Source organism: Pseudoalteromonas mucoides, assembly GCF_049257175.1.
In the GTDB taxonomy this organism is placed as follows: Bacteria; Pseudomonadota; Gammaproteobacteria; order Enterobacterales; family Alteromonadaceae; genus Pseudoalteromonas.
The window spans coordinates 115,343-346,028 of the sequence record NZ_JBMMUC010000002.1 but is presented as its reverse complement, the minus strand read 5'-3'; the positions used below and the strand labels follow the sequence as shown (position 1 = coordinate 346,028).

Here is a 230,686-nt window from a genome sequence, read left to right as displayed (position 1 = left end):
TATTTATTCCAATGGCATTAAGTATGATCACAACCTATGACATTGCGACGGATGTGGTGCAATGGCTGCCTATAGCCGCGCAGCAGTTTGCTCTGATGGAATTTATCAAAGGTAACCCTATTCCTGTTCCGCAGTTACTGCTATCAACACTAATTACACTGATATTATGTGCCGTATTTAGCTTTTTAAGTGCACGCATGTTGAAAAGTGAAAAGGTGGTATTTGGTTTATAAAAAGTAGTGATTAAAAAAGCGGCTAGTTGGCCGCTTTTTAGTATGTCGTTTTTTAATCGCTTTGCTTAGAAGTAAGCAGTTACGCCAATCCAGAAGTTACGACCTTTGTCTTTAACGTTATAGTCGTCAGTAAAGCTCACTTCATCACTGCCGGAAGCATACTCATATTGCCCGTCGCCATTTAAGTCGGTGTAGCTTGTGCTATACGAGGTAAAGTCTTCGTCTAACAAATTATTGATACGGGCATTAATTTGCACGTATTCATTAACGTAGAACTGTGCACCTAGGTTAAATAGGTTGTAGTTCTTATAGTAAAGCGCTTGGTCGTGCACGTTATCCCAACCACGATAGCGATCTGAGCGGTATACACCTTGCAAGTATACTTCCATAAAGTCGGTGGCTTCCCAGTTCAGGGTTATGTTAGCCATGTGCTCAGCGCTGTTTGTTAATGGCTGACCTTCTTCTGAGCCACTTTGTTGCTCGCTATCTGTCCAGGTGTAGTTACCACTTACTGAAACAGTCTCAGTAATTGTATATTGCCCAGCAATTTCAATACCTTGTAAATCAACTTCATCGATATTGATTTTTTGACTGTAGCTTTGGTATCCAAGTTGATCATATTGGCCTAAATTAACACAAGGGCGAACATCGTTGGTTTGCTCACAGCTAAAAATCGTATCACCACGGGCGATTTTGTCTTCAAACTTGGTGTTGTAATAGGTGATGTTAAAGTTATGCGCACCTTCTAATGAATTCCAATATAAAGCAATTTCAGAGTTCACACTGGTTTCAGGCTCAAGCTCTGGGTTACCTGCAAAAGGGCTAGTGCCTTGACCGCCGAAGCCTGTGATCCCATCGTATAAATCAGTTGTTTGTGGCGTTTTGTAACCCGTGCTGATACCACCTTTAACAGTCCACGTATTATTAACGTTATACACACCGTATAAACGAGGTGACACTTGGCTACCAAACACGTCATGATCATCAAAACGAGCACCCGCAGTTAGCGTGAAGTTATCGGTCATCATCCAGTTATCTTCAGCAAAAATAGAGTACATGTTTTGTTCTTGTACTTTACCTGCTTCATTACTTTCTAAACCAAACACGCCGTCTTTTAGTTCGCCATCTATTAATTGGCCACCAACCACAAAGTTGTGATCGCCTAATGCGCCGCTGTATGGGATATCAAAGCGAAGATCGTATGTATATTGGCTACTTTCTAGTGGGCGTACAGGGCGTGGCAAGAACGTTTCTTCAGCAAGGTCTTTGCGTGCTTGCTCATCCATATTGGCATATTCGCCTGTACCATCATACATTTCTTGTAACTGCAGGCGCTCAGCCACACTTAATGGTAACGTTCGGCCATTATTTTGTGTATCCACATAAGACACGGACGCTTTCATTGTTGCCCAACTAAGCTCGCCATCGTAGCTAAGTGACCACCATTGACGGTCAAATTTTTGGTCGGCTGCATAACCAGCACGTGGGTTTACTTGGCCGCCACGGCTTGCCCAGATAGATTCAATATTATCCTTTGTGCCGAGTGGGTATGTGATAGTTCCAGATTCAATATTGTAGCTGGGTGTATTGTCATACACTTGGCTTGAGTTATCATAATCAAAGCTTAAATGATGGTTTTCAAAAGGGGAGTAATTGATAGTAAAACCAAATTGCTCATTGGTGTTATCAACAGTACGACCACCACTACCAAAACCTAGAGAACGTATATGTACTCGGCCATTAGGATCTGTTGCAGGTTCAAAGGTTGGCGACGAAGCTTGTTGCTCATAAATACTGCCACGTACACCTAGACTTAATACATTTTCAATTAGTGGGCCTGATACATTGAAATCGGTTGTAATATCGTCACCGAAGCTATCATCTTGCTGTAATGAACGGCTAAATGAAACAGCACCACCCCAGCTAGCCATGTGCTTTTTAGTGATGATATTTATAACGCCACCTAGTGCATCTGCGCCATACAGGGTCGATGCAGGGCCACGAATAACTTCTACACGTTCAATTGCATCAACAGGGGGGACGTGATTAAAGGCGTTGCCGCCAAAGTTATTAGGGTAAATATCACCATGGTTATTTTGACGTTTGCCATCAATGAGCAATAAAGTGTATTCGCCTGTTAGGCCTCGCATGCTGACACTGCCTTGACCGGTTTTATCGCGAGTTGTACCTACATCAATACCTTCTAGGTATTGCACAGCATCTAATACAGATGTGAAAGCATGAGACTTAATGTCTTCATTAGTAATGATTGAAATACTTGCTGGTGCCTCAGTGACTTTTTGTTCAAAGCCGGTTGCTGTAACAACCATACGTTCCATGTTTTTTTCGGGGATTTTTTCATCAGCTACAGCAGAAAAGTTAGCAGCCACAGCAACAGCGATTATGCTTGGCTTTAATAGGTTTGACATTGATTTCATTCCTTTATTAATTGCAATAATTAGGTACAGCGGCGCACATAATACACGAAAAAGGAACGTAATCAATAATTGTTTTCATTTGTGTTGTTTCTGATGCTGATTTATAAACGTATTATAAAATACAAAAGTCAGGGAATGAGGTAGACAAGGAAAGTGTTAAAGCGGCCATAGTAGCCGCTCTAAAGGTTTACAGTGATGATATTACTTGATCGCCATCAAATAGCTCGAAAATAGCTTTCTCCCCAGGTGGCTTAGAGGCAATATGTGCAAGTGAGTTTGCAACATTTTCTCGACTAATTTTTGCATCCTCTTTGCTATTTGGACGTTGCGTGGTTACTTGCATTGATGCACTTTCATCAGTCAGTGTGCCAGGTCTGACGATAGTGTAATTCAAACCGCTTTGTTTTAAGTGTTCGTCAGCCATGTGCTTGGCTACCAAATAAGGTTTTAGTTCACTTTCAATAGCATCTGGATCATCTGCTCCAATCGAACTAACCATAAGAAAGTTTTTTATATCATGGTCTTTTGCATAGTTTGCCGCTTTAGTAGCGGCCCATAAATCGATTAAAATCGTTTTATCAGCACCGGTGCTCCCACCTGAACCAGCTGCAAAAATCACTTGGTCGCAGCCTGTAAAGGCTTGACTAAAATCGCCTTCAAGGTCTTGTTCAACGACACTAAGGTTAGAGTTCTCTATGTCGTTTAACTTACTTTTATCTCGAACAAGAGCAACTACATGCTGTTGTTGAGATAGTAATAATTTGGTGGTCATTTTACCTATTTGACCGCTTGCTCCAATTACCAAAGTTTTGCTCATAATTAACTCCTTCTGATTAAAATTTCTCTCTTATAGTAGACCTTGGGGAGAAAAATTCTTTTTAAAGCCTATTACATAAATTAATTTAGTTTTCTTGAAGTTTAGGATATTAGTAATCGCCAGCTTTTCAAGCTGGTGATTACTAGCAACATAAAACACAGAATGATTAGCTATTACTTCTATGTGGTGCAAGTTTGTTAAACAGTAAGGCTATTAGAATGAAAACAATGCTCAGCCCAGCAACACCTGGCCATGCATAATATTGATAAGCTTTTACACCAGCAATAGACCCCAAAGCACCGCCTAAATAATACCCTAGCATGTAAACACCATTTATTCGGCTTTGCGCTTGTGGGTCAATCGAAAATACCCTCACTTGGTTGGCTACTTGAGCACTAAATACCCCAAAGTCGATAAGGATTATTCCAATGACTAGCGCGATTAAACTCTTTGCATACACTCCAGTGATTATAAAACCAACTGCAATAATAAATAATGCAAATTTTATCAATGATTTAGAGCCTAACTTGTTCACCCATTTACCGGATGATTTTGCGCCTATGACGCCAGCTAAAGCAATAACACCGAAAAACCCAGCTTGTTGCGCATTATAATTAAATGGCGCATGACTAACATGAATTGCAAGCGTTGCCCAAAGTGCGTTAAAAGCAGCAAACCAACTGGCGCCTGCAAAGGTAAGTATTTGTAATGACTTGTGTTTTTTAAAAAGGACGAATGTGCTTTTAAGCAGCTGGGTATATTTTAAATTTGTATGGACTGTATTGTGAGGCAGTGCTTTATAAAGCAGTAAGCCAAATATAGTAGCTAATAAGGCAGACATCACAAATACAGCGCGCCAGCCGAAGTATTCAGCAATTGAGCCGCTAAGGGTTCTTGATAATAAAATACCTAAAGTAAGACCCATCATTAGGGTGCCTAGCGTTGCCCCTTTTTCTTTTGGTGTAACTAAAGATGCTGCAAATGGGATAAGCTGCTGGGTAATATTAGCGCTTAAACCTATAAAGAACACGCCTATGAGTAAGACTGTTAAGTTTGGTGCTGTCACGGCGAGTAGAGAAGATAAAACAAGTAAAATAGAGAGTATAGCAATAAGGCGTTTTCTTGGGACTGAGTCACCTAATGGCGATATAAATAATAACGCCGCGGCATAGCCAAATTGAGTTAATGCGATAACACTGCCGGTCTTTGTATTTGTTAAACCAAACTCTTGCGCTATTAATGGCAATATGGGTTGGCTGTAATATAAGTTAGCTGCTGTAGCCGCAATAGCGGCGGTCATCAAAAATAACAATAGTTTGCTGATAGTGGGCGTCGTAGTCATCTTGATCTTATCTTTAGTAAGTGTAGTACTAGGATAAAATGTATTCGATTATAATAAAAATGATGTTATTTTATAGAATCTATAACAAATTCGTATGGGTGATGTGTGGACCTAAAAATACTAAGAAGTTTTGTCAGTGTGGCAACTCATAAGAGCTTCTCTGCTGCTGCGCGTGAACTACATACAGTTCAGCCTGCAATTAGTCGCCATATCGGAATGCTTGAGGCTGATTTACACGTTACATTGTTTGTTCGAAACTCTCGGGAAGTAAATATAACAAGTGCTGGGGAACAGTTATTAAAAGATGCAAAACATATTTTGGCATTAACTGAGCGAGCTAAAAGCCAAGTAAAACAAGCACAAAATGGACAAGTTGGCACGTTAAGAATCGGCTATTTAAGCTCGGCATGCTTAAGTTTTATGGCAAGTTTAGTTAGAGAATACAAGCATCAATACCCAAATGTGCACGTGAGTTTATTTGAGATGACCGCTTCAGATCAAGTTTCAGCATTTAAGGATGATTTAATTGATATTGGGTTTTCTAGGCCGTTACCTCAAGAAGTCGTTGAGGGGTTTACAAGTCATGAAATTTATACAGATCGGCTGGTGGCTGTGGTGCCTAAGTATCATCCTCTTTGGCAAAATGAAGAAGCTCAGCTACAGCAATTAAGTAATGATAAATTCATTTTATTTAATAGAGAAGAAGCGGTTGGCTTATTCGATGATGTAATTAGTTTGTGTAAAAGCGCAGAGTTTTCGCCAAACATTGTCAGTCAACCATGGCACATGCAAACCTTATTAACAGAAGTTTCAGCAGGGCTTGGTATCGCAATAGCCCCATATTGTATTCGCAAGTTATTCCATGAAGGGTGTTACTTTTTACAGTTATCAGATATAGAAAAAGCCATTCCAACTCAGTTACAGTTTAAAAATACACAGCTAAGTGCAACGGTTGCTGAATTTGTAAGTATCACCTTAAAGAACAAGGCCGTGATCCAAAAGAACATGGAATAAAAGTGAAGATGCCTTTAGCCAAGAGGAAACCATCCAATTATTTTTTGCTGCGAGTTTATTTGGCTTTTGTTTTAGTTTATCTAAAGAGCTATTCATACAATTGAATAGCTGACTTTATTGTTTTTTTGACTATGCTAATAGAAAGTATTAATTCATGGAGACAATGATGGCCGTTTCAGCGATACCAAAAGGTTACCATGCCGTGACCCCTTATTTAATTATTGATGGGGCGGCAAAAGCAATTGATTTTTATTGTAAAGCGTTGGGGGCACAGTTGATTATGCAAATGCCTTTGCCTGATGGCGGTATTGCTCACGCGGAAATTAAAATTGGCGACTCTCACATTATGCTGTCAGATACGTGCCCAGAAGCACACTTTAAAAGCCCCCATGAATTAGGTGGCACACCGGTCAGTTTAATGTTGTATGTTGAAGATGTTGATACCGTTTTTAAACTCGCTATTAGTTTTGGTGCGACAGAAGTACGCCCGCTACATGATCAGTTTTACGGTGATAGAGCGGGCACTTTACAAGATCCATTCGGCCATGTTTGGACTATAGGCACCCATAAAGAAGATTTGACCGATGAGGAGGTAAACCAGCGGATGGTTGACCTTATGAGTAAAGAGCAAGATGCATAGCAACAATGTCCTATAAAAATTAGCAGTGCGGCTATAGTTTATCTTAAGTTTAAATTATTCTAGGTGTTTCTTGCTTCTCGGTGCACCGAATAAAATTGCCAAATGACAAATACAAACAGAGATAAAAGCGCTGAGTCCCAACGCTCCGCCATAGCTTTTAATTAATGGTACAAAGTAATAAAATAATAAAGAGAACATGATACTGGCTGAGCATAGTGTATAAATGCCAAAGCGCTTGGGAGCGCTCATTCCGATGAATGTACCACCAAAAAAGAGCGTACCATAGAGCTCAGAATTTAGTTCTGCGACAGAAAAAGCGAGGTAAGCAATAATTGATAAAATAGCAGATGCTCTGATAGCGCCAATTTTATCGTGCTTAGCCAAAAGAAAAGTTAAAAACGCGCCGAGTAGTGAAATTAATACCGTGATTAAGCTCATACAATGATGCCTTTTGCGAGAATAAAAAGCGCTACACTTACAAATGCAATACTGCCTAGTTTTCCGCCAAAACCAGTGAATAACTTAGTTGTCACGGCATATAAAATTGCGCCAATTAGTGATATTCCTGCTAATTCCCAATAGCTATTAATTAACCCTTCTGAGCACATACCTGCAAAACTGCCTGCATAGATTGCAGCGTAAGGGTGTTGCCCATAACTTTTAGGCATAGGAATAAAACTACCAATCAAGCCGACTAAACAAGAGGCAACCACTGCAGGGGTTTGAAATTGTGTATGTAATATAAAACATGCAGCACACCCACTAAAAAAGGCGATATATTTTAGAATAAAAAATTTCGTCATGCTGGGTAGAGTAAATGACCGTGAAAAAATTATCTATAGTGAATTAATTGGCAGGTGCCATTTTTCTAATATAGCTTGATGCTGCCCGTTTTGTTTAATAGCCAATAGGGCATGTTCAAGCTTTTTACGGGTCTGCTTATTAAGCTTTTTATTCGCTGCTAAATACAATGTAGAAGGATAGTCAGTTAAATGTAGGTGCTTTTTGATGTCTTTTAAATCGAATCCTGCATGGTTTAGCTCATTTTTTAAAGTGAGTGTGTTTGTTAGTACAAAATCTAAACGTTTTTTAAACAGCATCTGCCACAATTGGATGTAATGGCTAACGAGTACTAAATTATCATTATCTGAAAAGCCTGCATCTCGAAGGTACTGTTCACTGGAGTAACCATTGATAGTACCAACTCGATAGTCTTTAGCTTGTTCTAAATTTTCGATGCTCGGTGTAAAACTATTTAAGCTGATCAAGTAAGCATCGGCAAAGTAAATCGAACCTAACCAGTGAAATAAATCAATACGTTGGTGGTTCTTTAATAACGACATCATTATTATATCAGAATTAACTTCAAGTTCGTGATATGCCCGAGCCATCGGCATAATCTCAAACGTTCCAGCTAACTCAGCTTGTTTTAACACTGCTTTTGATACATCCACTAATGCCCCAACAACCTCACCATTGTCATCAGTGTAATGATAAGGAGGGAGGTCTTCAGCGACAAATGTTAGTGCATGTGCAGTGTTTGTTAAACAACAAAGTAATATAACAGTCGTGACAAGACACTTCCTAAATAGGCTAATCATAGAGCCGTATAAACCTAAACAAGTTTCTGCGTGAAAAACGTTAATGTGCGTTGCCAAGCAAGCTCTGCGTTCTTTTCATCATACCGGCCTGTAGAGTCATTATGAAAACCATGATGTGCACCTGGGTACATATGCATTTGATACGGGACATTATTGGCTTTTAAATCGGTTTCATATTCTGGCCAAGTGGCATTTACACGTTCATCTAACTGGCCAAGTTGGATCATTAGTGGCGCTTTAATATTTTTTCGTAGCTCTTTACTGGCTGGAGTGCCATAGAATGGAACGCCTGCACTTAATAAAGTCGAGTCAACGGCGGCTAAGTAATTGACAATATAACCACCAAAGCAAAAGCCAACCGCCCCGAGTTTGCCATTACTACGAGGGTGTGATTTTAAAAACTGCGCGGCGGCGACAAAATCATTTTGAATTTTTTCTCTGTCCATAGTGCGTTGCATCGCTCTACCTTCATCATCATTACCAGGGTAACCACCTAGCGGATGCAAGGCATCCGGTGCAAAAGCGATAAAGCCAGCTTTCGCTAAACGACGAGCAACGTCTTTAACATAAGGGTTTAATCCGCGGTTTTCATGAATCACTAATACAACAGGAAGTTCACTACTTTGATTCGTTGGTACGACTAAATAACCTTGTCCTTTACTATGGCCTTTTGGTGAGTCAAAGGTTTGATACGTTGCTTTGATATCATCATCATTAAAAGAGACTTGTTCTGCGAGAGCGTAATTTGGAAGCAAAGCTGAAGTTAGCATAGCCATTGAATACCCTAGAGCGGCTAAGCCACCGAGTTTTTTCATAAACGTTCGCCTATCCATCATGCCGTGGGCGTATTCATCATACCAATCAAAGGCTTCTTGAGGGATATGACTCGTTTTTGGCTTATTCATGTTCACTCCTTAAAGTTATGTAGCGCAGTCTATAACAAAATTATTTAGTACAGCACTAACATAGCTGAGCTAATACAAAAAGTATATTAATCTATTGCAAGCATAGAAATAATTGCCGCCAATATTAATGAGTCATATACTTTTAGTTAACTTCTTCTCCTAGGTGCTTAGCAGCTAAGTCATCTAGCTCGGAACATGTATAATCAAATCCAGTGCCATCAAATTGGTAACTTACTTTTACATCTAATCCGCCATTGAGTAGGGTTGTTTTTACTTTCGCAACATGCCAGTCTTTAAGCTCATTTAAAAAGCGATTGGCGATTTGTCCTGACTGAAAACGATAACGTATCTCTGAGTTCATAATTACTCTCGCAGTTGGAAATTTTTACCACGCAGTTTGTGCATTTAGCTTAATTAGTCAAGTTTTTTATAATATTATCAATAGAGCATTTCATCTATAAGCTAAGTACGGTATAAGGGCGGTATGAAAACACCTAAACAAATTTTACCGTTAATCGAAGACGGTATAGTTGATGAAGTCATCAGCCAATTAATGAGTGGTAAAGAAGCCTCAGTCTACGTTGTACGTTGTGGGGAAGCTATCCGCTGTGCAAAGGTATATAAAGATGTTCAGCATCGAAGCTTTAAGCAAGCGGCTAAATACCAAGAAGGCCGAAAAGTTCGCAATAGCCGCCGTGGCCGAGCGATGGAAAAAGGCTCTAAATTTGGTCGTAAAGAGCAAGAAAACGTGTGGCAGAATGCCGAAGTAGATGCGTTATTTACTTTATCAAAAGCGGGCGTAAAAGTGCCGCAACCTTATGGCTGTTATGATGGAGTCCTAATCATGGATCTGGTAACAGACGATGAGGGTGATATTGCTCCACGTTTAAACGATGTCAGCATGACCGAAGAGCAAGCGATTGAAGATCATGCCACTATGGTGCACTACATTCGACTGATGCTATGTGCAGGCATTGTTCATGGTGACTTATCAGAGTTTAATGTGCTGGTGGATAGTTATGGTCCTGTGATTATTGATTTACCTCAGGCGGTTAATGCCGCTGCTAATAATAATGCGCAAGCTATGTTTTTACGAGATGTACGTAACATGCGCCAATACTATGGTCAGTTTGCCCCCGATATTTTAGCTACCCGTTTTGGTGAAGAAATGTGGGCGTTATACCAAGCGGGTGAATTAACACCACAAGTAACTTTGTATGGTGATCCTGAAGAAGATAACACCACCGCAAATGTTGACTCTGTGCTTGATGAAATAAAAGCTGCTTTTGAGCAGATGCAAGAAAATCAAGAGCGAATAAAGGCAGCGCAAGCACCTGATGAGTAAATTAGCTAAACTTAAATAGGTCGTCCCATTGTTTATCAAGGCTCGCTTTAGCTTGATGCAAAGGGATGGCAGTAAAAATCTCATTTTGTTTGTTAACTAACTGCATTTTAGTTAGTTTTTGCAGCGCATCGTTTATTTCAAAATCGAGCAAACAGTTATGTTGTTGCGCAAACCAAGTCTCAATTTTTTCATCTAATTGTGTTGGACTCAGACCCTTCGGTGAGTTGAGTAAAAAGGTATATGCAAGTAGAGCTTCTTTAACGTCTTCTTCTTGTGCAGAGTCAACTAATGTATGAAAGACGCCGGCGTTATTATCTAAATTTTTAAAATATAAGTTATCGGAAAGTGCTTTCATAAAGCGAATTTTCCGATTTTTAAATTTACTCCATTCTTTAAATATAAAGCCACCAAAAACCCCCATGCCAATTGCAAAAGTAATAAAATGTTGTTGGCCCATATGAACTTCTTCGCTGCGCCAACCAAGCCAAAAAGAGAATAGTGCAGCTAGTAATACAATTGAAGCCCCTAATTTAGTTACCAGTACCACAGCACCACCAACCAATGCTGAAGAGGCGATAACAGCCTTGTCGATGGGGCGCATTTTTACTTCACTGTTTGGAAAGAGCATTTCTAAATCAGCTTTTGGTACATTCTGGAATAACTTTACAATGGTAGAATTTGGCTCATATCCTAGTGGTTGTTTGTTTTTAGCGGCAAAGTAATCAGCATCTTTAAAGCGAATAAATACGGCTACTCGGTCGTAATTAGTAAACTGCAGAGGTTTTTTTCTCATTCCCCACCACGATGTTAAAACTTCGGTTTTTTGTGATTCACCCCGTCGATAGAAAACGACTTCTGCAAAATCATCGAACTCGACAGCCAAGCGTACTTTAAATAATGACTCTTCATTGAGAGCATCTTGTAAATCATCTTGTGTGATTTTTTCGTAATTAGCCGCATTGAGTATTTGCGCAAACCCTTTGGCAAACTCGCTTTGATGTGCTGCTTTTTGTTCTGTTGTTAGCTGTTTAATTTTTCGAGTGTCGCTGTTTGGATCAAAAGGCGCATAGTGATACTTAAGAGATTCAAGGTGAGTATAATATTGATGATGAATTAAACTCGATAATAGGTGACTAAATTGCTTAAACGACTCAGGCTCAGGGAGTAATTGAGCACATAAATTAATAACATCGTATTTTGTAAAAGGGATAAATCTATCGTAAGGCATATTATTTTTTTTCACCTATTTATCTATCTTGCGATAGTAAGAAATTCTGCAATAGAATGCGACCTAAATTTAGGGTGAACACCTTGGCATATTTACACATAAGAGTATCGACTTTACATTTTATATTAAACATACAATCCAGAGTTAGCTGTTACTTTTTAATGTAAGTTTATGATATTAAATATTTTAAATTCTATTCTTGTTACTGGCACCTGTATTGCAACTTGTTGTGTACGTAATAGCTCTTAAAGGATTTATTTTGAGCTTGGCATATCAATTAATGTGATAGGTGAATGTAATGAGGTTAATCAGGCAAGATAAAAGTAGTCGCTCCACTTTATTAACAGCAAAGAAAGCACTTGTTCAAGGCGCTGTATTTGCAAGTTGCATTGTTGGCTTTAATGCATCTTTGTTATCTGCTAAAACATCGGCGGGTATAACACAAGAGCACAGTGCACAGCATGCGACTAGTTTATCTGAACCTGTCTATTTAGATCCTAATTCCACACAGCTTATTGAGAAAATGAAGAATGTGATTAGCTGGCATCGTGAGCTGGTTAATCAAGGGGGCTGGCAAAATTTAAGTCTTGATGAAGTTCTTGAGTTTGGTAGTAAAGGACCCGCGGTTGCAGCGTTAGCAAATAGATTAATTCAAGGCGGAGATCTGACTCACACTAGCTGTATTAGCTATTCAACACTTAGTCAGGCTAAAGCGATAGAGCCCTGTATTTTTGATTTAAATATTGAACAAGCCGTGAAAAGTTTTCAGCAACGTCATGGATTATCAGTCGATGGGGTTGTAGGAAAAAAGACCCTGCGCGAATTAAACATACCAGCGAAAAAACGTTACGCGCAACTATTACTTAACTTTCAACGCATGACTCAGTTTTCGGGGTTAACTAACGAAGAATATGTATTGGTGAATATTCCCGAGTTTAAACTGCGTTACATAAACAAAGGTAACGTCATTTTAAAAAACCGTGTCGTTGTAGGTAAACCAAGTTGGAAAACTCCCGCATTTAGTGACCAAATAGAAAAGTTTGTTGTTAATCCAACTTGGCGCATACCGCTTTCAATTGCAACAAGGGAAATCGCACCTAAAGTTGCTGATGATCCTGATTATTTAGCGAAGAAAAATATTGAAATCAGAGAGAGCAGTTATATTGATAAAAATATAATTCCCGCTGATGAAATCAATTGGGATGAGATCGCGCCATACCAGTTTAAGCACTTTTTAGTAAAACGTGCAGGCAAAGATAATCCTCTAGGGGAAATAAAATACTTATTTCCTAATGTGAACGCCATCTATATTCACGACACGCCGGCCAAAAATTGGTTCAAACAAACTAAGCGTGCGGCTTCACATGGGTGTATTCGTATGGAGCAACCCTTTTCCTTAGCTAAGGCGATTATTGAAAAGCAAGGATTAGATGTTTTTAATGATGTAAATCAGGCGAGAGATGCAGATCAAACACGTACATTTCATTTGAAAAAGCCTGTGCCAATCCACTTAGTTTATTGGACTGCGTGGGTTGATGAAACCGATACTGTCAATTTTAGAACTGATGTTTATAACAGAGATAAGAACTTACACTTGCTTGAGTCGCAAGAAGCAATGATTGCGGCTAATTACTCGGTGGATAAACGTGCAGTCACGCCTTAGTATAGTTGGAGGAGTTATGAAGTATTTTTATGTATTCACCTGGCTGTGTTTCGGGTTTTTACTGCCGAATTATGTGATTGCGCAAGCTAAAAGTAATCATGAGGCGGTTGTTATTAAAAATACAGATGCCTTACCTGATGCAGAATTTAGCCTAAAAATAAACGACATTGTTGTGCCTTATAGTGTGTTTTCAGTATTTGTATTACCAAGCGAAAATGTAGAATTTGAAGTGCTTTATTCTCAATCACAAAAGGGCTATGTGTTAAGGCAAGTAGACAAACAACTCAAGGCGACATCAACGAATCGTTGGGTATGGCAAGCCCCTAAAAAGCCAGGCTATTATAAGTTGGTCATAGAATCGAGAGACGGCCAGCAGCAGATGCAAATTAATGCGTTTGTTAAAGTACCATCAGAGCAAGTGGAAGGCGGGAAACTAAAATATTTTCATATTGGTCACTACCCCAATGAGACTGAGCTTGAAGGTAAAGATCACTACATTGTACCTGATGGCTACATAGAGGTAACACAACAAAATCAGAATGTTCTTGTGTCACCACATTTCAGGTTAAAAGAGTTTATAAGTAAACAGCGAAGCAAGTTTCCTAAGTATGTGTATTTGCAAGGAGCATTGTTACTCAAATTAGAAAAGATAAGGAAAGAACTGGAACTTGAAGGGCATCCTGTGTCAAATATGGTTGTCATGAGCGGATACCGTACGCCTTATTACAATAAAGCAATTGGAAACGTAAAATTCAGCCGACACGTATTTGGTGATGCCGCAGACATATTTGTTGATAATGATGGTAATTACCGAATGGACGATCTTAATCGTGATGGTAAATTAACCATAGCGGACGCTGATGTGATGGCGAGCATCGTAGAGTCTTTAAACAAACGGGATTCTTTTAAAGGCTTAATAGGCGGGCTCGGTGTATACGGACCAAAGTCGCACCGCGGTGCATTTATACACATAGATACGCGTGGATTTAAGGCGCGTTGGCGCAACCCTTGATCACCGATAAGGATGGACATGTCGTTAACAAAAAATGTGAAACAAAAAACACGCAATTTCATAGACTCCAAGCATATGCTAAGCGGTATTACGGTGGCTTCTTTTTTAGAGTCAACCATAGTGCCTATTCCACTTGAAGCGGTAATGGTGCCACTTATGCAGGCCCGAAGAGAAAAGTTATGGCTTATTGCGTTAATGGCCACGATTGGGTGTATTGTTGGGGCGATTTTTGGCTATGCTATGGGCTATTACCTATTTGATTTGATAGGTGACTGGGTGATTAATTCTTTTTCATCTGCTGAGCAGTTTGAAACGGTCAAGCAAAAAATGCAGGAGCAAGGGTTTTGGTTTGTTATGACCTTAGGCATAGTGCCTATTCCCTTTCAAATTGCCATGCTTGCTGCGGGAGCGACAAAGTACTCGCTAGCTTTGTTTCTTTTAGCGACAACCATTGCACGCTCGATACGCTATTTTGGTTTGGCTTTAGTGGTTTATTATGCGGGTGATAAAGCTGAAAAAGTAATTAAAAAGCACAAAACTAAAGCGTTAATTGGTCTAACCGTAGTGGTGTTAATTGCATGGTGGTTAAGTACTTTGTAAGGCTATTGTTTATTTGGTAGTTGCTCGTTCATATAGCTAGGTACTATTGAGCGCTGCCAAATAGCTTTAAATGCTTTGTTAAATATATATAAAAATAGTAGTGGCATTAAAATGAGTTTCACAACTAACAGAGATAAAAGATTAATAAAATCGATAAATAGCGCCTCTAGTGATGTAACCATCTCAGTAATACCCGATGTTACTGCATCAGCTACTTTACTCACCATATTTCCCGTATTGCCTGCTAATTGATCATTATATAGCTGCACCTGTTGTTGTAATTGCTCTGTTTTAGCATGTAATGCCGCAAGCTGATTATTCAGTTTGGCTTGCTGTTGTTTTAAATCTTGTTGTTGCTTAATAAGTGGCCTAGCTTGTTCAAGCTCTATCATTGTCAGCTTTTGTGTCAGGCTTCGATTAGCTTGAATTGCATCGATACGAGTCCTAAGCTGTTTTAATTGCTCTTGGTTATCTTTAACAATTTTGTTTAATTGGTGCTGCTCAGTGCTGAGCATTGTTAGCTCATCTAATGTTGTTTGTTTTTGGCTTGTAATTTGCGAGCGCATATTTGCGGATAATGCTGAGGTGGCATGTGCTTGATCTGATAGATTGTTGACGGTTTGGCTTACTGCTTTAGTTTGCGTATCAATTTCGTCATCTAAAAACACTTGGCTTGCAAGCCCTGTGGTAATTACCACAAGCGGTATTAAAAAGCGGATCAATACTAAGCTTGCTAACACGTTCGTGCTTAGCTTTTTTAAGTAACCAAAGTAATCACACACAACATAGCATGCAACACTTAAGGTAAATAGGGCACTAAAAAGTACTCCCGAGGCAATGCTAAATAAAATCCGCTGTATAAATAAAGAGCCTAAAGCCAGACGCATCGCATCTGACATATATTCAGCTAAATCATTCACAGGGTCGAGCAATTGCGCAGGTTGAATACTGGCTATACCTATACCTACTTCAGCGGATTGTAATAGCGATATAATGGCATTTACAGAGCGAGATGAGGCATACAGAATACCTGACTGTAATAGAGCTTGATCAATGAAGTCGAGAATAAAGTTCTGAAAATGAGGTAACCAAGCTAGCAAAACTAGGCTACTTAGCAATATATACTTAATGACTTGGTGCGAAGTAAAAGGCAAGCTAACCTCAAATAAATAGCTAGGTGTTATTCACTATAAAGCGAACAACACCTATTGCCAATTATTTATCACCAATGAGCTGTTTTGGGATGTCCCAACTGTGTTGGAGTAATTCATTCTGCCAAGTTTGAATGGTTACCCAAAGTTTATCATTTTGGCCAATAGTGGCGGGAGCAATCGCATGAGCATGCTGACCATGGTCTGTACCATGCATTATGCCTTCATCACTTTTAGCAAATTTACTTAATGGGAGTGGAGCAGGGCCAATATTTAAGTACGCTTGGCGGATATTGCTAATGTCACCTTGGTTAAACGCTAGATAGAAGTCTTTCACATACTCGTTGTGATGAGAGTATGGCTGTTCCATATTCAATGGCATTGGAGCTATTTTATACTCACCTACGGTGTGCTCTTGCCATAAATCAGGGAAGGTTGGGTTTAAAGCTTGATAAATAAACACACAAGGTAGTATTAAAACCAGGGCATTGAGTAAGTATTTTTTTTGTTGCCACCAAGTGCTTTGTAAACGCGCCATTAGTTTGCCTCCGCGGTATTGCTGATGGTTGCTGAACTAGGCTTTTTAGCTTTAACTAGTTTTTTTGAGTACATCATAAAACCTGTAATTGACATGCCACTTAAAATAACACCAAAAATAAACCAAATTATTTTCGTCCAAATACCGCCAATCGTGCCGTAATGTAGAGGATCTGCAATGTGAGATAATGTTTGTAAAGTGGTCATTGTTTCAGGGCTCTTGCTTGTGGCTATCTCACCTGACCATGGATTTACTGAGGTAGAATATGAGTAACCATCGTAAAAAATCGTATTACCCGCACCCATGATGTTGTACATACCGCGATTGTGTTCAGGCAGCATGATATAAGTAGGAGTAAAATCGCCAAATTTATTTTTAGTCAAGGTAACAGCACTATCTAAACTAATAGGTTGAGTGTTTTTAGAGCTGGGTAATTGAGCTTCGCTTACTAAAGGCGCATGCTCTTCAATATCAATTTCGTTATGCCACATAATTGATTGAGCCAAGTACCAAAGCCCAGTTAAACTCATGATTGCCATAAACCAAATGGACCATACGCCACTGACAGTGTGCAAATCTTTTAATAAAGTTTTACGACCTTGATTGAAGCGAATTTTAGGTTGGACAAAGGCGCGCCAGAAGCTTTTATAAATAATTAAGCCAGTGATTAACGCCCCTAGAATAACGATTGCCATAGCACTAACAAGGTAATAGCCAACGCTGTAACCTTCTTGCCAAGGGAAATATAGCCACCCATGCAACGTGCGCATAAACTCAATAAAAGAAGTGGTTTGGTTTATTGCTTGTACTTCGCCTGTGTATTGGTTTACATAAGCTGTAGCGTAGGGTTTATCTGTATCAGTAAAAATAAGTGCGTTTACTAAATAAGGTTCATAGCTAACAACACTCATTACATCAGCTGTGGGGTGCTGAGCTTTTAAGTTGTCGATAAGTGTTTGTTTAGACTTCTCTGGCAAGTTGTTAGGGTTGCTAGCGCGTGCCTCAGAGTTTGTAAGCCAGGTTAACTCATGACTGATCACCGAAATTGTGCCAGTTATACAAATAAAACAAAATAAAACCCAAATAGGCAGTGAAAACCAGCCATGTAACTGAAACCAAAATCGCTGGCTTATTTTTGCCATGTTAACCTCTGATGTTAATAGTAAGAATTCTCAATGTATTTTACGATTGTACTATTAAAGACATAAGGAACTCAATTAGCTTAGCCACATGTTCCTTATACAGGGGGAGATTTGTTTTAAATACCTATTCTTTATTAAAAGTAACCACTCGCTGAGGAAATGGGATTTCAATATCTGCGCCTTGGATTGCGTTATAAACACCACCGTTAACAGCGAGCTTAGTTTCAATAATTTTAGTTGTCGGTACCCAATAGCGATAACTAATCGTCACGCCACTATCTGCGAATCGCTCTATACCGACTTGTGAGTGGGGATCATCGGCGACGAGTTCATGCTCTTTTAACACGTCTTCAATCAAGTCTATTGCTTGCTCTGCACTGGCGTTATACGCAATGTCTATTTCACCTTTTACCAGTGAATAGTTAAATGAGTTATGTAAAATTTCACCAACGATATGCTTGTTTGGAATAGTAATTTCAACTTTTTCTTCGTTGATAAGTACCGTATGACCAAGCTCTATGGTTTTTACTTGGCCACTGACATTTTTAACTTCGATAGTGTCGCCAACAATAAAAGGTCGCGTAGCTATAATAGCAAGGCCAGCGCCATAATTTGACAGCATGCCTTGCAATGCTAAACCAGCACCGAGCGAAGCGGCACCAATAGCTGCAACAAACGGGGTAACACTGATGCCTATTTTACCCAGTGCGATAATTATAAACATGATGATTAATAGAACTTTGACAACGTTACTGACAAAGTTAGTGAGTGTGACATCGATGTTATTGCGGGACATGATCCCCGCAACCACCTTTGACAGCTTTTGCGCTATCCACAGCCCAAATATTAATATCAGTAGTGCACCAACAAGCTGCATACTGTACTTAACTAAATACTCACTAATCATTGTGTAATATTTTTCGACTTGTTCTATTTCTGTGCTGATCATCTAAAGTCCATGAAGTGATAATTAAAAAACGCTGTAACCAAATGGATGTGTATCATAGCAGAGCTTGATACAAAAATGGATAAAGCCAAGGCACTATAAGTGCAGTTAAGAGGGCGCTTAATGCCATTGCTACAGATGCATAGGCACCAGCTGTAACATTTTCGTTTAACACAGCGGCTGTGCCAATTGCATGGCAGGCTGTGCCAATTGCGACACCTTGCGCTTGGTGATTAGATATACCAATAAAGCGCAAAAATAACACGCCAAATAAAGCACCTAATACACCAATAAAAATTACCATTGCTGCAGCTAAAGAGGGCACGCCACCGAGCGAATCAGTCACCAATAAGGTGATAGGTGTTGTTACTGACAGAGCAGCCACTGAAGCAGCCAGTTCTTTTGGGGCTGCAAAGAAGGCACCTAGAAGAGTGCCCACCAAGGTTGCATTTATAATCCCAACAGTACAACTTAGTAAGATTAAGATCGCATTTTTACGAATATGTACAAACTGTTGATATAAAGGAACGGCAAGCGCAACAATTGCAGGCTCTAACAACCAGCTTAGTATTTGTGTATGCTGATAAAGTTGTCTATAAGGTAATTTAAAAAGTACTAATAGGGCGGCTATAATTGTAATTGCGAGGAAAACAGGGTTGGTTAGTGATTTTATAATTGAGTTATGACTTAAGCTATTTAACCGCTTAAGTATAATGAATAAGCCAACCACCACAAAAGAGCTTAACCACCAATAATTAATCATGCTGCGCACGACCTTTGTAATAACCAATTATGTGGCTTATCAATAATAGGCTTGTTAACGGGATGAGAATTAAAGTTGCTGTAATAAATTGCCAGTATTGCTGTATTAACCCTAAGTGTTCAATAAATCCAACCCCAGCGGGGATGAAGAACAATGGCATAAAATTTAATAGAGGTGATGCAAAGGGGGTAACTTGGGCCTCTTTTATTATGCCTGACAAGAGCAAAGTAACTAAAAGTAGCATACCTAGTATGGGAGCTGGAAAGCTGCCGCCAATAAAGTGCATAGCCAACTTAGCTATTAGCAAGCAGCCCAAAATAATGCCACAACTGACTACAAGCTGGGAGCTTGTTTGCAAGAATAACTTTAACTTTGTCATAGTAGGCTCTGTAATAATTTAAGATTTTATAACACTATAATTAATCATATTCGGTGACTTTTTACTATGCGACATATTTACCAGCGTTTTGAGTCTGAGTATTCAATGCTCTCGTCACCTTTTGCTTTAGCAATTGCTTTTTTTGTATTTTTATTGAGTAATAGTCGAATTTGGCTAAACGTTTCTTTCGCCAGAATTTTTCGTCTAGGAGTTGCGTAACTTTGCTGAGTAACCCGTTTAATTGCTGCTAATGTGTCAGGTGAACGAGTCATTAAGGTATCAATCATAGCTAAACAAGCCTTTAGCGGCTCATTGCTAACCTCTGTTATTAACCCTAGTTGCTGGGCAGTCTTTGCATCAATTGCGGATGCGTGACTGGCAAGCCATTGCGCTTTATCTTTTTGCATTAAACTAGGCAGCACAACATTCGCTCCCATGTCTGGGCATAAGCCCCAGCGCGCTTCCATAATCGCTAACTTAGCACCTTCATGTGCAATTCTATAATCTGCACCTAAAGCTATTTGTAGACCACCACCAAAACAGTTACCTTGAATTACAGCAAATACAGGGATACTTAAAGACTGCCAACCTAACACAACTTGCTGAGCTAAATTACAGTTGCCTGGCAACCACTTGAATAACAAGCTAATAATATTCATTGGGTTTTTCATCACCGCGGCAACATCAAGGCCAGCACAAAAATGAGCACCTTCACCCTGAATAATTACTGCACGAATTGAGCTATCTTTTTTAATTTGTTTAATCACTGAAGCCAGTTGTTTAAACATAATAAAATTGAGTGCGTTTTGTTTTTCTTCGCGGGTAAAAGTTACGAAAGCGATGTGTTGTTGTTTTTCAAGCTTTACCATGTTAACTGCTCTGACCTGTTTTAACTTAGCTTACGAATTAAAAAGTATGATGTAAAGCGATGCTTTTTAATTTAAAAAATATACACCTATTTGTAAACCTGACCTACAAAAGGTTACAAAGTGGTGTATATTTTTATCTGAACTAATCGCTATCTCAGAGCTCAATACTAGCCGGAAAAACAAGTTATGCGTTTTGATGTAACTAACAATAATCATAAAAGGTAGTTTTTAAAAAGCTATCAAGGAGAAAAACCATGCTTAAACGGTTTACGCCAAGCATTTTAGCAAGTTATATGTCGTTAGCTGTCAAAGGTGCCTTAGGCAGTGCTTTTATTGTGTCTATAACTGGTTGCTCTGATGAAAATGCAGCAAAACAGGTAGCTCCCGCACCAGCCGTATCTATTTTTAACGTAGTTTCGCAAGAAGTTGGCGACTACCGAGAGTTTGTAGCACGCACAGAGGCACACCAAGAAGTTAAGATTAAGGCGCGAGTTGAAGGTGAACTGATAGAACGTCATTTTAATGAAGGCTCTTATGTTGAAAAAGGACAGTTACTGCTTCGTATTGACCCGTCTGAATACAAATCTTCAGTGGCTGAAATTGAAGCTGATATTAAAAGTAAAATAGCCGGTGAAAATGGAGCTCAGCGTGATTTAAAACGAGGTAAAGAAGTCGCTGAGCAAGGATTCATTTCGCAATCTGATCTCGATAAATTAACAACTAATTATGAACAAGCAGCAGCAGCGGTTAAGTCTGCACAAGCGAGTTTGGAAAAGGCTAAATTAAACTTAAGTTACACCGAAATACGCGCGCCATTTGCCGGACGTATTGGTAAAGTAAATTATGATGTTGGCAATATCGTTGGACCAAGCTCAAACGAATTAGCTGAATTAACAGACGTTGATCCCATTTATGTCAATTTTCAGGTAGAAGAAGCTGATTATATAAGTTATCGCCAGAAGCACCAAGATAGTGTGAATAATCCGCAAAATGTGCCGATAGATTTATCACTGCGGTTACCAAATAATACTAATTTTGCCGCAAAAGGGCAGCTTGATTTTGCCGATACGAAAATAGATAGAAGTACGGGTACGGTAGAGTTACGTGCAACTTTCGCAAATGAGAAAAGTATTGTTATGCCAGGATTGTTTGTAACTTTAATCGTTGAGAGCAAAGACAAGCAAGAGCATGCATTGATCCCACAAGCCGCGGTACAAGAAAACCAACAAGGTAAATTCGTATTGGTGGTTGGAGACGATAATAAAGTTGCTACACGTATTGTAACTTTAGGTCGACGTATTAACGCCATGTGGGTTGTTGAATCTGGCTTACAAGAAGGTGAAAAGGTCATCGTTGAAGGGCTACAGAAAGTACGACAAGGAGTTGAAGTAAAGCCAGTTGAGAAAATGGTTGATCACGTCACCGGTACTATCTCAAGTAAAACAGACTCAGCGAGTTAATAGGAGCGTATATGATAAGTAAAACGTTTATCGCGCGACCTAAATTTGCTTTAGTGATCTCTATAGTCATTACCTTAGCTGGTTTGATTTCAATGGGCTTACTTCCAGTAAATATGTATCCAGAAATAACCCCGCCGCAAGTACAAATAACGGCTGTTTACCCTGGAGCGAGTGCGCAAATAGTTGAAGAGTCGGTGATTCGGCCCATTGAAGAGCAAGTCAATGGGGTTGAAGACATGATGTATATAGAATCGAGTTCCACTAATAATGGTACAGCCAACATTACGGTGTACTTTAAAGTCGGGACTGATACAGATATTGCACAAGTTAATGTGCAAAATCGGGTTGCGCTTGCTGAGCCTGGGTTGCCCTCAGAAGTTACGCGGCAAGGGGTCTCGGTTAAGAAAAAGTCTAGCTCAATGTTATTGGGTATAAACCTTTACTCTAATCAAGAAAATATTGATGCGATTTTTTTAAGTAACTACGCTACAAACTATATAACAGAGCCACTTGGGCGTATTGAAGGTGTCGCCTCTGCAGAAGTGATGGGTGAACAAACTTATTCAATGAGGTTGTGGCTTCGTCCAGATAAAATGGCGTCACTGGGCCTTACCGTTACTGAAGTGCAAGCTGCGTTGCAAGAACAAAACACGATTGTCGCGGCTGGTAAACTAGGTGCCGCACCTTCGTTACCTAGTCAACAATTCGAATATTCAATACAAGCTAAAGGGCGTTTAAAAACCCCCGCAGAATTTGGTCAAACAATTATTCGTGCTAACCAAGACGGTAATTTTGTGCGTTTGAATGATATTGCGCGAATAGAGCTAGGTTCGGCCGATTACAGTACAACAGCTAAGTTGAATCAGCAAGATACTGCTTTTGTGGTTATTTATCAGCTAACTGATGCTAATGCCACGCAAGTTGCTAAAGATGTTAAAGCCACGATGGCTGAGCTTGCGAAACAATTACCAGACGGTGTTGAGTATTCTATACCTTATGATACCACTGAGTTCATTAACCGCTCGATTGAAGAGGTGGTGGTTACCTTATTTCAAGCCGTAGGCTTGGTGGTGTTAGTTGTGTTTTTATTTTTACAAAACTGGCGAGCCACGCTTATTCCTACCATTGCAATTCCAGTTTCTTTAGTTGGTACTTTTGCTTTTATGATGGCAATGGACTACTCAATAAACCTAATAACCTTGTTTGGTTTAGTACTGGCAATAGGTATTGTGGTAGATGACGCTATCATTGTTATCGAAAACGTTGAGAGGATTTTAAAAGAAGATAAGCTACCGATCAAAGAAGCTGTAACCAAAGCGATGGAGCAAGTAACTGGGCCAATTATTGCTACAACACTAGTGTTGTTAGCTGTATTTGTTCCTGTTGGCTTTATGCCTGGTATTACTGGGGAGTTATATAAGCAATTCTCGGTGACAATTTCATTTGCAGTGCTTATTTCATCAGTAAATGCGTTAACACTCAGCCCCGCATTGTGTGCTTTGTTATTAAATGAAAAAGCCATGAAACCGATAAAGTGGCTTGCTCCAATTGAACGAGGCATTACTCAATCTACCTCAGTTTATAGCAAAATAATTCATTTTATTCTTAAACGTGCAGGTCGAATGAGTTTATTTGCGATCATTATTTTTGTGGCTGCTGCATGGCTTGCTAAAAGCGTTCCGACAGGATTTGTACCTGCTGAAGATCAGGGGTTTGTATTCGTTGATGTTCAATTACCTGATGCTGCAGCGTCAGGGCGAACTCAAGGTGTGATGAAAAAAATTGGTGATATAGTTAAAAATGACCCCTCTGCGACTGACTTCATTGCTGTATCTGGGTTTTCGTTGATTGGCGGGGCAGGGTCCAATAATGCTCTAGGTATTGTTATTTTAAAGGACTGGGAAGAGCGTACTGCTGCTGAGCTAGGTTTAAAAGCGACGATAGGTCGCCTTATGGGGCAAATGTGGGCAATGCCAGATGCACAAATTATGGTATTTAACCCGCCGCCAATTCCAGGGCTAGGAACTAGCTCAGGTTTTGAGTTTAGATTACAAGACAGTGAAGGGCGCGATCCGACAGAACTTGCACAGGTGCTCAACGGTTTGGTGTATGAAGCAAATCAACATCCGAAATTAAGTAATGTATACAGTACATTTCGGGCTAACGTTCCACAGTACTTCTTAGAAATTGATCGTAATAAAGCCAAAGCTCAAGGTGTTGCCCTAAGTGATATATTTATTACCTTGCAAGCTCAATTGGGGTCTTTATATATTAATGACTTTAATCAGTATAGCCGTACATATAAAGTTATAATGCAGGCTGAAAGTGAATTTCGTAAAGACCCCGCTGATTTGCAGCACTATTTTGTGCGTAATGATCAGGGTGACATGGTGCCGTTAACGACCCTTGCTAAACTTGAGCCGATCCTTGGGCCTACCACATTAAACCACTTTAACTTATACCGTAGTGCTAGTATTAGTGGTCAGGCTGCAACAGGGTTTTCAAGTGGTGATGCTATTGTCGCTATGCAAGAGCTTGCAGGACAGCTACCTAGCGGTTATACATTTGAGTGGGCAGGCCAATCTAAGCAAGAAATTGAAGCAGGCAATATGGCGCCATTACTATTTGGCTTAGCGGTTTTATTTGTCTATTTATTTTTAGTTGCTCAATATGAAAGTTGGACCATTCCATTCTCTGTTATTGCGGCAATACCGCTTGCGATGTTTGGCGCAATGCTTGCTTTATATGTGATTGGTATTGAAAACAATATTTATGCTCAAGTCGGCTTAGTGTTGCTGATAGGTATGTCTACTAAAACGGCGATTCTAATCGTTGAATTTGCGATGGAAGAACGTGTTGCAGGGAAAAGTATTTTTGAGGCAGCATTAAGCGCAGCTAAAATGCGATTTCGTGCAGTACTAATGACTGCATTCTCTTTCGTCTTAGGTGTGCTGCCGTTAGTGTTTGCAACAGGCGCGGGGGCTGGCAGTAGGGTGTCATTAGGTGTCACAGTGCTAGCAGGTATGCTTGCAGCTACTATTTTTGGTACTTTGCTGGTGCCATTATTTTATAGCTTAGTGCAGACTATGCGTGAAAAAATGAAAGGGACAACCAGCTCTGAATCGTAAAAATGAGTTTTGCTAAAAAAAGTCAGGGAAACCTGACTTTTTTTTGGCATAATTTTGCTGAGATTTGATACTATAGCAACCATAAGTCGATAAAGAGCAATGGCAATGACAGGACCACGGTTATACAGCGAAGAAGAAGTAACGCATCAAGCGTACGATATTTTTTTAGAGTTAGCGCCAGATAACTTAACCGAGCAAGATATTGAAGATTTTAATATGCATCGTGAAAACCTCGGCTTTATCGAAGAAGGTGAGCCGGATGAACAATGGCAAGACTTCGTTGCATTAGAAATAGAACCCGAACATTTTTTACAGGTTTTAGTTGGTCTTGAGTTTGAGAATCAAGATATTTTATTTGCTAAAATTCTAATTAGTCGCGATAAAGACGCGCCGTTTTGTCATATTTTATGGAAAGATAGCGAATAAGAAAATGAATCGTTTTGGTGATTTAGCTAGCAATAGCGTTTATGTATTAGCGAGTAAACAGTGAATCGTTTTTTACTGTTTTTTTGTGTATTTGTGAGCTTTAAAATTTGGGCGGTTGATCCGTTTGAAGATTTTCATGAATATGGCCAACTCTCTGATGAAGAAATACATAAAATACATCAAGGTGAAATGCTATATGGTGATACCGAATTTGGTTTTATTGTTAGCCGCGGAAATACCAACTCTACCAGCTTTAAGCTCAGAGGTAATTTGTATCAAGACTTAGAAAGCTGGCGAAATCAATTTAAAATCGATACGCTCTACAAGCGCGATCGTAATGAAATCACCGGCGATGATGAAGTTTCTGCTAATCGTATCTTTATATCAGCGCAAGGAAACTATAAGGTGGGTGTTAAAAATGCCTCTTTCTTTGTCTATGGTGACTATGAAGATGATGAGTTTAGCGGTTTAGCATTTAAAAGTACCATAGCCACAGGGTACGGTAATCGTTTGTACCAAGGCGTAAAAAACCAAGTGGATTTTGATATTGGACCTGGTTTATATCGTTCTGTTGCTGATAATGAGACTGAGTTGGAAGTCGGTGAAGACGCTACCAAAACGGGTTATTTGCTTCGGGTTGCGTTACAGTGGGAACGCACAGTATCAAAACGTACCCGATTCAATCAAGATGTGAGTATTGAGCAGTCATTGTCTGGATTGAATTCGCGACTTAAATCTGAGACATCGTTGATCAGCCAAGTTATGGGGGCTGTATCATTAAAATTTGCTTACCTATATCGATATAATTCAAAACCTGAAGATGACAATCTGAAGAATGACTCCGAGCTTAGTGCGACTTTTGTATATAGCTTTTAACTCCTATAGAGATTTTTATGTATCAACATAAGCAGTATGCTTTATTTATTTTTGTGATCTTAGCGTGGATTGGTAGCTTCGTAGGCCTTGCGTGGTATTTAATTGGTGCGGATATGCCGTTAATGGTTTTTGCAGGGATACTGGTTTTCGTCGGGTTTATTTTTCATGGCCTAACTATCAAAGTAGATAGTGAGACTATTCGCTGGGGTTTTGGTCCTGGTTTATTTGGTCAAACACTACAGTTAGCAGATATTATAGAAGCAAAGCCAGTAGAGAACTCATTTCGCCATGGTATTGGCTTACGTATTACACATGACGGTTGGGTTTATACTGTGTCTGGGTTTAGTGCGGTGCAGTTAACGATGAAAGATGGCAGTCAGTACCGGCTAGGTACTAATGATCAAGAAGGGCTGCTTAGCGCATTGGATGGTAAAATTTGTCCGTTAGAAACCGCCGAAACAGCCTAGAGTTACTCATAAAAAAAGCGCCGAGGCGCTTTTTTTATGTAACTAACCTGAACTCTGGTTAAGAGATGTACTAAAGTATTGATACTAAATCACAAATATATTTATTAGTCTCCAGCCGTAGGCTTTTAGCGATAACAAGGCGAATTTACGCGTCAATAGCTAGCCTATTGCAAGTAAATTCAACGCAGTTAGCGTTGAAAGTAGCCGCTGGAGATAGATTTATTATCCTGAGTTCAGGTTAACTAACTAGTGCTCGTGACCACAGCCACCTTCACCATGTATATGGCCATGAGCAAGCTCATCAGCAGTTGCGTCACGCACTTCAAGGATTTCTACATCAAACTTTAGCGTAATACCTGCAAGTGGGTTATTACCGTCTACGATGACTTCTTCATCTTGAATATCGATGATCATAACTGATTGGTCGCCATCATCAGTTGTGGCACGAAATTGCATTCCTACTTCAATTTCCATGCCTTCAAACATAGATTTAGGCACAGCCTGCATTAATTCATCGTGGCGTTCGCCGTAGCCATTTTCAGGTTCAACAGTAACACTTAAAGTATCACCGGCTTGTTTGCCCTGTAGTGCATCTTCTAGGCCTTGGATTAAATATCCAGTACCAACGATAAAAATTAGTGGCTCGCCATCAAATGAATTATCGATAGAGTTATTGTCATTATCCGTTACAGAATAATGCATTTTTACCACTTTGTTTGTTGCAATGAGCATAGTCATTCCTATTTATTCGTCTTCTAGAGAGTAGGGTAGAGGCTGAATTGTGAGTTCTACCTGCGGTTCATGTTTTACACGCAGTGATTGACTAGGTTCACTGTCGTTTGGCAACACAACAAGGCCATAAAAAGTTTTCGTTTGTTTATTGTAGGCTTGGCTAATTAATTTTCCAGCACGACGCCAGTTTTCACCCACTTGAGTTTCTAAATCTAACTCACTAAACGCACCTTCGCTTGGGCCTGATACAATAAACATGGCGCGTTTATTCTTACCAAGGTATTTCATACGGGCTACAGTTTCTTGCCCTGTGTAACAGCCTTTACGAAAGCTTATGCCACCAATTGCCTGTAGGTTAACCATTTGCGGTACGTATTCACCAATTGCTGCTTGGTTAAGCTCTGGCTCACCTGCTAAAATTGCCTGTTGTTGCCATAATGCATCATCGTCTAGACAGGTAATGTCTTGCGATAGAGAAAAGTCACTGTCTACCATTAATAAAATACGATTGTCTGCTAATTTAAGTGCTTTACCAGCGCTGAAGTCACATGCTGTTGCGTCTGGTGCAAACTCTATTGCTAATTCATTTTGCACTTGCGTTAAGTCATCGCCAAGTAAGCCTATGAGCTGCAAAGATGATTGCTGGATTTCAACGTTTGAAAAAACGGCATATTTTTTCAATTCGCTTAAAGACTGCTCTACTTCGTGTGCTGTGGCTGCAAGATAGTAATTATCTTGATGAGAAAATAACTTAGCAACACTCCAAAGCTTGCCTTTGGCATTACAATGACCTGCCCACAAAAAGTTATCTTGCTTGAGCAGGTTTAAATCCTGTGTAATTTGGCCATGAAGGTAGGCGAGTTTATCAACACCACTTATACTGATCAGCTTATGTGATAAAGGACATGCATATACAGTTGACATAAAAACCTTCTTTGCGAGAAATTGAGGTGCTTATAATAACGTAGATGGCGCTATGGGTATAGATGCAAGAAAATGATAAGTCAGTACATTGGAAATATTTAGTTAGTGTTATTTAAAGCTGTTTATTCAGGGGCAATTTGGTAAACTTAAGCGTAACTAAGTACGAGGTAAAAAATGACTGAAATTCATAGTAAAGCACGTATTCGCTGGGCATGTCGCCGTGGTATGTTAGAACTTGATGTATTATTTATGCCATTTGTTGAAGAAGCATTTGATTCATTATCAGCACAACAACAAGCAGTATTTCAGCGTTTATTAGAAGCAGATGACCCTGATTTGTTTGCTTGGTTTATGGGTCATCAAGAATGCAAAGATCCAGAGCTAAAGCAAATGGTGAACCTTATTTTAGACCGAGTTCGTGTATAGATTTACATTGACGAATAATAAAGCAGATCACACCCCTTTAGTGGTCTGTTTTAGCTTGTTTGCGGTTTGTTTTGCCGCCTTCCTTACAACACTCTTTGCGCAAATTTTTTGTGTTATTGTCACTGGTATTATCGGCTACATAACTTGGCTTTGGTTTAAGCGTTTACACCCTCTGCATGGCACGATAATTTTAAATTCGCCGCATTGTCACTTTATAAATTCAGAGCAAGAATTAAACGGTAAAATAAGTGCGAAAAGCCGCGCTTATCAACACTGTGTTTGGCTCTATATTGAAGGGTTTACAACTGCCCACTGGCTGGTGATTAACGCCAGTGGGGTTGATGAGCAAAGCTTTATCAGACTAAAACGTGCAATTCTTGCTAATGCTAAGCTTTAGCTGGGATTAAAATTGTTGGCTTCTGGTTGTCGTTTTGTTCAGGGTAATCAATAGTATAGTGTAGGCCGCGGCTTTCTTTTCGCTCCATTGCACTGCGTATGATTAACTCAGCTACTTGCACTAAATTTCTTAGTTCAAGCAAGTTATTAGTAACCCTAAAGTTTGCATAATAATCATGAATTTCCTGTTGTAGTAATTCAACCCGATGCAGTGCTCGCTCTAAGCGTTTAGTTGATCTAACAATGCCTACGTAATCCCACATAAATAGGCGCAACTCATGCCAGTTATGCGTTATCACAACTTCTTCGTCAGAATTTGTGACTCGGCTTTCATCCCATTGCGGTAAAGCTTGCTGAGGCGGGCTGCTAGCAAGTTTTGCAAGAATATCTTTTGCTGCGGCATGAGCAAATACAATACACTCTAGCAGTGAGTTACTTGCCATTCGGTTTGCACCATGTAAGCCAGTGTACGCCACTTCGCCAACGGCATATAAATTGGCTAAGTCGGTTTTACCATTAAAGTCGGTCATCACACCGCCACAGGTATAGTGCGCTGCGGGAACCACAGGGATTGGTTCTTTGGTGATATCTAAACCCACACTTAAACACTTTGCGTAAATGGTAGGGAAGTGTTCAATTATAAAGTCTTTATCTTTATGGCTGATATCTAAATAAACACAATTTGCCCCGAGGCGTTTCATTTCAAAATCGATTGCACGGGCTACGATATCGCGTGGGGCAAGTTCTTCACGTTCATCAAAATCTTTCATAAAGCGAGTACCATCAGGGCGCTTTAAATAAGCGCCTTCGCCTCGCATCGCTTCGGTGATTAAGAAATTTTGTAACTCTGGGTGATATAAGCTAGTTGGATGAAATTGATTAAATTCCATATTGGCAACTCTACAACCGGCGCGCCACGCCATGGCGATACCATCGCCACTCGATACATCAGGGTTTGACGTATATAAATACACCTTGCTGGCACCACCTGTGGCTAAAGCAACAAATTTAGCTGCAATAGTTTCAACACGTTTAGCGCGTCGATTCCACATGTAAACGCCGTGGATATGATCGCCCTTGTTACCTAATTTTTTATCTCCAATTAGGTCAATTGCATTATATTGCTCGAGCAAAGTGATCTCAGGGTGAGCTTGTACTTGACTAATTAATGTCGTTTGCACGGCGCGACCAGTGGCATCTGCGGCATGTAAAATGCGACGGTGGCTATGTCCACCTTCACGAGTTAAGTGAAAGCGTTCTTTACCCTTGCTGTCAAACTCCATATCGAATGGCACGCCTTGCTCTATTAACCATTTTAAGCAATCTGGAGCGCTACTTGCGGTGTAATGTACAACTTCTCGATCACATAAACCACCACCGGCATCAAGAGTATCTTGTACATGCGATTCAATACTGTCATTCTTTTTATCAAAGACAGCAGCAATACCACCTTGCGCGTAAAGTGTGGAGCCTTCTTTTAACTCACCTTTACTAATTACAGTAACTTTACAATGATTAGCTAAGGAAAGTGCGAGAGAAAGTCCGGCAGCGCCGCTACCAATTATGGCAACATCTGTGGCGTGGTGTTTATTTTGGTTCATGTCCGTGGTCTTTGCGGTTACAATGCTCTAGGATACTAATTTAAGTAATTGGTACGAGCAATCAATATTATTGTGATAAGCGTATATGTATCATATTTTGGCATAACACTATTAGTGATTTTCAACTTTTACGTATTTATTTATGCGCTATTTTATAAAAAAATAATATTAAATGAACTTTTCATTCATGCCTCAGTCAGAGTATTTGTAAACAATGGCTAAGATATGAATAACAAGTAATAACTAGATATAGGAGTACCGGCTCGAATGAGCGAGCAGGATTTAGATTTAGCGCTAGTAAAAAGGGTTCAGCAGGGTGATAAAAACGCCTTCAACCTATTAGTAAAGAAGTATCAGAATAAAATAGCCGGTTTGATTTCTCGTTATGTTTCAAATCAGGGCGATATTGCTGATGTGGCACAAGAAGCTTTTATTAAAGCATACCGTGCACTTCCAAACTTTCGTGGAGATAGCGCCTTTTATACTTGGTTATACCGTATCGCTGTTAATTGTGCTAAAAATTACTTAGTGGCTCAGGGCCGCAAACCGCCAGCAAATGACGTCGACGCTGATGAAGCCGAGTTTTATGACGGCGCGGATGCAATGCGTTCTAACGCATCACCTGAGAATTTATTATTAAGCGACGAAGTTCGCGCTGTAATTTTTAACACGATTGATAGTTTGCCTGAAGATCTTAAAACCGCGATCACCTTACGAGAAATTGAGGGGATGAGCTATGAAGAAATAGCCGTGGTAATGGATTGCCCAGTCGGGACGGTGCGTTCGCGTATATTCCGTGCCCGTGAAGCAATTGATAACAAATTAAACCCATTAATAGGCGAGTCTTAATATGACAAAAGCACACGTTAACAAGTTGGATAATCAAGATTTATCCGCATTACTTGACGGCGAGCAACTCTTAACAAATGAAGAAATTGCTGCGCAAGATACTACAACCTTAGGGCGCTATGCGTTAATAGGTGATGTAATGCGTGCTGAATCAGAAGATGCTTTTGTGCTCGATATTAGCGACAGTGTTGCTAAAGCATTAGAAAGTGAACCTGTTTATGCTGATTTTAGTCAAAAACAAACTACATCTATTGCTGCGACGGGCACTGACAATGTTGTTGCCTTTAACTGGCGCAAACCGGTTGCACAGCTTGCTATTGCTGCAAGTGTTGCTATGTTTGCAATTGTTGGGGTGCAAACACTACCTCAAGGTGAAGACTCACCCGCTAACGAAATTCCAATACTGCAAAGCACGCCGTTAACCGGGGTTGCTTCTCCAGTGAGCTATTCGTCAGAGCCTGCCCTTGAAAATGCAGAGCAGGGCTTACGTGAATTACAGCAGCAACGTATAGGTGCACTTGTTTTAGAGCATCAACGTCAAGCACGCGTTGCATATTCTCTTGAAAAGGCTCACACTAAGGCGCAAGCCGAAGAGGAAAAAAACTAATTAAATGAAAGTTATTACTTTTATCTTGTCATTGGTAATACTGGCTCCAGCCTATGCCAGCGATGAAACCCCTGCAAAAGAGCTTTTGCTTAACATGGCCGAAGCCGTCCACAACCGTAACTTTGATGCGTCTTTTGTTGTTGTAAAAGGCAAGTCAATGGAACCGTATCGTTGGTTACATGCTAAGCAAAATGAGACTGAACTTGAGCATTTAAGTTTACTTAATGGTGCAGGGCTTGAAATGGTCCGAATCGATGATCAAGTAACATACTTTGAACCGCAGTCAGCGCCTTATTCAATCGCGACAGATTCAATTGCTGGGCCAATTCCTGAAGTGCTTTTTAAAGATATTGAACGCTTGAGTAAAGAATATGACTTTGTACTGGGTGGTAAAGGGCGCATAGCAGGACGAGCTGCACAATTAGTGCGCATCGAGTCAAAAGATGAATTTAAGTTTAATTATTGGCTCTGGATTGACGCTGAATCGTCATTACTTTTAAAGTCGGCCTATGTAAATCAAGACGGTGAAATGCTAGAGCAGCTACAGCTAACGCATATAAGCGTTACAGAAGAACCCGCGCCATTATTGCTCGAAATGCTTAATCGTGACTTTCCGACTCCTTTACCGAGTGATGCCGTTACGCAAGAGCAATCCAATGTTGCAAGTAACAATTGGCAAATAGGTTGGCTACCTGATGGCTTTAGCTTATTAAAGTCTGATAGACATAAGCTTGATCTAAATAACGAATTAACCGACTACTATTTATATTCAGATGGCTTTGTTGAAGTATCTGTCTTTGTACAGCGCCCTTTACCAGGACGCAGACCTAGCGGCTCCTTATCATCTGGGGCGACTACAATTTATGTACATAATGCAGGTAGTTTTGATGTGTCAGTGGTGGGGAATATCCCCGCAATGACAGCAAAAGCTATTGCAGAATCTGTTGCGCGGCCACTTTAAAATCTCATGATTGAACAAACCTTAACCGTGGTGTCTATTACAGGCACCACTGCTTATTTAGAAGCCCAGCAAAAAAAGGCCTGCGAAGGCTGTAATGGACGTTGCGGTTCACAAGTTTTTGGTAAATTATTCGGCACAGCTAAAAGAACCTTCCCATATCAATTTGACACCCCAGTGCAGGTTGGGCAAAAAATAACCTTGGCTTTAGACGATAGCCACATGGTTAAACACGCTTTTGCTGTGTATATGTTACCTTTATTATTAAGTATGCTATTTGCTTTGCTTGCTAGCGAATTATTTAAAGCCGCAGAGTGGATACAAATAATTTCCGCTGTAGGCGGTGGTATTACAGGCTTTGGGATTGCTAAAAGTAGGGTCAAAAGTCTAAAGCACGATATAAAAGTAATAAAAATTCACCCAATTAGCCTCCCTTTAACTCAAATAGATGGTGATTGAAGCCAATTAAATGTAAAATTGCGGCTTTATACACTTAGTCCATTAAAATAGAAGTTTAGAATCCAGTTTATGAAGCATATCCGTAATTTTTCGATCATCGCCCATATTGACCACGGTAAATCGACCCTTTCTGATCGTTTGATCCAAGTTTGTGGTGGCCTAACCGACCGTGAAATGCAAAAGCAAGTATTGGATTCAATGGACATTGAGCGTGAACGTGGTATTACCATTAAAGCGCAAAGTGTTACCCTAAATTATAAAGCCAATGATGGCGAGACCTACCAGTTAAACTTCATCGATACACCAGGACACGTTGACTTCACTTATGAAGTATCACGTTCACTTGCAGCTTGCGAAGGTGCATTATTGGTTGTTGATGCAGGCCAAGGCGTAGAAGCGCAAACATTAGCAAATTGCTACACTGCGATAGAGATGGACTTAGAAGTTATTCCTGTTCTCAATAAAATTGATTTACCGCAAGCTGACCCACTACGTGTAGCTGAAGAAATTGAAGATATTATTGGTATTGATGCTTTAGACGCAGTGCAATGTAGTGCTAAAACAGGTGTTGGTATTGCCGAAGTATTGGAAATGATTGTAAAAGATGTACCATCGCCAGAAGGCGACAAAGATGCACCTTTACAAGCATTGATCATCGATTCATGGTTTGACCCATACCAAGGTGTTGTATCACTTGTTCGTATTAAGCACGGCGAGTTACGTGCTGGCGATAAAATAAAGATTATGTCGAATGAGCAAGTACATATTGCCGATCACGTGGGTATATTTACACCAAAACAAACAAATACAGGTGTACTTAAAACCGGTGAAGTTGGCTTTGTAATTGCCGGTATCAAAGAGATTCATGGTGCACCAGTAGGTGACACAATTACGCATCAGAAAAATGCTGCACCTGCGCGTTTACCAGGTTTCCAGAAAATTAAACCACAAGTTTATGCGGGCATGTTCCCAATTGCATCTGATGAGTATGAATCGTTCCGTGATGCGCTTAATAAATTAAGCCTAAACGATGCGTCACTGTTCTTTGAACCAGAAAATTCAACAGCACTAGGCTTTGGTTTCCGTTGTGGTTTCTTAGGCATGTTGCATATGGAAATTATTCAAGAGCGTCTAGAGCGCGAATACGATATTGATTTGATCACCACTGCACCAACGGTAATCTATGAAGTAGTGACTAAAGATGGCACAACGCAAATAGATAACCCGTCTGACTTACCGCCAGTAAATGATATTTTAGAAATTCGCGAGCCCGTTGTTGAAGCAAATATTCTTGTGCCGCAAGAGTATTTAGGTAGTGTGATCACGTTATGTGTCGAAAAACGCGGCATGCAAACAAAAATGAGTTATCACGGTAAGCAAGTTGCAGTGACATACGAACTACCTATGGCTGAAGTGGTCATGGACTTTTTTGATAAATTAAAATCAACTAGTCGTGGTTTTGCCTCGCTTGATTATAATTTTAAACACTTCCAAGTATCTGACATGGTACGTGTAGATATCTTAATAAATGGTGACAGAGTTGATGCACTTGCTATTATTGTACACAGAGAAAGTGCACAATCACGCGGACGTCAATTAGCCGATGCGCTTAAAGAGCTTATACCTCGTCAGATGTTTGATATTGCAATTCAGGCAGCGATTGGTCAGCATGTTATTGCCCGTACGACTGTTAAGCAATTACGTAAAAATGTAATCGCTAAATGTTATGGTGGTGATGTGAGCCGTAAGAAGAAACTTCTTCAGAAACAAAAAGACGGTAAAAAGCGAATGAAGCAACTAGGTAATGTTGAAGTACCACAAGATGCGTTCTTAGCTATTCTTAAAGTTGGTAAATAAGTTTCAAACCCAAGTTAGTAAGATAAAGGAATGAATGAATGGCAGGTTATTTTTCAATATTTTTAGTGCTATTAACTTTAGGCTCGGGCTTGATCTGGTTGATTGACCATTTTATGTTTGCACCTAAAAGACAAGAGCGCTTAGCCTTGGCTACGAGTTCTGCCGGTGGCGAATTAGATGAAGAAACTGCATCGTTGATTGCACCTGAGCCTACAATTACTGAAACGGCAAAGTCTATTTTTCCGATGATTGCAGCGATTACGATCTTTCGCTCGTTCTTGTTTGAACCGTTTCAAATCCCGTCAGGCTCTATGATGCCAACCTTATTAGTTGGCGACTTTATCCTAGTACAAAAATACTCATACGGGGTAAAAGACCCTGTATGGCGTACACAACTGATGGATGTTGCTGAACCTGAACGTGGTGATATTGTCGTGTTTAAATACCCGCTTGATGAGCGTGTGGATTACATTAAACGTGCTATTGGTCTACCAGGTGATAAAATAGTATATCGTAATAAACGCTTATACATTCAGCCTAACTGTGAGCAAGAACAAACTCAGCAAGGTGATTTATTGTGTAATGAGTTTAATAAGATTGATATGGAAATCATCAATCGTGACGAATTTAAGCAAGGCTCTATGGATCTAGTACGTTTAAATGAAAATTTAACAACACTAAACCATGATATTTTAATCAACCCAGAAGCGCTTGAAATGAAAGGGCGCTACTATCAACAACCGGGTACACGTTCTGATGAATGGGTAGTACCGGCTGATCATTATTTTATGATGGGTGATAACCGCGATAATAGCCAAGATAGTCGTGTGTGGGGCTTTGTACCAAAAGAAAACTTGGTGGGTAAAGCCGTCTTTATATGGATGAGTTTTGAATTTGATAATGGCCCAGATGACATTTTACCAGGCTGGGTTCCAACTGGAGTTCGTTTTGAACGCCTAGGTAATATTCAGTAACAATGAAAAAAAATGTAACAGAGTTATATAAAAAAATAGGGTATACATTTACTGATCAAGGTTTACTTGAGCAGGCAATGACCCACCGCAGCCATAAAGGCCAGCATAATGAACGTTTAGAGTTTTTAGGTGACTCGATTCTAAGCTTCGTCATTGCCAATGCACTTTATAGCAAATTTCCAAAAGCCCGTGAAGGTGATTTAAGCCGTATGCGCTCTACTTTAGTGCGTGGGCAAACTCTGGCTGAGTTTGGCCTTGAATTTGGTTTAGGTGACTATTTACGTTTAGGTCCAGGTGAGCTTAAAAGTGGCGGTTTTAGGCGCGAGTCTACACTGGCCGATGCCGTAGAAGCAATTATTGGTGCTGTATTCTTAGACTCCGGTATCGATGTATGTGGTGAGCTAATTTTACAATGGTATGAAGCGCGTCTTGATGCGATTTCTCCTGGTTTAAATCAAAAAGATCCTAAGACTCTACTACAAGAGTACCTACAAGCCCGTAAACTATCACTGCCAGGCTATACTGTAGTGGATACTAAAGGCCAAGCACATAATCAAACATTCACGGTTGAATGTATTGTTGAAGGTATGGATAGCATTATCTCAGTAGGTAGCTCACGTCGTAAAGCCGAGCAAAAAGCCGCTGAAAAAGCATTGAAGATACTCAAAAATGAATCTTGATACATTGATCCAACCACATGAAGGTGAGCTTGATACTTTTTGTGGCATGATAGCCATTGTTGGTCGTCCTAATGTCGGTAAATCAACCTTACTTAATGAGATCATTGAGCAAAAGGTAAGTATTACTTCGCGTAAGCCGCAAACAACACGTCACCGTATTATGGGTATTCATACAGAAGGTCAGCATCAAGCTGTTTATGTAGATACACCTGGATTGCACGTTGAGGAAAAGCGCGCCATTAACCGTTTAATGAACCGTGCAGCTTCAAGTTCGATTGGCGATGTTGAGCTAATTATTTTTGTGGTTGAAGGCACTCATTGGAATGCTGATGATGAGATGGTTCTTAATAAAGTGAGCCAAAGTGGCAAACCAGTATTATTAGTCATAAATAAAATTGACCAGGTTAAAGATCGTGACTTAGTACTTCCACATATGAAGTGGTTGGGCGATAAGTTTGATTTTGTAGGTATTATGCCAGTGTCAGCGACACAGGGTAAAAATATTAACTTGATCAAAGATGAAGTAACGAAACGCCTTCCACCGTGTGAATTTTACTTTCCTGAAGACTATGTTACAGACCGTTCTATGCGCTTTATGGCAGCTGAAGTTATTCGTGAAAAGCTGATGCGCTTTATGGGTGAGGAGCTACCTTACTCAGTGACTGTTGAAATAGAGCAGTTTAAGTGGCAAGACAATGGTGTTTGGCATATCAATGGCTTGATTTTGGTTGAGCGTGAAACACAAAAACGGATGGTTATAGGTAACAAAGGCGAAAAGCTAAAAGTTATTGGCCGTGAAGCACGCAAAGATCTTGAAGAAATGCTTGATAACAAAGTATTTTTAGAGCTTTGGGTAAAAGTTAAATCGGGTTGGGCTGATGATGAACGAGCCCTGCGCAGTTTAGGCTATGGTGAAGATTAACTTCTGCCTAAATTAACCTATGGATAGCGACTTCTACACAGCATATTTATTACACCGACGTCCTTATAGCGACTCACAAGTAATGCTTGATATGCTAGTAGAAGGCGTTGGCCAATTGCGAATGTTAGCCCGCATCAATGGCCGACAAGCAACAAAGCATAAAGCACAGTTACAACCCTTCCAAACCTTACTAGTAAACTACACTGGTAGGCATGATTTAAAATACATCCAACGCTTTGAATTACATGGTACGCAATCACCACTTGTAGGTGATCAGCTTTACTGTGGCTTTTATTTAAATGAACTCACTAACCGCATTGTGCCAATTAATGAGCCAATTGATCATGCTTATCAGTTATATAAAACTCACCTTAGGCAACTAAACCAGCATCCAAACTTACAAGCCGTGTTACGCTCTTATGAGTTTCAGTTACTAGAATTGCTGGGCTATGGTGTTGATTTTACTTTCGATGCGGCGGGCGATCCAATTGATGCGTCGCACACGTATAGTTACTTTGCCGAATACGGTTTTGTAGTTCAGGATTTAAAAGGGGATGGGTTTACGGGAGCTCAGTTAAATGCAATTGCAGATCATGACTTTAGTGCACCTGATGTGCTATATATGGCGAAACAATTAAGCCGTCATCTAATGAAGCCATTGCTTGGTAAAAAACCATTAAAAAGCCGCGAGCTTTTTATTAAATAATTTATATAGGTAAAAAATGAAAGACATTCTGTTAGGTATCAACGTTGATCATATTGCAACTTTACGCCAAGCACGCGGCACAAACTACCCGGATCCCGCTCATGCAGCAAGTGTAGCTGAACATGCTGGCGCTGATGGCATTACAATTCACTTGCGTGAAGATCGTCGTCATATTCAAGACCGCGACGTTTATGTTATGGCAAAGACAATTCAAACCCGTATGAACTTAGAAATTGCAGTGACCGATGAAATGCTGGATATCGCGTTAGATGTTAAGCCTGAGTATGTATGCCTAGTACCAGAAAAACGTGAAGAGCTCACTACTGAAGGTGGTTTAGATGTTGTTGGTAATCTAGACAAAATTAAAGCTGCCACTGCTAAGCTAACTGACGCGGGCATCAAAGTATCATTATTCATTGATGCAGATAAAGCGCAGCTAGATGCAGCTAAAGCATGTAATGCCCCTTATGTAGAAATACACACAGGTGCTTACGCAGATGCAGAAAATGACAGCGATATGCAAAAAGAACTTGAACATATTCGCCAAGGTGTAGAGTATGCTGCGGGCTTAGGGTTAACGGTTAATGCAGGGCATGGCCTGCATTATCATAACGTCAAACCAATCGCTGCGATGAAGGACATTTACGAGCTTAATATTGGTCATGCTATAATCGCTCGTGCTGCTATTGATGGTCTTGATAAAGCCGTACGTGATATGAAACGTTTAATGCTTGAAGCAAGAGCTTAAAGCAGCTAATTATTAAAAACAAACCACGACTCAGGTGAGTCGTTTTTGTTAACTATTAATTATGGATTAACAGTTAGTTTCTTCAGCATTTACGCCTTCTTTAACTTCTTCACAGGCGTCTTCAACACCATTTTGTACGTCTGTTACTGCTTCATCAATGCGCTCACCAGCTTCTTCTGCATGATTGTCTTCACAACCCATGATAAAAAAACTTGCGAAAAGTGCGATAACGGCTGTTTTAACTGTTGTTGATTTCATAATGTAATTCCTTGTAAGTAATGTATGTATTAGTGTTTAAATTAATTTCCTGTTAAGGGGTTTTGCCTCGAAGCGCACCTGAAACGAGTGAAATAACTAATAATACTAAAAAGATAAAAAATATAATTTTGGCAATTCCTGCTGCGGCACCTGCGATACCACCAAAACCTAACACTGCAGCAATAAGTGCAATAACTAAAAATGTAATTGTCCAGCGTAACATTGTTGTCTCCTTGGTTTGTAAATTTGTTCGATATGGTTAATGCCAGTTATGTGCCATAACGAAAAGTACTTTAAAATCAATGTCTAATATGTTTATTACAAAGAAAGACAAGCGCACTGTAAGTAATATTTACTTTATTACGTGTAACTTATTCTTAAAATAAAAAATAACGTGTTATTAAATGCCTTTCTTGGTAAGACCAATTTAACATGGTGAGGCATTTCCTCTTAAATTTAGTGCAGATTCAAACTGCTATCATGATTTTTTAATCAACAGTATGCAGGATAGTTATAACTTTTAACTATATTCATTATTTATATTGTCTATATCTCAGAAAATAATAGCAAAATGTATGGTGTTAACTTTAATGTGGATATGTTAGCTTAATATTAATTGGTTTTACCAATTTACAAAGTATTGGACTTGGTCTGTTTCTTTGTTATGATTGGTGCATAATTATTTATATAAAGTGATTTTTTACCTATTTTGGGTTGGTAAATTAAAACGATAAGTTTAGTAATCAAGGGGGAGCAGCATGGACATAGGACAACTACTTGCTACAGCAGCAAATTTAATGGTCACTGGAATGGTGGGCGTGTTCGTATTCTTATCGCTGTTAATTTCAGCAATTATCTTTATGTCTAAAATAATGAGCCGCTTTGAAGAACCTGTGGTTGAGGCTGCTCGTACACCATCTATTAAAGCCCAAGGTGTGCCAAGTGCACATGTTGCTGCTATCAGTGCTGCAATCGCTCAGTACAAAAATAAACAAAAATCATAAGGGGTGACTCATGGCTAAATTAAAATTAACTGAGCTAGTACTCAGAGACGCGCATCAATCTTTATTAGCAACACGTATGCGTTTAGACGATATGCTACCAATTGCTGAAAAACTCGATAATGCGGGTTATTGGTCTATTGAATCTTGGGGTGGGGCAACGTTTGATTCATGTATTCGTTACTTAGGTGAAGATCCGTGGGAACGCATCCGTGCGCTTAAAAAAGCAATGCCAAACACGAAGCAACAAATGCTACTTCGTGGGCAAAACCTTTTAGGTTACCGTCATTATGCTGATGATGTCGTAGAAAAATTTGTTGAACGTGCCCACAAAAATGGTGTTGATGTATTTCGTATTTTTGATGCGATGAATGATGTGCGAAACCTTGAAACTGCAATTAAAGCCGCTGTGAAAGTGGGAGCTCATGCACAAGGCACGATTTCATATACTGTCAGCCCAGTGCACACACTTGATATGTGGCTTACTTTAGCCAAGCAGTTAGAAGATTTAGGCTGTCACTCAATTTGTATTAAGGATATGGCAGGTTTGCTTAAACCTTATGATTGTGAGCAATTGATCAAAGGGCTAAAAGAAACCGTTTCTATTCCTATCGCTATGCAATGCCATGCAACAACAGGTTTGAGTACAGCAACTTATCAAAAAGCCATAGATGCTGGTATTGATATGCTTGATACCGCTATTTCATCAATGAGTATGACCTACGGTCACAGCGCGACGGAAACAATAGTATCAATTGTCGAAGGTACTGAGCGAGATACCGAGCTTGATTTAAATCAGTTAGAAGAAATCGCGGCTTACTTCCGTGATGTGCGCAAAAAGTATGCGGCATTTGAGGGTAGCTTAAAAGGTGTAGATGGCCGTATCTTGTTAGCTCAAGTGCCAGGTGGCATGTTAACTAATATGGAAAACCAACTAAAAGAGCAAGGCGCAGCAGATAAACTGGATCAGGTGCTACTTGAGATCCCTCGTGTACGTGAAGATTTAGGTTTCTTACCATTAGTTACACCAACTTCACAAATTGTTGGTACTCAAGCAGTATTGAATGTATTGACCGGTGAACGTTATAAAACCATCACAAAAGAGACTGCAGGTGTACTTAAAGGCGAATATGGTTCAACACCAGCGCCAATGAATAAAGAATTACAGGAACGTGTACTTGATGGTAGTGAGGCAATTACTTGTCGCCCTGCTGATGTACTGCAACCAGAACTTGAAACATTGCAAGCTGAACTATTAAAAGAAGCACAAGAACAAGGTTTAGACCTTGCTGATGAGCAAATTGATGATGTATTAACGTATGCATTATTCCCACAAATTGGTTTGAAATTCCTGAAAAACCGCAACAACCCAGATGCGTTTGAAGCGGTGCCAAGTGCTGAGTCAGCTAAGCAAGACAAACCTTCTTCAAGCAATAAATCTAATAACAACACGGTTAAAGCTGAGCAGTACAGCGTAAAAGTTGATGGTAAAGTATATGACGTTGTCGTTGCACAAGGCGGTGAACTAAAAGAGGTAACACTCAAAGACAGTGAGTTAATTCCGCAGTCTGCGTCGGTAGCATCGGGCGAAACTTTGAATGCTCCGCTTGCAGGTAACATATTCAAGATTAAAGTGAAAGCGGGTCAAACAGTTAACGCAGGTGATGTTGTGATGATTATGGAAGCGATGAAGATGGAAACAGAAATTCGCGCTACTCACAGTGGAACTATAGCTGAACTGTTAGTTGCTGAAGGTGACTCTGTTGCCACAGGCGAAGCAATGATTGCAATGGCTTAGGAGTATAGAGGATGGAAGCGTTATTAAACCTCTGGCAAGCAACGGGTATAGCAAATTTCACTTTTCCTGCGTTAATCATGATTGCAGTAGGGTGCCTATTGTTGTACCTCGCAATTGCACGAAACTTTGAGCCACTATTACTATTACCAATAGGCTTTGGCGCTATATTAACAAATATCCCCGTGGCGGGCTTATCAGACCCCGGTGGTTTGCTCTACTACGTTTATCATATTGGTATTGATACTGGTGTATTTCCGTTATTGATCTTTATGGGGGTTGGGGCGCTGACAGACTTTAGTGCTTTAATTGCAAACCCGAGAATGATGTTACTTGGTGCGGCTGCTCAATTTGGTATTTTTGCTACCTTATTTGGGGCGATTTTACTTAACTATGTACCAGGCTTTGAGTTTTCGCTGCAGGATGCATCAGCTATCGCTATTATTGGTGGTGCTGATGGCCCAACAGCTATCTTCTTAGCATCAAAATTAGCGCCAGATTTATTAGGTGCAATTGCAGTTGCTGCTTATTCGTATATGGCCTTAGTGCCAATTATTCAGCCACCAATTATGCGTGCCTTAACAACACCTGAAGAACGTAAAATTCAAATGCCACAGTTACGTACTGTATCGAAAAAGGAAAAGATTATTTTCCCTCTCATGGTATTGGGTTTAACTATGTTGTTTTTACCTGCGGCTACACCGCTAGTAGGTATGTTTTGTTTAGGTAACTTAATGCGAGAATCAGGTGTAGTTGATCGCTTAAGTAACAGTGCACAAAATGAGATTATCAATATCACCACGATTTTCTTAGGTTTAGCAGTAGGGTCAAAATTAGCCGCGGATAAGTTTTTAACTGTCGAAACACTGGGTATTTTAGCACTAGGAGCACTAGCGTTCTCTATTGGTACAGCATCAGGTGTGTTTATGGCTAAAGGTTTGAATAAGTTCTCCAAGTCACCGATTAACCCTTTAGTTGGTGCGGCAGGTGTTTCTGCAGTACCAATGGCTGCTCGAGTCGTTAATAAAGTTGGCCTTGAGAATAACCCGCATAACTTCTTGTTGATGCATGCAATGGGGCCAAACGTAGCAGGTGTACTAGGGAGTGCCGTTGCTGCGGGGATTTTGTTAGCACTTGTAGGTTAAAATACAACAACACCAGTGCTCTTAATTTTGAGCACTGTTGAAGTAAACTTTTACTTCCAACCGACTGGCGCAGTTTGTACTGCGCTTTTTTTTGCCTGTTTTTTAGGTATACTCAAATTTCGTTTTATTAATTACCTAAACTTAGAACCGGAACTTTGAAGGAGTGGTATGAATATCTTTGTGATTTTAATCTCTTTGTTTGTCGCACTTGTCATTCTTGTACCACTACTTGAAAAGTATCAATCAAAGATGGGCTTAGAGGGCGCAACTAAATACGCGAAATATATTTGGCCATTAGTCATGATTTCATTGGTTGTGCAGTTGATTTATATGTTGGTGAGGTAGGGCGTAGCCGTCAGCCGTCAGGGAGCACTAAGCTGCTTGGCGTTAAAATGGGCTACGTAGGTTGCGGTTGAGTACAGCGAAACCCAACGAAAAAATACCCCCTCATAACAAAAAACCGTTGCTACTTACGTAACAACGGTTTTTATAATTTCTTACAGCTTACAGCTTACAGCTTACAGCTTACAGCTTTACTTAAGCGCTAACTGTAGTTCTCTGTTGCGCTCTAACTGTGCTAAGAATGTGTCTGCAATTGGCTTAAACTTCGCAAGCTCTGCGCGTGGTAATGGCTCAGACTTAGGTAGTTTGACTGTTTTAGGGTTACGGTGAACGCCGTTAACTAAGAACTCATAGTGTAAGTGTGCGCCGGTTACACGGCCTGTTGCACCCACAGTACCAATTTTTTGGCCTTGCTTAACTTTTTGACCCGTTTTTACTGCGCGTTTGTTTAAGTGTAAGTATTTAGTAACGTATTGTGTGCCATGACTAATAAATACATAATTACCATTGTATTTGCTGTAGCCTGATTTAATTACTTTACCGTTACCTGATGCCACAACTGGTGTACCAGTACGTGCTGCGTAATCAATACCTCGGTGCGCTTTTACTTGCCCTGTAACTGGGTGTAAGCGGCGAGGGTTAAAGCTTGAACTAATATACTTAAAGTTTACTGGCGCACGTAAAAATGCTTTTTTCATGCTACGGCCTTCAGGGGTATAAAAGTTATCATCGCTGTGGCGAATAGCTGCGTAACGTTCGCCTTGATTGATAAACTCAGCGGCAATAATTTTACCTGTGCCAATAAATTCACCATCTACATAGTGTGACTCGTAAATTAGACCAAATTGATCGCCTTTACGAATGTCATTAGCAAAATCCACGTCCCAACCAAAGATATCAGCAAAGTTCATAATTTGGCGTTCGCTTAAGCCTGCCGCAATGCCAGAGGTCCAAAAGCTATTGCTGATTTCACCGCCAGTAGATTTAGTTAGGGTTTCGATTTCTTTACTGTCGATTGAAGTATCGTAGTTACCTTCTTCGTTCAAAGTAACAAATAAAGTGTCTGTTTTTGAGATAACGTAGCGTAACTGCGCTAAAGAACCATCTTCAGCTGTGGCAAAACTAAGAATTTCACCAGGGTGAATTTTAGTAAGTTTGCGAGTTTCTGCGTTGGTGTTAAGTAATTTGTGAACGGTTTGCGCGTTAAAACCTGCACGCTTAAAGATAAGTGCTAAATTGTCACCGTTCTTTACTTCAAAGTCGACTAGGTCATATTCTGGTAATTTTGCTGCGTCTTCTTGCGAATTTAATTCAGTTAATTGCTCAGCATCATCAACTTTAATTTGTAATTCGTAGCGCTTGCCAATTTCTAGTGCGTCTGCACTGTTATCTTTAGAGGCGGTTGCTTTTTCAGAAGGAATAAGAGTCAGGGCAGCAATAGCAGAAACCAAACCTAGAATAAGCAATTTGTGTTTTTTTGGGAGTTTGTGCACAACGTGAACCATAACGTGCCTTTTTCTGCTGTCAAGATAATTAATCACTAATATTGCAGGATATACCTAATAAAGCGTTAATACCAGTGTTTTGTGGATTTAAACTATGGCTAATTTACGCTAGAATCCCTAGGTTGACTGAATTTTTTGGAGTAATACACAGTGGATTTACAAACCGCTCTAGCAGAGATTAAACGCGGTGCAGAAGAAATATTAATTGAAGACGAATTAGTTGAGAAACTAAAGTCTGGTAAAAAGCTTAAGATCAAGGCGGGTTTTGATCCAACCGCACCTGACTTACACTTAGGGCACACAGTGCTAATTAATAAAATGAAAACCTTCCAAGACTTAGGTCACGAAGTGATTTTCTTAATTGGTGATTTCACCGGTATGATTGGTGATCCAACTGGCAAAAATGTAACGCGTAAGCCACTGACTCGTGATGATGTGTTGGCAAATGCTGAAACGTATAAAGAACAAGTGTTTAAAATTTTAGATCCTGCGAAAACCACGGTTGCATTTAACTCCTCTTGGATGGAAAACCTAGGTGCTGCAGGTATGATCAAACTAGCTGCGCGCCAAACTGTTGCACGCATGCTTGAGCGTGATGACTTTAAAAAGCGTTATGCAAGTGGCCAATCGATTGCAATTCACGAATTTTTATACCCATTAGTACAAGGCTGGGATTCAGTTGCACTAGAAGCAGATGTTGAATTAGGTGGGACTGATCAACGTTTTAATTTGCTTATGGGCCGAGAGCTGCAAAAAGATGAAGGCCAAAAGCCGCAAACGGTACTGATGATGCCTTTATTGGAAGGTACCGATGGCGTACAAAAAATGTCTAAATCGTTAGGCAATTATATTGGTATTACAGATGCACCGAATGACATGTTTGGTAAAGTGATGTCAATCAGTGATGAACTCATGTGGCGCTATTATGATTTGCTAAGTAGCTTATCAATTGAAGAAATTACTGCGCTAAAAGAAAAAGTAGCACAGGGTACTAACCCACGTGATATCAAAATTGATTTAGCAAAAGAGATGATCGCTCGTTTTCATAGTGACGAAGCTGCACAAGGTGCACATGAAGATTTCATCAAGCGTTTCCAAAAGAACGCATTACCAGATGATATCCCTGATGTCACTGTGACCATTGATGAAGACACTGTATATGTAACTAACATGCTTAAAGAAGCAGGACTCGTTGCCAGTACTTCAGAAGCTATGCGTATGATCAAACAAGGTGCTGTGAAAATTAACGGTGAAGAGAAAGTAACAGACTCTAAGCTAGAAATAGCAAAAGGCAGTACGGCTATTTACCAAGTAGGTAAACGTAAATTCGCCAACATTACCGTTGCTTAATTAGCTAAGAATGAAAATTCAGTAATAGTACAAAACCAGCTTCGGCTGGTTTTTTTATATCGTTTTTATAATCTCAATACCAAGGATCACTAATAACCAAAATCCGCGAGCCTGATTAAACCGGTTTACCAGCACCGCAATATCTTCAGCCTTTGGTAGCCTGTCAGTACCTATACGCATTTTGTTAAAGCGCTGGGCTTGATACATTGCAGGTCCGCCAAGTTGCACGCCAACTGAGGCTGAGCAGGCACTGAGTAACCAACCAGAATTGCTTTGATAAAAGTGTCGGCCATAATGCTTTATATAATGAATACTTTGCTTTGTTGCTTTGCTCATAGCAATTGTAAGCGTAAGCATGCGTATTGGCAGCCATTCGATAATAAATAAAAGTCCTGCAATAGGTTTTAAAAAAGCGTTGTTAGGGGGAAGGTCGTTGCGCCAGGCTTGATGCATTAAACTTAATAAGTGATAACTTAAGGTCGCCATGGCACCAAATACTAAATATATAAAAATAACGGTAAAATAGTGACGGGCAACCCTCAGCGCGAAAGTTTCCATGGTCGCTTTACAAATCCCTGTACTTGAAAGCTTGCTCACGTCACGTGCTACTAGCGGGTTAAGTAAATCGCGCGCGGTGGCTTTTTGATTTTGTTTAACTAGTCGAGCAATGCGGAGTGCTTTTTTTTGTACGCTTTGCCATTGCAAACACATATATAAAATTAAGCCTGCGAGTAACTCAGGGTAGTAAGCAAATTCTAACAGTAAGACAGTAATAGTCATTATTACAAGAATCACTAAGCTAAAGCATAAAGTTGATGATAAATAGTGGTAGCTTTTTGGTTCTTTTTCGCGGTATATCCGTTTACCTAACGGGCGAAAAACCGCTGTGAGAAAGGTATTTGGGTGATACCAGCTACTTAAAGGCAAAAAGCGCTCTACGAGGAGCGCTAACAAAAACACAATAAAGTCCAAATGTTGTTGAACTAGATTGAGTAACACCTTATAAACTAACCGCTGTTAGTTTTTCAAGCAAAGCCACAACCATTTTAGATGAGTTGACTGATGCAGTTTCTAAGTATTCTTCAAACGATTGCGGCGATTCTTTACCGGCTATGTCAGACATAGAACGAATAACCACAAATGGGGTTTCTAAGCTATGACATACTTGAGCAATCGCAGCACCTTCCATTTCTACTGCAAGCATTGTTGGGAAATCAGCACGCGCTTTATCGATACGTACAGGGTCACACATAAATGAATCACCAGTACAAATTAAACCAACTAAGGTCTTAACGTCACTGATTTGAGCAATACTTTGCTCAGCCGCTTCAACCAGTTTAGGGTGTGCTGAAAAACCAGCAGGCATTTGTGGAACTTGACCAATTTCATAACCAAATGCAGTCACATCAACATCATGGTGGCGTACTTGTGATGAAATAACCACATCGCCCACACTTAATGAAGGATCAAAACCACCGGCAGAGCCTGTATTGATCACGCAATCGGGGTTAAAGTTATCAATCAATAATGTTGTTGCTATGGCTGATGCTACTTTACCAATACCGGATTGAACCAAAGTAACAGTGTTGCCAGCTAATTCACCCGTATAAAAAGTAAAACCTGCTTTTGTTAAAATTTGTGGATTTTGCATTGCTTCACGCAAAATTTTAACTTCTGGCTCCATCGCGCCAATAATACCAACATTCATAATTTTTGATTCCTCGAATTAGATGACTAGATTATACGTGAAGTTAGTACTAAAAAACAAAAATGCGAGCCTAAACTCGCATTTTAAAATATGATTTATTACTGCTGTTATATTTCTGCTAAAGCTGTTGAATGTGCTTTTGCTTGTGAAGGTGATAGTACAGCAGGTTTGGTTGCTCTGTTGCGGGTAGGTCGAGGAGCTTGAGCACCAGGTTTACCAAGTTTAAACATAATTGCATCACGAACTTCGCTAGGGCGGTAGCCTGATTTTACTTTCATTCGAATATGAGGAATGCCTGCGGCTTCTAATGCACCGTTTACGAACCAGTCTCGTTGTGCTTTGTGACCATCTTTATTTGCGTTGTTGACTAAATCTACAGCGGCCACAATCGTCAGCTTCTCTTTATCAATCAGTACAAAATCAAGTTGCTTATTTTTTGCTTTGGCTATAGCAGCACGTTTAGCTTTAACCGATAGGCCTTTCTTACAATCAATAATGTCGATTAGTTTCACACGACTAACGATTTTATATTGATCGCCTACAGCGCGCTCGAGCAAATTTAAAAAAGCACTTTCTACTTGAGTAAATACACTCTGCTTACGGGTGAAGGGATAAGGATTGCCGCCATCATCGGTAAATTTCGATGCAACAACAGAGGCCCCTACAACTAGCACTAAAATTGATAATAAAGCGAATTCCATACGGTAACTCCACAACAACAAATTGACACTTTGCTAGTAATTAGCAATTTATGTGCCTAGTTGATGTGAAGTTGTATATTAATTTAAGGTTGGTAACCGCCTTCAATACCTTTAACCGCAATTGCCACAGCATCGTGTGCGTGCAAAGATTCATAATGGTTTATCTGTAGCCAGTAATCGGCGTACTGGGCATGCTCTAGTACTGCTTTTATTTTACGCGCAGCATCTTCGCAAAACATTAAATTTTGGCCATTTAAACGAGCAAACTCTTGTTCATCTTCACGCTTAACGGCCGCTTGTACTGGGGTTTTTAGCTCAGCTTCAAGAGTATCAATCAAACTTAAAATATCAAACTCAGTAATCGTATTATCAAGTTTGATTTTCACGTTTGCGATTGAACGCTGTGAGTGCGGAGTTGCAACAATACCGTCAGTACTGCCTAACCAAGCGACTACTTCTTCTTGGTTTAATGTTTGTTGGTCAAACTTCTCTACAAACGCGTTTTGTATTAGTTGACGTGCTAAAGCGGCAGAGCAAGGGCAAGTTGAAGAGTAGGTTACATCTAAACTAAGCTCAAAACTAAGTTGCCCGCGGTCAATTTTTGCCTCTAGTAGAATAGGGTAGCTTTTCCAGCCAACTTTACCACTAAGCAATGACTTTCTGCGTAGTGGTAGTTCAAATTTGAATTCTATTTTAGCTTGATCACTTAAACCTTCGTGACTAGATATAAATGTATCTAGGGCTTGAGCAATTGTTTGCGGGTTAACTTGCTGCTCAGTAGAAAGTGTATCGAGTGCCAAAAACAAGCGCGACATATGAATGCCTTTTGCATCTTCTTTATGTAGATTAACAAAAGCGCGCGCTTTGGCATTTACATTTACAGGTGCAAGGCCACGAGATTCAAAAATAAATGGCAGCTCAATATCGGCCATACCAACCCAGTCTAATTTACCAGTTTGTAAGGCGGGAGCCGTATCTGCTATATCGGGCATATTGCTTTGCATGAAAAATCTCGTTATTGGCAATTGTAAAGCGCGGTATTTTACACGAAATAATTGAAAAATACGTAGTAGATGAAAATTTTATGTTTTCGTCGCGGAACATGAAAATTGCTAATGTAAAAATGCTAAAATAGCCGTGCAAGAAAATGGGCCTAGCCATTTTTTTAACATGCTGAAAATCTTAATGATTAAAATAGCGAATGGATTTACAATTTTATACGTATTAGAGCAGTGTTATTTAGTTTATTTAATACCAAAATTGGGTTAGGCATTTTCATTTGAAGCTGTGGCGCTAGCTTTTTTATATACTTATAACACTAGATTGAAGCATTGCTTAGTCTATTGATGTTAAAACCCATAGTCATGAGACAAGTTTATATATGATCGATTCTTCTTTGAGCCCTTGGGCTCGAATGCTTTCAAGTTTAATCACACGATTTGGTGAGTTCAAAACGGCAGCGATTTGCTATGTGTTGCTGTTAGTTGTGTCATTGATATTAGCATGCATGTTTTATTATGTTGCAGTTGGCCATGTAGTGATTGTAGATGTACTTGCAATGTTGTTTTTCACTGCTGTCGTATCACCTATTATGATAGGCGTGATTATAAACTCGATTCGTCAACTTGATGCCTCATACGCATACCTTGATAGCGCAACTAAACAAGAGAAGCTATTAAACCAAACGTTAAAAGATAATATCACTCGGCTAAACGTTGAGATAGACGAACGTAAAATGGCTTTTCATGCCAAGCACCGCGCAATTGAAGAGCTTAGACGCGAAATAGCTGAGCGTAAGAAAACCCAGCAAGAGCTTGCCCAACAAGGAATGTTATTACGTTCTATTGTCGATTCATCTCCTGATTTATTTTATTACCGTGACAACAATGGGGTTTTCGCCGGATGTAATAAAATGTTTGAAAAAGTTATTGGCAAGCCGGCAACTGAGCTGATAGGCAAAACCGCTGAGCAAATATACCCGCAACCTTATTTACCTGAGGTTCTTAGAACAGACAATAAAGTGGAAGAGACGCATCAAGCGCTCACCCTTGATGTAGAGTACCCGGTTGATAATGAAAATCGCTGGTTTGAAATGCGTAAATTACCTTTTATTAACGATGAAGGAGAGTATATCGGTTTGCTCGCGTTCGGCCGTGATATAACGAGCCGAAAAGAAGCAGCTCAAGCCCTTGAAACCGCTTATAAAGACAAGGGGAAATTTATTGCCACTTTAAGCCATGAGCTAAGAACGCCACTTAACGGTATTGTTGGTTTAACACGCATGTTACTCGATACCGAACTTGATAAACAGCAACGTAGCTGGTGTAGTACGGTTTTTTCAAGCGCCGAAACCTTGGGTAATATTTTCAACGATATTATTGATTTAGATAAGATTGACCGTGAGCAGCTGGATATTGTCGCTACACCAATAAATGTCTCTGATTTTATAAATGATGTGGTAAATTTTGCGGGCTTGATCGCAGAAGAGAAAGGACTTGAATTTGAAATTGAGCGTAAAGGTATCTTAGATATTTATGCTTCGCTAGATCCTACTCGTTTACGCCAAGTTGTTTGGAATTTAATCAATAATGCCGTTAAGTTTACTCAGCAAGGGAGAGTAGAATTATCTTGTATTAGAGAAAATCGTGCTGACGGTACGTGGTTAGTGATGAAGGTTACCGATACTGGCCAAGGAATACCGCAAGAGCAATTACAGCGTATCTTTGATATGTACTATAAAGCGCCTGACTTAAATGGCACAAATGCTATTGGTTCAGGAATTGGCCTGGCAGTAACCAAAGCACTCGTAACGGCAATGAGTGGGAAAATTCGAGTAAGTAGTACTGAAGGTGAGGGCAGTAGTTTTGTCGTCGAGATACCATTGGCTTTATGTGTTGCGCCAACAGAACAAAGTTATGCAGGGCGCAGTTTAAATATTTTGTTAGTTGAAGATGTTCCGTTAAATGCTGAAATTGCCACTAATTTACTTGAGCAGCGTGGCCACGAAGTTATTTGGGCTGAAACAGGTGAAGATGCTTTATCGTTTGTTGAAACTGAGGATGATCTTGATTTAGTGTTATTAGATATGCAATTGCCGGATATTAATGGTGATGAGGTTGCAAGACAAATTCGTGCAGATAGCTATTTTGATAAATTACCTATAGTAGCGTTAACGGCAAATGTACGTAGCGCCGAAGAGGAGTTAGAGGGTATCTCCATCCAAGGAGCACTCGCCAAACCAATCAATACCACTAAACTTGATAAAATACTTGCCGAACTATTTGATATAAAACAGGCGCAACAATGTGATGAAACACGCTTAACGGTATCTGCGCAGGATTGTTTAAATATAAATGTAGAACTACTCGATGTTGAAACTATTGAAGACTTTGTCAATTCAATGGGGATAGAAGTGTTTAAACGTAGCAGTAATTTATTTGCCAAAGTAAACCCACAGTACCAACAAGAATTAGCAAGCTCATTAGCGCAAGGTGATAGAGAAGAGTATAAATCGGTCGCACATAAGCTTAAAGGGGCAGCAGGTTCAGTAGGTCTTGACGATGTGCAATTGCATGCGAAAAAGATGGAGCATGGAGCGCTGGAGCAAAGCGATGGGGAGTTACAACAGTGGCTGGTAGAACTTGCAGATAAAATAAATGAAGGACAACAAGCCCTTCATTTATTCTTACAGCAGTTAGAGAAGTAACTGCTGTAGGGTAATCAACAGTATTATTAGCTGTCGATTTTACCTATGAATCGATAACCTTCACCGTGAATGGTGCTGATCAACTCAGAGGTGCTATTGTCGCTTTCAAAGTGTTTACGAATACGACGAATAGTTACATCCACCGTACGGTCATTAGCACGTAGTTCACGACCAGTCATATGTTTAATTAACTGTTCACGGCTAAAAATACGACCCGGAGAATCAAGCATTAGACGTAGTGCTCTGTATTCACCCTTAGGAAGACGCTTAGCATCACCATTAGGAGATGTTAAACAACGGCTATTTTCGTCAAGCTCCCAGCCATTGAACGTAATAACACCATTTGTTTCGATATTAGCTTCTTCGCCACCAAGAGCAGTACGAGAAATTAAGTTACGAGCACGAATGGTTAGTTCACGTGGATTAAACGGCTTAGTGATATAGTCGTCCGCACCAATTTCTAGGCCTAATATACGGTCAACATCATTATCACGACCAGTTAGGAAGATAAGCCCAACGTTACGCTTTTGACGCAACTCACGTGCTAAAATAAGCCCGTTTTTGCCTGGTAGGTTGATATCCATAACTACAAGATTCACATCATCATTATTTGTAAGCTTGTCATGCATGTCATCGCCATCTATGGCTTCAATAACTTTATAACCTTCAGCTTCAAACAAACTAACGAGGTTTAGTCGAGTTACATCTTCATCCTCTACAATCAGAATGACTGGCGTTTGCATTATTAATTAACCTTTTCGGAATATTTTATTTACAATTAATTCGGTATTGTATTATAAAACCGAATACAGAGATTATAGGAGTATATCCATTTGTTAACAAGTAAAATCAATTTGGATAAAACTTCGAAACAGCTAATAACCGAGATTGCACTTTAAAACTACTACGCAATAACTGCTGTTTATTGATATACAGTCGGATTTTATTCCCTTCTTGGATCAAAGCGGCAATCCCGCCTTTTTCTAAAAAACTGATACTCTCACCAACTGTTAAGGTGTCTGACGAAATGGTATCGATCCAAAGTGGAATTATATCATCTTCTTCTGTTTCATCAATGTATGTGATATCACAAAAGCGAGAAAGTTCAGAAATTTGCTGTTTTTTATCTATTAAAATTATTTTGATGGCTTTATCGTTAACACTTAATGATGGAGTGCTGTTTAAAACCGTTCCTACCCCTTGGTGTAAGTCATAAAAGCAAAAGGTCATCGTTTGGCTTTCGTCTGCTTTTGCAAACTCAACAAACTTACTAATTTGATATAAAAATGCAGATTTAACCTGTTCAGGAGACTTTGCTAAAATGCTAAATGGAGCAAAAAATATAAAGCTCAGTAATATCAGCTTTAAGTTCATTTTATATTGGCCTGCTCATTAGGCAGGGTGATAATAAAGCGGGTGCCGGTTACTTCCTGTTCATCATAGTGTACATTGCCTCCTAGCGCTTGTGTAACTAAGTTGTAAACCAAATGCATACCGAGGCCACTGCCACCTTCACCACGTTTAGTGGTTACAAATGGGTCAAAAATACGCTTTTTAATTGTTTTATCTACGCCAATACCATTATCAAGATAATTAATAATTAAACTGCTTTCATTACGCTCTATAGTGAATTCAATTTCATTGCCTATATCGTCTTTAAAGCCATGGATGACAGAATTGCTAAGCAGTTGCTGTAACACTTGTTGAAGCGGGCCTACTTTAGTTTCAAACATTAACTCGGAAGGGCAATGAATAATTACCTCAGGGGCTTTTTCTTGCATTTCAGTACGCATGGATAGCAGTACATCAGAGAGCAAATCTTTTACGTTGACTAACGAGTTCAGCTCACCATCTTGGTTTACTGCTACCTTTTTAAAGCTAGAAACAAGCTCTGCAGCTCTGTTTAAATTGCGATAAATTAAATCAAGGTTTTCTATACCATCATCAATAAAACGTTTTAACTGGCTAGAGGTTAGCGTTTTGTTTTCAAACCCTGAATTAATTTCAGCAAGTTTATCTCGCAGCAATGTGGAGCCTGTGATACCTAAGCCGATAGGAGTGTTAACTTCATGGGCTACACCGGCAACCATTTGTCCAAGTGAAGCCATTTTTTCACTCTCAACGATTTGATTTTGGTATTGGTGCATGCGCTCAAGTGTATTTAAAAGCTCTTGATTCGCTTCTCGTAGTGCTATCGTTCGCTGGTTTACTTTTTCTTCTAGACTTTGGTTTAACTGTTTTATTTCGAGCTTATCGTTTTTATGTCGCTCGATTTGGTTTTGCGCTCGCGTGAGCATAATATTTAAGCTACTAGCAAGAGTGTTTATTTCAGTAATGTTTGTTTTTGGTGCGCGAGCATCGTAATTGTGGTTTTTAGAAACATCTTGCAGCAATACGCTTAATTCATCAATTGGATTAGCAATACGTTTTTGGATACGTTTAGCTACGAAGTACACTAGCACTAAAACAAATAGGGTTAATAATATGTCGATGAGGATTTTTCTATTTATATAGTCATTAAGGCGTTCTAACCCACCACGTATATAGACATAACCTTTAATTTCACCTTCATAGAGTATTGGCTTTATCAGCTCTACTTGATTCTCAGTAATTTTAGCTTTTTTTAACTGTTCAATACTATCTACACGAAGGGGGACCGGTGGCGTTTTTTTTGCGTTAAAGCTGGTAAAAAATACAGCTTTATTCGTAATTTCATCAATTGAGTAGATATGTATATTCTTAACCAGAGGAATGGTTTCAAAGGACTTAAGCCGTTGCTCTTCTGTTTTTCTGTCATCAAATAAAACGGTAATTTGGGCATTAAATGCAACAATTTCAGCAAGGATAGTGAGTTTATTTATGATTAACTGTTTTTGTTCTTTAACATCAAGATAAGTTGAAATCGAAATAGACAAAGACAAACAAAGAGCAGTAACAAACATCACTGCACTAACCAAAGTTTTTCGTATACTCGTTTGCTGCAAAGATTTAGGCATTTTTTTGTTGTAGCCTGATATTTATCATGGTGACTTCGTTTTCTAAGTCTAGCAAACACAACGAAAAGTGACGAAGAAATATCAAATAATTGTCACTTTTTGTGTGTTTACTTTAAAAACTGAGTTTATAGCAGCTTAAATACGTATTTATTAGCTACTATAAACTGCAAATTTGTTGTTTTTATGTATAGTTTGGTATTCACCAAATTGCGTTTCTAAAATTGGAGGATATTTTAAAAAGCAATTCGCAACAATTGTCAGTTTGCCCGATTTAGTTAAGTGTTGTTTTGCATTACTTAAAAACTGCTCTGCAATTGTGTAATCGGTTGCTATACCCGTATGAAATGGTGGGTTAGAAATGATTAGATCAAATTTGCCATTAATACTAGTTAGGCCGTCACTAAGCACAGCTTTACCATTTATATTATTAAGCGCTAAAGTTTGCGATGTAGCATAAGCGGCAAGTGCACTTACATCTGAGCACACAAACGATAAAGATGAGTTGTTCAACCCTAAAAATGTTGCAATCAAACCTGCACCACAGCCAAAGTCGAGTACTTGCCCGTTTTTAATTTTTGGTGCGTTTTCTAATAACATTTTTGTGCCGGCATCAAGTTCACCGTGATTAAATACCCCAGGGATACTAATAGCGTTAAACTGTTTACCCGCTACATCAACAGCGAATTGCTTGTGGTAGCGGCTAATAGAAAACTCAGCCAGAGGCTCAATACCTGAAAATAAGTACAGTGCGCAGTGGCGTGCACTATCAATTTTACGACCAAACTCACAATGACTCGTGAATTGTTTTTCTATCGACTTAACACCACTTTTATTCTCACCAACGACCAGTAAATCAGCATCATGATTAAGTACTGCACGAATATTATCCAGCGTCATTAATGCTTCTGGTTTTGATTTTGGATAATAGTAAATCACCAAATCAAACTGTTGCTCTGTTATTTCATGGCTTATACAAACATCGATACCGTTAAGGTTGTTAGCAAATTGACCATTGGCATGGTTGTAGCTAAAAGCGGTTATTTTACTGTTAGGGTTTAAACTTTTAAGTTGAGATAAAAAGCCATCTTGCACAAAATTGACCACCAAAATAGATTCAGCATTGAGTGATTCACTATTTCGCAGTAGTAATGAACTTGGGTTAGTTAATGCGCTCATAAATGGCTTTACCTTAAGTGTTGTTTAATAAGTTACTGGTTTAGCTAATGCGTTCAAACATTAAGTCCCAAACACCATGGCCTAAACGGTGGCCGCGTTGCTCAAATTTAGTCAGCGGACGTAAATCAGGACGAGGCACATAATCATTGCTTTGCGATTGGTTTTTATAGTGCTCAGCAGCTTGCATTACTTCAAGCATGTGCTCTGCATAGTTTTCCCAATCAGTTGCCATGTGAAAAACACCACCAATTTTTAATTTACTGCGTAAGCTTTCAACAAATGCAGGTTGCACAATACGACGCTTATGGTGACGCTTTTTATGCCATGGATCAGGAAAAAACAACTGCAACTTACTAAGGCTGCCATCAGCTATGCAGTCTTTGAGTACCTCAACCGCATCATGTTCAAAAACACGTAAGTTGGTTACACCAGCTTCATCTGCGTCCATTAAACATGCACCAACACCTGGACGGTGTACTTCGATACCAATAAAGTTTAAGTGCGGTGCGTTTTTAGCCATTTCAACTAATGACTTACCCATACCAAAGCCGATTTCTAAAACAACATCATTGTCATTACCAAATACTTGAGCTAAATCAAGCATGCCGTTTTGGTGCTCAAGGCCCATTGTTGACCAGCACTTTTCAATTGCTGCTGCTTGTCCTTTGGTTAAACGACCTTCACGTTTAACAAAGCTACGAATTGTACGAATATATTTACCTTCTTGCTTTGCTTGCTCAAGGTTATCGTTACTTGAATCACTCATATATTTTGGCCTGATGAAAACAACATGTTTAAAATGGTGGCGTATTATCCCTGACCGTGGGCTTGATCACAAGGCTTTATCCTTTGTGTATGTTTAGAACTTGATATTTTAACTCACTGCAATAGACTGCCCGCTATCAAGGGTCGAGTTATAAAGTAGTTATTTTGAAGTTAAACAACACTGATGCAAGTTGGTTTTCAGGGCAGGTAGTTGATTGGTATCAATTACATGGGCGTAAAACCTTACCATGGCAATTGAATAAAACACCTTATAAAGTCTGGGTTTCTGAGGTAATGCTACAACAAACTCAAGTTGTGACCGTTATTCCTTATTTTGAAAAATTTATGGCAAGTTTCCCTGATATTATCGCTTTAGCGAATGCAGATGAAGATATTGTACTGCATCATTGGACTGGGCTGGGTTATTACGCAAGAGCGCGTAATTTACATAAAACAGCCAAGATAGTGCGCGACCAATACGATGGTGAGTTTCCAACAAATATTGAACAAGTAATCGCATTACCAGGAATAGGGCGCTCTACAGCTGGCGCCGTTTTGTCTTTATCCCTTGGCCAGCATCACCCAATTTTAGATGGTAATGTAAAGCGTGTCTTGGCTCGCTATTTTATGGTTGAAGGTTGGTACGGAGTTAAAAAAGTAGAGAATCAACTATGGCAATTAACAGAGCAGTTGACTCCTGTAGATAATGTCACTGAGTTTAATCAGGCAATGATGGATTTAGGTGCAAGCTTATGCTCCCGTAGCAAGTTTGAATGTGAACCTTGCCCACTGAACAGTCGTTGTAAGGCATTTAATAATTCAGTCGTTAAGCAGTTCCCTCATTCAAAACCTAAAAAAGCCGTTCCTAAAAAAAGCTGTCATCAGTTGATCATTCAATGTGATGACCAAGTATTAATGGAAAAAAGGCCCAACTCTGGTATTTGGGGTGGTTTGTTTAGCTTTTTTGAATTTGAACAAAAGGAACAACTTGATGTTTTTATTGCACAGCAAGGGCTTGAGCTGACTACCACAAAAGTGGAACCGTTTACTCATGTGTTTTCGCATTTTGAATTAACTATTAATCCTCATGTGCTTAAGGTTAGTAAAATGCCCGACGTAGTTAATGAACGTCAGCTTGTTTGGTATCCGTTAGATCAGTCGATTGAGGTCGGTTTAGCAGCACCAACTAAAAAGCTGGTTAAACAAATCAGCGCAATGGTTTACACTAGTGTTAAGTCTTAAACGCATATTAAGAAGAGAGCAATTATGGCACGTACAGTATTTTGTCAAAAGTTACAAAAAGAAGCCGAAGGCCTTGGCTTTCAATTATACCCAGGTGAAATTGGTGAAAAGATTTTCAATAATATTTCAAAAGAAGCATGGGGCCAGTGGCAACATAAGCAAACTATGCTAATTAATGAAAAGCATTTAAATATGATGGATCCAGAGCATCGTACATTTTTAGAAGAGCAAATGGTTGGTTTTTTGTTTGAAGATAAAGATGTTGAAATTGAAGGTTACCGTCCGCCGGAAAAATAAGTTCAGAATAAATAAAAGGGCGATGCCGCCCTTTTATGTGTATTAGCAGGAGTAAAAAAACTAAAAGCTACTTTCCTCTTGTTCATCTGCTTTTTCTATTTGCTCTTTGAGAAATTGCGCTACTCTTGAATATTCGATTTCTAAAATATCTCTTTGCTCTATTAGCTCATCACTCGATAAGCCTTCTAAATTACAGTGCTCTTCAAAATCCGCAGCTAATTTACTAATCTGTTCAGCTCCAATCGTTTTAGAAATTGATTTTAACTGGTGGCAGGCTTGTGCAATACCTTGATAGTCTGTAACCATAACAGCACTGTTTATTTCTTTAGTTAAGTTATTACTTTGTTCTAAGTACATTTTAAAAAAGCGTATTTGTTTAGCTTTATCGTTGTTTACGTATTTAGCTAGCATTTCTAAATTAACTGGCGCTGCAGGCCTTTCGCCGAGCTCGCTCACAGACACAGTACCTTGCTGACTTTTTTGAGCCCACTTCTCTAAAATAGCTTCTAAAGTATTTAATTCCACAGGCTTAGTAATAAAATCATTAATACCCGCATTTAAACAGCGTTCTTTTTCGCCTTTAAGTGCATTCGCTGTGATTGCTATTATATATGGCTGTGCATTTATATCATCAAGCAATGAAGCTTCTTCTCTGATTGTTTCGACCATATCGTAGCCTGACATTTTAGGCATATGTAAATCAGTAAGAATGAGTGAGTAGCGTTCTTCTCGCCATTTTTGCAAGCCTTGTTCACCGTTTTCAGCGACTTCAACACCAAAGCCTAGCAAATGCAATTGATCGGTCAGTACTTGTTGGTTTAAGAGGTTATCTTCAACAAGTAAAATGAGTCTATTTTCCTCTCTAGCCTGTTCCACGTTTAGGTAGTTATTTAGAGTTTTAACGGGTTTAACTTGTTTAGGTTTATGAAGTCCAGCAGCTACAAGTAATGACATCATAAAGTTAGATTTACACAATGGCGTAGCATTCAGGTAAAAAATATTTTTATGGTTAATAGCTGCTTCATCTAGTTTACTTAGTACAACAACCTGTTGGTTATGATCTTCTAGAGAGTATATTAGGCGGCGTAGTAATGAGTTAGTTTTTTCTATCGAATCAACACCATCAAGAACCCAAACAATACCAAAACTCTCTTGGTGCTGCTCTATTTCATCAAGAGTATCCGCTTGAAATGTTTTAGCTCCCATAAACGATAGGTAACGTGATAATGTTTGCTTTCTCGCGCTATTTTCGCTTATCAAAACTACAAGTTGATCTTTTAATGTATTTTTATGTGCGTACTTAATTGTTCCTTCGGTGCTAAAAGGTAATTCAACAACAAATTCACTGCCAATGCCTAAATCGCTTGTAACATTAATTGTACCAAGCATGAGCTCGGTTAAACTTTTACAAATTGAAAGGCCAAGCCCTGTGCCACCATATTCTCGAGTGATAGAATTTTCAGCTTGAATAAAGGGGTTAAAAATCTCACGTAATTGTGCATGGCTCATACCTTTCCCATTGTCACTGACAATAAAGCGTAGGGTGAAATGATCGGTCGTGTTTTGAGCTACTTCAACTGCTATACGAACATGGCCACGTCGGTTTTCATCGGTGCTAGTGAATTTAATAGCATTACTACATAAATTGTACAGCACTTGGCGCACTCTCATGGTGTCGCCAATTAAATTTGTTGGAATATCAGGGGCTATTGCTAGTTCTAAATCGAGCTGACGTTTTTTGGCAACAGATGATAAAACTCTGGCTACTTCTTCAATAGTGTCAGCAACTGAAAATGGAGTTGGATCTATATTAAGCCTACCAGCTTCAATTTTAGAAAAATCTAATATGTCATCTAAAATACCTAATAATGAAAAAGCAGATTCACGAATAATGGTGCTTAGTCGATGTTGAGCACCATCAAGCTCTGTTTGTCTTAATAGATCTATTGTGCCAATTACACCATTCATTGGGGTGCGTATCTCATGGCTCATTGTTGCTAAAAAAGTAGTTTTTGAATCACTTGCTTGTTCAGCTCTTAAAGTTGCTTTCTCAAGTTGCATAGTTCGTTTTTGAACTTCTATCTCTAAGCCATTTTGCAGGCTTTGCAATTTGGATTGTGTTGCTTGATTACTAACAATAGCGTTTTGTACTTGCTTGAGAAGTTTATTTATATTTATTGCAACTGTTTTCATTCCTAAATCTAGCTGCTCTTTTACTTGTGATTCATAGTTAGATGATTGACAAATTGTATCGATTTCTAAAGCGAGATAGTCGCTACTTCTTTTTATTCGTTTGTTTAGAAAAGCATTAATATAGAAAGCAAATATAAATAAGGTAAAAAATGTCAACCCTGCCAATACGTAAGTAAGTAGCATTGAATCTGCTATAGCTGAAACTGAGCTATTTCTATCTTTAATTATTAGCTCTCCAACAGGCTGATCATTCAAAATTAATTGTTTATGGATAATTGTTTTATTTTGAGTAAGGGTGTCTAGCTTTAAAGGCTCTATAGCGGGCTTATGACTTGAATAAATGAGTTGGGGTGCACTTAATGATGTATACCTATATAAGTAATATTCAAATCGGTTATTTAGCTTTGAGCTTAAAACTAATAGTTGCTCTGCTTTGTTCTGCCCAGGTTCACTTAGAGCGATGACTAACTGTTTTTCTAAATTATCAGCTAGCTCGCTTAAGTCAGTAGTGCTCTTGACTTGAAAGTTATTAATTTGTTTATTCGGGTAGAAGTAGTAGGCAGCTAAAGCTAATGTTATTGCCACAAAATTTGTAAATATAATAAGTGGTAACAAGCCCTTAACCGGCGAAGAAAATTTACTGTGCATTTATTTTCCAATTTTAATGTAGTAGCTACAAACCAATCAGCAGCTTATTTACTTGCAATCAATCCTAACATTTACTGAAATAATTCACTACGTTATGTACATAATATTGCAATATTTACTGTTTTAGATAATAAAGGGCCGTAATTACCTATTAGCAATTATAAGGACTTAATCTTAATCACTTATATTTGATGTAAAAAGCAGCGTTTAATATGTTTATCACCCATATTGCTGTAAAACTGTGCAAACAGTGGGGCGGGATAAAAAAAAAGTTGACTTGCAGGGGCAAAACCAGTTTAATACGCCGCACGCCCAGATAGCTAAGTCAGCAGAGCATCTAGGGAAGAGTATTGAAAATCCTTTAAGATTTTTAATTAGAGCTGAAGTTTCCTTGGTAGCTCAGTCAGTAGAGTGGTAGGAAATGTACTGAAAACCCTATATGATTTATAGGTAAACTGAATTTGCCTCGATAGCTCAGTCGGTAGAGCAGAGGATTGAAAATCCTCGTGTCCGTGGTTCGATTCCGCGTCGAGGCACCATTATTATTGTAATAATGTTTAAATATATTTAAATGTTGTTACGCGTGCCAAAGCACACGATTTAGTGTGCCGACTTAGCTCAGCTGGTAGAGCAACTGACTTGTAATCAGTAGGTCAACCGTTCGACTCGGTTAGTCGGCACCATTTATTTAGTTAATAGTATCTACTGTTAACAAGCACTGTTTAAGTGCCTCGATAGCTCAGTCGGTAGAGCAGAGGATTGAAAATCCTCGTGTCCGTGGTTCGATTCCGCGTCGAGGCACCATTTATTTGAAAAGGCTTCGCAATAGCGAGGCTTTTTTAATTAAAAAATTTAAGTTAATCAATCTTTAAAATTGATATGTGCCATAGCACACAGTTTAGTGTGCCGACTTAGCTCAGCTGGTAGAGCAACTGACTTGTAATCAGTAGGTCAACCGTTCGACTCGGTTAGTCGGCACCATTTATTTTAGATTTATTGTTAAGTTAACAGTGAATCAGCACAGTTGTTGTGCCTCGATAGCTCAGTCGGTAGAGCAGAGGATTGAAAATCCTCGTGTCCGTGGTTCGATTCCGCGTCGAGGCACCATTTATTAAAGTTAATCAATCTTTAAAATTGATACGTGCCTAGCACACAGTTTAGTGTGCCGACTTAGCTCAGCTGGTAGAGCAACTGACTTGTAATCAGTAGGTCAACCGTTCGACTCGGTTAGTCGGCACCATTTATTTTAGATAATTTGAACAGAGCAACTGACTTGTAATCAGTAATTCATTCAGGTTATCCGTTCGACTCGGTTAGTCGGCACCATTTATTTTAGATAATTTGAACAGAGCAACTGACTTGTAATCAGTAATTCATTCAGGTTATCCGTTCGACTCGGTTAGTCGGCACCATTTATTATTAGATAATTTGAACAGAGCAACTGACTTGTAATCAGTAATTCATTTAAGTTATCCGTTCGACTCGATTAGTCGGCACCATTTATTTAGTTAATAGTATCTACTGTTAACAAGCACTGTTTAAGTGCCTCGATAGCTCAGTCGGTAGAGCAGAGGATTGAAAATCCTCGTGTCCGTGGTTCGATTCCGCGTCGAGGCACCATTTATAATAAAGCCCTGCACTCGCAGGGCTTTTTTGTTTTTGAAATAAGTTGTTATTTAGATAATAAAGTTTGCCTTCTACTTGGCAGTGATTCTTAATTCTAGCACCTAGCACTTTTAACCTTTCATCTTATTAATCCTGCACTTTAACGTACTGTATGCTAAGAATTTGTAATGTTATGTAAAGTCAGTTGAGCAAATAGGAATTGAATGCTTGAATTACACTTAGTAATCGATGTATTCAGGGTTAAACATGAACTGGCAATTAAAGCCGAGTATTGTTGCATTATCTGTGCTGTTCATTGGAGCATGCACCACACAGCTTACTCAGCAAGAGCGTGTGCAACAGCTCGAAACGCTGCCAAATAATTGGCAGCAAAAACTAGAACAACAAACGGCTGGGACAGTCGCAAATGATTGGTTGCAGCAGCTTGAAAATCCACAAGTTTATGCACTTGTCGATCAAGCTCTGAAGCATAACCAGTCAATTTTACAAGCTAGCTATGATGTTGCTATAAAAGAGCAGCAACTGGTTGCCACAGGGGCTGCTCTTTGGCCAAGCTTAGACCTATCTACACGTACAAGTAGAAGTAAAGATAATCGTCCCGTTAGCTACAATAATGCCAGCTCTGCCGATTTGGCATTGAGCTATGAGGTTGATTTATGGGGTAAACTATCAGCAGCAGAGCGCCAAGCAAACTTAGAGTATTTAGCTGAAAAAGCAAATTTTGAGCAGTCTCGTCAGCAATTGGTCGCTGATGTCGTCAGTGGTTGGTTTAATGTAATAACTGCCCAGCAGTTATTAGAGCTATATAAACAAAGAGAAAAAATAGCTGAACAGAACCTCTCAATTATTGAATCTGGCTATCGCCAAGGCTTAAATGAGGCGCTTGATGTGTACTTGACTCGTAACGAGCTAAATACTGAGCGCTCTAATATTGCTGAGCAACAAGCTACATTAACAGAGTCTATACGGACACTTGAGCGTTTAACTGGCGAGTATCCAAAGGGTGCATTGAGTATAGATGCAGACTTACCGTTGCTTGATAAACCAATCCCTAAAGGGCTACCTTCAGAGCTTATTACCCGTAAACCAGATTTGATGGCAAGTTGGTATCAGTTATTGAGTACTGATGCTGGTTTAGCATACGCTCATAAACAGCGCTTCCCTAGCTTAAATCTAACAGCTTCACTAGGTGACAGTACTGATAAAATGAGTGATTTATTTTCGCCATCCAGCTTAGCTTGGTCATTGGTTGGCAGCATCGCGATGCCGATTTTTGATGGTGGAAGACTAGCTGCAAATGAAGAACAAGCACGCCTTACAGTAAAACGCCAAGAACAAATATATCTTGAAACTTTATATGATGCGTTTGGTGATGTTGAAAATGCAATTACACAAGAGGTGTCGCTACAACAGCGCTATGAAAAAACACTTGAAGCACAAACTAATGCGATAGCTGCTGAGCAATTATCGTTTGAGCAATATCAAAGTGGTTTAGTAGATTACACGACTGTGCTTGATGCACAGGATCGCTCTTTCACAGCGCAAAACTCAGTTATCAATATTAAAAATCAATTAATCCTTAATAGAATCAAGTTACATATTGCCCTTGGTGGCGATTTCTCAGAGCCTAACCAAGAGTCAGAAGAGCAATAACTATGAATAATAAACTTCGTAAATTTCTAATTCCAACCATTATTATCGCCGTGACAGCGACAGTTATTGTCGTTATCAAAGGAAATCCTCCGCAGAGTAAGCGATTTGGTTCTGCTCCTAAAGCAAATGTTACAGTGGCAGTTTCTCGCTTGGAGGCTAAGCCTTATCAAATAATGGTCAACAGCTTTGGTACCGTAAAACCAAAAACACAAAGTATACTTGTTTCTCAGGCTTCAGGTCAGATCATGAAAATAAGTGACCAGTTTCGTGAAGGGGGCTTTTTTGATAAAGGTGAAGTGTTGCTTGAATTAGATGATAGAGATCATCGCGCAGAGGTTAAATCTGCTCAAGCTAACCTTCTCACTGCCCAGCAAGCCTTACTGGAAGAGGAGGCGCGTGGTAATCAAGCACAAACAGATTGGCAGCGTTTAGGAAATGGTGAACAAGCAAGCTCTTTAGTGCTGCGTAAACCGCAACTTGCTGCTGCACAGGCAGAAGTTCTTTCAGCTCAAGCGCAACTAGAAAAAGCAGAACTGAATCTAGAGCGTACTAAAATTACAGCTCCTTATGCAGGCAGAGTATTAAGCCGCAGCGTCGATTTAGGTCAAGTTGTTAGTAATAATACTGAGCTTGCATCAATATATGCTATTGATAGTGTTGAAGTTCGCCTACCAATAAAAAACAAAGATTTGCCTTTCATAAAGTTACCTGAACAGTACCGTGACGGTGTCAGTAACGAACAAGGTTCTCCTGTTATTTTCCGTTCAGATCTGGTTGGTTCCCAACAGTGGAATGGCCAAATAGTTCGCACAGAAGGTGCAATAGATTCAACAGCACAACAGCTCTATATCGTTGGTCAAATTAATGACCCTTACAAGGCAACCTCAAACAACCAATACCCAATCAAAATAGGTCAATATGTAACTGCACAAGTAAAAGGTGTTGAGGTTCAAGATGCTATTGTTATTCCTAATAGTGCTATTTACCAAGGCAGTTATGTTTATATTGAAGAGCAGGGTATTTTAAAACGCAAAGACATTAGTTTGAGATGGCAAAATGCGAATGATGCAATTATTGCTTCAGGTGTTAGTGCGGGTGACAACTTAGTTATAACTCCGCTTGGTCAAGTGAGCTCAGGTACGCAAGTAAATATTATGGGTGAACAAGCTTATAAAAGTACCCGTGGTCAAAAGCAAGGCCGAGGTGAACGACCAAGTAAAGAAAAGTTAGAAGCAATGGCTAAAGAGCAAGGTATCTCAGTTCAAGAGCTAATGAAACAGCGTCGCCAAGCTCGCGACCAAGGAGCTGGGCAATGATCGCTTGGTTTACTAAAAACCATGTAGCCGCCAATTTATTACTTATTAGTATTGTATTGTCGGGGCTATTCAGTTTATCGACCCAAATCCCTTTAGAGGTTTTTCCTTCGTTTGAAACGGATCGTATCAGCGTCAAAGTCACGTTGCGTGGTTCAACCCCTGCAGATGTTGAAAAGGGCGTAACGATCCGCATCGAAGAGGCAGTGCAAGATCTTGAGGGTATAGAACAAATCACAAGTAGTTCTTCTGAGGGGTCATCGTCAGTCAGTATTGAAGTTGAAACTGGCTACGATGCGCGTGACTTATTGGCTGATATAAAAAGCCGTGTCGATGCTATAAATACCTTTCCAGCTGATGCAGAGAAGCCTGTTGTCGCTCTTGATCAACGTGTTAGAGAAGTAATAGCGGTAACTGTTTCGAGTGAGTATGGTGAAAAAGAAACCCTAGAATATGCAGAAAAGGTACGCGATGATTTATTACGTTTACCACAAATTACACAAGTAGAGCTAAGTGGTGTTCGTGATTATGAAATAGCCGTCGAAGTGAGCCAAGACATCCTACGCCAGTATGATTTAAGTTTAGCGCAAATATCATCAGCTATCTCTCGCTCAAGTACAGACGTGTCTGCTGGTAATTTGAAAACTGAAGGTGGAGAAGTATTAATAAGCTCAAAAGGTCAGGCCTATCGCAAAGATGAATTTGCTCAAATCGTAGTTAAACAACAAGCTGATGGTACAATTATACGTTTAGGTGATATTGCCAGCATTACAGATGATTTTGAAGAAACGCCAGTACGCACCCGATTTAACGGTAAACAAGCTGCATTTATAGATGTTTATCGAATTGGTCCACAAAGTGCAATTGGTGTGGCCGATGCAGTAAAAGGCTATATTAATGAACAGCAAGAGAGCTTACCACAGGGGTTTGAACTAAGTTATTGGGATGATGATTCGCAAATTGTTAAAGGGCGTATTGCCACACTGACGACGAACGCCATTCAAGGTGGTATTTTAGTACTAGCGTTACTTACCTTATTTTTACGCCCAGCTATTGCAATATGGGTATTTGTTGGCATTCCAGTGTCTTTCATGGGCGCATTTTTAGCAATGCCGTTATTTGGTGTCACGCTGAATATAATGAGCTTGTTTGGCTTTATTTTAGTGTTAGGTATTGTTGTTGATGATGCGATTGTCACCGGCGAAAATGTCTACACCCATTTAAAAACCGCCGAATCTGGCGAGCAAGCGGCTATTCGGGGTACGCAAGAAGTAGCCACACCTGTAACCTTTGGTGTTTTGACAACCGTTGCAGCTTTTTTACCGCTGGCGTTTATCGAAGGTGGACGAGGTGCTTTATTTGCACAAATTCCAGTTGTGGTAATTCCGGTTTTACTATTTTCATTAATTGAATCTAAATTTGTATTACCTGCCCATTTAAAGTACATCAAACTACGTAATCAAAAATCTGAGCCTTCAAAGTTAGAGCGTTTACAGCAGCGCTTTGCTGATGGTTTTGAAATGGCAATCATGAAATACTACAAACCTGTACTTAACGTAGCGCTTAAAAATAAGCTAGCTACAGTAAGCTCGTTTGTAGGCATATTCTTAATTATTGTGACGCTTATCTCGAGTGGTTGGACAAAGTTCGTGTTTTTCCCCCGTATTCCAAGTGAAACGGTACGTGCCAGCCTTACATTTCCTGCGGGTACGCCATTTGAAGTGACAAATAAGTACATTGTACGTATGTCAGACAAAGCAAAAGAGCTTGAAGATAAATACCGTGATGACGATGGCGAAAGTGTCATTCTTAATATTTTAGCAAGTACAGGTGGACGCGGTGGTGCTTCAAACACCGGTTCAGTTCGTTTTGAAATTACACCCGCTGAGGAGCGAGATTCGACTATTGGCTCACAACAATTAGCGAGTGAATGGCGTGACTTAATAGGTGTTATACCTGGCGCCGAAAGTATTACTTTTAGAGCTGAAATAGGTCGTAGCTCAGACCCTATTGATGTGCAATTAACAGGGAGTACCATTGAAACTTTAGAAGTAGTGGCTGAAAAAATTAAACAACGTTTAGCAACATACCCTACGGTATTTGAAATTGCAGATAGTTTGTCAGACGGTAAAGAAGAGCTGCAAATAGAGTTAACTGATCAAGGCTTAGCACTTGGTTTAAACCGTACAGATGTTTTAAAGCAAATAAGTAATTCGTTTTTTGGCTCACAAGCACAGCGTATACAGCGTGGTCGTGATGATGTTCGAGTTATGGTTAGGTTACCACTAGAGGAACGTCGTTCAGTGGCGGACTTAACTGATATTTTGATTGATTTACCAGATGGAGGAACTGTACCGCTTTCCCATATAGCTAAGTTAAATACAGGTAAAAGCCCATCTAGTATTCGCCGTGTCGATCGTTATCGAACACTTAGCGTGACTGCGGATGTAGAGAAAGGCAATACCAATATGACAGTACTTCAAGCTGACCTTACTAGTTATTTAGACGAGCTTGTACAACAATACCCTGGTGTTGATTACACTCTAGAAGGTGAAGCAAAAGAACAGCGCGAGTCATTTGGTTCGCTTGCATGGGGTTTACTATTTGTATTCTTTATAATTTACGCTTTATTAGCGATTCCATTTAAGTCTTATTTGCAACCGTTGATTGTAATGAGTGTGATCCCATTTGGTATGATTGGGGCTGTAATGGGCCATTGGATCATGGGCATGGATTTAACTATCATGAGCCTACTTGGTATGTTAGCCCTTGTTGGTGTGGTCGTGAATGACTCTCTCGTGCTGGTTGATTACATTAATAAAAAACGTAGCGAAGGTGGTGATTTACTTGAAGCGGTTAAACGAGCCGGTGCAGCACGTTTTCGTCCTGTAATGCTAACGAGCTTAACGACCTTTATCGGTCTAATGCCATTATTATTTGAAAAAGCCACGCAAGCGCAGTTTTTAATACCGATGGCAGTTAGCCTTGGCTTTGGTATTATCTTTGCGACTTTCATAACTTTGTTACTGGTGCCTGTAAACTATATGTTGATGGAGCGCTTTCAAGGTTGGTTTAAATAGCTTTAAAACTTTGGAATAATTCCAACAAAGCTTAGATATAAAAATGCCGCAATTAAGCGGCATTTTTTGTATTTATATTTTAATAAACAGATTTATTTCTTATATCGTTCAAACCAAGCTAACGTGTGCTCTACTTTAGAGATCATACGAGATGGGCGCCCTGCAATACCATGGGGTGAGCCAGGCACACGAATAAGAACCGTGTCTACTTTTTGTAACTTGAGAGCTTGATAGAATTGCTCAGACTCTGAAATAGGCGTTCGGCGGTCTTCTTCTCCTGTCATAAGTAAAGCAGGTGTTGTAACGTTTCCTACTAATGACAAAGGAGAACGTTGCCAATAATGATCAACATGATCCCAAGGCATACCAGGGAATTGATTGCGAATTTGGCCGATATAACTGTCAGCTGTTAACGTTTTACTCAGCCAATTAATGACCGGTTTGGTGATTGCAGCGGCGTTAAAGCGATCGGTTAAGCCAATTGCGTAAGCAGCAGCGATACCGCCTGCAGAGCCACCAGCTATAAATAAGTTTTCTTCATCTATAAACCCTTTGGCTATCATGGCATCAACCGCTGAATCATGATCGGCAAAGTCTTCTTTGGAGCTATACTTTCCATCGAGTAATAAAGCAAAATCTTTACCGTAACTAGTAGAACCACGGTAATTTACATACACCACAACATAACCTTCACTGGCGTATCGTTGTAGTTCAGCTGTGAAACTAGGTCCATAAGCGAGGTGCGGGCCACCGTGGATTTCAAGTAATAATGGGTACTTTTTGGTTTTATCGAAATTAGGCGGGGTAATATACCAACCTTGAATATTTTCGTTATCAAATGAAGACTTAACATTTAACTCATGAACTTCACCCAATTGCTTATGGCCGAGTAAGTCTTCATTTAAAGCGGTTAAAGTTTTACTTTTTCCTTTATATAAGTACGCTAAATCAGCCGGACGCTGACTACTGCCTTTGGTATATGCAACTGCGCCATTTTTTGCGAGGCTAAAGCTACCACTAATATACGGGCGACCGATAGAAGTTCCCGATAGCGAATCCACAAGATCGGTTACTTTACCTTTGGATGATAATTTTGCCAGCTTGCGCTTACCAAAATCGTCATATTGAATAACAAAGTCACCTTTGCCTGACCATTTATAATCAGCAACGGAACGGTCAAAATCATTACTTATATTGGCAATTTTTTTATTACTTTTAGTGATGACATTGAGTTGGTAATTTACGTAGGGAACAGGGGCGTTATCACGAGCAAGAAACGCAATTTTTTTACCATTAGCCGAATACGTAGGGCGAAACTCTCGGCCAGGCAATTGAGTTAACTGGGTATAAGTACCTTGATTAATATCAACTTCATATAAATCAGATTCAGTGGTGCGATATTCCCAATCCACATGTTGATCGGATGAAAAAGCGAGTTTGCTATCATTAGGAGACCATGCAAGTGGCCCATAATGCTGGTAATTCCCCGTTGTTAATTGCCTCGCTGTGCCGCCATTTGCGGGCACCACAAATACATGACGATAGGCTGGTTCTAAATAACCAGAGCCGTCTGCTTGATAGCGGGCTTTTTCATAAACTTTTACGGGTTTTGACCACGTGGCCCCTTTAGGCTTTTTAGGTAATTTAACTGACTTCACAAAGTCTGTTTTACCAGCAGGTACATTCATCGTAAATGCGATGTTATTGCCATTATTAGACCAGCTTAAACTGCGTATTGATTTAGGAAGCTGTGTTAATAACGCTAATTTGTCTTGTTCTAACCAATAAACGTACAGTTGATTACTCCCGCTCCTGTTGGAAGTAAATGCGATTTTTTTAGAGTCAGGAGACCATGTAGGTTGCCCGTAACTATGCTCATCAGCGAGCAATGGGTAATGTTGATTTAGCTTTACATCGTACATCCAAATACTGCGTTTTGCAGTATCATGCATGATGTCATAACCACTTCTTAGGTAGATAATTTTCTTACCGTCAGGGCTTATTTGTGGGCTGTTAACATACTCTAGCTGGAAAATGTCTTCGGCAGTAAAAGTGTCACTTGCATAAAGTTGTACGGAGTAAGATGCACAGAGTAGCGCCGAGCTTAAGGTTAGTAATGCATTTAATTTCATAGTTTTTCATTTTTTGTATAATAAAACATCATCCTAAGATGCAAAAATTTCTTGAGCAAGAGAATTGAGATTAATAAGCTCATCATTAAGTTAAATTGCAATACATACAAAACAGTTAATGACGATATTTAGGGGTATATATAGAAAGGCTCTTTTAGCGTTTAGTTAAAGATAGGCACTACTACTGTTTAAAACAAAAATGCCGCAATTAAGCGGCATTTTTCTATTTAAATTATTTTATGGCTTTTTTCACTTCACGCCAGTCAATAATTTTAAAGTTTTGTGGTTGTAGCGGCATACGATTATAACCATCTTGTACTACAAGCATGCCTTCAGGGTAACCAGGTAAAGCAGCGGATGTTACGGTTAAACCGTCCGTTTCACCTGCGCCATCAATCCCTTTATCTAGATTAGCAGTTACATTAAACTTACCTGCAAAGCTTAGGTTAGGCTGTGTATCATCGGAGATTTTATAAAGCACATAGCTATTATCGCCTTGGCTTGATACGACTAAATAGCGGGTATCACCAGCATGATAAATTTCCATGCCTTCAACATCAGCAACAAGTTGCTCATTTACACCTTGTAGCATGAGCGCTTTGTTACCAGCACTAGGCTCAGCACCGATATACCAAATACCTTGATCTTCTTCGCCGGCAAATAACTGGCCGCGCTTATCATCAGCACTACAGCCTTCAGGTTGGCTTGGCAGGGTAAACTCTCTGACTAACTCGCCGCTTAAGTTCGCTTTATTACCTGTTAGTTTATATTGTTGAAATAAACCAGACTTATCATTCACGAACACATAATTACCAGAATCAGATGAATACATACACATACCGTAAATTTCGGCTAGGTTTGTGGCTACTTCTGTTACATGGTTTACTTTGTTTTCGCTATCGACAGTAAATACGCTAATACTGTTAAGTGTCCGGTTACTGGCCGTGATCCAAGTATGGGTTTGGTTGTTTATACTTTGATGTTGACGTACATCAACATTATTTAAGCGGCCAATATCTAGCGACTGTACTTTGTTACCCTCAAGGTCATAGACCATTAACCCACGGCGTTTATCTGTGCCCAATATTAAGCTGTTTTTAGCGTCTTGCTGGTTGACCCAAATAGCCGGATCATCAGCTGCATCACCAAATGCTGCAACGGGTGTTGTTTGTGCATTGGCATGAATATGAGTCATGGCAACTTTATTTTTTGAAGGCGCAGACTGTGCACTGTAGTTAACGTTTGCTTCGATATATGCGCCCGTTTCATCATCTATTAAAACAAGCTGTGCTTGATTATCATTAATCAAATTCGCTGCAACTGATTCAATTGCTAATTCGCCACTTAGTGACCATTTGCTTAGTTTTTCTGTTTGGGCATTATAGGCATAAACCATATTGCCATCAGTGGCACTGAGCCATAAAGTACCGTCTTGTGATACTGATAAAGCCCCGATTTCACTGTTTAATTCACCGTACGGCTCAACTAAAGCAACAGGCTGTTTATTGGCATCTGATTCTGCATCAGCATTAATTGCCCACACGCCGAGCTCTGCTTCACCAACATATAGAGTTTTAGTTTCATCATTTACGGCGCAGCCTGAAGCTTCCGTTACTGCAGAAAATTCACGTACTGCGATATTTTTAGTTTGGTTAGTGGCTAAATCATAAATAACAGTTTCGTTGATCAGGCCTCGAACATCCGGCACAAACGCTGATACAGTCTCGGTATTACTGTTTTTAAATAAACACACAGCATCAGGCTGAGCTTGAGGTGGGCTAATGCGAGTGAGCTCTTCTAGCTGCCAAGATGATGCATTGTTGACTAGATTAAAAATAACGACATTGTCTTGATTGTTATCAAGACTTGCGAGTATGAAATGCTGTGCCGATATTTTTTTCAGTGAAATTGACTCGAAGTTACCAGCCAACAACACACTGCTTTGTTTTCTATCGCTAAGTAATAAACCTTGGCTTTCACTTGCTACTACCCATTGATTATTACCAAGAGCAGCCGCTTGTGACCCTTGCATATTTTGTTGTGGGCCAAACGGCGTTACCTTGATAGAGCTTGTTGCTAATAGCGCTTCGTTTTGAACGGCTTCTTTATGGTTACTACACCCGTTGAGTATAGTTAAAAGAAGTGCGCTTGATAGCACTGTTGAGATTGTATTTAGTTTAAATTTCATTTTTTATCCTTTACTTTCCAATATGCTTTTCAGTGCTAAAACGTACTTCACCCAAATGGTTGATAGCGCTAACTTTGAGTGCTTCACCATTGATTGATACACTTAAAAAGCCTGGGGTTGCTTCTGCATAGCGGGTAAACTCACGCTGTTTCACAAAGCGTGCTTCACTGCCTCCACCAGAGACAAAGTGAGCAATATTGCTATTTTCAGGTTGGTTGTATTGCAAGTCGTGCTCGTGCCCAGCGATATAAGCTTGCACGTTATGACGCTCCATTATGGGTTCTAAAATATCGCGAAGACCTTGGTTGCGACCAAAGCGTTTACCACTTGAATAAAGCGGGTGATGGCCCACCACAATCTTCCATTTTGCGTCACTACCCGCAAGTTGGGTTTCAAGCCAGTTAAGCTGGGTTTTATAACCTTGCCCTTGAGTTGAACGGTATTTGTCGCGGGTTTTATATTCAGGTTGAATTGGGTTGGTATCTAAAAATACCATCAATACCTGCTCGTTATTCTCAAGCTCAAACGTTTTGCTGTAGTACCTTGCTGGTAATTGCCAGCGCTGACTTTTATTTGTGTAGTCAATTTGGGCTTGAGCATTACCTAGGTAATCGTGATTACCCAAAACAACGTACCAATCTTCAAAAGTGTGCGGGCCGTGGTAAATATCTTCATAGGCTGATTGCCATAGCGGATCGTTTACACTTGCCACTCCGTTTGGGTAAAAGTTATCACCCGTTGAGATAATAAAATCTGCATCGGTTTGATACATGGCGATTTCTAGCTGATGGGCCACTTCTTTTTGATAAAAATGGCCGTTGTGTCCCCAGTCACCAATGACCATAAAGTTAAGGCTATCGGGTAGTGTATCTAGCTTGGCAATTTTTTGCTTTTGATAAAGCGCATCTTTATATATAACCGGCTCAGCTGCGAACGAGCTAGATGTGACTAGCAAGGCGGCTGTAATTAAAGATAACTTAAACATGGTGTGCTCCAAAATAAGCACGTAATGCATACCACTACGTGCTCAACTGATTTTAGAATGCGTAACGCAACATGACTTGAATAACAGGACCTGCTTCTTCAGATTCCAGTTCGTACTCATCAAAGTCACGATTGTTTTGGTCATCAAGTGAGTCAAACTTGTTAAATACCTCATCTTTACTGGCATCAAGTAAGTTTGAACCAACTAGGCGAAGGGTTACGTCATCCCAGCGCTTTTCAACGAATAGCTCTAAGTCAGCGCCATAAGAAGTCGTCACTTCTTCACCCACAAAACGTCCGTATGCATCGCCTTGGTTACGGTATGTTGCACCAAATGACGCACGAAGTTCTGGTAAATCTTGAATGAAACCTACGTTGTAAACATAATCTGATTGGTCGTTAAATTTACGTTTGCCAAAGCTGTCTTCAACTTCACTATCGAGCCATGAGTAGTTTAAAAATATACCGGTGTTAGGCATGTTCAATGCGTTAAGCGGCGTTGATAAATCAAATTCAATACCTTGAACTGTGCCATCGCCGGTATTTTGAGGTTGCAGGACAAATGTGCCTTCACCTTCTGAGCCTTCAACGCCTGTGCTGGCAATTTCAATTAGGTCGCTAACATCACGATAAAATACGTTTACCCCGACAACGCCACTTTTCCCTAAACGGTATTCGTAGCCTAAATCGATACCCCAAGATGATTCTGGTTTAAGGTTTGGGTTACCTAAAAAGTCATTATCGGCAAGCTCTTCTTCAAGCAGGGCAGGTGTCATGTAATCAAAGTCAGGGCGACGTAAGCTACGTGCAACAGAGGCACTCACCCGACCATTATCACTTACACTGTAACGAAAGTGAGCTGATGGTAAGAAAAAGTCATAGTCGTTCTGTGCCGTTACGCTTTCATTGGTATCGGTAATACTAGAATCTGTTGACTCCCAACGTACGCCCATCTCCCATGAAAACACATCAGCTTCATGTTTAATGAGTGCAAACAAATCAAGGCGGTCTTCTTCGAGGGTATTTACGCCACCGTCAACAGCTTCAAATTCGTTATTGAATACAGCGAGTGACATAGGTGTCTGGTTAAATTGATCCCAGCTAGTAAGTGTTTGCTCACTCTCATCTTCAGCTTCAAAAATTGCGGTGTCACGTTCTTTACCTTGTACAAAAGCACCAAACTGAATTTCTTTTGAATCACCGACTAGTAAACTGTGCTGCCATTGTAATGACCACTCTTTATCATCGATATCAACGGTTTCTTCTGCTTCTTCAAAAACCATGGGTAGTTCGGATGTATCAAGTTCAACTTCTTGCTCGTAAACGGACTCTTCAAAACTTGCATAGCCTACTTTGAACTTGCTGGTGCCGCCCAATAACGGTAATTCATAACCTGAGTTAATGTTGTAGTTAGTTTGATCAATAAACGAAACGTTCGCGTTATCTGAAAGTAAATTACCGCCTTCTACAACCGATCCTGACGTGGCCGTTGCGTCGTCATACTCAAAAGAGCGTTCGTCTTCGGTACGGTCGGTATCAACCCACATGGCGCTAATATCAAATTTGCCGCCATTATCAAATACTTTTTCAAAGCTGGCATTTAGTGATGTGTCATCACCATCTCGGGTATCAGATTGATCCTCACGGTTGTCGAAATCATCTGTAGCGTAATTAGGGTTATTTTCAGGGCTATCGCCATAACGGATGCTTGATTTTTGTTTTGGGTTATAACGACCTTGTAAATTCGCACCTAATAGTAAACGGCCACCGGCAAACTCAGTACCGTAAACGCCCGCAAAGCTTTCTTTAATTTCACCGTCATCATAACGCAGACCACCGGCACGAATGTAACCGCCATCTAGGCTATAGCCATCGCGAAGTACAATGTTAAGTGTACCGGCTATTGCATCGGCAGAGCGGTTGGCACTTGATGAACGAATAATTTCTACACGCTCAATTAATTCCGCTGGAATACGGTCAACAAAGAATGAGCGGTCAGCGCCAGCACCTGGCACTTCTTCGCCATTGATAAGTACTTTTGTGTAAGCAGGGCTTAGGCCACGCATGCGTGCCCCGTCAGACTCAAGTACGTCTGATAAAAAAGTAACACTAGGAACACGTTTTAATGCATCGCCCGCTGTGAGAGGTTCAAAACGTTGAAAGTATTCTTGTGAATACTCAAGTGTTGGGGCTAATTCTTGCGAGCGGTTGCGATAACCAATCTCACCATATACAACAAGCTCTTCAGAGACTTTTACTTCAGGCTCTCTTGGCGATGTTTGCTCTTGTGCATTCACGCTGACACTAAACTGGCTCAGTGCTAATGCCGCTACAACAGCATTTAGTTTAAATTTTTTCATTGATTTGCTCCGGTTGTCCTTGGTTTGGTGAGCAAACTAAAAAAAGTTAATGACGCTAATGTGACAGTTTTAAAGTTAATCTACGATAAATCCTTAATTTATCGGCTTTAGACTCTTCGTTTGAGCTTTTAAAACAGCGCTACAAGTCACTAATAATGGCAGTTGCGAGATAATTTATAGATAAACTTTAATCTGAATGTCATATCAATGAGCCAAAATGACCCTGACGTATAAAATGATCCCGCGCTAGCATATGGATCAAACCAAGCTTAAGAAGATTCAATATCATGCGATATAACCCATTTACCAGTCATGTAAAATTAACCAATACGATTATTTTGTTCTTGGTCATTGCCGTTGCAATATGTGCATACTTTGGTGAACTCAAACAGTGGCAAGAAATTGCGTGGCTCGATATTGTCGGTGAAGGTGGAATTGTACTGATGACCCTTAGCTGGATTATCGCATTATTAATTTCCCGCCCACCAGGCAAAGTAACGACCCTGTTGGTACTTGGCTTAGGTTTGTTTATGTTTTCAGCCACGCTTGATTTACTTGATGAGTGGTTAAAACAACCTTCGCAATTATGGCTCACTTGGTTTGAATCATTACCAGCACCGTTTGGTATGTTGCTAACTAGTGTTGGGCTTTATTATTGGCATCAAGAGCAGTTTGTTTTAAACCGTCAATTACGCCGGCGTGAAGCGCATTTAAGAGAGCATGAAAAAGTCTGTCCTGTAACAGGGTTATACCGAGTTAACTATTTACATTCGTTAATACAGCAACGCCAAAGTGAGCAACAAGTCGCCACTTTGGGGGTTATTGATATTCGAGATTTTGCAAAGTTTAATGCTCAGTTTGGTTTTAGTGAAGGCGATAGGTTACTGCGAGAGATCAGCGATTTATTAGTAATGAACTGCCGTTTAAATGATGTGTTATGCCGCTATGCAGGTGACTGCTTTATTGTGCTTATGCCGGGTACCAGTCAAAGCCAAGCAAAAGAGTTGTTAGCGCAAATGAAAGCAGCCCTTAATCATTGTGCGTTTAAAGTCGCAAAAAGCAAAGGCGCGCAGTTTCAGCATATTTTAACCGCCACAATGGCAATGGATTTAGCGCAGGACCCTGTACAACAAACCAGCGAGTTACATCAACAATTACAACAACAAAAGGCGCTCGTAGGTGCAGCAGTATATTAGTCTAGAGGATAAATACATCAGCGCTGAAGGTATTATCACTGCGCTGGTGGAGCTTGCACAAGGGCGTGAAATCTCGTTGCATAAGTTGCTGCGTGGTACGGGTATTTTTGAGCAAGATTTGTATAATTTATCACAGCGTTTTAGTGTATCGCAGCTACTGGCATTAATTAGCCAATTTAAAACCTTAATGAAAAGTAACGATAGTGGTTTTTTACTTGGTCATCAATTAGTTAATGACTTTAGCCCAGCAATGCAAAGTGTTCAGCTAAGCCCTACGCTAGGTGAGTCTTTAAAACAGTTGCACCTAATTCGTGCCACGCTTGCGCCTTTATTTTTTACTCGCCAGCATACTTTTCACGATGATTTTTATCTGTACTTACAACCAAGCGTTGGTATGGACGATTCATTAAAAAATTATTGCTTTGAAATTTACAGCGCTGCGTTTATTAGTTTACTCAAAAGAGTTAGCAATCACTATCCGCACTGTTATTTTGACTTTACCTGCAAACGACCAAGGCATATTCAAGAATATGAGCAACATTTAGGTTTACGGGTACGGTTTGAGCAACCGTTTACTCGCTGGCACTTTGACAAGCAGCTCCTCAAATACGCTAACCCTCAAGCCAGTAAATTACGTTGGCAACAATGTTTGGCACAAAGCCAGCAGTACCTAAAGTCTCCGGTTTCTTTTGTTGAAGCGGTTTGTAAGCGTATTTATTACGATAAAAACAACAGCCTTGCCAATAGTGCTCAATATTTTGCAATGAGCCCAGCTACGTTCAAACGTAAGTTAAAACAACACGGTGTGAGTTATTCGCAATTACAAGATGAGCAAAATAAACTCAAAGCTCTGCATTTACTGGGGGTTTGCCAGCAAGGTAATGAGCAAGTCGCAGAGCGCTTAGCATTTTATGATATTCCCAATTTTCGCCGTGCTTTTAAGCGTTGGACCGGCATTACACCGAGTCAGTTAAAAATATAATAGCTAATTTTAGTCACCCTAAGTTAGACTCATGTTATTACAATCTTTTATCGAGTTTTAATATGATTGAGTATCCAGTTGATCAACTCCCTCAGCTTATTGATGAGTTATTACAGTGCGACACCACAGCACGAAAAAACAAATTATTAGCTGATGCTAAAGAAAAACTCTCCACTGAGCATTTGTCGCTATTATTCGAAGCCTTGCCAAAAGAGCAGCGTCTGGAAGTGTGGGAATTACTTGATGAAGACACCCAGCATGAAATATTTATAAATCTAGGCGGTGATAGTTGTCGGTGGCTCTTACAAACCTTAGATGAAACACAAGGCTTTAAGTTATTAGACGAAGTAAGCGTTGCTGAGTTACTTGAGTTGGAAGAGTTTATTCCTGAGCGTTTTATAGCATACGCTCGTCAGCAACTTGATGAAGTACAAACTAAACAATATGAGTTAGCGCAGCAGTTTGATCCAGAACAGCTGGGCCACTGGCTTGATTTTGACGCTTTAAAAGTGTCAGAAAAGTTGACCGTTGGTGGCGCACAAAAAATCTTACACAAAGGGCTGCCACAGTTTACCGAAGTGATTTATTTAGTTAGTCGAAAAGGCACGCTTATTGGAGAGGTCAGTGTAAATAACTTATTAAAAGCCGCAGAATCAGCTTCATTGTTAGAGTATGCCAATTTAGATGTAGCTTCACTGCATGCTGATGATGACTTATATGAAGCGGCTGAAGTGGTGATCCACAGTGAAGCTATGGCAATGCCGGTGGTAGATGCTGAAAACAAATTACTTGGCCGTTTAAAAATATCCTCTGCTTACGAATTACGCCAAGAAGTGACCGATGAAGCGGCTGCTAAAGCGGGTGGTTTACGTGAGGATGAGGACTTGTTCTCAAGCGTTGCAAAATCAGCGAAAAACCGTGGTATTTGGTTAGGTATTAATCTAGGAACCGCCTTTTTGGCTTCGTGGTTTATCGGCTTGTTTGGCGCCACTATTGAGCAAGTTGTTGCTCTAGCTGTGTTAATGCCTGTGGTAGCGTCAATGGGCGGTATTGCAGGTAGCCAAACGCTTACCGTGATAGTACGAGGCTTAGCGCTGGGACAAGTAACCGACTCGAATCGTAAAGCATTGCTGAAAAAAGAATTACGGGTAGGGGCCGTCAATGGTTGTGTATGGGCTATTGTTATAGGTGTACTCACTAACCTTTGGTTTAATGATGTTATGCTCAGTATTACTATTACGGTCGCAATACTGTTGAATTTAGTGGCCGCGTCGCTTTCGGGGGTTATTATTCCGTCAATTTTAGACAAAATGAAAATAGATCCTGCTTTGTCTGGATCTGTTATTCTAACCACTGTCACTGATATTGTTGGCTTTGTGACCTTTTTAGGGTTAGGCAGTCTGTTGTTGCTCGGCTAATGATTGAAGTATAAAAGCTAGTTCAAATGAAAGTAATTGAGCGGTTTTGTATATCTGATGTAGCTTTAGTGACAATGAGCAAAAAACTCATAAAGGGCTAGGGATGCAGTAGTTAAAATTGGTGTGACTTAATATAAAACTAAAATAGATTCATTGAGCTAAGTCGTATATAAAATCATGACGAAGTTGTCAGTTACCAAAATAGCGTTAGGTTAATTCTGGAGTAAATGTCATTATTTAGGGTTCGGTTTTTATGAGGCGGGGCTTTTAAAAAGCCGCTAAACGTTTGCTAGCGGCTTTAGGGTGAGACTAACTATCACCACGTAATGAATGAATAACGCGATTTTTAATCAAAGGGTTACTCGCATATATTGCCGAAAAGATTGAAATGGCAATAATAATTAACAGTGATAATAAGATGCTGGCAATATCCAGTTCAATCACAAAAATATTACTCGCATCGAAGTAATAGTAAATTCCAATTAAGCTGATTAGTGCTATTGTAATTCCAGATAGTAGTGAAACTAAGGCATCTTTTAGCAATAGAGTTATAATGTGATTTGGTGCGGCTCCTATTGCCATACGAACCCCTAACTCAAATTTACGTAATGTGACGCTGTAACTAAACATACCATAGAGCCCAATAGCAGCGAGTGAAATCGAAAGTATGCCTAATGAAGCTGATATCCACGCAAAAATCTTATCTAACGAAATCTTCTGTCCATGGATCTCATCCATGCTATAAGTGTCATATAAATAGATTTGTGAATGTACTTTTTCAGCTAGTTGGTTAAACTCAACCGCAGTTATGGTCATATTAGGCTTATATTTCACCATAAAACTTGCAGCTGAAATACTAGGGATGTAAAACCTTGGGCTATTTTCTTGGGCAGGAATTTGGATGTCTTCTACAATTCCAACAATAATATAGGGGTCTTTTTGGCGTGGAAGGTATACAGGCCTGTCAAGCACATCCCCATTAGGGTTAATTTGTTTAGCCATAGTTCGGTTGATTATAGCTACCCTATTTCGATTTGCCACGTCTTCAGCTGTGAAGTTTCTACCTTGATGAATCGGTAAGCCTATTAGTGGCACATACTGTTCATCAATTAGTGCTACTCCAGGACTAATTTTATCCCCACCACCTTGCTCGGTAGTAACTGCAATAGTCCATTCCATATTTTTAGTGCGCGCCATGGGAGCATTTGAACCGATACTAACACTCTCAACAGATGGATGATTAGCTATATTATTTTTTAGATCTTGGACTAAGCTCATCCATTGTTCTCTTGTTTCTAAGTTCACACCACCTAACTCTAACGAAACATAAGCCGCTTTTTCTGAATCAAAGCCAAGTGGCCTTTGGATATTATCTAACGCCTTAATTAATATATAAGCATTACAAGTAAGCAGTAGTGCACTGAGTGCTACTTGACTTGCCATTAATGTAGTTCGTAAACGCTTAGAAACTTGAAGACCACTGCCTTTACCACTACTTTGTATTGTACTTGCTAAAGCTTTATATTTAATTTGTTGAGTTGTAATTGCAGCGAATGCTAATGCAAGCAACCAAGCTACAATAAAAGAAAAGGCAACAGTAACTAAATTAAGCTGGAGCTCTGCTACTCGAGGAATATACCCTTGTGCATAAGTGGCAAGTAAACTATTGGCAATAACGGCTACAACTATTGAGAAAATTGCAGCTGCCGTCATGACAATGCCAATTTCAGCAAGGATAGCTGAGAATATATGTCCTTTATTGGCGCCAAGTGCTGCCTTTATAGTGAATTTTCGGTGGTTGTTAGCAGCTCTGGCTAGCACTAAGTTGGTAATATTTACAGCTGCGATTAATAACAAGACAACCATGCCCGTTAGCATCAATAAAGTCTGAGATCGAGTATCTCCAAGTATAACGGTCTCAAATTTTTTCAAACTAACTTCAATTTTGCGTGATTCAAAGTAGGCAACGCCAGTATTTTCGGCACGAAATTTTTCATTTATGGCATTAGTAAGCAACATGTTGGCTTGTTGTGTTGATTGGTCTGTTTTTAGTTTCGCGACCATAAATATGTCAATAAAAAAAAGCCCCCAGTCTTGAAAGTCTTTTTCTGTTTCAGGAACAAAGTCCCAAGGTATCCAAACTTGAGTTTTGTTATCGATAGACATTAATTGTGGCTCAATAAAACGATCATTGGTTACACCGATGATCGAAAATTTAGTGTCTTGGATTTCCAATGACTTACCGATAACATCGCGGTTACCTGCATAATGACTTTGCCAAAAGTCATAACTAATAACCGCCACGGGGTTGTTCATATTTTTATTTTCAGTATCTTGAAAACCTCTTCCTAGTATATATTCAGCTGCTAATAGTTGCATAAATACAGGGCCTGTATAGGCGGCTTTTAACTTACTTTTACTAGGGTCGTTTTGTAATATTTCCTCTCCATATTTGATGAAGGTATATTGCTCGAATAAATCAGTCGATTTTGCCATTTCAGTCAGGCCAGGGTAATTCTGTGCATTAGCAAATTTTAGTTTACCATCATCCGTGTGGCGCCAGTTACTGATTACTAAACGAGATTGATCCGGATATGGGAGTGGTTCAAAACTAAGTAAATAGTTTAAGTTAAAGATTGAAGAGAGTGCGCCAAGCGTTAACCCCAAAGTGAGTACTATGGTTACTAAATAGCTAGGCGCAAGCATTAAGTTCTTAGCAGCGTTGCGCAAATTCTTATTGAATAACATTTTACACTGCCTCCGCAATGGGCTTGGGGTGTATTTCAATTAAGCCTTCATTGAGCCTGTATTGCTTGTCTGCATGGTCTGCATAACGAGGATCATGGGTAACTAGACATATAGTGGTTCCATTGTCGTTCAAGCTTCTAAGCATACTCATTACCGCATCACCATTTTTTGAGTCTAAGTTACCAGTGGCTTCATCTACTAGTAGTAATGCGGGCTCACAAACAAGAGCTCGTGCAATAGCGACTCGCTGTTGTTGCCCACCGGACAATTGGTTTGGTCTATGACTAGAACGGTTAAGCATATCGACAGTTTCTAAGCATTTCTCTACTCGTTGGCGTACTTCTTCATCGCTGAATTGTTTATTAGAGTAATCAAGCGGCAATGCTACATTTTCATAAACGCTTAGTTCATCTATTAGATTAAAAGCCTGAAATATAAAACCTATTTTTTGATTACGAACAGATGCTGCTTGCTTTATTGATAAACGACTAACATCCATACCGTCAAGTATGTAAGTCCCTTTCGAAGGCGTATCTAAAAGGCCTAGAATAGAGAGTAAAGTCGACTTGCCACACCCTGATGGACCACAAATAGAGACGAATTCACCTTGTTTTATTTCTAAATTTACACTTTGTAACGCATGAGTTTCCATTTCTTCCGTCGCGTATATTTTTTTTATTTTTTCTAATTTTATAATTGATTTCGACATAACTCTTCTCCTAAGCTCTAGTTAATTATACTTATTGTGTTTGATTCTTTGAAACTGGTCATATCTGACAAAATGAAAGCATCTCCAATTTGGGCACCTGAAATTATTTGTAGGTAGCGGCCAGCATCTTCACCAAAAGTTACATTGGTTTGAATTGCAATTTCGCCATCAGTGTTTAATTTAAATAGTGTTTGTCTTGACTGGTTCCTGACATTTACAGGGCGCTCAATATACAATGCATCTTCCAATGTATTTGTGAATATCTTGGCATCAACACTAAGTTCAGGGCGAGCTGATCTAGATAATGGCTCAACAAAACTAACCTCAACTTCAACCATCCCGTCTTGTACTTCTGGGGTGATACGTTGTATTTTTGCTGCAATACTATCGTTGCGAATTCTAACCTCAGCAGCTTGCCCAATTTGCACACGCTCAGCTTGTGACTGTGAGACTTTAATGAGTCCAACTAAATCATCTTCACTGCCGACTAGAGCTAGCTCTTGGCCTGCAATAACGCTTTGGCCTAATTCAACCGGGGAACGTTGTAAAATACCTTCCATACCTGCACGCACCGTTAAACCTTCAACACGTCTTTTAACAGCTTCATGCATAGCTTTTTGTTGCTCTAATTGTCCTTGTTGGATAGCGTAAGCTTGCTCATGGACGAGCTTTAGTTGTGACATTCGATTCTCTTGAATATCAATCGACTCTTGTAATTGTTCGTACTCCAATACTGTAGTGTTATAGGTGAGACGTGATACGATCCCTTTTTCTACCAGCTCACTTTCAGCTATCTTTCTGAGAGCTTGTTTTTTATAGGCCGAACGTAATTCACTGTGTTTTGAGGATTCGGTAAGTAACTCACGCTTGTTGTCTAAAACGAGTCTCTTCAAATTAGCTTCTTCATTGAATAGTGCCATTAAAGAGCGTTCTAGTTCTTGTTCCATTTCAGGATTACTCATACGTAGAATGACAGAGTCAGGTTTTACTCTTGCTCCAGGCTTGAGTACTACATCATCGACTGTAGCGGGGTAGCGTGCAGTGATAAGTTTTTGGCTATTAGAGCGTAATACGCCATATCCAGTTATTTCAGCTTGTAAAGTACCGCGTTGGACTTTTGTTATAACAATTTCATTGCGTGCAATTTTACGCTCACTTTCGGGCTTTAATGAAATCCAACTGAGGATCGAAACACAAATTAGGGCGGTGCCTATCATCAAGTATGTATTTTTCGATTTTTTCTTACTTTTGTGTTTAACTACATCCATTTTCTATCCTTAATGAATCGTCAGGCTCATAGATAGAGCCTGATAAATTGTTAAGCCGTTTGCTGTTCTGACTCTTTGGTAGTGCTTTCTTCAGAAATATCAGCTTCATCAATACTACGAATGTGTTTATTCATAAACCCAAGCACAGCAAATAAGACGGGGAGTATCGCCAGAAGAATTAACATTAAACCTATCCCCCTGCCAGGACCAACACCAATAAGAGGTCCAAAAAAGTTTGATACGGCATTTTCACTACGCATGACAGGCTCAAAAACGTAGTCGGCTAATGGACCCGCCAAAAAGTCACCTAATGGGATAGTAAATTGGGCGAACATTCTTCGTAATGCAAAAACACGTCCTTGCATTTTTGGTGGGATGCGAGTTTGCCAAATAACTTGGCTGCTGCCATTTATAGTTGGTACGCAGAATTGGAATAAAAATAATCCTATCATCACGACCCAGATTATATTGCTAAGACCCATGATAAATAGACATAAGCCCATGGCTAGTCCACCAAATAAGATGCCATTAATTTTACGGGTAGGGCCACCACTCCAAGCTAAGTAGATTGCACCCGCTAAAGAACCAACCCCGCCAACGGATAGCACTAAACCGGTTTCCCAATTTTCAGCAGTAAAGTTAACCATAGGAACAATAGAAATAGTACCTATACTTACAACGAAATTGACTAGACAGAAAAACAGTAAGAGATAGACTAGATCTTTTTGTTTGAATAAGTAATCCCATGCATATTTTATCTCTTGCCACATGTTCGAGTCTTCTTCTTCGCCTTCATGGGGTTCAGGTTTTGGTATTTTGACTAAAATAAGGGTGCAAAAGGCAAACCCGTAAGTCACTAAATCAATTATGAAAATTGTAGTCAAATCAACAAAACTAAGTAATGCACCGGCGATTAATGGGCCCGCGATCAATGAGATTGAACCGATCATTTGCATCAGACCAGAGACCCGACCATAATCTTTACGTTCAATCAAAGTAGTAATGGCTGCTATATTTGCAGGTCCTTGGAAAGCCGTTGCAATGGCTGAAATTGCAACACCACCAAAAATTATCCAAATATTTAGCATGTCAAAATAAAAACACGTTGCTAATCCTAAAGTGACTAGCGCACTTAACGTGTCAGCTAATATAAGAATTAATTTCCGGTCGTAGCGATCAACTAACACTCCGATGATGGGAGAAAATATAATGGCTGGTAAGCCGGTAATGACAGCTACCATTGTAAAGCTGGTAACAGAGTCAGTTTCGCTTAATAGCCAAATGCCGATGGCAAAACTGGTAACCCCTGAGCCTAGTACAGAAACCATCTGTCCAAGCCACATTAGATAGTAGGTTTTCATCCCACTACTTGAATTTCTTATTGTTTCAAACATGAAAAAAATCTCTTAATTAAAGTAGGTTATAAGTTGCAAGTATTTCGTTTAAACAGGTTTTACAGTGTTCTGCGAGATGTGTTATCCGTTCTTCTTTAAACTGATTACGGCTAAACTCCCAACGTACACTGAGTTTATTATTTTTTATGTAAACGCCTACGGCTAGCGATCTTAGCCGCTTGGTTGCTTTATCTAAGCCGTAGCCACCAAAGCCGTCTTCACGATGTAATACTCTCAGGTCAGCCGTGTTATCATGGCCAAAATAGTTGAAGAACACTTGGGGTTCTGGAATATTATTAAAATGCTCAATCAAAGCTTTATCTTCAGCTAAGTAACGCAGCACTCCATAGCCAATACCACCATTTGGAATGGCACGTAGTTGCTCGTTGATGTACTTCATTGCTGCTACAGGGGTTTGGTTTTCACCATAACTGAGAAAAGCAGGGTATATAGTATTAAACCAGCCAACAGTTCTAGATAAGTCTACGTCATCAAATAATGCCTCACGGCCATGGCCCAGTAGGTCAATCATCAAACAATTCGAATTACATTCGTGCATAAATGCATATACGATACTAGTGAGTAATACGCTATCTATCTGGGCTCCAGTGACACGGGGCACTTGGGTTGTTAAGCATTCTGTTTGTTCTTCATCAAAGTTGATATACACACTTTGTGAAGAATCCATACTATTTATACCCTCAGGAAAGTCCTTTGTGAGGTCAGCGGCGTGCTTTCGATCTTCTAATAGCCAATAACTTCGCTCTTTTTGTGCAGCTTGTGATTGACTCCACTGAGTTAACTTTTCAACCCATTGAGAAAATGAAGTTCCTTTATCTGGTAGCTGTAGCTTTTCATCACGGCTGATTTGACGATAGCATGTTTCAAAGTCATCTATGATGGTGTGCCAGCTACCAATATCAGCTAACATGAAATGTGCGATAAGAAATAACATTGGTTTTTCTTGATCATATCCAGGATACAAGATAGCTCGAAATAGAGGTCCTTCAGATAAGTTTAATGTCGTGGCAGTATCGAAAATATGGTAATTAACTTGTTGAGCTATATTACGGGTATTTGTAGGTTTTAGTCTTGCTATTGTCAGTGGTGCTTTTGTCGGTAGTTCATCACCAATGAGTTGGTAGTGATTTTTACTATCTTGAGTCAGGCGCATCCTTAACGTGTCATGATGGTTCATAATATGTAGCAATGATTGTTCAATTGCCGAAATATCAAAATCATTATCTCTTGGGAGTAAAAATACCCCCAAAGTGTGATATTGCGGGTTGTTGTGTGCTAATTCTAAAAAGTGCTTTTGAGCTGGTGTCATTGCTACTTGGCCTACAACAGGCTCGGTTTGACGTAAAACCTGCGTTGTGAGTGAAGCTTCAGCTAATGCTCTGACTGTTTTACTCTGGAAGACTTGCTTTGGTGTAATATCAATATTTACTTTCTTGGCTTTAGCCACTAAACGGATAACCAGCAGGGAATCACCACCTAAATTGAAAAAGTCATCATCAATACCAACCTTTTGTACTTTTAGAACCTCTGCAAATAATCGACATAAAGTAGTCTGAGTTAGGCCTATTGGGGGACAATAGGGTATGTTACTTGTAATTGTTTCCATTTCTGGAATGGGTAATGAGCGACGGTTAATTTTACCGTTAGGCGTCAGTGGGATTTTCTTGAGATACACAAATAAGCTGGGTATCATGTATTCAGGCAATTTCTTTTTCAAATGTCGGACTAACAGTTCTTGTTCTGTTTCACTACTACCACTGTAATAAGCCACTATTTTTTTATCATTTCCAAAGGTGTGCACTTGACAGACTGTTTGTTCAAGCTGTGGTAGCGTATTGAGTGTGCTCTCTATTTCACCAAGTTCAATACGGTATCCGCGAACTTTAACCTGATCATCGGCACGACCTAAAAAAATGATTTTTCCAAATTGGTCATATTTAGCAAGATCTTTGGTACGATAAAGTCGTTGTTCTTCATCGTTTATTTGGCACTTAATAAATGCTTCTTGTGTAAGTTCAGGGCTATTAAGATAGCCTGTGGCTAAACAATCACCTGTGACGTATAGCTCACCCGGTACACCAGCTGGCACCGGTTGCATTTGGCTGTCTAAAATAAGAATGGAAGTATTATCAATAGGATTACCAATAGTTACAGCACCTGTTTTGCCATCACCACTTTCAATTCGATGACTAGAACACCAAACAGTTGCCTCAGTTGGTCCATATAGATTCCAAAAAGAAGATGACTTTAATAGTAGTTCTTCAGATAACTCTGGAGGCAGAGCTTCACCACCGCAGAGTATTCGCATATCTCTTTTACCTTTCCATTCGAGCTCTAGCATCATTCGCCAAGTGGAAGGAGTGGCCTGCATTACATCAATATCATGGTGGTTGATAAGGTCTATGAGTTGGGCTGGATCTAATACCTGTTCGCGTTGTGCTAACACGACTGTAGCGCCGCTGATTAGGGGTAAGAAGATTTCAAGTACAGCAATATCGAAGCAGATCGTTGTGCAAGCTAGTAGCTTTTCACCAACACGCATTCCTGGTGCGCGTTGCATTGCATGCAAAAAATTACTAATGCTACGGTGAGGAACCATAACACCTTTAGGATTACCAGTTGAGCCAGATGTAAATATTACGTACGCTAAAGAGTCCAAGTCGTTTATTGGTGAGAATGTTAATTCAACTCTATTTTGGTGGGGCTGACTAAAGGCTAACTTACCATCGGTGCCAATTAATATAAGTTTTGAATAATGTGCAAACTTAGTTTCTAAACTTGTATTAGTAATTATCAAATTGGTTTGAGAATTATCTAGCATGTAACGTATCCGCTCTTCAGGATAGTCAGTATCGAGTGGAATATATGCCGCTCCAACTTTCAAAATAGCGAGCATAGCTACTATCATCGAAGCGTTTCGTTGGCTAGCCATTGCTACGAAATCACCAGATTGTACACCTTGATGGTATAGCTCATTTGCTAATTCATTAGCACGATTTTCAAGCTCATTGTAGGTAATCGTTAATTCACCATCAATTAGAGCGCATTGATTACCGTGAATAGCTACTTGAGAACTGACTAGTTGATGCAATGGCTTGTGGTCAAAAAGGTGCTGTGCTCCACTTTGCCAAGACTGTGTTATTTGTTGACGTTGTTTCTCACAAAGTAAAGAATAGGAATCAATACGTTTATCAGGAGTGCTAATTAATTGTTCTAATAAAAAGGTAAAATGCTTAGCAAGACCTTCAATACTGGCGGTATCAAATAAGTCAGTATTAAACTCAATGAATCCACTGAGGTGATTAGATTGACTGAAATAAAACGTGAGATCTAATTTTGAGGTTTTATTGTCAGAACGTATAGCACTAAATAGGGGGATACTCTTTTCTGCTTTAGTGGACTCCATTGACGATGAAGTATTGTCTAGAATCAACATTACCTGAAAAATAGCAGCACGGCTAAGATCTCGGGTCGGATTGAGTTCATCTACTAATTTCTCAAATGATACATCCTGATTACTATAGGCATCAAATAGCGTTTTCTTTTCTAGTTCCAACATCTGGTTGAAGTCTAAACTCGGCTCTATCAGAGTTCGAAATGCCAGGGTATTAGTAAAGAAACCGAAAGTTTCTGCCAGAGCTGATTTTTCACGGTTTGCAATTAAAGTTCCAATAGCAAAATCGGGTTGCCTAGTGTATTTGTGTAATAAAATACGCAATGCGCTCAACAAAAGGTTATATGTGGTGATCCCTTTTTGTTCACAAAAGGCACGTGCTTTAGTTGCGAGGTATTCCGGTAAATGAAGAGCAGATGTGTCACCATTAAACGTTCGCTCGGCAGGGCGCGGACGATCACAATAAAGTTCTAGAGGTGGAACGCCGTCAAGTTGATTTAACCAATACTTTAGTTTATGTTTTAATGCTTCTTCTTGTTGAGGCATACGCTGCCAGCATGCATAGTCAATGTAGCTCGTTTGTGGTTTGGTAATAGGACTCTCTTGACCTTTCAATTTGTTATAGTGTTCGTTGATGTAACGTATAAATAAATTATGGGACCAAGCATCAAAACCAATGTGATGAACATTGACGTACCAAATGTATTGATCTTCTGCAAGCTTAAACAAGCGGGTGCGGAATATTCCTTCTTTGGTTAAATCGAAGGCATGTTCACAGTCATCATCAATTTCTCTTAAAGCGTCTTTCTTTCCTTGTTCTAGACTACGTTCTGAAAAATCAACGATAGGTAAAACACGGTATTTTTCTTGCGCTTTAAGTTCATCTAAACTGAGAATCGTTTGATAGGCTTCTCCTTGTTCTTCATCAAAGCGACAACGTAAAATATCGTGATCAGCTAATGTATGTTCTAAAGCTTGAGTTAGGTGATCACAATCAATAGCCCCATTGCTTTGATACAGCTGTGGGATACTATACTCAGGACTTTCAGGCTCATAACGTGATAAAAACCAAATTCGTTGTTGCTCATGAGAAAGAGGAAAACGCTGATGCGGTTTTTTATCCACAATTGGAAAGCTATTATTAGCGTCTTTCGTCACTTTACTTTTTGTAGCTAATTGTTGTAATAACTTAGCTCTTTTTTCAGGACTAAGCTTTTTGAGTTTTTCTTGAATATCCATAGTGCCTCTAATTATTCTTGTTCTAGTTCCATTAATAGTTGCGCTAAATCTGCATCATCGACTTCGTTTAATTGAACTTGCTCGATATGCTCGCTTAGTAAAGCTATTGATTGGTGGGCAAGTACATCTGCAATCGTTAAACAGCTCAAGCCAAACTCCTCATTGAGTTTTGATACCATTCGCATCGCCAAAATGGAGTTACCGCCTAATTTAAAGAAATTGTCTGCAATGCCAATTTTGTTGTGTTCGAGAATTTGTTGCCATAAATGACACAGTGTTTTTTCAGTTTCGCTTTGAGGGGCTAGATAACACGTTTTTTGGGTTAGCTGAAATTGGCTAAGAGCCTTTTTGTTGACTTTGCCGCTCGGAGAAAGCGGAAGGGTTTGTAGCTTAATGAACCTTGTTGGCAACATGTATTGCGGTAGTTTTTTTGTAAGTACATTAAGCAATTCGTTTTCATTATATATGTTGCAGCTGTCAACATAGAAAGCGACCAGTAAAGGCTCTACTTGACTGTGGTTTATCACAACGGCTACTTGATTAAGTTTGACGGATTGCTCAAGTGTCGCTTCAATTTCTTGTAACTCAATACGATAACCACGGAGTTTCACTTGTTCGTCAATGCGCTGTAAATAGCAATATTCACCATTACTGAGCTGGCGAACAAGATCGCCAGTCAGATATACACGAGTAGTGGTACTGCCGATTTGTAATGATATAAACTTTTCTTGGTTGAGCTCTGGCCTATACCGGTAACCTAATGCTAGACCATCACCAGCTATAGCCAGCTGACCTTTAGCACCAAATCGAGCTAATTGATTATTGTCATTGAGGACTAGCAGTTGGGTGTTATGAATAGGGTTACCAATGGTGATGTGACCATCACTTTGGATCTGTTTTATACTCGACCAAATAGTAGTTTCTGTTGGGCCATACATATTCCATAGCGCATGGTGATCTTGTAATAATTGCAGAGCCAATTGCTGCGGTAAAGCTTCCCCACCAACCAAACAAGTTAAGCTTTTCTTACCTTGCCAGCCTGAACTGTAAAGTAAGCGCCAAGAAGCCGGAGTACCTTGCATTAGAGTAATATTATGCGATTCAATTAATTCAGATAGTTCGATACCATTCTTGCTTTGCTCTTCATTTGCAATAACTAATGAGGCACCGCAGTAAAGTGGCAAAAACATTTCTAGCACTGATATATCAAATGAATAAGGTGTGATCGCTAATACTGAATCACTAGCGGTACAGCCAGGTCTATCGGCCATGGAATAAAGAAAATTAGCTAAGTTTGCATGACTAATATCCACACCTTTTGGTTTCCCCGTCGAACCTGACGTGTAGATACAATATGCTTGCTGCTGAAGTTTAATAGGTTCTAGTGTGACTTTATTTTGTAGTGCTTCAAAATCAAGATAGTTTAACTGTCTGCATTGAGTAGGTAGCTGAAATATTGGACACTGCCCATCACTAAGCAGGAAGTGAGCTTTTGCATCTTCAGCTATAAAGCTTAATCTATCTGCAGGGTAACTAGGGTCTAAGGGAAGGTATGCTGCTCCACATTGCATGATGGCAAGCAAGTTTATTATTAGCTCTTCATTTCTTGGTAGGGAAACAGCGACTAGATCGCCTATTTGTACACCATATGATTGTAACTGTGCAGCGCGAGTTTGCACTTTTAAATATAATTGTTGATAATTCAAATAACTCTCACCACAGTGAATAGCAACCTTCTTTGGTGATTGGTACTTATATTGCTCAATTTTATTAAGTAGGTTGGGTAGCTTCTGTATACTGTTTTTTGGTCCTAAGGTGTGGGCTAATTGCTTACTAGTTAATGATGATATTTCTAAATCTGATACAGAGCCTTCTATGCCTCTTGCCAATATTGTTAAAATCTCAAGATATCTGTCACGTAGCATTGCTACCGAGTTATTATCAAATAACTCGGTAGCAAATTCGAAATGCCCAGAGATACCGTTTGGCGATGACAATAAAGTTAATGTCAGATCAAATCGTGCTGTTTTATTAGGGGTTTCTGGTAACGATAAGGTTAGCTCATCTGTTATCGGATGCGAATCCTGCCCACTGCTAGTTAAAAAGTTAAAAAAGACTTGAAATAGCGGGTTATAGTTTAATGCTCGCTCAACATCAAGTAGCTGCACTAAACTGTGTAAGGGTAAGCTTTGTTGCTCGAAGCCAGATAAAATACGGTCGTGCGTCTTACTTAGCATTTCACTGATGCTATTTTCTGGAGCAAGCGTCATTCGAATGGGTAATGAATTGACGAACAGCCCAATGGTGTTGTCTAAATCATGCCCAGGCCGACCAGAAACTGGAATACCAATAGCGAAGTCTCGCTGCCTTGACTGTTCATGTAGCAAAATACCAAAAGCTGATAACGATAAACTATACAAAGAGATGCCTAAAGCACTAGCGTGTTTTTCTAGCTGTTTACTAAGTACTTTATTAACATCTAATGATAAACGCTGCCCAGTGAAACTTGGTTGGGCTGGACGTGGTTTATCTAAGGGGAGCTCCAAGCGATGTGGCATATCTTTTAATTCAAGTAGCCAATAATCTTTGCTTTGTGCTAAATAATGTTGACCTTGCTCAGAGTTTTGCCAATGCGCATAATCAAGAACCTGAGCTGTTAATGGGTCGGGCTGCCAAGGTAATTTTTGCAATAAACAGGAGTAGCAGTTACTCAATTCTTTAGTCAAAATATCGAATGAGGCGCCATCACATAAGATATGATGGATGATAAGTCCTAGCCAGTGCTGATCATTGCCTAGATCATAGCTTACCCATTTGTATGCAGGTTGAGATAGATCAAAATGTTGTAGTAGTAGGTCTTGAAAGTGTTGCTTGGCTTCTGACTTAGTTAAATTGAGTTGTTTGAGATCAACTAATGCGTTATCTAAAATCTGCTGTTGAGTTTCACCGTGTATATTTGTGAAAACAGTTCTGAAAGCTTCATGTCTTTCAATTAATAGGTTTAGAGCCTGTTCCACTAGAGCAAGCTCAATTGGGCCGTCAAACTGTAATAATAATGGCATATTGTATAGGCCTGCACTGCTCGTATAGGCATCCAAGATGTACATTTGCTGCTGACCATAAGTTACAGGAGCAGCTTTGTTCCTAGCTACACGAATCAATCCATTCATTGATTGTTTAATCAGCTGTTTGTTAAGCAATTCTGCTTGTAAAGCGATAGTTGGGGCGGAGAAAAACTGCTTTAAAGTTAACTCTTTTCCTGTTTTTTTAGATAGTTGACTTAGTACTTTAAGTGCTGCTAGGGAATGTCCACCTTGAGCAAAGAAGCTAGTCTGACAGCACACATGATTTTTATTTAGTACGTATTGCCATATTTCTAAAAGTGTATGCTCTAAGTGGGTCTTAGGTGTAATAATCTCAGTTTTAGGAGCGATTTCATTAACTACAGGCAGTGCCTTACGGTTCACTTTTCCCCGCTCTGTTAGGGGGAGTTTGTCAATTTGTACAATGTACTCAGGTAGCATGTATTCAGGTAGAGTTTTAGACAATAGATACTTGAGTTTGTCTTGATGAAGATTCGCCTTACTTACTACGTATGCTATCAGGCTTGTTCCTTGTAAAACGCAAGTACTTGCAAGTACACCTGTTACTTGATTTAAATGTCGTGTAATTTCTTCTAGCTCGATGCGGTAACCACGTAGTTTTATCTGATCATCTGCACGACCTTTAAAATAAATAAGCCCTTTTTCATCGTAGTACGCAAGATCGCCCGTAGCGTATAGTCTTTGCTTTAGCTGAGAGTGAATACCGAATTTTTCGTGACTTACATCTTCTAAATTTTGATATCCTTGTGCTAGATTACTACCGCCAATATAGAGCTGTGCTAGAACATAAGGGGCAACTGCGTTGCCACAATTATCTAATAAATAAGCTCGACTATATGGCAAAGGTGAGCCTATTGGGATGAGGGGCCGATTAATATCTAATTGGCTAACTTCATGGACGGTGCAGCTAATCGTTGCTTCACTGGGACCATAAGCATTGAGTAGTTTTTGCTGGGTTATATTACATTGAGAGAACCAGTTTTCGACTACTTTACTTTGTAGCTGCTCTGTACCAGTAACGACCAAATTGACCGACACAGGGACTGGCTGAGTTGTTTCTCTTAAATATTCTAACCAACTGCTTAGGTAACCAGTTGGTAAACTCAGGTGATTTATTTTGTACTGGTCTATAAAAGTATTAAGCTGCGAGAATGAAGGCGTTTCAGTACCTGAACGTAGTATGACATGGCCACCGTGATACAAAATAGGGAATATTTCTTCCAATGCTAAATCAAAAGAAAGTATAGAAAATTGCAGTGCTATTGTTTTAATACTGAGCTGGTAATGCTGGGCAACAGCAGTACAGTGATTGCTCAATGCTTGGCGTGTAATTCTTACTCCTTTTGGATGGCCTGTAGAGCCTGAGGTATACACTAAATAACCTAGTTCAGGATCGGGGCTGGCTTCAGTGTCCAAGAGATGAAGGCTAAGGTTATCATGATCATCATTGAGGATGGCTACACTACTTGAATCTTCAAGAATAAACTGTCGTCTTTGTTTCGGTTGTGTCTGATCTAGTACTACAAACGGGCAATTTATCAAGTGTGCAGCTAAAACTGATAAGACGACATTCAGCCTATGATCACAGGATATAGCGATGGTTTGTCCTGGTGTTACCGCCGCAGATATTGTATCTGCAATACCCTGGATATCCTTCATTAGTTGGCCGAAGGTTAAACTTATGCTCTGCTGCGGCGCGGTCAACGCGGGAGTATCCTTTTGCGTTATTGCAAGTTGACGTAAGCGTTTACTAAAGCATTCAGCTTCGGGGAAAACGGTATCGTGATTTAATATCGTGTGCTGCTGAGATAATGAAAAGCTGGATAGTTCTTTAACAGTGAGAGTTGGCTTTTCAAGCATTGTCTCAATGATAGTTGCCAGCTGTTCTTGCCATAATCTGACTTGTTGCTTGGAAAAAAGTGCCGTGCGGTATTCAAAATATCCACTGTAAGTCTTTTTATTTTGTTGAATCTCAAGGGTAACATCAAGTTTACTATAATGTCTTTGTACTGGGTATTGACTCCAAACTGCTTTATTTTCCGGTATTGACTGAGCTTGTTCGAGGTTATTAAAAGAGTACATAACTTGAAATAGAGGGTTAGCTTCTCCTTTTCTATTTACTTCTAATAATTCTGAGAGCCTACCTATGCTAACTTGGCTATGCGCTAAGTCTTGATAAAAATGGTGCTGTAGATTTGCGATAAAGTCAGCCAAAGTAGAGTTAGGTTCAATTTGAGCTGGAAGTAGAATCGTATTGGCAAAGTTGCCTACCATACTTCGTTGAACCTTAGTATTGCGGCCGAGCTCCGGCATACTAATAATAAAATTATGCTGACCTGAAATTTTACCGAGCAGCAGTTGATACGCAGCTAGAAAAAATACTGAGGAGGTAATGCCTAAGCGTTGACATGTCATAGTTATTTTTTGACTAATACCCGTGTCAAAGCTGAAGTTTACGTACTCTCCACGCTGTTCGTCTTGATTTATTTGTTGAGGGTGCTGCGATAAAGAAAGGGTATGCTCGGTGTCTTTTAATCGCGTTACCCAATATTCTTCCATTGCCTTGTTAGCAATCGTTTGGCCAGCTAGCAATTGCTTAAATGTATAATAATTCTCAGCTGATTGCGTTTGCTCTGGATCGTTATAATATCGCAATATAGCTTGCTCAATCATCACTACTGAAAGCCCATCTAGCGCAATATGGTCAAAGCACATCGTAAAAATGAACTCTTCAGAATTTTCCAAGTTAGTATATAACTTAAAGCGACAAGGGTAACTTTGAGCTAGCTCAAATGGTGTCTGTACTTCTTGCTCGACAAGTTGTCTGACTTCACTTTCATCTGCTCCAACATGCTCTGTAAAGGGCAATTTAGCTAAAGTTTGACTAAATTGCTTGGGTTCACTTTTCACTGTAACAACTTTACTAGTCAATGCGGGATGTTGTTTCATCACTGCAGTGATAGCTGTTTTTAAAAGTGAAATATTGGGTTTAGCCCTAAAACTATAGGCACGAAAAATATTATTTAATCCACTGTTCGGCTGTAGCTGATGAGTGAGCCAGAAGCGCTTTTGTTTATCGCTTAACTCAAACAGTGCGAGCTCGGTTTTGCTTTGCTGTAATTGTTTTAACCGAGCTAATTTTTCAGCTCGGCTTAAGATACTATCTGACATATTAACTTTCCTCACTATCCATAGCTGCTAAAAGTGCGTCTAGCTCTTGATCAGACAATTGTTCATCGATATGCGTTTGCTCTATATCAACCTGCTCAGCAGGCATTTGAACTATATTTGATAAGCTTTTTAACTTGGCAGTTAGTTGCGCTACGGTAGGTGCGGTAAATATATCTACCAGAGATAGTTGAAGGTTGAGCTTTTCTTCAATATTGGCTATTACTTTGACAGCTACAAGAGAGTGTCCCCCAAGCATGAAAAAGTTGTCATGACAGCCAACTTTTGGGATTTCCAAAGCCGTGGAAAAAATCTCGCATAGTACTTTTTCTTGTCTCGTTTGTGGTGCTACATATTGATGAGTAAACTGACTTTGGGCATCAATGGGATTCTCAGACATGATTGCTTTCCTATCTAATTTACCATTTTTCGTTAATGGGAAATTACTAACTTTGACAAAAAAGTCAGGAACTTGGAAGCTCATGAGTACCGTTTGACAATGACTCAGTATCTCGTTGTCGCACTCCTTATCAGCTTGATAGTAGGCAACTAAATGGTGATGCTCGTCACCAGACACTGCGACGCAGACATCTTTTATCTGTGGGTGAAGATTGATAACTTCTTCAATTTCATTAAGCTCTACACGGAAGCCTCTAATTTTTACCTGATTATCGTTGCGACCAATAAATTCAAGTTGGTTTTGTGCATTTTTGCGTACTATATCACCAGTACGGTATAGTCTTAGCGTTCGCTCAATACCATGTAATTTTATTGTATGTTCAATAAATTTCTGTTGATTGAGCTGTTGGTCTAAATAGCCTTTTGCCAGACCTGTCCCGGCTAAATAGAGTTCACCAATACTTCCTTGTGGTACACATTGCATAGCAGTATCTAAAATAAAACCTTGAGTTCCATTTATTGGTGCCCCAATTGGCACAGTTCGAGATAGTTTCGTTTGCTCCAGAAGTTGTGGAGTTACTCGCTGGCAGAAGGAGAAGGTTGTGTTCTCAGTTGGGCCATAACCATTTATAAGTGCGCAATGCGAGTTCAGTTCTACGAACCTTTTTGCTTTATCACGGTACAACACATCACCGCCTGCAAGTAAATATCTCAGAGTTTTTGGTGTTAATACTTGTTTGGTTTCAACCAACTGATGGAATAAACCAGCTGTCAACCAGAGGTGACTTATTTGAAAATCACTAAGGTAGTTTTGGTATTGGGTTATAGATAGACGCTGCTCAGCAGGAACCACAAGAGTTCCGCCATTAAGTAGCGGCGCATAGATCTCTAATGTTGAAGCGTCGAAAAATTGGGACGAGTGTTGTAGCCATACATCATGATGTCCGAATGTAATATAATTGGGTTGCTCCACGAGACGTAAAATACCGGCTTGATTGATGCAAGTCCCTTTAGGTTTTCCTGTAGAGCCTGAGGTATACATGATATAAGCTGTAGAATGTTGGTCGCCACAATCAAGTAATGCTTCTGTATTGTGATTAAGTATGTCTGACATACCTACTATGGTGAAGCCGTCGGCAAGTTGTAAATCATCTAAGTTTGTTAGTATCACTGGGCTGTCGTTCAGCTCGGTGAGGTTCTCAAGCATGGTAATGGTTCGGCTCTCTCCGCCATGCAAATCGATAGGCATATAGCTTGCACCTAATCTAGCAGCCGCAATCATTGAAGCATATAAATCCATGCCAGGAGACATGACTAGACCAATGGTATCTCCAGCTTTAACATATGTAGCCAAAGTTAAAGCAATATCGTTGGACCGCTGCTGTAATGCAAGATAAGAATAAGCTGTTTTGTCACCATTAATGACAGCAGTGTGCTCAGGGTACTCTGCAACTTGATTATCAAACGCTGTGGCAATGGATGGGGAAAGTGTTGATGAAGCCTTGTTATCCATCAATAATCTACTGGCTGAGCTTGCATTGATAGCGGTCAGTTGAGCTATTGGTTGCTCAGGGTTTTGTGTTAGGTTTGCCAGTAAATGAAGGAAGTTCGCAACCATTTCTTCCATTGTCTCTTTAGCAAATAAATCAGTGCTATATTCCCATGTCATTACAGCCGCAGCACGACGAGAACTTTTTTGCCCAACTCGTTGCTCCGCATGAGGAGCGACGATAACATTGAGATCTAATTTTGCAGATTTATTGGTATTGACTAGCCCATTGACCTCTAAACCCCCAAAGTTAGGCTCTGGGACTTCGGCATCGTGAAAGCTGAACATAGTTTGGAATAAGGGGTTTGCTTGACCCATACGTTCAGGGCTAAGCTTTTGCACCAATTTTTCAAACGGCATATCTTGGTAGGTGTAAGCTTCTAAACACGTTTTACGAACTCGTTGTAGCAGCTCTAGAAAACTTGGGTTGCCTTCAAGTGTCGTGCGTAACACAACGCTGTTTACCATCATCCCCATAATAGGATGCAGCTCAGCTGAGGTTCTTGATGCAGTTCCTGCACCGATGTTGATATCGGTTTGACCACTATATTTATTTAGTAAGACATAGTATGCACCAAGCATTGTCATGTAGAGAGTAAAGCCGTTTTCACGAGAAAAGCTACGCAGCGACTCATATAATTCGTAGTCAAGATTAAACATTAAAGAGTCACCACGAAATGATGGCTCTAGCGGCCTTGGATAATCGTATGGCAACTCAAGACTAGTTGGAAGAGCGGCTAGTTTATCTAACCAATATTGTTCCATCTCTTGATAGTAGCTACCAGACATGATCTCTCTTTGCCATAAACAAAAATCTGCGTAAGTAAAACTTAAGGGCGCGAGAGAATGCTTTTTATTTGCAAGCTTTGCTTCATAAATAGCGTGTAGCTCTTTGGTGAAGATGCCAACAGACCAACCATCATGGATTAGATGATGCTCTACTTGTAGTAAACAATGTGTGTTTTCAGCTAATTTAATTAGCTGCCACCGGATCAAAGGTAACTCGGTTATATCAAATGGCTTTTGTGTTAATCTAGGTAATATTTCATCTAACTGTGCTTTTTGATCTATTTCGCTTAGGTGGCTTAAATCGAGTGGTGTTAAATCCACATTAAATGGCTTTTCAATACGCTGGTACGGAACTCCATCCTCTTCATGAAAAGTACTGAACCAAAGCGCATGGCGTGAAACTATTTCTTCTAATGTTTGTTCTAAATATAGAATGTTCAAAGGGCCATCAAGGTAGAATGTCATTTGGAAATTGTATGCAGTATTGGTTTTTTGTAGCTGCTGTAAAAACCAAACTCGCTCTTGTTGAAATGATAGAGGGTAGCGCGTTAGATTTCCTTTGTGCTGTATGCTCGGCAAGCTTTGAGTTTCAATATTACTGCTTCGAACCTGTTTACTTATAAGGTTGGCCTGAGCTTGTAAAGTGGGATAATCAAAAATGTCATTAAAGTTAAGCTTGACGTCAAACACTTCTTTTATTTTTGCCAGTAATTTAATCGTTAAGATTGAATGGCCACCAAGGTGGAAAAAGTGACTGTCCTCGTTAAGATGCTCAGGGGATAGTAATTGTTGCCAGATAGTCGCAAGTGAATGCAGATAGTGATCTTCAAAATCGATTTTTGCGACTTTACTTTCTAATGAGGGGAGTTGTTTTCGGTCATATTTACCTGTAATTGTTTTTGGTAAATTATCTAATACCATCCAATGGGAAGGGATCATGTATTCGGGTAATAAGTTTGCGAGCTCAGTCCTTAATTGTTCACTTGTGCTTGGCTCTAATAGGCAGTAATAGGCAACAAGTTCTTGTCCGCCATTTTGATTTTCTATTACTACCACGACTGCTTCTGATACATGCTCGAGTTGTGTAAGTGCATGCTCAACCTCCCCAAGTTCAACCCTGTACCCTCTGATCTTTACTTGGTGATCTGTGCGCCCAGCATAATACAAAATATCATTTTTCATAAAACCTAAATCACCGCTTAAGTAACAGCGACCTAATAAGGGGTGCGTATGAAAAACAGCAGCAGTTTTTTCTGGTTGATTAAGGTATCCGTTCGATAATCCCGCCCCTGAAATAGCTATTTCACCTAGGAAGCCCTCAGGTAGACAATGTAACGAGTCACTTAAAATGTGGCAGGCAGTATTATCAATGGCAGTGCCTATAGGTAGACGAAGCTCATTAGTAAAAGACTTATTAAGCTTGATACGGGTCGATACAACAGTGGCTTCTGTAGGACCATAGGTATTAAATAAATTTATTTTTAGGTTGTATTTATAACAATAATCTAACCAATTTTGGTAGCTTCGCTGGGTTAATTCTTCGCCACCAACAATGACTGTCTTAATACTGTCAGGCATCTTTTCTTCAAGTTCATTAACCCACGCAATAAAAAATGCGGTGGGAAAATTTAAGATACTGATATTGTGTTGTGTAATGACATCAAAAAAGTACTGCTGATCCGTTAGCATAGCATCAGTTCTGAGCACTAGTTTGGCGCCATTAAAGAGTGCAGGGTAGATTTCTTCTACCGCAGTATCAAAGCTGACAGAAGAAAACTGGAGTGCACAGCTTTGTTCAGTTATTTGATAACACTTAGAAGCAGACAGAGTATGGTTTAATAAAGACTTACGCGGCACGCTAACCCCTTTTGGGGTACCGGTTGAGCCTGAAGTATAGATTACATAGGCTTCCTTATCATCGCTTACGTCTGTAGAGATTACTTCGGCGACTCTACTGGCTATTACCTGCTCTGCTGGAATCACTGGGATTGACGTTATTATTGATTGATCCGTTATGATCGTAGTTGGGTTTGCATCATTACAGATAAAATTAAGACGACTACTTGGAACTTTTGGATCAATAGGTATGTAACTAGCACCGAGCCGTAATATTGATTGGATTGCTACAATAAAAGGAAGTCCTCTACCTAGAGCGATGGCAACCCGGTGACCAGATTTAACTCCTTGTGCATTTAAATGTTTTGCGAAACCATTTATTAACTCATTGAGTTCGCCATATGTTACTTGCTGCTTATTATTTACAATAGCGATATTGTCGGCAAACTCGCCGATTTTGCTTATGTAATCTTTTAACTTAAGTGTAGATGCTAGTTTGGCGGCGACAGGATTGCGTTGCAGTACTCGTTGTGAATATGGTTCAATTTCTGTAACTGATAGGCTTTCAGATGACACACAAGCCAATAGAAAAGTTTTGTAGTGTTCAAGTATGGTCGTTATGTGTTTTTCACTATAATGAGCGCATTGATAATTAGCGTGTACACTCAATGCGTCAGAAGCCATAATATATAAAGTCAAAGGGTAATGGCTTTGCTCATATCCAACGCTCTTATGTACGCTAGCTTGATCTGAGTTAAGTTCTTCTGACACTAAACGCTTTGGAAAATTTTGGAAAATAAATAGCGTAGAGAACAATGACTCGGTGATAGGCATTTTCACAGTTTGTTTGATTTGTTCTAGGGATACATGAGCATGCTCCCATGACTCAACTAAACTAGTTTGAAACTGCTTTAACCATTGAGTAAAACACAGAGAGGGAGTTGATGAAACTTGGATTGGTAGAGGGGTACTAAAAAAGCCAGCAATACTTTCCATGTTAGGTACTTGATGCGGCCTGCCAGCAACAACGGATCCAATAACAGTACTATTACATCTGGCTACTTGTGATTCAAATAGTCCAAAGCAGCCAAGCATCAGCGCATTAAGAGTAACAGCATTATTCTTACAAAATTGAGTTAATTTATTAAATTCACTATCGCTAAATGATAGTTTTTGCTGACCATTTTCAGTGAACTGAGAATTGGCCTCATTATAACCCCTTAAACATAGTGGCTTACTCGACTGGACATCCCCCAGGTGATTGTACCAAAAGCCAAGCGATTGCTTATTGTCTTGTGCTAATAACCATTTTACATAATCTTTATAATCACCACTGTGCGGTATTTGAATAGGTTGTTTTTTTTGCAATTGCTGTAAAACCAGTTCAAATTGATTGGTGACTAATGCCATTGACCACCCATCAAGTTGAAGATGAGTGAAGTTAAGTGTTATTAAGTTGTTACTAGGCAATAAGAAAAAATCAAGCCAGACAGGAGGTTTAACGCTGTATTCAAGTTTTCTTGTTCGGCTGTGTTGGCATTGCTTTGAGGTCTTGTTATGCGCCTCATCCTCGCTGAGATGAGTATAATCAAAATCATTCCACTCTAGCTGTGAATGAGCGAGAACAGCTTGCAGAGGTTGCGCTTTATTTTCCCAACTATAAATTGAACGCAACACAGGATTATGATCTACAACTGATTGCCAAGCTTGTTTTATCAGTTCAACAGAAATTGTTTTGCAAACTATCAAATTGATTTGTTCACGGTAACTTTCATCCGCTTGTGAAGCATTAACCAAATAAAACAACATGCCGCGCTGTGTTGCTGATAAGGGGTAAACAGCTTGAATTTCTTTAACTGAACTCATAGATATACCTTACTTGTTATATTTTTTATTTTTTAAGATGCGAATTCTTCGAGTAGAGATCTCAGATCTGCTTCAGAAACGGTATCCCCTATTACTTCAACACCGTGCAAACTTTGTTCATCAATTAAATCTACTGCAGGAGAAAGGTGTGGATTCAAGTTCTTTGCTAGCTCTTTTATCGTTTGATGTTGAAATATCAGTACACTACTAACACTGAAGCCTTTCTCTTGTAACTGGGCAACAAGCTTAACTGCGCTTATAGAGTCACCACCTAAGGAAAAGAAATTACTATTAATACCTATTTCAGTTACGTTAAGTAGTTTTTGCCACATTTCAAGAAGTTGCTGCTCTTGGGCGTTAGTTGGAGCTATTAAAGAGTCAGTTTCGCTTCCTGGTGACAACTGTGCTAAGTAGTTACGGTCAACTTTACCACTAGGAGTAAGGGGGAATTGTTCAATGTTAACAATGTAATCTGGGATCATATACGGTGGTAATATATCGCGTAGTTGATACAAGATGTTTTCATTATTTATCTCGGTATCTGTAGTTTCACAGTACGCTATTAATTTTTGGCTACTATTGGGCATTGTATGGACAACCACACAAACTTTGATCAAGCTGGAAAGTTGTTGTAATTGTTTTTCAATCTCCTGAAGTTCAATACGAAAACCTCGAATCTTGACCTGATGATCATTTCTACCTAAACAAAATAGTGTGTTGTTAGAATCGATATATCCAAGATCGCCAGTACGATAAGCTCTTTGTATTCCAAACTCGGTTTTGAGTGAAATAAAACGATTCGCTGTTTCATCTTCAAGATCGATGTAGCCTTGCCCTACACAGTCACCTACAATTACAATTTCCCCCCGCATTTGAGGTGGGCATGGGCGCCCAAATTCGTCAAGAATATAAATAGATGAGTTGTGTATAGGCTGACCTAAGGGGACTTCTTGTGATTGTTCGGCTTGCACTAAATGACAGGTAGCCCATACAGTTGCTTCGGTTGGTCCGTACATATTCCATAGAGATTGAGCTTTACTATCTAATTCTGCAGCTAGCGTGGTAGAAAGTCGCTCTCCCCCACAAAGAGCTTTAAGGTTTTGTTTCCCGTTCCACCCAGCATCTAGTAGCGACTGCCAACCTGCCGGAGTGGCTTGCATCAAAGTTATTTGGTGTGTATCTAACAATCTTTTTATGCTCAAACCATCTCTTTGCTGTTGCGGTGCAATCACGACCTCGCCGCCAGCCATCAATGGAGCAAATAATTCTAACACTGATATATCAAACGAAATTGGTGTTACTGCAAGTAGTGAGTCTTTGCCTGTAATCTCAATTTTAGTAACCATACTTGTCAAAAAGTTAGCTAGATTACCTTGGTTAATCATAACGCCTTTAGGTTGACCGGTAGAACCAGATGTAAAAATAGCATATGCCAAATCAGTAGAGATCGGGGCTTCAGGTAGAAGCTTTGGCAACTGAGGATGACTTAGCATTTTCTCATTTAATACTTTATGTTTAATGTGAGCATCTAGAGTAAAGTCCCCATCGATTAAAACTAATTTACACCGCCCCTTTTCTGCTATGTATTGAAGTCTCTTTTTCGGGTATTCGGGGTCCATTGGAATGTAAACGAGGCCTAACCTCAATGCTGCAAGCATGGCAATAACCATATTGCAGTTTCTCGTTAGCATTAAACCAATGTGGTCTCCAGATTTGAGCCCAAGTTGCATCATATGCTGTGACAGCGCTTCAAGTTTAGTTTGTACACTTTGATAGTCTAACTGCTGTAATTGGCAGCGTAAGGCAATACGATCAGGTTGGGTTTTAGCATGTGTAGCAATGCAAGTTAAAAGGTTATCACTAGGTATCTCATTTTGTGATTTGAGATAGGTTAACTGTGGATACTGAATTTTGGAAAGGGCAGTGTTTATATCTTGCTCTTCATTTGATAATAACGAATGTAGCATAGGGACAAAACTATCACTCATTACTTTCATGAGTTCAGCGCAGAAAAGATCCTCGCGGTATTGCCACAGTATTGTCGTGTTGTTAGAGGAAGTAACAACTTTTAATGTTAAATCGTACTTTGACGAACACTGTGAAGTATTTATTGAAAGAAAGTCTTGTGTATTTTTATCTTCAAGCTCATCGTTAACTACATGACTTGATATGAAAATCTGAAACAGTGGATTGATATAAGGCTGCCTGCTGGGTTTTAGTTCTTTCAAAAGGTACTCAAATGGCACGTCTTGGTATCGCATCACATCAGTTTGCTTATCTTTTATATAGGTAAAAAGTTCAGTTAAATCTGAATGCACATCAAACTGATGCCTAATAGGCATCAGGTTTAAAAAACAACCTAACACCTCTGTCATAGATGCTGTAGGGCGGTGAATAATAGGAGTACCCAGCATTACTTCATTGGTTTTACTCCAATGACTGACTAAAAGGGCAAGGGTAGTATGATAAAAAGAGAATTCAGTGACTCTCTTTGATTGACATTGCTCTTTAATTTTACGTGCTAGTTGAGACGGTATCTCTATTTGTAAGCTTTTAGCTAGACTTCTAGTATCTTTATTATGAGGTTTTAGCAGCGGCAATTGATGAAGCTGTGAAGCACCTCGTAAGGACTCGCAAAAGGTTTTTGCGTGGAATTGAAAATCGGAATTTTGAATATGTTTATTTTGCCATATAGCATAATCACGATATTGGCATTGTAATGGCGCTTGAGTAATACCTTGATAAATATCAATCATTTGCTTCAAGAAAGCTTGGCACGCACTCTCGTCTAGAGCTATATGATGAAATAACAGACATAAATCAACATGTCGGCTTGCTTTAAAAAAACCTACTCGGATTGGTAGTTGTTCTTGTAATGAAATACGGCAGTTAAAAAAAGCATGAATTTCTTTATCAACCTTACCTTCATCGAAAGTAGAACAATCGTACTGCTCAACATGAAATGATGGGTTTGATTTAACATCCTGAAAAATTTCATTATTTTTTTCATAATAACACGTTCGTAAAATTTCATGCTTAGCAACAAGTGAAATGATCGCCTGTTCAAGCCGCTTGAAATCCCAATGACTTGAAAATCTGAGCCGAATTGGAATGTTATGTAACCTTTCTTCTGGTTGGAATTGCTCTGCAAGCCAGATCCGCTTCTGAGATAGGGACACAGGAATTTCATTAGTAGTTGCGTTATGTTGTTGTTCAAGGTAAGAAATTATATTCGATTTTCGATTGGATATTTTCTTTAAAATTGAACGATCAGTCAGTTTCTCGTTGGTTTTGTACCCTAGTTTCCCATCCTCAACAAATAAAGAAATACCAATTGAGTTTGCCTCTGAGATCAGACTTTGAATATCCATACATCCTCCTTGAATATAATAAAGATGTTATTTTGTTGTTTTTATTTTTTCAATAAATTTACATTTGTGTCTTTTATGTATACATATTGATGGATCTGGGATTATAATATCTGGCGGTTTTTTTTTGTCAAGTTAATATTTGTGTATTTAATGTTTGTTTATGGGGTGTTTTTTAGCTAGATTGTTTGTTTATTGTTATTAATATGTATAATATTTTTCAGTGAAACTACTGCGCCCCTGTGTCATTAACTTTTTGTTAACCATTTTTTAATGCGTTATTGTGAGTATGTACCGCGCGGAATTTGAAATGTGTTTATAGACGATAGTGGTTATTGAAGAACGTGAAATTGCTGTGCAGTGCGCTGCAAATCAAATTTTTAATTTGATGTGCTTACTTCTCTATGTGATTCAGAGAAGTTTTATATCAATGTTCTAAAGCTAAAAAAACTAAAACTAAAGTAATAATTAGGAGATATGCAAGTGATCGTTGATAGGGCTTATGTTGGAAGTGAAAGGAAATATAAAAGTATTGCTCAATCAGCCCAATGCGGTATAGAGGTAGAGCGTATTGCTAAGGAGCTTAACACGGATATAGAGCGGTTATTATTTAGTTGCTTTAGTATAGTTTACACACGATATTTTCAAGAAGATGACTTGACGGTCGTGCATGAATATTACAACACAACGGAAAAATTTTATGGTCAACATCTAATAGAATCTGCAATGGATGATAATTGGTCATTAAAAGACTCACTCGCGCATACTTCACCGCTGCTAGCTACTCCAAGTCAGAGCACCGAGTCTTCAAGTGTACTCGCTAACCTTCCCTGTTTTCGTTATTTCAGTTGTGTTGATTCAGAGCCAGCAGTGGGGTACGCGCCTCTAATATTAAGCGTAAATTTTCAAGATGCTTGCCGAATTGAATGGATTTACGACACGAACCTTTTTGATGAGCAAACGGTAATCTTACTATCTGAGTGTCTTGAAAAGATTATAAACAATTATTCAATAGATCCTAATCAAACCATTAATACTACTCAACTGACTCATTCTGAGCAGCAATATTTTGAGACTAGAGATTTAAACACTATTGTTGAGTATTTTGATACTCAGGTAAAGCTAAATGCAAATGCTATTGCTTTAGTAGATGCAAACGAAAGTCTTAGCTATGAAGAATTAAAAAGGCGATCCAAGAAGCTTGCGAGAGCATTACGGGCTAAAGTCGATATAGGGGAACGAGTTGGTGTTATGCTTCCTGGTTCAGTATCGGCCTTAGTTTGCCAAATGGCACTATGGCGTCTCGGGGCAACTTATGTGCCATTAGACCCAGCTTTTCCAAGTGATCGATTACATCACATCATCACTGATGCTGAGATTGATTATATCATTGCAGATGACGACAATATTGAAGTGCCAGTTGATACTACAACAGTCTTAAGTTTTTCACAGTTATTGGTTGAAAAAGGCGAGCTTAGTAGAGACTTTAAAACTGTTGCGACGGATTTAACTGCTTATGTTATTTACACTTCAGGAACAACGGGTTTACCTAAAGGTGTTGTAATAAGTCAGCAAGCGCTTACTAACCATATTTTGTCAATGAAGGCAAGCTTGGGCTTAGGTAATGAGGATCGTGTACTGTCATTTGCCTCACTTAATGTGGATACAGCGCTGGAACAAATTTGGGTTGCATTAACTTCTGGTGCTGCAGTGTATATTAAGGATAACCAGTTGTGGCAGCATCAACAATTAATATCGTATATTTCAGAGCATAAAATCAGTTGCACAGATCTGCCTCCCGCATTAGTCGTTGAGCTACTTTCAAAGCAGGCTCGTTTTGATAAATTCTGGCAGACGAATAACTTACATACAATTGTGTTAGGTGGTGAAATACTTAACCCACAAATAGTCAAGCGTTGGTCAGAGCTAAATTTATTTAAGAGGTGTCGTCTTATTAATGCGTACGGCCCAACTGAAACGACTATTACAGCTACTTGGCATGAGGTCAGTATCACTGATCTGGAGCGTTCAAGTATTCCTATAGGTAGAGTATGTGGCCCTAGAAATGCAGTTGTTATAGACCGTAATGGGAATGAGCAGCCTACAGGTGCGGTTGGAGAATTACTGCTATCAGGTCCTTGTTTGGCTGATGGTTATCTTAATCGAGAAAATGAAAATGAACAGAGGTTTATTGAATTTAAGAATACTCGTTGGTATCGCACAGGAGATTTGGTTAGACAAGGTCATAATGGAGAGTTCTATTTCTTAGGGCGAACCGACGAGCAGGTTAAAATTCGAGGGTTTCGTGTTGAGTTAGGTGAAATAGATAACCACCTTTTAGGTCACCCTGATTTAAAGAGTATAGCTGTAGTTGATGTTAAAGTAGATAATAATGTTCAGCTAGTAGCATATTATGTTAATCAAGAGAAACTGATTAATCACGAAGAACTTAGAACATATGCAGCCCGGTGTCTTCCCTCATATATGGTACCTAGTTATTTTGTGTCGTTAAAAGAGTTACCTTTGCTACCAAACGGTAAAATAGATAAAGGATCTTTGCGTAGATATTCATTACCTAAGTTGTCAGCATCAGAAATAATAGCTCCTCAGAATGCGATTCAAGCTCAGTTGAGAGAGGTGTGGGCAAATGCTTTTGAAGTGGATGCACAGACACTTTGTTGTGAGGAGAGCTTTTATAGTTTAGGTGGTCACTCATTAATCGCTTTGCGGATTTTAGCCATGATAAGCGAGCGCTGGAGTGTTAATCTTACCTTCGAATCTCTGTTACAAAACCCCTGTGTATCAGCTCAGTCCGAATTAATTGGCTCCGAACTAAAGCTAATTACGAGCGATAACCCTGCATCTCCAGTACAGCCTATTCAAGCTGGAGGTGGCTCGTTACGAATATCGTATTCACAGCAACAAATGTGGTTGGCTTGTCAGAGTGGTCAGCATCAAAGCAGTTATCTTGTGCCTTTAACCCTGGAATTAACGGGTGAGTTAGATACCTTAAAATTGCAACAAGCTGTAGATAGTTTGGTTCGTAATAATGAAATATTGAGAACTAGCATAGACACCAATGATGAGGGGATATTAGGTGCTGTTGTCTCAGCTGCAAAGTCTAGTCTATTGAGACAAATTGATTTGAGTGATATCAGTTCAGCATCACAAGAAATGGAAGTTTCAAGTATTCGTTCTCGTTTAGGTTCTAATTTGACTCCGCAAAGCTCAGTCATGTTTGATGCGGCGTTAATCACTTTATCCCAAACTCATCACATTCTTTGCTTTGCTTTTCATCATATTGCTGTTGATGATTGGTCAATTAACTTATTTTGTAGTCAGTTAAAGTCATTATATGATGGGGCACAATCTGAGGTTGAATCAAACCGAGTGCAGTATTCAGATTATGCATACTGGCAGCAAGTGCATTGGAGTGATAGTGATGAATATCTGCAGCTGCAGCAGTATTGGCAGCAGCAACTCGTAGGGATCCCACATGTTCATGGGATTGCGCTGGATAACATTCGAACAAGTACACCAGAGAATGGGGCACAAGCAGGGATGGTTCGCCGCACTTTGTCGGCAGAGACAGGAAGGCAGATTAAATCTTTTGCACAACAACATGGTACCTCTGAGTACGTAATATTGCAGAGTATATTTGCTTTGGTAGTCAATCAGTTTAGTCGTGAGGACGATGTGATCATTGGTTGCCCCATGGCAAACCGTGAAATGGCCTCTACTCAGGACATGATTGGATATTTTGTTAATCCTGTAGCTATTCGCAGTTCTATAAACTCTAGCGAAACATTGGCAGAATTTATAAGTCATCAGCATCAAACTATAATGCTTGCAATGGAAAATCAAACATTACCATTTAGTCATGTATTAGAGACCCTAAATTGTCCGCGTCAGGAACAAGTTCATCCAATCTTTCAAATATTGTTTAACTACTTAGGGCAAATATCTCAACGCGAATCATTTTCTCTAGGTGAGACGCGAGCTAATGTACTCTCTGAACAAGACAAGTACGCTAAATTTGACTTAACACTAGATGTTTGGCAGGGCGTAAATGAGGAGCTTACAACTAGTTTTTACTATAATCGTGACATATTTGAACATGATACAGCCGAACAAATACTGAGCCAATTTTGTGAAGGGATAGACAATTGGTTGTTAATGCCCTCAAAGCCGTTGTCGGCTTTACCTAAGATCTTCGATGCAAATAAATATGACCATGTCATCAAGCTTGGAGAGGGAGATATTTCATCACTTGAGGGGACTTTAGTTGATAGGCTTGATCAGCTTAGCAAGAGAGCTATCCAACGGGATGCTGTGGTTGACACGACAACTTCACTTAGCCATCAAACTTTACGTAAACAAGCTCTTGCACTAGCAGGCTTTTTACAATCTCAAGGTGTGAAACAAGGCGACGCCGTAGCCATAATGATGCCAAGGAAAGTGCAATATGTGGTTGGAGTTTATGCTTGCCATTTAATCGGTGCCTGTTTTGTACCTATCGATTTTGATTACCCGGCCGATCGTGTTAACAACATTATAGAACAAGCAGGTATTGCAGTATTATTAACACTTAGCAAGAAAAATGTATGCCATGATATCGATTGTCTGATAGTTGAAGTTGAACAGGCCATAGCTCAACAGAAACCTTGTCAGACGGCATCACTTAATCCCGATGATATTGCTTATTTACTTTTCACTTCAGGCTCTACTGGCAAACCTAAAGGTGTGGCAGTTACCCAACAAAACTTGAGTAATTTTTTAACTGCTTTTATTAAAGAAGGGCTAGCCAACATTGAAGTAGATGATGTGCGTTGGGGTTGGCGTCTGGCGTTTGTATTTGATGGTTCTTTACTGGGATTGGGAGCTATTGCAGCAGGTGCAACGGTGGTATTAGCTGATCAAAGTATATGTCAAGATCCACAAAGTTATGCTGATTTTTGTCGCCAGCAGAAGATTACACATTGCTGTCTTACTCCATCATTTTGTGAGTTATTTCTAGACAATTGGGGTGACTTAGCAGAGGTGCCAAATCTGGCTATCGGTGGAGAGCGAATTTCGACATCGTTGTGGAACCAGCTGCATGAGATATCAGTTACTTCTGGACAAGAAATATTTAACTATTACGGACCAACAGAAGCGACAGTATATACAACAATTTGTAATGTAAAAAAATCAATTAAGCCGTCTATTGGCCATGCTGCTGTGAATAGCCAAGTATATTTGGTGGATGAAATAGGCCAGTTAGTTCCTCGAGGAGCTAAGGGAGAGCTTTGGGTTTCAGGATTAGGGATTACAGATGGTTATATCGGCCAAGCAAAGCTGACAGCAGATAAATTTATTTCCAGTCCATTTTCGCCGAATCAACGACTATTTAAAACAGGTGATTTAGCTCGCTGGAACAGCGATGGTCAACTTGAATTTATGGGTAGAGTAGATGAGCAGTTAAAATTACGCGGTTATCGAATCGAGCCCGCTGAAATTGAAGCTGTGATGGCACAACATCAAGCAATTAGTCAAGCTGTGGTGACAATTCATAATGAGCGCCTTATTGCTTATCTTGTAAGTAAAGGCGACTTTGCAGAAAATGAGCTCAAGTCTTCTTTAATGCATATATTGGAAGCGACACTACCTAGTTATATGGTGCCGTGCCAGATGATCATCCTAGACCAATTGCCAATGACGGTGAATGGTAAAGTTAATCTGCGTGCTTTACCTGAACCTGAAATTGAAAATTCCCAGCATTTTGTTACGCCCAAAAATGCCATAGAACAACAGATACTTATATTATGGAGCGATATCTTAGGGCTATCTTTAGAACAAATTAGTACCAATGATAACTTCTTTTCTTTAGGAGGACATTCTCTTTTAGCAACTCGATTGATAAGTAGTGTGAAAAAAGAGTTTAATTATCCACTTACGATGACTCAACTTTTTGCAAACCCAAATATACAGCAATTAGCTTACCTGATTAATACATCTAAATTAGAATCATGTATAGAGGAGTCATTCGGTGTAGATAATAATGAGGAGCTCTGCGTTCCATCTTTTGCTCAACAGCAGATGTGGCTGGCTTGTGAGATTAGTAAAAATCAAGCTGGGTATCTGTTGCCTCTTCATTTGGCTCTGCATGGAGAAGTAGATCGTACGCGTCTTGCCTCAGCTATAGAAGAGTTACTGCGCCGTCACCGTGTTTTAAGAACGAGTATTGTAAAAACAGAGCAGGACATCAGTGCTCGTGTTAATCCAGTACCCGCATCTACTCTTGAGTATATTGATTTAACTGAGTTTTCATTAATAGAAAAACAGAAAAAAATAATTCAGCTTGAACACGAAGTGAGTACCGAGCTTACTCCCGCTGCTGATATTATGCTCAGAGCAATACTTTTAAAAGTTGCAGCTGAGCAATATGAGTTAAGGTTGTGGTGTCATCATATTGCCGCGGATGGTTGGTCAGTCGAACTTTTAGGGACTGAGCTTTCTAAGTTGTATGTTGATAAGAATACCCAGCCTGAGATATCTCCTCAGTATAATGAGTACGCGCATTGGCAGCGTCAACAGTTCGCAAATAGTGACTATTTGTTACGACTCCAGAAATTCTGGCAACAACAATTGATTGATTTACCAAGTATGCATAGCTTGCCAACACTTGGGCGTACGAGTGAGGATCATAAAGCCAAGACTTGTAAGAGAGTCTTAGATAAAAGTAAGAGCGCTAACATTAAAATGTTAGCGAACCAGTATAATGTGACGCCATTTGTATTATTGCAAAGTGTATTAACCTTAGTTATCGCACAATTCAGTCATGAAGATGATGTGGTTATGGGGACAACTATGGCTAACCGCAATCACCCTGACACTCAGCAGATGCTAGGTTACTTCGTAAACTCAGTTGTTTTACGTAGTCAGGTTGATTGGTCAATTACTTTTTCACAGATGCTCCAAAAGCAGCAGCAATTAATTCTACAGGCTCATGAGCATCAAGAATTACCTTTTGAATTAGTGGTTGAAATGCTTAATCCTGAGCGAGTCAGTGGCTGCCATCCTTTATTTCAAATCATGTTTAATTATTTAACCCACGATGAAGAATTTAGTTCATTGTCGTTACCAGGAGTTGAGACATTCCCGCTTAAACCCGAGCAACCGGCCGCTAAATTTGATCTGGCAGTTAATGCAATTGAAACAAATACTGGCACGCTATTAATAGAAATTGATTATGCTACTTCAGTGTTTACAGGCTCTTTGGTAGAAAGTATTTTAGATCAAATCGAACATCTACTTAATATAGACAAAAAACAAGCGAACGCTCCGCTAAAAGAAATATCATCAATAGCTCCAGAGCAAGCTAAATATGTTCTACCTAAGTCACCAAAATTACAATCTAGTCAGTTGGAACTAGAGCTAATGCCAATACGTTTGCGCAAGTTGGCTAATTCTCAAAATAATATGTTGGCATTAAGTGATTTACGCAGTCAATTTAGTTTCTTTGAGTTGCATCAACTCGCACATGATTACGCAGCCTGTTTACAAGCGAATGGTGTTAAACAGGGGGATAGGGTTGCAGTTTTGCTGCAGCGAGAAGCGAGTACTGTGGTAATGCTTCATGCTATTCATTTGTGTGGAGCTGCATTTATTCCACTAGATGAGAGCTACCCTAACCAGCGTATTGAAAATATTTGTCAACAAGCAAAACCTCGCATTTTAATTAGTTGCCAAAAGTTGGCAGTAAATTATCAAGGCTCGACACCATTACTTTTAATTGAACAATTGCAGGAGATAAAAAAAGAGTTCCACCCCGTTGCAGTTACTGAACAAGATTTAGCCTATATATTGTTTACTTCAGGTTCAAGTGGAGAGCCAAAAGGTGTTGAGGTTAATCACAGAAATTTAGCCCACATAATTAATGTTGCAGCTGAAACAATATTTGCTGATCAATCACTTCCTGACGTTCGTTGGGGCTGGAGAGCACCGTTAGTTTTTGATGCTTCAATAGTCGGTTTAACAGCCTTAGCTCTAGGGGGGCAACTATGGATTTGTAATACAGAGGTAAGTCGGGATCCAAATAGTTATATCGATTTTGTTAGCCAATGTGATATTAATTACACTTTCGCAACACCCTCTTTCTGCGAATTAATGCTCGATGCTTGGCCCAAAAGCGCAAAATTGCCTCATTTGATTTTGGGTGGTGAAGCAATTGAAAAGCCATTATGGGATAAATTGGCAAGGCTCAGAACTAATAACCATCGTAGTTTTAATGTTTATGGTCCAACTGAAGCCACAGTTTATGTTACTTACACAGAAATAATGGGGTCTACACCACACTTAGGCCATGCAGTAAACAGCACCCAGTTGTATGTCTTAGATGCGTTTCAACGATTGCTACCTAGGGGAGCTAAAGGAGAGCTTTACATAGCAGGAGAAGGCGTAACTGCTGGCTATCTAGGAAAACCAGAGCTTACCAAAAGTAGCTACTTAGGTAATCCATATGGTACTGGGGAGTTTTACCGTACTGGAGATCTTGTACACAGGGATAATACTGGAAAACTGATTTATCTAGGTCGGGTTGATGAGCAGGTGAAACTTCGTGGTTTGCGAATCGAGTTGGGTGAGATAAATAAAATAATGCAAGATAGTGGCTTGGTCAAACAGTCACATGTCATAGTTTTTGAACAAAAATTAGTCGCCTATTTTACAGTTAAAGACAATAGCGATGTGCCTATCGAAGATCAATTGAGCCAACTATTTCGTGATAAATTGCCAGACTATATGGTTCCTGAACATATTATTGAACTGTCTATTATCCCTTTAACTGTTAACGGTAAAGTAGATAGACGTAAGCTTCCTGAACCGAAGGTTAAACTAACTCATTACCAAGAGCCTTCTAATCCCATTGAAGTGATGCTCGCAAAACTGTGGTCTCAAGTATTGCCACAGACTCAGACGAAAATTAGTGTAGATGCCAATTTCTTTTCGCTTGGCGGACACTCTTTGTTGGCTGCTAAACTCATTACGCTTATCAATAAAACATTTGCTGCTGATTGGACATTGGCACTTATCTTTAAATACGCAACAATAAGAGCACAAGCGAAACTGGTATCTCAGCAATCAGTCGCTAAGCAATTACCTGCAATTGAGAAAAGCAACGAATCTGAACTGTGTCTGTCTGTTGCTCAGCGACAAATGTGGCTAGCATGTGAAATGAGTGAGGACCAAGCAGGTTACTATATTCCGCTTTATTTAAAGCTGACAGAAAAACCTGATATTAGTCGGTTGCAAAAGGCTATCCGTGTATTACTTGAGCAAACGCCTGTTCTTCGTACCTCAATATCACAGCATAAAGAGCTCAAAGCACAGCTTAATGATGTGCCACAAGAAGTGCTTTGTGTGCAAGATTTGTCTAAAGCAGATAAAAGCGAACTTGATGATTTGTTGCAAACAAGCTTAAGTGAGCTCCATCAAGGGTTAACGCCGCAAAGCCCTGTAATGCTTCGTGCTAAATTAGTTTCATTACCAAAAAATCAATATGTGCTAGCTATCTGTATTCATCACATTGCCGCTGATGGTTGGTCCATGGGATTAATCGCTCAGCAGTTAGATAGTCTTTATCGCGGTGAGGTAAAGTATTGTCAAGACGAGCTTTTGTATCATGATTATGCTCGTTGGCAGGAATTGCAATTATCTAAACCAGAGTTCAACAAGAAGTTTGCCGCTTATTGGCACAAGCAGCTTGCGGAGTTACCAGTTCAACATGCACTACCACTTGATAGAGCTAGGCCTATTGATCCAAGTTATCAAGCGAGCACATTGTCGGCTCTGTTAGATTCTAAGCAAGCTGAGTATGTTCGCGAGTTTGCATTAAGCCATCAAACTACACCATTTGTGGTGATGCAAAGTGCATTTGCTTGGGTGATAGCTACGCTTAGTCAAGAGCAGGACATTGTGATGGGTACGCCTATGGCGAATCGTCAACAAGAACATTCTGAGCAGATGATTGGTTATTTCGTAAATAGTGTTGTGCTTCGTTCAAACGTAGCACAAAACCTAAGCTTTTCTGAGTTTGTAACTCAGCAAAATAGTGTTTTTCTTGATGCTTATGAAAACCAGGCTTACCCTTTTGAGACGTTGGTGGAAGAGTTAAACCCTGAGCGAGCAGCTAGTATACATCCACTATTTCAAATCATGTTTAGTTATCTTACAGTGGAACATACTGAAAGCATAACACTCGGTGAATTGCAATGTGAGACAATGGCCGAGCAAAACAGTTTTGCTAAGTTTGATTTAACTCTCAGTGCTACAGAACAGCAAGCTGGCAGTGTTTTAGTTGAAATAGATTACAGTGAAGATATATTCAGTTTTGCAACAGCGCAGACGATATTGTCGCAGCTAATCAATAGTATTAGTCTGTTACTCAACAATAGTCATCAACGTTTAGAGGCGTTACCTAGTTTAATTACTACAGAACAGCAAAATAGCATCATAGCTTTAGGCTCGGGCCCTTTATTAGACATTGATGACGATTTTGTCTCATTACTTGTCAAGCGAGCGAAACATACACCAGATCTAATTGCGATTGAGCAAGGTAGTACAGAGATTAGTTATTCTCAATTACATCAACGTGCTACTAAATTGGCAACCCACTTACAGCTTTTAGGGCTAAAGGCTGGGGAAAATATTGGATTATATATTCCTCGTAGTATTGATGCTGTTGTTGTTATTTATGCAGCCCAACTATGCGGCGCTGCTTTTGTTCCTTTAGCACAGGATTACCCGAAAGCACGTATTGAAAATATTTGTCGACAAGCAAACATCCGCTTTTTACTCGCCAAAGACGTAGTCTTAGCTTCGATGTTTGAGCCTCAAGTTGTGATAGTTGATATTGATAATATTGAAGCAGAACATCATAAACTAACTATTTCCCCAGTTAGCAATGCTTATTTGCTATTTACTTCAGGTTCAACAGGTGAGCCTAAAGGGGTGTGTGTTAGTCAACAAAATTTAGCGCAGTTTATTGCCAGTTGGGTAGATGAAACGTTTGGGGACCGTTGTTTGTCTGATGTACGTTGGGGATGGCGGGCTCCTCTTATTTTTGACGCATCACTTTTTGGTTTGGCAGTCCTAGCTCGGGGTGGTCGGTTAATTATTACTGAAGATGAAGTTGCAAAAGACCCTTGCGCTTATATGCATTTCTGTCGACAGCACAGTATAAATTTTTCGTTTGCTACTCCATCTTTTGCTGAGCAAATGTTGGAAAATACAGCGTTGAAAATGCCCAGTTTGATTTTAGGGGGAGAAGCATTAAATCAACCGTTATGGCAGCAACTCTCGGCCTACAGTAAAGATCACGATGTAGTTTTCTACAACGCTTACGGCCCTACTGAGGCAACAGTTCAAGTTACGCAAACCAAAGTGGATACTGGTTATCCCCATTTGGGAAATGCGATTGCAAATACCCAACTGTATATTTTGGATCAATATCAACGTTGTCTACCAGTTGGGGCAAAGGGTGAGCTTTATATTGCAGGTAAAAGTGTTACTAATGGTTATCTAAATAGCCCACAACATACCAAAAAAGTGTTTTTAGATAATCCATTCCATACAGGTACATTATATCGCTCAGGTGATTTGGCTCGCTGGAACCATAATGGTCAATTAGAGTACTTGGGGCGCGTCGATCATCAAGTGAAACTTCGAGGTTTGAGAATTGAACTAGGTGAAATAGAAGCCGTACTTAACAAATGTGAACTGGTATCACAAGTAGTAGTGTTGATTCATGACACAAGTTTAGTAGCCTATTTTGTAGGAGGTGATAATGACAAAAATAAAGAAGATCACATTATTGAATTGCTAAAAAGTCTTGCTCATACTCATTTACCACAGTACATGCACCCTAGTTTTTACATACGAATCGATCAGATACCATACAAGGTAAGTGGAAAGATAAATTATAATGCACTGCCTAAGGTCACACTGACACAAACAGAGTATGAGGCACCAGCTAATTCAACGGAGCAATTTCTACAGCGACTATGGGGCGACATTTTATGCCTAGAAGCTGGGGAAATAAGTGTGGAAGCAAACTTTTTTATGCTTGGTGGTCACTCATTAGCAGCCAGTAAATTAGTTGCTCGAATAAAACAAGAATATAGCTATTCAATCAACGTTTCTGATGTGTTCAAGTTTCCAACTATACGACTATTGGCGCAACAGCTTACAGAGCGGAGCCAGGAGACTGAGCTATTACAACTAGAAATCTTACCAAGGCCAAAACGTCTACCTTTAAGTGATGCACAGCAGCGCTTATGGCTAGTTGATCAGATGGAGGGACAAAGTGCGCAATACAATATGCCATTTGCGTTTGATTTTAGTGGTGAACTCGATTTAGATATTTTGGAACAAGCACTGATAGCCTTAGTTGAACGCCACGAAGTACTTCGTACTTGTCTTTGCCAAGATGAACAAGGCCCATACCAAAAGGTACTTGAGAGCGAGCTATTTGTTCTTAGTAAATATAATGTTGTGGATAAAACGATTACTGAGTTAGATGACCATTTAGCTCGCTTAGCACGAGAGCCATTTAAGTTAAATCAGCAAATTTTATTTAGGGCCTATGCGTTTATTCGTAGCGATGAACGTTACACTCTTTTATTCAATTTTCATCACGTTGCAATGGATGGTTCTGGGCTTGAGCTATTTATGGATGAGTTGAGTGAGTTATATCGACTTAATGGTGATGCTAGTAATTTAGCAATCACGTCATTGCAATACGCAGATTATGCTGTGTGGGAGCAAAGCCAAGTTGAAAAAAATAAATATGAATTACAACTTAAATACTGGCGTGAGAAGTTAGCCAACCTGCCTGCTGTCCATGATTTTCCATTGGATAAACCAAGGCCAGAAAGCATGTCTCATAAGGGGCAAGTGGTTTTTAGCCAGTTAAATGAATCGACTACCACTACACTCAAAAATTATTGTAAGCAAAGTGGCTGTAGTGTTTTTATGGCGATGCATGGATTGTTGAGCGCAGTGTTAAGTAAATTTAGTGGCAGTCAAGATATTGTCATCGGAACGCCGGTTGCTAATCGTGAAATGGTAGAAACTCAAAAAATGCTGGGCTTCTTTGCTAACACGGTAGTATTGAGAATGGAAACGGATTTAGAGCAGTCTTTTTCACAGTTATTAACAACTAGTAAAGCAACTGCATTAGCCGCTTTTGATAATCAAAATGTGTCCTTCGAAACTCTAGTTGCTGATTTACAGCAAGAGCGTAATAATCGTTTCAACCCATTGTTTCAAATACTATTAGTCGTTCAAAGCCAACACTCCCAAGCATGGGAAATAAATGGCGTTGAGCTGCAAGAGCATACGGTAGAGTTTGAGCAAAGTAAATTTGATTTGACTCTCTCGGTCATAGAGCAAGAAGAGCGGATACACTTTGATTGGGAGTATAATAGTGACTTATTTGAGGAAGTTACTATTCGATCCTTATCGGATACCTTTGTGCATTTATGTACGAGGGTGCTGGCTCAACCTGAGAGTAGGTTATCAGAATTAGCATCTGTTACGCCTCTCTTGCCTTCAGTAAAAGATAGCGTGGTGAATTACCCTAATTCTATTGCTGATATCATACAATTAGCAGCTAGCAAGTACTGCGAGGAACTAGCCTTTGATTTTGGCTCATTTAGTTGGGATTATAAGAGTTTTGTTACTCAAGCTAACCAGCTTGCTAGGTTACTGCATCAGCAAGGCGTTAGACAGTATCAAATAGTAGCTATAACTAGCGTTCGAGCACCGAGTACCTATCTAGCAATCGCTGCAGTCCTCATTTTAGGAGCGGCTTATGTGCCAATCGATCTTAAGCTTCCTAGACAACGACTGCGTTTTATACTGCAAAATAGCGGTGCTCAAAATGTGATAGAAACTGCAGATGAGTGCAATTTAACAGAACTTTCCAACGAACTGGAATTATCGACTATTGCTTTGCCATATTCTCAGCTGATTACTCAGCTTAGCCAATATGACAAATGTAAATTTACACCAGCGGTAGCAATTAGTGGTGATGATCCTGCATACGTGATTTATACCTCTGGTACCACAGGGGAACCCAAAGGAGTGTTACAAACACACCGAACAATTTGTCACTTAGTGGCGACTCAACAAAGCAGCAGCGGGTTGAAGGGGTCATTGAGAACGTTGCAGTTTACCCCTTTGACATTTGATGTGTCAGTGCAAGAGTTGGTGACTTGCTGGTATACGGCAAGCACCTTGATTGTTATTAATGAACAACAAAAGGAAAATTTGGCACAGCTTGTACGGTTACTGTCACAAAGCAATGTAGAGCGCTTATTTTGTCCACCGGCCGTGCTGCAAATTATTGCTGAAGGGGGGAGCAAAAGTGAACAAGCATGTAATTTACGAGAAGTAATAGTTGCAGGGGAAGCACTGTATCTCTCTAGTGCTATAAATGATTGGTGTACAGAGCACGCTATTACCCTATGGAACCACTACGGCCCAACTGAAACCCATGTAGCTAGTGCTGAATGCATCACTGATTTTTCGCGCACAGGGTATGCTTATATTGGACAAGCTATCGGAGAATGCAATTTACAAATTATTGATAGCAATGGTCAATCAGTACCTAGAGGTGCAATGGGGGAGCTGTATGTTAGTGGGCCTCAACTAGCGTTAGGTTACCTGGGTCGCGATGTATTATCTGCTGAACAGTTTCCGGTTGCTCTTGATGGTAAGCGTTACTACCGCACTGGGGATAGAGTTAGGTTGAATGGTAACGGAAAATTTGAATACTTAGGGCGAAACGATGATCAGGTTAAAATCCGTGGTTTCAGAGTTGAGCTCAATGAGATTGATTTAGCAATGCAAGCTTGTGAGTTTGTCTCTCAAGCTCGATGTTTTACATTCACCGATAGTCAGAACCAGCAGCAGCTAGCTGCTGTCGTAGTTGGTCAAAGCGAAGTTGTTCTAAGTGAGTGGCAGAACAGTTTAACTCAAGCACTTTCTAAGGTGCTTCCAGACTATATGGTACCTGATCTATTTGCTTTTTTTCAGGCCTTACCTCTTACTAAAAATGGCAAGTTAGATAAAGAAAAAGTATTGTCTAAGCTTCAGAATATCGTAGTTGAAAATAATGAAATAATTAGCGCAACCACAGCAACTGAAGCATTTTTAGTTGGAGTGTGGGCTAAGTTATTAAAAATTATTGAGAGCAAAATTAGCATCGATTGTAACTTCTTTAAACTCGGTGGGCATTCGCTACTCGCTACTCGAATGTTAATAGAAATAGAGAAAGCATATGACTTACAGTTACCGCTAAAAGTTATTTTTAGTCATAGTACTATTTTAGAGCTTGCAAAGTTAATCGATGGATCACAAAGTCAAACGAAAGGGCTTAAATTAACTGCAACGGTGACCGAGGGTCAATGGAGTGTGTTAAGTTTTGCTCAAGAACGACTGTGGTTTATGCAACAGCTCAATCCTGAATCATCTAGTTACCACATGCCAGCAGGCTATGTTTTAGATGGAGAACTCAACGTTGATGCACTACGTAAAGCTTTTGAAAGTGTCATAACCACACAAGCGAGTTTACGTAGTCAGTTCAAAGTATTTGAAATAGACACTGAGCAACGGGTTTTACAGCGTAGCTTGCCTTTAGCTGAAACTCCATTTCAATTAAACGAGGTAAACGTTAGTCAAGAGCAAATCCAGTCACATTTTAATACGTTTAATGCTCGTCCGTTTAATCTACAAGCGGGTGAAGTAATTCGCGTTGAATTATGCTGTATTGCACCTAAAAAACATATTTTGATGATATGCATGCACCATATCGTTACTGATGGTGGTTCATATGGTATTTTCGAACAATCGCTATTTGATAAATACAATGACTTTCTAACCGATGGGGAAATAGAAAGTGAATTATTAGAGGCCCAGTACTGTGATTTTGCTAAATGGCAGCGTGACCCCAAAAATGTTATTGCAGTAAATGATAGTGAGCGTTACTGGCAATCTCAGCTAGATGGTATACCTACGGTACATAGTATTCCATTGGATAGTCCTCGTGATAGCCAGCAACCTTTTAAAGGCGGCTTTCATCAACAGTTATTACCAGCAAATTTAAGTGCGCAGGTAGATGAGTTATCTGCCTCTATGCAAGCTTCTTCATTTATGCTTTTACATAGTGTTTTCGCGGCCTTGTTGGCTCGCTGGAGTAATGAAGATGATATTGTAGTCGGTACACCGGTTTCTAATCGTAATGATGCTATGTTACAAAACGTCATAGGATTATTTCTCAATTCAGTAGTCTTGCGCCTTGATTTAAGTTCTTCACCAAGCTTGAGGGATCTCTTACAACAGGCTAAAGACAGTCATTTAGCAGCTCATGAGTTTGCCAACCTGCCATTTGAACGTTTGGTAGAACTGCTAAATCCCGAGAGGAACTTACAACATGCTCCGCTATTTCAAGTATTAATTAACTATGATGGTCACGAGCAGCCTGAACTAGATATACCTGGACTCAATGTGGCAGGTTTAGAGTTAGGTGATTTTGATAATAAATATGATCTTACATTATATTTGTCGCGCCGTGCTGAAGGTTACGCACTGACTTGGGCTTATGATGCCAGGTTATTTAGACCTGCAACAATTGCCATGATTGCTAATGAGTTTGAATACTTACTAACAGTTGCATGTAAAGAGCCTGATACTGCTATTTTATCTCATTGTTGGAGTGATATCGCCAAATTACCAACCCCATTAGCTGGAATATCAAATTCGGCTACTATTGAGTCACAGTGGCAACAGGTAGTATTGCGTTGTGCAAATGTTGATGCATTAGTTGATGGCGATCAAACGATTAGTTATCTAGCATTAGATGAACAGGCTACTCAGCTTGCAAATTATTTGAGCGCAAAGGGAGTAATGCAAGGAGATAGAATTGCTGTATGCATGTCTAGATCTTTACCGCGAGTGGTGGCAATTATCGCAGTGATCAAGTTAGGTGCTGTGTATGTTCCTATTTCTACTGAACTACCTCAGCAGAGGTGTGAGTTCATGGTCGATGAAGTAAGCTGCAAACTAGTCCTAAGTAATGCAAATAGCCAAGTTGTCAATTGGCATATAAATGCTGAAGTGCTTGATATTGACTTTCAGCAAGTCGTTGATGAAATAGTTAGTCAGCCTAAGACGCCTATTTTTGATGTATTAATAAAACCAGATGATGGTGCGCATATTATCTTTACTTCTGGCTCGACAGGCAATCCAAAAGGAGTGCTCGGAACCCATGCTGCTACTTTAAATCGGGTAAACTGGATGGCGAAAGAGTATCCACTTAAAAGTGAAGAGCAGACATGCCATATTACCTCTATGGCATTTATTCGAGCAGTTTGGGAGTTATTTACACCTCTACTACAAGGTGTCACCATGCACTTGGTTGACCGTGAGTTGGTAAAACAAGTCCCTGAGTTGCTAAAAGTATTAGATCATAAAAAAGTTAACCGAGTAGTAACAGCTCCTTCTTTACTCAATATTGCAATCGAATATATGTCTCAAACTGGGTTTAAATTACCGCATCTTAAATACTGGTTTGTCAGTGGGGAGCCATTATCAACCAACCTTGCTAGGCAAGCATTGAAAGTGCTCAGCGGGGTAGAGTTGGTTAACCTCTATGGTTCAACAGAGGTAATGTCAGATGTAACACATTATCGGATTACGCAACAGACACTAACAAATACGTTATATGTTCCTATTGGGCATGCAATTACGAATACCCAAGTCGTTCTACTGGATAAAAACCTTAATCCAGTCCCGCCAGGTGCTGTTGGGGAAATAGTCATTGCAGGGCATAGCCTTGCAGCTGGTTATTTTAACCAAAAAACACAAACTGCAGCCGCTTTTATTGAGTCTGCAATAGGTCGAATTTATGCTACGGGTGATTTAGGTCGACTAGATGAGGCTGGTCGACTCCATTGCCTGGGGCGTAAGGACTATCAAATTAAAATTCGTGGTTATCGAATCGAAATAGGTGAAATAGAAGCACAGATAAGTTGTCATCCTAAAGTTCAAAATGCCATTGTTGTATTTGAACCACAGAAACAGCGCTTGATGAGCTATATTTTAACTCAAGTTGAAAGTTGCGAACAGGCTACACTATTAGAAGAACTTCGTGACTCTTTGGGGCAGAAGCTTCCTGAGTATATGTTACCAGAAGCATATATGTGCGTGGAGCAATTTAACTATCGACCCAATGGCAAAGTTGACCGTAGTCGTTTGCCTATGTTTGAGTTCGAACAACGCAATGACTTTACCGCAGCTAAGTCTCATACTGAAAAACGCTTGCAACAGATTTGGCAACAATTATTACAAACAGATGTAATCAGTATCAGTGATAACTTCTTTCATCTTGGGGGACACTCATTACTTGCAACTAGATTGGTGACTGCAATTATTGCTGAGTTTAATGTTGAGTTACCAGTTAAGTCAGTATTTACTGCTAATACAATTGTAAAACAAGCTAGGCTAATCGACAGCTCTGTACAACTTGAGCAAAGCGCGCAACCGAAAAGACAAGAGCGACCTATTGAGGGTGCACCATTGTCATTTGCGCAGCAGCGTATGTGGTTTATTAATCAGCTAGAAGGAAACAGCGGTAACTATAATATTCCTATGATGTATGTGATTAATTCAGATGTTGATGTGCAGTTGATAGAACTAGCGTTTAAAGCTTTACTGGCAAGACATGAAGTATTACGTACTCGATTTGTGAACTACCAAGGAGAAGGTCGCCAAATAGCCTCTAATGCTGATAACTTTACGATAGGTTTCAAAGATCTTAGTTTATTGCCTGAACCTCAGAAACAACAGCAATTACAATTAGCTATTACTCAGGCTGCGACTCTATCGATAGATTTAAGTTGTGATCCAATGGTACATGTTACTGTTATTAAAGAGCAGACATGTCAGTTTAAGCTACTGCTAACAGTGCATCATATTGTGGCAGATGGCTGGTCGATGGGGCTGATTACAAATGAATTTATTCAACAGTATGATGCTTTGAAAAATGGCCAAAAGCTTTCATTGTCAGAGTTACCTATTCAGTATGCTGATTTTGCTATGTGGCAACGTGAATGGTTACAGGGGGAACAGCTTGAACGTCAAGTTGGTTTCTGGCACCAAGCCCTGGCAGGCATTCCTGCAGTTCATGAATTACCTACTGACCGGCCTAGACCTGCTAAACAAACGTACAGAGGGGCATGGTACGATTCGCAATTGAGTAAAGCTCAGTTAACTGCATTACAACAACTAGGTAATCAAACGAATACCACTTTATATATGGTATTGCAGTCAGCGTTTAGCTTGTTACTACATAAATTAAGCCATCAGGATGATATTGTACTAGGCACACCAGTTGCTAACCGACGTAGAGAAGAGCTAATAGGTTTGGTAGGTTTCTTCGTCAACACGTTAGTCATGCGAACCAAATTTAATAGCTCAGATACATTTAATGATATTCTGTCGCAAAGTAAAGACTATATGTTGGAGGCTCAAACAAACCAAGATGTGCCATTTGAAGCGCTAGTAGAAAGTCTCGCACCTGAACGGAGTTTAGCTTATAGCCCCCTGTTTCAAATTATGTTGGTATTACATAATAACCAATCGGTTGATATAGAAAGTAGTACATTGAACATCGATGTGGAGCGAAGTAAAGCGGCGTTAGCAAAATTTGATATCACTCTAAGCATGATTGAAAATGACGAGGGGCTTGGACTATCTTGGGAATACAATACCGACTTATTTGATGAGAGCCGTATAGCGCGTTTTGATGAAGCCTTACACCTAATCGTTTCGCAAATTGTACAGTCGCCTGAGAAAGCAATTACTACATTCCAGGTGGTTTCTAGCGCCACCCCTCATATTGGTAGCGATGTAGTACCATTGGGTTTAAACGATCAGGTAATTCCCATGTTCCTTAATACTGCAGCACGGCTTAGTGACGCCCCTGCTTTAAGCGATAAAAATATCAGCTTAAATTACAGCCAAATTGAGGCGCGAATAACGCAGTTGAGTTCTGCTTTACATAGTATGGGGGTTAGCCCACAGGATGAAGTGGTAGTTATGCTGCCAAGGGGAGTTGACGCTATCCTTACTATTTTCTCGTTATGGCACCTTGGGGCTGTATATATGCCTATAGATAGTCAGTGGCCAAGTGCACGAGTAAATACTATTTGCCATGATAATCAGGTCAAATTTGCAATCGTTAGTGAAAAATTGAACGAAACAGGACGACCTAAAGTTGGCAAACTGCTTTTTATTGAACAACTAACCGAGCTGACAATAACCAAGCTAGTAAAGCCTTGGCAAAATCAACTAAATGATCCTGCCTATGTGATTCATACATCTGGTTCAACAGGCAAACCGAAGGGCGTAGCAGTTGCACACCGGACTCTCTCCAACTTGTTGAAATTTCAACGTCGTGAAAACAATGCGTTGGCATCGAAAGCTAAAACATTACAGTTTGCGTCTTTGAATTTTGATGTGTCATTGCAAGAAATATGTACTGCACTTACAACAGGCAGTGAGCTATATGTCATAGATCAAACAGCTCGAACAGATATGGCTGCATTGATCGACATTATAAAACAGCAAGAAATTGTACGTCTGTTTGTACCATTTGCAGTACTGTCTGTATTTTGTGGAGAAGTGGTCGCGAGTAATGAAACATTGCGCCACCTAAAGCAAATTATCACTGCAGGGGAGCAGCTCCAAAGTACCAAAGAAATTAGAGCATTCTTTGCACATCACTCTAAATGCCTATTAATCAATCACTATGGACCTTCGGAAACTCATGTGGTTACAGAGTATGTTTTGTCCCATGCAAGTCAGTTGTGGCCGCAGCTACCACCGATTGGTAAATTAGTGTCAGGAAACCAAGCGTTAATCTTAGATAAATATCAAAACCCAGTATTACCCGGGTGCGTTGGTGAGCTTTATATTGCAGGAACTCACGTTGCTTTAGGTTATTTAAATAATGCAGAATTGACTGCGGAGCGCTTTATTCGTGGTGGTGGCATTTTAGCTAACCATTTATGGTATCGAACAGGCGACTTAGTTCAGTTGGATAAAGATGAACAGTTGCAATACGTAACGCGTGCGGACAGTCAAATTAAGTTACGTGGTTTTAGGATCGAGCTTGGTGAAATTGAAACGATTCTAAATCAACATCCTAAAGTAAGTGACGCAGTAGTTAATATTCACCAGGGTAGTCAATTAATAGCTTACTATGTTGCTCCTCAAGATTGTAATGAGAGCTTGCAGCAATACCTATCAACAAGATTGCCTGATTATATGTGTCCGAGCGTATTCTACCGTCTTGATTATTTACCTTTGACAGACAATGGTAAGGTTGATAAGCAGCAACTACCTCAGTTAAATACTGAAATGGATCATGTATTTATTGCCCCAGATACAAATACAGAGCGGGTAGTCGCGGAAATATGGCAGCAGCTATTATCCTTAGCATCCGTTGGTAAACAAGATAACTTTTTTAAGCTTGGTGGACACTCTTTACTTGCAATGCGCCTTGTAACCCAATTAAAGCAAAAGTTCTCTATTAATATCGGTGTAAAGCAAGTGTTTGAAACGCCTACATTAGCGGCGCTTGCCAAAGCTATTGAAGCCGCAACAAAAAGTAAGCAAGCTCAGATACAAGTGGTCGATAAAGAGGATAATAGGTATCCTCTTTCATTCGCCCAAAGTCGATTATGGTTTATCGATCAGATGGAACAAGGAAGCCGTAATTATAATGTACCAGCGAATTATAGAATACGTGGAAAGCTAAATGTTAGTGCATTACAGCAAGCATTTTTGGAGCTAAGTAAGCGCCATCAAATTTTGCGTACTGTTTATGAGAATAAATCTCAAGGCCCTATGCAAGTCGTATGTGCTGAACAAGCTGCACTGGTTTTTAGAGATTTTACCCATCATACCGACCGAGAAGATGAACTTATTCAAACATTAAATAAGTTGGCTTCTACACAGTTTAGATTAGATACGGATTTGCCCGTAAAAGCTTCGCTCTTTAAGCTTGGCGAAACAGAATATGTTTTAGCTATAGTTATCCACCATATTGCCGTAGATGGCTGGTCATTTGCAGTGCTTGAGCGAGAGTTATTTAAGCTCTACCAACAAATTTGTGAAGCCAGACCATTACTTTTGCCTGAGCTTGCTATTCAGTATAAAGATTATGCTGTTTGGCAGCATCAAAACGAACAACAAAAGGAATCGCAATTAGCTGAGGAATATTGGAAAGCTGCATTGAAAGATGCACCTAAGTTGCACAGTTTACCTTTGGATAGGCCACGGCCTAACGTTCAATCCTTTAAAGGAGAGCGAGTTATAACTGAACTAGGTGGAGAGCTGAGTGACGCACTTAATATGGTCGCAGCTCAAAATGGGTGCTCTATATTTATGGTCTTGGAATCATTGTTTGCAGTACTTATAGCACGATATAGCGGTACTGAAGATATTATGATTGGTACTCCAGTAGCTGGTCGGGAGCGTGAAGAGGTAGAGCCTTTAGTGGGCTTCTTTGTTAACACCTTAGTATTGCGCAATCGTTTATCTCTAAATGAGGGGTTTTCCTACAATTTAGAGCAACAAAGTAACATGATACTTGATGCTTTTGATAATCAAATGATGCCTTTTGAGCGTTTAGTCGAAGTATTAAGGCCTGAGCGTAGCTTGAATCACTCACCCTTGTTCCAAATATTATTTGCACTACAAAACAATGAGTTTGATGAGCTGAATACCAAAGACTTAATAATTGAACCTATGGGCTATGAGCGCGATACAAGTAAATTTGATATTAAGCTATCTACCCTTGAAAAGCCTGGTGGAGGTATTGTTTTAGCATGGGAATATAATAGTGAGCTGTTTGACAATCAAACGATTACTCGTATCGCTCGCAGTTATGAAATTCTTACTGCGGCTGTATTGGCTGAGCCAGATACGCCATTAAGTAGACTTAACATTGTGGCAAAACCCGATAAAATTGAGTTAAATCAGTGGAATGATACAGGTACGCGCTTTGAACACTCTTGTATTTTGCCGGGTTGGTTTGCGCAACAAGCGAAACAAACACCTGAGGCTATTGCAATCGCCCAAGGTGGGTCAAGTATTAGCTATAAGGATTTAGATCTGCAAATTAACCAGTGGGCCCAGTTACTGATTGATAAAGGAGTCAAACCGGGAACGGTCGTTGCTATTAGCCTAGACAAGTCTATTGAGCTGATTACTTGTATGTTTGCAGTCTTAAGAGCCGGGGGCGCTTATTTACCAATCGACCCTGAAAACCCACAATCTCGTATAGACTATTTAATTCAGGACTCTGGAGCGCATTGCATCATCACTTCAGAGCGAGATAGTGAAAAGTTTGCACCTTATTCTTGTTGTTTTACTGATAGTAAGTCTATACAGCAATTGCTGCAGTCGACAGTGGGTGAGCCTGGGGTCGAAATTACTAGCCTAATGCCTGCTTATGTGATTTACACCTCAGGATCAACAGGACAACCAAAAGGTGTGATGGTAAGCCATGGTAATATTGCAAACTATTTAGCTCAAGCGCTAGGCAGTTACTTTACCGCGGATTTACAGGGTTCAGTTTTAATGAGCTCAGTGAGCTTTGATGGGACTATACCAAACATTTATTTACCGTTACTAAGTGGTAAAACAGTTTACCTTGCTAACAATGACAATTTATATTTGAGTGCCGCGCAAATACTTAAAGAGAGCCCAGTACCGCTTTACCTAAAAGTGACTCCAACTCAAATCGAAGTATTAATGTCGCAGCTTAACTCTCCAATTGAACAAAAACATACACTGATGATGGGGGGAGAAGAGTTTACTTCCCAAACTTATGATCAAATTAAGCTGCTGTTACCTAATGCAAAAATATACAATCACTATGGACCAACAGAAACTACAATCGGTTGTTGTTTCAATGATGTCACCACACAACCTGAGGGCTCTGCGATCCCTTTAGGGGAGCCAATAAGTAATTCGAGGTTTTACGTGTTAGATGAGCATTTAGAGCTTGCGCCTATTGGTGCTGTTGGTGAGTTATATGTTGCAGGTGAAGGTGTTAGTTTAGGTTATCTAGGAGCCGCAAGTGAGCAAACTCATTTGAGTTTCTTGCCGGAGTATGGCAACCCAGGTCAGCATATGTACCGTACAGGTGATTTAGTGCGTTGGTTAAATAATGGCAAGATAATGTACTATGGCCGAAATGATAGCCAAATTAAGTTGAATGGTTATCGTATTGAGACGGCAGAAATAGAGGTCTGTATACAGCAGCTTGATGAGGTAACCCAATGTTGCGTAATGCCTAAACAAGATTCAAAAGGGCAGACACTCCTTGTTGCTTATTATTGTACTGGTTCTGAGTTAAGTGAAGCTCAATTACAGGCACATGTAACAGCATGTTTACCAGAATATATGCTCCCCAAGGCGTGGATGCCATTGCAGCAGCTACCCCTCAATATGAGCGGAAAAGTTGATCGCAAAGCCTTACCTGCACCGAGCTGGCAATCAAAGCAGGTATTTCGAGCGCCAAAGACATTGATGCAAAGTAAATTGGCTAACATTTGGCAAATTTTGTTAACTCAGGACAAGGTGGGCTTGGATGATAACTTTTTTGCGCTGGGTGGCCACTCGCTGTTAGCGATACAACTTGTATCGAGGATCCGTGAGGAACTTGAACTTGAGGTACCAGTTAGAAGCATTTTTGAAGCCTCAACATTAGAGCAATTCAGTACAATTGTAGAGAATTTGTCTGAAAAGTCAGAAATGACTGATATTAAAAAATTGGCACATCATAACCCTTCACCAGTGTCGTATGCACAACAACGGTTATTGTTTATTGCTAAATCAAACCCAGATTCAAGCTTATACAATATGCCGTACCCATATGAATTAACTGGAGAACTTGATGTTAAAGTGCTTCAGGAAACACTAAATCTACTAGTACAGCGTCAGCAGAGTCTAAGAACGCAATTTATTTTGAATGATTCTTTGCAGCAGTATTGCAAAGAGGAGTACTTAGTTGTCATCGAGCAAGTCGATCTCACTGGTAAAGATAAAAATACTAGAGAGCAATGGTTGGCCGCTACTTCAAAAGCCACATTTGATTTAAATAGAGATATGCCATTTAGAGTACATTTAGCCAAACTAGGTAATGCACATCACTTAGTTAACTTTGTATTTCATCATGTGATTTGCGATGGCTGGTCTATTGCTCGATTCTGGCAAGAGTTAAGTGAAATATATCGCGCTATAAGCAATAAAGTTATACCCCAGTTACCAGCTTTGGTTGTGCAGTATCGTGATTACGCAGTTTGGCAGCGTGAGTTGCTGAGCGGAGATACCTTAGAACAGCACAGCCAATACTGGCGAAACCAGCTGCATGGTAGTCCCGCACTGCACAGTATCCCATTGGATTACCCAAGGCCGAAAAAGCAGTCTCACCGAGGTCACTTCATCGGCAGTGAGGTGGATGCTAAAACGCTTCAAGCGTTAAAGGATCTATCTCAGCAACAAGGAATGACTCTCTTTATGACATTACAAACAGCATTTTCTGCGATGCTTAGTATTTGGAGTAATGAAGACGATATTGTTATGGCGACGGTTGTTGCAAACCGAACCCATAGAGACATTGAGGATTTAATTGGCTTTTTTGTTAATACTTTAGTGTTGCGTAACCAGTTCTCAAGTAACCCTAGTTTTATAGAAGCACTTAAAGCCAGCAAAAAAATGCACTTAGATGCTCAATCGCATCAAGATATGCCATTTGAGTTGTTGGTTGAACAACTTAAGCCAGAGAGAAGTACAGCTTACCATCCACTGTTTCAGGTTCTTTTTGTTTTACAGAATAACCAAGAAGTAACTTATAACTTGGGTGATATGACCGTAACCGACGTACAACGATCTATTAATTCAGATGTTAAATTTGATCTCTCTTTGACTGCACATGAGTCGGAGTCTGGGCTTTATTTCACTTGGGGGTATTGCCGTGATTTATTTAAACAGCAAAGTATTGAAATTGCAGCTAATGCGTTTAATAAATTACTATCAGCGATGCTAGTAGATCCTAAACTGGGTATTCTTGATCATGATTTGAGTGAACAAGTATTTATGCAACGAGCTGTTGGTAATGACATTGGAAACCAAACTATAGTTTCGGCTATTCAAGCTTTTGCAGCGCAAGAAAGTAGCGATACAGCAGTAATCTGTGGTGGGGAGTCTTTGAGTTATGCTGAGCTCGATTCAAGATCGCAACAACTAGCTCAACAACTTATGGAGTTAAAAGTTAGTCAAGGAGATACAGTCGCGGTGTTATTTGATCGTTCAGTGGAGTTACTTGTAGCTCAGCTAGCAATTATGCAAGTCGGTGGCACTTATGTACCACTGGATCCTACCGCACCACAAGAAAGGCTGGAATATATCGTGTCGGATGCAAAATGCCGCTTGGTGCTAAAAGCTGAGTCTCTGGATTTCTTTTTACCTAGTAATTGCTACTCCTTATCGCAATTGCCAAGCCCAACCCAGTATAAAGAGGTAGTTAACTACAGCCGCAGTGATGGTTTGGCTTATATTGTCTATACATCGGGTACTACTGGTAGACCGAAAGGCGTCGAAGTGAGTCATAAAGCAATTTACTCTATGCTATCACAATTGTCGTTTGGGTCGTTTGATAGTAATACGAGAATGTTACAGGTCTTGTCCTTGGCATTTGATGCGGCGGTATTCGAAGTCTGGGGTCCATTAGTACATGGTGGCACTATAGTCTTTTATCCAGAGCGTCATATTGCTATTGATAAACTTCATGATGTTATTGTTAATAATCATATAAATACCATGCTAATCACACCCGCTTTATTTGAACCTTGGTGTGAGCAGTTGAGTGGAAGTTGTGGAATTGAGCAGTTGTTCATTGGGGGCGATAAATTTCCAAGTAAGGCAGTGGCTCGTTTATATGAGCTTGACCCTGATGTTAATATCTACAACCTCTATGGCCCGACAGAAAACAGTGTGGTATCTAGTTACTATAACGTCCCTAGAAATTTCTCACCAGAGCAGGAAATTGCAATTGGTCAGCCAGTTGCAGGCACTCAATGCAGCATCCGAAATACTAGCGGTAAAATATTGCCTTCAGGGTTTATAGGCGAGCTTTGTTGGCATGGAGATAACCTTGCTAATGGTTATCGCAATGACTTGGAAGCCACAGATAAAGCGTTTATAGAAGATCACATCCAACAAACCCGTTACTATCGAAGTGGTGATATTGCACGAATAGGCATGGATAACCAAATTTACTTCAAAGGACGCAAAGATCACCAAGTGAAATTGCGTGGATTTAGGGTTGAACTACAAGAAATCGAGCGGCAGTTTGAGCAATCCCCTGAGGTGCGTCAAGCCGCTGTATTGGTCAATAAAATAGATCAAGAACAGCCGAGACTATCTGTATACCTTTGCTTGGAAACCGATGGAGATGAAGCAGCCTTAATATACTTATGGCAGCAGATCCGAAGTGAACTACCTAGTTATATGGTACCAAGTCATTACGCTTTATTAGATGAGATGCCTGTGAACTTTAATGGCAAACGTGATGATAAAACACTACTTACTGTAGCTCTGCAAGAGTGTGCTCAACAACAATACATAGCGCCGGGATCAGAAACTGAAAAGCAATTAGCAGGTATTTGGGGTCAGTTATTTAAACTGGAACGTATCAGTGTTACTAGTAACTTCTTTGATTTAGGGGGGCATTCTCTTATGGCAATGCAGCTTATAGCAAATATTAATGACACTTTTGATTTGGTACTTAATGTGGCAGACCTATTTGAGTTAGGTGATATTTCGAATTTGGCTAAAAGAGTCGATGAGCAGTTAGGCGATCAAGAAAGTGGATGGTTATAAAGTATGATGAACAAACAATATTACTTTACTCCAAGGCCATTAATAAATCCTAGTGCTCGGATTTTCTGTTTTCCCTATGCTGGTGGAACTAGTAGCATTTATCAAGATTGGGCAAGTTATTTTTTGCCGCTTAATATAGAAGTAGTAGCTATTAGCTTACCAGGACGAGGGGCCCGTTTTGCAGACCCATTTGATGTCACTATCGAAGATGCGATATCTAAAGTGTTAAGTGAGTGTAGAGATGCCCTTAATAGCCCATTTTATTTATATGGGCACAGCAATGGAGGGCTTTATGCCTATGAGTTTGCCTGTCAGCTAGCAAAGTTAGGCAGACTCTATAATTGTAAACATTTATTTATTGGAGCGAAGTCAGCGCCAAGAAAAAAAAATTGTCGTGATCCTTTACATTTATTATCCGATTCAGAATTTCGACAAGCACTTCGTGACTTAGGAGGGACACCTGAAGCTTTACTTGCGGATCAACAGCTATTGGATTTGTTATCACCTATGCTTAGAAATGATTTCCGTTTAGGTCACGAATATATGCTTACTGAACCTGAATATTGTTTAAATTCCTTACCTGCTACCTTAATTTATGGAACTGAGGATAAAGATGTTGGGCATAAAGAGGTATTAGGTTGGCAAGAGTTATTACCTAAAGCTGAATTACATGCAATTGAAGGCGAGCATTTTTTTATTCATCACCAGCAGGCTGAACTCATAAATAGTTTGTTGGCTAGGGTTACAACAAAAACGAAAGGAATAGGATGATGAGAATACTCTACAATATATACTTAATTATGGCTTTATTGTCTGTCTTAGGAGCTCCAGCAGTCGCAAAATCTATTAACGGAGAAAATAACAACATTATGGAAACAACACAACTAAATATTTTATATATGGGTAATAGCCATACTAAAAGACATAATATTCCAGAATACGTTAGATCGATAGTCGAAGAAGCTAGACCGGGTGTGAAGGTGAATTCATTCCTCGCGCCTGGAATTCTATTTTTAGATCAGCGATGGAATCACGGACCTAGTCGTAAAATGCTAAAAAATAAAGAGCTTACGCATGTTGTACTACAAGCACAAAAATACTCACAAAGCCGAAGAAAGTTGTACTCTACTAAGGAAGCAAAAAAGCTAGTTTCTCTTGCAAAGGAATTTGGTAGTGTACCCCTTTTGTTTCCTGAGTGGGGCCAGCGAGGCCGTCATTGGGAAGGTAAATATGTACATGATATTTATGCCAATATTGCTAGCGAATCTGGTGCTTGCTTGGCTCCAGTTGGTTTGGCGTGGGATAAGTTTTTATTGTCATACAAGCTAGGGTTACATGATATTGATGGAAACCATGCTAATCAAAATGGAGCGTATTTTACAGCTATTGTTTTAGCGCAAAGTATTTTAGGTATGCCAGCAAATGAGCTAGATAATTCTGCAATAGCACCAGTTGATTTGAATATACAAAAACAAATGAAGAATATTGCAGCTGCAGTGTTCAAACCCGAGTTAACTATGTGCCTTTAATAAATGTTTTGCGAAAAATTACGGCCATTAGTTTGATTGGTTTCAGTTTTATTGCGGTCTTATTAAATTTTGGTGAATAAGTGGTTGCGAGCTATTAACTACTACTTTTTTATAATATTGTGGTTTTCTCTGCAATCAGAGATTCATTAATTTTAAAGGAAAAATAATGTCGAAGAAGCCAGCTAAAGCTAAGAAAAATGACGCAAAACTTGCTAAGAAAGAAGTGAAATCAATCAAAAAAGAAATCAGTGCTCGTAAAGAAAAAGTTGCTAAACAAAAAGCAAAAATTGGTAAGCTTAAAAAAGCACTTAAAAAATCGGCTTAATATAAAGTTGTAGCAAAATCACTGTTTAGTGGTTGGCAATGATGATAAAACTACCATCATTGCCGATATCGCTTTACTCAAGTAACATATTTCAATAAGTTACTCTAAAGCAGCTTAAAAACTATAAGTAATGTTACCGTAAATAAAGCGGCCATCTAAACTATATGGAGTAAACGGGCTATAACTAAATATTTGATTAAAATCACTAAAGCCAATATTACTCACTGTATCTTGTGGGTATTGATCAAATAGGTTGTTCGCACCGACTGCGACTTTCCATTGCTCTGATGGGTGGTACGCCACTTCAAGATCTGTAATCCATTTTGCCGCAATGACTTCATCGCCTTCAGGCGTACTTGAAGTATCCGTGACTTCGCCGTAGCGAGTTGCACGTAATGTTGTTTGAAAATCAGCAAAGTCCCACGTTGCTGATAAATTCCATTTATCGGCCGGTGTGCCTTTTTCAAAGCGCGTGATCTCACGACGAGAAAAATACTCGTAGTCATCACCCAGTGCTTCGAGTTCGGCTGGATTATCTTTTACATGAGTCACTTTTGTATCATTAAAGTTCACCGCAGCGCTTAAACGTAAGTCACCATAACTCTCTAAACCTAACGAGTATGTTGCTACAATATCAACCCCTTGTGTGCGTGAGTCAATTGCATTGGTGAAGTAACGAACACTTTGTGTGTTGAGCTCGCCTGCTTGCGCTAAAATTGCTTCAACTTCAGGACCTTGTAGATTTTCAGATAAAACAATGCGGTCATCTATTTCAATTCTGTATGCATCAAATGTTAGGCTTAAGTTGCCTTGAGTAAAGATAAATCCAGCAGTCATATTTACTGACTCTTCCGCCTCAAGAGCACGGGCACCAAGCGCTTTTGCTGCAGGTTCATCTACTGGGAACAAACCAACTTCACTAGGAACACCATTTTCAAACACCGTGCTTACAGACTTATAACTGGTTTGGGCAAGAGAGGGGGCTCTGAACCCTGTGCTAATGGCGCCACGAAGCGATAGTGACTCGTTAATGCTATAGCGTGATGCGAGCTTTGAGGTAAAGGTGCTACCAAAATCGCTGTAATCCTCAAAACGCCCCGCTAGTACAATATTCCAATCTTCAGTTAAGTAAGTATCAAACTCAGCAAATACAGCTATATTATGACGGCTTTTATCGGTGGTGTTCTGTGGTGAAAAACCCGCTAATACTTGAGCACCGCCAGCAGCAACCGGATCACCGTTGTCATCAAGTACGGTGATATAAGATGCTTCTTCACCTGCTTTTATTTGGTATCTCTCATGGCGATACTCAGCACCAATAGTAACGAATACATCATCGGGTAAGCCAAAATCAAAGCTGTTATTTGCATCCATGTTTACTAGGTATTGCTCATAAACAAGTGCACCGTTATCAAATTCAGTAGGGCTATCTATTCCCATTGAGGTATTTATACTATTACTAACACCTAAACCAAAGTCGTTTAAACCATAGTTGGTACTTACATCCCATGCCCAGTCATGGCTTTCGCCGTTTAGGCCAATGGCGAATGAGTAGTCATCTACGTCTGTATTAATTTGTGGTAAAAAGCCGTCAGGGTAAACCTCAGGTATATTACGTGTGTCGTTCGCACGGCGATAAAAACCAGCAGAGTTACCTTTACGGTTTGAATAGCTAGCAAATGAATACAGTGACAGCGAATTGTCAAAATCGTAGCCTAGGTTATAAAACAGCGCGATGTCTTCAATATCGGCTTTACCAAAGCGGTGATTATAGCGGTCAAAATCAAACTCTCGTGAATCTAAAGCGCCAGTTTCATCTCGGTTATATTGCTCACGTTCGTCAATACCTGAACGATTGGTCGGTTCGTTATTACGCGACTCAATTGAAATATTAATAAAGCCATTATCAGCCAACGAAAAGCCAGCATTAGCACTGGCAGTACGTGAAATACCATCTTTTAGTTTGCGATCGCTGCCTTTAGTAAAGCTTAAATCGCCTGATTGGTCAGCATTGGTACTTAACAATTGGGGAGAGCCTGCCATTTGTGTATTGTACTGGCCAAAGGTGTAGCTAACGGTTCCACCGTCATCGGTATCTTTAAGGATGATGTTGATCACACCTGCAATAGCGTCAGAACCATATTGCGCGGCTGCACCATCGCGTAACACCTCAACGCGCTTGATAGCTGAGGTTGGAATATTATTTAAATCGACTGCGGTTGAGCCACGCCCTACAGTGCCACCTAAATTTAAGAGTGCACCTGAATGACGGCGTTTACCGTTGACCAACACTAGAGTGTGATCTGGCGCGAGGCCACGAAGCACGGCAGGTTTTGCGTGATCAGTGCCATCTGCAAGGGTTGCACTTGGGTAATTAAAGCTTGGTAATTGTGCAGCAAGAACTTGGCTGATTTCTAGTTGCCCTGTTGTTGCAAGGTCGCGGCTTGTTAATAAATCTACAGGCACTGTGCTTTGAGCAATACTACGCAAGCTACGACGAGTACCAGTGACTGAAATAACTTCAACCTCTTGTGCTGTTGTATCCACTGTCTGCTCAGCAGCGATTGCAGTCACTGAAGCCCCAAGTGTACTTGCAATGGCGAGTTGCAAAGGTAACTTTTTAAAAAATGTCATTGTTGATCCCGTCTGACTATCGTGTTTTAGCGCAGTCTATATAGCCAGTTAGGAACAAACAAATAACAATAAAATATAGTATATGTATAACAAGCGAGACTTGTTAATCGGGTTTTTATATTGTTAATTACGTGTTTACGCACGAACAATTATTTTATTTCTACCGTCACTCTTAGCTCTATATAAAGCGGTGTCGGCTGCGCAAATTAAAGCTTCATAGGTGCGGTATTGGTTATTGTTTTCGCAGGCAATACCTTGGCTAACGCTAATTTTAACGCCTGGCGGTAGACCAATATCGGTAAAGGTCATGGCGTTTATTTGTTGTTGGATATGTTTTGCCACTACGTTTGCGCTTTCACGGTTACAACGCGGTAATATCACTGCAAACTCTTCACCGCCGTATCGCGCAGCTAAACAATCTCTTGAAGGGATACAATCTAATATCACCTTGGCTATTTTTTGCAGGCATTTATCACCTTTAATATGGCCATAGGTATCATTGAATTTTTTAAAGTGATCCACATCAATCAGTATACAGCTTAGTGCTTGTTTACTTTGAATGCTATCAGCCCAGTATTTTTCTAATGACTCATCGAGCGTTAACCTATTTGCTAAACCAGTTAAGTGATCGGTCGATGCCTGTATTTTTAATTTATTATACATTGCTTTATGTGAGCTAATATCATGCAAAATACATAAATAAAGTTTTTGTGCGCTCGCTATGCTATTTGGCATGCTTGATATTGATAAGTCGGCTTCAATAATACTGTCATCAGATTTAGTTATTTTAACTTCGTTGGGGCCAAAGTTAAGGTGGGTGTCTTTTATTTCTAACCAGTTTAATAATGTATACATGTATTTGTCGCGATCAGTATTATATAAAAAATCTAATATACTTTTACCAATTAACGCTTGTTGTGAATCCCCCAATAATTGAGCGGCTACAGGGTTTACAAATTCAAAATTACCATGTTGGTCGATTACAAACATGCCCTCAGCTGTGCCGTTAAACAATTCAATTAAAGAACCAAATTGCAGATGAGACAAAGAGGTAGACAGGCTACTTCCAACTTGCTCTGTTTGTACATGTGTAGCCAACAGTTGGCTGTTATTATTAGTTTGGTTAGACACGTTAATTCCTTTACGCTTTGCTATACGTTTTTGGTGTCTACTAATTTATGAAAAAAACAGCAAATATACCTTCTGCTAACCTTCTGGTTTTAAGTTATTGATTATTTTGGTTTATTTTTACTTTACACAGGTTTTTAACTAACTTGTGCAAAGTGTTAAGTTGTTATTAGCCTGTTTTAGTTAGGTTCTCTATCGTTTTCAACTTGTGGATCGGGGCTTTTGTAAGTTTTACCACCACGCTCAACTACAAAACGCATACAAGTAAGACCTGTATTTAGGTTTGAATCAAATATACAAATCGCTTTACCACCTTTTATTAGCGCACCGGCAAAATCTTCTTTAGCACAGCGCTCTTCAGCACCTTCAACTTCTGAGAACTCAACGTCAACGAATGTGATACCCTCGTTGCTAGGGTGGTCTTTAATGATATAAAGGCCAATTGAGTTTGCATCTACAACGCTGCCACCGCCGTTAACTACTTTGCCGTTTTCATAGTAAGTTATGATCGCTTCGTCGTTTTCGTTTATAGCAATGTCTACGTTAAATATAAATGGTGTTAAGGTTGGAAGCATGTTTTTTCCTTTTCGATTGTTATAGTTCAAAGTTACTGATACCCAAATTAATTAGACTGTTTTTTAAGCCTATAATCTCGGCTTCTCTATTTAAGCAAGTATACGCTTTAATGAGTGGGTAGGTATAATATATACTTTTGCTTTTTTTACTCTCTAAAATGGAAAGTATATTTTGGCAATATTTTTTTCTTTCTTCTTTGTTTGGAGTGATTTTTGCGTTAATTAAATGTAATTTTACTAAAATAGAGGTGAAGCTACTTTCGTCAAATAGATTTAGTTGTTCTTTATAATAAGTATTGCTTTCAAGCTTTTTTAAAAGTTTTTTTGCTTTTGTCTCAAAACCTCGTTGTAAAAAATATTCAATTAAACTTAGTTGTGTATTAATTATTACTGTACTCTTAAAATCCTCTAGCGCAATAAAGCTGAGTATTTCTTCAGCTTTACTATTGATTTTTTTGTTATCAGATAACATTAATTGCAAAGCTAAAAAACGATAATAAGAACGCTGAATTTGATTGTTATCAGGGTCTTGTAAACGAGCAAGATTAATCGTATTTGTTGCTTGCTCGGCTTTTTTATAAGCTGCGCTTTTGTCAGTAAGGTAACTTAACAAATAACTTTGTTGTATGTAATTTGACGCAAGCCCCTTATATAAACTAGCGTCATTAGGGTACTTACTCAACATGGTACTTAGTTCGTTCGCTGCACTATTAAACATAGTAAGCGTATCATTAAAGTTTCCTAACTTTTCCTCTGTACTGGCAAGCCAACTAAGAGTATCAGCCCTATCGCGTAGCAAATTTTTGTTATTGGGTTTAAGTTCAAGAGCTTTGTTTTTCAGGGTTAGCGACTTAGTAAAATTTTGTTTTGCAGCAGTGTAGTTAAATTGGTTTAGATACAATGACCCCAGTGAATTATGTGAGTACGATAGCTCCATAATGGAGTTAAAATTATTGGGTGCTAACGAATACATGGTTTCACTATAAGCGTGGTATTTTTTAAATAATGGCTCAGTGGCGGCGTAATCACTGTTATCATAATTAAGTTGACCCAGCCAAAAGGCATTAGCGCCTGCAAGCGTGAGTAGCTCTAGGTTGTGTGGTTGGGTTTTTAATAATTCCTCAAGGCGAGTGCGGGCGTTTTCAAAGGCAGTAAAGGCTTCGTCTGTTTTACCGCGGGAATAAGCTACTTCTCCCATGGCCTCAAGGGTTTGTGCATATTGAAAGCGGTTGTTAAATTCTGTTTTTTGGTCGGTAAAACTAAAGAGAGAACTGCGCTCTTCTGCTTGATTGGTAAAATATTCCAGCGCTTTATTACTTATGCCATCAAGTAAGTCCATGCGTTTTACGCTACGTAGTTTGTCAGCAAATTCACCCACCATAAAACCGAGTAAACTTTCTGCTTCTAGGCGTTTTTGTTGGGCTACTTGCTCAGCGTGGTAGCTGCGCACACTCATTGTAATGGCAATGACACTGATAACAAAAAACACCGCAGTGGTTAATTGTAGTAGGCGTTTATTACGTTTAGCTTTTTTGTTTGAGGCTTGAAGCAGAGCAGCTTCAGAGTTTGATATTTTAAACAGTGGGCTATTAGCAATACTTTGCGCTTCTTGCAGTGGTTTACCTTGGGCTAATAAAAAGTCAGGGTGCTTTTGCTCGTTTAGCCAGCGCTCAGCAGCGTGTTGCAATCGGCTTTTTATGGCAAGGCTTTCTTGGTGCTCGCTTATCCAACTAATAGCACGTTGCCAATGACGCAGTAATGCTTCGTGGGCTAAGCTAAAACAGGCTTGCTCATTTTTAAGGTGTGACACAAATAAGCGGCTGTCGACCATCGCTTGTACTAGCTGGTTTTGCGCTGGATTGCTTAGCTCATCCCAACGTGCTGCGCGGCTGGTCAGGGTTTCACCATCGGCGTTTAAGGTAATTAATCTAGACAGTATTAAACCCAGTTCAACTTGTTGTGGTTTGGGTAATTGCGTAAATACCTGTTCGGCTTTTTGGCCTATTGCGCCTTCAATACCGCCTAATGCTTTGTAGTGTGAAACCAATAACTCATCATTTTCACTGCGCTGTAAATACAATTGTTGCAAGGTGTATTGCAACATGGGTAGGGCGTCTGGGTTATTTATTGTGTCGTTACAGAGTATTTCATCCAGTGGTGTTTGGTGTTCAGGATCAAGCTGCCATTTAAGGCCGGCAGCTAAAGCTGGAAGGCGTATCATCTGTTTGAGTTCAGCGCGCGTTGGCGCAAGTAAATCAAAATGAGCACCATTGGCTTTGCCTGCCATTAAGCTTGGCTCGTTGACAATATGGGGATAGAAGTCATTACGGCAAGCACTAAAAATTATCATGCAATCGCTGCTAGAAAATAACTCAATTAAGGCGAGAAATTGACTGCGCTCTTGCTCGCTAAATAACGCTGATGAGAGTAAGACTTCAAGGCGGTCAATAAACAAAAATAAATAGGGTTTTACTTGGTTTACTTGCTGCTTTAGTGCTTTTTTACATAGATCAATTACTTGCTCTGGCGATGTTAATAGCAACTCGCATAGCGCATCTGCACTAATAACGTTGAAAACAGGGGTATGGTTAATTTCTAAATCAAGTAAGGTCGAGGCTAAATCAAGAAACAATCGCTCTTTGTTTATATCGGCAAAATCGAGCTGACAGTATGATTCAACCCGAAAACCATCGTAGCCAGCGCCACTCATTAATGCTGGTAAAACACCAGCGTTGACTAATGATGATTTACCAGAGCCACTTGAGCCAAGTAATAAACAAAACGCGCGGCCATAACTAATTTGTGTTGAAACACGTTGTAGCAAGGTGGAAATTTGTTTGGAACGACCAAAAAAAACATTGGCTTGCTCGGGTGAAAAAGCGCTTAGGCCAACAAAGGGCGAGTCACCTTGCCAGGTTGTATTATTTGCTTTTTGCTCGTCATCAAGGGGGAACCTAATAGGAGCAATAACACGATAACCACGTTTACGAATGGTTTCAATGTACTTAGGGTCGCTCGCTTTATCATTAAAGGCTTTACGTAATTGAGTGATAACTTTGTGTAACGGGTTGTCACCTACAGCAATATTTTGCCAACAATGATTTATTATTTCGTCACTGGAGAGTAGTTCACCTTGCTTTTCACAAAGTAATAACAGCACATCCATTGCTTTGGGTTCTAGTTGCTTGACGTTATCGGCCAAGCGAAGGGTATTTGTTGCTGGCGTTACTTGCCAATCACCAACAAAAAAGATAGGTGTGCTCATGCTTTGCTCATTATTGTTATTTAAGCAGTATTTACTCTATTAGCATCCTACTGCAAGAGTAATTTTAATACAATATTATGAGGTTAATGAGGCTGACAAGATTAAACAGTAGCCGTTAAAGCTTTATTTTTGCCCATCTGCATGGCACTTATAAGCCACATTATTAAACCACCAGCAAATAATGCAGCTGCAACGTAGCCGGTTTGATTGGGTAGAGCACCATTTGCTATAACTAACCCACCAACCCAAGGGCCAATCGCATTTGCAACATTAAATGCGCATTGTACTAATGCTCCTATCATGGCATGGCCGTTTGGTGACACATCCATTAGCATAGTTTGAATAACGGTACCTAGACCTACGCTACAGCCAATAAAGAAGATAACTACATACATGAGCCAAATATGCTCACTTGCACTGACGTACATAGCTGCAAAGGCAATAGCGCTTAATAGTGCTATGCCTGTTGTATATAACGGTGAGTGATCTGCCGCTTTACCGAGTATGTAGTTACCCAATGTGCAGCCAATACCAAACATAATCATAGCAATAGAAATAGTATAAGCTGGGGTGTGTGTAACTTGTAAAATTGTATCGGCTATATATGTGTATATGCAAAATACACCACCAAAGCCAATAATTATGATGCCTAAAATAGACCAGACTAATTTATTTTTAAGTACGCTTACTTCACCTTTTATATTTGATGCTTGTTGATTGTCTTTATTTGGCACTACTTTATAAACCAAAAAGAATGCGATAAAAGCCAGTATTGCTGCACCAGCAAGGCAATAACGCCAGCTAAAATTTTGTCCGATTAAGGTAACTACGGGTACACCTACAATGGTTGCGACGGTCAGGCCCATAAATACTTTAGACATGAAGCTTGCTCGTTTACCTGATGGGGCAATGTCTGCTGCCAGCAATATAGCAGCGCCAAAATAAGCGCCGTGGGGTAGCCCACTTAAAAAACGAAACAGTACTAATTGCTGCAATGATGTTGCAATAGCACTTAGACCATTAGCTACACACATCATAGCTAAAAAAATTAACAAAGCTTTACGCTTACGCATATTAGCCGTACTGAGCATTAATATTGGTGCACCAACTACTACCCCTAATGCATAGGCGCTTATAGCAAAGCCGGATTGTGTAGGTGTTGATGAAAATGTTTCGCTGATTAACGGGAGCATTGGCATCATCGAAAACTCAGAAAGGCCTAAAATAAATGTGCCAAGTGCCAGCACCAATAAAATAGCAGAAGTACTTAGCGCATTGTTAACAGCTCTAGGTTGCAAAGACATAATTAACCCTTGTAGATAGAAACATAAGAATATGAGAGTAAAACAAACTACGTTAAAGCCCTGAATCAGTAATGCAGAATACGTAATAGTGGTATGCTTTAATTTTATTAGGAACGTTCCAATGGTTGTGATTTTACAGCTCGATATTTAATAATCAATGATTAATTTGATCTATTAGCAAGTAAATAAGGTATTGTGTGGGTCGAGTTTAAATAAATATTGCGGAGCAGTAAGATGAAAAAATTAAGTAGTATAGTATGCCTATTGGCTATTTTGCTTGTGGTACTTCCTGGGCCTTTGTATAAATGGCAATTAATTGAGCTTAGTACCGCTTTTACCGGCATTCGCTATGGTGTATTTGCTGCAATTGCAGGGCTTATTCTACTTGTTATTCAAGCTGGTTTTTTTCGTAAAAGCACACACTGGCCTTTATTTGCAACAAGTGCAGTATTTGCCATTGTTGCAGTGGCTATGCCTCTTAATATTATGAGTAAAGCTAAAAGTGTACCGCCTATTCATGATATTTCGACTGATGTAGTTACTCCGCCTGAATTTGTTGCTATAGCAGAGCTACGAGCTGATGCCCCTAATCCAGTTGAGTACGCAGGACCAGAAACCGCAGCGCAGCAGCTTAAAGCTTACCCAGATCTAACCACACTAAAATTTAAAGAGAATACAAAACATGTTATCCGCGTGTCGATTGACTCGGTAAAAAGCTTAGGTTGGGAACTGGTGAGTGCTGATGTTGAAAACGGAATAATTGAAGCCACAGATACAACCATGTGGTTTGGCTTTAAGGATGACGTTGTTATCCGAGTGATTGCTAAAGGTGATGGCAGTGAGCTAGATATTCGTAGTAAGTCACGAGTAGGCAAAAGTGATTTAGGTAAAAACGCAGAGCGTATAAATCAATTTATTACCCAATTAAACACAGAACTTACTCAGCTATAATTACCTCAGGTTAATCAGGCTTTGGTAGGGCATGCTGCTAGGTAGCATGCTCGTTGCCACTTAAAAGGTGCGACAATTTGTCGCGTGTTCAGCCTTGCCACCAAGTTATATACTTTGCTCATCTAAAACTCGTTATAAATAAAGAATAAAATGAGCAGCAAATTATCATCTTCAAAAACACAGTATGTACTTTCTCCTTTAACGCTTAGTATTGCATGTTTACTTTCTCCCTATGCACTTGCTGATAATTCAATTGAACACATTGAAGTTCAAGGTCAACATATTAATTCTCATGCAAATTTAGGTAATGCAGATCAGCTACTAAGTGAATTAGGCGTTGATTTTTCTGCTGCGGGTGGTGTGTCTAGCCTGCCTATTTTAAATGGTATGATGGGCGATAGAGTAAAGGTTTTAGTCGATGGCGCAGACATTACAGCGGCATGCGGTAACCAAATGAACCCACCTTTGTCTTATATATCAGCAAACCAAATTACCTCATATCAAGTGGTGGCAGGTGTTTCACCTGTGAGTGCTGGTGGCGATAATATTGCAGGGGTGATCAGTGTTAATTCTATAGCTCCTCAGTACAATGATAGTGATTCATTAAGCTGGCATTCGGGTTATGTTTCTGCACAATACCGCAGTATTAATAACGCGCAAGCTGTGGGCGTTGGTGCTCGTATTGCCAGCGACACATTCAGTTTAAGTTATCAAGGCGCATATGAAGACGCCGATAGTTACGAAGATGGTAACGGGGATCTTGTATTAGATACTTTGTATCGCGCCCAAAACCATGCACTAACAGCTGCATTAAGAGATGAAAAGCAACAACTCGTTGTTAAATTAACACATCAAAAAATACCGTTTCAAGGGTTCCCAAACCAATATATGGATATGACTGATAACACCAGTTACGGTTTGATCAGCCAATATAAACGCACAATCGAAAGCGGTGAGTTTCAAGCTCAGATTAACTATAACGATGTAAAGCACGAAATGGGTTTTTTCACAGCTGAAAAAACCGGCATGATGCCGATGAATACCGATGCGCAAGATATGAGTTATCAACTTAACTGGCGTTTAGAGCTCGACAAAGACACCACATTATTATTAGGACAAGAATACTTTGGTTATCGCATTGATGATTGGTGGCCTGCGATTGAAGGTTCAATGATGATGGGACCGAATGATTACGTAAATATAAATGATGGTGAACGCGATCGCTACACTGCTTTTGCAGAGTTACAAAAGCAGCTAGATAAAAAGTGGTGGGTATCAGCGGGCGCACGAATAGAATATGTGCACACGGATGCTGGCGAAGTACAACCTTATAGCGATATGACCATGGATGGCGGCATGGACGATATGTCGGGTATGGATTCAATGGGTGATATGTCGGGTATGGGCGACATGTCATCGATGATGATGGATGATCCAAATCAAGATGCAGCAATGGCATTTAATGCTATGGACAGAGAACGCAGCGATACATTAGTTGATGCAAGCTTACTCGTGCGCTATCAAATAACAAATGAAGATGAGCTAGAATTTGGCTTAGCACGTAAAAATCGAGCCCCTAATTTATATGAACGCTACAGCTGGGGAGTGAGTACCATGTCAACCAGCATGATTGGTTGGTTTGGTGATGGTAACGGTTATATTGGTAACCCTGATTTAGAAGCAGAAACCGCGCATACACTCAGCAGTAGTTATACTAAATCAGCGAAAGATGATACTTGGCAGATAAGCGCCAATGTTTGGTATACCCAAGTTAATGATTATATTGATGGCACGGTTGTGGGGAACACTAACCGAACTGAAATGGCCATTACGCAGCGAAATACGCTCCAGTTTACTAATTTAGACGCTACTTTATACGGTGGAAAAATTGAAGCCGCTGTACGAATCAGCGATAGCAAAAGCGCAGGTACATGGGACTTAACAGCGGCTATTACCAGTACTCATGGTGAACGTGATGACAGTAATGAACCACTTTATCAAATTATGCCATTACACAGTAAAATAGCATTAGCTCAGCAAATGGGTAATTGGCAGAGTTCACTCAGTTGGGAGTGGGTTGATAGTAAAACACGTATTGATCCTCGTCGTCTTGAAAATCAAACAGATAGCTATAGCTTATTAAATTTACAGACGAAAGGTACGTGGGATAAGCTAACGGTTAAACTAGCTGTAACAAACTTACTTGATGAATACTACCAACAGCCACTAGGTGGGGTGAGTATCGCGCAGTTTAATGTGGATCAAAGCCAAGGCTTTACGCAACTTGCAGGGCAAGGTCGTTCAATTAATTTGGGTATAAGTTATAGTTTTTAGAATTATTAATTAAGAATAAAGCTATGACTATAAATAGCTTTATTCTTCTTCAGTTTCATCTACATGATTAAGTTGGCTTTGCTCTAACGCTAACTTTTCACGCTCAGCCTTTGAAACATAAGCAGGCTTATTACTTTTATGTAATTTTGCGTTAGCGCGTTTATCTTTTTTCTGGAATTTAGTGACGATCTTCTTTCTACGGTTCATGTTTGATTACGCTAACAGCTACTTAAAATTGGTGGCGTAGTATACAGCGTATAAGCCATGTTTAGCTATTTAAATATTCAATCTTTAATAACTGGTACAAAGCTGGCTAAGAGGGAGTTAACAGCGTTACAATTATAACTTCTTGCCGACCTTTCATTTATAGGAATTTGCCTTGAAAAAGTTTGTTATAGCTAGCCTCGCATTACTCACCGTCAGCGCCCATGCCAATTTACACCAAATCAGTGATGATGCGGCTGCATATGCAGTAGATACATACCAAAATGCACAAATTCATACTCTGACCAATTTAGTATCATACCCAACAGTCAATCAAGAGGGGGTAGCTACGCCTACTAACCCAGAATTTATTGGCTTTAAAGCGTTGTTAAAAATGAAAGCGGCAGAGCTTGGCTTTGACTATCAAGATTTAGGCTACACCGTGTTGATTGGCATGGGGCAGCAGGCTGAAAAAGTCACGATTGTGACCCATGGCGACGTACAACCGGCTGATGCGAGTAAGTGGCAGCAAAGCCCATTTAAAGTAGATAGCACGTCAGAGCCCGGTAAACTCATTGCGCGCGGTACTGAAGATGATAAAGGTGCAATCGCTACAGCACTTTATGCAATGAAAGCCATTAAAGATCAAGGCATAAAGCTTGAAAACCGCATAGAACTGATGATTTATTTAGCTGAAGAGTCAGATTGGGACCCGCTTGAAGAGTTTATGAAAACCTATCAACAGCCTAAATATGCGGTAACGATTGATGCATCGTACCCAGTTGTCGTAGCAGAAAAGGGTTGGAGCTTAATTGCACCTACGTTTTCAGGCAACTCAAACCAAACAAGTGTATATGTGAGTAATTTAGAAGGCGGAGCATTTGTAAGCCAAATCCCAGAGGACGCCAGCGCTATCTTACATAATGCGACAGAGGCAGATATTGAAACGCTTAATACCAATATTGCCGCACTCAAGGATGTCAAAGTTGCTGTTACTGAAGTTAATCAAGGTATTAAGGTATCAGTAAAAGGCACGTCAGCGCATTCATCAGAGCCAGAAGCTGGCTTTAACGCTATTGCCCACCTAGCAGAAGTCTTTAAAGGTATTGAGCTTGAAAATAATAGCGACGGCCAAGCAATTGAGTTTATAAACCAGTTAATTGGCCTTGATTTATATGGTAATAACTTTGGTAAAATTGCTTATAAGCATGATTTTATGGGGCCGATGACAGTTTCGCCTACGTTATTAAAACGAAATGGCAGCGATATTACTTTATCCGTTAATATGCGCCGTCCAGTAGGAAAAACCGAAGCGCAACTTAAACAACAAATAGACACAGCACTGACAAATTGGCAGGCGTCTAATAAAGTGCAGCTCAAAGAGGCTAAAGTGGTTATTGGCACCCCCATGCTGCTTGATAGCGCACCCCATGCCCAAGCACTACTTGATATATTTAAACACTTTACGGGTGATGAAGACGCTGGCTTTGTATCGATAGGAGGGGGCACCAACGCAAAATTATTTGATAATGCAGTGTCGTTTGGTCCCTCAATGCCTGGTAAAAAATACACAGGTCACTCAGAGCATGAGTTTATAACCATTGAGCAGTTAAAGTTGAACCTTAAAATGTACACCGCAATGATGATAAAACTGGGTAATATGTGATGACTTTAATTTAGTCTAAACAAAGGTACTTAAAGGTTAACCACTCTATGACTAGTAGTATCCATGCTGAAAAAGGCATGGATACTATTTTGATTTAAAAATCGCAAGGTGGATTCTCAATAATTGCTTGTGATGTTACTTGGCCGAATAATGCTTGAGTAGCAGCATCACCTGGGAACGTATCACTAAATGTTAATAAGTCTGCAGATTCACCGGTTATGGTCTCATAAAATACGAAAGCAGATAGTAACTTACCTAAGTCTGTTGCATGATTTCCATCAGAGTGATGAACGTCTAATCTAGGTGATAGCTCTAACGCTTTATTCCATGTTAATCCAACCGGCGCAACACAACTAGATTGTTTCTCAGCAATTCCTTCATGTATTCCATGCACGTAAGCGGCATCTGTTGGTCTATTAGCGAGTGGGTGTTCAGGAAAGAGTATAGGTGTGGCGCCTATTGCTTTTGCCCGTTGTATCCATGTTATTGTGGCATTAGTTGGATAGGATATGGTATGGCTTTGCGAGTATTTTTGACCTTGTAAAATAACATGGGTCCATTGTGAGTTTTGTAATGCTTTGATAATGTTTTCGTTGTTAACAATTGTATCGAGAAACAAACCTCCAAGGGTTTTAAAATTTACCGTTTTATTGACTTCTGCATGAGCGAATATTTCTGTTAATAAAGAATCAAGGCCTGCAACATGGCTGTTACCCAATATTAAAACATTATACGTATCAAACTCCCTATTGTTGGGGATAGATAAATTATCCGTCGATTCGATAGGTTGAAATGGAGCATCTGCAACCGGAACTTCATCCTCTGAAGTGTTTGTAGAGCCTCCGCCACATGCACTTAGCATAAGTATTACAGTATAGATAATAAAAAGTTTTTTCATCATTCCCTCGTATTTATTAGTTTCAAGCGCAGAATGCAACCCAGTTATAGTGAACATTGCGTACCTATATTTTATTTTGTGTAAAAAATATAGAGTCTTATGCTAGGGTAAAAATAACCCATTATGTTATGAGTACAAATTAAACTTGGTGCGCTATTAAGTACAAAAACACCTCTTTGTGTCAATGAAAGGTTAATTTTTTGTAATTTAATTTTAAGCATAACATAGGTACACGGGTTAAAAGCAAGTAAGCGAATGCAATTTGTTTGAAGATTGTTTAGTTGTAATTGTGCACATAACTAGATCTATCTTTTATAAAGTACTTAACAATTGTGCCTTAAAATGGTAAAAAGTTTCCATAAGGATAATAAATATAAAAGCTGAGTAGCAGTTACAATGGATTTTTTTAATTTAGCATTTACTTTCCCTACAGCCATTTTTACGGCGCTTCTTTTGGTTGTGATACTTTTTTGGCTGATAACCCTTGTTGGTTTTGCCGATATAGATATGTTCGAATCAGATCTCGATATTGATGCCGATGCAGCGCAAAGCTCAAGTATATCTTCATGGTTTAACATGGGGTTTGGGGGGGTGCCAATTACGGTTTCATTGAGCCTCATTGTGATGACAAGTTGGCTTATCTCCATATACGCTCATAAGTTTTTTTCATTATTGCTAGGTGACGGCATATTATTTTACATTTTTGGAATATTAATGGTGGTTGCCAGTGTGTTAGTTGCTATGCCTATCGCCGCGATTATTTCAAAACCTCTACAGCGCTTTTTTACCAGCGCCGAAACTTCAAAAAGCTCTGACTTATTAGGCTTAGAGTGCACAGTTGTCACGGGCAAAGTAACAAGTACATTTGGTCAAGCGCGCGTGCAGATTCAAGGTACTGAGCAACTTATTCAAGTGCGAAGTAACGATAATGAACCGTTTTCCTCAGGTGACACAGCCGTGTTACTTGAACACCTCAAAGACCAACATTGCTACACCATAGCTCGCAAACCGTGGTAAGTGTATTGCTTGAAATGGTATGCGTAGCATATAAAAACCGATAATTACGTTAGGACATAACATGGAATTTTTAGACAACCTCATCCCTATACTTACATTTGTAGGTATAGCAATAGCGATTATTTTTGCTATCTTGCTTATCGTTGGCAAGTTTTACCGCAAGGTTGAGCAAGGCCAAGCTTTAATTATCAATAAAATGAAAAACGAGCCTGATGTCACCACAACGGGCGGTATCGTTTATCCAGTGATCCATAAAATGGAAGTAATGGATATTTCGACTAAGCGCATGGTTCTTGAGCGAAAAGACAAAGGCGGCTTAATTTGTAAAGACAATATCCGTGCCGATATAGCCATTACTTTTTATATACGTGTTAATGAAAACAAAGAAGATATTTTGCGTGTAGCTAAACATGTAGGGTGTGCTCGTGCCTCAGAACATGACACGCTGCAAGAGCTATTTGAGGCGAAGTTCTCAGAAGCGCTTAAAACCGTTGGTAAACGCATGGACTTTGTTGAGCTATTTACGCATCGAAATGAATTTCGTGACAATATTAAAGAAGTGATAGGCCAAGATTTATCAGGTTATACCCTTGAAGATGTCGCGATTGATTACCTTGAACAAACCTCAATTGATAAATTAGATTCACAAAATATTTTAGATGCTGAAGGTATTCGTCGCATCACCGAAATGACGGCCTTACAAAATGTATCGACCAACCAATTAAAGTGTGATGAGCGCGCTAAAATTGAGATTCAAAATCAAGAGGCCACCGAGAAAACACTCGAAATTGAGCGTCAAAAGCAAGACGCCATGTCACGTCAAGTGCGGGAAATTGAGACTGTAAAAGCCCGTGAATTTGCAGAAGCTGAAAAAGTGCGCCAAGAAGAGCGCCTTAAATCAGAGCAAGCACGCTTACAAGCCGATGAAGCAATTGGAATCGCCGAACAAAACAAACAACGTGAGCTTGATATAGCAGAGCAAAACCGTTTGCGTGTGCTCGGTATTGAAGAAGAGAAGGTATCACGCTCGCGTGAAATTGAAGTGATCGAGCGTGAAAGAGAAACCGAAATTTTACGCATCAATAAAGAAAAGGCCCTAGAGGTTGAGCGTAAAGAAATTGCTGATGTAGTGCGCGACCGCGTGATTGTTGAAAAATCAGTGGCCGAAGAAGAAGAACGCATTAAAGACGTAAAAGTATTGGCTGGCGCAGAGCGTGAAAAAGAAGCGGTAATTATTCGTGCCAAGGCAGAAGCCGAAGAAGCGCTGGTGAAAGACATTGAAGCGGCAAAAGCACAAGAGCAAGCGGCGGAATACAAGGCGCGTGAGCTTGAAACAATGGCTAATGCAGAACTTAGAATAGCGAATCAACAAGCAGAGTCTAAGAAGATTTTAGCGCAAGCGCAGCAAGTTGAAACAGCCGCTAAGGGCCTTGCTGAGGCTGATGTAATTAAAGCGAAGGCGGAGGCAAATGCAATACAAGGCGAAACAGACGCTCGCGTACTGCAACAAAAACTTGAAGCGCAAGCACAAGGTGACCGCGAGATTGGCTTAACACAAGCCCAAGTACAAACCGCGATGGCTGATGCAAACGAGAAACAAGGTGAAGTAGAAGCAATTAACCTTGAGCGTAAGATGCTCGCAGAAGCAAAAGGCCTTGAAGAGAAGCTACAAGCGCTTAACGCAATGGATCAAGATGCCCGTGATTACGAAAGCTTTACGCTGCAACTAAACCAACAAAAAGAGTTAGTGCTTGCTAAGATTTCGGCAAGTAAAGACATTGCAGAGCATCAGTCTCATATTATGGCAAAAGCACTGGGTGACGCTGATATTAATATTATGGGCGGAGACGGCCAGTTCTTTAACCAGTTTATGAGTGCAATCAGTTTAGGTAAATCAATTGATGGTTTAGTTGATGAAAGCCAAACAGTACAAACGGTGTTTAAAGACCACTTAAACGGCGACCGTAATTTAATAGAAGACCTAAAAGGCGTATTAGCAGGGGCAAATGGCTCAGCTGAAACACTAAAGAACTTTAATATGAGTAAATTACTTAAGCAGCTAAGTAATACAACGGCAGCTGAAAAAAGCCAATTACTGAGCATGTTAGGCGGCAATTTAGGTAGCGGCTTAGATGATAAAATTAAACTAGATCCCAAAGACTAGTTTTGCCAATGCTAAGAGCCGCAACAGCAAATGTTGCGGCTTGCTTTTATTAAATATCAGGAAAGTTTTTCATGACGGACGTAACTCAACAAGCGCTAGAGCAAGGCTCTTACGATTTAATTAAGCGCCGCTTATCTAATTTTGGCACTGATTTAAAAACCCAAACAGACACAGTAAATAAGCAACGTATTGAAGAGTTTGGCAGCACAGAGTTACAAGTCAAAGGGCGCGTACGCGTTCGTACTGAACAAAACTGCACCCCCCGCGATATTGTTATTGTGGGTGATAAAGTTATTTTTGCTTATAACGTACAGTTAGGCTTAAAAAAAGAAACTGCTATTAGTGATGTGTTTAGTGTACAAAAGCTGGTTGACCAAGACGACCACTACGAAATAGAAGCTTATCCTGATACCACACGATTTTTAACCGACAGCCGTTTTATACGTGATTTTGAAGAACTATATACCTATTACAAACAAACCAGTCTACAGCACTTATACCAGCAAAATGGCAAGCTGTTTGCGTTATTCCAAATTGGTGACAAGTTAACGGATGTACGCGTGTTTCGCTGGGAAATTCACCCAGATAACACCATTAATTACATTGATAACCGCGGTGAGCGAGATATTCAACACGCTCATGACTACGATTTTGAATGGCTCAATACCGATCGCAACGATCACATTGAAGGGCGTTTTGCCCACATAAACATTGCCGACCAATTGTTTGTTGAAACCACCGGTGGCACACTGACCATTAAAATCGAAAACAGCACAGACACAGGCGAAGGTATTTACCAAGAAGCGGTGGATGATAAAAATCAATCCCTTGCTGACAGTGATGTTGATTATGCGCTGGTGGGTGATTTGATACTCCTTAAAATACTGCCATACCGCGAAAAAACATGGCGTTATTTTATTTATAACACCCGCACGCAACAGGTTATGCGCCAAGACGCCATTGGCAGTGCATGTGTTACCTTGCCTGAAGATCACGGGATTATTTTTCCTGGCGGTTATTATTTACAATCAGGCCAAGCCCGTTCATTTGAAGAGCAAATAGATGATTTAGAGTTTCACCGTCATGTTAAATCACCGAACGGTGAAGACGTTTTGTATGTGTTTTACGAGCCAAGTGAAGGGCGCTATGCGCTGTTTGCCTACAACATTATTGATAAAAACCTGCAAAACCCAATCTACTGCCACGGCTACGCTATTTACAACGATGGTTTAACACTGACCTTCAAAGCAGACAAAGACGAAGCTGAACGAGTACACCCAATACAAATTTGGCAAAGCCCGTTTGTCTCCAGTGAATTTGCTGCCAATGCTCCAGTACTTACCAGCTTTTTTGGCAAAATAGGCAACCCTGATTTAGTGCGCGGTATCTCTGATTTATACAGTGTGTGCAAAGCCATTAGCGAGCAAAGCCCAAGCCTTAATCACTATGAAGATATGATAGCGTTAAGCCGTAACATTTTTGACCGCTACCATTGGCTTAACGAGAGCGAATTTGCAGAGATTGCAACAAGCCTGCACAGTATATTTGAAACCGCCGAACAAGTGCTTGACGAGTTTGAAAAAGTCACTGAAATTCAAAACAAAGCTAAACAATCACTGGTTGATATTAATAAGCAGTACACGGAGGTCACCCGTGAAGTGCGCCCTGATAGCTTTAAAACCGCCCCTGAGTTTGTGCAAGCCATTGATGCACTCAAAATATTAAAAGGGCAAATAATCAGCCTTGAAGATATTAAGTACATTGATCTCGATGCCCTTAACGAGCTTCAACAACACGTTGATGAAAAGCTCAGCGAAGTAAGCCAAGTTACAGCGGCATTTTTACAGCAAGACAGTGCCTTGCAACCTTACCATGATAAGTTAGGCGAACTTGAAGCGCTTAGCACAAAAAGCGAAAGTGTCAGCGAGCTAAAAACCTACATAGCGGCATTAGATGAGCAAAGTGTAGAGCTTGATTTGCTTAACCACACCATGCTTGATTTAGATATTGATGATAGCCGTGTGCGCACGCAAATATTAGAAGATATCAGCGCGGTGTATGCACTAGTTAATCGTGCAAAAGCCAGTATTGAAATACGTCAAAAAAGCTTAGGCAGCGTTGAAGCGAAAGCGGAGTTTGCAGCGCGTTTTAAGCTATTTTCGCAAAGTATTACCAATGCGCTAAATAACGCAAAAACCCCAGAGGCCTGTGACGACCAATTATCAAGGCTGCTGATACAGCTTGAAGAGCTTGAGTCTCAATTTAGTGAGTTTGATGAATACCTAAGCGAAATTATTGCCAAGCGTGATGACGTTTACGAAAGCTTTGAAGCGCACAAACAAAGCCTGATTGATGCTCGCCAGCGTCGCGCTCTTAATTTAGCTAATGCCGCTGAGCGTATTTTACAAGGTGTAAATCGTCGCGCCCAAAGCTTTAGTGAGCTTGATAAACTCAATACCTACTTTGCCGCCGATCCGATGATCAGCAAATTGCGCGCATTAACTGACGAGCTTAAAGAGCTAGGCGATGAAATACGCGCTGATGATATTCAATCTAAACTCAAAGCCAGTAAAGATCAGGGCATTCGTTCACTGCGTGACAAGCAAGATATTTACACCGATGGCGGTAATACGGTCAGCATTGGCAAGCATGCATTTAGTGTAAACAAGCAACTGCTTGATTTAACGCTGTTGCCGCGCGATGAACAATTACTGTTGCACCTAACAGGCACTGATTATTTTGAAGCTATTGAAGATGAGCAAAGCCTTGCCACACTTGAGCAAAGTAAGCATTTATGGCAACAAGCCTTGGTATCTGAAAATGACGCAGTTTATCGCGGTGAGTACCTTGCGGCTCAGCTATTATTGGCGTGTGAGAATAGCGAGTACTCGCTTACTTTTAGCCAGTTGCACGATGCGCAAGCGGATGGCAGCCTATTAACGTTAGTACAAAAATTTGCTGAGCCACGTTATCAAGAAGGCTATGAAAAAGGCATACATGATCACGATGCATGCGCTATTTTAAGCACCTTACTAACGCAAAAAAGTACCCTAGACTTACTTATTTACCCTGCCAGTTGCCGTATTATTGCGCAGTTGTTTTGTGCGCAATTAAGTACAGAGCAGTTAAGCAATTTTTATCATCAGGCAAGTAATGCCATATTGATGGATAAACACTTTGCAGCAACACAATTTATCACTAATTTAACTGATCAAATAAGTAAGCAAGTCAGTCATTTCTTACCGCAAGTTGCGTTATTGTGCCAACGCTTCACTGATTTTTCATGCGATTTAACCGCCGGATATTTGATACAACAACTAGCACAACAAAAAGCACCTGATAAGCTTTGCTTTGTAGTGTCGCAACAGGCTAAAAAGCTTGCAAAACAATTCACAAATGAGGCAAAGGTAAAAGGCTTTAGTAGTGAATTAGAAAGCGCGCGTAAAAATGTAAACAGCACCGATGAGCGTGCTTTGTTGTATTTAAGCTGGCTAAACGCGTATTGCTTACATTATCCAGAGGTAAGCCCTGTTGTGCAGGCAGAGGCCGCTAATTATTTACATTTAAGTGCCAGTACAGGGTTAACTTACCAAGTGCTAGATGTAACCCCTGCAACGCAAGTTGAAAATCTAATGGGGCAACATAAGCGGGTAAAAGAGCAGGTTCTTAATCTTGATTACGCTGAATTTTATGCCCGTACACGCGACTACATCACTGAGCAAGTGCCTGCATTTGAGCGATATCATCGTCTGCGTACTGACATACTTACAGAGCAAAAAGAGCGCCTACAACTCGATGAATTTAAAGCCCGGCCTTTAAGTTCATTTGTGCGTAATCAGCTTATTAATAAAGTTTACTTCCCAATTATTGGCGATAACTTAGCTAAACAAATTGGCTCTGCGGGTAAAAATAAACGCAGTGATTTAATGGGTATGTTATTGCTAATATCACCACCGGGTTACGGTAAAACAACGCTTGTTGAGTATGTAGCAAACCGACTGGGGCTGACCTTTGTAAAAGTAAACTGCCCATCAATAGGCCACGCTCAAGTCTCACTTGACCCAGCGCAAGCAATTAATGCAACCGCTGAAAAAGAGATTGCTAAAATCAACCAAAGCTTTGAAATGGGCAATAATGTAATGCTCTATTTGGATGATATACAGCACACCAACCCTGAGTTTTTACAAAAGTTTATTTCATTGTGTGATGGCTCACGCCGAATTGATGGGGTGTGGAATGGCAAAAGTAAAACCTACGATTTACGCGGTAAAAAGTTTGCCGTGGTTATGGCAGGTAACCCGTACACTGAGTCGGGCGAGAGCTTTAAAATCCCTGACATGCTAGCTAACCGAGCCGACATATATAACTTAGGTGATACCTTAGCAGGGTGCGAACAAGAGTTTGCAATGAGCTTTATTGAAAATGCGCTGACCTCAAACTCAGTACTTGCGCCACTTGCTAACCGCAATATGGAAGATTTATACAAACTTGTGCGTATTTGCGAGGGAGAAGATATTTCATTAAATGAGCTTGAACATGGCTACTCACAAGCAGAGGCAAATGAAATTAAAGCGGTGTTAACCCGCTTGATGACCATTCGTAACACAGTGTTAAAAGTAAATGCTCAGTACATCGCTTCAGCCGCGCAAGATAATAATTACCGTACCGAGCCGCCTTTTAAACTGCAAGGTAGCTACCGTAATATGAACAAAATGGCAGAGAAGGTCGTCGCTGCCATGAACTATGAAGAGCTTGAAAACTTAATACGCGATCACTACCGCGGCGAAGCGCAAACTTTGAGTAAAGGCTCAGAAGAAAACTTACTAAAATTAGGTGAGTTGCGCGGTACTCTCAGTGATGAAGAAAACCAGCGTTTTGCACAAATTAAAGATGATTTTGTAAGACTCAATAAGCTCGATGGCGCGGGCAGCCCGGTAATGATGGCAGTTGAGCAAATGAGTTACTTGCATGAATCACTGCAAAGTATTGCCAGCAAATTGAGCAAAACTAACCTCAGTCACGATTACAGCGAATTATTACAAACGCTGGGGCTCAATGTGCAAGGGACAGACAACAACCATGCAATACAAGCGCTTGCGCAAGCTGTTGAAAGTGGCCTAGGGCAAACGCCTTACAAAGACGTGCTTAAACAGCTAGCAGACAACACGGCTGAAAATAACACTCAAGCACAACTAAACGCGTTAGTTAAAGCAACAACTGAAAATAATACTAATCACACGTTAAATACTTTAGCTGCACAGCTAGGTGAAAGTATTGGTTCAATTAACAATAAGAGTGAAATTACCGAGTTAACGAAAGGCATTGCTGCAAATAACACGAACCAAACACTAGCTATGCTGGGGCAACAGTTAGTAGAGTATTTAGCCCCTTTAGATAATAAAGAGCAGCTTCAAACCTTGATAGAGACCATAGCAAGTAATAATACATCTTCGCATATTGATGCATTAAGTGAGCAGCTCCAAAATTCCATTAAAAATAATAATATGCAACACGGTGTGCAACAGCTTATTGCTGCGTTAAATAGCCAAACTGAGCAACTAAATACAAAAGCTGAGCTCGCAGAGCTTACCCAAGCGATAACCAACGCTAACCCTAACAGTGCCATCTTAGCATTACAGCAGGCATTGTTTGCTGGTAATGAGGTACAAATAAACGCCTTGAGTGAGCAATTGCTAAGCGCATTGACTACACTAGATCACAGTGAAAAATTAGCCCAGATATTAACTGCGCTAAAAAGTACTAATAGCAACGAGCAAACTCAACACTTAATTAGTCAGCTACTGAGTGAACTAAAGGCTGCGAATAATCGTGATGTGCTTGAGCTTATTGCACAGCAAGGCGTAGATAATACGCAACAAAACGCTTTGCAACACAGCGAACAAAAACAGGCCTTAGAGACACTAATAAGTGCGATAAAAAATCAGCCAAGACAAGTGGTTACGCAGGTAAGCGAAAAAGTTCAGCAAGATGGTTCTATGCCAACACTGTTATAAAAAACATCAGTTGTTTGTGAATTTAAAGGAGAAAAAGAGATGGAAATCAACGCACCAGAATTGTACGACTCAATGGGTGAGGCAAAGATAGCCGCTATTTATGTGAATGACGGTCAAGAAGTCATTGCTAATCAAGCACTGTTTGATGTAGAACTTGAAAAAGCCGTGTTAGAGGTTGTGACACCACAAGCAGGCGTTATTCATAACTTTAAGGCAAAAGTAGGTGACATTGTAAGCTCAGAACAAGTGATTATGTACCTACGCGAAAAGCGCAACGGCGAGCACACCGCAGATAAAAAATTACCGATGGAAGAAGAGCTCGCGTTATTAAGAGGAGAAAACGAGCGACTCAAAAAACTGCTAGCAGAGCAGCAATTAACATCAGCTGGTTAATTTTCATTGGGCAAGCATCAGCGCTCATAACGTATAACCATCACTTGCCATTTTGTAATACGTGGAGAGTGGAGTAAGCTACTAAGTAGCGTATTTGCCATAGACATTAAAAAGCCAAGCAAAGTAGCTTGGCTTAAATTAATACATTAGCTAACTTGCGTATTAATTTAACTGCGTCGACAGTGATATCTCAGTATTCATCAGTTTTGAGATAGGGCAACCGTCTTTAGTTTGTACGCATAGTTCATCGAATTTCAATTGTGAAATACCCTCAATATTAGCCTCTACATTGAGCGCAATGTGGCTCACTTCAAAGCCATCATCTACCTCGTCTAGGCTAACGGTTGCAGTGGTTTTGATATCATCGGCTACATAATCCGCTTCAGTAAGTGCTAGTGATAACGCCATGCTGTAACAAGCACTGTGGGCTGCTGCAACCAGCTCCTCAGGGTTAGTGCCTGCTTTGTCTTCAAAGCGAGTATTGAACCCATATGGCTGACTCTCAAGGGCGCCACTTTCGCTACTTATTGATCCCTTACCTGATTTAATATCCCCTGACCAATTGGCTGATGCTGATTTTTTAATCGTCATAATGTCTCCTTGGGTTTGTTGTGTAAAGTTTGCAATAACATTGCAAGCTCTTCATGCTTTTACCGGCTAATCGGTATTTACACGTTAATCGACTAGGGTTTTGCAATATTGACACCAAGGTTTATTTTGCGTTTCGCCGGCACCGCTTCGAGCAGTAAACAACGTTGTCCCAGTCTCGTTGCCATTTTTTGCGCCAGGTAAAATCACGGTTGCAAACGGGACAGGTCTTTTTCGGTAAATGTAATTTCTTATGCGCCATGTTTACGCTTCTTTTTAATGTTTTTTGGTCGCGGTGTAATGCTTACATGAGCTTTGAGTATTGCAGGTATGGCTCGCTGTACATCAACCCGTTCACGGTATTGCCACAGCCTATCGCGCGCTTCTTTTGAGGCTTTTGTTAAATCCACCATGGATTCTGGGTAGTCTTCGCCTATTTTAAAGTCGTTAAATAACGCTTCCATCGGGGTTTGCTGCCATGGTTCGTGTAAGTATTCAATTGGCAGTTTTTCAAGTTCTGGGCACCACTTTTTAATAAACTCTCCGTTTGGATCTTGATCCTCAGATTGCTTAATCGGGTTGTAATGGCGAATAGTATTAATGCCAGTTACCGAGGCTTGCATTTGAATTTGCGGATAATGAATGCCCGGTTCAAAGTCTAAAAAGTAGTTAGCTAAGGGGAGGCTCGCTTGCTGCCAGCTAATGTTTAAGTGGTGGGTCACAAAGCTGACCAACATGGCGCGCATTCTAAAATTAATGTAGCCGGTGTGTTTTAAGCAGCGCATGCAGGCGTCAATAATCGGCACACCTGTTTGCCCCTCAGACCAACGCTTTATATCGCCTGCGACCTTATCATCATCGCGGTAGGGAAACTGATGATACCCTGCGTTAAGCGCTTTAAACTCCATTGAACATTCGCTTTCAAATTTTTGCATAAAATGGCAATGCCAATGCAAGCGTGAGACAAACGCCGCAAGCGGGCGCTTCCAGCCTCTTTTGTCAGGGTGTTTTGAGTCGTATGCTGCCATTGCTTTTTGGTACACTTGCCTAAGGCTAATGTTGCCCCACGCTAAGTAAGGCGAGAGCCTAGAGCAATGGATTTGGCTTAAACTGGGGCTTGAAATGCCTTTTTGATAGCCTTTGCCTCTAACCTCAAAAAAGCTTTGCATGACTTGCTGGGCTTTCAACGCACCGCCAATTTGAAAGTGTGGGTTTTGCTCTGTGTAGGCATTAGGTAATGTAGGGGCTTGGTAATCGTTTAATGTTACCGTACTGACGTTTTTCCAGTTTGGAATAGCAATAGGGCTATTCATGTATTGATGCCAATGTTCGTTCCAGCCTTTACGATTTTTAGCCCCGCGTATAACCCCACCGGTAGGAAACTCAAGCCAGTTTATTGCATGGTGTTTACACCATTTTTTTACTGCTTTGTCGCGCTCAAACGTATTATTTAAGCCAATTTCTTGGTGGCTCAATAAGCTGGCAATTTCAAACTGGTTATTTAATGAATTGAGTAGCTCATCCATAGGGCTGCTGAACAGATAAACGCGGGCATTAAAGCGCGCGAGCTGTCTATTCATTTCAACTAACGATTGATATACAAAGCGCCAATGACGTTCACTATAGTGAGCATCATTGAGTAGTAGTGGTTCAAAATTATAAATAAGCAGGGTCGGCAGTGCGCTGTCAAACGCGTACTTAAGTGGCTGATGATCAGATAAACGTAAATCTCGTTTAAACCAGACTATATTAACTTTTTCGCGCATTAGTAACTGCTTATTGGCCAATCTGCAGCATCGGCTGAGTCTATGCTATAAACATCATCACCTCGCCAGCGCTTAATAAAGGTATTTTCAGGGTCATAAGTGTGAGTTTGTTTAACTAAATTAAAATGCCTACCAGAACGAGGGTCCGCACCAACCCCAGCAAGGTATTGCCAGTTGCCCCAATTTGCGGCTACGTCGTAATCAATGAGTTGTTGCTCAAAATAAGCCGCACCAAAACGCCAATCTAATTTGAGCTCGTTGACTAAACAGCTGGCAACAAGTTGACGGCCACGATTAGACACATAACCCGTTTGATTAAGTTGTTTCATACACGCATTAACAATGGGGTAGGGAGTTGTGCCCATGCACCATTGTTTAAAGCGCCCTGAATAAAAACTGGTGAGTGGTTTGTTTGAGCTTATGCCGCTAAATGCGAATATTTGATGACCATAGCGCAAACTATAAAGCTGAAAATATTCACGCCAAAGTAGCTCAAAGTAAATCCAGTAAGTTGAATCATTCGCGCCGTGTTGTTGTTCATACTTTTGCAGTGCGTGCATTATCTGTCGCACCGACACATTGCCGTTGGCAAGCCAAGGCGAGAATTTTGTTGAATTTGCCATGCCATCAAGGGCATTGCGAGTCAGTTTATATTCGCTCGGGGCTGAACTTGAAAAGTACTGTTCAACGTGGTTTTTAGCGGCCACTTCGCCAGCATCAAAATCACAGTTTACCTGTTCAACCTTAGGTAAAGATTTAGGCCAAGGTACAGGGGCAATTAACGGCGCAGGGAAATGGCTTGGTCTCTGTACCGGCGATTTTATAGAGAGGTTTGATGATTCTACCTTTTTACGAAATTTACTGAATGTTGACGGCAGTTCACTTAGCTCAAAGGGCAGTTGATGCATGTCATACAAGGTAAATGTATTACTTTGTTTAAGTGTAATCTCGCTGTATTTATTGGTGATAGCAGTGAGAGATTGCCGTTCGTATAAGCCAATTTGGTCACTGCAGTAAATCACACGGGTATTGTGATGAGAGTAATAATGATCAATCACTTCCAGCGGCGCTTTAAAATAAACAACTAAGTGCTGGCCGCGTGCATTTAGCTGGTTGTTCAATTCGTGCAGCGATTTAACCAAAAACGCCCATCGTTGTGCGCCTAATGTTTGACAGTTAAAACGGTTGCTTTTAAACCACTCAGGGTCAATACAATAAATAAAGCTGATTGATGAGCTTTGTTCGCATGCACGCCTTAAAAGCGTGTTGTCTGATAACCGTAAGTCTTTGGTGAACCAATATACAGATTGTGTCATATAATAAACTTGTCATTAGGGTTTTACTAATCCATTGTGTTTCAATACGTGACAAACACTGAACACGTTTAATACGTGTGACTTTTTATTTCTTCATCATTAAAGCGAGCGATACGTGTTTTTAGATTTAACCCAGCACCACGAAAAACCAAGTATTTATAACCTACTAGTAGGCGGCATTACTCCTCGTCCAATTGCGTGGATAAGTACTGTTAGTGTTGATGGCGTGGATAATATAGCGCCTTATTCATTTTTTACTGTGGCAAGTGTTAACCCGCCTGTATTAAGTGTTACTCAGGTAAACCCACGAGATAAACAGAACAAAGATACGTTAACTAACTTACTCGCTAATAAGGAGTGCGTAGTTAATATCGTGAGTGAACAGCAAGTTGAGCAGATGAATCAAAGCTGCGCAAATTATTCTTCATTGGTTAGTGAATTTGCAGCTGTAGGTATTGATTCCGTCACGAGTGAGTTTGTCACACCTCTGGCTGTTAAGGGGTCTAAAGTGCGCTATGAATGTACCTTGCGCGAGGTTATAACACTCAGCGAAAAGCCTGGTGGTGGGCAAATAATGTTATTGGATGTTAGAGGGATATTTATTGATGATAGTGTGCTTATTGATGAGCATATTGACGGCCAATTACTGGCCACAGTGGGTAAGATGGGTGGTGATGACTTTACCAAAACCGCCAACGTTTTTAGTTTAAAACGGCCAGTTGTAAAATAACATAACTTTGAAAATTCTCATTTTTTGCACAATGTTTACACTTTTTTTGTATACCTTTGTTGATAATATCAAAACAGGGGCGTGCAATGTCTTTAATAAAACCTATCTCGAAAATGTTTGCGTTGAGTGTGTTATGCGCAAGCTTAGCTGCGTGTAATAGTAGCTCAGAAACTGATAATGAAATTATAAATACTGTGCCAGTAGTTAATGCAGGTGAGGATCAACAGGTAAGCAATAATGATCCTGTTTACTTGCAAGGCAGTTATGACGATGATGATGCCTACGTTACTATTTTATGGACGCAGCAAGCAGGTACAGCCGTTAGTTTTAGTGATCCAAGTGACATTGCGACACAAATCAGTATTCCAACATTATCACAAACAGAAACCTTGGTATTTACCTTAACAATTGATGATGGTGTGAATGATGCCGTAAGCGATAATGTTGAAGTCACAGTATCGGTTACTCAAAATACTGATGATACACATATCACGAGTTGGATTCTTAATAATGAAACGGCCTCGACTTACATCAATAATGGCAGCACTGGTGTAACTGAGAATGTGCAAAGTGCTGAAATAGTTAATTTATCAGATGTTGAATACATGCATGTTAATACAACAGGTGTACCTCGCTATGACGTAACATTGACTCAGGAACAAATTGATTGGTTAAATAACCGTCCTCGCGCGGCTACTGACTTTGCAAATGGAGTTACCACTGCAGAGGCTGGGCAAACGGTATTATTTGGCGAAGACATTGGCTACAACAGTAGCTCTGAGAACTGTAATGATACCGGCGGCAGCGGCTATTGGCCGCCAGGCCCTGGCTGTCCAACAGAGCAAACAGTGGATGCTTATTTTACGCTTGAACCTGCTGAAAATGATACTGAATGCGAAACCGGATTAGGGACTATTGGTTTAATGGTTAACGGCACCAGCATATTTAATTGGGGTGACGGTATGAGTTATGGCCAAGGTGTGTGGTATAACTTAGCACCAATTGCTGAGCAATACGATGTAGATGTATGTGGCGGACATGCTGCTAATGGCGAATATCACCATCACTTTTACACAAGCTGTTTAGCAGATATGCTTGATGACGATGGCTCAGCACATTCACCTATTTATGGTTTTTCGGCAGATGGTTACCCGCTTTATGGACCTTACGAAAGTGAAGATCAACTTGCTTTAAGCGGTTGGGAAATGCGTAATTATGGCGCATCTACCAGTGAAGGAGGTTGTGAGACCGAAGGCCAGCGTAGTTGTATCTTAGTTGACCCATATGATATCAGCAAAGGTGTAGAGTCAGCACAAAGTGGCCCCGCTATCGGTGAGTCAGTCTCTACGTTGTCAGGTAATACACTCGCTGCTGATGATGGTTACTACTTTGAGGATTATTATTACGCGCAAAAAGAAGTGACGGGTGCACAATTAGATGAGCATAACGGGCACGATACGAATGACGGTAAAGGCTATCACTATCATATTACGTTAGTAAAAGACTCTGATGATAAGTTACAGCCTTCATTTCCTTATCAGATTGGACCTCGCTTTAAAGGTACATTACCAGAGAACTCAATCGGTAGTTGTAGTACCGGTGATGCTATGGGCCCACCACCGCGCTAGGAGGGATGTCAAATGAAAGTGACAATGATAAGTATGGGTTTAGTGTTACTATTAAAGCTCAATATCGCGATGGCACAAATGCAAAATATGCAAATGGATCATTCTCATATGCCAATTGCGGTGCCTGAAAACTCACCAGTACCGTCACTTAGTTTAACACTTGAGCCAGACGTAATGTCTGGCTATAACTTAACTGTTAATACTAAGGGGTATATATTTACACCGCCACCAGCGCAGCTTGATATGATGCAATTAATGTCTGCCGATCTAGATGAGTCGACAAATCAGCTCAAAGGGCATGCCCATCTATATATAAATGGAGTTAAAATCCAGCGGGTTTATGGTAAATATGTTCACTTACCTGCTAATTTATTTAGTGCAGGATTGAATACTATTTCTGTAACACTCAATAATCATGGGCACATGTATTGGACTGCGAGTAATAAAAAAATTGTGGCTACTTTGTATATTAACGACCAAGTCGATACATTAATAACATACCGCTTTGAAAGCTTTCCAATTGATGGCTAATCAATAAATAAAAGGTATGGACACCTTTTTAAAATAAGTGACACATGAAAATACACAACAAATTATTTTTGATTTTATTTAGTTTTAGCTTTGGCTTGATTACTGCGTTAGTACTGTTAATGCAGTGGAGTATTGGGCAAGGTATGATCGATTATGTCAATGCCAAAGAAGTAAAAGCGTTAAAGCCTTTGACAATTAGTTTCGCTCAGAAATATGAAACTGAGCACTCGTGGCAAAGTATGCGAGGAGATAATCGGCAGTTTTTTAGGCTAGTACAAAAGCAACTACGAGATAGTCAATTTGTACCTAGCAGGCCTATGCGAGACAGAATGCCAAAGCCTTCTGATCCTATTCGAGATCGGATGCATGAACGTGAACCGCCAGAGCATAGGCTACCCCCAGGCCATGAAGCCGATTACGCATTGCTTGATAGTAATAAAAATTTAGTAGCAGGTCGCTACAAAGGTGATCTTAGATATACAAATATACCAATCGAATTAAATAATCTCGTAATTGGGTATCTAGCGGTATCAAAACGCAAAGGTTTAATTGATGGCTATGAACTTGACTTTTTAGAGCAGCAAACCAGCTACTTATGGTTGATTGGGATAGCGGCAGTACTATTTACACTGCTTATTTCGTTTTTCTTAGCACGTAACTTAGTAGGCCCAGTAAAGCAAATAGCTAAAGGAATGCAACAGCTTAGTCAGGGCGATTTTGAATATAAACTCAAGCTTGAGCGTCAAGATGAGTTAGGCCAATTAAGCGAAGACTTTAATACATTAGCATTATCGTTATCTCATAATGAGCAAGTTAGAAAGCGCTGGCTTGCAAATACATCCCATGAATTACGAACGCCTATTGCCATTTTAATGGGAGAGCTTGAGGCGATGCAATTAGGCGTAAGACCTCTTACAATCGATAATATTCGCTCAGCCCATGATGAAGCAAACCATTTAAAACGACTGATCGATGACTTGCATATGCTAAATAGTGCTGAATTAGGTGGCATGCACTTTACCATGCAGCCACTGATGCTTGGTGAGCTATTAACTGCTGTAAGTCAAAAGTACATGCCAATTTTTGAGCAACATAATATTCAATTTAATGTTGCTCAATTATCGGTTGATATAAATTTAAATGCTGACAAAACTCGACTAATGCAGTTATTTGGCAATATATTAATGAATGCAATTCATTATGCACAGTGTTCAACCTTACAGGTGCTAGTCAATACCTTCGTTGAAGAGCAACAGCGCTATTTACATATTGTCATCGAAGATAATGGCGTAGGTGTTGGAAAACAGCACTTACCCCATTTGTTTGAATATTTGTACCGAGTGGATGACGCTCGTAATCGGCAGCAAGGTGGCTCAGGACTTGGTCTATCGCTTTGTCAGCATATTGTGCAGGCCCATAAAGGAAAAATTACTGCTCAGAAATCTGAATTGGGCGGTTTGGCTATCATAATCAAAATACCTATGGAGCATTAAAATGACAGCACCCGCTAAAATACTCATTGTTGAAGATGAAGTAAAATTGGCCAATTTAATGAGTGACTTTTTGTTAAGCCAACACTTTGAAACTCATCAAATCCATCATGGAGATGACGTTTTACCTTGGCTGAAAGAAAATCATCCGAGTGTTATTTTACTTGATGTTATGCTTCCAGGTGTCAGTGGTATAGAGCTGTGCAAAGCAATAAGGCAATTTTCAACGGTACCAATAATGATGGTATCAGCAAAGGTAGAGGAAATTGATAGGCTACTAGGCCTTGAACTTGGGGCTGATGATTATGTTTGCAAACCATTTAGTTATGCTGAAGTTGTTGCCCGGGTAAAGTCTCTTATTAGGCGAAGTGAGCTTGCTAAACCCGAACTAAGTACAGATATGCATTTAGATGAGAGTACGTTTAGCGTTCAATTCAAAGGGCGTTCAGTTGAGTTAACCAGTGTTGAGTTTCAGCTTTTCAAGCCACTATTTGAAAAGCCAAACCGTATTTTTAACCGTGAAAGTTTAATGAATAATATGTACGAAGATCAGCGGATTGTGAGTTTCCGTACTATAGATAGTCATATTAAAAAGCTGCGTAAGAAATTAGATGAGGTATGTGAGCAAGACAGTGTTATTCAATCGGTTTATGGCGTGGGCTATCGGTTTGTAAAGCCTTAACACAAATAAAGCGAAGTATTACTTTAAATTCCACATTTTTTGCACATTGTTTGCGCATTTTAATTTTATTCTTTAGGTAGTTACTTACTGCTATCTCACAAGAGGTTGAATTATGAAATCGTTAACAGCTATTGCCCTATTAACTGCGTTATGTGTCGGCTTTGCGGCTCATGTCGATGCCAAAGGTCGTGAAAAACCGGCCCGTCCAGATTTTTCAAGTATTGATATTGATTCAAGTGGTGCTATTAGTTTTGCTGAATTTAGTGAGCAAGAATTACCACCAGGCGTAGATGATATCCAAATTATTTTTGATGAAATAGACGCTGATAAAGATGGTGAAATTTCAGAGCAAGAGTTTAAAGATCATAAACCACCACGTCGTCAAAGATAAGGAATAACCATGATAAATAGTATTTCATCTGGTGCTAACTTTGAGCAAATGCAGCGTCCAAAAGCACAGCCTTTAACAAGTGAACAGACAGAGTTAATGAGCGAAACGTTATCGCAATTTGATCCTGAGAATTTAACCGCCGAAGATGCACAATCTATCGTAGCCGCATTTCAAGATGCAGGCATTCAGCCTGGCCAAGAAATGCAAGAGCTAATGGCCGAAGCTGGCTTTGATGCAGCGCAAGTGGGTGAAATGGGGCGTCCAGAAGGTGGCCGCCCACCAGGTCCACCACCACAAGGCGGTGTAGAGCAAGTTAATACCGAAGATGTTGTTAGCTATTTAGATGAGTTACTCGCTGATTATTCAGAGCAGTTATCTGATGATGATAAAGAATCTATTTTATCGTCTGTACAACAGCAATTTGGCTTAGCCCAAAGCGATTCTTTGCTTTCTGTAAAAGCTTAATAAACTATCAAATTAATCAGTTAGGGGGAGTCCGTAGCTGATTAATTTTTTATCCTGCGACAATTTGTCACATTTTCAATGTTCCTAAAACATTTATCATAAGCGCCTATTTTTAAAATAAAAAAACTTAATGGCCGTATTATGAACAACCTCTTGGCACTTTCTGCCATCTCTTTAGCTTTAATCCAAAGCCAAGCCTTTGCTAATAACCAAAATGAAAATATTGAGCGCATTCATGTGACGGGCTCTCATATTAAACGTACTGATTTTGAAAGTGCCAGCCCGGTAACGGTTATTGATGCAGCGCAAATTGCTCAAACAGGCATAGTAAATGTGGAAGACTTACTACAGCGTATGTCTTTTTCTGCGGGGGTTGCAGGTAATGCCACTAACGCCTATTGGACCAGTGGGGGTTACGGTACAGCTCAAGTAAACTTAAGGGGAATGGGCATTAAACGTACTCTTGTACTACTTAATGGCCGACGTGTAGTAAACGGAGGAACAGGGGCTAATAGTTCTGTCGATTTAAATGTGATCCCCACATCGATTATAGAGCGAGTTGAAGTGCTTAAAGATGGTGCATCTGCTATTTATGGCGCTGATGCAGTTGCTGGGGTGGTTAATATCATCACTAAAACACAACTAGATGGCGCAGAGTTTATCGCTAAAATAGGCGCTGCCGATGATGGTGAAGGGCAAAGCCAAGAGCTGAGTTTTAATATAGGCGGTGAGTTTGAACGAGGCCATTTTGTTTTTAGTGCAAGCTATATAAATACCGAAGCAGTTAGGCAGTCAGACCGAATCGATTGCGCTAAAAGTGAAACGATTAATGACGATGGCAGTAGCCAGTTAGATTGTTTTGGCAGTGCAACAACCGCTGGTGGGCGCGCTTTATTAGCAGATGGTAGTAGCGTGCAGTTTAATCAAGACCCAAATGGTGATGGTAATAGCTATGAAGCTTATGACTCTGCTAAACATGGGTTTAATTATATCAGTTATTTAAATGCGGTTAACCCAAGTGAACGGATAAATGTATCGACCAATTTTACCTTTGAGCTGAGCGACAACATAAATTTATTTACCGAAGCACAGTACAGTAATCGTCAATCTGAGCAGATTGTAACACCGCGTAGTGTCAGTGGCATTATGGTGTCAAAAGACTTCGCTTATAATCCGACAGGGCAAGATTTAGAAATAACAAGGCGGCGTAATGTTGAGCTTGGCGCCCCGTATTTTTTCCAAGAAACCAATACCACACGTATTGTTGTTGGCCTTGATGGGGTATTAAATAATGATTGGACTTGGCAGCTTGCCTATAACTATGGCCGTAATACAGGCACCGATGGTTGGACGTTTGATCAAGATATTAGCAAAGTGGCCAATACGCTCGATGACAGTATTTGCAGCTATGAAAGTGGCGCTGTTATTCCCTGTGGGGATTGGTTTGGTGTTGATGAATTAAGCCCAGAGGTGATTGATTATGTAAAATATCGCCGAGAGGGCAATGGAGGCAATGAACTACGTTCACTAACCTTTAACTTATCGGGCGATTTAATTGAGCTGCCAGCAGGAGCACTTGCTTTTGCTTCAGGGCTTGAAAAACGTGATGAAAGCGGCTGGCGTAACCCAGATTCAACAGTACTTGCCAATGGCGGTGAAGATGCCATTGATGGCAGTTACTCAGTAATAGAGGGTTTTATAGAGCTTGCTATCCCAGTACTTGAGAGCGTTGAGGCGCAAGTTGCAACGCGGTATTCAGATTACAGTACGTTTGGTAGTAAGTTGACTTATAAATTAGGTCTAACATGGCAAGTTGTCGATAGTTTAATGCTACGAGGGGTTAAATCTACGGCGTTTAGGACACCAATGATCACTGAGCTTTTTGGTGGTACAAATGCTGAAAACCTGCGCACTATTGATCCCTGTGAGAACGCGGTGGGTGATATTGCAGCAAACTGCTTAGCAGCTGGTTTACCTGCTAATTTTGTGCAAGATGGTACAACGGTGCGTACCTCAGTTGGTGGAAATCCACAGGTAAATCCAGAATCAGCAGACACACTTACCCTAGGTATGGTTTGGCAGTCGAGTGCTATTGAAGGCTTATCGACTACGGTCGATTACTTTGATATCGAAGTTGAAGATGCCATTACCTCAGTCAATGGCTCAGATGCGCTCAAATTATGTTATACCGATCCTGATGTTTATAGCGCTTACTGCGATACATTTACCCGCCACCCTGTGACAGGTCAAGTTAACTCCTTAAGTCAACGCCCGGTAAATGCAGCATTTGAAAAGGTCAGCGGGATAGATTTCAACACGCGCTACAATACAGAATTGTTTGGTTTAACTAGTCAGTTTGAATTAGATGCCTCACGCTTGTTAAAGCACGAAACAACCCCGTTTGCAGGTCAAGATACGCAAAGTCTATTAGGGTATATCACCGAAGATCAGGGCAGTTATACCAAATGGCGCGCTAACTTAGGCGTGAGTGTCAAAGCTGATACGTGGTCGGCACATTATGCGATGCGTTATATTGGTACCGCAGACGATGTTAATGGTGGTGGTCCAATTGGCAGTGCAGTACCGAGCATTATTTATAACGACATTCAAGGGCGTTACTTTATTAGTCAAAACACTTCATTATCGATCGGAATTGATAATGTTTTTGATAAAAAAGCGCCGTTTTTAACATCATGGAATGATGCCAATACGGATGTAATGACCTACGACTTACTCGGTAGACGAGGTTATTTAAAGCTCAATATTAACTTTTAGTTGTTAAGCCAGATACACATTTATGTATCTGGCTATTTTTAGTTAACCAAAACTTAAGTTAATTAATAACGGTTTTAATGCTGCTAGTGCCGTCTTCTTCGGTGAATTTAAATACAAAGTCTTTCTTGTCGTCATTGTTAATATCGACTAAAAGTATATCGCTGTTGTTATCAGGGAGTTTATGTTTGATTTTTTTGCGCTTTGAGCTGAGTAAATTATCATTACCATAGTATACAGACAGTGTTTTACTGCCACTTTTATAAATGGCGTCGAGTTTGCTATCACCGTTGATATCAGCTAAAAATAAGGGTTTTAATGATGAATCGTTAGACATAGAAAGTGGGGTTTCCACCTCAAAGTCTGCATTAGGTTCTTCGCTAAATGTACCATCTGCAAGCTGCTTATGAACAGAGAACTCAACATCAACATCAGTATCACCGCCCCCCATGGCCATGGACGCTATGGTGCCAAAGCCAAAGTCGATATTAAATCGTTGTAATTCCATTAAGCCATCGTTATTAAAGTCCTCATCAAACTTTAAGTTACCTATCATACTTGTTTGTGGCAGAGCGACCGCTTGTGTTGAAAACCCACCGCCTGCAAGGCCCATATAAAGGTTGCGGTGCACTGTCGCACTCATGGCATCCATCCCATCAGCGTCAGGCATAATTTTGGTGATAAGATCGACAAAACCATCATTATTAATATCACGTATTAAATCTATATAGTGGAAATTGTCGTTTTCTATTTTTCCAAATTTTACAGGAAAGGTAATGTTAGTCACCTTATCGGCAAAAGTTGTATCTTTTGTTAGCAATACTTGGGCTTGTTTATCATTGCTAAACACCAAGTCAGTGCGGCCATCTTGGTTTACATCAATTACTTGTGGAGTAATACTTATATCAATATCTAATTTAAAGCGTTTGGATCTAAAGTCGCCCTTAAATTGTGCTTGTTTGGCAAATACGTGAGGGTGGAACTGCCCTTGTTGATCTTGAACGTAGAGTGTATTGGTTTCAATATCAGGTAATAAAATGTCACTTAGGCCATCATTGTTCGCGTCAATGACAAAGTTAACTTTAGTAAATTTGCTGACTTCTAATTGATTTAATACAGATTCAAATTTAAATAGCGGCGTGCTTTTACTCTGCTCGCTCAGATAGACACCATCAGTGGTTAAAACAAGCGCTTGAGGGTTTAAAGTATTTGCCAGCGTGGCAGTGTCAAAGCCAATTAAATTTTTAGGTAAAGTAAGCATCTGGTTTTGGTTATTTGCTAAATCAACCTTCGCAAGCTGTTGCAGCTCGTCGTTATAAGCAAACACAATTGGTGATTCTGTTGTAATTAATCCTTTTGTGGTTTTTATAGTCAATTGCTGGCTGGCAAAAGTGAGCGGCGCTAGAAGTAATACTGTTGTGGCTAATAAAGGCTTGAGCATTGTAAGTTCCATTTAAATTTAATCATCGATAAATTTTGTAAATATATTATTAACAATTAAGTGGGTTTTACAATCTTAGTTTTGTAAGCAAGTGTAATTTTGAAGTAAGTAGTAAACTCTTTTAAGTGACGATAAAAGGTGTGCTAAGATTTCTGATTAAAATAAAAACTTAAATGGAATTTAAATGAAGTATTTAACTTTATCCCTTTTACTATTAATGAGCTTTAGCTCTTTTTCTGCGAAGAATGCATCTTTACCTATCGAATCTTTTGCTTCATTAAAATCCTTTAGTCGGTTACAGCTTTCTCCTAATGGTGAAAATCTTGCTTTCGTCAGAAATGCCAACGGGGATCTTGTGCTGATGATCTATAACATTGAAAAATCTAGTTTCAAGTCAATCTTAAAATCAAATAATCAGACTATTTTCTTTGACTGGTATAAGTGGGCTAATGATGATGTTTTATTATTGGGTGCTCGTTATATTGAACGTCAACGTGGGGGGCTTAAATATGCTTCCACGCGGCTGCTCAGTTACAATATAAAGAGTAATGAATCAATTAAAGTGGCGACTAAACCTAATTTTCATCACGATGAGCGCCAGCCACAATTTGAAGACCAATTACTCAGTTTACTGCCGCAGAAAAATGACACTATTCTAATTCAAGCCGATTACGATATCCCAAATATGCCAGCTGTTTATGAACTTGACTTAAATAGTCAGAAAAAAAAGAAAGTACAACGTGCACGAAGTAATGTTATTAACTGGGTAGCTGATCGACAGGGAAAAGTTCGTATTGCAAAAAAAATGGAAGAAGATAAGTTTGACTATGAATTTTTGAATCTAGAGTCAGGTAATTGGGAGCCTTTATTTAGTCATAGAGCGTTTAGTAGAAAAAGTGTGGCTATTTTAGGTTTTGATAAAAACCCCAATTATATATATATAAAAGCAGCTCACAATGGCCGTGATGCAATTTTTAAAATTGATCTTATTACTAAAAACCGCGAGCTAATTTATAGTGATGATAAGTACGATGTTGATGGTAATATTTTTTATTCTCCTAAAACGGGTGAAGTTGCAGGGTTTACTCATTCACACCTATCAGATGGAGTCCAGTATTGGGATCCCGAGTTAATCTCATTACATACAGCAGTAAGAAGTGTACTACCCGCTGATGAATATTATGTAAATATTTTAAATACGAGTGACGATCAACAAAAGTACGTATTATTTATGAGCTCAGATTCAACTTCTGGTCAGTACTTACTCGGTGACCGAAAGAAGAATACTTTGTCTATATTTGCTACTGACTACCCGGACATAGATGAAATGGTATACCGTGGTAAAGAGCGTATACGTTTTAAAGCGCGTGATGGATTACAAATTGAGGGATATTTAACCTTGCCTGTCACTTATAAGAAGGGTAACAAATTACCGACAATTATATTTCCTCATGGTGGGCCAATGGCTCGTGACTATGCTGGCTTTGATTACTGGACTGCGCTGTTGGCCTATCACGGTTATGCTGTACTCCAACCAAACTTTCGCGGTTCAAGCGGTTACGGTTATGAATTTTTAATGAAATCAATTCAAGGGTATGGTCAAGCAATGCAGGATGATTTGCAAGATAGTGCACTTTGGCTTGTAGAGCAAGGGATAGCGAATAAAGATAAAATTTGTATTGGTGGTGCAAGTTATGGTGGTTATGCAGCGTTAATGGCTGTTGTTAAGCATCCTGAAACTTTTAAATGTGCAGCAAGCTTTGCTGGCCTTAGTGATTTAGTACGTGTAGTGAGTAAAGCGCGGCACTTTACAAATAAGGACATCGTTAGAAAACAGTTCGGTACAGACGGTGATGTATTAGAAAAAAGTTCACCGGTTAATTATGCTAAACAAATAAATCGCCCAGTGCTGCTCATACATGGTACTGATGATAATGTTGTGCCTGTTTATCATAGTAGAGAAATGCATGATGAATTAGAAGATGAAGATAAAGATGTGACGTATATCGAGCTTGAATACGGCGATCATTATCTATCGTATCAACCGCACAGAGTTAAAACGCTGCAAGCATTTTTAGATTTTTTTGATAAGCACTTAAAATAAGAAAAAGGCGACTCAAATCGCCTTTTTAACCTTAGTTAAGCCTTCAAATAGAAAGGTTTAGGTTGGTTCACCAAAGTCATTAGTGTTATGGCGTTCTGCTAATTGCTCTTCTTCAGGGCCCCAGACGCGATTAACTCTTTTGCCGCGTTTTACCGCTGGGCGTCGCTCAATTTGTTTAGCCCAGCGAACCACATGGGTATAAGACTCAACATCTAAAAATTCAGCAGCTTCATATGAGTTGTTTATCACTAAATTGCCGTACCACGGCCAAATAGCAATATCGGCAATTGAATACTCACTACCTGCCATATAATCATGGTCACTTAAATGACGATTAAGAACATCTAGTTGACGCTTAACCTCCATGGTAAAACGGTCAATAGGGTATTGCATTTTGACCGGCGCATAAGCGTAAAAGTGGCCAAATCCACCGCCTAAATAGGGGGCAGAACCCATTTGCCAAAACAACCAATTACGACATGCAGTTTTACTGGTGTGATCGCTTGGGATCAAGACATCAAATTTTTCAGCTAAGTATTGTAAAATCGCACCCGACTCAAACACACGTGTAACTGGATTAGTGGAGTGATCCATTAAGGCGGGTATTTTAGAATTAGGATTAACACCGACAAAGCCAGATCCGAACTGATCACCATCACTAATTTTAATTAAAAATGCATCATACTCAGCTTCACTAATACCAAGCTCTAACAGCTCTTCGAGCATAATAGTGACTTTTTGGCCATTGGGAGTCGCTAAAGAATACAGCTGAAGCGGATGCTCACCAATGGGTAAGTCTTGCTGGTGGGTTGCACCTGCGATTGGCCTATTTATTTTAGCCCATTCACCGCCACTTTCTGCATCCCATTGCCAAACTGCTGGGGGCGTATAGTCGTCGTTGTTACTCATCAAAACTCCTCAAACGTTGGTTACTTAAATCAAGGTATAGATGCTATTACGAATACTCCATCCTAGTTGATCATTAAGACCAAGGGAAGTAAAGTTATGTTTGATCATGAAAAACCAATCCTTAATACTCAACTGAGCAAATTTTGATAAAAAACACGCAACTTAAAATTGCTACCTTTAATCTGTTTAACTACCTTGAGCCGCCTAATGCATTTTATGAATTTGAGCGTATTTATAGTGCGCAGCAGTGGACCAAAAAGCAGCGTTGGATAACGGATTATTTAACTGAAAATCGACCAGATGTAATTGGCTTTCAAGAAGTGTTTAGTATTGAGTCCCTCAAACTATTACTAAGTGGCCTTGGCTATGAATATTTCGCAGTAGTTGATGAGCCAGAGGTGATAGATGATTTTATATATAAACGTCCAGTAGTTGCGATTGCCTCACGATATCCAATTGTTGCTGTGGCGGCCGTAGAACATGATACTGAACTTGCGAAAGGCCTTGGCTTGAGTGATTCATTTACATTTAGCCGCCAAGTGCTTAGAGCGACAATTGAGCTGCCACATATAGGTTTAAGTGATTGTTATGTCGTACACTTTAAATCTAAACGTTCGATGATAGAAGCTGCAGAGTGCAAAGTTACAACACCTGAAAAGAATATTATTGAACAGTTGAAGGCGGATATCGCAGGTGGTTGGGCATCAACCGTCCAGCGAGGGAGTGAAGCCACCTTATTAATGCTTGAAATGATCAAGCGCCGCGAGGCCACTCAAAACCCAATGCTGCTAATGGGGGATTTTAATAATAATCTAACCGATGGCGTGCTTACTCACTTAGTCACCAGCTCACTGCGCTTTGCCCCTGCATTTGATAGCAAAACCTACCTTGAAAAATATTGTTTAAATGATGCGTGGCAGCTATTTGTAAAGGCGCAAACCGACTGTACTGAACAAGCAAAGCAAGAAGCTACAACTGTGCTTAAACGCACTCCCACACATTATTTTGGTGCAAGCAGCTCGGTACTTGATTATATATTGTTATCTTGTGAGTTTGATGCAAGTTACGACGATAGCTTCTTTTCAGTAAGTGATTATTATACCTACGATAGGCATTTGGTTAACCCCGTGTTTGAGCGAGATGACCAAAGCACGGACCATGCAGTGGTACTTATTACATTAACCTTGAGATCTTAAAATTGAGTAAATCGATACATGTATTGTTATTAGTGGTGACATGCCTAGCGTGTATGAAAGTAAATGCTGAAAACATTAAGCCTTTTACATCAGATGGCTGTAGTTCTTTTCCTGATGGTACATTTAAACAGAATGAGCTTTGGCTAGGGTGCTGTACTGATCATGACTATAGTTATTGGCAAGGCGGTACATATAATGAAAGACTTGAAGCAGATAAAGAGCTACGAGAATGTGTACATGCCGTCGGCGAACCGCAAATAGCCCAACTTATGCTCGCAGGTGTTAGAGTAGGTGGCAGTCCTTATTTACCAACATCATTTAGATGGGGTTATGGTTGGTCTTACCCACGCTGGTATCAAGCGTTAACTGATAATGAAAAAGCACAGATAGAAAAACTTAAAGTTGACGATGCGAATTGATACTTTATTTTCAACTCGCCAACTCGCCAACTCGCCAACTCGCCAACTCGCCAACTCGCCAACTCGCCAACTCGCCAACTCGCTAGAGCCTAGTGTTCTTATCTTTTTTTGCTAGATAATAACCAATCACTATACCGGCAATAGCCCCAAAAAAATGACTCTCAAAAGATACATGAGGTCGTTGAGGTAATACGCCCCAGATTAAACCACTATATAAAAATACCACTACAACGCTTATTGCTATGGCTTTAAATGAGCGATGCATGAAGCCGTAGCAAATTAAAAAGCCCCACAAACCATACAATACGCCACTAAGTCCAACATGAATATTGCTACGGCCAAATAACCAAACTAACAACCCACCAGCGAGGGCTGTGAAAATAAACACCAACCAAAACCGCTTAACACTGTATTGGCAAACCAACCAACCAAGCACAGCAAAGGGAATTAAATTACTTATTAAGTGTGCCCAACCGCCATGTAAAAACGGTGCGAAAAAAATTCCAGTTAAACCACTAAGGCTGCGCGGGTATATACCTAAGCCATTTAAATTAACACCCGGTAAGCTATTAAAAACTTGTAATGCAGTACATAGTAAAATGATGCCAATAAGTGTAAAGCGCTTACTGGATAAAGGAGGGACGCTCAAAGAGATTTTTTTGGTTGGCATACTTAGCTTAATTGAAAATGGGTTTGGGTGAGTATACCTATCTTGATGCTTAAATGAAAAGCCCTACCCAGTAGGCAAGGCTTTAAAATCAAAAGTTAACCTAATTTGGTTAGTAGCTTTTTAGCGGCAAGCTCAGAACTTGCTGGATTTTGACCGGTGATCACAAGCCCGTCTTCTAGTGCAAGTACGCCCCAGTCATCGGTTTTTTGGTAATCGCCACCTTTTTTGATTAGCTCGTCTTCAACTAGAAATGGCACAATGTCAGTAAGTTGTACTGCGGCTTCCTCTGTATTACTAAAGCCTGTTACTTTTTTACCTGCAACTAATGCATTTCCCTCTGTGTCTTTAATATTTAAAAATGCAGCGCTCGCATGACAAACCGCGGCAACGGGTTTTTGTTGCTGAATAAAGTTTTCAATTAAGTTTATAGAGTCAGCGTTATCAACTAAATCCCATAGTGGGCCATGGCCGCCTGGGTAAAATACGGCATCAAAATCGCTGGCGTTTACTTCGCTTAAAATTTTGGTATTAGCCATCAATGTTTTTGCTGCACTGTCGTTGTCATAACGTTTAGTGGCATCCGTTTCAAAGTCGGCTAGTGTACTTGTCGGATCAATAGGTGGCTGACCACCTTCAGGTGATGCTAAGGTTACTTCTGCACCCGCATCGATGAAAGCATAATAAGGGGCTGCGAATTCTTCTACCCAAAAACCTGTTTTTTCACCTGTGTTGCCTAAATCAGCATGTGAAGTAAGAACCATAAGTATTTTTTTAGCCATGACGATATTCCTTCTGATGAAATGAATTTTAATCTGTTAATTACTATATGCGTCAAGCTGAGTTTAAACAACGATGATAAATTTAACTTTATTGATTTAAAAATTGATACAGTATACCCAAACCACCTCAAGATGCAGAATTCAGCGTTTCACAGGGGCTTAATATCAAGGCGTTACTTTGCAAGAATGGCAGTCCCTTTTAAGAAGTAACAACGATGAGAGTAAGTCTCTGTGGAACGCCCAAAGGGTTGGTTTAAAAGCGATTTATACTGCGTTATTGATTTTAACAATAGAACCACTATTACTTGCAATCAATGCCTTGCCTAAATCGCTTTTAATTCCAACTGAAACTCGCATCTTGAGGTAGTTTGGGTATAAATGAGTTTAAAGTTGGAGTGACCATGAAAGTTTCATTTGAACAATTAAAAAGTATGGTGGTGTTTGCACAAATTGTTGAGCAAGGTAGCTTAACAGCAGCTGCAAAACAGTTAGGTTTAACCCGTGCTGTGGCGAGCTATCACTTAAAAAAATTAGAAACCCAGCTTGAAGTGAGTTTACTAAATCGCTCTACACGGACCATGGCGTTAACAGAGGCGGGTATTGCCTACTATGAACGTTGTAGGGTTATTACAGAGCAAGCAAATGCTGCAAACCAACAGATAGAAAACATTAAAAATGAGCCTCAGGGGTTATTAAAAATAAGCTGCCCTGTAAATGTTGGTATGCAATTGATAGTACCGGCCATTAACGACTTTAAACGCCAATACCCGAAAATCGATATCGACTTACAGTTAAGTGATGAAGTTGTTGATATTATAAAACATGGGTTTGATTTTGCGATTCGTGGTGTAGCTCTTAATGATTCCAATTTACAAGCAACTAAGCTAACAGTGATGAGTACTTGTATTTGTGGCTCGCCAGATTACTTTGCTCACTTTGGTAAGCCTAAAACGCCAGAGCAACTTAAAGCGCATAAATGGGTGGTGTATCAGTTAGGGAGTAAAACACTAACATTGCAAAAAGAGGGCAAAAAATACGGTTTGATTATGCAAGGCGGGTTAAGCACTAATAACGCCGCAGCACGTACTGCGTTTGTTGAAGCAGGGCACGGTATCGGACGCATTCCTCTTTATGATGCGTGGCCTAAAGTGCAAGCCGGTTTGCTAGAAATTGTATTGGATGATTACAAAAGTAAAGACATCGAGCTCTATGGCGTATTTCCGCCTGGCGGTGCTGGGTCGAAGAAGTTGCGTCTATTTATTGATTACCTTAAAAATTACTTTGTAAAAAAGCACACCGCTTTGGGTATGCTTAAAAGTAACTAACACAGCAGCCAGTTGCTTAAAATAAGCTTATAAAGTACGACTGAATAACGCCACTGCTTGCTGATACATGGCAATCGCTAATGCAGGGTCGTAGCGTTCGCCTTCGTCTCGCATAAACGCATGCTGTGCATTTACTTCTTGCCATTGGTAGTTAATGCCCGTTGTTACAGCTTGCTGATAGATTTTAGCGCGGCCTTCTTGTGGTACATGCGGGTCTTGCTTCCCCCAAATAAAGTGAATTTCACCTTGGATATCAGCCATACGTTCGAACGAATTATTGCCAGTTCTTGCTGGTAAAGTATCACTGTGAATGTCTGTAGCATATAAACAAAATGCCGCTTTAATTGCTGGGTTTAGTGCCGCTCTGTAAGCTAAATGCCCACCAATACAGACACCCATCGCACCCACTGAGCCAGTACAATAGTGTTGTGTTTGTGCAAAATCGATTAATGCTTGAGTATCGCTGTCATGGGATTCAAGTGGTTTTGCCCATTTATCCGCATTGCCTTTGTCTTTACCTTCGTCGTCGTAAGCAAGCACAGTCCCTATAGGATTTAACTCATGAAACACTTCTGGTACCAATACTACAAAACCGTGACCGGCTAAAATAGCTGCGCTGCGTGCAATGGGAGCGGTTTGTTGGAAAATCTCAGAGTAAAAAATTATAGCCGGAAACTGTCCATCCGCTTGAGGGCGATAAACACTGGTACGCATAGTACCCGTTGCCGTTTCGATATCATGGCTTTGGTGCTGAATAATCATAGTGAGCCTTATACTAAAGAATATGGCCTATCATAACAAAGCAAAAAGGATTACTCACTGTTTGCCATATTCATGCAACTGGCATAATAACTTACCGTTGCAGGCCAGTCTGAAAATATGGCCATTACGCCAACTTTTTGGGCGAGCACATCAACCACTTTCATCATGTCGCCATCGCGATCAATTGCTTGTTTAATCGATTGATAGTAATAACCACCACCGCTATTTAGCGGGCCAGAGCGTTCAAGGCTCCATGCTATAAGTTTAAGCCCTGCGGCTTTAGCGGAAGTAGCGTAAGAGGACGGCACAATCTGTTTGTTGTCATCAAGCGCTAACAGCATCCAAATAGGTGGCGCAAGAATACGTATGCCGTCATCATAAAGCTCTGCCATACTTGGTTGCCACGTCGCAGGGTTGTTTGGGTTAAAATTAGTTGTTTCGTCGCGACCATCTAAGTACACACTGTTGTTTGCAAACTCAGGGTTATTGTTTATCCAATATTTTACGTCATCGAGGTTAAATGATTGTGGAAAAACGTGGTCACTCGGCACGTTTTGCGCTGAGTATTCATCAAGCATCTTCTGTGCATAATGGGCTTGAGTAAAGCCATTAAATGGCATGGTTACTTGCGGCGACTTAAGCTCTGGGATCATTTTTACATCCAGCTGCTTGAATAGGGTAATGCTTTGTTTATGGCTCATTAATGTGCCATTACTCGCGTATAAATCAGTGCGCCAACTCGGCGTACCATTTAAATATTCAGCGACGGTGGTGGCTTCGCTATCGGCGCCGTCCATTTTACCTTTTAACGTTAAGAACTCAGCGAGAGTAATATCGCTGGTGCAGCATTTTGCTTGAGCCGGTTGGCCGTTTTGAGCAGGCTTAAATGGCACGGTACATTTTGCGGCAAGTTCAGGTACGGCTAAAATATTGGTGGTGGTATGTAAATCACATTGAGAATGGCGACACACAAGCTCTTTATCTTTGGTAAAGGCTACATCGCACTCCAAAACACCCGCGCCCATTCGCGCTGCTGCGATATAAGACTCTTTAGTATGCTCAGGATATTGCATTGGCGCACCACGGTGACCAATGGAAAAGTCTGTTTTGTAAAAAGGGCCTTCGCTACATGCCTGCAGTTGTGTTTTTAGCTCACTGGCTGGCATATCGTTAATGAGATAATAAGGCCGAGAGCCCACTTGAATATTTTTACTTTGGGGCGTTTGGCTACAAGCACTCAGCAATACTATCAATGATGTACAAATCAGTAATTTCATAAAACCCTCACAACTCATTAATGACAGTCTAGGCTTTATTTATGGCATTTCTATTAAGGTATTGATTCAATAATAGAGCTGAGATAATAATCGCACCGCCAATACTGAGCTTTACAAGGTCAGCTTCGCGATTCCAAATTACCACGTTAACCAAAATACCGGCGGGAATGAGTAAATTATTCATCACAGCTAAGCCACCGACGTTAACCTGAGTTGCGCCCTTATTCCATGCAAAATAACCAAAGCCAGAGGCAATTGTCCCTAAGTAAATAAGAATTCCCCATTGAGTGCTGGTGGTGGGAAGCTTATTGGTATCACCAAATAAAGCAAAACATACACATGCAACAATCAGTGCGCCAACGAAAAACCAGCCAAACACGGTACGTTGTGGTAGCTCACTACCAGCCATTAAGCGTTTGTAGGTGACTTGCCCGGTGGCAAAACATAAGTTTGCAGCTTGAACCAGCAATAAGCCTAAAATAAAGTTTTCATCAACACCTTCGTAACGAATCGCAATTGCTCCTGCTATAGCAATTAATGCAACCAGCAAATATTGGGGATTAAATCGGCGTTCAATTACATCGTTCAACAGTGCGATGTATAAAGGTGTCATTACAGTAAAGAGTAATACTTCGGGTACGCTAAGGTATAAAAACGAATGGTAATAAAAGCTATACATGGCACCCAGTTGTATTGCACCAATAAGCATCAGCTTAGCAATGACAACTTTGGGGACGGTTTTAAATTTTAAAAATGGTAAAAACACTAATGTCGCTAGAGCTACACGTATTAGCACGCTAAACCATGCATCAACTTGGCCTGCCAAGTACACGCCGATTAAACTAAATGAAAAAGCCCAAAGTAGGGTGGTAGCTAACAGGTAGGTCATGGTTGAGTTATCTTTGCAAAAAATACGATTCTATACCAGTGAGCGATAAAATAATAATCGTATAATAAAAAGCTCCGCTAAAGCTGCGGAGCCTGTAGTTTTTATTGTTGTGCTACAAACTGTTTTGCATCGGCTTTTAGTTGCTCTAGTGCCGCTTTGTTGTAATAACGACTATGCGAAATAACCCCTGTGAGTTTTTGCGTGTTGCGTACATCAACTAATGGGTTAGCAGTTAAGAAAATGATATCGGCGATTTTACCTTCTGTTAGTTCACCAAATTGCTCACTCTTACCTAAAAACTCAGGCCCAGCAAGGGTTGCTGATTGCAGTGTTTGTAAAGGTGTTAAACCGTAGTCACTAAAAATAGCCAGCTCTTGATGTAGTGATATGCCAGGATAAATAAATGAATTTAAAAAACCCGCATCGGTTCCGGCAATAATTGATACTCCAGCTTGTTGAGCTAATGGGAGTAGTTGGGCTGTTTTAACAAAGCGATCTTTACGTTGTTCTATTTGCACCTCTGTATCTTTATTAGCTCTATCTACACGCCATTGATACGTGGCTTTAAGGCCTTTGCCAATATAATTTAAAAACTCATCATCTCGATGGTTATCTTCATCAATATAGGCGGTAATTTGCCCGCCAATTAAAGTGGGTACAACTGCTGTATTATTCTCAGCCAATACTGCGTATTTATTTAAAGCGGTTTGGGTATCAATATTGGCGGTGATAATAGGTAAGGCACTACTGTATTTAAGTTCACCGGAAGCCACTTTAGCCGAAATCTCAGGCTCATTGCTTGCAGCGGCTTTTAATAAGTAGGTCATGTGTTCGATAGCATCTAATCCCGCATTAGATACGTCTGTAACCGACAGTGAAAAAGGAATATGCCCTGATATTTGATAGCCACGCTTTTTTACTTCTTTTACAGCTTTTAAATAAAGTTCAGGGGTTAATGCGCTGTCGGTGATTTTGATAAAATCGACATTCATATCATCAAGGGTATCTATCGCGGCGTTCATTTCTGCGACTGTTTCAACTTCTAAATCGCCAGGCCAAATTGAATCTTTACCTTCTAGTTTTGGTCCCGATGTATAAATTGTTGGGCCAGCTAATTGGTTGTTATTTATTTGCGATCGCCAATGCAAAACTGATTCACTTAAATCAGCAGCGGCATCACGCACCGTTGTAATACCGTATGCTAAATATAGCGGTAAGAGTTGCTTGTTTTCTTCAATAAGCGCTTCTCCACCACCAAAGTGCACATGCATATCCCAAAGGCCAGGCATTAGGTATTGATCATTTGCATCAATGTAGTTTTCAACAATATAGTTACTTTTAAGTGATTGGTTGCTACGTTTTATGATCACACCATCGCGTATGGCGAGAGATTGCTTTTGAGTTAGTAAGCCCGTTTTCACATCTATAATGGTTGCATTAGCGATAACAATATCGGCATGTTCAGTGGGTTTAGCTACACATGCAGCTAATACTAAGCAAGTTGAGAATAGCAGTGTATGTTTCATTTTTTAGCCTTGAATTTTTTATTCAGACTAGCACAGGGAAAATGAGAGGGAGTTAATTTGAGTTAGAAGGTCAATAATACAGGATGATTGTTAGAAAAATGAGAGCCTGTTGTAGGCTCTCATTAAAATTAGCTTTTGTTATTCAACTAAACCACGGCGCTTAAGTAATGCGTCAGTAGTTGGCTTTTGACCACGGAACTCAATGTAGCTTTGCATTAAGTCACGGCTGTTACCTTTTGATAGAATTTCTTTACGGAAGTTATCACCGTTTTCACGAGTAAGACCACCTTGCTCTGTCATGTGAGCAAATGCATCGGCTGCAAACACTTCAGTCCAAAGGTAAGCGTAGTAACCCGCTGAGTAACCACCGGCAAAAGTATGGCTAAAGTAGCAAGACTTATAGCGTGGTGGTACTGGGTAATAGGCGATTCCGTGTTTTTCTAGTGCTTCGTGCTCAAACTTTTGCACGTCGGTGATATTCATGTCAGAACCAAATGAGTGCCATTCCATATCTAGTAATGCCGCGGCTAAATACTCAGTTGTACCAAACCCTTGGTTAAAGTTTTGTGACTCTAAAACTTTATCAAGTAGCTCTTTTGGAATTGGCTCACCCGTTTTATAGTGCTTAGCGTAGTTAGCAAGGACTGTTGGTTCAATATTCCAATCTTCATGTGCTTGAGAAGGAAACTCAACAAAGTCACGTGCTGTTGCAGTACCGGCAAGGCTTGGGTATTTAACATCTGAGAATAAACCGTGTGCTGCATGACCAAACTCATGGAACATAGTGGTTACTTCAGAGAAGGTCATTAAGGTTGGCTGACCTTCTGCAGGCTTAGGAATATTTTGCGCATTATAAATAACAGGTTGGGTGCCTTTTAAGCCACTTTGGCCAACGTATGAGCTCATCCATGCACCACCACGTTTACCTTCACGTGCGTATGGGTCCATATAGAATAAACCAATTGCGCTGCCATCAGCGTTAAATACTTCAAACGCCATTACATCTTCGTGGTAAAGCGGTAGGTCTTTACGCTCTTTAAACGTAATACCGTAAAGTTTTTCCATTGCGAAGAACATGCCATCGTGGATCACCGATTGCATTTCAAAGTATGGCTTAACTAAAGCTGGATCTAGGTCATATTTAGCTTGGCGTACTTTTTCTGAGTAGAACGCCCAATCCCACGGTTGTACTGCAAATGTTTCGCCTGATGCATCAATTACTTTTTGAATCTCAGCAGCTTCTGCTTTGGCTTTATTCACGGCCTTTGGTGCTAAATCATCTAAAATACCGTAAACGTTCTCGGTAGTTTTAGCCATACGCGTGGTCATTACATATGACGCCCAATCTTTATAACCGAGTAACTCCGCTTTTTGTGCACGTAAGTTGGTCTCTTTAATGATAATAGGGCCGTTAGTGTCTTGTGCACGTGTTGCAGAAGCTTTAAAAATACGCTCACGAAGTTTGCGGTTTTCAAGGCTGCTTAAGATAGGCTGTTGTGTCGTGTTCACAAGCGTGATCATGTAGCCTTCTTTACCTGCTTTTTTCGCAGCAGCGGCTAGGTTTTCAATTTCGCCTTCAGACAAACCAGCTAACTCGCTTTTATCTGTCACTAGTACAACGTCTTCTTTAAATGACTTTAATACGTTTTGCGAAAATGCAGTTGATAGCTTAGCAAGCTCAGCGTTAATTTCACGCATTTTTGTTTTTTGTGTTTCGTTTAGCTTTGCACCGGCATTAATAAACTTAGTGTAGTAAAACTCAACTAAACGTTGATCTTCAGCGTTTAAGCTGTCTTTATCGTTATACACACTTTCAACACGGTTAAATAGTGCTTTATTTAGGAAGATATCATCAGAATGGGCTGACAATACAGGTGCCATTTTAGCGGCAATACGTTGGTATTCTGAATCAGAAATTAAACCCGATAAGTTATAAAATGCAGTTGAGACACGATCAAGAAGCTCACCAGAGAATTCCATTTCAACTAACGTATTCTCGAATGTTGCAGGTGCTGGATTATTAGCGATAGCAGCAATTTCAGCCTTTTGCTGTGCAATACCTGCATCGAAAACAGGTTCATAATCTTTTGTTCCAAATTTATCAAACTCTGGCGCCATATATTGCAGTGGGCTTGGCTTCATTAAAACGTTATCAACATTCATTGTTTGTACTTGCGTTGCTTGTTCAGTTGAATCTTCAACTTGTTGTGAACTACAAGCTGAGAGTAATAAAGCGCTGGCGATAGTGCTAGCGATGAGAGATTTGCGCATAAGAGCTCCAATAAAAAAATTAGCCTTTAAAAACAAGTAAGGCATTAGCATCCTAACTTAGCAAATTTTGGATTATATACAACAAAGTTTATCGGTTTATTGGGGGGATTGAGCGCAAAAAATAAGAAAAGCAGATAAGTTATCGGTAAAAATTAAAAAGTAGCTTAATTATAAACGCTATAAAAAAGCTACTTTTGGGTTGTTGTCATATTACCTAATGGGTAATTTAGAAAATAGTTAATCATGCTAGGCAAAATTAGTTGTAGCCGAGTACAAACTTCTTTTCGCTACCAAAACCTTCCGGTTGTGCATGACCAAATTCTTTATTAATTGAATTCAGCGTTTGCTCTTGCTCAGCCAATACACATAAAATTTTGTTACGGTAAGCTAAGCTTGATTCGAATAGCGCTAGATCAACCAATGGCTGTAAGCTGGCTAATTTTTGATTTAAGGTTAATTGTGACATCGCGTTCTCCTCGTGCTGTATTGACCTTACAATATAGGTATAGCAGCGGTTGTAAATAATTGTTAATATTTTGTTCATAAAGAGCATAGTGAACTTAATCGTTCTGCACTTAAAGGGTATTATGGCGTGTCAAACTTACTTAACCCTGAATAGCTAAACTTTTTTCTGCGGATGGTTATGAACTTAGAACAGGTCGTTCATTTTTTTTGTAATCTAGTTTAAGGCGCAGCGATATTCACTTCAGTATTTACAAAGTGTTTGAGTAATATAATGTTGTTATTTGATTCCCGCGGTGCGATATCGACTTAGGTGGTGAGATTGTGATGTCGCGTAAGGACTATCAAAGCTAAATTGATTTAATCGCTGGGGATTATTGAATAGGTATAAATGCCTTGAAACAGTAATGCTCCAAGGCTTACTTATTATTGTAAAGTACCAAGTTTTTTAAGCTTCAAAGAAAAGCCAACAATTAAGGTACCAAAAATAACGGCGTATGTTGCAACTAACCACAGCAGGGTATGAATACCCGCACTTGGGTTAAACACAAGGTATAAACCAAATGTTACCGACAATACACCAGTAATAATCAATAGCCATTCACCTGATATTTCTGCCCTTAACTTGACCGCAACGAGTATCTCAACAGCGCCAATAGCAATTGCCCAAGCAGCTACATAATAAAGTAATAAAATAGTTGTTACGTTTGGCGCAAGCAAGGTAACCAATCCAGCAATAATAGATAACACACCGCCCACTAATAACCATTGCCAATAAGGATTATGTTGTTTGGAATTCCATGCAACCCAACTGCGTAGTATACCGTCAAATAAAAAGTAACCAGCAAAAAACAATAACATAATACTTAACGATGCTTCGGGGGCTAACCAAGTTAGTACCCCTAATACGATTGCTATTAGTCCACGTATAAAAAGCACGGACCAGTTTTTTGCAAGTGTTGTTGTTAGATTCATCTTGTTCCTTAATGATAAGCATAAGTTTACGAATTTCGAATACACTATACGTTAGTCTGTGAGGTTATTTAGGTCAAACTTTGTTCTTTTTAACTAAAAACGGATTTATTAGGATTATGAAGGCTAGCGCGTGTTTATCTTTTGAGGTTCAATTAGCAGGAGTGTGTTTGGTATTTAGGCAAGGCAAAGCCTGTTGTGGTGCTATCCTTAGGTTTTATTATAAATGCGATTAACTCTTTGTTGCTTACATGGATGTAGATAAAGGCGTAAGCAGGACGCGAAAGCTTTGCAGCACTTTTACACTGTGTGAGAATTCAAACTCCACAAGACGTTTTGCCTTTATGTCAGCTTGCAAGCAGCATTGGATGACCATGAAAAAATAGCAGATGATCCTTGCCGTGTTAAATTCAAAGGGTTCACACCTTGGGCATTACAAATTGATGTACTAAGCTATGTTAACACCATCGATTTTGCTGTTTATATGGAAGTAATTGAAGAGCTAAATATGGCAATACTTGGTTTACTAAATGAACATAACTGTGAGCTGGCAAATCCTGAATTTGCCAGAGTAAGTGCCTAAATACGAAATAAACGATTTAACCATGTAAGAGATACTTATTATCATTTACATGGTTTGGCTACAATTTTGCAGTTGCTTGATACAGGACATATGTCCGCTAAAGTTGAAAATAATTGCATAAAATGGTCTAAGTTCGCTGATTGTGTCGTTAATTGTTGTAAAAAGATTATTTAAATGTACATATTTATGCAGTAATAATGTCATGAAGTGTTATAATCTTCATCGTTCGTTCAGCCTCACTACTTCGTTTTGCACTCTCGACAGTGAGGTCCGCGCAGCTTAATATAAGGCGCGAAAAATTGGCCGAGCCCGCTAAGTGAACTAGCGCAACACATACACCGTTGAACAAGAGTGCACACAAAAGGCTAAACCCCAACATGAAAGCAATGAAAAGATCTACGTTAGCAACCCTTATTAATGCAACGTTGTTCTCTGCAGTAGCAGGTACTTCATTTTCAAGCGCAGCAGAAGACGCCCCCGCTGCAGAAAAAAGCAATCAATTAGAAGTTATTCAAATCACCGCACGTAAACGTGTAGAAAACGCACAGGAAGTTCCTGTAGCGGCATCTGCTTTACAAGGTGATGGGTTAGAGGCAGCAAGCTCTGCTGGTATGGATATTCGCTTTTTAAATGCGAAAATCCCAAGTTTAACTGTTGAATCTTCATTTGGTCGTTCATTCCCACGCTTTTATGTTCGTGGTCTTGGTAACTCAGATTTCGATTTGAACTCATCGCAACCAGTATCTTTAGTGGTAGATGAAATCGTTCAAGAAAGCCCTATTTTAAAAGGCTTCCCTGTATTTGATACGGGGCGAGTTGAAGTTCTTCGTGGACCTCAAGGAACGCTGTTTGGTCGTAATACACCGGCTGGCTTAGTTAAAATTGATTCTGCGCGCCCAACGCAAGATTTTGAAGGTTATGCTGCTTTATCTTATGGTTCATTCAATTCAATCGATTTTGAGGGTGCTGTAAGTGGTGGATTAACTGATAACTTATCTGCTCGTGTATCTTTATTACGCCAAGAGCGTGATGATTATATTGATAACCGTTTAGCAGGCAACGAAATTGATGACGCTACGGGCGGCTATCAAGAAACTGCGGCGCGTGTGCAGTTTTTATATGAGAAAGATGATTTAAGTGCACTATTTAATTACCACACTCGTGATTTAAATGGTAAACCAATTGTATTCCATGCAAATGCTATTGAAGCGGGTACTAATAATCCTCGCGCTGATTTTGACCCAGAAGTTATTTATCAAGATTCAGTACAGTTTGCGACGCAAAATGTAGAATCTCAAGGTGCAAGCTTAAAAGTTGAATATGACTTTAATGACTACACTTTAACGTCAATCACAGGTTGGGAAAGTGCAGAGATTTACTCACGCGCGGATGTTGATGGTGGTTACGGTTGTGGTAATACATTTGTTCCTGGCTGCCCTACACCTGAGATGGGACCAGGTTTCATATTCTTAGCATCTGAAACGGCAGATGCACTACCAGATCATAATCAATACACGCAAGAATTACGTTTATCGAGTGACTTTGCTGGTGATTTTAACTATCAAGTGGGTGCTTTTTATTATAATGAAGAGCAGGTCATTGAGACTTATGGTTATGACGGTTTAGGTGCAAATTTCTTAACGGGTTATGTACGCCAAGATCAGGAAACGACTGCATGGGCTGTATTCGCGTCAAGTGAATATCAGTTAACTGATAAGTTAGAAATCACTGCTGGTTTACGTTATTCAGATGATAAGCGAGACTTTACTGCATCACGTTATGCATCACCAGAGTCAACTACCGCTAACTTAACTAAATCAGTGGCACCAGAAGATAGCCATGTATCATGGGATTTAGCTGCTGCTTATAAATACTCAGATGACGTAAATTTATTTGTTCGTGCTGCTAATGGTTTCCGTGCACCGAGCGTTCAAGGTCGTATTTTATTCAGTGATGATGTAACCGTTGCCGATTCTGAAACAATTAACTCAATCGAAGCAGGTATCAAGTCAGACGTACTTGATGGTAGCGGCCGTATTAATGCAACCGTTTTTTACTATCAAATGGATGATCAGCAGCTAACGGCTGTTGGTGGTGATGCAGGAAATACAGCTCGTCTGCTCAATGCAGATAAAACAGTTGGTTATGGTTTTGAACTAGATACTCAGTGGGTATTATCAGACAACTTTGATGCGACATTTAACTTTAGTTATAACAATACTGAGTTACAAGATGATGGTTTATACTCACAAGGTTGTTTTGCTTGTACTATAACAGATCCGCTTACAGGTCAAGGTTATAGCTTAGACGGTAATAGCTTACCGCATGCGCCAGAGTGGATTGCTAACTTTATTTTACGCTATACAAAAGAAGTAGGTGATGGTGAGTTTTACGCTTACACTGATTGGTCTTATCGTAGCGAAATTGACTTCTTCTTATATGAGTCAGTTGAATTTACTGGTGAGGCTCTACTTGAAGGTGGCGTGCGCACTGGTTATAAGTGGTTCTCAGGTGACTATGAATACGAAGTTGCTGCATTTGCGCGTAATATAACTGATGAGCAAGTATTTATTGGCGGTGTTGATTTTAGTAATAATTCAGCCATCGTGAATGAGCCACGCTTTATTGGCGCAGAGTTTAAAGTTAACTTCTTTTAAAGTTAATTAAATACATATAAAACCCGCTTTTAAAGCGGGTTTTTTCGTTTATATTACTATCTGTTACTGCTAAAGTAGCATTAATTATAATTTAAAGAGAATGCCCATGGCTGGATTTTGGAATTACCGCGTAATTTTTTGTGAAGCTACCAAAGATGAAGCAGCACAATATCAAATTCATGAAGTTGAATATAACCTAAATGGTAAAGTATCTAACTGGTCTGAAACCGGTGCTGCACCATTTGGTAACACGGTTGAAGAACTACAAGCAGATAGTGAACGCCTAAAAACGGCATTTGATAAGCCGGTACTAAAAGTGGTTCGTAAAGAACGTGGTTATGAACTTGTTGACGTTGAAACCGGTGAAGAGGCCTTTGCCGAGCCACCAGCAGGCTTAACGCAATAATGTAAAATGAAAAGGTGCCAAGTGCACCTTTTTTAACGCTTTAAATAAGGAGTGACGATGACTTTACAGGCAATTTTATTTGATATGGACGGTACCTTGGTTGACTCCGAAAGTGTGCATTTTAATTGCTGGAATGACATTTTAGCCGAGTACGGTATTCGTTATGAAGAAGATGAGTTTTGTCAGCGTTTTTCAGGTAAAGCGACCGTAGAAGCCGCAAAAGAAGTCGTTGCTCTTTATAACTTGGCAATTACTCCGCAAGCGCTTGCTCAAAGAAAGTATGATTACTTTAGTGAGTTTGTCACAACTCACTTGCCACCACTTATGCCATTTGCAAAAGAAACCTTACTCGCGGTGAAACAAACGGGTCTAAAGATGGCGTTAGTGACAGGCAGTGCACGAGATGAAGCCTTACCTATCCTTAAAGGGTATGGTTTTTATGAACTGTTTGACTGTGTAGTAACAAAAGATGATGTGGTTAACCCAAAACCTGCAGGCGACCCGTACTTATTAGCACTGCAAACACTGTCGATTAGCCCTGAAAATGCCGTCGCGGTTGAAGATACCAATACTGGTGTGACAGCTGCTTTTAACGCAGCGCTTGCTGTGGTAGCGGTGCCTAATAAACATACTTTAAATCATGATCTAAGCAAAGCGACGGCACAGTTAGTTAATTTGCAGGAGTTTTTGCAATGGGTACAAAATAAACTATAGTTTAAGTATCTATTTTGTAAGGATACGACCATGAAAAAAGGACTCTATACTTTATTATATTCTTGGCTAATTTTACTAAACTTACCTTGTTTATCCCAAAGCGTTGATGAAGCAAGTATTTCACCACACGTACAACTTGCGAAAGTGTATGAGCAAAGCAACAAAGTTGATGTGTCTGAATACTTAGTTAGTGAAAAGTTTGACGGCGTGAGAGCTATTTGGACAGGTGCTGAATTTGTCACGCGAAATGGCAATCCTATTAACCCTCCAGCTTGGTTTAGCAGTGTGTTGCCTAATGTATGGCTCGATGGGGAGCTTTGGACACAGCATAATGACTTTGCAGCTATAAGTGGAATTGTGCGCACAGCCACACCGGTAGACAGTGATTGGCAGAAGGTGACTTTTCGTGTGTTTGATATGCCCGATCAGACAAACCCTTTCAGCATTCGTTATAAGAATTATCAGCAACTGGTTCAAGTCATTAATAAACCACATATCATTGCTGTAGAGCAACACCAGTTTTCATCAAACCAAGCGCTTACCGCCTTTTTTGAACGTATAACTAAACGCGGTGGAGAAGGGGTTATGCTGCACCTTGCAAGCGCAAAACATCAAAATGGCCGTACATCAGCACTATTAAAACTCAAGCCTTACTTTGATGACGAAGCCATTATACTTGGCTATTTACCAGGTAAAGGTAAGTACTTAGGTATGCTTGGTGCAATGCGAGTTAAAAATGAAGCCGGCATTGAATTTACTATCGGCACCGGCTTTAGTGATTTACAAAGGCAAAATCCCCCCGCTATTGGTGCAAAGATAACGTACCGTTATCATGGCTATACAAAAAATGGATTACCTCGCTTTGCCAGCTTTTTACGTGAGCGTGTGCAGGAATAACATTTTAAAGCGGCGTTAAATGTGCTAAATTGCGCGGCCTTTTTGTCGTCAATGTGGTGAAGCAATGGTAGTAGGTTTTGATTATGGTAGCTCTAATTGTGCAATGGGTATCATCGGCGAGAATAATCTTGTGGAACTTGTACCTCTGGAGCAAGGTAAGCATTACTTGCCATCGACTCTATACACTCACCATAGTGCATTAGTCGTTGATTTTGTTGCTAAGCACCTAACTGGCACTTCATTCGAACACGATTATAAAAGCCAGCGCCAAGCCTTGTTAAATACATTGCCACGTATAAAGTCTGACCTTGATTTAGCGGTTAATGAACAAAGCTTATTTATTGGCCGTGAAGCAATTAACGAGTATGTGCAATTTCCTGAAGAAGGTTACTTTGTTAAATCGCCGAAATCATTTTTTGGCGCAACGGGCTTAAAACAAGGGCAAATCAACTTTTTTGAAGACATTGCAACAGCAATGATTTTAAAAATAAAACAACGCGCTGAAGCGTCTTTACAACAATCCTTAACACATACAGTGATTGGCCGCCCAGTCAACTTTCAGGCTGTGGGTGGCGAAGAGTCAAATCAGCAAGCCATTGGTATTTTGGAACGCGCCGCTAAACGTGCAGGTTTTAAAGAGGTTGCATTTTTATATGAGCCTTTAGCCGCAGGGATTGATTATGAAAGTAATTTGACTCAAAACCAAAAAGTACTCGTAGTTGATATTGGTGGTGGTACGAGTGATTGCTCATTTGTGCAAATGGGCCCTGTTTTTCGTGGTCATAGCGAGCGTGATAATGACTTCTTAGCCCACAGCGGTAAACGTATCGGTGGAAACGACCTTGATATTGCACTGAGTTATCACGGTTTAATGCCATTATTAGGTCTTGGGAGTTCGTTTAAATCGGGTTTACCATTACCTAATCAACCTTTTTGGCAGGCATGTAAAATTAACGATGTGAATTTGCAAAGCCAATTTTATGCGCAAACACATACACGCGAGCTAATGACTCAACTTCGTGAAGTAAGTGAACCTGAGCTGTATCAACGGTTAATTAATTTACAGCAAAATAAGCAAGGGCATCAGTTAGTGCAACAAGGGGAAGCCGCCAAAATTGCCTTATCGTCTGAGCAAAGCCATAACTGCAATTTAGACTTCTTAGCAAAGGATTTATCTAAAATATTGAATTTAAGTGATCTAGCGTTAGCTGTTGATGACTCTATAAGTCAAATAGTGACCTTGGCTAAAGAAGCAATTAAAGAGGCTGGTGTTGCACCTGATGTTATTTATCTAACTGGTGGCAGTGCTCAGTCACCTTTAATAAAAGCCGCACTTAAGCAACATTTAGGTGATATTAATATGGTGAACGGCGATCACTTTGGTAGTGTTACCGCCGGTTTAACTAAGTGGGCAAATATGCTTTATAAGTAAGCAGGTGCTTACTTATAAATCTACTTGCCGAGTTGCGAGGTATTTTTCGTAATCCGGCAAGGTACGCTCAAGCTCACTATTCATTAACGTTGAGCTTAATAACATATCTGCACTGACTTCATTACAGGCAACGGGAATATTCCATACTGCAGCCAACCTTAGTAACGCTTTGACATCAGGGTCATGGGGTTGTGATGCAAGTGGATCCCAAAAAAATATAAGCATATGGACTTCGTGCTCCGCAATCTTTGCGCCGAGTTGTTGATCGCCACCCATAGGGCCACTCAATAGCTTTACAACGTTTAACCCGGTGGTGCGTTCGATTAAATGTCCGGTGGTGCCCGTGCCATACAATGTATGCTGGCTAAGGCTAGCATGGTGTTTCTTACACCAAGCTTGAAGGGCTGCTTTTTTACCATCATGGGCAACTAGAGCGATATTTTTCTGTGCTGGGAGTGACTGTAATTTTTGTTCCATGTTGACTCTTATTTTTATTAAATCAGTAAATTAATGGCCAGTGCTATAAATACTACGCCAGTTATACGATCAATCCAAATCTGGCTTTGTGGATGTGCTCTAAAATAGTTTGCAATTTTATCGCCAAAGTAAATATAAGTGCAGTCGATAGGAAAAGCAAAAAGAGGGTAGAGTAAACCAAAAAATGCCAGTTGAAACGTGGTTGAACCCGACAACGTCGGATCAACAAATTGTGGTATAAAAGCAATAAAGAACAGCGCCACTTTTGGGTTAAGCACTTCTGTCATCATCGCTTGTAACATTACATTGGATTTCTTCTTAGTGCTTACGTGAGGCTTATCTTCGCTATTGCATTGTGGTTGCATAAACGTGCTTTTAAGCATAGCAGCGCCTAAGTAACAAAGGTAGGCAGCGCCAGCGTACTGCACTGTTGCATAAGCTGTCTCAGAGGCTTTTAAGATAGCTGTTAAACCAACGACGGCAAATAAAGTATGTACTACGCCACCAAGGGCAAAACCAAAAGCGCTTTGTAAACCCGCAGCGCGGCCGTTAGCAAATGTTTGTGCCATTAAAAATGCATTCGATGGCCCAGGTGCGACTGCTATTAAAAAACTCGCCGCTAAAAATGATAATACAAACTCAGGGTTGACGAGCATTACTTTGTCACCTCAGTTGTTGGGTGATAAATGTTTGCTTTGCGCGTGATTAAAATTAGCCACAGTGGTAACAATAGCAATAAATGAAAGGCAATAAATTGTGGTGCATTAAAGGGCAGCACTTGGGTTAGTATGACTAATACACCTGCACCACTCATTTGCATTAAGCCAATCAGTGCCGATGCCGTACCTGCTTGCTTTGGAAAATGTGACAAGGCCATGCCCGCTGCGGAGCCTAAACTCAGTGCAAAGCCAAGTGCAGCAATCAAAATGGGCAACATAAAAGTAAATGCAGTTTTAAACTGGCTTAAAAAGAGTATAAGAATACCGGAGAATATTAATAAACTGACTCCGAGTTTTAATGCTCTTTGGCTGTGTCTTTTGATATACAAAGGGGCAATAAAGCTAGCAACAATACTGATAATAGCATTAAGGGTAAACCAAAAGGTAAAGTCACCCACAGTGCCGCCCAGCTCAGTCATGATCCAGCCAGGAGCAAGGGTAACAAATGCTAAAATTGCTGACATTGCTATCATGCATAATAGGCTATTAAAAAAGAACACCTTAGTGGTAATAATCGGCGTAAATCGACGTAAGTCTAGTATATGCCCTTGATAATGACTATCACTTGGTCTTGTTTCTTTAAAAAACAGTAGGGTAATTATAAGGCCTAGGCAGGCGAAGCCTGCTAAAAATAAGAAGTTCATTCGCCAGCCAAATTGTACCGTTAACCAAGCGCCTAAAATTGGTGCGAGTGCAGGCACAAAACAGACAATTCCATTTAAGTAAGTGATCATTTGGCCACTCTTAGCACTACCGTAAATGTCTCGTACAATCGAAAATGCCACCACAAAAGTCGCACAAGCGCCAAATCCTTGTAGTGCTCTAGCAATCATTAAAACACTAAAGTTGGGTGCTAGGTAGGCTAGTAAGCCAGCGATGCCATAAAGGCTTATTCCTGTAATGGCGATGGGTTTACGACCAAATTTATCAGCTAAGGGCCCAGCAATAAGCTGACCCAAACCAACAGTGAGCATAAAAATCGCGACGGTGAGTTGTACTTTTTGTTCACCCACTTGCAATGCCTGTGCAATATCAGGGAAAGCTGGGAGGTAAATATCAATTGCCAAAGGGCAGAAGATGATCAGCAGGGCGAGAATTAAAATAACACTAAGATGACTATGGCGATTGGTTGTGGGCATGAATACTCCTTTTGCCGCGTATTTTAGGTCTGCAAGGATAAAAAAGAAAGGCTATTTGGCCCCTCTAGACAAATATAGCTAACAAGGTCGTTTAAATGCACTTCTGTTAACTGGTCTGATGTGTTAGTTTTGTGAATAATAAAAATTTGCTTGAGAAAAATAATGAGTGATAAATCCGCTACTTTAAAAACATGGCTAAAATTAAAAAAATTACCGTTAGGGAATTGGCTATTTACCAAAGCAGTCTGCTTTAAAGCCCCATATTTCGGCTCTATGAAGCCCTATATTCTCGATGTTAAAGATGGCTATTGTAGTGCAGTCGTTAAAAATCGTCGTAGTGTCCATAATCACATAGGTACCATACATGCAATTGCGCAATGTAATTTGGCTGAATTATGTGCTGGGGTTATGGTTGACGCCACTGTGCCATATAAAACCCATCGCTGGATCCCAAAAGGAATGACGGTTAATTATTTAGCAAAAGTGGATACAGATGTGACAGCTATTGCTGAGATTCAGTTACCAAGACCATGGATTGATAAAGAAGACTTAGTGGTTCCGGTCAAACTGTATAATACCCGCAATGAGCTTGTATTCACCGCAGATATTACAATGTACATTACTAAGAAAAAATAACCTTATTCTTTTTCTACGGCTTGTTTGTTGAAAAAAGACAAGTCGTTATCACCTTCGTTTAAAACCGATGTTAGCTCAGGTTTTGACTCAATTGATTGACTGATCAACTCAACAGTTTCGGCCTCATGCCGCTGTTTTAAGTTACCCTCAATAACAGCACCAGCTTCAATGCTTAACGTATCTTGATAAACATCGCCGTGTACTTCGGCAGTCTGTTCAATCGTGACTTTACTCGCGTTGAGTGAGCCAATAATTTTGCCTTTGACAATAACGCTATCTGCGACAACACTACCTTCAACAGTACCTGTGGTACCAATTACAAGATGACTAACTCTTACATCACCATCAATTCTGCCATCTAGTTGTACTTCGCCTTGGCTCACAAGAGAGCCTGTTAAGCGCACATCTTCAGAGATGATCGAAGGAGCATGGTTAGTTCTTTTAAGTTGGTTACCAACTGAGCTAGTATTAGTTTGCTTTTTTTTACCGAACACGAGAGAGCGCCTTTGTAATTTTAACTGGATTAACATGTTTGTCGTTAAGTAACACTTCATAGTGTAGGTGAGTGCTCGTACTTCTGCCAGTACTGCCCATCAAGCCAATGACATCATTTTTAGTAACCGATTGTCCTTTTTTAACTTTAATTTTATTAAGGTGGCCAAAGCGTGTTACAAAGCCATTTTTATGCTCAAGTTCAATAAAGTTACCATAGCCGCCATTGCGTCCGGCTCGTAGTACGGTGCCATCGGCAGGGGCAAAAATTTCAGTTTTATGCCACCCAGCTAAATCAACACCTTTATGAAAAGCACGACGACCATTCATTGGATCTTTACGTAAACCATAGCTGCTCGAAATATAATAGTCAGCAGCGGGTAGTGACTGTGGAAGTTCGCTGAGTAAACTCTCTAGGTTGTTCAGAGATAATAGTTTATCGGCAGTGGCTAAAAATTCGCTGGGGATCCTTGATTCATCAAATAAGTTCAACGGACCACCTTGGGCTGAATCATTAACTGGATAATTTAATTGATTTGCAAGCGCTGTATCAAGGCCTGCACCTTTGAGCATTGTTAAAATGTTTTGTTGGCGCTGATCAATATGCGTTTCTAGCTTATTAAAGCTTTGCTTATATTGCGTACTGAGTGCAGCTAGGCGTTGCTCAAACGAACTGCTTTGCTGTCGTGGTATATGACTTCCTTTACTTTCATCTATTAACGGCTCATGTAAGTCGCTTTGTTGCTGTTTTTCTTCAAGTTCAAGTGTCGTACTATCTTCAGTTTTACTTAGAGAGTCGGGTAGTGATTCAATCATGCTTTGTAGTAATGCATGCTTTTGTTCGAGTGTGGCTAATTGTTCTAACTGTTGTTCATGCAGGCGCTGTTGCGCTTGTTGCTGCTGTTGCCATTTTTGTTGTTTTGTTATTTGGCTTTGCTCAATATCAGAAATTATATTGGTTTGGCTATAAACCTGCAAAGTAGAAACTGTTAACCAAGTTATTGCTGTTAAAATACAAAATACGGCAAAAATTTGTAGCCAAGGGGCTAAGATCACATGCTTCACTTCACCATTTTGACGGATCAAAAGCTGTCTAACTGGGAATAATTTGTGATAAAAAGACTTAATAAATACTGACATGGCTTATAAATACTGGCTATTAACTAGATTAAGATAGCAATTTGATATAAAAAAGCCAGAAAAAAATTGTAACCTTTACAATTTAGTGTGTAAAAAGCGCCCAACTGGGCGCTTTCATTTTTTTAACACGTAGTTAAAAAGTTAGGTTGTTTAATCACTTAGCAGGTAGAACTGTGCCTTCAACAGAGCCAAAGCCAATTCGAGCAAAGCCGTCTTTTTCACACCAGCCGCGCATGATTACATTATCACCATCTTCTAAAAAGCTACGTTGCTCTCCATTGCTTAGCGTGATCTTCTCTTTGCCACCACGAGATAGCTCGAGTAAAGAGCCTGCTTCTTCGTGAGTAGGACCCGATTGCGTGCCTGAACCTAGCATGTCACCTGGCATAAAGTTACAACCATTGACGGTATGGTGAGTAACCATTTGGGCCACCGTCCAGTATGAATGCTTAAAGCTTGATTTAGACACTTGTGCTGGTGTATGGCCTTCGTCACGCATTTTCTGCGTTTCAATCTGTACATCCATTTTAATATCAAAAGCACCGTGCTCACGGTTATGCGTTGACTCTAAATAATCTAATGGTTGTGGGTCATTTTTATCACGGGTCCATGAGGTTCTGTATGGAGCCAACGCTTCGGTAGTGATAATCCATGGCGATACTGTTGAAGCAAAGTTTTTCGCAAGAAATGGACCTAACGGTTGGTATTCCCATGCTTGTAAATCACGTGCTGACCAGTCATTGAAAACACAGAAACCAAATACGTGATTTTCTGCATTTTCAATAGCAATGGCGTCCCCTAATCCGTTACTTTTACCTAAGTAAATACCTAACTCTAATTCATAATCTAAGCGTTTACATGGGCCAAGTGATGGGACATCGGCATCTGGCGCTTTAGTTTGGCCGCTAGGACGATGGAAAGTTTGTCCTGATACATCAATTGATGATGAACGGCCGTGGTAACCAATTGGCACCCACTTGTAGTTAGGTAGTAATGGGTTATCTGGACGGAATAAACTGCCTACGGCTGTTGCATGATAAATTGAAGTATAAAAGTCAGTGTAATCACCGATGCGACACGGCAGGGCAAATTCAATATCAGCTTGAGCGATTAATGTATCAGTTAGTTTTGTTTGCTCGGGTGCACCTTCACGTAGTGCTTTAGATAAAGCTAAACGCAGTGCTGACCAGTATTGCTGACCTAGGCCCATAAATTCGTTCAAGGTAGGTTGGCTTGCAGCAGCAACCGCTGTTTGGGCGTCACCAGAAAAAATAGCGAGCTCGTTTACTTTTGCAAGATCAATAACGTGATCGCCAATGGCAACGGCACCGCGAAAGGCTTCATTGCTATTTTTACGGCGAACTTCTGCAAAAGGAAGGTTTTGAATTGGGAAGTCGCAATTCTCTGCGTTGGCTGATTCAACCCAGCTAGTTAAATTAATATCATGGGTTTCGTTAATGAGGCTCATATTCTTTCCTTATGGTTCGCGCTGATTGGATACACTAGTATATGGAGGCAATCAGCACAAATTTAAACGACAAAAAGCAGCGATTTCGCTGCTTTTTAATTTCTTTTTTAAAACTTATAAAACGCCGCGACGCTCTTGATCACGCTCAATCGATTCAAACAGCGCTTGGAAGTTACCTTCACCAAAACCGCCGTCATCAACACGTTGGATCATTTCGATAAAGATAGGGCCAAATAAGTTTTTAGAGAAAATCTGTAGTAGGTAGCAGTTTTCGCTTTGGCTATCGACTAAAATTTGGTGCTCACGGATTTTTTCTTTGTCTTCAGCAACCCAAGGTACACGGTCAAAAATCGTGTCATAGTACTCAGGAATAATATCAAGTGTGGCAATTGTTGATTTATCTAACTTATCTAACGAGCTAACTAAGTCATCTGTTAAGAATGCTAAATGTTGAACACCTGGGCCATTGTACTCACCTAAGTATTCATCAATTTGGTTATTATCGTTGCCTTTACCTTCGTTAATTGGAATAGAGAAGGTACCGCACGGTGATTTAAGTGCATAAGAAAGTAGCGCTGTTTTTTGACCTTTAATGTCAAAGTAACGCACTTCGGTAAAACCAAACACGTCTTTATAGAAGTTAGCCCATGTTTCCATAGTGCCTTTATAAACGTTGTTTGTTAAGTGGTCGATGCGCAAGAAGCCCTTGTCAGCAACAATATTTTGTTCGCTTAAATCTTCAAAATCATTTTCATAGATAGAACCATTATCACCAAATTGTTCAATGAAATAGATTAAGCTGTCGCCAATACCGTAAATTGCTGGGTATGGTAGGTCTTTATGGGTTGAGTCAGTCGCTGGTTTTGCCCCACGCTCTACAGCTGTTTCGAATGCTTTTTGTGCATTCTCAACACGCCAACCCATCGAACAAATAGCTGGGCCATGGCTTTTTGCAAATTCAGCAGAAAAACCGCCGCGCTCGTTATTCAGTAAAAAGTGAATATCGTTTTGATTATAGTAAACGATATCTTTACCTTTAAATGTTTTTAATTTAGAAAAACCAAAATCGGTAAATACTTTGTCCATGTAGTCAGCGTCTGGGGTTGCGTACTCAGTAAATTCGATACCAACTAAACCTAAAGGGTTTTTTACTTCACTCATTTTAATTCTCCCGCAATTTTTAAGCACTGCGTTTTGTTGTATTTAATAGCGCAGATGATTAACCATAAATTGCATGAGGGGAAGAGGGGGCAATTATTTAGCTCAGAGGAGGTTTGTAAATTAAATGGGACGGTGAGTCAAAACTGAATTGCAGGTTCTGGAATACCGTTATATAAGCTTGAGATTTTTCACTTTAAAAATAATACTAATATATTTTTTGATATTGATTTATATAGTATTTATAAGACTTTTAGGAAAGTCGCAGGGTAAATAATAGGACCGTTTCTCTCTATATCTCACCCTGCGGTTGTAATTATTTGTTTACGTTTTTAGCGCGATTGTTAAAAAACTTGCTACGTTGTTCAAGCCAGAGATTAGGCATGATAGTGGGGGCGTTTTGATAATGGCGTTCCACAGTTTGATTTAGTTCACGAGTGCTCGGTATAAATTGCAGTTGTTGCTGCGCACCACTCATTGTCTTTATTTCATCTCGAGTCATACTTCGCCCAGCGTATAACAGCGCATTTAAATAACCGGGTTCTGTTTCATAATCATCGTCAGTTAAAAGTAGTACGGCTTTATTAAGTGCCCAGCGACTGTTTATTTCACCTTCAGTTTTCACTCCTGCTAACTCACCATCTACATACACTTCAAATACACCATTGCTTGGTGCGGTATAAAAGACAAATGCGATGCGATGCCAAGTATCAGGTTGAGTTGCACCAAAATACCCACTCTTACTTGTTGATTTGCCTAATGCCCCTTCGGGGTTAATAAAAATATCGGCATCGTCTTCGGGAGTATTTTCTATGTTTGTTTGGATCAGTGCACGGTAGATATCCTTAGCGGCAAATGGCCAATATATATCCATGACTATTGTGTAATCTGATACTAATCCTTGCTCTGCAAAATCGCCATTAGCTGGAGTATTTAAATTAATAATTAAGCCTTCATTTGGTGCATGATCGCTAAAAGCCATGACGCCAGATGGGCCATCAATTAAATCATCTATTTCTAGAGAGGTGGTGGTATCGAATGCACTTTCTCTTGGTCCCCAATTTGTAGTATTTGGATCATAGTAGTTTAGTGTTGACGGTCCATAGTCTGCTTTGAATGGATTACTTGCATCGTTAAAGTTCCAAATAGTTATATTATCAATACTTTGGCACGCATTTAGAGGTTTATCTGTATCTATATGTAAACACTGACTGGTACGATAGCGGGCATATTTATCAAGTAGTTCCCAGGTTTCAGCTAATAAAGCAGGTTCAGTGAAACTTATACCGTTAAAGAATAGTTCACCATTAAATGCGGGCCCTTTTTGTAAAGCTAAAGTGTAATTACTGTCATCATTAATAGACTTAGGAAGAAGCGATATCCAGTCAGGTTGACTAGAAACAATGGTTTTTAATTGCGAGCCTGACACTGTTACCTGATAGATAGCGCTAAAACCTGGCGTGTTAGAAGGCTGTCTTTCGACTTTAAAGGCATTATGAAAATCTTCTTGTGTTAGTGTGCCCGGTGTCCAGCGAGTTTGTACTTGAGCGGAGTCAAAAAATACAGAATCGACTTGATACTGATGCTGTGCGCTTAGCGCGGTAATTTCCATGACTTGTTCTGCTGTAGGGTAGTTTTCTGAAATTGCTATTTCAGTATTTGCATCTGGTGCATATTTACCCATTATTGAATCTATTTCACTCTGCAGCTGTTCATCAGTCGTTGAGATGGTAGATGTTGCTATAGTTTCGTAATCAATATTCGTGAGCTCTTTCGAATTTGAATCGAAAGTAAGTGTTAAATCCGTCAGCCCTTGGGCAAAGAAGTTAGGTTGTATAACAATACTGCCATTTTCTAGTAGTTGATAATTTTCGCCACCATGGGTATGTCCGCCAAGTACTAAATCTATCCCCGGAACATTTTGTGCTATACGGGTATCAGTGCCTTCACCTAGGTGGCTTAGCATCACCATGAAGTCTACATCTTGGCTATATTTACCGACTATTTCTTCAGCTATTTCTTGCCATTCCCAGTTCATTTTAAAGTTTGCGATGAAGTCTGGGATCGGTGCGGTTTCTATTGGTTGATCTAATTCATTCCAGGGCACAGATGTCATGCCAAAAAAGCCTACTTTTAGACAGCCGACTTGTACGATAGAAAACTCCACACCATCAAAGGTTTGTTCACTATTTCCAGCGTAATGGGTATTACTGGCTAGTACAATTGCATGATCATCATTAGCATACTCTAATAACTGCTGCGGTCCCCAAGCATAATCGTGGTTGCCAACAACACGGACATCAAATTTCATTGCTTTTATAGCTTCAACGGTTGCTACGCCCAATGAGGTTTGTTCAGCCACGGTGCCTTTTTCATAATCATCACCGCCATTAGTAAATAAGGTGTAGGGTTGCTCAGTTAATGCGTTGTTATAGTAACTTTTAATACGGCTAAAATACTGCTCTTTAAAGCCAAAGCGGGCGTGCAAGTCAGCAACGTGGATAAAGCGTAGAGTTTGCTCAGTTTGGTTATCTGTACAGGTTGGGCCTATATTTTTTGTTATTGTAGGTACTGTTCTTGCCTGAACGGCAAAAGTACCAAAGCTAGTCATTAATGCACTAACACTGTTTGAGCTACTGGTTATAGTTGTTAAAGGCTGCCAGAGACCATCGACCAATTGCACTATAGTCAACATTTGCTGTGGTTCAGTACTTGTAACATCAATTTTTATGGTAATAGACTTTTTGAATTCTAAGTCTTGGGGGCTAAATGTATACAGAGGAGAAACAATATCGAGTTCCTTATTAGAGATATCTAACTCGGCTTTACTAAAAATAAAAATTTTGTCAGTTGTAACGGAATTAGCGGGGGCGCTTAGTTGAACTAAATTGTTATCAAAATTTTTAACTAACCCATTACTTACTGAAATTACTAAGCCTGTTTCTTCAACTTCAAAGTTAGTATCTTTTTTCGTATCGTCACCGCCACAACCGTTTAGTAAAACTAAAGTAGTTATAAAAATAGGGAGTTTAATTAATAAAGAGAAAGACATATACCTGTACTACCAATTAATTGAATAGCTTAATCATATCAGTTATAGAAATAAGCTTGTAGAAAAATCATTCATCAACGATTCGAAAATGCATTAAATTAGTTTGTTGATTAATACTCCATAATGCTTAATTGTTTGTATTAAACATTGTTTTTAGTGACTAAAAATGAGTAAATTTAAACAGTGATGTTTTGAAAATGATAAGGCAAGATATTGCTATCTTGCCTTTCAGGAAAGTGCATTGATGCTAACGCATCAAGTTTATGAACTACTGAGCACCAGTCTCAGATAAACCTTGTTTTTCCCATATTCTGGCTTTAAAGCTCATCAGTACTAATACAATGCCTACACCTATACTAAATAATGCGATTTGTAGATATAGGTAAGGAATTTCTTCCATATTATTAGGATCAAAACCACCAGCAAGGATACCCGCAATAATGTTACCAATAGAGTAAGTAAGTACGAATATCCCCATCATTTGACCAGAGAAGCGTTGTGGAGATAAACGGCTAACAGCACTTAATGCTACAGGGCTTAAACAAAGTTCACCCACTGTATGTAAGAAGTAGGTTGTTACTAACCAATAAGGCGCAACTTTTAAGCCTTCAGCGGCGTAATGAGCTGCCATAAACATAACTAAAAAACCACTCGCCATAATGATAAGACCAAATGCACATTTGACACTGTATGACGGTGAAATCATTTTTTTAGATAGGTTAATCCAAAGGGCTGCAAAAAATGGAGATAATACAATAATAAAGATAGCATTTAATGACTGAAACCAAGCGGTAGGTATTTCAAAGCTACCAACAAGACGATCAGTGTAGTCACGAGCAAATAAATTTAGTGAAGAGCCAGCTTGTTCAAAGCCTGACCAAAAACAGGCTGAAGCTACACAAACTAGAAACAATGCCCACATGCGTCGTTTTTCAGCTTCGGTTAACTTGCCTTTAAAATAGATAATCCCAAAGTATGCGAAGAAAATTAGTGAAAACACAATCGCTACATAACCGGCAATAATCACAGGGTCAATAACTAAATTACCAGTCATTGCAGCAACAACCACTGATGCAACAATAATGACAAATGCCACAATAGCAAACCAAGTGCGAGTGATACCGCGAGGGCTTAAAGGATTAGCTGGAGCTGAACTATGACTAGGTAAATGCTTAGTGGTTAAATGATATTGAATTAGACCAATACCCATACCAACAGCAGCTGCACCAAATGCCCAGTGCCAGCCTACATTTTCCATAAAGTAACCACACACGTAGTAACCAATAATTGAACCTAAGTTGATACCCATGTAGTAGATGGCATATCCACTATCACGACGCTCATCTTCGCTCGAGTAAAGTTGACCCACCATTGCGCTGATATTTGGCTTTAATAAACCAGTACCAGAGGCTACAAATACTAAGCCAATAAAAAACGAATACTCATGCGGTACAGCCAAAATAATATGACCAATCATGATGATGATACCACCGTACCAGACCGCCTTTTGGCCACCAAATAAACGGTCAGCGAGCCAACCACCTGGTAAGCCTAAAAAGTAAACCGCACCTGTGTATAAACCATAGATAGCCGCTGCTGACGCGACAGTGAAACCAAGACCTTCTTCTTGCAAACTAGCAGTCATGAAGAGTACTAGTAAGGCACGCATGCCATAATAGCTCATTCGCTCCCACATTTCAGTGAAGAACAGTGTTGAAAGTCCTTTTGGGTGGCCGAAAAACCCCCCAGTTGAAGATGAACTCATATTTACTTCCTAACTTATATTATTATTGCGGCCTTATATTTTTGCTTTTATTGCTCGTGTAAGTAATACACTAACTGAACGGGCGGCCATGAATGTTTTTTAATGCAGCTAAGGTAATGGTTTGCTTACTAAGATGTTACTTAGTGGTAAGAGTCACACCCTTATCCTAGCTACAATTGCGGCTAAGTATACATAGACCTTATGGTTAGGGGAAGTGCTTGCGACAGTTGGTATAAATAGTGGGTACTGCCAAACAATCTCATTTTGAGAGTCTTATTGAGATTGTTTGGCATATTTTAATAGTCAGCGTAAGGTACTACAGGTGTTCCTGGGAATATCATTTCGCTGTACACCGGATTGAAATAATACCTAAAGTATAACTGTGCGTAGTTTGGCTCGTAAAAATCAGCACGGTCTAAATTAAAGAAACCACCGAAAAACCAATGCGGAGTAAAGCGGTACTCAAAACTGCCTCCGAGGTTGTAAGATATCCCTGAGCTTGAATCCCCTTCAAAGTAAGGGTTAACACCCGTTATAGACCCCCATACTTTAGCTTGTTGTTGGAGTTGTGAGTCATTGGGGAAAAAATCGCTCCCGTCATTGGTGGTCGTTGACCATGATAGCCCCGCCCGCAATCGATATATAAAGTCGTTATTTACCCGTTGGTCAAAGGTAACCGGTAGAGAAACGCCTATATAGCTTTGTGGGCTATAATAACCCCCATGGCCAAAGGTTTCTTCACTTAAATTGTACTGATAAGACCAATGCAATAAGTTAGCCCCCAGAGTTAACTCGGTATTTTTTTCGCGAATGTAGCGATGATATGCCCCACCCATAATACTATAGCGTTGGTTGTCTTTAACGTTTTTACCTTGCAATATTTGAAAATCAGTCGAGCCCCAAAAGCCCCAGTCGAGACCTAGATCATGAGATAGGTTAAAGCGTAAACTGGTTGCTCTTACACCGCCCCATATTTCATTAGTAAATACATCTTCCAAGCCTGCATACGATAATACTGAGCTAGTCACTGGGCGTTTATTCAATGTTACGCTATAGCCGAAGTCACCAAAACTGCTATTATAATCAACTCCCCAAACAACATCTTCAACTAAAAAGCCAAGTGGGGTCGTCCCTAAGTCAAATCGCCAAGTCTCATTTTCCCATGCTAAACCAATATCAAGACCTTGCTGTTTTGGTGTAATACTATTCAATGGACAATCTAAAATACATAATGCACCTTTGCCATAACGACTGCCTGAGAATGTTTCGTCAAAACGGGTTTCTTGACTCGATACCGACATTGGATCGAGCTTAATAATAGCCATCCCGTCCCATAACGAAAAACCAGCTTCTATAGGAAAAGAATTTGCACCTAAGGTCGCATCGCTTTGCGTACTTGTTTGACTACTTAAATTAATACCTGCGGTGATATAGGCTTGGTTTTGTTGCTGCATTCTTGCAAGTTCTCGTTTAGCATTATTGACATACCACGGGGCATTTTCATCTATGCTGTAAAGTTGGTAATTTAGAGAGTGGTTGTTTTTCGACCTAATACTACTGTGCGGCTCAATCGCTTCTTTATACCAGTTTTTAGCAAAATCTGCTTGTTCATGACTTTGTGCAACTTGCGCTGCTTGATAATACAACTCTTGACTATAGTTTGATTTTACAAGCAAGTCATTTGCAAGGCGTATCACATTCGCTTCGTCTTTGAAGTCTGTAAGTGCGGTCATTAGTAATTGTTGTTGATAAGTCTGTTCTTTATCAACGTCATTTATTAACCCAGCGATGATTCGGTCAGATAAAGCATCTTCACCTAATTCACGGCTAACTCTTGCCACAGCAAGCTCTGTTTCTTGAGCTAAGGCGACACCTTGCTGATATTGCTGTTTGTATAATTCAATGGCTTCATTAGAGTAGCCCAACTGGATATTTGCGTTAATCAAAGCATCGTATACAGCAGAGTTATTGGGGTAGGACTGCGTAAGTTGATTTAACAACCCAAGGCGATCTTCGCCTTGGTTAAATTTGTTTATATAATCAGCCTGTAAAATAACCCAATTAGTTTGCTGTTCTTCAGTTGCAGGTTGGGGCAATTGATAGTTAGCAAACCATTGCTTCGTTTCTTGTTCGTTATTACCTTCTAAAAGCCACTGCCCATAGGTCATATGCCAGTATGCATTCAAAGTAGAATCTCGCTCTAAAGCTATTTTTAACTGTTTAATTGCGTAATTATATTCATTGATTTGCATCCACTGTGTAGCGAGCTCCGCTTGCATTAGCGGGGTTAATGGTTGCGCCCCAAGTTCAGTTAAATTATAAATTATAGTCGCTCTATTATCCGTCACATTACTGGCAAGTTTATTCATTTTTGCATTGATATTGAGCTGTTGCATTAGCTGAGCAACATTTTCATCACGTGCATTGTTTGGAACATAAGAAAGGGTTTCTAAAGCACCTTGATAGTCATTAAGAGAGCGAAGAAAAACTGCATGGCTATATCTTAGCTCCGCATCAAGAGGGAATTGCCATAATGTTTTTTTATAAAGTGCTTTAGCGTGATCTAATAAACCTTGCTGTTGATATAAATTAGCCAAATCGTAATACAACCAACTTTGCCTTGGGGTTTGTTTTATCGCCAGTAGTAATAAATTTACAGCTTCATCAAGTCGACCTTGTTCGGCTAAATTTGTTGCTCGTAGCCGCAATTGTTGACTTTGTAACTGAGAGTATTGTTGTGCAATTGCTATCTGTTGTGCTTGAGTTAATTGATAATAAAATTGGTTTGAACGTTCAAAGTTATTATCTAAACTCAAAATTTCTAATATCGCGCTCAGTGCTGATGCGTTAGTTGGATCGCTTTGGAGTACTTTATTATAATAATCTATTGCTTGCTTGAATTTCCCTTGCGTACGCAAAAGTTCACCACGATAGTAGTTCACGGTTTCTGGGCTTTCAGAAAGGGTATCAGCAAGGTCTATTTTTAGTTTGGCTTTTTTGAAATGCTTAGAAGCTATCGCTTTTTTTGTTTCATCAATATACTGCCAAAATTTAGCTGTATTAGCCAAACCGCGATAGACAGCAACTAAATCTATATTATCAGTACTGCGTTGTGCCTTTTTAAAATAAGTGTATGCTTTTGCATTTATACCTTGTCTTAAATACAGCAAGCCCAAACTATTGAGCACATCATGATCTGAAGGGCGCCCTTTATAGGCTTGTAGTAACAGTCTTTCAGCTTTACTGTATTGTTGTTTTTCAAGCGCAACAGCACCTCTTTTCCATAACTTATAAGCAGGATCAGATTGCTTTATTAGCTCCTGCTTTAATGCTTTTTGAAAGTCAGTATATTGTAATTGCCCTTTGCTACTATTAGGGTAACTATTTAAATATTCTCTATATGCTTTATCTGTTTGTTGATTTATGGGCATATTATTGAGCGCCGCTAACCAAGCAAATTCAGTTTCTACACTGTATTGATTACTTTGCGCGTAATGTCGGTAAATTGCTAAGGCATCTTTATCATGAGGTTTCTGTTTTAAAACATGTCTGGCGTAGGCTATATCAAAACGACCTACGTTAGGGTAGCGAGCACGTAAGGATTGATAGCCTCTATATGCTTGTTGCCAGTTACTTGCATCATTGGCAATCCAGTTAATATGTTCAAATTCATACTCAATGCTAGGGTAAGCACTAGAAAATAATTTACTGTAAATTTTTATCGCTGCAGGGTACTGACCTGCACGAGCAAGCAATTTAGCCTGTTGAATTTGTTGTTTATCAGAAGTATTTACCCGTACGAGCAACTTTAATTGCTTCACACATGCTTGTTTATTATCTAAAGCATTAAATTGGTTGATAATAGCTTTTGCTTGATCCAATTTATTTTGTGTCAGTAATACTCGAGCTCGGGCACATTTAGCGAGAATATTATTAGGTGCTATGCTTAACAGCTTATCAAGGCTATCAGTCATTAATAATTGATTCTGCTGAATTTCACCAAGCTCAATTTGGCTAACTAACCACTTAATGGAGTCTGTATCAAGATCAGAAGATGTTTGAGATGTTACATCAGAGATATAACAGCAAGCACTTAAAATAGTCGCGCCAATTAGCCATTTTAGTGGCATTTATTGCTCCATTTAGGTTCTAGCTTGCCTAACGTATCGATTTCATACAATTTATTAATTGTACTTAGGCTAAATAAATATAATACGCTGTCATAATAGCGGTTTTTGGTAAATGTAGTATCAACCATTAATTGTTGCTGTAATGCCGTCTTTGCTTGTATTTCATTATGGATTTCAAGTAGAGGAAGCATAGCTGCATCAAAGCCAAGAGGTCCATTCTTTTGTGCTTTACCTGTTTTCGAAAAAACATTCAATGGTGTCTTTACTCTATTAGCAACGTGATTGCTCATGGGCTTAAAATGTGTAATTAACTCATCTCTAAAAGGCGCATCATCTGCCATCATACCTGCCCACAAATAAACCCTAATTGCATTATAACTGCCGATATCGGTAGTCGTTTTATCATGATAAAAACCTTTATCTGCTTGGTACATTACCCAGTCAGGGCTAAGACCTTTGGGGCTTGATTCTATGATCATTTTAGCCGATGCATCATGAAGTTGTTGCCATGGGGAATTAGGATATAGTTGACTAAATTGCTTTAAAATAAACAAGGGTACATAACTTGGATTTAGCTTCCAACGTGTCTTATCAAATTCAAAGCCATGTGGTCCGGGTAATAATGATAAACCTAAGTTAGGAAGATAAGCCGTTTCTTCACGAATGATACGTTTTGCCATAACAGCTGCAAGTACACTGTAACGTCTATCTTGCCATAGTTGCGCTGCTTGCGATAATGCATATGCTATCCATAAATCTGAGTCAGAAGCAGGGTTAGAATCCAAAATAGTTTCTTGGCCTTGTTTGTTTATGCCCCACTGCCAGGCTGGTAAGCGTGTACTTAAATCACCTTCGGCAAGATTGATTTGTGTCCAGTTCAATACTTTGTCGAATGTAGCTTGATCATTTGCAATGAGTGCAAAAAATAAAGCGTAAGATTGACCTTCTGAGGTGGTAATTGATTGGCGACTACCAATATCGATTACTCGACCCTCTGGGCTGATAAAATTCGTTTTAAATGTGTCCCATTGTGGCCAAGGCGTGCACATATTTTGTGAGAAGCCATTTGCTGAAAATAAAAATACAGTGAGTATTAAACAGGTTTTAAAATAAATATTCATAGTTACTCATCTCCTTCAGATAAACGCTTTTGAGTTAACACACCTAGTAACCGCCATAATAAAAAGGAGATAAGCAATAAGACTAAAATCGAAAGTAGCGCTAAGATAAATGGATGATCAGAAAAGTGGAACCATATTAATGTATGAATAGGTACGTAGCCGACAAAATATTGATCATCAGTATTAATCGTCTTTATGCCTGCACTATTAATTATTGCTGCGCTGCCCTTGATTAAAGCTGTTGATTCATCCTTTATCAGCGCGTCACTTAGTAATGTAAATGCATTATCAGTCGTTGCTGTCATCGATACTACAGAACGCTCAGAGTTAAAGGGTGATTGGAAACCAGCAATAATTCCTAGTTTACCTTGGCTTTCAATACTCACTTTTACTTTTTGAGCATCGTTATTATCGTAAGCGCCATTATAAATAGCTTGTTCAACGATCCGTTGATTCGTTTCTAACAAAACACTGATTGCAGCATCTTGAGGTAACTCTGTCGTTAATGCCTCCGGTTTTGCAATGACGATCAAATCTTTATCATCAAGAACAAGAGTGGGATCTGGGAACTCAATATCAAGTCTATGAGTTGGATACCCCGTAATCTCTCCTAAATGCCCCGTAAAATTTAGCAGTAATTGTATCGCTTGCGCAGAGCTTTCTTTTTGCATAATAAGTGTCGTCTGATCTAAATCAGCAAATTTCGTAAACGGGAATCCACTGTTTGCAAACACATTTAAATCAGGCAAGGCGATGTAATGTTCAAAACCACTTACATCAATGGTGGAGCTGCCGTCTATTACTCCATATTCACCACCGGCTGGTACCGCACTGCATTCGCCCACTTTAATTACGCCAAATTTAAAGTCATAGGTAAGCTTGTTCTTTTTACTTAAATCCAACCCTGTTATATCAAAGTCTTGTTCGTTGTGCGCTGTACCTTGGCGTGAAACTAAAGGGGCAAAACTTTCGTTTTCAACTGTTTTTTCATCATGACTCTTAAGTTCAAAACCATTGATAAACTTATCATTAATGAGCATATTCAAACGTGAGAGTAGAGCATCTTCGGCTGGTGCATTACGATAATGTAAGTCGATAGGTATACCTTCTTTACGCCAAGTAAATAAGTCAGGGGCAAAACGAAGATTAAGATCAACTGGTTGTCCTTTTAATCCTTGTGTTTGTAATTGGGTTGGATACTCAATAAACTCATCAAATGTAACGGCTCTATCAGATCTTACCCAACGAGGCGCATCATAAGCATCTCTTAAGGGTAAATGATTAATTTCATTAATACTTGCTGTTCGCCCCGTCATTACTTTGTGGCCAAATGCTAGACCTACGACGGCATCTTTTAGCTGCTTGGTATCCTTACCTAGTATCAGTAGTACTTTTGCATAACGTTGAGTTGGGCTTGAAATGATTTCAACAGTCGGTTTTGATACATCTGGATAATCGAGCAAAAAGTCAGGCTTATTGGTATTGGTCGCAAATACCACACTATGTGTTGTCGGTGTTTGATTAAACTGTACTGGGAACGTTGCTTTACGCCAATCGGCTTGCGCCCCAAACCAGCTTGATAGAGTCGCAGCGGCTTCAAGTGTATTTTCATCAGGGTTGTTCGCAAAGATAAAAGGCAAACTTAGTTGTGTATAATCTCGCTCATCAAAAAATGGTGCAGGAAAATACTCAAGCAAGCTTTCCAAGGCTAATGATTGCTGTTCCAAAGTAATTGAGCTGTTCTGGCTTAACTCAGTCCAAATAGTTTTACTAAAGTCATCTTGACAGATTAAGTCATAATAACCAACGAGCTCAAAACGTATTTGGTTAAAGTCTTTAATTAACTTTGGATTGAGATCAAGGCTGTGACTTTTTAACTGGCTAATTTGTGTCTCTTGATCTTTGATTGGCATAACAGTGATCAAGTTGTCATTAAAATAGACTTTTAAGTGTGATACGCGGCTGATTAGCGCTGGCGAATGACTATAGGAGAAGTTTAACTTAAGTTGTTTACCTATTTTATCTAGCCTATTGGTAAAATCGACATAGGTTGTGGTGTCAACTCCGTCTAGTTTGAATTTATTAACCCCCAGACGTTTAAAGCTGAGTGTTAGACTTTCTGTAGGTGCTTGTTCAGGGTAGCCATCGTCAAATATAGACTTATCTATAAGAGGGGTTGCTGCTTTTGTAAATTGACTATTGGCCAAAGCGAGCATTATTAGGGCAGAGGTAGCTAATTGTTTAATCATATAATTTAGAATACTTTTTTGGTTTTTTTGGTAATAGCGAAATCATGACTTCAATTACGTTAGTCATAAAAATAATGAATGGCCTAAATGGTTTAGGCGCATGGAAAATCAAGTTACTATAGCCACGAATACTTGTATAAAATACCCGCTTGAAACTGTACGATGGTTTATCATGTTTAAAGTTATCTTGCCAATCGAGCCAAGCATCTGCGCGAGAAAATGTGCATTGAATGAATGCTTTTTGTTTGTCTAAGCTAAGGTCTCTTAACGTTAAGCCAATTTGCCTTTTTCTTGTATTGCAAATAAAGGTCGCAAAGGAAAACTGTTTTTTCCCTCGGCTCATGAGCAGTTCAACTTTATCATTTTCTCGACAAGAATGTTCATGTACGGTTTCAATACCAACACCACTGTCAGAATAATCTGTAATTTTTACTTTTATTGTGCGTCCGTTTGCAAGTCTAATGGCTGCAGGAAAGTTAGCTTTTATTCTATGAGAACTTCTCACCTGCTTAGCTTCAGCAGCTACGGCAACAGCGGCACCTAAGATCATCATATTATAGCTAACCCACAGCATGCTGATTAATAGCACACCAATTTGGGACACATCCCCAAAGATTAACCTAAAGATGGCGTAACACATACCAAGTACGTTTAATAGTAACAGTACTATATATGGCTTCGAGATAAGCCAATCATATCGAGCAACATCATTTAAACCGCCTTTTTCTGTTACGTTAAACTTACCTTTATTAGGGTTAAATAGGGCGACAGTGGTGGGTTTTAAAATATACCAAGCAAGAACCGATTCATAAACCTCTCCCCAAAATGAGTAACGGTACTTACCTTGAATACGTGAATTTGTAATTTTGACTTGCATCAAGGTTGGCACTATATATAAAAATATAGCGATGAAAGGTGCGTAGATTATATAGGCATCTAAGTAAATTAATGCCAGTGGGGCAGTTAAAAATACAATTCGAGGAATACCAGATAAAAAGTGCAGCATGGCATTTATATAGCATAAACGTTGTACCAAACTGAGTCCCTTTCCTAGTAGTGGGTTATCGAGTCTGAATATTTGCGCCATGCCTCGAGCCCAACGAATACGTTGGCCAACATGTGCAGATAGACTATCTGTAGCAAGGCCTGCAGCTTGAGGAATGTTGATATATGCTGTTTTATAGCCCGCGCGTTGCATTCGCAGTGCAGTGTGTGCATCTTCTGTGACAGTTTCGACTGCAAAACCGCCAATATCATCCAGCGCTTTGCGCTTTAAAACTGCACAAGAGCCGCAAAAGAAGGTCGCGTCCCACATATCATTACCATCTTGAATAAGCCCGTAAAACAACATGTTTTCATTGGGTATTTGGCGATGATTATCAAGGTTACGTTCAAATGGATCAGCTGAGAAAAAGTGATGTGGAGTTTGCACTAAGCATACTTTTTCGTCTTTAATAAATTGCCCCATGGTCATTTGTAAAAATGAACGGGCAGGTATATGGTCGCAATCAAAAATAGCAATGTACTCGCCATCGGTATACTTCATCGCGTGATTCATATTACCTGCTTTGGCATGGTTATTATCTGGTCTATCAAGGTAACCCACGCCAATTTCTTTTGCCATTTCTGCAAACTCAGGTCGCTTACCATCATCTAAAATGTAGATGTTTAGTTTATCTGCTGGCCAGTCTATGCTTTGTGCTGCAATTGCAGTAGGTTTAACAACATTTAGTGGCTCGTTATAGGTAGGAATATATATATCGACAGTTGGCCATTTTGATGTATCACCATCCATTGGGATCGGTTTTCTATGTAATGGGTTAATCGTTTGAAAAAAGCCTAAAATTAGTACTAGCCATGCATAGGTTTCTGCGAGTAATAAACCAATACCTAAAGTTAATGCCAGTGGATCACCCCAATTTAAGGTGTCAGTGTAACGCCACCATAAATAACGTGTTGAAGTCGTCACAGCAAGAGTTATCATGGTAATTGTGGCCATTTGACCATCAACGCGTCTCAATGAGTAGGCAACAATTAGAATCAAACTAATAAATATTGCTTGTGCTTCAAGACTGAATGGGACTGTAACAAAAAGTAGTACAGTAAACGCTAGCATAAAATATAATACAAATTTTAATATACGGTTTTGCCATAAGTTGAAATTATTAACACGTTGTAATGGTTTTACATTTGTTCTGATTTGTAGTTGTAACCATAATTTTTTGCATCGTCGCGTTAGTTTACTATCTATGTAACGAATAATTCTAAAGACTCTGTTTATTAATCGTGTTGTTGTTTTTGTGTATTTATTTCGCGCGGGTACATTTTTTGTTGTAACGTTAAAAAGAATCAAATAAATACTTTGTAATAATATCCGTATAAAGTTTGCTAATGTGCCAAATGGCGATGTGATATGTGGGTAGAGCAGTGATAACTTGGTTTCTAAACGTCTCTTATTCTTATTATTAAGCTTGACGAATATAGCTGCAAACAGCAAAAAGAACGGCATTATAAATGCCGCTAAGGCACTCATCTTATGTTGATTAAAATAACAATGAAACTTATAAAATATGAAGCGAACGAGCTTTTCAGTAAATAAAATACTGAGTATGAGAGCAAAGAACTGCTGAAGAGCGCCTGAGGCATAATGATGCTTAGTCATTCTTACTCGCCTTGCTCACGAGCCACCCAGCAAGTGTTTCAAAATCATCATAAGCAACACTGTAAGGTGCGCAATTTACAGCGACATTTTTAAATGCAGTAGATTCTTTTATCACTTCATCTTTATTTATATGGATAGTGGCTAATAGTGGGGTTTCAGATTGCCATACCTGTAATAGGTCAGACTCAAGTTCACTGGCTGAGTTATATTTATTTACTAAAAAATAATGTTGCCAATCTTTTGTTGCTTGGTTTAATGAAACTAACCGCTTATAGACTAAACTGTGGCAAATAGCATCACAATTTATAACTTCTAAAACGATATCTTGTTCAGTGAGAGGAAGATTATTGAGTTCGGCATAACTTGGACAGTCAAATATAACCCATGCATTTTGACTTGTTTTTAAGTTGCTTGTACCTAGTATAATTTCTTGTAAACGATCAATTCCTGATGAATCACTGCCAAACGGAAGAAATATCACGCCATCATCATCAGTAAAAAACTCTTCTATTGCACTATCGAAATTTAGGAAATTACTCCACCCAGAATCATGCTCCCAAGGAAGACCAAGATGAAGCCCAACATCACTTTTAGGGTCAAGATCAATGAGTATAACATTTTCATCGGATTTTCTTAATGCACATGCAAGATTAGCCGCAACAGATGTTGAACCAGTACCCCCTTTAATACCTTTAAGAAAAACTCTCTTCATTGCTTCCTACTTATTTTTGAAAGTACTTATCGATTTTGCATGCGATATTTCTTTTAATAGCGGGTATTTTGCAAAGATTTGTTGATTTTTTTGCACATCAACAATTTCAATATAACTCTGATCTTTACCACCGAAACGGCTTAACAAACATTCAATATCATATTGAGTTAAAATATTTGACTGATCTTTGTAAATATTATGCATGTACTTACTCATGTTAAATAATAAGTTTTGAAATTGTGGACTTAATTTACATTATATATAGAATAAGAAACAAAACTAGTGAAAAAGTACTTTTTTTATAGGATGTTCATGTGCCTAGCTTGAAAATAGAGGGGTTACCCACTGCACTTGCAGAACTGAAAAGTGATGCCATATATATACTGCTCTCTCCGTTGGATAACCAAGGAGTCGAGTTTGCTTTGCAGGCAATTTCAGAAGAATCAAAGCAAGATGTGTTTATTTTATCTTCGCAAATAGAGATTTTCTTCGAGACTCCATACTCGGATGATGTAAGCGATTTATTTAACAAAGGCAAAGTACATCCATTTACATTTAATAGCGATTCTGCCTTGAAAAAGAAATTACATTTCATCCGTAGCTTACTGGCAGAATTAAAAATTTATGATGAACTATTTGGCTCTACCGTTATTTTGCATATCAATACCGATTTAATAACGCACTACAAGCATAGTGAATTGATTGATCAGTTTAAATTGTTCGAAAGTTTTACAAAAAAATATCAACTGACCCTTATATTTATAACTACTGGGCTTGAAATTGCGCGCGCGCGGATGCTGATCCGTGGCGCAAATAAATCCTTTGATGGCATAGTGTATGTAAATGAGTCAACGGTTAAGGCCTTAGAGTATGATTACTGGAGCCATTCAGAGGGGATCATAGCTGGAGAAACTGTGCTATTAGAAGCGAGCACTAATAAATTTAAAGTTATCGAGAGGAATATCAATCAAAGCAAAGCATCTTCATTTAATCAAGACTTTGATGAAAATGATGTTTGGCTCGTAAAAAGCGCAGTGCCAGAAGGCACCAAACTTCCCGTGTCTTATAAACTGCTTGAAAACAACAAAGCTCTTTACCAGCATGCGAGTGAAATGAAAGCAGCCACTTTAGTGTTTGCAGTAACACGTTATACAGATTTGGCTGATTTAGCAAAACAATGCTTCTATTTGCGAAAGTTATGTGGCAAAAAACTGAAACTCGTTATTCAAAATGTAGATGGTATTATACGCCATCAAGATGAATGTTTATTTTTAACACTTGGGGTTAACCTTATTTTATATAGTTTCTCTGAGCCATCCCGATTATTATCTCAGATTCAATCTATTCAGGGATTTGAGTTTTCAAGGCCGTTACCCAGCTCGATTGATGAGGTATTACAACACTCTCAAAGCCCACTGAGCAAAGGTTTTTTACCTTTATCTGAGTTTGTGGATCAGGTTATAGACTATAGCGATTCAGCGGCTAATTTGGGCGTTAGTGGCGTAATGGTTACATTAAGGCTGTTACCAAGAATTGATGTGATTCACCCACTGCAGCTATTTCATGTTAAGCGTGAAGGAGACATTTTTAGCACAGTTGATGAGTACGTGTATCTATATCTTCATGCATGTCGAGAGCATGACGTAGATAATGCCATTAGACATTTATTTAAACTTGAAATTGCTGATTTTTTTGATTCAAAGACAGTCATTGCCGATCACTTTTTTATTCAACAAGAATGTAGACGATTAAAAAAAGATTATAAAGATAGAGACGTTCCTGATTATACAGATAAATTGAAAGGGAATTCTAGTTATACATATAGTCAAGAGTCTATAGACTTATCTTCATTAGATATTGAATCACCAGAGTTTAATCGCGTTAAAAGACCGGATGCTCAACGTTTTCCAATGACATTGAATGAATCAAAATTATGAGTTTAGATCAATTTTTTATCACATTTTCAATTGCGTTAATTATCGGTGTTATTCTGAGTAACGTGAGTAAAACAGTTTTTACAAAATTACTAAAATATTACCGTAAACTGACATTTCGCCATGTATTGTTGACGCCTTATACACCCGCTAAAAGAAAGAAGGATGAAGAGTGAAAATATCAGGTTTAGGGGTTTGGAATCTATACTTTTTAATTAAATTTGCATTATTTGCTTATGGTGAAATTTCATTTCACTTTTTAGAAAATTTAGCATTTTTTGCTTTCCTCACGCTATCGTTTAGTGAAGCTTGGCAACAAAGGTTGAAAAACGTATTTGCAGCTATTTTTGCTAGTGCTTTGCTATATTATGATTCATGGCTGCCTCCAATATCCCGTTTAACAAAACAAGTTGGTAATGTACAAGACTTTAGCCTGGACTACTTTTTTGAAATTAGCGCTCGAGTAGTGAGTATCGATTTACTATTAAGTATTTTTATTGTTTGTGTATTGTATCGTTTTTCGCATAAATGGCTTCGCTATACTAGTATCTCATTATTAGGCTTTGCTTATGCGTATTGGTTATCTACCGCATCGGTAATTAATTCTTCTCAAACAGCACAATTAACCGAACAAAGAAATCAGTCAATTACATCAACTCAACCCACTGTCAATGTTGGGGCAGGTAAACGAGAGCGAACCCCAGATGAACAGTTAGAATATTTTTATCAGCAACAAAGTTTGTTAAAAAGCGTTTTTCCTGATCGGGCCACTGGTGAGCCTTTTGATGTTTTAATTTTGAACATCTGCTCACTTGCTACCGCTGATCTTGAGGCTATTGGTGTTGATGAAACTCAGCTATTTAGTAATTTTGATATTTTATTTAGCGATTTCAATTCTGCGACCTCATACAGTGGCCCCGCGGCTATTAGGCTTTTAAGAGCTAGTTGTGGGCAAACAAGTCAAACAGATTTATTTAAACCTGTGCCAGAGCAATGCTATTTATTTAATAACCTGCAAGAGCTTGGTTATGATACTTCTGTGGCGATGAATCATGATGGGCACTTTGATGACTTTAAAGGATTAATAAATAAGTACGGTGGGATGAATACGACCGAGTTGGATTTTTCAGGTTATTCTCCTGCCCAATATGGCTTTGATGGTAAGCCGATATATTCAGATAAAGACGTACTAACAAACTGGTTAGATGCTCAGAGTAAAAATAGTGGCCCACGTTCTCTTTATTACAATACTATAAGTCTTCATGATGGCAATCAGATCGCAGGTTATGATCGAATGAGTAGCACCAAAAGTTACCCCATTAGGCAGCAGCAGCTGTTTTCAGATATAAACCGGTTTATAGAAAAGTTAGAGCAACAACAGCGTAATACCCTACTCGTGATAGTACCAGAGCACGGTGCTGCACTTGAAGGAGATAAAGTTCAATTTTCAGGCCTAAGAGAAATACCAAGCCCTAAAATTGTATCAGTACCTAGTGCCATTAAGTTTATTGGTCCGAATGTAAGGCACTCAGGATTAATTGAAGTAAAAGACTCGACTAGTTATTTTGGGTTGTCAGAGCTAATAAGTAGAGCATTACGTAATGATATTTTTTCAGGTGACAGCTCGATACAATCATTGTTAGATAACTTACCTCGTGCACCCAAAGTGGCTGAAAATGAAGATACCATAATGATGTATATTGGTAATAAGCCCTATATTCAACTTGATGGTGGTGAGTGGACAGCCTACCCGCAAAGCGATTAAGTAAACAGGCATAAAAAAAAGCCGGGAAGTGGGCTCCCGGCTTAATAGGTTTAGTTTTATGCTGCTATGTACTGATTGAATTAGTTACTATCAACAAAGGTTAAATCATTAATATGTGAGGGTCTTTCATTACAAAAGTTACATTAGGTGTATTTGGGTCTAGTTGTTAATTTTTTTGCCTTTTCAGCACTTTCAGGTTTAGATATATAAATCGCACCACCATGTAGGGCAATACTAATACTAGAGGCTGTACTCACCCGGCAACTTTAGAGTAGCAAATAGTGTTAAAAATCAGACAAAGCCTGCTTTATTCTCACCTGTGTTATTTAACGTTTACGGTTAGTGTGATACTCACTCAGCTACATGAATTTTAAAGGAAGGGAGCTAATTTTAAAATTAAATTGTAATTGTCCAAAAATCTTTACAATCTACTATCCACAACCAGCTAGTTCGCGTATTATTCGCGACATATTGATTTTCTCTTTTTTGAGGGTGAAATGCGTTTAGATATACACTGTGCAGACCGCATCGGTATTGCTCAAGAAATACTTAATATTTTAGTTAATTACCAAGTTGATTTAAAAGGGATTGAAGTCGATTCTGTTAATTGTCGTATGTATGTAAGTTTTCCGCCTATTGAATTTGAACAATTTCAAAAAATAATGCCATCGATTCGTTTGATAGACGGAGTAATGGATGTTCGCACCACGGCTTTTTTACCTTCTGAACGTGAGCATAATGAGCTTAATACACTATTAAGAGCATTACCTGATGGCATTATTTCTATTGATGCTAAAGGATGGGTGCGACTGTGTAATGATGCTGCTTGTAAAGATTTACAATTAACAGAACAAGAAGTTATTGGCTCGAATATAAACAACCTACTTAAAGGCTTTAACTTTACACGTTGGTTAGAAAGCAAAGAAGTACTTGGTCAAACTACTCGAGTAGAAGTGGCTGGTGAGGATTTTATTGCCGATATTCTGCCAATTGCAGTACCTCAAGGCTCAGAGGGTGATGTGCTGGCAGGGGCAGTAATAAATATTAAATCGCAAAGCCGCTTAGGCCAGCAAGTAAGTGCATTTAGACGTTATGGTCAAGAAAGCTTTGCTACAATCCATAACTTTAGTACTGCAATGCGCAGAGTTGTACGAGAAGCTCGTAAAATGGCTCAACTTGAGGCACCTATTTTGATTACCGGCGAAACAGGGACCGGTAAAGAATTGCTTGCACGTGCTTGTCATTACGCTTCAAATCGTTCAGTGAAACCGTTTATAGCGTTATCGTGTGCATCGTTACCCGATGATGTTGCTGAATCTGAACTATTTGGTTACGCCGGATATGAAGATAACGCTGCGCCAAAACGTGGAGTGCTTGAGCAAGCCGATGGTGGAACTGTTTTTCTTGATGAAGTCGGGGAAATGTCGACTCAGCTACAAACTAAATTACTACGCTTTTTACAAGACGGAACATTTAGAAAAGTCGGCGATGAGAACGAAGTGAAAGTTAATGTGCGTATTATTGCTGCTACGCAAAAAGATTTACCTGCGATGGTCCAAGAAGGTACATTTAGGGAAGACTTATATTATCGAGTCAATGTATTAACATTAGAGATTGCCCCACTTAGGGATAGAAAGGCCGATGTGGGTCCTTTAGCTGAGCACTTTATTCAAAAATATGCGCAGCAAAATGGCCACGCAATACCTGAGTTATCGGCAGAGTGTTTGGCATTTTTACAAGATTACCCTTGGCCTGGAAATGTTCGCCAGTTAGAAAACGCTATTTATAGAGCGGTGTCATTGCTTGATGATAATGAGTTAAGGGTAGAGCATTTACAATTACCTACATTCACACATGATTTAGGTTATTTAGAATCAGACTTTGAAGGCTCGCTGGATCAAGCCGTTAAACGTTTTGAGGCCACCTTGTTACGTAAACTCTATCCTGCGTATCCAAGCTCTCGGCAGTTAGCAAAGCGCTTAGGCTTAAGCCACACCGCTGTGGCTAATAAGCTTCGCGATTATGGTATTAATCGCAAAACAGTTAAGGTTTAAATTTATATTGGGCGCTACTGTTTAGTGCCCATGTTTTTTGTTACTCCATCAATAGCGACACTATCAATACCTTCATCTTTAAATTTAACCATAATGCTAATATTATTACGGGCAAAGAAGTAATCTTTGTTGTCTAAGCTTATAACGTAATCGCCTTTTACTGGGTCTTTAAATTTTTGTTTTTTAAGTTGCAGCGTATGTTCGCCAATTTGCCAGCTAAAGCTCTCGATAAATCCATTGTTGAATTCTTGCACCCAAATTTGCTGCTCATCCTTAGATAAAGTGATGGCAATGGAATAAGATTCAGGTAATTGCATGTCATAACTTTTTTCGCCGATGGTGAATTTTTTACTATCTGCTTGCCAACCAAAACCAAATTTAAAAGGTTTTTCAACCCCAGTTGGATAGCGTACTTTACCTTCTCCTGGGTAATCAAAATCGGCCCAAGCAGGGCAGGAGCAAAGTGAGAGTAAAATACTCATAGAAGATATTAGTTTAATCATCATTTAAAATACTATTTTTTATCGTTTGCAAGAGATTAGAGTAGAATATTCTCCATTGCAACTAGCTGTGCTACACTCAGGCTATTGTTAACTGGTAAGACCTTTATTGTGAACCTTTATTTTCGTCTCCTACTATTATTTTTTAAAATTAAACGTAACCGCAGCTATCAGTCATTATTAGACACGGTTGATATTGACTATAAAGCACTACCTTCTGATTGCGATATTAATTTACACCTCACAAACTCACGTTATTTAGCCATGATGGATTTAGCACGAACGTGGATGACCGAGCGGGTGGGCTTACTTGGCGTAATAATGAAAAAACGTTGGTTCCCGATTGTGAATGCCACCGCGATTACTTACATACGAGATATAAAACCAATGCAGCGCTATACCATTAGCACGCGTTTGGTTGGTTGGGATCATAAATACTTTTATATTGAGCAAAAGTTTCACTCTGAGCGCGGCTTACATGCAATAGCCTATGTGCGTGGTGTTTTTAAGCGTAAAACAGGGGTGGTAAGTGTTGAAGAGATGCTTACTGAAGCGGGGTTTGATGGTGTTGCACCTATTTTACCTGCCGAAGTAATGCATTGGAAAGAAATGCTTGAGCAGAAAAAAGTCACCAATCTTGCTTCATAATTAAATAAAAAAGGCCTTACGGCCTTTTTATCTGAGTGCGTACTTTAAAACGTATATTTAACACCAAGCATTGCCACTACAGGGTCAATTTTTACTGTTGAGGTAAGTGCTTGAGCACCATCTGCATAGACGGTTGCGTCTGTTTCTATATCCATTACAGATACCATTGCATGTAGTCCCCAATTTTGATCAAACATATAGTTAAAACCCGCTTGTGCAACAAAGCCAAATGAGTCATCAAGTTTAACGTCTACGTCATCTGTACCAAGGACTGATTTAAGGGCAGCAGAGGGCTCCTCATCAAAAAATACAGTGTAGTTAACACCTACACCGACGAATGGACGAAATGCTGATGTGCCCTCTAAAAAGTGATACTGGGCAATAAGCGATGGCGGTAAATGTTTGATGTTAGCAATATTGTTTCCGGCTAAGCCACCTGTACCATTAACGTCGTGAGAGAAAGGTGTTGCAGCAACTAACTCTAATACCCATTGGTCATTAAATGCATAATCAATAGTAATACCTAACTGCGTGTCAGAATCGGCTTTTAAACCCAAAGCTGAGTTTTCGTTGATTGCTGAGCTACTGTTATCTGGATTTACATTAATAGCACCCACATTAACGCTTAAGTTTGCACTAGCAAATGGAGACGCGATTAATAAAGAAGTAAATAAAGCTGCGCTAAGTTGTTTTTTCATGCTGTTCTCCGAGAAGGATTATTTTCTAATTGCAGCTATTATCGGATAACTAAAAAATAAAAAACTGTTCTAGATCAAGGTTTATCAAGGCGTATTTCACCTTTATAAAGTTGTTTGATTTAGATTAAAGTTTTACTCGGTTGTACTTAAAAAGTATTGACTCGTGAGCAAATTTTGTTTGTTCATCAATAGGTCATGGTTTTAGGCTATAATGATGTGCTCAAATTAAGGGGTACTATGAATCCAACCAACTCACTTTTTCTCAATGGCTCAATCAGTAAGGCATTACTGAAACTTGCCGTGCCCATCATATTAATTAATATTTTGCAGTCAGCTTATCAATTGACTGATGCCTTTTGGGTAGGTCGTTTAGGTGCAGCACAAGTTGCAGCTGTTTCAGTGAGTATGCCCGTCACATTTTTAGTTATCGCTATTGGTTCAGGGCTGGCCATGGCGGGCGCTATTTTATCAGCGCAATACATGGGGGCAGGACAACAAGACAAAGTTAACCATGTCGCAGCGCAAACCATGCTGATGGTAACAATTACTGCCTGCGTGTTAGGTTGCATAGGGTATATTCTCTCGCCCTATTTCTTGGCTTTGCTGGGGGTTGATAAAGCGGTATATAACGATGCGCTAAAATTTATGCATGTGTCATTTATTGGTGTTATTTTTGTCTTCATCTATGCGATGTTTCAAGCGCTCATGCGGGGGATTGGGCAAACAAAAGTACCGTTAATCATTGTTAGCTCAACTGTACTGCTGAACTTTATACTTGATCCGCTATTTATCTTTGGCTATGGCAGTTTTTCTGGTTATGGTGTGATGGGGGCCGCTTTAGCCACTCTTGTTACGCAAAGTTTGGCAGCGATAGCAGGAGTCGTAATTTTTATGCGTGGCCGCCATGGTATCCAATTAAAATTCTCAAGTTTTATTCCTGATTATTCATATATCAAACAAGCTTTCTTTTTAGGTGCACCTGGCTCGGTCGAGCTCTCTACACGCGCATTTGGCTTAATTATTATGTCATTTTTAGTGGCAAGCTTTGGCACCCAAACGATTGCAGCCTATGGTGTTGGCTCTAATATATTGCAAATGGTCATGATCCCGGCGATGGGTTTATCGATGGCTGTGTCTACTTTGGTTGGACAAAACATGGGCGCTGGCAATATTAAACGTGCAGAGCAAATAACAAAATTAGCCGTTGTTTGGGGATTAATAGGCTTAACGATGATTGGTGTTTTGGCGTATATATTTGCACCTGTGCAGGTGGCGTTTTTTATTCC

At 39.8% G+C, this 230,686-nt stretch carries 156 protein-coding genes and 7 tRNA genes (2 of these 163 cut by a window edge); 80 read left to right on the top strand and 83 right to left on the bottom strand.

All coding sequences use genetic code 11. The annotated features are described in order from the left end of the window. Positions 1–233: the 3' end of an ABC transporter permease gene (locus AAEU30_RS03050; RefSeq protein WP_421959250.1), read on the top strand. The gene continues 913 nt to the left of window position 1, outside the view; 233 of the gene's 1,146 nt are visible here — the last part of the coding sequence; its start codon lies off the left edge, out of view; its stop codon occupies positions 231–233. 65 nt (positions 234–298) lie between these two features. Here the strand turns inward: AAEU30_RS03050 and AAEU30_RS03045 are convergent, their stop codons facing one another. The 3 genes from AAEU30_RS03045 to AAEU30_RS03035 form a co-directional block, all read right to left on the bottom strand. After that, positions 299–2,662, bottom strand: a complete 2,364-nt coding sequence (locus tag AAEU30_RS03045) for a TonB-dependent receptor domain-containing protein (protein ID WP_421959249.1) — start codon at positions 2,660–2,662, stop codon at positions 299–301. Positions 2,663–2,858: 196 nt separating this feature from the next. Further along, positions 2,859–3,488 carry an SDR family oxidoreductase gene (locus tag AAEU30_RS03040; protein ID WP_421959248.1) on the bottom strand — a complete coding sequence of 210 codons (630 nt, stop codon included), beginning with the start codon at positions 3,486–3,488 and terminating at the stop codon, positions 2,859–2,861. 166 nt (positions 3,489–3,654) lie between these two features. Next, on the bottom strand, positions 3,655–4,830 hold the full coding sequence (locus tag AAEU30_RS03035; protein WP_421959247.1) for an MFS transporter: 1,176 nt from the start codon (positions 4,828–4,830) through the stop codon (positions 3,655–3,657). A 105-nt stretch (positions 4,831–4,935) separates the two neighbouring features. On the opposite strand from AAEU30_RS03035, the gene AAEU30_RS03030 reads away from it, so the two are divergent. After that, positions 4,936–5,844 carry a LysR family transcriptional regulator gene (locus tag AAEU30_RS03030; RefSeq protein WP_421959246.1) on the top strand — a complete coding sequence of 303 codons (909 nt, stop codon included), beginning with the start codon at positions 4,936–4,938 and terminating at the stop codon, positions 5,842–5,844. Positions 5,845–6,010: 166 nt separating this feature from the next. Then, positions 6,011–6,484, top strand: coding sequence for a VOC family protein (locus AAEU30_RS03025; RefSeq protein WP_421959317.1), 474 nt, complete (start codon positions 6,011–6,013; stop codon positions 6,482–6,484). A gap of 54 nt (positions 6,485–6,538) precedes the next feature. Here AAEU30_RS03025 and AAEU30_RS03020 read toward each other — a convergent pair whose 3' ends face one another. The 5 genes from AAEU30_RS03020 to AAEU30_RS03000 all read right to left on the bottom strand — a co-directional run bounded on the left by AAEU30_RS03020 (position 6,539) and on the right by AAEU30_RS03000 (position 9,351). Further along, the gene (locus AAEU30_RS03020) at positions 6,539–6,922 is read right to left on the bottom strand and encodes a hypothetical protein (RefSeq protein WP_421959245.1); all 384 of its coding nucleotides are present in this window, start codon (positions 6,920–6,922) and stop codon (positions 6,539–6,541) included. Continuing rightward, positions 6,919–7,287, bottom strand: a complete 369-nt coding sequence (locus AAEU30_RS03015) for a hypothetical protein (protein WP_421959244.1) — start codon at positions 7,285–7,287, stop codon at positions 6,919–6,921. Before AAEU30_RS03015 ends, AAEU30_RS03020 begins: the two co-directional genes overlap by 4 nt. A 33-nt stretch (positions 7,288–7,320) precedes the next feature. Beyond that, the gene (locus AAEU30_RS03010) at positions 7,321–8,085 is read right to left on the bottom strand and encodes a substrate-binding periplasmic protein (RefSeq protein WP_421959243.1); all 765 of its coding nucleotides are present in this window, start codon (positions 8,083–8,085) and stop codon (positions 7,321–7,323) included. Positions 8,086–8,099: 14 nt separating this feature from the next. After that, on the bottom strand, positions 8,100–8,990 hold the full coding sequence (locus AAEU30_RS03005; RefSeq protein WP_421959242.1) for a dienelactone hydrolase family protein: 891 nt from the start codon (positions 8,988–8,990) through the stop codon (positions 8,100–8,102). 142 nt (positions 8,991–9,132) lie between these two features. Continuing rightward, positions 9,133–9,351 (bottom strand): hypothetical protein, encoded by a 219-nt coding sequence (locus AAEU30_RS03000; protein ID WP_087531962.1) that lies wholly within the window; start codon positions 9,349–9,351, stop codon positions 9,133–9,135. A 123-nt stretch (positions 9,352–9,474) separates the two neighbouring features. Between AAEU30_RS03000 and AAEU30_RS02995 the strand changes: the two genes are divergently transcribed. Further along, positions 9,475–10,335, top strand: a complete 861-nt coding sequence (locus AAEU30_RS02995) for a PA4780 family RIO1-like protein kinase (RefSeq protein ID WP_087531963.1) — start codon at positions 9,475–9,477, stop codon at positions 10,333–10,335. A gap of 1 nt (position 10,336) precedes the next feature. On the opposite strand, the gene AAEU30_RS02990 is transcribed toward AAEU30_RS02995, so the two are convergent. Continuing rightward, the gene (locus AAEU30_RS02990) at positions 10,337–11,563 is read right to left on the bottom strand and encodes a TMEM143 family protein (protein ID WP_421959316.1); all 1,227 of its coding nucleotides are present in this window, start codon (positions 11,561–11,563) and stop codon (positions 10,337–10,339) included. A gap of 298 nt (positions 11,564–11,861) precedes the next feature. Between AAEU30_RS02990 and AAEU30_RS02985 the strand changes: the two genes are divergently transcribed. From AAEU30_RS02985 to AAEU30_RS02975, 3 genes are read left to right on the top strand one after another with little or no spacing between them, the layout of a single operon-like run. Then, positions 11,862–13,226: a L,D-transpeptidase family protein gene (locus AAEU30_RS02985; RefSeq protein ID WP_421959241.1), complete on the top strand. Its 1,365-nt coding sequence runs from the start codon at positions 11,862–11,864 to the stop codon at positions 13,224–13,226. A 16-nt stretch (positions 13,227–13,242) separates the two neighbouring features. Further along, positions 13,243–14,238, top strand: a complete 996-nt coding sequence (locus AAEU30_RS02980) for a D-Ala-D-Ala carboxypeptidase family metallohydrolase (RefSeq protein WP_421959240.1) — start codon at positions 13,243–13,245, stop codon at positions 14,236–14,238. A gap of 18 nt (positions 14,239–14,256) precedes the next feature. Further along, positions 14,257–14,838 (top strand): YqaA family protein, encoded by a 582-nt coding sequence (locus AAEU30_RS02975; RefSeq protein WP_421959239.1) that lies wholly within the window; start codon positions 14,257–14,259, stop codon positions 14,836–14,838. 2 nt (positions 14,839–14,840) lie between these two features. On the opposite strand, the gene AAEU30_RS02970 is transcribed toward AAEU30_RS02975, so the two are convergent. From AAEU30_RS02970 to AAEU30_RS02940, 7 genes are all read right to left on the bottom strand, one after another. Further along, positions 14,841–15,938: a hypothetical protein gene (locus AAEU30_RS02970; RefSeq protein ID WP_421959238.1), complete on the bottom strand. Its 1,098-nt coding sequence runs from the start codon at positions 15,936–15,938 to the stop codon at positions 14,841–14,843. 115 nt (positions 15,939–16,053) lie between these two features. Further along, positions 16,054–16,527, bottom strand: a complete 474-nt coding sequence (locus AAEU30_RS02965; RefSeq protein ID WP_421959237.1) for a PA2404 family protein — start codon at positions 16,525–16,527, stop codon at positions 16,054–16,056. Continuing rightward, a complete protein-coding gene (locus AAEU30_RS02960; RefSeq protein ID WP_421959236.1) occupies positions 16,527–17,669 on the bottom strand; it encodes a PepSY-associated TM helix domain-containing protein in 1,143 nt (380 codons plus the stop codon). The genes AAEU30_RS02965 and AAEU30_RS02960 overlap by 1 nt, the downstream gene beginning before the upstream one ends. 124 nt (positions 17,670–17,793) lie before the next feature. After that, positions 17,794–18,618 (bottom strand): mechanosensitive ion channel family protein, encoded by an 825-nt coding sequence (locus tag AAEU30_RS02955; protein ID WP_421959235.1) that lies wholly within the window; start codon positions 18,616–18,618, stop codon positions 17,794–17,796. Between the two features lie 52 nt (positions 18,619–18,670). Then, on the bottom strand, positions 18,671–19,378 hold the full coding sequence (locus AAEU30_RS02950) for an LrgB family protein (protein WP_421959234.1): 708 nt from the start codon (positions 19,376–19,378) through the stop codon (positions 18,671–18,673). Beyond that, positions 19,371–19,757 (bottom strand): CidA/LrgA family protein, encoded by a 387-nt coding sequence (locus AAEU30_RS02945; protein ID WP_421959233.1) that lies wholly within the window; start codon positions 19,755–19,757, stop codon positions 19,371–19,373. The genes AAEU30_RS02950 and AAEU30_RS02945 overlap by 8 nt, the downstream gene beginning before the upstream one ends. 77 nt (positions 19,758–19,834) lie before the next feature. Then, on the bottom strand, positions 19,835–20,626 hold the full coding sequence (locus tag AAEU30_RS02940; RefSeq protein ID WP_421959232.1) for a crotonase/enoyl-CoA hydratase family protein: 792 nt from the start codon (positions 20,624–20,626) through the stop codon (positions 19,835–19,837). A 254-nt stretch (positions 20,627–20,880) separates the two neighbouring features. Between AAEU30_RS02940 and AAEU30_RS02935 the strand changes: the two genes are divergently transcribed. From AAEU30_RS02935 to AAEU30_RS02915, 5 genes are all read left to right on the top strand, one after another. Next, on the top strand, positions 20,881–22,086 hold the full coding sequence (locus AAEU30_RS02935; protein WP_421959231.1) for an efflux RND transporter periplasmic adaptor subunit: 1,206 nt from the start codon (positions 20,881–20,883) through the stop codon (positions 22,084–22,086). 11 nt (positions 22,087–22,097) lie between these two features. After that, positions 22,098–25,214, top strand: a complete 3,117-nt coding sequence (locus tag AAEU30_RS02930; protein ID WP_421959230.1) for an efflux RND transporter permease subunit — start codon at positions 22,098–22,100, stop codon at positions 25,212–25,214. Positions 25,215–25,319: 105 nt separating this feature from the next. Further along, positions 25,320–25,640, top strand: coding sequence for an HI1450 family dsDNA-mimic protein (locus AAEU30_RS02925; RefSeq protein WP_256827153.1), 321 nt, complete (start codon positions 25,320–25,322; stop codon positions 25,638–25,640). Between the two features lie 60 nt (positions 25,641–25,700). Next, positions 25,701–26,516, top strand: a complete 816-nt coding sequence (locus AAEU30_RS02920) for a DUF481 domain-containing protein (protein ID WP_421959229.1) — start codon at positions 25,701–25,703, stop codon at positions 26,514–26,516. A 17-nt stretch (positions 26,517–26,533) separates the two neighbouring features. Then, positions 26,534–26,983, top strand: coding sequence for a hypothetical protein (locus tag AAEU30_RS02915; protein WP_421959228.1), 450 nt, complete (start codon positions 26,534–26,536; stop codon positions 26,981–26,983). Between the two features lie 246 nt (positions 26,984–27,229). Here the strand turns inward: AAEU30_RS02915 and AAEU30_RS02910 are convergent, their stop codons facing one another. Both AAEU30_RS02910 and ygfZ read right to left on the bottom strand, forming a co-directional pair. After that, complete coding sequence (locus AAEU30_RS02910; protein WP_421959227.1) at positions 27,230–27,715, bottom strand: FKBP-type peptidyl-prolyl cis-trans isomerase; 486 nt, start codon at positions 27,713–27,715, stop codon at positions 27,230–27,232. Between the two features lie 12 nt (positions 27,716–27,727). After that, positions 27,728–28,639, bottom strand: a complete 912-nt coding sequence (gene ygfZ / locus AAEU30_RS02905; RefSeq protein ID WP_421959226.1) for a tRNA-modifying protein YgfZ — start codon at positions 28,637–28,639, stop codon at positions 27,728–27,730. Between the two features lie 174 nt (positions 28,640–28,813). On the opposite strand from ygfZ, the gene AAEU30_RS02900 reads away from it, so the two are divergent. Together AAEU30_RS02900 and AAEU30_RS02895 are read left to right on the top strand one after the other, a co-directional pair. Then, on the top strand, positions 28,814–29,065 hold the full coding sequence (locus AAEU30_RS02900; RefSeq protein WP_087531980.1) for an FAD assembly factor SdhE: 252 nt from the start codon (positions 28,814–28,816) through the stop codon (positions 29,063–29,065). Positions 29,066–29,072: 7 nt separating this feature from the next. After that, positions 29,073–29,462 (top strand): hypothetical protein, encoded by a 390-nt coding sequence (locus AAEU30_RS02895; RefSeq protein ID WP_421959225.1) that lies wholly within the window; start codon positions 29,073–29,075, stop codon positions 29,460–29,462. On the opposite strand, the gene nadB is transcribed toward AAEU30_RS02895, so the two are convergent. Next, positions 29,452–31,062, bottom strand: coding sequence for an L-aspartate oxidase (gene nadB, locus AAEU30_RS02890; protein WP_421959224.1), 1,611 nt, complete (start codon positions 31,060–31,062; stop codon positions 29,452–29,454). The genes AAEU30_RS02895 and nadB overlap by 11 nt on opposite strands. Before the next feature lie 267 nt (positions 31,063–31,329). On the opposite strand from nadB, the gene rpoE reads away from it, so the two are divergent. From rpoE to pdxJ, 10 genes are all read left to right on the top strand, one after another. Continuing rightward, on the top strand, positions 31,330–31,911 hold the full coding sequence (gene rpoE / locus AAEU30_RS02885; RefSeq protein ID WP_087531983.1) for an RNA polymerase sigma factor RpoE: 582 nt from the start codon (positions 31,330–31,332) through the stop codon (positions 31,909–31,911). A 1-nt stretch (position 31,912) separates the two neighbouring features. Then, positions 31,913–32,518, top strand: coding sequence for a sigma-E factor negative regulatory protein (locus AAEU30_RS02880; RefSeq protein ID WP_421959223.1), 606 nt, complete (start codon positions 31,913–31,915; stop codon positions 32,516–32,518). 4 nt (positions 32,519–32,522) lie between these two features. Then, positions 32,523–33,479 carry a MucB/RseB C-terminal domain-containing protein gene (locus AAEU30_RS02875; protein WP_421959222.1) on the top strand — a complete coding sequence of 319 codons (957 nt, stop codon included), beginning with the start codon at positions 32,523–32,525 and terminating at the stop codon, positions 33,477–33,479. A 6-nt stretch (positions 33,480–33,485) separates the two neighbouring features. Continuing rightward, positions 33,486–33,935, top strand: a complete 450-nt coding sequence (locus tag AAEU30_RS02870; protein ID WP_421959221.1) for a SoxR reducing system RseC family protein — start codon at positions 33,486–33,488, stop codon at positions 33,933–33,935. A gap of 69 nt (positions 33,936–34,004) precedes the next feature. Continuing rightward, positions 34,005–35,792, top strand: a complete 1,788-nt coding sequence (gene lepA / locus AAEU30_RS02865; protein ID WP_421959220.1) for a translation elongation factor 4 — start codon at positions 34,005–34,007, stop codon at positions 35,790–35,792. A gap of 38 nt (positions 35,793–35,830) precedes the next feature. Then, positions 35,831–36,766: a signal peptidase I gene (lepB, locus tag AAEU30_RS02860; RefSeq protein ID WP_421959219.1), complete on the top strand. Its 936-nt coding sequence runs from the start codon at positions 35,831–35,833 to the stop codon at positions 36,764–36,766. Positions 36,767–36,768: 2 nt separating this feature from the next. After that, complete coding sequence (gene rnc / locus AAEU30_RS02855; protein ID WP_087531989.1) at positions 36,769–37,446, top strand: ribonuclease III; 678 nt, start codon at positions 36,769–36,771, stop codon at positions 37,444–37,446. Further along, the gene (era, locus tag AAEU30_RS02850; protein ID WP_421959218.1) at positions 37,436–38,368 is read left to right on the top strand and encodes a GTPase Era; all 933 of its coding nucleotides are present in this window, start codon (positions 37,436–37,438) and stop codon (positions 38,366–38,368) included. The genes rnc and era overlap by 11 nt, the downstream gene beginning before the upstream one ends. A 19-nt stretch (positions 38,369–38,387) precedes the next feature. Continuing rightward, complete coding sequence (gene recO / locus AAEU30_RS02845) at positions 38,388–39,074, top strand: DNA repair protein RecO (RefSeq protein WP_421959217.1); 687 nt, start codon at positions 38,388–38,390, stop codon at positions 39,072–39,074. A gap of 16 nt (positions 39,075–39,090) precedes the next feature. Next, entirely contained in the window at positions 39,091–39,822 is a 732-nt protein-coding gene (gene pdxJ, locus AAEU30_RS02840) for a pyridoxine 5'-phosphate synthase (protein ID WP_087531992.1), read from the top strand. A 66-nt stretch (positions 39,823–39,888) separates the two neighbouring features. Here pdxJ and AAEU30_RS02835 read toward each other — a convergent pair whose 3' ends face one another. Next, on the bottom strand, positions 39,889–40,080 hold the full coding sequence (locus AAEU30_RS02835) for a hypothetical protein (protein WP_087531994.1): 192 nt from the start codon (positions 40,078–40,080) through the stop codon (positions 39,889–39,891). A gap of 52 nt (positions 40,081–40,132) precedes the next feature. Further along, a complete protein-coding gene (locus AAEU30_RS02830) occupies positions 40,133–40,303 on the bottom strand; it encodes a DUF1328 domain-containing protein (protein WP_087531995.1) in 171 nt (56 codons plus the stop codon). A gap of 535 nt (positions 40,304–40,838) precedes the next feature. Here AAEU30_RS02830 and AAEU30_RS02825 point away from each other — a divergent pair. The 4 genes from AAEU30_RS02825 (at position 40,839) to AAEU30_RS02810 (ending at position 44,366) form a co-directional block, all read left to right on the top strand. Continuing rightward, positions 40,839–41,084, top strand: a complete 246-nt coding sequence (locus AAEU30_RS02825) for an OadG family protein (protein WP_087531996.1) — start codon at positions 40,839–40,841, stop codon at positions 41,082–41,084. 10 nt (positions 41,085–41,094) lie between these two features. Beyond that, positions 41,095–42,879, top strand: a complete 1,785-nt coding sequence (gene oadA / locus AAEU30_RS02820; RefSeq protein WP_421959216.1) for a sodium-extruding oxaloacetate decarboxylase subunit alpha — start codon at positions 41,095–41,097, stop codon at positions 42,877–42,879. An 11-nt stretch (positions 42,880–42,890) separates the two neighbouring features. Beyond that, positions 42,891–44,021: a sodium ion-translocating decarboxylase subunit beta gene (locus AAEU30_RS02815; protein WP_087531998.1), complete on the top strand. Its 1,131-nt coding sequence runs from the start codon at positions 42,891–42,893 to the stop codon at positions 44,019–44,021. A gap of 168 nt (positions 44,022–44,189) precedes the next feature. Next, on the top strand, positions 44,190–44,366 hold the full coding sequence (locus AAEU30_RS02810) for a hypothetical protein (protein ID WP_176372521.1): 177 nt from the start codon (positions 44,190–44,192) through the stop codon (positions 44,364–44,366). A gap of 188 nt (positions 44,367–44,554) precedes the next feature. Here AAEU30_RS02810 and AAEU30_RS02805 read toward each other — a convergent pair whose 3' ends face one another. After that, positions 44,555–45,868: a peptidoglycan DD-metalloendopeptidase family protein gene (locus tag AAEU30_RS02805; RefSeq protein ID WP_087531999.1), complete on the bottom strand. Its 1,314-nt coding sequence runs from the start codon at positions 45,866–45,868 to the stop codon at positions 44,555–44,557. Positions 45,869–46,018: 150 nt separating this feature from the next. Between AAEU30_RS02805 and tyrS the strand changes: the two genes are divergently transcribed. After that, positions 46,019–47,218, top strand: coding sequence for a tyrosine--tRNA ligase (tyrS, locus tag AAEU30_RS02800; protein ID WP_421959215.1), 1,200 nt, complete (start codon positions 46,019–46,021; stop codon positions 47,216–47,218). A 54-nt stretch (positions 47,219–47,272) separates the two neighbouring features. Here the strand turns inward: tyrS and AAEU30_RS02795 are convergent, their stop codons facing one another. From AAEU30_RS02795 to folE2, 4 genes are all read right to left on the bottom strand, one after another. Next, positions 47,273–48,217, bottom strand: coding sequence for a cobalamin biosynthesis protein CobD/CbiB (locus tag AAEU30_RS02795; RefSeq protein ID WP_421959214.1), 945 nt, complete (start codon positions 48,215–48,217; stop codon positions 47,273–47,275). 1 nt (position 48,218) lies between these two features. After that, positions 48,219–48,926: a 5'-methylthioadenosine/S-adenosylhomocysteine nucleosidase gene (gene mtnN / locus AAEU30_RS02790; protein ID WP_290210094.1), complete on the bottom strand. Its 708-nt coding sequence runs from the start codon at positions 48,924–48,926 to the stop codon at positions 48,219–48,221. Between the two features lie 107 nt (positions 48,927–49,033). Next, complete coding sequence (locus AAEU30_RS02785; RefSeq protein WP_421959213.1) at positions 49,034–49,627, bottom strand: DUF2726 domain-containing protein; 594 nt, start codon at positions 49,625–49,627, stop codon at positions 49,034–49,036. An 83-nt stretch (positions 49,628–49,710) separates the two neighbouring features. Next, the gene (folE2, locus tag AAEU30_RS02780) at positions 49,711–50,631 is read right to left on the bottom strand and encodes a GTP cyclohydrolase FolE2 (protein WP_421959212.1); all 921 of its coding nucleotides are present in this window, start codon (positions 50,629–50,631) and stop codon (positions 49,711–49,713) included. Positions 50,632–51,008: 377 nt separating this feature from the next. Here folE2 and arcB point away from each other — a divergent pair, with 377 nt between their 5' ends. Continuing rightward, positions 51,009–53,333 (top strand): aerobic respiration two-component sensor histidine kinase ArcB, encoded by a 2,325-nt coding sequence (gene arcB / locus AAEU30_RS02775; RefSeq protein ID WP_421959211.1) that lies wholly within the window; start codon positions 51,009–51,011, stop codon positions 53,331–53,333. Between the two features lie 26 nt (positions 53,334–53,359). Here the strand turns inward: arcB and arcA are convergent, their stop codons facing one another. The 5 genes from arcA to trmB all read right to left on the bottom strand — a co-directional run bounded on the left by arcA (position 53,360) and on the right by trmB (position 58,271). Continuing rightward, positions 53,360–54,076, bottom strand: a complete 717-nt coding sequence (gene arcA / locus AAEU30_RS02770) for a two-component system response regulator ArcA (RefSeq protein WP_087532006.1) — start codon at positions 54,074–54,076, stop codon at positions 53,360–53,362. Between the two features lie 106 nt (positions 54,077–54,182). Continuing rightward, positions 54,183–54,707: a YfiR family protein gene (locus AAEU30_RS02765; RefSeq protein WP_421959210.1), complete on the bottom strand. Its 525-nt coding sequence runs from the start codon at positions 54,705–54,707 to the stop codon at positions 54,183–54,185. After that, on the bottom strand, positions 54,704–56,329 hold the full coding sequence (locus AAEU30_RS02760; RefSeq protein ID WP_421959209.1) for an ATP-binding protein: 1,626 nt from the start codon (positions 56,327–56,329) through the stop codon (positions 54,704–54,706). The genes AAEU30_RS02765 and AAEU30_RS02760 overlap by 4 nt, the downstream gene beginning before the upstream one ends. A 150-nt stretch (positions 56,330–56,479) precedes the next feature. Then, positions 56,480–57,505: a 16S rRNA (guanine(1207)-N(2))-methyltransferase RsmC gene (gene rsmC, locus AAEU30_RS02755; protein WP_421959208.1), complete on the bottom strand. Its 1,026-nt coding sequence runs from the start codon at positions 57,503–57,505 to the stop codon at positions 56,480–56,482. 40 nt (positions 57,506–57,545) lie between these two features. Beyond that, positions 57,546–58,271 carry a tRNA (guanosine(46)-N7)-methyltransferase TrmB gene (gene trmB / locus AAEU30_RS02750; RefSeq protein WP_087532010.1) on the bottom strand — a complete coding sequence of 242 codons (726 nt, stop codon included), beginning with the start codon at positions 58,269–58,271 and terminating at the stop codon, positions 57,546–57,548. A gap of 164 nt (positions 58,272–58,435) precedes the next feature. On the opposite strand from trmB, the gene mutY reads away from it, so the two are divergent. Continuing rightward, a complete protein-coding gene (gene mutY, locus AAEU30_RS02745; protein WP_421959207.1) occupies positions 58,436–59,512 on the top strand; it encodes an A/G-specific adenine glycosylase in 1,077 nt (358 codons plus the stop codon). 24 nt (positions 59,513–59,536) lie between these two features. Then, positions 59,537–59,809, top strand: a complete 273-nt coding sequence (locus tag AAEU30_RS02740) for an oxidative damage protection protein (RefSeq protein ID WP_166419311.1) — start codon at positions 59,537–59,539, stop codon at positions 59,807–59,809. A gap of 60 nt (positions 59,810–59,869) precedes the next feature. Here the strand turns inward: AAEU30_RS02740 and AAEU30_RS02735 are convergent, their stop codons facing one another. After that, positions 59,870–62,650 carry a hybrid sensor histidine kinase/response regulator gene (locus AAEU30_RS02735; RefSeq protein ID WP_421959206.1) on the bottom strand — a complete coding sequence of 927 codons (2,781 nt, stop codon included), beginning with the start codon at positions 62,648–62,650 and terminating at the stop codon, positions 59,870–59,872. Positions 62,651–63,113: 463 nt separating this feature from the next. Between AAEU30_RS02735 and AAEU30_RS02730 the strand changes: the two genes are divergently transcribed. The 10 genes from AAEU30_RS02730 (at position 63,114) to AAEU30_RS02685 (ending at position 70,322) form a co-directional block, all read left to right on the top strand. Further along, positions 63,114–63,189 (top strand) — tRNA-Phe (locus tag AAEU30_RS02730). 68 nt (positions 63,190–63,257) lie between these two features. Continuing rightward, positions 63,258–63,333: transfer RNA gene (locus AAEU30_RS02725), tRNA-Thr, on the top strand. Between the two features lie 45 nt (positions 63,334–63,378). Continuing rightward, positions 63,379–63,454, top strand: a tRNA-Phe gene (locus tag AAEU30_RS02720). A gap of 101 nt (positions 63,455–63,555) precedes the next feature. Next, positions 63,556–63,631: transfer RNA gene (locus AAEU30_RS02715), tRNA-Thr, on the top strand. 50 nt (positions 63,632–63,681) lie between these two features. Further along, positions 63,682–63,757, top strand: a tRNA-Phe gene (locus AAEU30_RS02710). 57 nt (positions 63,758–63,814) lie between these two features. Continuing rightward, positions 63,815–63,890 (top strand) — tRNA-Thr (locus AAEU30_RS02705). Between the two features lie 304 nt (positions 63,891–64,194). Next, positions 64,195–64,270, top strand: a tRNA-Phe gene (locus AAEU30_RS02700). A gap of 252 nt (positions 64,271–64,522) precedes the next feature. Continuing rightward, the gene (locus tag AAEU30_RS02695; RefSeq protein ID WP_421959205.1) at positions 64,523–65,929 is read left to right on the top strand and encodes an efflux transporter outer membrane subunit; all 1,407 of its coding nucleotides are present in this window, start codon (positions 64,523–64,525) and stop codon (positions 65,927–65,929) included. Between the two features lie 2 nt (positions 65,930–65,931). Beyond that, on the top strand, positions 65,932–67,245 hold the full coding sequence (locus tag AAEU30_RS02690) for an efflux RND transporter periplasmic adaptor subunit (protein WP_421959204.1): 1,314 nt from the start codon (positions 65,932–65,934) through the stop codon (positions 67,243–67,245). After that, entirely contained in the window at positions 67,242–70,322 is a 3,081-nt protein-coding gene (locus AAEU30_RS02685) for an efflux RND transporter permease subunit (RefSeq protein WP_421959203.1), read from the top strand. Before AAEU30_RS02690 ends, AAEU30_RS02685 begins: the two co-directional genes overlap by 4 nt. Positions 70,323–70,414: 92 nt before the next feature. Here AAEU30_RS02685 and AAEU30_RS02680 read toward each other — a convergent pair whose 3' ends face one another. The 4 genes from AAEU30_RS02680 to AAEU30_RS02665 form a co-directional block, all read right to left on the bottom strand. Further along, the gene (locus AAEU30_RS02680) at positions 70,415–72,454 is read right to left on the bottom strand and encodes a S9 family peptidase (RefSeq protein ID WP_421959202.1); all 2,040 of its coding nucleotides are present in this window, start codon (positions 72,452–72,454) and stop codon (positions 70,415–70,417) included. 232 nt (positions 72,455–72,686) lie between these two features. Continuing rightward, on the bottom strand, positions 72,687–74,642 hold the full coding sequence (locus AAEU30_RS02675; RefSeq protein ID WP_421959201.1) for a phytase: 1,956 nt from the start codon (positions 74,640–74,642) through the stop codon (positions 72,687–72,689). A gap of 10 nt (positions 74,643–74,652) precedes the next feature. Further along, positions 74,653–75,627, bottom strand: coding sequence for a purple acid phosphatase family protein (locus tag AAEU30_RS02670; RefSeq protein ID WP_421959200.1), 975 nt, complete (start codon positions 75,625–75,627; stop codon positions 74,653–74,655). 52 nt (positions 75,628–75,679) lie between these two features. Then, complete coding sequence (locus tag AAEU30_RS02665; protein WP_421959199.1) at positions 75,680–77,986, bottom strand: TonB-dependent receptor plug domain-containing protein; 2,307 nt, start codon at positions 77,984–77,986, stop codon at positions 75,680–75,682. A 287-nt stretch (positions 77,987–78,273) separates the two neighbouring features. Here AAEU30_RS02665 and AAEU30_RS02660 point away from each other — a divergent pair, with 287 nt between their 5' ends. The 3 genes from AAEU30_RS02660 (at position 78,274) to AAEU30_RS02650 (ending at position 81,582) form a co-directional block, all read left to right on the top strand. After that, positions 78,274–79,182, top strand: a complete 909-nt coding sequence (locus AAEU30_RS02660; protein WP_421959198.1) for a GGDEF domain-containing protein — start codon at positions 78,274–78,276, stop codon at positions 79,180–79,182. After that, on the top strand, positions 79,166–80,164 hold the full coding sequence (locus AAEU30_RS02655) for a helix-turn-helix domain-containing protein (protein ID WP_421959197.1): 999 nt from the start codon (positions 79,166–79,168) through the stop codon (positions 80,162–80,164). The genes AAEU30_RS02660 and AAEU30_RS02655 overlap by 17 nt, the downstream gene beginning before the upstream one ends. Positions 80,165–80,226: 62 nt before the next feature. After that, on the top strand, positions 80,227–81,582 hold the full coding sequence (locus AAEU30_RS02650) for a magnesium transporter (protein WP_421959196.1): 1,356 nt from the start codon (positions 80,227–80,229) through the stop codon (positions 81,580–81,582). 309 nt (positions 81,583–81,891) lie between these two features. Here AAEU30_RS02650 and AAEU30_RS02645 read toward each other — a convergent pair whose 3' ends face one another. Genes AAEU30_RS02645 through AAEU30_RS02610 form a run of 8 tightly spaced genes read right to left on the bottom strand, consistent with a single transcriptional unit; the run spans position 81,892 to position 108,437 of the window. After that, positions 81,892–84,330, bottom strand: coding sequence for an ABC transporter permease (locus AAEU30_RS02645; RefSeq protein WP_421959195.1), 2,439 nt, complete (start codon positions 84,328–84,330; stop codon positions 81,892–81,894). Position 84,331: 1 nt separating this feature from the next. Continuing rightward, entirely contained in the window at positions 84,332–85,039 is a 708-nt protein-coding gene (locus tag AAEU30_RS02640) for an ABC transporter ATP-binding protein (protein WP_421959194.1), read from the bottom strand. Between the two features lie 17 nt (positions 85,040–85,056). Then, complete coding sequence (locus tag AAEU30_RS02635; RefSeq protein ID WP_421959193.1) at positions 85,057–86,307, bottom strand: efflux RND transporter periplasmic adaptor subunit; 1,251 nt, start codon at positions 86,305–86,307, stop codon at positions 85,057–85,059. A gap of 50 nt (positions 86,308–86,357) precedes the next feature. Beyond that, positions 86,358–87,701 (bottom strand): MFS transporter, encoded by a 1,344-nt coding sequence (locus tag AAEU30_RS02630; RefSeq protein ID WP_421959192.1) that lies wholly within the window; start codon positions 87,699–87,701, stop codon positions 86,358–86,360. Between the two features lie 16 nt (positions 87,702–87,717). After that, positions 87,718–92,355 carry a non-ribosomal peptide synthetase gene (locus AAEU30_RS02625; protein WP_421959191.1) on the bottom strand — a complete coding sequence of 1,546 codons (4,638 nt, stop codon included), beginning with the start codon at positions 92,353–92,355 and terminating at the stop codon, positions 87,718–87,720. 11 nt (positions 92,356–92,366) lie between these two features. After that, positions 92,367–98,630 (bottom strand): non-ribosomal peptide synthetase, encoded by a 6,264-nt coding sequence (locus AAEU30_RS02620; protein WP_421959190.1) that lies wholly within the window; start codon positions 98,628–98,630, stop codon positions 92,367–92,369. Between the two features lies 1 nt (position 98,631). Continuing rightward, positions 98,632–105,066 carry a non-ribosomal peptide synthetase gene (locus AAEU30_RS02615; protein WP_421959189.1) on the bottom strand — a complete coding sequence of 2,145 codons (6,435 nt, stop codon included), beginning with the start codon at positions 105,064–105,066 and terminating at the stop codon, positions 98,632–98,634. A 32-nt stretch (positions 105,067–105,098) separates the two neighbouring features. Continuing rightward, positions 105,099–108,437 carry a non-ribosomal peptide synthetase gene (locus AAEU30_RS02610; RefSeq protein WP_421959188.1) on the bottom strand — a complete coding sequence of 1,113 codons (3,339 nt, stop codon included), beginning with the start codon at positions 108,435–108,437 and terminating at the stop codon, positions 105,099–105,101. A gap of 474 nt (positions 108,438–108,911) precedes the next feature. On the opposite strand from AAEU30_RS02610, the gene AAEU30_RS02605 reads away from it, so the two are divergent. The 4 genes from AAEU30_RS02605 to AAEU30_RS02590 all read left to right on the top strand — a co-directional run bounded on the left by AAEU30_RS02605 (position 108,912) and on the right by AAEU30_RS02590 (position 138,284). After that, positions 108,912–136,430, top strand: a complete 27,519-nt coding sequence (locus AAEU30_RS02605) for a non-ribosomal peptide synthetase (RefSeq protein WP_421959187.1) — start codon at positions 108,912–108,914, stop codon at positions 136,428–136,430. 3 nt (positions 136,431–136,433) lie between these two features. Next, on the top strand, positions 136,434–137,201 hold the full coding sequence (locus tag AAEU30_RS02600; protein WP_421959186.1) for a thioesterase II family protein: 768 nt from the start codon (positions 136,434–136,436) through the stop codon (positions 137,199–137,201). Continuing rightward, positions 137,198–137,959 carry a hypothetical protein gene (locus AAEU30_RS02595; RefSeq protein WP_421959185.1) on the top strand — a complete coding sequence of 254 codons (762 nt, stop codon included), beginning with the start codon at positions 137,198–137,200 and terminating at the stop codon, positions 137,957–137,959. The genes AAEU30_RS02600 and AAEU30_RS02595 overlap by 4 nt, the downstream gene beginning before the upstream one ends. Before the next feature lie 166 nt (positions 137,960–138,125). Beyond that, the gene (locus tag AAEU30_RS02590) at positions 138,126–138,284 is read left to right on the top strand and encodes a hypothetical protein (protein WP_421959184.1); all 159 of its coding nucleotides are present in this window, start codon (positions 138,126–138,128) and stop codon (positions 138,282–138,284) included. Positions 138,285–138,398: 114 nt separating this feature from the next. Here the strand turns inward: AAEU30_RS02590 and AAEU30_RS02585 are convergent, their stop codons facing one another. The 5 genes from AAEU30_RS02585 to AAEU30_RS02565 all read right to left on the bottom strand — a co-directional run bounded on the left by AAEU30_RS02585 (position 138,399) and on the right by AAEU30_RS02565 (position 147,190). Further along, complete coding sequence (locus tag AAEU30_RS02585; protein WP_421959183.1) at positions 138,399–140,918, bottom strand: TonB-dependent receptor plug domain-containing protein; 2,520 nt, start codon at positions 140,916–140,918, stop codon at positions 138,399–138,401. A gap of 135 nt (positions 140,919–141,053) precedes the next feature. Continuing rightward, positions 141,054–142,049 carry a sensor domain-containing diguanylate cyclase gene (locus AAEU30_RS02580; protein ID WP_421959182.1) on the bottom strand — a complete coding sequence of 332 codons (996 nt, stop codon included), beginning with the start codon at positions 142,047–142,049 and terminating at the stop codon, positions 141,054–141,056. Between the two features lie 176 nt (positions 142,050–142,225). Beyond that, on the bottom strand, positions 142,226–142,621 hold the full coding sequence (locus AAEU30_RS02575; protein ID WP_421959181.1) for a DP-EP family protein: 396 nt from the start codon (positions 142,619–142,621) through the stop codon (positions 142,226–142,228). 19 nt (positions 142,622–142,640) lie between these two features. Continuing rightward, the gene (locus tag AAEU30_RS02570; protein WP_421959180.1) at positions 142,641–145,886 is read right to left on the bottom strand and encodes an nSTAND1 domain-containing NTPase; all 3,246 of its coding nucleotides are present in this window, start codon (positions 145,884–145,886) and stop codon (positions 142,641–142,643) included. Positions 145,887–145,987: 101 nt separating this feature from the next. Continuing rightward, positions 145,988–147,190 carry an MFS transporter gene (locus AAEU30_RS02565; RefSeq protein WP_421959179.1) on the bottom strand — a complete coding sequence of 401 codons (1,203 nt, stop codon included), beginning with the start codon at positions 147,188–147,190 and terminating at the stop codon, positions 145,988–145,990. 234 nt (positions 147,191–147,424) lie between these two features. Between AAEU30_RS02565 and AAEU30_RS02560 the strand changes: the two genes are divergently transcribed. Both AAEU30_RS02560 and AAEU30_RS02555 read left to right on the top strand, forming a co-directional pair. Next, a complete protein-coding gene (locus tag AAEU30_RS02560; RefSeq protein ID WP_421959178.1) occupies positions 147,425–148,141 on the top strand; it encodes a DUF1499 domain-containing protein in 717 nt (238 codons plus the stop codon). A 150-nt stretch (positions 148,142–148,291) separates the two neighbouring features. Further along, the gene (locus AAEU30_RS02555) at positions 148,292–150,475 is read left to right on the top strand and encodes a TonB-dependent receptor (RefSeq protein WP_421959177.1); all 2,184 of its coding nucleotides are present in this window, start codon (positions 148,292–148,294) and stop codon (positions 150,473–150,475) included. Positions 150,476–150,514: 39 nt separating this feature from the next. Here the strand turns inward: AAEU30_RS02555 and AAEU30_RS02550 are convergent, their stop codons facing one another. Beyond that, positions 150,515–150,682 (bottom strand): DUF2986 domain-containing protein, encoded by a 168-nt coding sequence (locus AAEU30_RS02550; RefSeq protein WP_421959176.1) that lies wholly within the window; start codon positions 150,680–150,682, stop codon positions 150,515–150,517. 172 nt (positions 150,683–150,854) lie between these two features. On the opposite strand from AAEU30_RS02550, the gene AAEU30_RS02545 reads away from it, so the two are divergent. Further along, positions 150,855–152,345, top strand: coding sequence for a dipeptidase (locus tag AAEU30_RS02545; RefSeq protein ID WP_421959175.1), 1,491 nt, complete (start codon positions 150,855–150,857; stop codon positions 152,343–152,345). Between the two features lie 94 nt (positions 152,346–152,439). Here AAEU30_RS02545 and AAEU30_RS02540 read toward each other — a convergent pair whose 3' ends face one another. After that, a complete protein-coding gene (locus tag AAEU30_RS02540) occupies positions 152,440–153,300 on the bottom strand; it encodes a hypothetical protein (RefSeq protein ID WP_421959174.1) in 861 nt (286 codons plus the stop codon). Positions 153,301–153,639: 339 nt separating this feature from the next. Between AAEU30_RS02540 and AAEU30_RS02535 the strand changes: the two genes are divergently transcribed. From AAEU30_RS02535 to AAEU30_RS02520, 4 genes are all read left to right on the top strand, one after another. Next, positions 153,640–154,260, top strand: coding sequence for a DUF1449 domain-containing protein (locus AAEU30_RS02535; protein ID WP_421959173.1), 621 nt, complete (start codon positions 153,640–153,642; stop codon positions 154,258–154,260). A gap of 61 nt (positions 154,261–154,321) precedes the next feature. Next, complete coding sequence (locus AAEU30_RS02530; protein ID WP_421959172.1) at positions 154,322–156,424, top strand: hypothetical protein; 2,103 nt, start codon at positions 154,322–154,324, stop codon at positions 156,422–156,424. A 71-nt stretch (positions 156,425–156,495) separates the two neighbouring features. Continuing rightward, a complete protein-coding gene (locus tag AAEU30_RS02525; RefSeq protein WP_421959171.1) occupies positions 156,496–162,438 on the top strand; it encodes a DNA repair ATPase in 5,943 nt (1,980 codons plus the stop codon). A 39-nt stretch (positions 162,439–162,477) separates the two neighbouring features. After that, on the top strand, positions 162,478–162,831 hold the full coding sequence (locus AAEU30_RS02520) for a biotin/lipoyl-containing protein (protein ID WP_421959169.1): 354 nt from the start codon (positions 162,478–162,480) through the stop codon (positions 162,829–162,831). Between the two features lie 162 nt (positions 162,832–162,993). Here the strand turns inward: AAEU30_RS02520 and AAEU30_RS02515 are convergent, their stop codons facing one another. From AAEU30_RS02515 to AAEU30_RS02500, 4 genes are all read right to left on the bottom strand, one after another. Continuing rightward, positions 162,994–163,422 carry an OsmC family protein gene (locus AAEU30_RS02515; protein ID WP_421959168.1) on the bottom strand — a complete coding sequence of 143 codons (429 nt, stop codon included), beginning with the start codon at positions 163,420–163,422 and terminating at the stop codon, positions 162,994–162,996. Positions 163,423–163,543: 121 nt separating this feature from the next. Continuing rightward, complete coding sequence (locus AAEU30_RS02510; protein ID WP_421959167.1) at positions 163,544–163,681, bottom strand: DUF2256 domain-containing protein; 138 nt, start codon at positions 163,679–163,681, stop codon at positions 163,544–163,546. Beyond that, positions 163,671–165,185, bottom strand: coding sequence for a cryptochrome/deoxyribodipyrimidine photo-lyase family protein (locus AAEU30_RS02505; protein WP_421959166.1), 1,515 nt, complete (start codon positions 165,183–165,185; stop codon positions 163,671–163,673). The genes AAEU30_RS02510 and AAEU30_RS02505 overlap by 11 nt, the downstream gene beginning before the upstream one ends. Further along, entirely contained in the window at positions 165,185–166,501 is a 1,317-nt protein-coding gene (locus tag AAEU30_RS02500) for a DASH family cryptochrome (protein WP_421959165.1), read from the bottom strand. Before AAEU30_RS02500 ends, AAEU30_RS02505 begins: the two co-directional genes overlap by 1 nt. 115 nt (positions 166,502–166,616) lie before the next feature. On the opposite strand from AAEU30_RS02500, the gene AAEU30_RS02495 reads away from it, so the two are divergent. The 8 genes from AAEU30_RS02495 to AAEU30_RS02460 all read left to right on the top strand — a co-directional run bounded on the left by AAEU30_RS02495 (position 166,617) and on the right by AAEU30_RS02460 (position 175,193). After that, positions 166,617–167,231: a flavin reductase family protein gene (locus AAEU30_RS02495; protein WP_421959164.1), complete on the top strand. Its 615-nt coding sequence runs from the start codon at positions 166,617–166,619 to the stop codon at positions 167,229–167,231. 86 nt (positions 167,232–167,317) lie between these two features. Then, complete coding sequence (locus AAEU30_RS02490; RefSeq protein ID WP_421959163.1) at positions 167,318–168,859, top strand: YHYH protein; 1,542 nt, start codon at positions 167,318–167,320, stop codon at positions 168,857–168,859. A 12-nt stretch (positions 168,860–168,871) separates the two neighbouring features. After that, entirely contained in the window at positions 168,872–169,390 is a 519-nt protein-coding gene (locus AAEU30_RS02485; RefSeq protein WP_421959162.1) for a hypothetical protein, read from the top strand. A 44-nt stretch (positions 169,391–169,434) separates the two neighbouring features. Next, entirely contained in the window at positions 169,435–170,883 is a 1,449-nt protein-coding gene (locus AAEU30_RS02480; RefSeq protein WP_421959161.1) for an ATP-binding protein, read from the top strand. Between the two features lies 1 nt (position 170,884). Continuing rightward, positions 170,885–171,562 carry a response regulator gene (locus AAEU30_RS02475; RefSeq protein ID WP_421959160.1) on the top strand — a complete coding sequence of 226 codons (678 nt, stop codon included), beginning with the start codon at positions 170,885–170,887 and terminating at the stop codon, positions 171,560–171,562. Positions 171,563–171,674: 112 nt separating this feature from the next. Further along, positions 171,675–171,953: an EF-hand domain-containing protein gene (locus AAEU30_RS02470; protein WP_421959159.1), complete on the top strand. Its 279-nt coding sequence runs from the start codon at positions 171,675–171,677 to the stop codon at positions 171,951–171,953. Positions 171,954–171,962: 9 nt separating this feature from the next. Beyond that, positions 171,963–172,418 carry a hypothetical protein gene (locus tag AAEU30_RS02465; protein WP_421959158.1) on the top strand — a complete coding sequence of 152 codons (456 nt, stop codon included), beginning with the start codon at positions 171,963–171,965 and terminating at the stop codon, positions 172,416–172,418. Positions 172,419–172,559: 141 nt separating this feature from the next. Continuing rightward, entirely contained in the window at positions 172,560–175,193 is a 2,634-nt protein-coding gene (locus AAEU30_RS02460) for a TonB-dependent receptor (protein WP_421959157.1), read from the top strand. 58 nt (positions 175,194–175,251) lie between these two features. On the opposite strand, the gene AAEU30_RS02455 is transcribed toward AAEU30_RS02460, so the two are convergent. Continuing rightward, entirely contained in the window at positions 175,252–176,631 is a 1,380-nt protein-coding gene (locus AAEU30_RS02455) for an FG-GAP repeat domain-containing protein (protein ID WP_421959156.1), read from the bottom strand. 184 nt (positions 176,632–176,815) lie between these two features. Between AAEU30_RS02455 and AAEU30_RS02450 the strand changes: the two genes are divergently transcribed. Further along, positions 176,816–178,735 (top strand): alpha/beta hydrolase family protein, encoded by a 1,920-nt coding sequence (locus AAEU30_RS02450; RefSeq protein ID WP_421959155.1) that lies wholly within the window; start codon positions 176,816–176,818, stop codon positions 178,733–178,735. A 57-nt stretch (positions 178,736–178,792) separates the two neighbouring features. Here the strand turns inward: AAEU30_RS02450 and yghU are convergent, their stop codons facing one another. After that, entirely contained in the window at positions 178,793–179,644 is an 852-nt protein-coding gene (gene yghU, locus AAEU30_RS02445; protein ID WP_421959154.1) for a glutathione-dependent disulfide-bond oxidoreductase, read from the bottom strand. 182 nt (positions 179,645–179,826) lie between these two features. Here yghU and AAEU30_RS02440 point away from each other — a divergent pair, with 182 nt between their 5' ends. Continuing rightward, positions 179,827–180,840: an endonuclease/exonuclease/phosphatase family protein gene (locus AAEU30_RS02440; RefSeq protein ID WP_421959315.1), complete on the top strand. Its 1,014-nt coding sequence runs from the start codon at positions 179,827–179,829 to the stop codon at positions 180,838–180,840. A 53-nt stretch (positions 180,841–180,893) separates the two neighbouring features. Beyond that, positions 180,894–181,259 carry a hypothetical protein gene (locus tag AAEU30_RS02435; protein WP_421959314.1) on the top strand — a complete coding sequence of 122 codons (366 nt, stop codon included), beginning with the start codon at positions 180,894–180,896 and terminating at the stop codon, positions 181,257–181,259. Positions 181,260–181,341: 82 nt separating this feature from the next. Here AAEU30_RS02435 and AAEU30_RS02430 read toward each other — a convergent pair whose 3' ends face one another. Continuing rightward, positions 181,342–181,929 carry a rhomboid family intramembrane serine protease gene (locus AAEU30_RS02430; protein ID WP_421959153.1) on the bottom strand — a complete coding sequence of 196 codons (588 nt, stop codon included), beginning with the start codon at positions 181,927–181,929 and terminating at the stop codon, positions 181,342–181,344. 95 nt (positions 181,930–182,024) lie between these two features. Beyond that, positions 182,025–182,708, bottom strand: a complete 684-nt coding sequence (locus AAEU30_RS02425; RefSeq protein WP_421959152.1) for a type 1 glutamine amidotransferase domain-containing protein — start codon at positions 182,706–182,708, stop codon at positions 182,025–182,027. Positions 182,709–183,109: 401 nt separating this feature from the next. On the opposite strand from AAEU30_RS02425, the gene AAEU30_RS02420 reads away from it, so the two are divergent. Continuing rightward, positions 183,110–184,033, top strand: coding sequence for a LysR family transcriptional regulator (locus AAEU30_RS02420; protein ID WP_421959151.1), 924 nt, complete (start codon positions 183,110–183,112; stop codon positions 184,031–184,033). Positions 184,034–184,060: 27 nt separating this feature from the next. Here the strand turns inward: AAEU30_RS02420 and AAEU30_RS02415 are convergent, their stop codons facing one another. From AAEU30_RS02415 to AAEU30_RS02385, 7 genes are all read right to left on the bottom strand, one after another. Then, entirely contained in the window at positions 184,061–184,795 is a 735-nt protein-coding gene (locus AAEU30_RS02415) for a dienelactone hydrolase family protein (RefSeq protein WP_421959150.1), read from the bottom strand. 50 nt (positions 184,796–184,845) lie between these two features. Further along, complete coding sequence (locus AAEU30_RS02410) at positions 184,846–186,072, bottom strand: glycerophosphodiester phosphodiesterase family protein (RefSeq protein ID WP_421959149.1); 1,227 nt, start codon at positions 186,070–186,072, stop codon at positions 184,846–184,848. A gap of 28 nt (positions 186,073–186,100) precedes the next feature. Continuing rightward, the gene (locus AAEU30_RS02405) at positions 186,101–186,961 is read right to left on the bottom strand and encodes a carboxylate/amino acid/amine transporter (protein WP_421959148.1); all 861 of its coding nucleotides are present in this window, start codon (positions 186,959–186,961) and stop codon (positions 186,101–186,103) included. A gap of 101 nt (positions 186,962–187,062) precedes the next feature. Beyond that, positions 187,063–188,487, bottom strand: coding sequence for an amidohydrolase family protein (locus AAEU30_RS02400; protein WP_421959147.1), 1,425 nt, complete (start codon positions 188,485–188,487; stop codon positions 187,063–187,065). A 138-nt stretch (positions 188,488–188,625) separates the two neighbouring features. Then, on the bottom strand, positions 188,626–190,758 hold the full coding sequence (locus AAEU30_RS02395) for a M3 family metallopeptidase (RefSeq protein WP_421959146.1): 2,133 nt from the start codon (positions 190,756–190,758) through the stop codon (positions 188,626–188,628). 256 nt (positions 190,759–191,014) lie between these two features. Further along, positions 191,015–191,224, bottom strand: a complete 210-nt coding sequence (locus AAEU30_RS02390) for a hypothetical protein (RefSeq protein ID WP_087532048.1) — start codon at positions 191,222–191,224, stop codon at positions 191,015–191,017. Between the two features lie 422 nt (positions 191,225–191,646). Beyond that, positions 191,647–192,195 (bottom strand): HdeD family acid-resistance protein, encoded by a 549-nt coding sequence (locus AAEU30_RS02385; protein WP_421959145.1) that lies wholly within the window; start codon positions 192,193–192,195, stop codon positions 191,647–191,649. Between the two features lie 361 nt (positions 192,196–192,556). Between AAEU30_RS02385 and AAEU30_RS02380 the strand changes: the two genes are divergently transcribed. The 6 genes from AAEU30_RS02380 to yegD all read left to right on the top strand — a co-directional run bounded on the left by AAEU30_RS02380 (position 192,557) and on the right by yegD (position 198,881). Next, complete coding sequence (locus AAEU30_RS02380; RefSeq protein ID WP_421959144.1) at positions 192,557–192,775, top strand: hypothetical protein; 219 nt, start codon at positions 192,557–192,559, stop codon at positions 192,773–192,775. A 377-nt stretch (positions 192,776–193,152) separates the two neighbouring features. Further along, on the top strand, positions 193,153–195,432 hold the full coding sequence (locus AAEU30_RS02375) for a TonB-dependent receptor (RefSeq protein WP_421959143.1): 2,280 nt from the start codon (positions 193,153–193,155) through the stop codon (positions 195,430–195,432). A 106-nt stretch (positions 195,433–195,538) separates the two neighbouring features. Then, complete coding sequence (locus AAEU30_RS02370) at positions 195,539–195,838, top strand: hypothetical protein (protein WP_421959142.1); 300 nt, start codon at positions 195,539–195,541, stop codon at positions 195,836–195,838. Between the two features lie 57 nt (positions 195,839–195,895). Then, a complete protein-coding gene (locus AAEU30_RS02365; protein ID WP_421959141.1) occupies positions 195,896–196,552 on the top strand; it encodes an HAD family hydrolase in 657 nt (218 codons plus the stop codon). Positions 196,553–196,582: 30 nt separating this feature from the next. Continuing rightward, positions 196,583–197,449 carry a DNA ligase gene (locus tag AAEU30_RS02360; protein ID WP_421959140.1) on the top strand — a complete coding sequence of 289 codons (867 nt, stop codon included), beginning with the start codon at positions 196,583–196,585 and terminating at the stop codon, positions 197,447–197,449. A 64-nt stretch (positions 197,450–197,513) separates the two neighbouring features. Further along, complete coding sequence (gene yegD, locus AAEU30_RS02355; RefSeq protein WP_421959139.1) at positions 197,514–198,881, top strand: molecular chaperone; 1,368 nt, start codon at positions 197,514–197,516, stop codon at positions 198,879–198,881. A gap of 12 nt (positions 198,882–198,893) precedes the next feature. Here yegD and AAEU30_RS02350 read toward each other — a convergent pair whose 3' ends face one another. Genes AAEU30_RS02350 through AAEU30_RS02340 form a run of 3 tightly spaced genes read right to left on the bottom strand, consistent with a single transcriptional unit; the run spans position 198,894 to position 201,216 of the window. Further along, on the bottom strand, positions 198,894–199,358 hold the full coding sequence (locus AAEU30_RS02350; protein ID WP_421959138.1) for a methylglyoxal synthase: 465 nt from the start codon (positions 199,356–199,358) through the stop codon (positions 198,894–198,896). A gap of 17 nt (positions 199,359–199,375) precedes the next feature. Then, positions 199,376–200,014 (bottom strand): LysE family translocator, encoded by a 639-nt coding sequence (locus tag AAEU30_RS02345; RefSeq protein ID WP_421959137.1) that lies wholly within the window; start codon positions 200,012–200,014, stop codon positions 199,376–199,378. Next, complete coding sequence (locus tag AAEU30_RS02340) at positions 200,014–201,216, bottom strand: multidrug effflux MFS transporter (protein WP_421959136.1); 1,203 nt, start codon at positions 201,214–201,216, stop codon at positions 200,014–200,016. Before AAEU30_RS02340 ends, AAEU30_RS02345 begins: the two co-directional genes overlap by 1 nt. Positions 201,217–201,378: 162 nt before the next feature. Here AAEU30_RS02340 and AAEU30_RS02335 point away from each other — a divergent pair, with 162 nt between their 5' ends. Beyond that, positions 201,379–201,852 carry a hotdog fold domain-containing protein gene (locus AAEU30_RS02335; protein WP_421959135.1) on the top strand — a complete coding sequence of 158 codons (474 nt, stop codon included), beginning with the start codon at positions 201,379–201,381 and terminating at the stop codon, positions 201,850–201,852. Positions 201,853–201,854: 2 nt separating this feature from the next. On the opposite strand, the gene AAEU30_RS02330 is transcribed toward AAEU30_RS02335, so the two are convergent. The 12 genes from AAEU30_RS02330 to bcsR all read right to left on the bottom strand — a co-directional run bounded on the left by AAEU30_RS02330 (position 201,855) and on the right by bcsR (position 222,005). Beyond that, a complete protein-coding gene (locus AAEU30_RS02330) occupies positions 201,855–202,346 on the bottom strand; it encodes a bactofilin family protein (protein WP_421959134.1) in 492 nt (163 codons plus the stop codon). After that, entirely contained in the window at positions 202,336–203,484 is a 1,149-nt protein-coding gene (locus tag AAEU30_RS02325; protein ID WP_421959133.1) for a peptidoglycan DD-metalloendopeptidase family protein, read from the bottom strand. The genes AAEU30_RS02330 and AAEU30_RS02325 overlap by 11 nt, the downstream gene beginning before the upstream one ends. A 154-nt stretch (positions 203,485–203,638) precedes the next feature. Further along, entirely contained in the window at positions 203,639–204,952 is a 1,314-nt protein-coding gene (fahA, locus tag AAEU30_RS02320; protein ID WP_421959132.1) for a fumarylacetoacetase, read from the bottom strand. A 114-nt stretch (positions 204,953–205,066) separates the two neighbouring features. Then, positions 205,067–206,113, bottom strand: a complete 1,047-nt coding sequence (gene hppD, locus AAEU30_RS02315; RefSeq protein WP_087532062.1) for a 4-hydroxyphenylpyruvate dioxygenase — start codon at positions 206,111–206,113, stop codon at positions 205,067–205,069. Between the two features lie 313 nt (positions 206,114–206,426). Next, a complete protein-coding gene (locus tag AAEU30_RS02310) occupies positions 206,427–209,162 on the bottom strand; it encodes a metallophosphoesterase (protein ID WP_421959131.1) in 2,736 nt (911 codons plus the stop codon). Positions 209,163–209,430: 268 nt separating this feature from the next. Beyond that, positions 209,431–210,927, bottom strand: a complete 1,497-nt coding sequence (locus AAEU30_RS02305; RefSeq protein WP_421959130.1) for a peptide MFS transporter — start codon at positions 210,925–210,927, stop codon at positions 209,431–209,433. Between the two features lie 296 nt (positions 210,928–211,223). Then, positions 211,224–215,057: a cellulose synthase subunit BcsC-related outer membrane protein gene (locus AAEU30_RS02300; protein ID WP_421959129.1), complete on the bottom strand. Its 3,834-nt coding sequence runs from the start codon at positions 215,055–215,057 to the stop codon at positions 211,224–211,226. Next, a complete protein-coding gene (bcsZ, locus tag AAEU30_RS02295) occupies positions 215,048–216,178 on the bottom strand; it encodes a cellulose synthase complex periplasmic endoglucanase BcsZ (RefSeq protein WP_421959128.1) in 1,131 nt (376 codons plus the stop codon). Before bcsZ ends, AAEU30_RS02300 begins: the two co-directional genes overlap by 10 nt. 2 nt (positions 216,179–216,180) lie before the next feature. Further along, a complete protein-coding gene (gene bcsB, locus AAEU30_RS02290) occupies positions 216,181–218,427 on the bottom strand; it encodes a cellulose biosynthesis cyclic di-GMP-binding regulatory protein BcsB (protein WP_421959127.1) in 2,247 nt (748 codons plus the stop codon). Next, entirely contained in the window at positions 218,420–221,089 is a 2,670-nt protein-coding gene (gene bcsA, locus AAEU30_RS02285) for a UDP-forming cellulose synthase catalytic subunit (RefSeq protein WP_421959126.1), read from the bottom strand. The genes bcsB and bcsA overlap by 8 nt, the downstream gene beginning before the upstream one ends. Next, positions 221,082–221,801 carry a cellulose biosynthesis protein BcsQ gene (gene bcsQ, locus AAEU30_RS02280; RefSeq protein WP_421959125.1) on the bottom strand — a complete coding sequence of 240 codons (720 nt, stop codon included), beginning with the start codon at positions 221,799–221,801 and terminating at the stop codon, positions 221,082–221,084. The genes bcsA and bcsQ overlap by 8 nt, the downstream gene beginning before the upstream one ends. A gap of 6 nt (positions 221,802–221,807) precedes the next feature. Further along, positions 221,808–222,005 carry a BcsR/BcsP family cellulose biosynthesis protein gene (bcsR, locus tag AAEU30_RS02275; protein WP_421959124.1) on the bottom strand — a complete coding sequence of 66 codons (198 nt, stop codon included), beginning with the start codon at positions 222,003–222,005 and terminating at the stop codon, positions 221,808–221,810. A gap of 110 nt (positions 222,006–222,115) precedes the next feature. Between bcsR and bcsE the strand changes: the two genes are divergently transcribed. The 3 genes from bcsE to tyrR all read left to right on the top strand — a co-directional run bounded on the left by bcsE (position 222,116) and on the right by tyrR (position 227,554). Continuing rightward, positions 222,116–223,738 carry a cellulose biosynthesis protein BcsE gene (bcsE, locus tag AAEU30_RS02270; RefSeq protein WP_421959123.1) on the top strand — a complete coding sequence of 541 codons (1,623 nt, stop codon included), beginning with the start codon at positions 222,116–222,118 and terminating at the stop codon, positions 223,736–223,738. Between the two features lie 169 nt (positions 223,739–223,907). Continuing rightward, positions 223,908–225,500, top strand: coding sequence for a cellulose biosynthesis protein BcsG (gene bcsG / locus AAEU30_RS02265; protein ID WP_421959122.1), 1,593 nt, complete (start codon positions 223,908–223,910; stop codon positions 225,498–225,500). Positions 225,501–225,997: 497 nt separating this feature from the next. Further along, a complete protein-coding gene (gene tyrR, locus AAEU30_RS02260) occupies positions 225,998–227,554 on the top strand; it encodes a transcriptional regulator TyrR (protein ID WP_421959121.1) in 1,557 nt (518 codons plus the stop codon). Between the two features lie 14 nt (positions 227,555–227,568). Here tyrR and AAEU30_RS02255 read toward each other — a convergent pair whose 3' ends face one another. Continuing rightward, entirely contained in the window at positions 227,569–228,060 is a 492-nt protein-coding gene (locus AAEU30_RS02255) for a hypothetical protein (RefSeq protein WP_421959120.1), read from the bottom strand. Positions 228,061–228,165: 105 nt separating this feature from the next. Here AAEU30_RS02255 and AAEU30_RS02250 point away from each other — a divergent pair, with 105 nt between their 5' ends. Beyond that, a complete protein-coding gene (locus AAEU30_RS02250) occupies positions 228,166–228,702 on the top strand; it encodes a thioesterase family protein (RefSeq protein ID WP_421959119.1) in 537 nt (178 codons plus the stop codon). A 44-nt stretch (positions 228,703–228,746) separates the two neighbouring features. Here the strand turns inward: AAEU30_RS02250 and AAEU30_RS02245 are convergent, their stop codons facing one another. Beyond that, positions 228,747–229,400 (bottom strand): OmpW/AlkL family protein, encoded by a 654-nt coding sequence (locus AAEU30_RS02245; RefSeq protein ID WP_421959118.1) that lies wholly within the window; start codon positions 229,398–229,400, stop codon positions 228,747–228,749. Between the two features lie 237 nt (positions 229,401–229,637). On the opposite strand from AAEU30_RS02245, the gene AAEU30_RS02240 reads away from it, so the two are divergent. Then, on the top strand, positions 229,638–230,686 hold the 5' portion of the coding sequence (locus tag AAEU30_RS02240) for an MATE family efflux transporter (RefSeq protein ID WP_421959117.1). The gene runs 370 nt beyond the window's last position; only the first 1,049 of its 1,419 coding nucleotides appear in the window; it begins with the start codon at positions 229,638–229,640; the stop codon falls past the right edge of the window.

Coding starts and splice junctions, on each gene's coding strand:
- AAEU30_RS02460 (WP_421959157.1), top strand. CDS start 172,560: ATGAACAACCTCTTGGCACTTTCTGCCATCTCTTTAGCTTTAATCCAA.
- AAEU30_RS02815 (WP_087531998.1), top strand. CDS start 42,891: ATGGAAGCGTTATTAAACCTCTGGCAAGCAACGGGTATAGCAAATTTC.
- rpoE (WP_087531983.1), top strand. CDS start 31,330: ATGAGCGAGCAGGATTTAGATTTAGCGCTAGTAAAAAGGGTTCAGCAG.
- AAEU30_RS02665 (WP_421959199.1), bottom strand. CDS start 77,986: ATGAAAAAATTTAAACTAAATGCTGTTGTAGCGGCATTAGCACTGAGC.
- AAEU30_RS02490 (WP_421959163.1), top strand. CDS start 167,318: ATGTCTTTAATAAAACCTATCTCGAAAATGTTTGCGTTGAGTGTGTTA.
- AAEU30_RS02515 (WP_421959168.1), bottom strand. CDS start 163,422: ATGACGATTAAAAAATCAGCATCAGCCAATTGGTCAGGGGATATTAAA.
- AAEU30_RS03005 (WP_421959242.1), bottom strand. CDS start 8,990: ATGAATAAGCCAAAAACGAGTCATATCCCTCAAGAAGCCTTTGATTGG.
- AAEU30_RS02555 (WP_421959177.1), top strand. CDS start 148,292: ATGAGCAGCAAATTATCATCTTCAAAAACACAGTATGTACTTTCTCCT.
- AAEU30_RS02475 (WP_421959160.1), top strand. CDS start 170,885: ATGACAGCACCCGCTAAAATACTCATTGTTGAAGATGAAGTAAAATTG.
- AAEU30_RS03035 (WP_421959247.1), bottom strand. CDS start 4,830: ATGACTACGACGCCCACTATCAGCAAACTATTGTTATTTTTGATGACC.
- AAEU30_RS02550 (WP_421959176.1), bottom strand. CDS start 150,682: ATGAACCGTAGAAAGAAGATCGTCACTAAATTCCAGAAAAAAGATAAA.
- AAEU30_RS02520 (WP_421959169.1), top strand. CDS start 162,478: ATGGAAATCAACGCACCAGAATTGTACGACTCAATGGGTGAGGCAAAG.
- AAEU30_RS02695 (WP_421959205.1), top strand. CDS start 64,523: ATGAACTGGCAATTAAAGCCGAGTATTGTTGCATTATCTGTGCTGTTC.
- AAEU30_RS02435 (WP_421959314.1), top strand. CDS start 180,894: ATGAAAGTAAATGCTGAAAACATTAAGCCTTTTACATCAGATGGCTGT.
- AAEU30_RS02830 (WP_087531995.1), bottom strand. CDS start 40,303: ATGTTACGCTGGACAATTACATTTTTAGTTATTGCACTTATTGCTGCA.
- AAEU30_RS02465 (WP_421959158.1), top strand. CDS start 171,963: ATGATAAATAGTATTTCATCTGGTGCTAACTTTGAGCAAATGCAGCGT.
- AAEU30_RS02605 (WP_421959187.1), top strand. CDS start 108,912: ATGCAAGTGATCGTTGATAGGGCTTATGTTGGAAGTGAAAGGAAATAT.
- AAEU30_RS02375 (WP_421959143.1), top strand. CDS start 193,153: ATGAAAGCAATGAAAAGATCTACGTTAGCAACCCTTATTAATGCAACG.
- AAEU30_RS03040 (WP_421959248.1), bottom strand. CDS start 3,488: ATGAGCAAAACTTTGGTAATTGGAGCAAGCGGTCAAATAGGTAAAATG.
- AAEU30_RS03025 (WP_421959317.1), top strand. CDS start 6,011: ATGGCCGTTTCAGCGATACCAAAAGGTTACCATGCCGTGACCCCTTAT.
- AAEU30_RS02560 (WP_421959178.1), top strand. CDS start 147,425: ATGAAAAAATTAAGTAGTATAGTATGCCTATTGGCTATTTTGCTTGTG.
- AAEU30_RS02625 (WP_421959191.1), bottom strand. CDS start 92,355: ATGGATATTCAAGAAAAACTCAAAAAGCTTAGTCCTGAAAAAAGAGCT.
- AAEU30_RS02990 (WP_421959316.1), bottom strand. CDS start 11,563: ATGCCTTACGATAGATTTATCCCTTTTACAAAATACGATGTTATTAAT.
- AAEU30_RS02390 (WP_087532048.1), bottom strand. CDS start 191,224: ATGTCACAATTAACCTTAAATCAAAAATTAGCCAGCTTACAGCCATTG.
- AAEU30_RS02505 (WP_421959166.1), bottom strand. CDS start 165,185: ATGCGCGAAAAAGTTAATATAGTCTGGTTTAAACGAGATTTACGTTTA.
- AAEU30_RS02640 (WP_421959194.1), bottom strand. CDS start 85,039: ATGTCGAAATCAATTATAAAATTAGAAAAAATAAAAAAAATATACGCG.
- nadB (WP_421959224.1), bottom strand. CDS start 31,062: ATGAACCAAAATAAACACCACGCCACAGATGTTGCCATAATTGGTAGC.
- bcsB (WP_421959127.1), bottom strand. CDS start 218,427: ATGATTAAACAATTAGCTACCTCTGCCCTAATAATGCTCGCTTTGGCC.
- rnc (WP_087531989.1), top strand. CDS start 36,769: ATGAAAAAAAATGTAACAGAGTTATATAAAAAAATAGGGTATACATTT.
- AAEU30_RS02600 (WP_421959186.1), top strand. CDS start 136,434: ATGATGAACAAACAATATTACTTTACTCCAAGGCCATTAATAAATCCT.
- AAEU30_RS02805 (WP_087531999.1), bottom strand. CDS start 45,868: ATGGTTCACGTTGTGCACAAACTCCCAAAAAAACACAAATTGCTTATT.
- AAEU30_RS02690 (WP_421959204.1), top strand. CDS start 65,932: ATGAATAATAAACTTCGTAAATTTCTAATTCCAACCATTATTATCGCC.
- AAEU30_RS02835 (WP_087531994.1), bottom strand. CDS start 40,080: ATGAAATCAACAACAGTTAAAACAGCCGTTATCGCACTTTTCGCAAGT.
- arcB (WP_421959211.1), top strand. CDS start 51,009: ATGATCGATTCTTCTTTGAGCCCTTGGGCTCGAATGCTTTCAAGTTTA.
- AAEU30_RS02340 (WP_421959136.1), bottom strand. CDS start 201,216: ATGCCCACAACCAATCGCCATAGTCATCTTAGTGTTATTTTAATTCTC.
- pdxJ (WP_087531992.1), top strand. CDS start 39,091: ATGAAAGACATTCTGTTAGGTATCAACGTTGATCATATTGCAACTTTA.
- AAEU30_RS03020 (WP_421959245.1), bottom strand. CDS start 6,922: ATGAGCTTAATCACGGTATTAATTTCACTACTCGGCGCGTTTTTAACT.
- AAEU30_RS02590 (WP_421959184.1), top strand. CDS start 138,126: ATGTCGAAGAAGCCAGCTAAAGCTAAGAAAAATGACGCAAAACTTGCT.
- AAEU30_RS02880 (WP_421959223.1), top strand. CDS start 31,913: ATGACAAAAGCACACGTTAACAAGTTGGATAATCAAGATTTATCCGCA.
- AAEU30_RS02915 (WP_421959228.1), top strand. CDS start 26,534: ATGTATCAACATAAGCAGTATGCTTTATTTATTTTTGTGATCTTAGCG.
- AAEU30_RS02525 (WP_421959171.1), top strand. CDS start 156,496: ATGACGGACGTAACTCAACAAGCGCTAGAGCAAGGCTCTTACGATTTA.
- AAEU30_RS02255 (WP_421959120.1), bottom strand. CDS start 228,060: ATGATGATTAAACTAATATCTTCTATGAGTATTTTACTCTCACTTTGC.
- AAEU30_RS02570 (WP_421959180.1), bottom strand. CDS start 145,886: ATGAGCACACCTATCTTTTTTGTTGGTGATTGGCAAGTAACGCCAGCA.
- AAEU30_RS02925 (WP_256827153.1), top strand. CDS start 25,320: ATGACAGGACCACGGTTATACAGCGAAGAAGAAGTAACGCATCAAGCG.
- AAEU30_RS02635 (WP_421959193.1), bottom strand. CDS start 86,307: ATGGATGTAGTTAAACACAAAAGTAAGAAAAAATCGAAAAATACATAC.
- AAEU30_RS02660 (WP_421959198.1), top strand. CDS start 78,274: ATGCGATATAACCCATTTACCAGTCATGTAAAATTAACCAATACGATT.
- AAEU30_RS02950 (WP_421959234.1), bottom strand. CDS start 19,378: ATGATTAATTATTGGTGGTTAAGCTCTTTTGTGGTGGTTGGCTTATTC.
- AAEU30_RS02565 (WP_421959179.1), bottom strand. CDS start 147,190: ATGTCTTTGCAACCTAGAGCTGTTAACAATGCGCTAAGTACTTCTGCT.
- yghU (WP_421959154.1), bottom strand. CDS start 179,644: ATGAGTAACAACGACGACTATACGCCCCCAGCAGTTTGGCAATGGGAT.
- AAEU30_RS02370 (WP_421959142.1), top strand. CDS start 195,539: ATGGCTGGATTTTGGAATTACCGCGTAATTTTTTGTGAAGCTACCAAA.
- AAEU30_RS02940 (WP_421959232.1), bottom strand. CDS start 20,626: ATGGTAAAGCTTGAAAAACAACAACACATCGCTTTCGTAACTTTTACC.
- AAEU30_RS02955 (WP_421959235.1), bottom strand. CDS start 18,618: ATGATCAGCACAGAAATAGAACAAGTCGAAAAATATTACACAATGATT.
- AAEU30_RS02395 (WP_421959146.1), bottom strand. CDS start 190,758: ATGCGCAAATCTCTCATCGCTAGCACTATCGCCAGCGCTTTATTACTC.
- rsmC (WP_421959208.1), bottom strand. CDS start 57,505: ATGAGCGCATTAACTAACCCAAGTTCATTACTACTGCGAAATAGTGAA.
- AAEU30_RS02305 (WP_421959130.1), bottom strand. CDS start 210,927: ATGAGTTCATCTTCAACTGGGGGGTTTTTCGGCCACCCAAAAGGACTT.
- bcsZ (WP_421959128.1), bottom strand. CDS start 216,178: ATGAATATTTATTTTAAAACCTGTTTAATACTCACTGTATTTTTATTT.
- AAEU30_RS02530 (WP_421959172.1), top strand. CDS start 154,322: ATGGAATTTTTAGACAACCTCATCCCTATACTTACATTTGTAGGTATA.
- AAEU30_RS02965 (WP_421959237.1), bottom strand. CDS start 16,527: ATGGCGCGTTTACAAAGCACTTGGTGGCAACAAAAAAAATACTTACTC.
- AAEU30_RS02740 (WP_166419311.1), top strand. CDS start 59,537: ATGGCACGTACAGTATTTTGTCAAAAGTTACAAAAAGAAGCCGAAGGC.
- AAEU30_RS02935 (WP_421959231.1), top strand. CDS start 20,881: ATGCTTAAACGGTTTACGCCAAGCATTTTAGCAAGTTATATGTCGTTA.
- AAEU30_RS02245 (WP_421959118.1), bottom strand. CDS start 229,400: ATGAAAAAACAACTTAGCGCAGCTTTATTTACTTCTTTATTAATCGCG.
- AAEU30_RS02540 (WP_421959174.1), bottom strand. CDS start 153,300: ATGTTCACTATAACTGGGTTGCATTCTGCGCTTGAAACTAATAAATAC.
- AAEU30_RS02650 (WP_421959196.1), top strand. CDS start 80,227: ATGATTGAGTATCCAGTTGATCAACTCCCTCAGCTTATTGATGAGTTA.
- AAEU30_RS02365 (WP_421959141.1), top strand. CDS start 195,896: ATGACTTTACAGGCAATTTTATTTGATATGGACGGTACCTTGGTTGAC.
- hppD (WP_087532062.1), bottom strand. CDS start 206,113: ATGAGTGAAGTAAAAAACCCTTTAGGTTTAGTTGGTATCGAATTTACT.
- AAEU30_RS02400 (WP_421959147.1), bottom strand. CDS start 188,487: ATGAAACATACACTGCTATTCTCAACTTGCTTAGTATTAGCTGCATGT.
- AAEU30_RS02450 (WP_421959155.1), top strand. CDS start 176,816: ATGAAGTATTTAACTTTATCCCTTTTACTATTAATGAGCTTTAGCTCT.
- AAEU30_RS02310 (WP_421959131.1), bottom strand. CDS start 209,162: ATGTCTTTCTCTTTATTAATTAAACTCCCTATTTTTATAACTACTTTA.
- oadA (WP_421959216.1), top strand. CDS start 41,095: ATGGCTAAATTAAAATTAACTGAGCTAGTACTCAGAGACGCGCATCAA.
- AAEU30_RS02345 (WP_421959137.1), bottom strand. CDS start 200,014: ATGCTCGTCAACCCTGAGTTTGTATTATCATTTTTAGCGGCGAGTTTT.
- AAEU30_RS02615 (WP_421959189.1), bottom strand. CDS start 105,066: ATGAGTTCAGTTAAAGAAATTCAAGCTGTTTACCCCTTATCAGCAACA.
- AAEU30_RS02735 (WP_421959206.1), bottom strand. CDS start 62,650: ATGCACAGTAAATTTTCTTCGCCGGTTAAGGGCTTGTTACCACTTATT.
- AAEU30_RS02595 (WP_421959185.1), top strand. CDS start 137,198: ATGATGAGAATACTCTACAATATATACTTAATTATGGCTTTATTGTCT.
- AAEU30_RS02685 (WP_421959203.1), top strand. CDS start 67,242: ATGATCGCTTGGTTTACTAAAAACCATGTAGCCGCCAATTTATTACTT.
- AAEU30_RS02325 (WP_421959133.1), bottom strand. CDS start 203,484: ATGTCAGTATTTATTAAGTCTTTTTATCACAAATTATTCCCAGTTAGA.
- AAEU30_RS02410 (WP_421959149.1), bottom strand. CDS start 186,072: ATGAAATTACTGATTTGTACATCATTGATAGTATTGCTGAGTGCTTGT.
- fahA (WP_421959132.1), bottom strand. CDS start 204,952: ATGAGCCTCATTAACGAAACCCATGATATTAATTTAACTAGCTGGGTT.
- bcsR (WP_421959124.1), bottom strand. CDS start 222,005: ATGCATAATATTTACAAAGATCAGTCAAATATTTTAACTCAATATGAT.
- AAEU30_RS02760 (WP_421959209.1), bottom strand. CDS start 56,329: ATGCCTAAATCTTTGCAGCAAACGAGTATACGAAAAACTTTGGTTAGT.
- AAEU30_RS02360 (WP_421959140.1), top strand. CDS start 196,583: ATGAAAAAAGGACTCTATACTTTATTATATTCTTGGCTAATTTTACTA.
- AAEU30_RS02425 (WP_421959152.1), bottom strand. CDS start 182,708: ATGGCTAAAAAAATACTTATGGTTCTTACTTCACATGCTGATTTAGGC.
- yegD (WP_421959139.1), top strand. CDS start 197,514: ATGGTAGTAGGTTTTGATTATGGTAGCTCTAATTGTGCAATGGGTATC.
- AAEU30_RS02500 (WP_421959165.1), bottom strand. CDS start 166,501: ATGACACAATCTGTATATTGGTTCACCAAAGACTTACGGTTATCAGAC.
- AAEU30_RS02670 (WP_421959200.1), bottom strand. CDS start 75,627: ATGTTTAAGTTATCTTTAATTACAGCCGCCTTGCTAGTCACATCTAGC.
- AAEU30_RS02960 (WP_421959236.1), bottom strand. CDS start 17,669: ATGGCAAAAATAAGCCAGCGATTTTGGTTTCAGTTACATGGCTGGTTT.
- mtnN (WP_290210094.1), bottom strand. CDS start 48,926: ATGAATGTTGGTATTATTGGCGCGATGGAGCCAGAAGTTAAAATTTTG.
- AAEU30_RS02645 (WP_421959195.1), bottom strand. CDS start 84,330: ATGTTATTCAATAAGAATTTGCGCAACGCTGCTAAGAACTTAATGCTT.
- AAEU30_RS02510 (WP_421959167.1), bottom strand. CDS start 163,681: ATGGCGCATAAGAAATTACATTTACCGAAAAAGACCTGTCCCGTTTGC.
- AAEU30_RS02945 (WP_421959233.1), bottom strand. CDS start 19,757: ATGACAAAGTTAAAGTTATTCTTGCAAACAAGCTCCCAGCTTGTAGTC.
- AAEU30_RS02785 (WP_421959213.1), bottom strand. CDS start 49,627: ATGGAATTCGCTTTATTATCAATTTTAGTGCTAGTTGTAGGGGCCTCT.
- AAEU30_RS02480 (WP_421959161.1), top strand. CDS start 169,435: ATGAAAATACACAACAAATTATTTTTGATTTTATTTAGTTTTAGCTTT.
- ygfZ (WP_421959226.1), bottom strand. CDS start 28,639: ATGTCAACTGTATATGCATGTCCTTTATCACATAAGCTGATCAGTATA.
- AAEU30_RS02350 (WP_421959138.1), bottom strand. CDS start 199,358: ATGGAACAAAAATTACAGTCACTCCCAGCACAGAAAAATATCGCTCTA.
- AAEU30_RS02810 (WP_176372521.1), top strand. CDS start 44,190: ATGAATATCTTTGTGATTTTAATCTCTTTGTTTGTCGCACTTGTCATT.
- AAEU30_RS02420 (WP_421959151.1), top strand. CDS start 183,110: ATGAAAGTTTCATTTGAACAATTAAAAAGTATGGTGGTGTTTGCACAA.
- AAEU30_RS02300 (WP_421959129.1), bottom strand. CDS start 215,057: ATGCCACTAAAATGGCTAATTGGCGCGACTATTTTAAGTGCTTGCTGT.
- AAEU30_RS02415 (WP_421959150.1), bottom strand. CDS start 184,795: ATGATTATTCAGCACCAAAGCCATGATATCGAAACGGCAACGGGTACT.
- AAEU30_RS03000 (WP_087531962.1), bottom strand. CDS start 9,351: ATGAACTCAGAGATACGTTATCGTTTTCAGTCAGGACAAATCGCCAAT.
- bcsQ (WP_421959125.1), bottom strand. CDS start 221,801: ATGAAGAGAGTTTTTCTTAAAGGTATTAAAGGGGGTACTGGTTCAACA.
- AAEU30_RS03045 (WP_421959249.1), bottom strand. CDS start 2,662: ATGTCAAACCTATTAAAGCCAAGCATAATCGCTGTTGCTGTGGCTGCT.
- AAEU30_RS02870 (WP_421959221.1), top strand. CDS start 33,486: ATGATTGAACAAACCTTAACCGTGGTGTCTATTACAGGCACCACTGCT.
- AAEU30_RS02335 (WP_421959135.1), top strand. CDS start 201,379: ATGAGTGATAAATCCGCTACTTTAAAAACATGGCTAAAATTAAAAAAA.
- AAEU30_RS02610 (WP_421959188.1), bottom strand. CDS start 108,437: ATGGATATTCAAAGTCTGATCTCAGAGGCAAACTCAATTGGTATTTCT.
- AAEU30_RS02930 (WP_421959230.1), top strand. CDS start 22,098: ATGATAAGTAAAACGTTTATCGCGCGACCTAAATTTGCTTTAGTGATC.
- AAEU30_RS02455 (WP_421959156.1), bottom strand. CDS start 176,631: ATGCTCAAGCCTTTATTAGCCACAACAGTATTACTTCTAGCGCCGCTC.
- AAEU30_RS02825 (WP_087531996.1), top strand. CDS start 40,839: ATGGACATAGGACAACTACTTGCTACAGCAGCAAATTTAATGGTCACT.
- tyrR (WP_421959121.1), top strand. CDS start 225,998: ATGCGTTTAGATATACACTGTGCAGACCGCATCGGTATTGCTCAAGAA.
- AAEU30_RS02985 (WP_421959241.1), top strand. CDS start 11,862: ATGAGGTTAATCAGGCAAGATAAAAGTAGTCGCTCCACTTTATTAACA.
- AAEU30_RS02485 (WP_421959162.1), top strand. CDS start 168,872: ATGAAAGTGACAATGATAAGTATGGGTTTAGTGTTACTATTAAAGCTC.
- AAEU30_RS02585 (WP_421959183.1), bottom strand. CDS start 140,918: ATGACATTTTTTAAAAAGTTACCTTTGCAACTCGCCATTGCAAGTACA.
- era (WP_421959218.1), top strand. CDS start 37,436: ATGAATCTTGATACATTGATCCAACCACATGAAGGTGAGCTTGATACT.
- lepB (WP_421959219.1), top strand. CDS start 35,831: ATGGCAGGTTATTTTTCAATATTTTTAGTGCTATTAACTTTAGGCTCG.
- AAEU30_RS03015 (WP_421959244.1), bottom strand. CDS start 7,287: ATGACGAAATTTTTTATTCTAAAATATATCGCCTTTTTTAGTGGGTGT.
- AAEU30_RS02405 (WP_421959148.1), bottom strand. CDS start 186,961: ATGACCTACCTGTTAGCTACCACCCTACTTTGGGCTTTTTCATTTAGT.
- recO (WP_421959217.1), top strand. CDS start 38,388: ATGGATAGCGACTTCTACACAGCATATTTATTACACCGACGTCCTTAT.
- AAEU30_RS02385 (WP_421959145.1), bottom strand. CDS start 192,195: ATGAATCTAACAACAACACTTGCAAAAAACTGGTCCGTGCTTTTTATA.
- AAEU30_RS02900 (WP_087531980.1), top strand. CDS start 28,814: ATGACTGAAATTCATAGTAAAGCACGTATTCGCTGGGCATGTCGCCGT.
- AAEU30_RS02765 (WP_421959210.1), bottom strand. CDS start 54,707: ATGAACTTAAAGCTGATATTACTGAGCTTTATATTTTTTGCTCCATTT.
- AAEU30_RS02630 (WP_421959192.1), bottom strand. CDS start 87,701: ATGTTTGAAACAATAAGAAATTCAAGTAGTGGGATGAAAACCTACTAT.
- folE2 (WP_421959212.1), bottom strand. CDS start 50,631: ATGCAAAGCAATATGCCCGATATAGCAGATACGGCTCCCGCCTTACAA.
- AAEU30_RS02620 (WP_421959190.1), bottom strand. CDS start 98,630: ATGTCAGATAGTATCTTAAGCCGAGCTGAAAAATTAGCTCGGTTAAAA.
- trmB (WP_087532010.1), bottom strand. CDS start 58,271: ATGAGTGATTCAAGTAACGATAACCTTGAGCAAGCAAAGCAAGAAGGT.
- arcA (WP_087532006.1), bottom strand. CDS start 54,076: ATGCAAACGCCAGTCATTCTGATTGTAGAGGATGAAGATGTAACTCGA.
- AAEU30_RS03010 (WP_421959243.1), bottom strand. CDS start 8,085: ATGATTAGCCTATTTAGGAAGTGTCTTGTCACGACTGTTATATTACTT.
- AAEU30_RS02675 (WP_421959201.1), bottom strand. CDS start 74,642: ATGAAATTTAAACTAAATACAATCTCAACAGTGCTATCAAGCGCACTT.
- AAEU30_RS02910 (WP_421959227.1), bottom strand. CDS start 27,715: ATGCTCATTGCAACAAACAAAGTGGTAAAAATGCATTATTCTGTAACG.
- AAEU30_RS02575 (WP_421959181.1), bottom strand. CDS start 142,621: ATGCTTCCAACCTTAACACCATTTATATTTAACGTAGACATTGCTATA.
- AAEU30_RS02430 (WP_421959153.1), bottom strand. CDS start 181,929: ATGCCAACCAAAAAAATCTCTTTGAGCGTCCCTCCTTTATCCAGTAAG.
- AAEU30_RS02470 (WP_421959159.1), top strand. CDS start 171,675: ATGAAATCGTTAACAGCTATTGCCCTATTAACTGCGTTATGTGTCGGC.
- AAEU30_RS02875 (WP_421959222.1), top strand. CDS start 32,523: ATGAAAGTTATTACTTTTATCTTGTCATTGGTAATACTGGCTCCAGCC.
- AAEU30_RS02995 (WP_087531963.1), top strand. CDS start 9,475: ATGAAAACACCTAAACAAATTTTACCGTTAATCGAAGACGGTATAGTT.
- AAEU30_RS02535 (WP_421959173.1), top strand. CDS start 153,640: ATGGATTTTTTTAATTTAGCATTTACTTTCCCTACAGCCATTTTTACG.
- AAEU30_RS02980 (WP_421959240.1), top strand. CDS start 13,243: ATGAAGTATTTTTATGTATTCACCTGGCTGTGTTTCGGGTTTTTACTG.
- AAEU30_RS02680 (WP_421959202.1), bottom strand. CDS start 72,454: ATGAAATTAAATGCATTACTAACCTTAAGCTCGGCGCTACTCTGTGCA.
- lepA (WP_421959220.1), top strand. CDS start 34,005: ATGAAGCATATCCGTAATTTTTCGATCATCGCCCATATTGACCACGGT.
- bcsA (WP_421959126.1), bottom strand. CDS start 221,089: ATGACTAAGCATCATTATGCCTCAGGCGCTCTTCAGCAGTTCTTTGCT.
- AAEU30_RS02975 (WP_421959239.1), top strand. CDS start 14,257: ATGTCGTTAACAAAAAATGTGAAACAAAAAACACGCAATTTCATAGAC.